The following is a 226,512-nucleotide window of genomic DNA, read 5'->3' as shown; positions in this document are numbered from 1 at the left end:
CCTTTAAACCCGAAACGCGGCGTCGTTGATGCGTGACGTGACGATTTTGTCCTGTTTCCGTTACGACGGGTTGGGTAAACCAACCGGGACCAATTATCTCGCTTGGCGAAGATGAGTCGAAATCTGGCCGTTCTGAACGGTCTGAATATAGAAGAGAGGAACGCTTATGAAGGTGCTGGTGCCTGTCAAACGCGTGATCGACTACAACGTGAAAGTGCGCGTCAAAGCGGACGGATCGGGTGTGGATCTCGCCAATGTGAAAATGTCGATGAACCCGTTTGACGAGATTGCCGTCGAGCAGGCCATCCGCCTGAAAGAAGCGGGTCAGGCCGAGGAAATCATCGCCGTCTCCGTGGGCGTCAAGCAGGCGCAGGAAACTCTGCGCACGGCGCTTGCCATGGGCGCGGACCGCGCGATCCTCGTGATTGCCGCGGACGATGTGCACACGGATATCGAGCCGCTGACCGTCGCCAAGATCCTCAAAGGTGTCATCGACGAAGAGCAGCCCGGCCTCGTGCTGTGCGGCAAGCAGGCGATCGACAACGACATGAACGCGACCGGCCAGATGCTGTCCGCCCTCATGGGCTGGAGCCAGGCCACGTTTGCGTCCGAAGTCGAGATTGCGGGCGACAAGGCCAAGGTCACGCGCGAAGTGGACGGCGGTTTGCAGACCATAGAAGTCAGCATGCCCACCGTCATCACGGTCGACCTGCGCTTGAACGAGCCGCGCTATGCGTCGCTGCCCAACATCATGAAGGCCAAGAAGAAGCCTTTGGATGAGAAAACAGCCGCCGATTACGGCGTCGATGCAGCGCCGCGTCTTGAGATCGTGAAAACGACGGAGCCCGAGGCGCGCGCCGCAGGCATTAAGGTGGGTTCGGTGGACGAACTCGTATCGAAACTCAAAGAAGCGGGGGCTGTGTAATGGCTGTTCTTCTTCTCGCAGAAATCAACGATGGCGAACTGGCCATGGACGCCACGGCCAAGGCCGTGTCGGCATCGACCGCATTGGGCGATGTTGTTGTCCTCGCCGCGGGCGCCACATGCGCCGCTGCAGCCGCAGAGGCCGCGACGATCCAAGGTGTATCCAAGGTGCTGTGCGCCGAAGACGCGGTATATGGCAAGCGCTTGGCTGAACCCGTGGCCGATCTGATCGTATCGCTGGCTGGCGATTACGAGCACATCGTCGCCCCCGCGACCACTGACGCCAAGAACGTCATGCCCCGCGTCGCGGCCCTACTGGACGCGATGGTGATTTCGGATGCAACGGCCGTGGTCGACGCCAACACTTTCGAGCGCCCGATCTATGCGGGCAACGCGATCCAGACCGTTAAATCTTCGGATGGCAAGAAGGTCATCACTTTCCGCACGTCCACCTTTGATGCCGCAGAGACCGGTGGTTCCGCTTCGGTGGAAAACATCGCCGCCGCTGCCGATCCAGCACTGTCATCCTGGGTCGAGGACAAGGTCGCCGAAAGCGACCGTCCCGAGCTGACATCGGCTGGCGTGGTTGTGTCCGGTGGTCGCGGTGTCGGCTCCGAAGACGATTTTGCCCTGATCGAAAAACTGGCCGACAAGTTGGGCGCTGCCGTGGGCGCGTCACGCGCTGCGGTCGATTCAGGTTATGCTCCGAACGACTGGCAAGTTGGCCAGACCGGCAAGGTCGTGGCACCCGACCTCTATGTCGCGGTCGGGATTTCCGGTGCGATCCAACACCTCGCGGGCATGAAAGATTCCAAAGTCATTGTGGCCATCAACAAGGACGAAGAAGCGCCGATCTTCCAGGTCGCCGATTACGGCCTGGTCGCAGACCTCTTTGACGCCGTGCCCGAGATGATCGAAAAACTCTGATTGGCTCAGAGATGCATTGAAAAGGCCCGGTGCGAATGCTCCGGGCCTTTTTCGTTTCAACACATGGCGTTGAGTGTCGGCACCAATGCCCGGCTGATCTCGTGATGGACATGTGGGCCCAGCATCTGTTCTGCGGCCGGTGCCTCGGTATCGGCAAAGATCATGCCCTCGGTGCCCGCCTCCACCGCTTCGGCAGAGGCCACGACCTCTACATATTTCGTCGCCATCGGGATCACTTTGTCCAGCATTGCCCGCGTGATGAACGCCGGGTCGGCGTCGATGTCGTTGGACGTCTCATCTGGCGCACGGTCGCTGGCCCAGAGGAGGATTGTCTTGCCGCTGATCTGGCTGAGCACAAGGCGCATCCGGGCAATCCACGCGGTTTGCAGCTCTTCCACCACTGGCTCGAACCGTTCCTGCGACACAAGCTGTAATCGTTTCAGCATGTGGTTTGTAAAGTTGAATTCCGTAAAATCGACGTCGCGATAAATCGCCCGCAACAGCGGTGATGCTTCGACAAAGCGGTCATTGCGGCGCGGATGCACACGATAAAACCGGTTGGACATGTTGCGCGGACTGGTGATCTGGATCACTGTTGCTGCGGCCATCCCGGTGACCTCGCGCAGATAGGGATCAGTGGCATAGACATCCACCCCGCCGTTCATGCTTCCGAAATTCACGCAAGTCGTGCCCAGCTGGCTTTCAACCAGGTCCGGAAACGGTGCGCGAATGAACTTGCCATATGTGGTTGTCCCACCGAAAAACGCGACAAAGTTCTTGTCCAGTGACCGTCGCGGCCCGCGGAACAGGACTTTGGAATTGCCGTAGCGACACGGCAGATAGTCGAGTCCGCCTGGACTCAATGCTTCATAACTCATGAGACCCACTCTCAATATATTCACCCAAGGCCAAGGTCGCATGAGGGCCTTGCGATTTCCCTAATCAAACATGACGATTTTGGGGCAGTGGTAACTCTTGCCCCTGCCATCGCCCTGCCCCTATGGTGCAGCGGCTGTCAGAGAGGATGATCATGGACATCAAGACCGTTGGAATCGTGGGCGCAGGGCAGATGGGCAACGGGATTGCCCATGTGATGTCACTGGCCGGCTATGATGTCATGCTCAACGATATCTCGGACGACGCGCTCAAGGCCGCCCTGGCCACGATTGACCGAAACCTCGAACGTCAGGTCAGCCGCGACAAGATTTCGGCCGAGGAAAAAAGTGCCGCCATGGGCCGGATCCAGACAACGCAAACCCTGACCGACCTTGGGCAAACCGACCTCGTGATCGAGGCCGCGACAGAACGCGAGACGGTCAAGCAAGCCATTTTCGAGGATTTGTTGCCCCACCTGCAACCACATACGATCCTGACATCGAACACGTCTTCCATTTCGATCACACGCTTGGCCAGCCGGACAGACCGGCCTGAAAAGTTTATGGGGTTTCATTTCATGAACCCGGTGCCGGTGATGCAACTGGTCGAATTGATCCGCGGCATTGCGACCGATGCCGAAACTTTCGAAGCCTGCCGGGCGGTCGTCGACAAGCTGGGCAAGACCGCCGCCACAGCCGAGGATTTTCCCGCCTTTATCGTCAACCGCATTCTCATGCCGATGATCAACGAGGCGGTCTATACGCTCTACGAAGGGGTGGGATCAGTCCAATCCATTGACTCGTCAATGAAACTTGGCGCGAACCATCCGATGGGGCCGCTGGAACTGGCCGATTTTATCGGGTTGGACACCTGCCTTGCGATCATGAACGTCCTGCATGATGGGCTGGCCGACACGAAGTACCGTCCCTGCCCGCTGCTGACCAAATATGTCGAAGCCGGGTGGCTGGGTCGCAAGAGCCAGCGCGGATTCTACGATTACCGGGGCGACGTGCCGGTGCCGACGCGCTGAACCTCTAGTCGGTCAGCGACAGCGTGTGGTCGCGCAGCCAAGCCATGAAGCCGCGCGGGTCATCCTTCCACTTGGCCACTTCTTCTTGCGGCAAAGGATGACCGACGATCGGGCCTTGGGGCTTGTTGAGCGAATGCACGATTTCGTGCAGCAATAGCCCCTGCCGCAGCATCGGCGACAGCTTGTTCGCAATCTGGTAGGCGCGGCTGTTTTGGCCCGGGAATTTCATCGGCACCACCGTGGCACCCGAACGCCGGATCAACTGTGCGGTAAAGACATTCCACTCGGCCTCGACTGCTGGACCCCAATAGGTTTCAGACGCGGCAACCCCGCCCGACGGGAACAGCGCAACAACGCCGCCCTCCTTGAGGTGTGCCATCGCCTTGGCACGCATCTCGACGCCCTTGCGCTGCGCATCTTCTTCGTGCGGAAACGGCACCGGGATCATGTAACTGCCAGCAACTTCGTCGATCACGGTCAAAAGCGACCGGGTCAAGATGCGATAGTCGGGCCGGACACGTCCGATCAGATCGGCAAAGATCATGCCATCGACCATCCCGTGCGGGTGGTTGGCCACAACGATCACAGGCCCCTGTTTGGGAATGCGGTCCAGCTGGGATTGGGGCGTGGTCAGATCGATCCCCATCACGTCCAATGCCGCCCGCCAGAACGCTTGGCCTTGTGGCGCACCGCGACGCTCAAACTTACGGATCAGCCGCAGGATCGTCAGCTTGCCGGTGAACGCTTCCATGACGCGGATGAACGTGGCCTTCCACGGGTCTTCGAACGTCGACGCATAGGACAGGCTGCGCCGATCATATTTGGCAAAGTTCACCTTTTCAGGCTCTGCCGTCAATTTGGTCAGGTTGTGCGTGCTGTCGACCAAGACTGTGCCACCTTTTTCTGGCCAATCCCACCGGGCAGTTGGCTCAGGTCTCTTCCCCAAACTTGTCGGCCACCAAAGCCTCCAATGCCTCGGCCAACGCATCAGCGTCTGGGCCGGAGGTTTCAACGTCAATAAAACTTCCCATCGGCGCTGCCAACATCAAAAGACCCATAATACTGTCGCCTGATGCAGACATGCCATCCTTGTCAACGGTCGCACGGGCATCAAAGGCCTCGACCACCTCGACCAGTTTCGCAGACGCACGCGCGTGCAGTCCCTTGACGTTCACAATTTCCAGTCTGCGTTGGCTCATCTTCTATCCGTCTGCGCTCAAATTCTGTGTGTCGATATACTTTTTGCCCGCATCCAGTGCCAGCCGCACAGCGTCCTGTACGCCCAGCTGGCGGCTTTTGGCGAGTTTGATCAGCATGGGCAGATTTGCGCCGTACAGAATACGCCGATCTTGCGGGCGGCACGCCATGAGGCTGAGGTTGGAGGGCGATCCGCCGAAGAGGTCGGTGACCACAACAACGCCGTCCCCGGTGTCGACAGTGTCCGCCGCGGCGCAAATCTCCGCTTCCTTGGCCTTGCGATCGTGATCGGCTTCTATGGCAATCGCGCGTATACCGGATTGCGCACCGACAACATGTTCGATGGCTTTCAGGTATTCGCCGGCCAATCCACCATGGGCAACGATCACGATTCCGATCAAGCTGAAGCCTCTTCCCGTTTACGGCGATCCAGTTCACGATGGCGAATAGACACCTGCCAGCCTGCCTCTGCAAGGGCTGCGGCCAAGGTTTCCGCCATGGCAACCGACCTGTGTTGCCCGCCGGTGCAACCAAAAGCGACGGACAGGTGGCTCTTGCCCTCATCGAGGTAGGCCGGCAGTTGCCACAGCAGCATGTCGCTCAGCTTGGCCTCGAATGTCGCGGCGCGTTCGTCGGTCCAGATATAGGCCTTTACGGCCGGATCGAGGCCCGTGGCACTTCGCAATTCAGGGTCCCAGAACGGGTTTTTCAGGAACCGGCAGTCAAAGACCATATCAACCGACCTTGGCAGGCCCCGTTTGTAGCTGAAGCTTTGCACGGACACAGCGATCTGGCTGTGTCCGCCCGGCGAGAACCAGTGTTCGACCTCTGCCCGAAGCTGGTGCACATTGATGTCCGACGTGTCGATCAGGACATCCGCCCGCGCGCGCAGGGGCGCCAGCAGTTCAAGCTCGCGCTGGATCCCCGCCTCGACCCGGTCCGCCGCGGCCAGTGGATGACGGCGACGGGTTTCGGAAAAGCGGTTGAGCAGAACTTCGGTATTGCAGTCGAGATAGAGCAATTCAGGCATCAAGCCCGGCACTGCCGCGATCTGTCCCATCGCATCCATGATGGCGGTGATCGAGAAATCCCGGTTGCGCGGATCAATTCCGAGCGCCACAGGCTTGTCCGGCACCGGATTGTCCAGAAGCGGTCGGATGAGGCGCAAAGGCATGTTGTCGATGGCCTCATAACCCAGGTCTTCCAGAACGCGGATCGCGCTGGACCGGCCAGCCCCGGATGGGCCAGTGACAAGAACAAGTCTGCGCGCTTCGGGCATTACGGTTCCTTTCTGGTCCCTCTGAGGTATTGCAAGATACCCGCGGGCCAAGCGGGGCTGTCGACTTTGTGTAGGAGTGGCACTGTCACGCCAAGGTATTCCTTCTGGCGCGCGTTCGGGATCCTGTCCGTTTCCGGGGCATCGAGAGTGACGCAAAACACGATCTCGGAGGGCGCGGCAACTGCTGTGAGGATGCCGATCCCGCGTGCTTCGATCAGACCCTCGATCGTCGCTGGCGCACGCGCCCAGAGTGCCCCTTTTTGCACCCACAGCTCCGTTTGGTCGTCAGATACGAGCGTCGCCCCCCACGCCATGAACTGGAGGGCAAGGCTCGATTTCCCGCGCCCCGCCTGTCCTGTGATCAGAACGCCCCGTCCCTCCAAGGCGACCGCCGTGGCGTGAACGCGCAGGACCTGATCCATCCCGTCTAGACCGGCAAGCCCACGACAAACCGTGCGCCCAGCGGTTCAGAGGTGATATCGGCATCGGTTGGCCGGATGTTCTCGGCCCAGATCACGCCGCCATGCGCCTCGACGATCTGTTTCGAGATGGCGAGACCAAGCCCGGAATTATTGCCGAAATGCTCTTCTGGCCGTTGCGAATAGAACCGCTTGAAGATCTTGGTCAGTGCCTGATCCGGGATGCCCGGTCCGGTGTCTTCGACCACGATCAGGACACGGTTTTCGCGCTTGCGGGCCCAGATCCGGATCGCGTCGCCGTCTTCACAGAAGGAAATCGCGTTCGTGATCAGGTTGACAAAGACCTGCGCCAACCGCGCTTCGAGCCCCTGTACCTGAATGGCTTGATCGGGCAGGTCCGTAATGAATTCTATGCCCTTGCCACGCGCGTCCTCGCCCAGGTACTGCCCGAGATTTCCAAGCATGGTCAGCAGGTTGAACGCTTCTTCCTCTTCCTTGACCAGTTCACTGTCAAGACGCGACGCGTTGGAAATATCGCTTACCAAGCGGTCAAGGCGGCGCACGTCGTGGTCAATGACGTCCAAGAGTTTTTCGCGTTGGTCATCTCGTTTGACCATCCGCAGGGTGCCGACCGCAGAGCGCAGCGACGCGAGAGGGTTCTTGATCTCGTGCGCGACATCGGCTGCGAATTGTTCGTTGCCGTCGATGCGGTTGTACAGTGCCGCGATCATGCCCCGCAGCGCACCGGACAGCCGCCCGATTTCGTCGGGCCGTGCAGTCAGATCCGGGATGCGAATGCGCCCGGGATTGACCTTACGCGCGTTCTTGTCCCGGCCCAGTTCAGCCGCAGCTGCCAGATCGGCCAGCGGATTGGCGATTGTCGACGCCAGAACAAGGCTGAGTCCGATCGAAACCAAGGTGGCAATCACGAACATTTGCAAAACGCGTTCGCGTTCGTTGCGCACCATGGCGTCGATTTCGCCAGATGCGCTGGTCAACGCAATGACGCCCACGGCGTTTCCGCCTTGCTGGATCGGCGTGACAACACTGAACAATGCGCCGCCCACACCATCGATGCCTTCGCTCACCTGTGTCTCGCCGGCAAGCGACCGCTCGACCAACAGCCGCAGCTGATCTTCGACAGATGGTGTTTCCGCGGCCTGACCGGCGAAGGGACGCGAGATGATGTTCCATACCCAGCTCAACCCATCAGTCAGGATGGCAAGGTCTTCTTCGTCATTCGTGGGTTGCAGAGGGGCCAATGTGCCCTGCGTCTGAGCCACAAGCGCACTTGTTGCGTCAAACACGAATACGTCGTGCCGTGCGCGCACATCCATCTCTGCCAGCGTCGCGTCGACGTCGATACCATCGCCTGTGGCAAGGTTCACCGGCGCGCCAGCGGGCAGTTTCGCCTCGATCACGTCCGCCACCAATTCGGCTTGTGCGACAAGAGACGAAATCCGCTGCACCGCGAGGCTGTCGCGCGTAGAGTTCAGATATAAAATTCCCGCCACCAGAACATTCAGCGCAATCAGGTTGAACGTGATGATCTTGCGCGCCAGCGGCGAGCCCCCCAACGACATCAGGCCGCGTCGTGCGCGGCCATCCGTCATTTCAGAGGAGCTTACCGTTTCCGGCGCAACCCAATCCTCACCCAACACGACGTCGCCGTCACGTGATGGTGGGGTGCTCATGTCTCGCATGACTGTCCCCTCGGCCAGTGCCTCAAAGGCATCTTTCTATTCTTCGTTGTAGCGATACCCGATGCCGTACAACGTCTCAATCGCCGAAAAATCGTCATCCGCGCTGCGCATTTTCTTGCGCAGGCGCTTTATGTGACTGTCGATCGTGCGGTCATCGACATAAACCTGATCGTCATAGGCCACATCCATCAGCTGATCCCGCGATTTGACAAAGCCGGGACGTTGCGCAAGCGCTTGAAGCAGCAGGAATTCTGTGACGGTCAGCGACACGTCCTTGCCTTTCCAGGACACCGCATGACGCAACGGGTCCATCCGCAGATCGCCCCGCTCCATGACCTTGGTTTCCTCGGTATCGCCAACCACGTCACCGGCCACCGCGTCCTGACGGCGCAAGAGCGCGCGAATGCGTTCGACCAAAAGGCGCTGCGAAAACGGTTTTTTGACGTAATCATCCGCACCCATCCGCAGGCCCAGAACCTCGTCGATCTCGTCATCCTTGGACGTCAGGAAGATGACCGGCATCGTGGTTTTCTGGCGCAAACGCTGAAGCAGATCCATCCCGTCCATGCGCGGCATCTTGATGTCCAGGACAGCCATGTCCGGAAGACGCTTGTTGAATGCATCCAGAGCGGCCTGACCATCGTTATACGTTTCGACCTCGAACCCTTCGGCTTCGAGAGTCATGGAGACGGACGTCAGGATATTCCTGTCGTCGTCCACCAATGCAATCTTTGACATTGCCTGTTTCCTTGTGCTGCTCGTTATTTTTGATTTTTCCGCCATTGTTCCGGTTTTGGCCTTTCGAATCAATCAATAAGTGCGAATCAGGTGCTGATTGCCTCCACACAGTCGCCAGAAATTGGTTAGGAATGACTAAATTGCCGCACATTCGCGCTCTGGGTGTGCTCAGGAGAAAGCGTGTTTGCGCAACCGGTCGCCATGGTGGCGCTAACTCCGTGCTCCCCATCTGTTCATGTGTAGAATCCGCATGTTAAGACGCCGGAACGGGGCGATGCGACGTCGCTTCTGGGCCTTCCGCCCACCTCTGACACCTACGCCATCGCGCGACATCAGGAGAATTTCACATGACATTTGGACGGGTAAACCCGCAGTTCCGCCTCGACGATCAAGGGATCACAGGGCTGGGCGATGTCTATTATAACCTGATCGAACCGGCACTGATCGAACGCGCACTTGACCGCGACGAAGGCACGCTTGGCAAGGGCGGTGCATTCCTGGTGACCACCGGCAAATTCACAGGACGCTCACCCAAGGACAAGCACGTGGTCAAGACGCCCGACGTGGCCGATCACATCTGGTGGGAAAACAACGCCGAGATGTCGCCCGAAGGGTTCGACGCCCTCTATGAAGACATGCTGGCCCACATGAAGGGCCGCGAATACTACGTGCAAGATCTCGTGGGCGGTGCCGACCCGTCGTTTTCGATCAATGTCCGCATGGTGACAGAACTGGCCTGGCACGGGCTGTTCATCCGCCACATGTTGCGTCGCCCCGACGCCGAGGATCTGGCCGCGTTCACGGCCGATTTCACCGTTATCAACTGCCCCTCGTTCAAGGCCGACCCTGCGCGCCACAACTGCCGGTCCGACACCGTGATCGCAATGAACTTCGAACGGAAACTGATCCTGATCGGCGGCACGGAATATGCGGGTGAGAACAAGAAATCGGTCTTCACCCTCCTTAATTACCTGCTGCCCGAACGTGGCGTGATGCCGATGCACTGCTCGGCCAACCATGCGCACGGCAACCCGGTAGACACAGCGGTGTTCTTTGGGCTGTCAGGCACCGGCAAAACAACCCTGTCCGCAGATCCCGGCCGGACACTGATCGGCGACGACGAACATGGCTGGTCCAACCGTGGCACGTTCAACTTCGAGGGTGGCTGCTATGCCAAGACAATCAACCTGAGCGCCGAAGCCGAGCCCGAAATCTATGCGACCACCGAGAAATTCGGGACGGTGATCGAGAACATGGTGCATGACCCGGACACGATGGATCTTGATTTCGAGGATGACAGCCTGACGGCGAACATGCGCTGCGCCTACCCGCTGGAATATATCTCGAACGCTTCCGCCAGCGCGCTGGGTGGGCACCCCAAGAACATCATCATGCTGACCTGCGACGCCTTTGGGGTGTTGCCCCCGATTGCCCGTCTGAGCCCGGCGCAGGCGATGTACCATTTCCTCTCCGGGTTTACCTCGAAGGTGGCAGGCACGGAGCGTGGTGTGACGGAACCGGAACCCACATTCTCGACCTGTTTCGGCGCACCGTTCATGCCGCGGCGGCCAGAGGAATACGGCAAGCTGCTGCAGGACAAGATCGCCAAACACGGCGCAACCTGCTGGTTGGTGAACACCGGCTGGACCGGTGGCGCCTATGGTACGGGCAGCCGGATGCCCATCCGCGCGACGCGTGCGCTACTCACTGCTGCGCTGGACGGAACTCTTGCCGCTGGAGATTTTCGCAAGGACCCGAACTTTGGCTTTGACGTGCCTGTCTCCGTGCCGGGCGTTGCGGACATCCTTTTGGATCCGCGCCGCACATGGGACGACGGCGCGGCCTATGATGCGCAAGCCCGGAAACTTGCGGACATGTTCGCCGACAACTTTGAGCAGTACCTGCCGCATATCGACGACGACGTGCGCGCGGCAGCGATCGGGTAATCGCGCGAGGCGGCATGACGCCGCCATCCAATACGTTGACGAGGCGGCCTCAGGCCGCCTCGGGCACCACGTCCGACAACGGAATATCCAGCAAATATTCCAGATCTTCGCGACTGTTATAGGCCAGAAACGTATCGATGGGCGCATCCCGGCCATCGACCACCCATTTCAGCGCGCTCGGCTCCAGATGGAGATATCCGATGCGCGCGGCAAAGCCCTTGTACGCGACCACGTTCAGGATAAAGCCGTAGATCCAGTCCGGATCCCATTTCTGCATCATCTCAAGCATACCCGTCCGGCCCAAAACGGGCGCCAGACCAACGCCGCGATATTTGCCGCGTTCCGGCGCGACCCAGAATTCACCATGATAGGCGACTGTCCCGTCCATCCGGTGCGCGCCGGGGGTCGCGCGGAACCGCGAGCGTCGCAGGTCAACACCCTTGAGCGGCGGCGGAAAGGCCCGGAATTGGCGCAGCAGGTAGCTGCTGAGGGGCATGCCACCCAGACGGATGCGCTTGGAGGCTTGGGTGTGAATCAACGTACCATCCTCGCTACGACCAATCATCCAGAATGCATTGGCCTCGGTCAAAGTGTGCAACGTATGGTCGAACGGCGCGCCCAGCTTCTGCATTGGCCGCTCTTCCTTCACAATTTCCGCGTATTCCTCGAAGTCACTGCCGAATGTCAGCTGAATACCCTGCGTCGCCAGAATATCGCGACTGGTCGCAATAAACGGTGCCGCGTTGCCCGAAAACTGAATCGTCATCCCATCTCTCCTTTGCCACACAAAGACAAATTTAGAACAATGCGATGAAAATTACCCGTAAATAACTCGCGTGATAGTGGTGACTGATGTCACAGTTAATCGCTGGCCCGCGCGACTTTCTCGAAAATTGCATCCGCAGGGTCGAATTCGGGACGATCTATATCGGTGATTGCCGCGCGCTGTTCCTCGTCCAGATCGGTAATGTTCACATTTGCCGTCGGGACAACCAGTGTCATGACCGCCGGAGACCTGTCTGGAAAAAAACCGCCCATCATCAACCTTTGGTAGACCATGGTGGCCTGGCTCTCATCATATCGCACGGGCATTCTGGTATAGACGTGATCGAGGCGCGCCATCTGGGTGGTTTGAACGTCGTGAAACGACTGATCCAGCATGCGCCCGAACTCTTCTCCGGCAGGCAGACGCGCGATCGGCCGCCCGATGCTGGACCGTGCATAGTCCAGCCCAAACCAGTTCACATAGGCCGATTTTTCGCCGAACTCGACACAGATCCACCCTGCTTCGCCATGTCGGTAGACCATTAAAAAAGGCCGCACATGTGCGAGGCATGTGCTCTCTATTTCAGCACCTGCCATCATCCACGCGCGAAACGTCTCGCGCAGCAACACCGATTCGTCGGTCCAGATGCTGCCCATGGGCTGTTGTTGCTGGTAAAAAACCCAATCGCCTTCCTGCGCCTTGAGGTATTGGAGCGCGCCGTGGGAACCGGTTTGCCCGCGCGCCCAGACCTTGGATCGCATCAACAGATCAAGGGCCTCGGGCAAGGCCGCCTCGCCCGCCTTGGTCAGTTCGTAGCGACGATCCTTGACGAAAAACAGTTCCTGTCCGCGCATAACTTCCAGTTGCGCGATATGGCGTCGCACGGTCTGGCGCGTGCTGTTGAGTTCGCCCACGGCATGGGACAGATTCAACGTGCGCGCCAACGTCGTGAAGGAGCGGATCATCTCGAATAAAAGCGGATGATTTGTATCTGTAAAATTCGCCAAAGGAGCGTTCACGCGATTCCTCAATGTATGATCTATAATACCATATGGTTAAAGCAATCATACAACAATGCAACATTTACGTGTGATTTATTATCACATCTAGTCAATTGAACGCTTGGCCGCGATGGCCGATCACTCGGGTCGAAACAACCGGAGGTAATTGGTTATGTCACATCCCGTCGATGTCCATGTCGGTAAACGTCTGAAGCAAATCCGTACATTGCGGCGCATGTCGCAGACCGACGTTGCGAAACGTCTGCAACTGTCTTTCCAGCAGATCCAGAAATACGAAATCGGCTCGAACCGTATCGCCGCCAGCCGTCTTTTCGAACTGTCGCGCATCCTTGATGTACCGACCTCGTACTTCTTCGAAGGTCTGGTCGATGCCGAACCCGCACCACGTCGTGACAACGGCATGGACATCGTCAACGCCCTGGCTGCGATCGAGGACGAAAAGATCAAATCCCGTATCGTGACCTTCATCGAAGACGTCTCTGGCCTGACCGTCGCGCGCCGCGCGTCCTAAACTAGGATCGAACGACGGATCAGGTTTAGCCCGACGATCAGCAACACGATCAACGTTGCACGACGAAACAGCGCCTGATCGATCCGATCCAGGATCTTACCGCCCAGCCATTGGCCCAGAAGGGCCGGCGCGATCAGCGCAAGGCTGAGCGGAAGTGTCTCTGCCCGCAGAACCCCAGACCCCACATGCGCACCAAGCAGTGCAATCGCCCCAAGTCCATAGATGACGCCTTGGGCGCGAACATGTTCCGTTTTTTCCGTGTCCAGAGCTGTCAGATAGAGGGCCGTGGGCGGCCCCCACACGCCTGACATCCCTCCGAGAAACCCGGCGATGGCACCGACACCTGCCTCGATCCCTGTGTGCTGCCGTTTCAACCGCATCACCCATCCGGCCAGTTGCAGGAGAGCAAAGACGGTGACGGGCACGCCGATCAGCCCCAGAAACACGCTGACCGGGACAACGCGCACCAGTTGCGCGCTGAGCACCAGCACTATCCCGCCGACCAGCAGAAACACCCTGAACCGCCGCGCCGAAGCCAATGCAGGCCCCACACCTTGCCGAAAGGCCTGTGTGCCATTGGCGGCCAGCATCGGAAGAATCAAACCCGCCAACGCCAGTTCTGGCGCCATGAACGATGACAGTCCTGAAATCATGACCATCGGCGCACCAAACCCGACCACGCCTTTGACCACGCCGCCCAGCAGCGCAACGGCAAGGGAGGCCACCCATAAACCAAGGGGGAGGAGCGCGAAAAACTGTTCCATGACCATGACCTATCGTCATCGATGCCGCAGTGCAAAATATCGCTACGAAAGATAAGAACAAAACGCCGCAGAAAAACGAATATTTGTTGCGCTGCACTTGCAAAATAGATAGGCAGTCTCGGAACGGATAAAGAGGGAAGCGCAATGGCACATGATGGACAGGATTTGGGTGCGATGACCCCGGTATTGCTCGACGACCTGCTGCACCTGACGGAGGCCGCCGTGGCACCCGTTGCGGCGTTGACCGACTTGGCACGGGACCGCCTGAGGGCCCAGCTAAGCGTGGATGGGCGCGTGTCCAGCGCGTTGGTCGAAGAGCATCAGACCGCCGCTCATGGCCTTGCCTGGCTCGCCACATATGCCGAATCCCTGCGGCAGATGCACAAATGGGCCGCGGCACTGAATGCCGAGGGCAAGCTGGGCGAGGTCGAGGCGCTGATCCTCCAGATCACATTCGGCGAGTATCTCTGGCAGATTTACGGCGGCATCCAGATGAACCAGGGCGAGATCCTGCGACTGCAGGATATGGGACTGTCGCAAGACGACATGCGCGGCATGATGGAACCAGCGGTGATGACCCTCACCCAATCCGGCAACACCCAAGCGGCACGCCTGCGCCTTGTCGAGCTGATGCAGGAACGCAGCGCCGAAATCACCGTTGGCGCCTCCGGTCTTGATGAAGAGCTGGAGATGATCCGCGAGCAGTTCCGCCGCTATGCCATGGAAAAGGTCGAACCATTTGCCCATGACTGGCATCTGAACGACGAGTTGATCCCGATGGAGGTGATCGAGGAACTGGCCGAGATGGGCGTGTTCGGCCTGACCATCCCCGAGGAATATGGCGGCTTTGGCCTGTCGAAGGCGTCCATGTGCGTTGTGTCCGAAGAATTGTCGCGCGGCTATATCGGCGTGGGATCGCTTGGCACGCGCTCTGAGATCGCCGCGGAGTTGATCATCGCGGGCGGCACCGAAGAGCAAAAGCAAAAGTGGTTGCCAAAGCTGGCCAGCGCCGAAACCCTGCCCACAGCCGTGTTTACAGAGCCGAACACAGGGTCCGATCTAGGCAGTCTGCGCACCCGTGCGGTCAAGGATGAGAACGGCGATTACAAGATAACCGGCAACAAGACGTGGATCACCCATGCCGCGCGTACACAAGTCATGACGCTGCTGGCGCGTACAGATCCCGCGACGTCCGACTACAAGGGCCTGTCGATGTTTCTGGCTGAAAAGACCCCCGGTGATGATGCAAATCCCTTTCCCACCGACGGCATGACCGGTGGCGAGATCGAGGTGCTCGGTTATCGCGGCATGAAGGAATACGAACTGGCCTTCGACAGCTTCCACGTCAAAGGTGAGAACCTGTTGGGCGGCGAGGAAGGCAAAGGCTTCAAACAGCTGATGGAAACCTTCGAATCCGCGCGCATCCAGACCGCAGCCCGTGCGATCGGCGTGGCGCAATCGGCGCTCGACATCTCGATGCAATATGCGCAAGACCGCAAACAGTTCGGCAAATCGCTGATCAACTTCCCCCGTGTCGCCAACAAGCTGGCGATGATGGCGGTGGAGATCATGGTGGCGCGCCAGCTCACCTATTTCTCGGCCTTCGAGAAGGATGAAGGCCGCCGTTGCGATGTCGAGGCGGGCATGGCCAAATTGCTGGGCGCCCGTGTTGCTTGGGCAGCGGCGGACAATGGGTTGCAGATCCATGGCGGCAATGGCTTTGCGCTGGAATACAAGATCAGCCGCGTGCTGTGTGACGCACGCATCCTCAACATCTTCGAAGGGGCCGCGGAAATCCAGGCCCAGGTCATTGCGCGCCGACTGTTGGGCTGACCCACAGGTGCCCCCGAGCCGGCCAGCCGGTTCGGGGCCATTGACGCCACGCGAAAAACCCCCAAGCTGGTGGCATGATCTCCTTTGTTGCCGCTGTCTTTTTCCTGATCATCACACCCGGACCCGGTGTTCTGTCAGCAGCAGGCGTCGGCGCGGCCTATGGCATGAAATCCGGCTTGCGCTATGTGCTTGGCCTGTTCATCGGCAATAATCTGGTGATCCTTGCGGTGATCACCGGCCTCGCCGCCTTCGTGCTCGCCAACCCCACTATCCGCACAGTTCTGTTTGTACTGTCGACGGGCTACCTGCTCTACCTCGCCTTTCGGATCGTCGTCGCCGGGTCCAAGCTGGCCTTTCAGCCTGCCACGAAAGAGCCGGGGGTAGTGGCGGGCATTCTGCTGCAACCGATCAACCCCAAAGCCTATGCCGTCAATACCGCCCTGTTTTCCGGCTTCAGCATCTTTCCAGACGCGCTTCTGGCCGAAGCGGTCTGGAAACTCTTTGTTGTAAACGCCATCTGGGTACCGATCCACGTCCTGTGGGTGTGGTTTGGTGCACGGCTCAAGGCATTGAACCTCGCCCCCGAAAAACAACGCCTGATCAATTTTGCGATGGCATTCTCGATGCTGCTGGTGGTCGGTCTGGCGGTCTGGTCCGAAATGCGACCCTAGCGGCGCGCAACAACGGTGCATGGGTGGCGGGGCATATATTCCGGGCGCTCTTGCGCCGCCAGTTCCAGACACCGGCCAACCGCAGCCCTGTCTGCGGCCTCATCGGTTGCGCCGCGGCCGATGGCGAACGCGCCATTTGACGATATGGCGAATGACACAGGCCCCGGCGTCATTTCAAATCGGACAAAACCGTTTTTCATCGCCTTTGTCAGCGGCAAGCCAGTGTCGGGATCGGGCATGATGTCGAGACGTACCTCGACCACGCGGCAATCGGACCCGTGATGCGCGCACCAGGCCAAAGCGTCCCGCCGCGCCGTTGCTTCGTCGGGATACTCGATCACCCACCCGTATGCAGTGGCCCCACGCGCAAAGACCGAGATATCCGAAGCGTTGCGCTGCCAGATGTCGTAAGCGAAACGCATGGCTTCGGGCATGTCAGCGTCTGGCGCTGGCTCGACCGCTGACTCAATCGGTGGTGCAACCAGAGCGGATTCGAGTTGCCAGACATTCAACGCGCCCAACACCGCCAACGCTCCGAACAGAAACCCAACCTCAAGCCTGCTCAGAGATACCCGTTCTTGCGGCATGATCCGTCCATTCGTTTCCAGTTGCGCCGCATAACACCCCATACGTTCCTCGCCCGCAAGTTAGGCAGACCCGTGCCGTTCTTGTGCGGCAAAGCGCCCAAACCGGCGCACTGCCATGCTTTCCCTTGCACCATGGCATACTGAGTCGTATCGCCAGAGCATGGCAAAAACACCGCTCTCCCCCGCCGCCTGGATTGATGCAGGCCTGTCGCAGTTGACCTCGCAAGGTCCGTTGGCATTGCGCGCAGAGCCCCTGTCGCGCCATCTGAAAACGTCCAAGGGATCATTTTACTGGCATTTCAAGGATGTCCCCGCCTTCCAGGACGCATTGCTGGAGGAGTGGAAATCCCGCGCGCTCGCCAAATTGGACGATGACGCGGCGATGGATGGGTCCGATACAGACAAGATGATCCGCTTTGGCCAGTCCGTGCAAAACGATGTGGCTGGCCCCGCGTTGCGCGCCTGGGCCCAAGCGGACAGCAAGGTATCAAAGGCATTGGCTGCGGTGGACGAGGCTCGGCTCGCGCGGTTGATCGAGCTGATGGCGGCCATCGGTGTGACCAATCAGGACTTTGCCCGCGCCGCCTATGGCTCGCTTGTGGGGCTCAAGCAGATGCACTCCGATGACGGCGATGCGCTGGTCGCCTTTGCCGCGCTTGTCGATCTGGTGATGGCGCTCAAGTGATACGCCTGTCTGCGTTGATGCTGATGGGGTTGATCCCTGCCTGCCAAGCGGATGAAACCGTGGCGCGCTATGGTGCGGGTGATGTTCTCTGGACCCTCGTGGAATTGAACGGCGCACCGTTCGAGGCCCGCGCAACCGTCGAATTTGCAGAAGGCGGCCCGATGTCCGGCCAGGCCCCCTGCAACAGGTTTACCACCGAAAACCGCGTGCCCTATCCATGGTTCGAGGTTGGGCCGATCGCGGCGACCAAAATGGCCTGCCCGGATTTGGCTGCCGAAACAGCATTCTTCGAGGCGCTTTCTTCCATGACCCAGTCCGAGGTCCGCCCATACACCCTGTTCCTGCGCAATGATGACGGGGACGAGATGAAGTTCACGAGCCCCGGCTGATAATATCGACAAACCGCGCCCGCGCCTCTGGCAAAGGTCGTGTCCCAAGATCAGGCGCAAGGTGGTGGTGCAGGAAGTATCCCGTCGTCTCCAGTGCTTGCAGAATTTCGGCATCAGGCGCGTTGCCTTCGTTGCGCAACACGGGCGGCAGCGGCAGCAATCGCGGCCCCCAGTCCCCAGCACCCGCGCGCGACACCGCCCGCCCGGATTTCGGCGACACATAGGCCAGATCGTCCGTCCCACCTGTGACTGCACAACAGGACAGATCAAGGGCAAAGCCCATATCCTCCAACACCGCCATTTCCCACCTAAGATAGGCCAGCGGCCATACATCGTCCTGCCCCAGGAGATCCAGCAACTGTTCGGTTTGGCGATACAGGCGCGGGTAGGCCTCGCGCTCTGGCAGGCAGAACCCCAAAAGCGCAGTGACGGCATTCAAGCCCGCCAGCGCCCGCCGGTCCCCCATTACCAGTGCCGCCCGGCTGCGGATCGGTTCGACCGCGAAACTGCCGATATGATCCTCCAGCCGGGCGCGCCATGCCAGGTCAAGCTGTGCGCCCGGTTGCAGGATCGGCGCGATCTTGCGGCTGGTCCCGCCGCGCACCACCCCGGCATGGCGTCCATGTTCCGGCGTGAACACCTCGATGATGGCGCTCGTCTCGCCGTGGCGACGCAGGTTGAGCAATATGCCTGTGTCGCGCCACTCCATCCTAGGCCAGCCCGTCCTGATCCAGCAGGTGCCGCCCCTCCCGGTCCTCCACCTCGATCACCCATAGGTCGGGGTCAAAGCCACGCTGCCGCGCAATCGCCGCGTCAACCTCCGCCTCGTCGCCTGCGGCCAGTTCGGCCCAGATGCGGGTATCAGACATCAGGTCGAACGACCTTTGATAGAGAACCGCGCGTCCGTTCAGAGTGTTGAGTTTGACCAGAACCGCGCCGGCAGTGTCATCACCATGGGCCACGACAAAGGCAGGAATGTCATGCAGGCGCAGCCGGGCAAGATAGGCATCCACCCAAAAGCGCGCGCTCAACCGGGGCATGGCGCACCCCTGAACACAAGCCGATGCGCGCAGGCCTCAGGCATTCCCATCCTTGAAATCCAGCCCCATTTGCGAATAGCGCTCCGCCTCTTCCTGCCATTTTTCGCGAACCTTGACCTGAAGAAACAGGTGCACCTTGCGACCCAGGAACTCGGTCAGCTCGGCGCGGCTGGCCTGGCTGACGGCCTTGATCGTTTCGCCTTTGTGCCCCAGCACGATGCCCTTGTGGCCGTCGCGGCTGACATAGATGATCTGCTCGATCCGGGCCGAGCCGTCCTTGCGTTCTTCCCATGTCTCGGTCTCGACCGTCAGCTGGTAGGGCAGTTCCTGATGCAGGCGCAGCGTCAGTTTCTCGCGCGTCATTTCCGCCGCGATCATCCGCATGGGCAAATCAGCAATCTGATCTTCGGGATACAGCCACGGCCCCTCGGGCACCTGTTCGGCCAGCCAGCGGCGTAGCGCGTCGACACCGTGCCCCTTTTCCGCAGAGATCATGAACGTCTCGGCAAAGTCAAAGCGATCGTTGAGGTCCTGCGTCAGGCCCAGAAGCACCGGCGCTTCGACCCGGTCGATCTTGTTGATCGCCAGCGACACGGTCCGGCCCTGCCCGATCTGGGCCATCCCTTCGAGAATGCGTTCCACGCCGGGCGTCACGCCCCTGTGCGCCTCGACCATCAGGACGACGACATCCGCATCCGCGGCACCACCCCACGCGGCAGCCACCATGGCGCGGTCCAGCCTGCGTCGCGGTTGGAACAGGCCTGGCGTGTCTACAAATACGATCTGGCTGTCGCCCTCGATGGCGACGCCACGGATCCGTGCGCGGGTGGTCTGGACCTTGTGCGTGACAATGCTGACCTTGGCGCCGACCATGCGGTTCAGCAGCGTGGATTTGCCCGCGTTGGGCTCTCCGATCAAGGCGACGAAACCGGCGCGGGTGCTCATGTGTCTTGCTCCAATTGGCCCAGAAGCGCCTTGGCGGCGGCCTGCTGTGCGTCGCGTTTCGATCCGGCGGTGGCCTCAGCCGTGGCGCCGCTGTCCAACTCGACCGAGATCGTAAAGACCGGCGCGTGATCCGGACCACTGCGGTTTGTTTCCACGTAACGCGGCGGTGCCAGTTTCCGGGCCTGCGCCCATTCCTGCAACGCCGTCTTGGCGTCGCGCGCGTCTTCTTCGACGCGGGTCACGCGGTCCCCCCAGAGGCGCAGGATCAGATCGCGCGCGGCAGAGAACCCGGCATCCAGATAGACGGCAGCGATCACCGCTTCGACCGCATCGCCCAAAAGCGCCTGCTTGCGACGCCCGCCTGATACCATCTCAGACCGCCCGAGCCGCAGCACATCGCCCAGTCCGACCTCGCGGGCGACATCGGCGCAGGTTTCCTTGCGCACCAGCGCGTTGAACCGCGGTGCCAGCATCCCCTCCGCGGCGGCCCGGTCTGCATCTAGCAGCGCTTCGGCCATCACGAGGCCCAAAACCCGGTCACCCAGAAATTCCATGCGCTGGTTGTCTGACCGTGTCGGCGACGACATAGAGGCGTGTGTCAGCGCCTCGATCAACAAATCGGGGGTGGCGAACCTGTGGCCGATCCTTGCCTCAAAGGCTTTGAGATCCGCGCCCAGCTTCACTCAACACCCTTGAAGAATCGATCGCCGCGCCATGTCCAGAAGAACAGCATGGACCGACCGGCAGACGAGAACATGATGCGATCCGCGCGCCCGATCAGATTTTCATAGGGGACATAGCCCACGCCGCCCGCGACCTGTGCTAACCGGCTGTCGGACGAGTTGTCACGGTTGTCCCCCATGAAGAAATAGTGGCCGTCAGGCACGCGGTAGACGGATGTATTGTCCGACCCCTGCACGCCCACGTTCAGTACAGTGTGCGACGTGCCCTCGGGAAAGGTTTCGACAAAGCGCGACTTGGTGCATTCCGCACCCTGCCCCACCGCGCCGCTTTCACAACGCGGGATCAACCCTTGCGGGCCCTGCCTTTCAAAGGTTTCCGAAAAGGTTCCGGCAGGCTCCTGCGGCACAGGTGTGCCGTTGAGGATGATCACGCCGTCCTGCACCTGCACTGTGTCCCCCGGCAGACCGATCAGGCGCTTGATAAAATCGGACCCGGACACCGGGTGGCGAAACACCACGACATCGCCGCGCTCGGGCTCGCCGGCAAAGATGCGGGTGTTGTCACCGTCGATAAAGCCGCAGAGTTTCTTGGCATCCAGCCCGATAATCGGGATCGACGGGCACGAGGCATAGGAATAGCCATAGGCCATCTTGTTCACGAACAGGAAATCCCCGATCAGCAGCGTTTCCTTCATCGACCCCGACGGGATCCAGAACGGTTGGAAAAAGAGCGTGCGGAACACACCCGCAATCAGCAAGGCATAGACAACCGTCTTGATCGTCTCGATCACGCCATTTTGCGATTTTTCCTTGGCGGCCATGGGGCGCTCCTGCTCGGGGTTGTTTGGGGGTACATGCGGGTGCCGGCCAAAGGTGTCAAGCCGAGGGCGCAATCGGCCGCGCTTCGATCACAACAAAGGCCTGCGCCCAAGGGTGATCATCGGTGAGGGTCACATGGATGATCGCCTCGTGTCCCTCTGGCGTCATCTCGGCCAACCGCTCCGCGGCCCAGCCCGTGACGGCCATCACCGGCTGCCCGGTGCGCAGATTGCTGACGGCCATGTCCTTCCAGCTGATCCCCATGCGCAACCCTGTGCCAAGCGCCTTGGAACACGCCTCCTTGGCAGCCCAACGCTTGGCATAGGTGCCTGCCGTGTCCTTGCGGCGTTCGGATTTGGCCTGTTCGACGTCGGTAAAAACGCGGTTGCGGAAACGATCGCCAAACCGGTCAAGGGTTCCCTGGATCCGGTCGATATTGGCAAGGTCCGTGCCGATGCCCAGAATCACGCGCGAGCTGCGTCCATGAGGCGCCGCATTTCGGCAATCGCCGGGTCCAGCCCGCGGAATATCGCCTCACCGATCAGAAAATGGCCGATGTTCAACTCCATCACCTCGGGAAAGGCAGCGACGGGTTGCACCGTTTCATAGGTCAGACCATGCCCCACATGCACCTCAAGCCCCAGATCATGGGCAAAGGCGGACATCTCGCGCATGGCCTCCAACTCGCGGTCGCGTTCCTCGAACCGCCCTTCGTGATGGGCGTCGCAATAGGCCCCCGAATGCAACTCGATCACTTGCGCGCCGATGCGATGCGCGGCCTCGATCTGGCGTTTGTCAGCTGCGATAAAGATCGACACCCGGCACCCGGCCTCGCGCAGCGGCGCGATGAAATGGGCCAGCCTGTTTTCCTCGCGCGCGACCTCAAGGCCACCTTCGGTTGTACGTTCCTCGCGTTTCTCAGGAACGATGCACACTGCGTGCGGCTTGTGCCGCAGGGCGATGCTCTGCATTTCATCGGTCGCCGCCATCTCGAAATTGAGCGGCACGGTCAGAACATCCATCAACCCTTCGATATCTGCGTCCGAGATGTGGCGCCGATCTTCGCGCAGATGCGCGGTGATGCCATCCGCCCCGGCAGTTTCCGCGATTTTGGCCGCGCGCAGCGGGTCAGGCGTGTCGCCGCCGCGTGCATTGCGCACGGTTGCGACGTGATCAATGTTCACGCCAAGGCGCAAGCGGCCGAGCGGTGCAGTCATGAGTTCAGGTCCTTTCCCTCGTTGCAGCCCAATCTAGTGCGGCTTGGCCCATGTGGGAATGCGGACAAAGCGCGAAAATTGTACCAAAGCGATGGCTGCCTAGTCGGCCTTGTTCTTGATCTCGGTCGCCTTGGCTGCGGCCTTGGCCTTGATCGCCTCGAACTTCGCCTTGATCGCCCCCTTGCGGCGCGCCTGATAGGCCCGGATCACCGGCACCGATACGTAATAACAGATCGTCGCCGCAATGATGCCCGGAATGATCCCGCCGATGAGATAGGGAAAGAAAATCTCGTCGAAAAAGATCTTGAGCCCGGTCCAGTCGCGCGGTTCTCCCATCAGAACATGTTTGAAGTTGAGCCACAGGTCTTCACCGGCATCCACGAACTTGCCCCCAAAGGACCGCCTCGTCCCCTCCTGCATTTCGGATCCCAAAAGCCAGTGCCCGGTTTGCAGCGAAATCAAGCCGATGGGCACATAGGTCAGCGGATTGCCAAAGAACGTGGCCATCAAAGAGGCAAGTATATTGCCCCGCATGACGGTCGCGATAAAGGCCGCGACGAAAAAATGCATGCCATAAAACGGGCTGAACGTGGTGAAGACGCCCGCCCAGATACCGCGCGCAATCTTCTCCGGCGTATCCGGCAGGCGGCGCACCCGGTGTTTGACATAGTGAAAGGCACGCGTCCAACCGCCGCGTGGCCAGAGAAACTCCAGCACGGCCCGCAAGATCGGTTTCGGATCGCGGCGTTTGAAAACCACTTTATGCCTTTCTCATCCGCCCTGAACGACTGCGTCGGCCTGTGCCACAGGTGGCACGACGCGGCGATGACGGTCGATGGTCGCAACGTCACTTTCAGCCTGAAGCGCGCCCATGAGCGAATGCAGATGCGGAGCGTCCCGCAGTTCCACATAGATCAGCAAGCGGTAAAAGTCAGGTTTGCGGTCCAGGAATTCGAGATTGGAGATATTGGCGCGGGTTTCGCCGATCAAGGTGCAAATGCGCCCCAATACACCGGCATCATTGCCGATCGTGACCTCTAGGGTGGCGCCATAAACCGCCGGATGCGCGCCCTCGTGCCAGTGCAGATCCACCCAGCGGTCCGGCTGATCATCGTATTCGACGAGGCGGTCGCAATCGATGGCGTGCACGACAACGCCCTCACCGCGAAACGTGATCCCGACGATGCGTTCGCCCGGCAGAGGCTCGCAACATGTGGCGCGCTGGAAACTCTGCCCCGGCAAGAGCCCGATGACGGCGCGGCGTGCGTCGATTTCGTTACCGGGCTTTGGCGTGAGATCAGGATAAATTGCCTGTACAACTTCGCGCCCGGTCAGTTCTGCCGACCCCAGCCGCGCCAGAACATCATCAACCCCGCCCATGCGCAACTGCTTGGCCGCCGCCTCCAACGCCTTGTCGGTGGCCTTGCGGCGCACGTGAGCAAAGGCAGAGCGCGCCAATTCGCGCCCCAACGTGATGAACCGCTCGCGATCCGCCTCGCGCAGAGACCGACGGATCGCGGTCTTGGCCTTGCCGGTTGTCGCAATTTCAAGCCACGTGGCCTGCGGCATCTGGCCTTCGGCAGTGATGATGTCGACGGATTGACCATTCTTGATCCGCGTCCACAACGGCACGCGCATGTTGTCCACCTTGGCACCGACACACGCGTTGCCGATGCGCGTGTGGATGGCATAGGCAAAGTCGATGGGCGTCGCACCCTTGGGCAGTTTCACGACCTCACCCTTGGGCGTAAAACAGAACACCTGATCCGAATACATCTCGAGCTTGACCGCCTCGAGGAAATCCTCGTGGTCATCTTCGCCGTCGAACTGTTCTGTCAGCTGCGCAATCCATTTGGCAGGATCGACGGCAAACGGGTTTTGCGACCGAACACCGTCCCGATAGCTCCAGTGCGCGGCCACGCCGGTTTCGGCAACATCGTGCATCTGGCGGGTGCGGATCTGCACCTCGACCCGCTTTCCGTCGCGCCCCGACACCGTGGTGTGGATCGACCGATAGCCGTTGGTCTTGGGCTGGCTGATGTAATCCTTGAACCGCCCCGGCACCGCACGCCAACGCTGGTGGATGGCTCCCAGAGTGCGATAGCAGTCCTCTTCAGACCCGGTAATGATACGGAACCCGTAAATGTCGGACAGCCGGCTGAACGACTGATCCTTTTCCTGCATCTTCCGCCAGATGGAATAGGGTTTCTTGGCCCGGCCAAACACCTCGGCCTCGACACCGGCCGCATCCAGTTCATGCCGCATGTCGCCGGTGATCTTCTGGATCACGTCGCCGGTTTCGCGCTGCATCGTGATGAAACGGCGGATAATTGACGAACGCGCGTCGGGGTTCAGCACCTTGAACGCCAGATCCTCCAGCTCTTCGCGCATCCACTGCATCCCCATCCGCCCGGCGAGGGGGGCAAAGATGTCCATGGTCTCGCGCGCCTTTTGCGTCTGCTTGTCCGGGCGCATCGACTTGATCGTGCGCATGTTGTGCAGTCTGTCGCTCAACTTGACCAGAATCACGCGCATGTCTTTCGACATCGCCATAAAAAGCTTGCGAAAGTTCTCGGCCTGCTTGGTCTCAACCGACGACAGCTGGAGGTTGGTCAGCTTGGTGACCCCATCAACCAGCTTTGCGACCTCGTCGCCAAACTGCTCGGCCACCATGGCGTAGCTGGCCTTGGTGTCTTCGATCGTGTCGTGCAACAGCGCGGTGATAATGGTCGCATCGTCCAGCTGCTGTTCCGTCAGGATCGCAGCGACGGCAACGGGGTGGGTAAAATACGGCTCGCCTGAATGGCGGAACTGCCCCTCGTGCATCTGTCCGCCAAACGCATAGGCGCGGCGGATCAGGTCTTCGTTCAGTTTGGGGTTATAGTTGCGGACCAGCGCGATCAGATCGTCGGCAGAGATCATCCGGTCCGCACCTTAAAATGTTAGCCCTGGCCTTGGGCTGCCATCAACTGACGCAACAACATCTCTTCGGACATGCTGTCTTCGTCGGGCTTGTCCTGCTCGGCCCCCATGAGAAGCGCCATCGCGTCCTCTTCGGCCTCGTCGACTTCGATCTGGCTCTGGTTCGATTCGATCAGGCGCTCGCGCAACTCGTCCGCGCTCTGCGTCTCGTCGGCGATCTCGCGCAGGGATACGACCGGGTTCTTGTCGTTGTCACGGTCTACAGTGATCGGCGCGCCCGAGGAAATCTCGCGGGCCCGGTGTGCTGCCAGCATCACCAGTTCGAAACGGTTCGGAACCTTGTCAACGCAGTCTTCAACGGTCACGCGGGCCATGGGGATGCTCCAGATCAGCAATAAGAGATAGAGGGCGTGTATCTAGGCGCGTTTGGCTGGAATGACAAGCGCTATTGCAAGGCTGTAATCGCATCCAGATCGTCCTGCGGCAAGGCATCCCGCATCTGAAGAACCGTGCGGCGCGTGATCGGATGGACCCAATCGGGCGCAACCTCGGCCAAGGGGACCAGAACGAAGGCCCGTTCGTGCATCCGGGGGTGCGGCAGGATCAATTGCCCCGGTGCTTTTTCGCGCTGCTCGTCCAATGGGAGTGACATCCAATGACGCAACGTCGCGACATCCGGGCGGATCAAGGCGCCGTGCGACAGAAGGTCAAGGTCGATGATCCGTTGCCCCCACCGTACATCGCGGCGCCGCCCCAGCTTGGCCTCGATGCCATGCAACACGGCGATGGCCTCGGCCGGTGCCCACGATGCATCAATCGAAATCGCAGCATTTACAAAGTCCGGGCCGCTTCCGGCAGGGAAGGCCGGGGTTGAAAAAAGCGCACTTTTGGCTCGAATCAGGGCACCGGCTTGTGCAATTTCGCGCACAGCTTTGAGAAGCACTTCTTTCGGCGACCCTACGTCAGAGGACATGTTTGACCCTAGGGCAATCAGCATGTTTGCCCGGTTTTGTGGCACGTTCCCTATCCTCTGCATCGGATTAGCGTCTTGCGACATTTAAAAAACAACCTATTTTTGCCGGACCGTCTGTATGTCTTTTTACTCACTCACTCACGGAAATCACAGGCGGTACCCGTATTTTCGGAAGGACATTTTATGTTTTACAAGGACGAACGGCTTGCGCTGTTCATTGATGGTTCGAACCTTTATGCCGCAGCCAAAGCGCTTGGGTTCGACATCGACTACAAACTCCTGCGTCAGGAATTCATGCGCCGTGGGAAGTTGCTGCGGGCGTTTTACTATACCGCCCTGCTGGAAAACGATGAGTATTCGCCGATCCGTCCACTCGTGGATTGGCTGAATTACAACGGGTTCACCATGGTGACCAAACCGGCCAAGGAATACACAGATTCCATGGGCCGTCGTAAGGTCAAAGGAAACATGGATATCGAACTGGCCGTGGATGCGATGGAACTCGCGCCGCGGGTCGACCACATCGTGCTCTTTTCCGGCGACGGCGACTTCCGGCCGCTTGTGGAAAGCCTGCAACGTCAGGGCGTGCGCGTCTCGGTGGTGTCGACCATTCGCAGCCAGACGCCGATGATCTCGGACGACCTGCGACGTCAGGCCGACAACTTCATCGAGCTTGATGAGCTGAAGGACGTGATCGGCCGCCCGCCGCGCGAACCGATGCCAAGCCGCGAAGAACGCGTGCAGGTGCAAAGCTGAACTTGTGTCGGCGGGCTGGACCAAGCCCGCCGAACACCGTACCTCTGGGACACCGACGACCCGGAGATGTACGACCATGTCAAACCCACCGCTGACCCTGTACCTTGCTGCGCCACGCGGATTTTGCGCAGGCGTCGACCGGGCCATCAAGATTGTCGAGATGGCGTTGGAAAAGTGGGGCGCGCCTGTCTATGTGCGCCACGAGATCGTGCACAACAAATTCGTGGTGGACGGTCTGCGCGACAAGGGTGCGGTATTCGTTGAGGAATTGGCGGAATGTCCGGATGACCGCCCGGTGATCTTTTCCGCCCATGGCGTGCCCAAATCCGTGCCCGCCGCCGCGCAAGCGCGCGAGATGATCTATGTCGATGCGACCTGCCCGCTTGTGTCCAAGGTCCATATCGAGGCCCAGCGCCACGCGGACAACGGGTTGCAGATGATCATGATCGGCCACGCGGGCCACCCGGAAACCGTGGGCACCATGGGGCAATTGCCTGATGGCGATGTGCTGCTGGTGGAAACGGTGGACGACGTGGCACGGGTCGAGGTGCGCGATCCCGCGCGCCTCGCCTTTGTCACGCAGACAACGCTGTCCGTCGACGACACTGCCGACATTGTCGCCGCCTTGCAGGATCGTTTCCCGAACATCGTCGGGCCGCACAAGGAAGACATCTGCTATGCCACCACCAACCGACAAGAGGCGGTCAAGGCGATGGCCCCCAAATGCGATGCCATGCTTGTGGTCGGTGCGCCCAATTCGTCCAACTCCAAACGGCTGGTCGAGGTCGGCGCGCGCGCGGGCTGTGCCTATTCCCAACTTGTCCAACGCAGCACGGATATCGACTGGCGCAGCCTCGAGGGAATTTCTTCCGTCGGTATCACCGCAGGAGCCTCCGCGCCTGAGGTTCTGATCAACGAGGTGATCGACGCCTTCCGCGACCGCTATGACGTGACCGTGGAAATGGTCGAGACCGCCGTCGAAAACGTCGAGTTCAAAGTGCCGCGCGTGTTGCGCGAACCTGCATGAGCCAGAGGGCGGTCTATCCTGCCGGGGTCTGTGCGCAGGACATCCCCCTGAAACTGTCGCCTGCCATCCTGTCTGACGGCCACATCTTTGTCACCGGCATGACGGGCAGCCTGGCCGACGGCACCATGCCCGATGATCCGGTCACCCAATTCCGAAACGTATTTGACAAGATCACCGCCGTGCTTGAGGGCGCGCGGGCCAATTTCGGACATGTGGTCGAACTGACCAGCTATCACATCGACATCGCCAATCACTTTGACGCGTTCCAGACCGTCCACGCCGAATATGTGCGGCCTCCCTACCCAGCCTGGACTGCGCTAGAGGTCGCGGGATTGCGTCGTCCCGGCGCTTTGGTCGAGGTGCGGGTGATCGCGCGCGCGCCTTGAGGCGGGCAAAATCCTGCACGAGGATTGCGCTGTCCTTTCATTTGAACCGAGCCGCGCTAATGTGCTCTGACATCATGGGAAAGGGCACACCGTGCTATCGCTTCAATTTCTGCTGACAGCCTTCGTCGTCGTCATCGCGCCGGGCACAGGCGTCATCTACACCCTTGCCGTGGGCCTTGGGCAGGGCCGCCGCGCATCATGGTGGGCAGCACTTGGGTGCACCTTCGGGATTGTGCCGCACCTTCTGGCGGCCACACTGGGATTGGCGGCGATCCTGCATACGTCCGCTGTCCTGTTTAATATCGTGAAATTCGCGGGCGTGGCCTACCTGCTCTATCTGGCGTGGGGCGCCCTGAAGGCGGATGGTGCGTTGGCTATCCGCGCGGAAACGCAATCCCAGAGCGGTTGGCGCATCGCGCGCCGCGGGGCACTGATCAACATCCTGAACCCCAAACTGTCCATCTTCTTCCTGGCCCTTCTGCCGCCCTTCCTCAGCGGCAACGCCTCCACCGCAACGCTGGAAATGTCGGCTTTGGGCCTTGTCTTCATGGCCATGACCTTTGGTGTTTTCCTGCTCTACGGATCCTTTGCCGCGGCCGCGCGTCAGTGGATCCTGGGATCCGAAACGGTGATGCGGTGGCTTTCGCGCAGCTTTGCCGCCATCTTTGCCGCATTGGCCGGCCGCCTCGCGCTGGAGCGTGCATGACGGACCCATGGATCTATTTCGATGGTGTGATCGAGCCGATGGAATGGGGCAAGAACACCTACACCATCCTGCGCCTGCCAGACGAGGCGCTGTCGGAACTGCCCAAGGGCACGAAACGGATCGAGGGCGAGTTTGGTGACTTTCCCATCAACCTCGCACTGACCAAAGCACCGGTCATCGACGCAACATTTGTTTATACGGGCAAAACCTTTCTGCGCGAGAGCGGGCTGGAGGTCGGCGCACCCTTTGACGCGCGTATTCGCGCCGTGGATCCCACTATCGTCGAAACACCCGAAGACGTCGCCGCCGCCCTGCGCAGCGCTGGCCGCAGCGACGCGTGGGCCGCCTTGTCGCCCGGCCAACAGCGCGGGCGTTTGCACCTTGTCAACAGCGCCAAAAGGGCCGACACCAGCACAAAACGCATCGCAAAACTGATCGCCGAGCTATGACGTCCATTCCACGCGCCCCGCTTCTCCTTGGCCTTGCCGGTCTCATCCCCTTTGTCTGGGGGGCTTTGACCCTATTCAGCGGGCCTTTGTCGGCCTTTGGCGCAAGCACCTTTGGCCCGCGCTTTGTCGGACCCTATGTGCAGCTCTTCTATGGCTCCGTCATCCTCAGCTTCATGTCCGGCGTGCTCTGGGGGTTTGCAACCAAGACAACGGGCGCACAAGCGGCCACGGGCTATGCCCTGTCCGTCCTGCCCGCGCTTTGGGCGTTCTTCATGACGGGGGGCGGCCCGGTCAGCGCGGCCACAAACCTCATATTCGGGTTTCTCGGGCTCTTGATGCTCGACTTTGCCTTTGCCCGTTGGGGGCTGACACCAGCATGGTGGATGCCGCTGCGGGTCCTGTTGACGGCCATCGTCGTGGCCTGCCTGAGCGTGGTGGTGATCTGATGACTGATGCCGAAACCCTGTCCGTCTATGCCGTTAAGGCGGCGGAATACGCCGATCTGGTCAAGATCGCGGATGCCGACCCGACCTTGATGCGGTTTATCAACGCCTTGCCCGCCGGGGCCGTGACCCTGGATATCGGATGCGGGCCCGGTTTTGCCGCAGGTGCCATGGCCGCGGCCGGGATGGAGGCGCACGCCTGGGATCCGGTGCCGGAAATGGTGGAGATGGCCGCGAAACTGCCGGGTGTGACCACACGCCTTGCGACCTATGCGGATCTCGATGCAACGGATGTCTACGACGGGATCTGGGCCAACTTTTCCATGCTGCACACGCCCCTCGCTGATTGGCCGAACCAGTTTGCAGCCATTGCGCGCGCGCTGAAACCCGGTGGTCTCTTTCATTTCGGCACCAAGCTGGGCAGCGGCGAATCCCGCGACAGTATCGGGCGGCTCTATTCCTATATGTCCGAGACGGACTTGACCGAACTCTTCGCCGCCAGCGGGTTCGACATCATCTACAGCCACACCGGCGAAGAGGCTGGCCTGTCCGGCGAAATCGCACCCTTCATCGTGGTACAGGCCCGTGCCTGAGCTCTTTGCCTATACGGACGGTGCCTGTTCCGGCAATCCCGGCCCCGGCGGGTGGGGGGCACTGTTGCAAGCCACCGAGGGCGGCGTGGTCATCAAGGAACGCACCCTCAAGGGCGGCGAGGCGCAAACCACCAACAACAAGATGGAGTTGATGGCCGCCATCTCCGCGCTCGAGGCATTGGATCGCGCAACGCGCATCACGGTCGTGACCGACAGCAACTATGTGAAAAACGGAATCACCAGCTGGATCCACGGCTGGAAACGCAATGGCTGGAAAAATGCGGCCAAGAAACCGGTGGCCAATGCCGACCTGTGGCAGCGGCTGGACACAGCGCAGGCACGCCATGATGTGACGTGGAAATGGGTCAAGGGACACGCCGGGCACCCCGAAAACGAACGTGCGGATGAACTGGCGCGCGCAGGCATGGCGCCGTTCAAGGTCAAGTGACGCGGGGTCACAGGCCTCGAACAACACTGAAACAGGCGGTTGGATCTGATTGGATCACATCAAATATTACAGAGCGACAGACCTCTAACCACCAGAAAGTTAATGATTTTCTCAAGACACGTCTGGACAAGTCTCACATGCTGCTATCATTTCCATGACAGTTTGTGACCGTTTGGTCCCTTATTGTTACAGCCCATCTCTGCTATCTCTTTCCCAAGACGAACGGCATCGGCGCCACCGCACCGGGCCACCACGCAAAGGAGACGAGACAATGAAACTTGCCAAGACACCGCTTCTGATCGCAGCCATGGCCACGGCCGTTACCTTGACCACGTTCGGCCCCGCCAGCGCCAACGTCTACTGGGCCAGCGCCGACACCGAAATCGCCACCATCCAGCCTGCGAACTTCAAACTGAAGGTAAAGAAATACAAGGCGCTCAAGCACCACGGGCACAAGCATCACGGCCACACCTACCACGGCCCGAAAAAGAAAAAGCACGTCAGCAAACATGACGTGAAAAAGAAACTGATCCTGAAAAAGCTGTTCTGACGGGTCAGCACACCCCCCGCATTCATTCACACACAAGGTAGGCGGTTCAGAGGAAACTCTGGGCCGTTTATCTTTTGCGCCAATGCGTCGGCACAATGATCAGCGCGCCGATCGACGACGCGATCGCGTTCAGGCCGGGGCTTGAAAACCCGAACCCGAACATCAGCCGCACAAAATAAAACAGAAACGCGCCACCGATACATATGATGATCGATTGCAGAATGCCGTTCCGGGTAAAGCCGGATTTCTCCGAAACATAGCCCACGATGCCTGCGATCACGACGGTTCCGATCAGGGTTGGAAACATGGGGTGTGTCCTTTGCTACAGCACTGTGCCCGCAGGCAGCGGTTTGCCGCGCAGGAACACATCCGCATCCTGCGCGCCTTTGCCCGCGCGTTGCAAGCGGGTCAGTTGCACGGCACCGGTGCCGCAGGCCACCGTCAACGCGCCGTCCAGAACCGTGCCCGGTGCGCCGGACCCTTGGCCCAGACGCGCACCCAGCACTTTGATGCGGGTTCCGTCACGGTCAAACCACGCACCTGGAAACGGGGACAGGCCACGGATCTGGCGGCCAACCTCTTCTGCTGGTCTGGTCCAGTCGATGGCGGCCTCTGCCTTGTCGATCTTGTGGGCATAGGTCACGCCCGCCTCCGGCTGTGGTACGGGCGTCAGATCGGCCAACTGAGCCAGCGTCTCGACGATCATCCGCCCGCCCATCACGGCAAGGCGGTCATGCAGGTCGGCGGTCGTGTCAGTGGCCCCGATGGGCATCGTGTCACGCAACAGTACAGGGCCGGTGTCAAGACCTGCCTCCATCTGCATGATGCACACGCCTGTCTCGGCATCGCCCGCCATGATCGCCCGGTGGATCGGCGCCGCCCCGCGCCAGCGGGGCAACAGGCTGGCGTGGATATTCAGACAGCCATGGGTGGGCGCATCCAGCACCGCTTGGGGCAGAATCAATCCATAGGCCACAACGACCGCGATATCCGCCTCAAGGGCGGCCAGCTCCGCCTGCGCATCCACGGTGCGCAGCGACACCGGATGGCGCACCTTCAACCCCAATGCTTCGGCGCGCGCCTGCACCGGGCTCGGGCGGTCCTTATTGCCGCGACCAGCGGGGCGCGGAGGTTGGGAATAGACACACAGGATCTCGTGCCCAGCTGTATGCAGCGCATCCAGTGCGGCAACCGAGAAATCGGGCGTCCCCATAAAGATCAATCGCATGTCACCTGGCCTTCTTCGCTTTGCGCAGCAGCATGTCGCGTTTGACCCGGCCCAGATTGTCAAAATACATCCGCCCGGCCAGATGATCGATCTGATGCTGCACAGACCGCGCCTCAAGACCTGCGAAATCGCGGCGGTCGATCATGCCCTGCGGGTTCAGGAACCGGACCGACACCGTCGCCGGACGTGCGATTTCTGCATCCACACCGGGTAGGCAGGGGCTGGCCTCGGTCCCTTTTTCAATCTCGGACCCGGCGGCGAGGACCTCCGGGTTGGCCAGAAGGATGCGGCGCGACCGATCCGGCGTGACATCGACAACCGCAAGGCGCAGCATCACCCCGATCTGCGGCGCGGCCAGCCCGACGCCTGATCCGGGCATCGCATCCATGCTGTCGACCATATCCGCCCAAATCGCGTGGATTTCGTCCGTGATCTCGTCGACTGTCTGTGCCGGCGTGCGCAAACGCTTGTCCGGCCACATCACGAAAGGGCGGATCGCCATCAGTGCAGCCCCTCGTATTCAGCAATCAGGGCGGCACGCTGATCCGCGTCCACGCGGTCCAGCGTCATGATCCCGTCCAGATGGTCCATCTCGTGTTGCGCGCAAAGCGCCGAAAACCCAGAAAGCCGTTCATCATGGACGATCCCGTCAAGGTCAGTCCACACCATGCGGATGGCCGTCGCCCGCGTAACCTGCGCGGTCACACCGGGCAGCGAAAGACAGCCCTCACCGGCAGTTTCTTCGGCGTCCTCGCGGTCAAGCAGATCAGGGTTGATACAGACGACAGGCGTGGGTGCCCCGTCCTTCCACCCGGCATCCATCACGAACAGGCGCAGCAACTCACCCACCTGCGGTGCCGCCAGCCCGCGGCCCGGCGCGTCATACATCGTGTCCAGCATATCCGTCGCAAGCGCACGGATGTTAGGCGTGATCACGTCGATGGGCCGGCACACCATGGACAGGCAGGGGTTGGGCCAGGTCAGGATCGGCCGCAAACTCATGCCTTCTCGCGCGCCCGCTCACGTTTGAGCTTGACCATCTTGCGCGTGATCATCTGCCGCTTGAGCGGTTTGAGGTGATCGATGAATAGTTTGCCATCGAGGTGGTCGATCTCATGCTGCACGCAGGTCGCCCACAACCCGTCCATCTCTTCGGTCTGTTCATTGCCATCGCGGTCGATCCAGCGCACCTGCACCATCCTGGGCCGCGTGACATCTGCGAACTGCTCCGGGATCGACAGGCATCCCTCTTCATAGACGTTCTGTTCGTCCGACGCGGCCACGATCTCGGGATTGAACATGATCAAGGGGCGCGGCGCCTCGCTGTCCAGCTTGACGCAATCCAGCACGATCAATCGATCAAGCACGCCAACCTGCGGCGCGGCAAGGCCAATGCCCGGCGCGTCATACATCGTCTCCAACATATCGTCGGCCAGACTGCGCAGCGCATCGGACAGGTCTGCAACAGGGGCAGAGGTTTTCTTGAGCCTCGGATCGGGGTGCAGGATTATATGGCGTTTCATGCTTCTGCATTTAGGACAACAGGGCCGTGGCCGCAATGTCCCCTTGCACCTGCCCGCCTCCACGCTAGCCTGCGCAAAACCAAAGGCGGAGACCCCACATGAGCTTTGACGACCTGATCGACCGACGCGGCAGCCACTGTGTCAAATGGGATATGATGGAAAGCATTTACGGCGTTCCGGCCGAGAACGGGTTGGCCATGTGGGTCGCCGACATGGATTTCCGCCCGCCGCAGGTCATTCTGGACAGCGTACAGGCGCAGGTGGATCACGGTGTCATCGGGTATTTCGGAGATGACAGCAAATATCGCGCCGCCATCCAGTGGTGGATGTCGGAACGGCATGGCTGGCAGGTCGAGGCCGACCACATCTTTACCACGCACGGGCTGGTGAACGGCACGGCCATGTGTGTCGATACCTTTACCCAGCCGGGGGACGGCGTGGTCCTCTTCACGCCCGTCTACCACGCCTTTGCCAAGGTCATCAAAGCGAACGGCCGCCGCGTGGTTGAATGCGAGATGGTGCAGACGAACGGCCGCTACGAGATGGACTTCGACGCCTATGACGCACAGATGGACGGGTCGGAACGGATGGTTATCCTCTGCTCGCCCCACAATCCCGGTGGCTGTGTCTGGAGCAAGGCGGAATTGCAGGCCGTCGCGGCCTTTGCCAAGCGTCACGACCTGATCCTGGTGTCCGACGAGATCCACCACGATCTGGTCATGCCCGGCAACACCCACATCCCAATGGCACATATCGACGGGATCGAAGACCGGCTGATCATGATGACGGCCACGACCAAGACGTTCAACATCGCCGGATCGCATTCGGGCAATGTCATCATCGCCGATCCGGATCTTCGCGCCAAGTTCGCCGCACGCATGATGGCGCTTGGTCTGTCGCCCAACTCTTTTGGCCTGTTTATGGCGACGGCCGCCTATTCTCCGGACGGTGCCGAATGGGTGGATGGATTGATCGAATATCTTGATGGCAATCGCCGTCTGTTCGACGAAGGTGTCAACGCCATCCCCGGCCTGTCATCGATGAAGCTCGATGCGACCTATCTCTCGTGGGTGGATTTCGCCGGCACAGGCATGTCGCGCGAGGAATTCACCAGTCGTGTGGAACAGGACGCGTGCATCGCCGTCAACCACGGGCCGACTTTTGGCAAGGGCGGCGACAGCTGGCTCCGCTTCAACATCGCCACGCCGCGCAGTCGCGTGCAAGAGGCTGTAGACCGCCTCACCAAGGCGTTCGGCGACCTACAGTAAGTACGGAAACGTACGGTTGATCAGTGCGCTTCGATCAACGCGACAGGGGCATCGACGCTCCGCTCGAAATCGAGCGGAGCGGTTGTCGATACAGCGGTCAACCGTTTGAACTCAAATCGCTTTTCGCCGCCCTCATCGTCGGATGCAACGATGAGACACTGAAACAGGTGGATCGAGCCATCATACAGATCAACAAAACCGCGAAGGTTGGGTGCGGTATTTGCATCAAGTGAGAAGCCGGTTTTCCACATGCGCAGCACGGGATAGGTCTGGCCATCTGCGGACAGCCGCAAACGCGACGCGGTTTTCAGAGCATTGAGCCGGGCGCTGTCGAGACCCGCTTGAACTTCTTTCGGCACAAAGGTCGACATGTCGAACCTCCTTTTATCCCCGCCGCTCAAGATGAAGCGTCCGCAGTTTCTTTCCAGTTAATTCAAAAAAAAGATTTTCGACTCTTTGCAAGTGTGCTTTCCGCGTGACTCTCGCGATGTGCGCAGGCGCAGGTATCATGCGCGAAATGCTGCATTTGCAGCATTGCCCGGATGCACTAGGTCTGACCAATAGCACAGGGAGTGATGCAATGGGATTGCTGGTGGACGGCGAATGGCACGACAAATGGTATGACACCAAGTCGAGCGGCGGAAAATTCGAACGCGCGGCTGCCAAGTTTCGCAACTGGATCACGGCGGACGGCCATCCGGGCCCGTCTGGAACGGGCGGCTTCAAGGCCGAAAGCGGGCGCTATCACCTCTATGTGTCCTATGCCTGCCCATGGGCGCATCGCGCGCTGATCTTTCGCCAACTCAAAGACCTTGAGGATCACATCACGATCTCCGCCGTGCACCCCGATATGCTGGGCGATGGATGGACCTTTCAAACCGATGATCATGGCGCAACCGGCGATACACTCTTCGACTTGCCTTTTGCCCGCGACATCTACACCAAAGCCGCCCCAAAATTTTCCGGTCGTGTGACCGTGCCCATCCTGTGGGACAAGGCGCAAAATACCATCGTCAGCAACGAAAGCTCGGAAATCATCCGCATGTTCAATACCGCGTTCGACGCGATTACGGGCAACACGGATGACTACTGGCCTGCGGAACTGCGCGACGACATCGCGCCGGTCAACGATCGTATCTACGACACGCTGAACAACGGCGTTTACAAGTCCGGCTTTGCCACGACCCAGGACGCCTATGATGCTGCCGTGCACCCACTGTTCGACACGCTGGACTGGCTCGAAGACCGTCTGAGCACGCGCCGTTACCTGATGGGTGATCGCATCACCGAAGCGGACTGGCGGCTGTTTACGACGCTGGTGCGGTTTGATCCGGTGTATCACCTGCACTTCAAATGCAACCGCAAACGCCTGATGGATTACCCGAACCTGTGGGCCTATACGCGCGAGCTATTCCAATGGCCAGGCGTTGCGGGCACCGTGAACATGGATCACATCGTGCGCCACTACCATTACAGTCACGAAAGCATCAATCCGCACCGGATCATCCCCATTAACCCGGAAGTCGATTTCAACGCCCCACATGGACGGGATCAACTGACCCCGTAATGCTCGACCATCGCCGCCAGATCTTCTGGCGGTGTTCCGGCTGGAACAAAGGCGCAGGCGTTGCTGGCATGGTTAAAGATCGACCCGTCTGAAAAGAATGACGTGTCGGTGACAAAGATCACGCGCGCATTGGGTCGGCGAAAGCTGGCAAAATCGGCAACGGCCAACGCGCTGCCCTGGGACAGAACCAGATCCAGCACGATAATGTCGGCATTTTCCTCGGATAGATGATTAACGGCTTCGTCCTGACTGTTTACCTGCGTGACGGAAAAGCCCTGGCGTTCCAGATGGCGACGCCACAGCGTCCCCAGTTCGGCCCGGCTTTCTACAATCAGAACGTCCATTCTTCACTCCACACCACATCATCACCGGCCCCGTGGCTGGTAGATGTGCCTAACCTATTAACAAAAGATTAATGAACGTAAAAACACATTAACATGATCGCGCAGTCTTGAATTTCGCGCGACAATCCGCTTTTTGCAGGCGCGTTGCCGCCTACTATGGCAGCGTCAACACAGGAGCCTTGTAGGTGGCATCCACACGTGATCACGGCGGCGGCCTCGATGCTGCGGTTGCCCGGTTTGGTGGAATGCGGGCGGATTGGGTCGACCTGTCCACCGGTATCAACCCTGTACCCTACCCAATTCCTGCGCTGTCAAAGGACGCGTGGACCGCGCTGCCGGATCAGGCGGCCATGGACAGGCTGCTGAGGGCGGCACGCGCGTTCTGGTCCGTCCCGGACGGTGCCGACATCCTCGCCGCATCGGGTGCGTCGGCTTTGATCGCGCAGATCCCAAGGCTCGCGCGCACGGGTCGCGTGTGCATACCCGCGCCTACCTATAACGAACATGCCGCAGCCTTTGACCTGAACGGCTGGCAGGTGGTCACAGATCAGCCCGCGTCGGCGGATGTGCGGGTGCACCCCAACAATCCAGACGGTACCGTTTGGTCCGCAAATGATCTGCAAGGCGATCTACGGATCATCGACGAAAGCTTTTGCGACGTCATGCCTGAGGCAAGTCTGATCGGTCACTCAACCCGCCCCGGTACGCTGATCCTCAAGAGCTTTGGCAAATTTTGGGGGCTGGCCGGGCTGCGGCTTGGGTTTGCTATTGGTGATGCGCAGCTCATTGCACATCTGCGCGACCATCTGGGTCCTTGGGCCGTCTCTGGCGTCGCGATGGACGTCGGCGCACAGGCCTTGGAGGATACCGGGTGGGCCGATCAAACCCGCGCACGGCTAATCGTTGATGCAGCGCGACTGGACAAGCTCGTTACCGCAAAGGGCGCGGAACTGTTGGGCGGCACCACGCTATTCCGTCTTTACCGTGTGGACGATGCAGCTGCGTGGCAATCGCGCCTCGCACAGGGCCACGTCTGGAGTCGCATCTTTCCATACGCATCCGACTGGATCAGGATCGGCCTGCCCGCACCGGAAGCGTGGGACCAACTCGTGGCCGCCTTGTGAGTGTTCTTGCCGTGGCGATGCTGCTTGATGCGGTCCTGGGCGAGCCGCGATGGCTGTGGTCACGTGCGCCTCACCCTGCCGTGTTGATGGGACGATTGGTGGGCGCGCTCGACACGCACCTCAATACCGGAACAAGTCGAAAGGCAATGGGCATCGTCGCAGTCGTCGTTCTGGTCACCAGTGCCGGTATACTCGGCCTGCTCCTGTCCCAACTTGGCACGGTGATCTCTGTGCTGACCGCCGCCGTATTGCTGGCGCAACGGTCGCTTGTCGACCATGTCCGCGCCGTCGCCGACGGGTTGCGCATGTCAGACGCCGCCGGGCGACGCGCCGTCGCCATGATCGTCAGCCGAGACGTGCGGGACGCCAACCCTTCTTCGGTATCCCGCTCCGCCATCGAGAGCCTGTCGGAAAACTTCAGCGATGGCGTGGTTGCACCCGCCTTCTGGTTTCTGATCGCAGGGCCGCCCGGCATCCTGATCTACAAGATCGTCAATACCGCTGACAGCATGGTGGGATATAGGACACCCAGGCACGCCGAATTCGGCTGGGCCGCCGCGCGTCTGGACGATCTGCTCAACTGGGTGCCTGCCCGCCTGACCGCGTTACTGATCGCCGCCGTTGGCGGTGTGCTCGGCACTTGGACGCTGATCAAACGGGATGCCGCGCTGCACCGGTCCCCCAATGCCGGCTGGCCCGAGGCGGCCATGGCGCAAAGCATGGGGCTCGCCCTTGCAGGGCCGCGCAGTTATGACGGAAAGATGCGCGATCTGGCATGGGTGAACGGATCAGGTCGGCGTGAGCTGACCCCGCGCGACATTGACGCCGCGGTTGTGATCGTGTGGAAGGCTTGGGGGGCCGCCGTGGCGGTCCTGTTTTTGTTTGGAGGAATGTCATGGGTGTTTTGAAACGGTGTGCCGCTGCGCTGGCCTTGATCGCGTTGCCGGGCCTCGCCGCAGCCCAGTGCGGCGGGTCGTTTTCGGCGTTCAAGGCAGGCCTCAAGGCGGAGGCGGCTACGCGTGGCATCGCTTCCGGTACCGCCGACGCGTTCCTGTCCGGTGTGCGTCAGGACAACGCCGTCCTGCGTGCCGACCGGTCACAGGGCGTATTCCAACGCCCCTTCGTCGACTTCTCCCGCCGCCTGATCTCGCAGAACCGCATCGACGCGGGCCGCGCCAAGGCCCGCCAATATGCCAGCGTGTTTGATCGGATCGAGCGCGACTATGGCCTGGACCGCAACGTCCTGCTGGCCTTCTGGGCGTTCGAGACGGATTACGGCGCTTTTCAGGGCGACTTCAACACCGCCAACGCGCTCGTGACGCTGGCCCATGACTGCCGCCGCCCGGACCTGTTCCGCCCGCAGGTCTTTGCCGCGATGGAGCTGTTTGCACGCGGCGCATTTGACCCCGCCCGCACGACGGGTGCCTGGGCGGGCGAGATCGGCATGGTCCAGATGCTGCCCGCCGACATTCTCGAGAACGGTGTGGACGGCGATGGCGACGGTGCCGTGCGGCTGAAAACCTCCGCGCCCGATGCGTTGATGTCTGGGGGCAAGATGTTGCAGCACCTCGGCTGGCGCGCAGGCGAGCCGTGGCTGCAAGAGGCGGTTGTCCCCGCCCAGATGGATTGGAGCCTGAGCGGCCTTGGCACCGTCAAATCGCCCGCCGACTGGCAAAAACTGGGCGTGCGCCCCCGTCAGGGCCAGTTTGCGAACCTGCCCGCGTCGCTGATCCTGCCACAGGGGCACAAGGGGCCCGCCTTTATCGCCTATCCGAATTTCAGCACTTATTTCGAGTGGAATCAAAGCTTTACTTACGTGCTGACAGCCGCCTACTTCGCGACCCGTCTGGCGGGCGCACCTGTCTATGACGCTGGCAATCCCGATCCCGGCCTGAACAGCGACCAGATGAAACGCCTCCAGACCAAGCTTCAGGCGCGCGGACATAACGTGGGCAAGATCGATGGCATTTTGGGCGCGGGCACTCGTGCCGCGGTGCAGTCCGAGCAGAAACGGCTGGGCCTGCCCGCCGACGCGTGGCCCACGGCGGCCCTGCTCGGGCGGCTCTGACCTGCGTCAGGCGACCAGCGTTTCGGCCTTTTTCAGGTCAACCGACACCAACTGGCTCACACCCTGTTCGGCCATCGTCACGCCAAACAAGCGGTCCATGCGCGCCATGGTCACCGCATGGTGCGTGATGATCAGGAACCGCGTGTCCGTCCGGCGGCACATCTCGTCCAGCAGGTCGCAGAACCGCGTGACGTTGGCATCGTCCAGCGGCGCGTCCACCTCGTCGAGCACACAGATCGGCGCCGGGTTGGCCAGAAACACGGCAAAGATCAACGCCATGGCCGTCAACGTCTGCTCGCCTCCCGACAACAGGCTCAGAGTCGACAGTTTCTTGCCCGGCGGTTGGCACATGATCTCCAGACCGGCCTCAAGCGGGTCGTCGCTCTCGACCATCACAAGGTTCGCCTCGCCACCGCCAAAAAGATGCGTGAACAGCAGCGAAAAGTTCGAATTGACCTGCTCGAACGCCGTCAACAGCCGTTCGCGCCCCTCACGGTTGAGGCTGGCAATACCGCTGCGCAGGGTCTTGATTGCCTCCTCGAGGTCGGATTTTTCCGCCACGAGCGTGTCATGTTCGACCTGCACCTCCTTGGCGTCCTCTTCGGCCCGCAGGTTCACCGCACCCAGCGCATCGCGCTGACGTTTCAGACGGTTCACCTCGGCCTCAAGCGCCTGAGTGCCAGGGATGTCATCGGGTGACATGTCCAACGTGCCCAAGAGCTGGTTGGGCGTCACCTGCGCCTCTTCAGCGATTCGTTCCGCAGCATAGCCAACCGTCTCGCGCGCAGCCTCCGCACGCGCTTCGGACCGGGCCCGCGCCTCACGCGCCTCGGATGCAAGACGCTCGCTCTCGCGCTCAGCGGTGGTGGCGTCGCGCAGCTTTGCCTCCGCCTCGGACAAGGTGTTGGACGCCTCGGCCTTGCGGGCCTCCGCGCGGGCAATCTCCTCGCCCAGTGCTGCGCGCTTGGCGGCCAGTTCGGCGGGCGTGGCCTCGGCAGCCTTCAACTCCGCCTCCGACGTGCCCTTGCGTTCCACCAACTCCGCCGTGCGCCGTTCCGCGGTTTCAAGCCGGTGCTTCCACCCGCTGACCTCTTTGGTGATCTCCTGCGCCCGTTTGGTGCGTGCCTCGCCGGTCCGGCGCAAGTCATCATGGGCGGACCGGCGCGACATCATGGTGATCCGCGCCGCCTCGACCGTCATGCGCAGGTCTTCTGCCTCGGCGCGGGCCGCCGCCAGATCTGGCAGATCGGCGAGGGCGGTTTCCGCCTCTGACACGCGGGCCCGTGCGCCCATCGCATCCTCTTCATGGCGTGTGACGGCCAGCCCAAGCGATTCGAGCCGCCCCTGCGCAAGGTTGCGGTCCGCCTCGGCCCGGCTCAGCGCGCGGGCGGCGTCGGCCACCATACGGTCCGCCTCGCGCCGGGCATGGCGGGCGCGCTTGTCGGCATCCGTCAACTCCGCCATCCGCGCGGTCAACGCCTCGTGCGCCTGCCGCGCGCCATCCGCCCGTGCCGTGGCACGCTCCAGCGATTGTTTCAATTCTTCCAACCGGTTGAGCTGTTGCAGACGCAATGCTGCCGCACTTGGCGCATCCTCGGCCCAGGCGCGGAACCCGTCCCACCGCCACAAATCGCCCTCGGGCGACACCAGCCGCTGACCCGGTTGCAACAGCGGCTGCAACCGCGCCGCGTCCTCGGCATCACACATGCCGATCTGGCTCATCCGCCGGACCAGAACATCGGGCACCGAGACATGTTGCGTCAGGGGCGTCACCCCATCGGGCAAAGCTTGCACAACGCCATAAGCGGGCAGGACCGACCACCCCGAGGGCCCGTCCGCATCCACCTCGGGCGCGCGCAGATCGTCGGCAAGGGCCGCGCCCAGCGCCTTTTCAAACCCCTGCTGTACCTGCAACCGGTCGAGGATCTGGCCACCCTCTGCCGTGTCCCGCTGCACCAGTTTGGCAAGCGCCCCGGTTTCAGCGCGCAGCGCGTTCATTTCGCCCTCGGCTTCGGATCGTTCCGCCCGTGCATCCGCCTCGCGCGACTGGGTCTCGGCCCGCGCCTCTTCTGCGGCGACAAGCGTCTCATCCGCCGCCCGCGCGGTTGCCTCGGCGGTGGCTGCCGCCGCCTGCGCCGCTTCGAAATCGGTGCCCGCCTTGTCCAGCGCCGCCTGGCTGGTCGCCACGGCATCGCGCGCCTTGGCCGCTTCGGCCTCCGACCGCTGCTCGACCTTGCGGCTGTCTTCCAGCAAACGCTGCGCCGACCCGTGCCGCGCCGCCAGACGTGCGACATCTTCGGTCTTGTCCGACTGATCCGATTCGCGGGCCTGCAACACCTGTCCCGCCTCGCGCGCCGCCGCGGCCGCCGCGGCCAGCAGGTCGGCATGGCCCTCGCTCGCCTTGGCGATTTCCGCCGCTTCCCATTCGAGCCGTTCGATGGTTTCGCCCGCGTCACGGTTCAACCCGCCCTCGCGCTCGATGTCGCGGCCCAGTTGCGCGATCCGCTGTGTCAGCGTCTCGATGGTCTGTGCCGCTTGCCGTTCCTGATCACTCAGCGTGTCGCGCTGCACCGCCAGACGTTGCAGGACCGCCGCCGCAATCGCCTCTTCCTCGCGCAACGGCGGCAGCGCGTCCTCGGCGGTCTGGCGGGCCTTGGCACTGATCCGCACCGCCCCTTCGGCCTGCGCCGCCGCTGTGGTCCGCGCGCGCAGCTCCTCATCCGCCACCGCGCGGGCTTCGTCCGCCTCTCGCCATCGGCGGTACAACAACTGCCCCTCGGACAAGCGCAGCTGTTCTCCGATCTCGCGATACCGCGCCGCCTGACGTGCCTGCCGCGCCAGTTGCGCCAGTTGCGCGGCCAGCTGTTCGATCACGTCATCAACGCGCGACAGGTTCTGCTCTGCGCCTTTCAGCTTCAGCTCCGCCTCGTGCCGCCGCTGGTACAGCCCCGAGATGCCCGCCGCCTCTTCGAGGATGCGGCGGCGGTTCTTTGGCTTTGCGTTGATCAGTTCGGCAATCTGCCCCTGCCGGACCAGCGCGGGCGAATGCGCCCCGGTGGACGCATCGGCAAAGAGCATCTGCACATCCCGCGCCCGCACGTCTTTGCCATTGGTCTTGTAGGCACTGCCCACATCGCGCGTGATGCGGCGGACAATTTCCAGCGTATCCTGATCATTGAACCCCGCCGGTGCCAGCCGTTCGGAATTGTCCATATGCAGGCTGACTTCGGCAAAGTTGCGCGCAGGCCGCGTCGCTGCCCCGGCAAAGATCACGTCCTCCATCCCGCCACCGCGCATGGCCGTAGGGCGGTTTTCCCCCATCACCCAGCGCAACGCCTCAAGCAGGTTGGATTTGCCGCACCCGTTCGGCCCCACAACGCCCGTCAGCCCGTCCGCGATGATCAGATCGGTCGGATCGACAAAGGATTTGAATCCTGTGAGCCTGAGTTTCGAAAAGCGCAATGGGCCGGGCCTGTGCTGTGGTCACTGGGCTGGTATCGTGCGGGCCACACATGGCGTCTGTCAACGACTTACCCACCACAAAATGCGCACAAACCCGGTTTATCCACAAGATATTGCGGTCATCCAAGTCAGATCAGGTCGCAATCCAGATCAAGCACCAGTTCATTCGTCGCCGGACTGATATAGCTGTCGAGGGTGATGCAGTCGTATTCCCCCTGCGGTTTCAACCGGTCAACCGCCGGGCCACCCTTGCCGCATTTCAGGATGCCGGTCGCCTGCGCCTGATCGCCCCGCACCTCCTTGACCGGGCATCCGCTGACCATCTCCATCGCCCGCTTGGCCCGCGCATTGATGGGACCAAACCGGGGCGCGTACTCGACATTGGTGCGGATCGCCTCGGCCAAACGGCCATTCACCCGCACGTCAAAGGTAGAGCCGTCAACGGTGACGGTCGTTGCGGGCAACCCGCGAAAATGCGGGCCCGCCGTGTGACAGGACGGCAGGACAAACAGCAGAACACCAAGGACGGACAAAGACAGGGTACGCATGACCTCACTCTTCGCCGTTCGTGGTTAACAGTCCGTTAATCCCCGCCCAGCATCGCCTTGAAGGCGTGCCACGACGCCTTGGGGGTCCGCTCCAACGTCTCGAAATCGACATGCACAAGGCCAAAGCGTTTCTCGTACCCCAGCGCCCACTCGTAATTGTCCATGAGCGACCAGGCCATGTACCCTTTCAACGGCACGCCCGCCGCAATCGCGTCCCGAACGGCGGCCAGGTGGCTCTGGAAATAAGCGATGCGCGCATCGTCCTGCACCACTCCGCCGGCCACAGTGTCCGCATTGGACATCCCGTTTTCCGTCACGAACAGCGGCAAATCACCCGTGTACTCCGCCGCCGTCCGCACCAGAAAATCGCGCAGCCCCTGCGGATAGATCTCCCACCCCATCTGCGTTTTGGGCAGGGGGCCGGGCACGCTGTTGTGGTGCGGCCATGGCCCATCATTGGGCGCGATGATCGACCGGGTATAGTAATTCACCCCCGCCCAGTCGAGCGGCGCAGTGATTGTCCCGAAATCGTCCTGCCATCCGTCGGGCAGATGCGGGCCCAGAGCGTCCACCACACGGTCCGGATAGCGCCCCTTGAACGCACCCGAAATGTAGAAGTGGTTGTAGTAGTCATCATAAAGTGCCGCCGCCTCCGCTGCCTCCGCGCGGTCATCGGCGGGCGTCGCCCACTCCATGTTGAAAACGGCGCCCAGATTGGACAGCCCCATGCCGCGCATGCGTTCGATGGCCGTGCCATGGGCTAGCAAAACGTGGTGCATCGCACGCGCCGCCGCACGGATATCGCGCGTCCCCGGCGCGTGATGGCCCAGGAAATGCGACAGGAACGCCACGCACCAGAACTCGTTGATGGTGGCGACCGAATACATCCGGTCGCCGATGCGCCCCATGATCGTCTCGGCAAAATCCGCGAGCCATCCGGCGATGTCGCGGTTGCGCCACCCGCCCTTGTCCTGCAAAGCCGACGGCAATTCCCAATGATACAGCGTCGCGCAGGGTTTCAGACCCCGCTCCAGCATCGCGTCGGTCAGCCGGTCATAGAAATCCAGCCCTTCGGGATTCACGGTCCGCCCGTCCGGCATCACCCGCGCCCAGCTGGTCGAGAACCGGTAGGCGTCAAAACCAGCGGCCTGCAACAGGTCGAGGTCCGCCTCGTAGCGGTGGTAGTGATCACAGGCCAGCGCGCCATCCTCGCCGCGCACGACATTGCCGGGCCCGGCGGCAAAATCGTCCCAGATGGTGCGGCCAGCCCCGCCATGGGCATGACCTTCGATCTGATACGCAGAGGTGGCGGCCCCAAAGACGAACCCTTGGGGAAAATCGGAACGGGAATGGGTGAACATGGTCAGTCCTTGCAGTGATCCGTCGAAGACCCGATGACGAACTCGGCCTCCCACAGGGTCTGTTGATGGGGCGCGCCGGGGTCTGCGATCCGGTCCAGCAGCATCTGCGCCAGCGCGGCCCCCGCGGCGCGCACCGACGATTGCATGGCCGTGAACACGGGCACATCGCCCCCATTGCCGAAATAGCTCAGGCAGTCGTCAAAGGTCACGATCGACACATCGCGCCCCGGCTTCATCCCGCGTTCGTCCAGCGCACGGCGCACGCCGGCGGCGCAGATGATGGACGCAGCAAGAAACGCCGTGGGCGGCTCCGGCCGATCCAGCATGCGCGCGGCACAGGCATGGCCGTAATCCTCGGTCATCTCGCCACGGGCCATCAGGTCCGGATCAACCGCGATCCCGGCCTCTTCCAGCGCGGCTTCGAATCCCTGACGGCGGCGAATCGCGAAATCCAGCTCTTCCTGCCCGTTGATCAGCGCAATGCGCCGGTGGCCCAGCCCGGTCAGATAGGCCGCCGCATCGCGGAACGCGCGCCGGTTGTTCACGTCGAGCCACGAATAGGGCACGCTTGCCCCCGTCGACCGGCCATGCACCACAAACGGCAACCCGATCTCGGTCAGCAGCGGCAAACGCGGGTCGGCTTTGCGCGGCGCGTGAACCACCAGCCCGTCCACGGCGCCCCGGGCCTTGAGGTTGCGATAGACGTCTTCTTCGCCGTCCTTGCCCACGCGGGTGACCATCATGTCGTAACCATGCGCGGCATAGGTCTCGCCCGCCCCAGCCATGAAATCCCCAAAGATCGGGTTCACCATCTCACCCGAATCATTCACCGAAATCACGTGCCCGATACAGCGCGACAGCCCGGTCGCGAGGCTTTGCGCACGGGTATTCGGGCTGTAGCTGTGCGCCTGCGCCGCTGCGACCACGCGGGCACGCGTGGCCTCCGATACTTCGGGATAACCGTTCAGCGCACGGCTGACCGTGGTCTGGCTCAGACCCAGCAATTGAGAGAGTTCCTTGAGATTCACGGCGTTTCCGGTCCAAAGCGTTTTGGTTTTGGCGACGCTACCCAAGTGTGAGCCGCGCGTCAAAACCTTCGGTGTTTGAACGTGTCCGTGTTAAAATAATATCACCGCAACACAGCACAGCGTTTGACAGACTCGATTTTTTGAGCGACGTTCACCGCATTCCAAAGCGCTTTGACAACTTTGAAGACGCGCTTCCGACCGGTTGATCATCCGGTCACTTGGACACCTTTGGGAGGAAGATACAAATGACCAAGACACTTCTGGCCAGCGCCGCAGCGTTGGCTATCACAGCTGCGACCGTGCATGCGGACGGCCACCTGGCATTCGCGCCGGGTGAAGGCCCGTTCAGCTGGGACAGCTATGACGCATGGGCGGCAAACGCTCCGGATCTGAGCGGCCAGACCGTGACCATCTTTGGCCCCTGGCTGACACCCGAGGACGGGTATCTCGACAACGCCCTGGCCTATTTCGAAGCGGCCACAGGCGCGGACGCGATCTACACCGGGTCGGATTCGTTCGAACAGCAGATCGTGATCGACGCCGAAGCGGGCTCCGCCCCCAACGTCGCCGTGTTCCCGCAGCCGGGTCTGGCGGCCGTCATGGCTTCCAAGGGCCAGCTGCACCCGCTGCCCGCAGGCACAGGCGACTGGGTTGCCAACAACTATGCGGCGGGCCAGTCCTGGGTTGATCTGGGCACCTATGCCGACGCCGATGGCAACGACCAGATGTACGGCTTCTTCTACAACGTGAACGTCAAGTCGCTCGTGTGGTACAACCCCGAGAACTTCGAGGACGCGGGCTATGACGTGCCCGAGACCATGGAAGACCTCAAGGCGCTGACCGATCAGATCGTCGCCGACGGCGAGGTGCCATGGTGCATCGGTCTGGGATCCGGTGCCGCGACAGGCTGGCCCGCGACCGACTGGGTCGAGGACATGATGCTGCGCACCGTGTCGCCCGACGTCTATGACCAGTGGACCACCAACGAGATCCCGTTCAACGACGACCGTGTCGTCGCCGCGATCGAGGAATTCGGCTGGTTTGCACGCGATGACGCAAAAGTATCAGGCGGCGCGGGTGCCGTGGCCTCCACGGACTTCCGCGACAGCCCCAAAGGCCTCTTCACCTCGCCCCCGCAGTGCTACATGCACCGTCAGGCGTCGTTTGTGCCGGCCTTCTTCCCCGAAGATGTTGAATTTGGTGTCGACACCAACTTCTTCTACTTCCCCTCCTACGCTTCCAAGGATCTGGGCAACCCGGTTCTGGGCGGCGGTACGCTGATGGCGATCACCGATCCGTCGGACGCCACCAACGCGCTGATGGAGTTCTTCCAGCTGCCGCTGAGCCACGAGATCATGATGGCGCAGACCGGCTTCCTGACGCCGCACAACGGTGTGAACCTCGACGCCTACAAGGACGACACGCTGCGGTCGCTGGGCGAGGTTCTGCTGGGTGCCACCACATTCCGGTTCGACGGCTCTGACCTGATGCCCGGCGGTGTTGGCGCAGGCACATTCTGGACCGGCATGGTCGACTATACCGGTGGCAAGGACGCCGCCGCGGTCGCCTCCGACATCCAGGACAGCTGGGACGCGCTCAAGTAAGCGCACCTCCACTCACGACATCGATCAGTCCGCGCATGCCGCGGGCTGATCCAAGACAAAGACCGCAAGGTCACCCAAGACCAAACTTGGTCTCTGGCAAGGGAGACGTGCCATGAACCCCGCACTCTTAGGATTGATCACGATCGTCGCCGGCGTTGGCGGTTGCATCGGCTACTTCTATTTTTCCAACCAGATCCTGGACAAGGTGATCTTTCCGGCCACCGGGCCGGACGCAGGGCGGAACATCAACCGCGCCAACATGGTGCGCCCGTGGCTGTTCCTGTTCCCCGCCATGTTCGCGCTGGGTCTGTATCTGGCCTACCCCGTTTTCGAAACATTGCGCCTGTCGCTGACCGACCGCGATCAGGGCGGCGCGTTTGTGGGCCTTGCCAACTACCAGCAAATGGCCGCCGAGCCGAAATTCTGGGAGGCGCTGCGCAACAACCTGCTGTGGCTGATTGTCGTACCCGCCGCCTCCACCGCCTTTGGCCTTCTGGCCGCACAACTGACCGACCGGATCAAATGGGGGTCCATCGCGAAATCCCTGATCTTCATGCCCATGGCGATTTCATTCGTCGGTGCGGGCGTGATCTTCAAACTGGTCTATGAAACCCGCCCCGCGGATCAGAACCAGATCGGCATCCTCAACGCGGTCTGGCTGCAATTCGACGGCGGCTTCGGGTCTTTCCTGATGTTGCAGGCCCTGCCCACGCTCATCCTTTTGTCCTTTGCGGGCATCGTCGCCTATGTCGGCTGGATATTCGTGCGCCCCATCGCCGAAAGCCGCCAGAACGGCGGCGGCGCGGGATTTGTACCACTGCGCCTCTTTGTCGGGGTGGCCGCACTTTACCTCGTCTACCTGTCGCTGACCTCGCTCATCGGCGTGTTCACCTTCGACTACCCCTACGGCGAACCACAGACATGGCTGACCATTCCATTCTGGAACTCCTTCCTGCTGATGGTGGTGCTGATCTGGATCCAGACCGGCTTTGCCATGGTGATCCTGTCGGCCGCCCTGCGCGGCATCCCCGAGGAAACGGTCGAGGCCGCCATCGTCGATGGCGCCAACCCGTTCCAGATCTTCTTCAAGATCAAGGTGCCGCAGATCATGGGCACCATCGTCGTGGTCTGGACCACGATCACCATCACCGTTCTCAAGGTCTTTGACATCGTGTTCGCCATGACAAACGGCCAGTGGGAAACCCAGGTTCTCGCCAACTACATGTTCGACAAACTGTTCCGCGCCAATGACTGGGGTGTCGGATCGGCGGCGGCCATCGTGATCATGATCATGGTGTCCCCGATCCTGATCTGGAACGTCTACAACGCCCGCAAGGAGATGAAATGATGGCCCGCGATCGCAAGGAGCAAAATCATGGATAATATTGCTGGTTCCAAATCGTCCCTTGGCTGGGTCGTCAACATCTCGGTCGTGCTGCTGGTCGCCTTGTGGGTCTTCCCGACCTTCGGCCTGCTGGTGTCCTCCTTCCGCACCGCCGACCAGATCACCGGGTCGGGCTGGTGGGCGTCCCTGTTCCCGTCCGAGCAAACCGAACGCTTCCGCGCCAACGACCCGGATGAAAACCGCATCGAACGCGACGGGCTCTTCGTGGTCGAAGGCAACATCTTCGAGGAAAACGGCGGCTCTGGCGATATCCAGAGCTGGGGCACATCCTCGCGCGCCGTCGACGCCTACAAACCCGGCGACGTCGCCGATCTGGGCGACGGAGAGACATTCTCCGTCGATGCAGCCGGCAATTATGTCTGGTCAGGCAATGACGAACAGATCTCGGGCCGCGGGCAACGCGCCTTTGTGACCGCCGTGTCGCCGCCCGAATTCACCACCGAAAACTACGTCAACATCATGACCAGTGGTGACAGCAACGACAACATGGCCAAGGCGTTCTTCAACACGCTGACGGTCACGATCCCGGCCACGATCATTCCCATTGTCGTCGCGGCCTTTGCCGCCTATGCGCTGGCGTGGATGGACTTTCCCGGCCGTGCGATCCTGATTGCCTGCGTTGTGGGGCTGCTGGTGGTGCCGCTGCAACTGGCGCTGATCCCGCTGTTGAAACTGCATGTGGGCGTCGGCATCGGCAAAGGCTACCTCGGCGTCTGGCTGGCCCATACAGGGTTCGGGCTACCGCTCGCGATATACCTCTTGCGAAACTACATGGTCGGCCTGCCCCGCGACATCATCGAAAACGCCAAGGTGGACGGCGCGACGGACTTCCAGATCTTTACCAAGATCATCCTCCCACTGTCGTTCCCTGCCTTGGCGTCCTTTGCCATCTTCCAGTTCCTGTGGACATGGAACGACCTGCTCGTGGCCAAAGTGTTCCTGATCGACTCAACGGGTCAGACCACCGTGATGACCGACCAGATCGTGAACCTGCTGGGCACTCGGGGCGGCAACTGGGAAATCCTTGCAACGGCGGCCTTCGTGTCGATTGCGGTGCCGCTGTGCGTCTTCTTTGCAATGCAGAAATACCTCGTGCGCGGCCTCTTGGCCGGCTCGGTGAAATAAAGGTTCAAGATGAACAAGAAAGCAGAATTCGACATGCCCAAGGTTATGGACGTCGATACCGATTGGTGGCGCGGTGCGGTCATCTACCAGATCTATCCGCGCAGCTATCAGGACAGCAATGGCGACGGCATCGGCGACCTTCTGGGCATCGTCCAGCGCCTGCCGCATATCGCATCGCTGGGTGTGGACGCGATCTGGATCTCACCGTTCTTTACCTCGCCGATGAAGGACTTCGGCTATGACGTCAGCAACTATTGCGACGTGGACCCGATGTTCGGCACGCTGGCGGATTTCGACGCGCTGGTCGACACCGCGCACAATCTTGGCCTGCGGGTAATGATCGATCTGGTGCTCAGCCACACCAGCGAAGAACACCCGTGGTATCAGGACAGCATCCAGAGCCGCGACAGCGACAAGGCCGACTGGTATGTCTGGTCCGACCCCAAGCCCGACGGCACGCCGCCCAACAACTGGCTATCGATCTTTGGCGGCCCCGCCTGGACATGGGAACCGCGGCGCGAGCAGTATTACCTGCACAACTTCCTGTCGACGCAACCCGACCTGAACTTCCACAACCCGGATGTGCAGGACGCGCTGCTGGACGTCACGCGCTTCTGGCTGGATCGCGGCGTGGACGGGTTCCGCCTCGACACGATCAACTTCTACTATGCCGACAAGGACTTGCGCAGCAATCCGCCCCTGCCCCCGGAAAAGCGGAACGCCAATATCGCGCCCGCGGTAAACCCCTATAACCACCAGGAACACATCTATTCCAAGAACCAGCCCGAGAACCTCGCGTTTCTGGGCCGGTTCCGCGCGCTCTTGGACGAATACCCCGGCACCGCCGCCGTCGGAGAGGTGGGCGATGCCCAACGCGGGCTGGAACTGCTGGGCCAATACACCGCCGGAACCACGGGCGTGCAGATGTGCTATGCGTTCGAATTCCTCGCCAAGGAGCCGCTGACCGCCGCGCGCATTGCGCAGGTGTTCGAAGAGGTCGACACCGTCGCCGCCCAAGGCTGGGCCTGCTGGGCGTTTTCCAACCACGACGTCATGCGCCACATCAGCCGCTGGAACCTGACACCCGCAGCTGCGCGCGCCTATGCGACGCTGATCCTGTGCCTGCGCGGCTCCGTCTGCCTCTACCAGGGCGAAGAACTTGGCCTGCCCGAAGCGGACGTCGCCTTCGAGGATCTGCAAGACCCCTACGGGATCGAGTTCTGGCCCGAGTTCAAGGGCCGCGACGGGTGCCGCACTCCGATGGTCTGGGAACAGTCGAACCAGAACGGCGGCTTTTCCACCGGCCACCCGTGGCTGCCGGTCAGCTCCGAACACCTGAACCACTCGGTCGCCGCACAGGAGGCGGACCCCGCAGCTCTCCTGCATCACTACCGCCGCGCCATCAGCTTCCGGCGCACGCATCCGGCGCTGGTCAAGGGCGACCACGCGGACATGACGGCAACCGGCACGGTGATCCACTTCACCCGCACTGCGGGCGACCAGACGCTGTTCTGTGCGTTCAACCTGGGCGACGACCCCGCAACCATTCCGGCGCCGGATGGCGACTGGGTCACCGTCGGCTCCGAACTGGGCAGCACGGGCCCCGGCCCCGACGGCGATCTGCATCTGGGGCCCTGGCAAGTGGCCCTGTCACTCAGGACCTGAAGACAACTGACGAATACCCGCCCGATCCAACGGGCGACGATGGGAGGAACTACCATGGCCGATTTGAAACTGACCGATGTCGCCAAGACCTACGGTGGCACGGTCAACGTACTCAACAACATCAACCTCGACATCCAGAAGGGCGAGTTGATCGTCTTTGTCGGCCCCTCGGGCTGTGGCAAGTCGACCCTGCTGCGGATGATCGCCGGGCTGGAAAAGATTTCGGACGGCACGCTCGAGATCGACGGCACCATCGTTAACGATGTGCCCCCGGCACAGCGCGGCATCGCCATGGTGTTCCAGTCCTACGCGCTCTATCCGCACATGACCGTGCGCGACAACATGACCTTTGCGCTCAAGCTGGCCAAAAAGTCGAACGAAGAGATCAACGCAGCCGTCGACAAGGCCGCGCGTATCCTCCAGCTCGAACCCTACCTCGACCGCCTGCCCAAGGCGCTCTCCGGGGGCCAGCGTCAACGGGTCGCCATCGGCCGCTCCATCGTGCGCGACCCCAAGGTGTATCTCTTTGACGAACCGCTCTCGAACCTCGACGCCGCCCTGCGCGTCGCCACCCGGATCGAGATTGCGCAGCTCAAGGAATCCATGCCCGATAGCACCATGATCTACGTCACCCACGATCAGGTGGAGGCGATGACGCTCGCCACCCGCATCGTCGTGCTGGCCAACAAGGGCATCGCCCAGGTGGGCAGCCCGCTGGAGCTGTACGAGCGGCCCGAGAACGAATTCGTGGCCCAGTTCATCGGCTCCCCGTCTATGAACCTGCTGCCGGGCGAGATCGTGGAAACCGGCGCGGTGACCAAGGTCAAGATGGACAGCGGTTTGATGATGTCCTCCGCCGTGCCGACGACAGATGCCGACATGGGCCTCAAGGTGAATGTCGGTGTCCGTCCTGAGGATATGACCGTCACCACAGGCGAGGCCGTCTATGAGGGCGTCGTGGACTTCACCGAAGCCTTGGGCGAGGTGACAATCCTCTACTTCAAGGCCGAGGGCGACGCACAGGCGGTTCTGGCCAAGATGCCCGGCATCCACCAGGACCTGCGCGGCAAAACCGTCAAAGTCGGCGCTGACCCGGCCAAGGTCCAGCTCTTCCACAATGGCACATCGCTCTACTACCGCTGAGCGTCACGCCTGATCGAACAAGGCCGCCGACCGGTCCAGCATCAACTGGCTGATGATGGGTCCGGCGGCCGCGCCAATGCCGCGCGCATTGGCCCCGATCTGGCCCTCTGCGGTGATGGGCCGGATCAGACCGCGCATGTCCTTGGTGGCCAGCGCATCGCGCGTCATCGTCACAAGACGCGCGCGTATGCCCGGCGGCATCGCCCCGTCGATCACGATCGCCTCGAAATCCAGAACCGCACAGGCCGCCACCGTGGCCGTGGCCAGGGCATCCGCAGTCTGGCGCAGCCACGGTTCCACGAACGGCTCCAGATGCGACCAGTCCTGCGGCTGCTGCCACAGCTGCCGCGGATCGTGCCCCGCGTGGATCAGGTGCAGCTCCAGCGTGCGGATCGACGCCAGGTCAATCAGATGCGCGGGCCGCCCGTCCAGATCAACGACAGGCAAGGTGCCCAGCGCGCCCGCGTTGCGCTGATTGCCTTCGAACACCGCGTGATCCAGCACCACGCCCCCGCCGACAAAGGCCCCCAGAAAGAAATAAAGGTAATCGCGATACTCGCGCCCCACGCCAAAGATATGTTCTGCCCGGCACGCCGCCGTCGCATCGTTGACCATATGCGCAGGCAACCCGGTGATCCGGTGCGCCTCTTCTGCAAAATCAACGTCCTTCCACGCGGCGAACTGCTCCTCCGGGGCGCCCAGCAACTCGTGCCAGCTCCACAGCTCGAACGGTGCGGCAATCCCCACTCCGCAGATCCGGTGCCGCATGTCATCCGGCATCGCCGCCATCAACTCGGCATAGCCGTTGTTCAGAAAGGAAAACACGTTGCTGGGCAGCGGGTAATCATAGGTCTCGCGCAGCTGGTACCGCACCTGCCCCATCATATCGAGAACCAGCAGGTCGGCACTCCGCCGCCCCACCTTGAGCCCGATGGAAAACACCCCGTCAGGGTTCAGCGCAAAGGGCACCGACGGCTTGCCCACCTTGCCCTTGACCGGATCCCCCTTGGACAACAGGCCGTCCTGCTCCAGCTTGCGCAGGATCACCGACGCTGTCTGCGGCGACAACCCGGTCCGCCGCGCCAGATCGCTGCCGGGCAACGCGCCATTGCGTTGCAGGATCGACATCAGCAGCCGTTCATTATAGGCGCGAACGCCCGTCTGATTGATGCCTCCGGACAGACTGCGCACGTGGTCCAAGGTCATTGACCGCTCCTTCCCGCCTCATCCTCTATGTCATGGATTAATAAATCAAGTTGAATTATTAATTGACAGTCTAACAGAATCGCGTTTCCCTTAGGGCAGTTGTTTCCGGACGTACACGTGCGGCGCGACCACTTTTTTGGGAGGACACCATGAAGAAACTACTTTTGAGCACGGCGTGTGCAGTGACAGCCATGGCCGGGGCCGCATTTGCGGATGGCCACGGCGTATCGGCCTGCCTGATTACCAAAACGGACACGAACCCGTTCTTCGTGAAGATGCGCGAAGGTGCGGCCGCCAAGGCCGAAGAGCTGGGCGTGAACCTCAGCTCTTACGCGGGCAAGGTGGATGGCGACCACGAAACGCAGGTGCAGGCAATTGAAACCTGCATCGCCAACGGGGCCAAGGGCATCCTGCTGACCGCCTCCGACACTGCCTCCATCGTGCCGGTGGTGCAGCAGGCGCGCGACGCAGGCCTGCTGGTCATCGCGCTCGACACGCCGCTGGAACCGATTGACGCAGCGGACATGACGTTCGCAACGGACAACTTCCTCGCCGGTGAACTGATCGGCGCATGGGCCGCCGCCACGCTGGGCGACGCCGCAGCGGATGCCAAGATCGGGATGCTCGACCTCGCCATCAGCCAGCCCACCGTGGGTGTGCTGCGCGATCAGGGCTTCCTCACCGGCTTTGGCATCGACATTGGTGACCCAAACAAATGGGGCGACGAAACCGACGCCCGCATCGTCGGCAATGACGTGACCGCCGGCAACGAAGAAGGCGGCCGCCGCGCGATGGAGAACCTGCTGGCCAAAGACCCCTTCATCAACGTGGTCTACACCATCAACGAACCCGCCGCTGCCGGTGCCTATGAGGCGCTCAAGGCGATTGGTCGTGAAAACGACGTGCTGATCGTGTCCGTCGACGGCGGCTGCCCCGGCGTGCAGAACGTGGCCGATGGCGTGATCGGCGCCACATCGCAGCAATACCCGCTGCTGATGGCATCTCTGGGCATCGAGGCGATTGCCGCATGGGCCAAGGACGGCACCAAGCCCGAAGCCACAGATGGCAAGGCGTTCTTTGACACGGGCGTCGCCCTGGTCACGGACAAGCCCGCCGACGGTGTGGACAGCATCTCGGTCGCCGAAGGCAAGGACCTCTGCTGGGGCTGATCCCGCCGCAGCATACCTGACCTAACGCATCGGGGGGCGGGCATCACGCCTGCCCCCCGTCTTGCCCGAGGAAACGCCACCCCATGTCCCCATCCGACAATTACGAATCTGCCGTCTCGACCGCCGACGCCAAGGTCGCCGAGTTCGAAGACACGCGCAAAGGCCTTGTGGGCCGCCTGCAACACACCCTGCACCAGACACCGTCTCTGGTGCCACTGACGGTCCTGCTGTTCTCGATTGCCCTTTTCGGCATCCTCTTGGGATCACGCTTCTTTTCGCCCTTCGCGCTGACGCTGATCCTGCAACAGGTGCAGATCGTGGGCGTGCTGGCCGCCGCGCAGACACTGATCATCCTGACCGCGGGCATCGACCTCAGCGTGGGCGCGATTGCCGTGCTGTGCACCGTGGTGATGGGCAAGGCCACGTTCCAATACGGCGTGCCGCCGGCCGTGTCCGTGGCCATCGGCATGACCGTTGGCACCGCACTGGGCGCGATCAGTGGCTGGCTGGTCAGCCGCATGAAACTGCCCCCCTTCATCGTGACGCTGGGCATGTGGCAGATCGTGCTCGCCGCGAATTACCTCTATTCCGAAAACGAAACCATCCGGTCCCAGGACATCGAGGCCGAGGCCGCCTTCCTGCAATTCCTCGGCACCAAGATCCAGTTTGGCGGCGCCACGTTCACCTTTGGTGTCGTGGTGATGATCGGCCTCTTTGTCGGGCTGGCCTATGTGCTGCGATCAACCGCGTGGGGGCGGCATGTCTATGCCGTGGGCGACGACCCCGAAGCGGCCGAGCTTTCGGGCGTGGACGTGCACAAGACCTACATGACCGTCTACATGACCGCCGGGTTCATCTGCGCGCTGGCGGGGTGGGTGATGATCGGGCGCTTTGGCTCCATCTCTCCGTCGGCCACGACCGGTGTGATCGGCAACATCCAGTCCATCACCGCCGTTGTGATCGGGGGCATCTCGCTCTTTGGCGGGCGCGGCTCGATTGCCGGGGCGCTCTTTGGGGCGCTGATCGTGGGCGTGTTCGAACTGGGCCTGCGCATGGCCGGGGCCGACCCGCAATGGACCTTCATGTTGATCGGCGTGCTGATCATCGCAGCCGTCGCCGTGGATCAATGGATCCGGAAAGTGAGCGCGTAATGGAACCCATCCTCAAGGCACGCGGCCTCGTCAAACGCTATGGCAAGGTAACCGCACTGGACCACGCCGACTTTGACCTGATGCCCGGCGAAATCCTCGCCGTGATCGGCGACAACGGCGCGGGCAAATCCTCGATGATCAAGGCCGTGTCGGGCGCGGTTGTCCCGGACGAGGGGCAAGTCTGGCTCGAAGGGCGCGAGGTCAACTTCCGCTCGCCCATCGACGCCCGCGCCGAAGGGATCGAAACGGTCTATCAACAGCTGGCCATGTCCCCGGCCCTGTCCATCGCCGACAACATGTTCATGGGCCGCGAGATCCGCAAACCGGGTCTGATGGGCAAGGTGTTCCGCCGTCTCGACAAATCCGCGATGGAGGCGTTCGCCCGCGAAAAGCTGAACGAACTGGGCCTCGCCACGATCCAGAACATCAACCAGGCGGTTGAATCGCTGTCGGGCGGGCAACGCCAAGGCGTCGCCGTGGCGCGTGCCGCGGCATTCGGGTCCAAGGTGGTGATCCTGGATGAACCCACCGCGGCCCTCGGCGTCAAGGAAAGCCGCAAGGTGCTGGAACTGATCCAGGACGTACGCGCCCGCGGGATTCCGATCATCCTGATCAGCCACAACATGCCCCACGTGTTCGAGATCGCCGACCGCATCCACGTGCACCGGCTGGGCAAACGGCTCTGCGTAATCGACCCCAAGGAACATTCGATGTCCGACGCCGTCGCTTACATGACCGGCGCGGCAGAGCCGGAGATGGCGGCCTGATATGACTCTCGATCAGATCTGTGCGCAGATCCTCGACCGGCCCCCGACGCCCCACCGGCGTCTCGTGGCCGTGGCGGGGCCGCCCGCCAGCGGCAAAAGCACACTTGCCGCAACCATCGCTGCGCGCCTGACGGCGACGGGCGAGCCGTCGGTCGTGGTGCCCATGGACGGCTTTCACCTCGATGACCGGCTGCTGCGCATCGACGGCACCCAAAGCCGCAAGGGCGCGCCCAATACCTTTGACGCGGACGGGTTCGCGCGCATGATCGCCGCCCTGCAATCCGACGGCCCGATCGTCTTTCCGATCTTTGACCGCACGCGCGAGATTGCCATCGCCGGCGCGGGCCGCGTGCCCGCGTCCTGCAAGACCGTGGTGGTCGAGGGCAATTACCTGCTGCTCGATGCGGCACCCTGGAACCGCCTGCGCGCCCACTGGACGTTCTCCATCGCCCTGCATCCCCCGATGGAGGTTCTGATCGACCGGCTCAGGGCCCGCTGGGCCGAACATGGCAAGCCAGACGCGCAAGCATGGATTGACACCAACGACGTGCCGAATATCACGACGGTACTGACACGCTCGGCCCCGGCCGATATCACATGGACGGAGACACCTTTATGATCCTCTGCGCGGGCGAGGCCCTGATCGACATGATCCCCAATGCCGACGGGGCCTATGTGCCCCATGTGGGGGGGGCGGTTCTGAACACCGCCGTGGCGTTGGGGCGTCTGGATGTGCCCACCGGGCTGGTGACGGGCCTGTCCTCGGACCCGTTCGGCCACATGATCGACGCGCACCTGACCGGCAGCCATGTCGACACCAGCCACGCGGTGCGCAGCAATCGCAACACGACGCTGGCCTTTGTCCACCTCGACAATGGTAACGCGACCTACAGCTTTTACGACACGGAAACCGCGACAAGCGCGATTGCCCCCGCCGATCTGCCCACTGTCCCCGCGGGGACAGAGGCGGTGTTCTTTGGCGGGATCAGCCTGTGCAACCTGCCCGTGGCCGACAGCCTGACCAATATGGCGCTGGGGGTTCCGGCCAGCACGCTGGTGATGGCCGACCCGAACATCCGCCCCGGATTTGCCACCGATCAGGCCGCGTACCGCGCCCGGCTCGAGCGGTTGATCGGGCGCGCGGACATCGTGAAACTGTCCGATGACGACATCAGCTGGCTGATCCCCGAAGGCGATCTGGCCGCCAAGGGCGAAGCCCTGTTGGCGATGGGCCCCAAGATGCTGCTGCTGACCGAAGGCAGCGCAGGCGCTACCGCGCTGGTCAAGGGCGGCGCCACCGTCCGCGTGCCCGCCAAACGGGTCGAGGTCGTCGACACGGTCGGCGCGGGCGACACGTTCAACGCCGGTTGCCTCGCCGCGCTGCGCAGCGCAGGCGCGCTGTCGCCCGCCGCGATCCCGACGCTGTCCGAAGACGTGCTGACCGACATGCTGACCCATGCTGCCCGTGCGGCGGCTGTGACCGTATCCCGCGCCGGGGCGAACCCGCCCTGGACCAACGAACTGGACTGATCCGATGAAACGATCCCGCGTAAATGACATCCTTGCCGATGGTGCCGACTTCTTTGCCAAACACGGCTGGACCGTGCCGCCCTTTGGCACCTGGTCGCCTGACGAGATGCGCAGCGACAAGGCCGCCCATATCCGCGACCGCAACCTTGGCTGGGACATCACCGATTATGGCCAGGGCCGGTTCGACGAGATGGGTCTGTTCCTCTTTACCATGCGCAACGGCGACCTGACCGAGATGGGCCATCAGGGCGCGATGCTTTACGCGGAAAAGCTGATGATTTCGCGGCAGGATCAGCTGTCGCCGATGCACCGGCACGTTCTCAAGACCGAGGACATCATCAACCGCGGCGGTGCCACGCTGGTGCTCGAGCTCTTTACCTGCGACGCCGAGGGCCAGATCGACCGCAAGGCGGACGTGCACGTGCTGACCGACGGGGTGCCTGTTACCCTGCCCGCCGGTGGGCATCTGAAACTGCCCGTGGGGGCCTCTGTCACGCTGACGCCGACGACGTGGCATGCGTTCTGGGGCGAGGGTGGAGATTGCCTGATCCACGAAGTGTCAACGGTCAATGACGACCTGACCGACAACATCTTTGCCGAACCCATCGGGCGATTCTCCACCATCGAAGAGGATGTGGCACCCACCCACCTGCTCGTCAGCGACTACTAGCACGCGCCAGCGCGGCATCGGCCTCGGGCTTGTGCCGCGCAATCGCGTCCGCTTTGACCGGACCAAAGCCGCGGAACTCGAGCGGCGCCGCAAGGAACACGCGGGCAGCGTCCACGTCGCAGATGCCGTGTGCCAGCCGCGCCAGACCGTCCGTATACCACGTGATCAAGGCCCGTTCCTGACGCCGCTCCGCGCTGTGCCCGAACGGGTCCGCCCACGTGCCACGCAACCGCCTGCCCCGCGCCAGCACCGCCATCACAGGCCGGATCCACGGGCCAAAGGCGCGCTTGACCGGGCGGCCCCGGCTGTCGCGGCGCCAAGACAGGCCCGGCGGGGCCATGTGATGGGTGATCCGCACGTCGCCTTCGAACTCCGCCGCGAGACGGGCGGCAAAGCTGTCGTCGGTATGCAGGCGCGCGACCTCGTATTCGTCCTTGTAGGCCATCAGCTTGAACAGCGCGCGCGCCGCGATGGCTTGCAGATCCGGCGCGAAGGTGCCGGTGTGCTGCGCCAAGGCGGCCCTGTAGGCATCGGCATAGGCGCGGTCCTGATAGGCGATCAGGCGGGCGTGACGGTCGGCGATGATCCCGGCCGCGTCCATCTGTCCCCGCGGGGACACCGGCGCGACCAGCGCGTCGGGGTCATGCGCCCAGACCCGGCCCAGGTCAAAGGCGCGCAGGTTCGCGGCCTCGGCCACGCCGTTCAGCCCGATGGCCTGCCGCAGCGCGACGTCACTGACTGGCACCAGCCCCATCTGCCACGCGGCCCCCAGCATCAGCACATTGGCAAAGACAGTGTCGCCCAGCAGGCGTTCGGCCAGTGCGTTGGCATCGACGCTGCGCAGGTTGTCCGCACCGATGACGCCCGTGATCGCGGCCACACGCGCGTCCACCGCCAGATCCGCATCGCGGTTCAGCACGCTGTCGCCCGTGGGCATCTCGGCGAGGTTCAGGACCATCCGCGTGTCGGCCCGGTAATGCGCCGATGCCTTGGGTGACGAGGACACCACCACATCGCAGCCGATGACGGCATCCGCGGCCCCCTGATCGATGCGCACCTGGTGCAGCGCATCCGGTGACGGCCCCAGCCGCACATAGCTGAGCACGGTTCCGAATTTCTGGGCAAAGCCGGTGAAATCCAACACGCTCGCCCCCTTGCCCTCCAGATGTGCCGCCATGGTGATCAGCGCCCCCACCGTCACCACGCCCGTACCGCCCACACCCGTCACCAGCAGGTCAAAGGGCGCGTTCAGCCCGGGCACGGCGGGCGCAGGAACGTCGCGCATCAGCGCGGGCAGGTCGATGTCCCTGGCCGGGGCCTTGCGGCGCACGGCCCCTTCGAGCGTCACGAAGCTGGGGCAGAACCCGGTGAGGCAGGACATGTCGCTGTTGCAGGTCGACTGGTTGATCCGCCGCTTGGGCCCCAACGGAGTCGGCAGCGGCTCGACGCTCAGGCAGTTGCTTTGCACCGAACAGTCGCCGCAGCCCTCGCACACATCCGGGTTGATCACCGCCAGCCGGGGTGCTGCGGGGATGTCACCGCGCTTGCGGCGGCGGCGTTTTTCGGTGGCGCAGGTCTGTTCGTAGATCAGGACCGTGACACCGGGCACGTCGCGCAGGCGGCGCTGCACCGCGTCAAGATTGGCGCGACCATCCAGCGTCGTGCCGGGGGGAAAGGCGCGCAGGTCGAATTTCTCCGGCGCGTCCGAGACCACGGCGATGCCCGCGACCCCCTCGGCATGTGACGACCACGCGATGCCCTGCACGCTGACGGGGCCGTCCACCGGCTGTCCGCCCGTCATGGCCACGGCGTCGTTGAACAGCACTTTGTAGGTGATGTTGGCCCCACCCGCCACGGCCTGCCGGACGGCGAGGGATCCGGAATGGTACCACGTGCCCTCGCCGATGTTCTGAAAGATGTGCTTGCCGCCGTTAAAGCGTGACGCCGCGACCCACGGCACACCTTCGCCGCCCATCTGCGCATAGCCGCCCGTGTCGCGGTCCATCCACGAGGCCATAACGTGGCAGCCGATGCCGCTGGCGGCCTGCGATCCCTCGGGCACCCTGGTCGAGGTGTTGTGCGGGCAGCCCGAGCAGAAATAGGGCGTGCGCGTGGCCCCCGGCACCGACAGCAGCGTCGGCGGTGTTTGCAGGGCACGCGCGCGGGCGGGCAGGTTCAGGTCGGGCACAAAAGTATCGAGCCGTTGCGCCACCAATGGCGCCAGCACCAGCGGCGACAACTCTCCGGTCCAGGGGACAAGCGATCTGCCGTCGGGATCATACTTGCCTACCATACGCTCCGGTATGTCGCGCGGCAGGTCATAAAATGCCTCCTTAAGCTGGCTTTCGATCAGGCCGCGTTTTTCCTCGACCACCATGATCTCGGTCTTGCCGCGCACAAAGGCGCGCGCGTCCCGCAGGGCCAGTGGCCAGACCATGCCCACCTTGTAGATGTCGATGCCATGGGCCCGGCAGGCCGCCGCATCGAGCCCAAGCAGGCGCAGTGCTTCGAGCAGATCCATATGGGCCTTGCCGGTGGTGACAAAGCCGAACCGCGCCCCCGGCACGTCATAGAGGACGCGGTCAATCGGGTTCGCCTCGACAAAGGCGCGCACGGCCTCCAGCTTGTGGCCCATGCGGGTCTCGATCTCCGGGCTGGGCAGGTCCGCGGCGCGGATATGCAGCCCGCCCGGCGGCGCGGTGTAATCAGGCTGGGCAAAGACCGGGTCGGGCGGCAGGTCGATGGAGGCCGCGCTTTCCACCGTTTCCGAGATCGCCTTGAACCCCACCCAAGTGCCGGAAAACCGGCTGAGCGCGATGCCGTAGGCACCATATTCGAGGTATTCCGCGACCGTGGCCGGGTTCAGCGTCGGCATGAACCACGCCATAAAGGCCACGTCGGACTGGTGCGGCATGGACGAGGACACACAACCGTGGTCGTCCCCCGCCACCACCAGCACGCCACCCAGCGGCGACACCCCGTAGGCGTTGCCATGCTTGAGCGCATCGCCCGACCGGTCCACGCCCGGCCCCTTGCCGTACCACATGGAAAACACGCCCTCATGCGTGCAATGGGGATCGAGCACCGCCTGCTGCGCGCCCAGAACCGCCGTGGCGCCGAGGTCTTCGTTCACGGCGGGCATGAAGGTGATGTCGGACTGCGCGATCCGCTGGCCCGCGCGCCACAGTTCCCGGTCCACCCCACCCAGGGGGGAGCCGCGATAGCCCGAGATGAACCCTGCGGTCCTGCGCCCCGCCGCCTTGTCGCGGCGCGCCTGGTCCAGCATGATCCGCACCAGCGCCTGCGTCCCGGTCAGGTACACGCGCCCCTCGGTCCGGTCATAGCGGTCGTTCAGCGTATAGGGTGCAAAGCTGTGGCGGGGGTCGGACATGGGCGGGCTCCTTTGCGGTGCAGATTATCCCGGATCCCCTGGTCATTTTCGCCGTAATGCTCGGTGTTTCGGAAAATTCTGAAAATTCCTGTCGATTATCGACCCGATTATGGATAATGTCTTCAGATGCAGCTCGACCCCAAGGACAGCGCCCTTCTGCGCCAGCTTCAATCTGACAGCCGGATGTCCAACGCCGATCTGGCCGACCTCGTTGGCATGTCGCCTTCGGCCTGTTGGCGCAGGGTGCGGGCACTGGAGGAGGCGGGCGTGATCGAACGCTATGGTGCCATTGTAAATGCGCGGGCGGCGGGTTTGGGATTTCAGGCCATCGTGCATGTGCAACTGGCCCGCCATAGCGAGGCAGAGCTGGAGGCATTCATCCGCGCGGTCGCGGTGCGGGCGGAGGTTGTCGAATGCTATGCCACAACCGGCCAGTCCGATTACCAGATGCGCGTGCTTTGCCCGGATATCGACGCCTATAACGCGTTTCTGGAGACGTTCCTGTTTCGCCTGCCCGCCGTGGCCAGTGCGCAGACCAATGTTGTCCTGCGCGAGATCAAGGCCAATGCGGGTGTCGCCGTCTAGATCCGTGCGCGCAGGAAATCGATGACCGCGCGGACCTTGGCGGGCAGGTACGCACGACTGGGATAGAGCAGCCAGGCGGCGGTATCAAAGCTGGTTGCCGTGACGGCGTGGTCGGGAAAGAGATCCACGAGCGTGCCGCGCGCGATGTCGCCGTCGGTCATCCAGTCCGCCAGCAGTGCCGGGCCCAGCCCGGACCGCGCGGCGGCGCGCAAGGCCAGGACATTGGACATCACGAACGGCCCCGACACCGGCACGGTGCCATCCGCTTCCGCGTCCCGGAACCGCCATTCGGTGCGGTAGTCGGGCAGGCTCATCCGGAGGCAATCGCGGGTTTCGAGGTCTTGGGGCGTGCGTGGGTGTCCGTGGGCCACGACATAGGAGGGTGCGGCCACGACGCGGTAGCGCGTGGACATAAGCCGCGTGCTGATCAGATCACCCTTGGGGGCCGGGGCCAGCCGGATCGCGATGTCGACCTGTGCGGCCAGAAGGTCCACCATCTGGTCGGTAAAGAGCATGTCCAGCTCAATCTCGGGCAGGCTGTCGCGCAAGTCGGCCAGATGCGGCACGATCACCTCCTGACCAAAGGCAACCGAGGCGGTCAACCGCACCCGACCGCTTGGGCGCGCGCCCACCTGTGCGGCCGCATCGCGCGCCAGATCCAGATCATCCAGCAGCGGGCCGACGCGCGCCAGATACAGCGCGCCCGCCTCCGTCACCGACAGTTGCCGGGTGGAGCGTTGAAAGAGCCGCAGACCCAGTTGCGCCTCGACCGAGGCGACCACGCGGCTGACCGAGGATGGGTCCACGTCCAGCACCCGCGCGGCCTCGGCAAAGCTGCGGTGATGGGCGACGAGTTGCAGGGTTCTGAGGGCTTGGGTGTCCATTCGTGTGATATATGCACGATACTGATGGGTTCCGCCATGTTTTTTGCGCAAGTCGCATGGCTTACCTCCGTCCCTGTCACGCACAGGAGACAGACCATGACACGCACATTACCTTTTGCCGCATTTCTCGCATCCACCCTCACCGCTCAGGCAGAGCCGCAGGAGTGGAAGCTCGATCTCGGCCATGCGCATGTGGGTTGGGAGATCAACCACATGGGGCTGAGCCGGACGGTGGGCCGGTTCAATACGTTCGACGGGACGTTCCTGATCGACGAGGATGCGCCCGAAAACTCGCGCATCACCTTTGCCATCGACGCCGCCAGCGTCGACAGCAATCACGCCGACCGGGACGCCCATCTGCGCCATGCCGATTACCTGGATGCGGAAAACGCGCCCACGATCACCTTTGTGTCCACCGACATCCTGATGCTGACGCCGACATCCGGCAAGCTGACCGGGGATGTGACGCTGCGCGGTCAGACGGCACCGATCACGCTGGATTTCACCATGGTGCGGGACCGGACCTATCCCGATTTCATCCCGAACTACGACGAGGTCCGCGTGGTGGGATTCGAGGCAACCGGAGAGCTGCTGCGGCTGGACCACGGCATGGATTTCATCGCCTTTCTCGACAGCCCCACGGGGTTGAGCGTGGACCTGGATCTGCATTTCGATCTGGTGCAATGCGCGGGCGCGTCCGATGGCAACATCCCCTGCACATGGGGGCGCTGAGCATGGACGGGATCAAGGGCAAGACCGTCGTGATCACCGGTGCCAGCAAGGGCATCGGGGCCGCGACGGCCCGCAGGCTGGCGGGGTTGGGCGCGGACGTGGTGATGGCCGCGCGGTCCGGTGACGCCTTGCGCGCGCTTGCGGACGAGATCGGCGCGCGCGCGGTGCCCTGCGATGTCAGCGACGCGGCACAGGTGGCGCAGATGTTCGACATCGCGGGGCCGGTCGACGCGCTGATCAACAACGCAGGGCTGATCGACCCGATCGCGCGGCTGACCGACAGCGATCCGCGCGCCTGGGCCGCGGCGGTGGGCGTGAACCTGATGGGGGTCTATCACGGATTGCGAGCCGCATTGCCGGGCATGGTGGCACGCGGGACGGGCACGGTCATCAACATCTCGTCCGGGGCGGCCACATCCGCGCTGGAAGGGTGGAGCCATTATTGCGCCACCAAGGCGGCAGTGCTGTCCCTCACCCGCGTGGCGGACAAGGAGGTGCGCGGCGCAGGTGTGCGGGTCATGGGCCTGTCCCCCGGCACCGTGGCCACGGATATGCAGCGTGACATCGCCGCCAGCGGGATCAACCCGGTCAGCCAACTGGCCTGGGACGCGCATATCCCGGCCGATTGGGTCGCGCAGGCCATTGCGGTGCTGATGGGCCCGGCGGGGGACGACTGGCGGGGGCAGGATTTCTCGCTCAAGACCGCCGAAGGGCGCGCCATCGCCGGGCTGCCGCCGCTGTGATCCGGGCCTAGCCGTCCTGCAGGGCGGTGACGGCGTGATCCTGCACAAAATCCAGCGCGTGCGCCGCCGCACCGCTGGCCCACATCAGATTGTCCCACTTGTGGACGACAACCGCAGGTGCGGGTTTGTCGATCTGGACGATGCCCTTTTGCATCTCTTCGATGACCGCATCGGCATAGAGGTGGTCGAACTGCATCTGCTCACCTGCGAGGATGACCAGCTCGGGGTCGAAGATGTTCACCAGATTGGCGAGGCCCATGGCAAACATCTTGCCCGCGCGGTCGATCACCATGCGTGCCGTGGGGTCGCCGGACTTGGCCGCCGTCAGGATCGTGTTGACCGCATGGGCCGTGGACGCGGTGAGGGTCACGCCGCCGACGCTGGTCGCCTCGCGCACCAGCGCATAATCGGCGACATAGGCCTCGAGGCAGCCGCGCTGCCCGCAGCGGCAAAGTGCGCCATCCACCTGCACCTTGGTGTGCCCGAATTCCGCGCCGCAGCCGCGCGTTCCGCGATAGACCTGACCGCCCAGCACAATCCCCATGCCCACACCGCTTTCGATGGTGATGACGATGAAATCGGAATGGTCCTTGCCCTCGCCAAAGATCATCTCGGCCTTGGCCACGAGGTTGGCGTCATTGTCCACATAGGCCGGGATCCCCAGCCCCTGCGTCAGCACATCGGCAAAGGGCACGTTGCGCTGATCCAGCGACGGCGACCAGTAAACCAGCCCGTGGGGCGCATCCACGATACCTGCCAGACCCACGCCGACGCCGGAAATGTCACTGCGTGTCCGGTCGACCTGTACCGCCAGCGCATCCAGCCCCGCCGCGATTTCCGCCGTCAGCCGGTCGGGCGACAGGCGCGGTTGCGGCAAGGGGCGTTCGTGATCGGCCACGCGCACGCCGTTGAAATCGATCAGCACCAGCGAGATGGACGCGTCCGACACCTTGAGCCCGGCAATCAGGTGCGCTGCCCCGTCGATCTTGAGGTCGACGCGCGGACGGCCCCGCGCGGCCTCGTCCGCCTGCGGATCGCGCGGCACCTCTGCGATCAGCCCGCCGCGCAGCAATTCGCCGGTCACGGCCGTCACCGTCGCGCGGCTTATCCCGGTCCGTTCGGCCAGATCGATACGCGGCAACGGCCCGTGCTGCGATATCTCGCGCAGCACGCGGCGCCTGCTTTCTACTTTTTGGTGGCCAAATGCCATACGGTGCAGTCTCTGCGCTTGGTGTTCGCGATCAGCCTGACGTTTTTTGACCGCATTGTCCAATTTAATTAGCGTTCCGAATTTAAAGGGTTTCAGACCGCGCAGTCGCGTAATATCAGGGATGCGCACAGCGGATTCTGCCGCAGGTGGCACCAATGGAAACAGGCCGTCCCTCCGAACAGGGGCGCGCGGCCAGACGGGGACGATACGCACATGCTGTATCTGGTTGCAGATGTAGGCGGCACCAATTGCCGGTTGGCCCTCGCCGATGCAGAAGGCGTGCGTGCCGAGACCGTGAAACGGTTTCGCAACGACAATTACAGTGGCTTTGCCGAAGTCGCACGGGTGTTCATGGCGGATCACCCGGTGCTGGATGCCGCGGCCATCGCCATTGCGGGTCCGGTGGGCAAGGGCGAAGGGCGGCTGACCAACCGCGACTGGCATTTCGACGCCGCCGCACTGGCGTCAGAGCTGTCGCTGGGCGCGGTACATCTACTGAACGATCTCGAGGCGCATGGCCACGCGATCTGCGTGCTGTCAGGCCCGTCGCTGGAACATCTGAGCGGCACCCCCGCCCCGGACGAGCCGCAGGCGATGGTCGTGGGTCTGGGCACCGGCTTCAACGTCGCGGTGGCGCACCGGCCTTCGGGCGTCGTGTTCGCGGCAGAGATGGGCCATGCCTGCGTGCCCCAATCGGTCGCGACCATTCTGGACGGTGCAGTGGCGGACCCGTCGGCCTTCCGCACGGTCGAACACCTGCTGGCGGGGCGCGGGTTTGCCAACCTGCACCACGCCCGGACGGGCATCCATTGCCTGCCCGAAGATGTGGGCGCCTCCGACGGTGGGGCCGAGACAATCGCGCTTGCCGCCCGTGCCCTTGGCGCGCTGGTCCGAGAACTGGCCTATATCTACCTGCCCGAGGGCGGCATATTCTTCAACGGCAGCCTTGCGCAGACATTGATCAAATCGCCCGCGCGTGATCTGGCGCTGGCCCCGCTTCTGGCGGATGACCGCTTTGGCGACCGGATGCCGAACATTCCCACATACCTGATGACCAACGACGCCTCCGCGCTGCACGGCTGCGCGCGGTATCTGCGCGTCACCTCCTGACCTCTAGAGGGCGCGAGCGATCTCGGTGATCGTGTCAAAGGCGGTGTCAAAGTCGCGCGCGTCGCAGTCGAATTGCCCGGCGGTAAAGCGGATCACCTTTGCCCCGTCCACCAGCGTCTGCGTCAGATAGATCCGCCCGTCATCGTTGATGGCGTCCACAAGCCGCTGCGTGTCATCATCCGACGCCCCGGCCACCTTGAACGTCCACAGCGACAGGATCGGCTCTGTCACGATCTCGAAATCGTCCTCCGCGCCGAGACGGTGGCACAGCGACTGGCTCCATGCGACATGGTTGCGGATGCGGGTGCGCAGCCCCTCCATCCCGTAATGGCGCATCAGGAACCACAGTTTGAGCGCGCGGAACCGGCGGCCCAGCGGGATCGACCATTCCGAATAGTCGGTGATCTCGCCCTGGGCGTGGGTCTTGAGGTATTCGGGCCGGATCGCCAGCGTCTGGCGCAGCTGGTCCGGGTCGCGCAGGAAATGCGCGGCACAATCGAATTGCGCGCCCAGCCATTTGTGCGGGTTGAACACGATGCTGTCGAACTGATCCGCCCCGCGCCACAGCGGGCGGAATTCGGGGCAGATCATCGCCGTCCCGGCCCAGGCGGCGTCGAGATGGGTGTAGATGTCGTATTTCGCGGCGATGGCCGCGACAGCCTCAAGGTCATCGCAGGCGCCCATGCCCGTGGCCCCTGTGGCCGCGATGATGCCTGCGGGGATGCGCCCCGCCTGACGGTCTTCGAGGATCGCGGCCTCGAGGTCGGCGGGGTCCATGGCGCGCAAATCGCCCGTGGTGCGGATCTTGACCAGGTTGTCCTGCCCGATACCCGATACCCAGATCGCCCGGTCGATCGAGCTGTGCACCTGATCCGAGCAGTAGACGCGCAGCCGGGGCTGACCAGCGAGCCCGGCCGTGTTGCCCGCCCAGTCGAGCGCGCGTTCGCGCATGGTCAGCACCGCCGCCAGCGTGGCCGACGACGCACTGTCCTGAATGACCCCCTGGAACCCGTCCGCGAGGCCCAGCGACTGACGCAACCAGTCGAGCATGCGGGTTTCCATCTCGGTCGCGGCGGGCGAGGTCTGCCACAGCATGCATTGCGGCGCGATGATCGAGGCCAGGAATTCGGCCAGCACGGATGCGGGGGCCGCATTCGAGTTGAAATAGGCAAAGAACCTCGGATGCTGCCAATGTGTGATGCCGGGCATCACAACCGTTTCGAAATCCGCCATGATATCGGCCAGCGCGGTACCATCCTCGGGCGGGCTTGGCTCCAGAGCCGCGGCGATGTCGCCGGGGGCCGTTTGCGCCCGCACGGGCCGGTCGCGCAGCGTCGCATGATAGGCCGCACCCCAGTCGGCGGCGCGCTTGGCCGCCTCTGCAAATTCATCCCAGCTCATTGCCGCATCCCCTTGCTCGATGGTCGCCGTCCGTCACGCGCCGACACCCAGTCGTGGCACATCCGGATCGCGGGTGCCAAGGCCGATATGTTTCTGCTCCATGTAGAACTCCAGCGACCAGTCCCCGCCATCGCGGCCGATCCCGCTTGATTTCATGCCGCCGAACGGGGTGGGCAGGTGCCGCAGGTTGGCGGTGTTGACCCAGACCATCCCCGCCTCAAGCCGCTCTGACACCCGCAACGCCCGCGTCGCATCCGCCGTCCAGACATAGCCCGTCAGCCCGTAGGCGCTGTCATTGGCCAGTTGCAGCGCCTCGTCCTCTGTCTCGAACCGGATGGAGGTCAGCACGGGGCCAAAGATCTCGTTCTGGGCGACACGCATGTCGTTGCGCGCACCCGTCAGCAGCGTGGGCGCGATGTATTGCCCCTCGGCGCGGCCCACCCGGTGCTGCGCGCCCTCGCGTTGGCCGGTCTCGATCCAGCTCCGCACCCGCGCCGCGTGATCCGCGGAGATCAGCGGGCCAACCTCGGTGGCGGGATCCAGCGGGTGGCCCACGCGGATCGCGTCCATGCGCGCGGCCAGTGCCGCCTCGAACCGGTCCGCGATGCCCGCCTGCACCAGCAGGCGCGACGATGCGGTGCAGCGTTCGCCATTGAGCGCAAAGCTCATGAACAAGGTCGCATCGAGGGCGGCCTCAAGGTCTGCGTCGGCAAAGATGATCATCGGGTTCTTGCCACCCAGCTCGAACTGGATACGTTTGAGCGTGGGCGCCCCCTGCGCCATGATCGCGGCCCCGGTCTGGGACGCACCGACAAAGGCGATGGCCTTGATATCCGCGTGTTCGGTCAGGGCGCGGCCCGCCTCTGGCCCGGTGCCGTTGATCAGGTTCCAGACCCCCGGCGGCAGGCCCGCCGCCTCGGCGATGTCGATCAGGATGCGCGCGGTCCAGGGGCTCAGCTCCGCCGGTTTGTGCACCACCGTGCAGCCCGCGGCCAGTGCGGGCGCGATTTTCCACGTCGACAGCATGAAGGGCGTGTTCCACGGCGTGATCACCCCCACCGGGCCAATCGGCACGCGGGTGGTGATGTTCATCAGGCCGGGCGACGGCATCGCCTGCCCATCGCGCGCGGATGCGACCCGGTCCGCGAAAAAGCGGAAGTTCTCCGCCCCGCGCAGGGCCGCCCGCGCCATATAGCGCCATGGCTGCCCGGTGTCCCAGCATTCGCACAGGGCGATATCGTCCGCGCGTGCGGCGATGCCGTCGGCGATGGCGTGCAGGATGGCCTTGCGCTCGGTCGCTGGCATGTCGCGCCACGCACCAAAGGCCGCGCGCGCCGCCTGCGCCGCCCGGTCGACATCGGCGGCATCGCTACGCACCGTGCGCGCGATCACACTGCCGTCCACCGGCGATGTGGCATCAAACCAGCGATCCGCCACGCCACCGACCGCCGCGCCACCGATGTGGTTCAGCAACCCGCGCGCGGCCACATCGTCGAGATGCGGGCGCAGTTTGGCCAGATGCGTGGCAAGGTTGGTCATCGCTTGTGCACTTTCCTTGATGGTTCATATAGTGAACCGATGGACGCAAAAAATATATTGCAAGGCGTGCGCCGGTGCGTCAAGCTCTTGTCCATGTCGACCATTGCCAAAGCCCTGAGCCTTCTCGACCTGTTTTCCGACGCCCAGCCACAGCTTGGCCTGTCGGATGTGCAACGCCGCACCGGGCGGGACAAGGCCACGGTGCACCGGCATCTTGCCGCACTGGAACAGGCGGGCTTTCTGGAACAGGACCCCGCGACGCGGGCCTACCGGCTTGGCCCGTCGTTGACCCGGCTGGCGGGGATGCGGGCGCGCACCGTGCCCGAGGTCGAGATGATCCGCACCGCGACCGACACGCTCAGCCGCGCCGCCGGCGAACTGGTGCATATCAGCCGCCTCGAAGGGTTCGATCTGGTCGACATGTACCACGCCGAATTCCACGACCACCCCGTCCGGGTCAGCTTTGACGCCTATGGCTTGCCGCCGCTGTTTGCCACATCCTCGGGCAAGGCGTTCCTCGCCTTTTCGCTGCCCGCGCAGCTGGATCTGGCGCTGGCCGATCCGCGCACATGGGTGCCGGGGTCCGGCGCGCCGGACCGCGATGCGCTGGTTGCTGAACTGACCGCGATCCAGCGCCGGGGTTATGCACGCAACCGCGATGCGCTGCGGCTGGGCGTGTCCTCGGTCGCGATCCCGATCTTTGACGCCAAGGGCGTGCCCTTTGCCACCTGCTCCATCGCCTACCCCTCCGCGCGGGGCGGCAAGGCCGTCGAGGCGCATCTGGCGCGGTTGCTGATGGATCACGGGCGCGGCTTCACCGAGGCCATGGGCGGCACTGTCCCGCTCGACGTCGGAAAAATCTGGACCCCCAGCCACGAAAGGGCCGTGTCATGAAAGACAGCAATTTCCTCAAGGAAAACAATGCCCGCCAGTTCTGGCACCCGATGGCGCATCCCGCCGACAGCATGGCCAACCCGCCCACCATCCTGACGGGTGGCGACGGGGTGCACATCACGGATGTGGACGGGCACCGCAGCATCGACGCGGTGGGCGGCCTGTGGAACGTGAACCTTGGCTATTCGTGCCAGCCGGTCAAGGACGCCATCGCCCAGCAACTCGACGCCCTGCCCTATTACTCGACCTTTCGCGGCACCTCGAACGACAAGGCGATCGAGCTGGCCTACCTGCTTGCCGACTTCTTTGGCCCCGACGGGATGAGCCGCAGCTTTTTCACCTCCGGCGGGTCGGACAGTATCGAGATCGCGCTGAAATTGGCGCGGCAATACCACCGCATCCGTGGCGAGGGCACGCGGACCAAGTTCATCAGCCTCGACAAGGGCTATCACGGCACACATTTCGGCGGCGCGTCGGTGAATGGCAACGCCAAGTTCCGCAACACTTACGAGCCGCTCATGGCGGGCTGTTTCCACATCCCCGGGCCCTACCTCTATCGCAACCCCTTCGGCACCGACGATCCGGCAGAGCTGGCGCGCCTCAGCGCGGGCATGCTTGAGCGCGAGATCGCCTTTCAGGGGGCCAACACCGTCGCCGCATTCGTGATGGAGCCGGTGCAGGGCGCGGGCGGGGTGATCCCGCCGCATCCAAGCTTCATGCCCATGGTGCGCGACATCTGCGACAAGCACGGTGTGCTGCTGATCGCGGATGAGGTGATCACCGCCTTTGGCCGCACGGGATCCCCCACGGGCTCGCGCCACTGGGGCGTGCAGCCGGACCTGATGTGCACCGCCAAGGCGATCACCAACGGCTATTTCCCCTTTGGCGCGGTGATGATCGCGGACCACGTGGCCGCCGCGTTCGAGGATGACCAGAGCGGGGCGGGGTCGGTCGATTCCGGTTATACCTATTCCGGCCACCCGGTCGGTGCCGCCGCCGCCGTCGCGGCGGTCGAGGAAACGATGCGTATCAAGCCCTGGGAAAACGCAGCCCCCCGCGGGGCCGAGTTGAAGGCCGGGCTGCATGCGCTGGCTGACCGCTTTGACATGATCGGCGACGTGCGCGGCGCGGGGCTGATGTGCGCCATCGAACTGGTCAGCGACCGCGCCACCAAGACCCCCGTGGGCAAGGCGCTGCCGCTGGTGTTCCAAAAGGCCGCCTACGAGGCGGGCGTGATGATCCGGGTGTCGGGCAACAACGCCATCTTTTCGCCGCCGCTGGTGGTGGACGCAGGCCACATCCAGACCATCCTGTCCGCGACCGAAGCGGGCCTGACCGCCATGTCCGGAGCCGCGTGACAAGCCGGGTCACCCCCCGCGCGCTGACCAGCGCGACACCGCGCGCCGTGATCCGGTCACGGGCGACGACCCGGCGCTTTGCCTCTGCCACGCCACCTGCCCAAAAGATCAACGTGGCTGACATCACCGACTTCCGGCGCGGACGGGGGGATCTGATCTTTTCGCTGTTCATGGCGCTTTTGGCGCTGTTTTTCCTCGCCTTCTTCTTTTCCCAGACCGGGTGGGAGGACCGCAAGCTGCCTGCCAACATGGCGCGGTACTGGATGGACCAGTTCGGGATCACCGACCCCGACAAACGGCTCGCACGGCTGGGGCGGATCCTGAAACAGGGGTGGGTCGCGCCGCTGATGTGCCTTGCGGTGCTGGTGCCTGCGGCCTTGTGGAACCTCTATGCCGCATGGCGCGCCCAGCGCTGGCGCACACGGTTCGGGCAACCCACCGCCGTGGGCTACGAGATGTCGCAATGGCTGCGCGCGCTGGAATTCGTGGGCTGGTTCGTGGGCTACACCCTGCTGGTGCCGGTGCTGGGCTATCTTGTGTCGACCCTGCTGATGGGCACGCTGCTGCCCTGGCGCATGGGCTATCGCGGCGCGCGGTGGATGGGCATCTGCCTTGCCGCCAGTTTCGCGATTGTGCTGGTGTTCCGCACCGGCCTGCAAATCCGCACGCCCGTGAACATCTGGCTCTATGACCAGCTGCCCCAACGGCTCGAGACCTTCATGCAGGTGTGGTTCTGATGGAGGCGTTCTGGGCCGGTCTCGACAACCTTGCCAGCTGGCCCGTGCTGGTTGCGATCCTGATCGGGTCCGTGGGCGGGCTGGCGATTGGTGCGGTGCCGGGGATCGGCCCCGCGATTGCCATCGCCATCCTGCTGCCCGCCACCGTGTTTCTCGACGATCTGGTGTCGCTGGTCCTGCTGCTCGGCGTCTATGGATCGTCGATGTATGGCGGGGCCATCCCCGCGATCCTGATCAACACGCCCGGCACGCCGGTCAATGCGCTGACCACCTATGACGGCTATGCCATGACCCGGCGGGGCGAGGCCGCGCGCGGGCTGTCGCTGGCCTATGCGGCGTCGTTCTTTGGCGGGTGCTTCTCGATCCTGTTGGGGCTGACCGCGCTGATGGTCTTTGGCCCCTACCTGCGTGATCTGGGGGCGCTGTTCGGTCAGCGGGATATCTTTATGGCCGCCGTTCTGGGCGCTGTCCTGCTGATCGCCGCACATCGCAAAACGATGGGGCTGGCCGCGCTTCTCTTTGGGCTGGGGTTCCTGATTGCGCTGGTGGGGCGGCAGACGACGCGCCAGATCGATCGCTATACGTTCGACATCGAATACCTCTATCCCGGTTTCAACCTGATCGTCGTGATCGTCGGCATCTTTGCCATCAGTCAGGCGCTGTTTCTGCTGACGGGCAAGGATGCGGACCCGCCCGAGGCGCGGATCAAGGGCGGGCTCTTGCGCGGTTTTGGAGAGTTGCGCAAACACCCGGTCGTGGCCTTTTGCAGCGCGGGCTACGGCACGGTGATGGGCATCATCCCCGGCGTGGGCGAGTTCGTGGCGCAGTTCTTCAGCTATTCCACCGCGCGCGCGATCTCGAAAAACCCCGGCCAGTTCGGGCGCGGCGCGCCGGACGGGCTGATCGCGTCCGAGGCCAGCAACAACGCCGTGCCCGCCGCCGCGATGGTGCCCCTGCTGGCGCTGGGTGTGCCGGGCGAGGCGCTGACCGCCATGATGATGGTCGTGTTCTTTGATGCAGGCATCAAACCGGGGCCTGATATTTTCGAGAACAACTCGGATTTCCTGTTCTCGCTCTTTATCGCGCTGTTGCTGATCAACGTGCTGGTGCTGCTGACGCTGCTGATCTCGACCCGCGCGATCACGCGCATCATCTATATCCCCAACCGCCTTCTGGGCGCGTTCATCCTGATCCTCGCCTTTGTCGGCGTCTTTTCGATCCGCAATTCCTTTACCGACTGCATGTTCGCCGCCGGGTTCGGCTATGTCGGCTATATCCTGCGGCGGCTCGACTGGCCCCTGGTGCCCGTGGTGCTGGGCCTCGTGCTGGGGTCGATCATGATCGACAAGCTGACGGCGGGTGCAGGCCAGATCAAAACCGTTTTCGACATCGTGAACCGGCCGGTGGCCGGGACGCTTTTTGTCGTGATCCTGATCGTGATCGTCGTCACGATCATCACCACCGTTCGCACCAGACGGTTCGAACACTGACCGCAAAAGCAAAATAAACTCAGGGAGAGTACACATGAAGAAGCTTTTGACCACCGCAGCCTTTGCCCTGGCTGCCCTGACCGGCCCCGCGCTGGCAGAGTACCCCACAGGCCCCGTGCAATTCATCGTGCCGTGGCCTCCGGGTGATTTCGAGGACATCCTGACGCGCATGATCGCCGCCGACATGGCCGAGGCCACGGGCCAGCCCGCGTCCGTTGTGAACCGCCCCGGTGGCGGCGATGGCCCCTTTCCCGGCGCGCTCGAGGTGCTGAATGCGCCAAATGACGGGTCGGTCATCGGGTCCTTTGTGATCGGTGTGCCCATCGTCGGCCCCAAGATCGACATCGGCATCGAAGAGGACAGTTTCGTGCCCGTGGGCATCTTTCTGACCTACCCCTTCGTGCTGGCCGCATCAGGCGACGCGCCCTATTCCAACATGGCAGAACTGGCCGCCTATGCGCAGGACAACGACGTCGTGCTGGGCCACTTTGGCGCGGGCCTGACGCCCACTGCCGTGTCGATGGCTGCGGCGGTCAAGATGGACTTTGAATTCGCCGACGACAGCGCCTTTGACCTGCTGGACTGCAACACGCTGTCCTCGGGCGATGCCGATGTGATCAACACCACGCTGGCGCTGATCGAGCCGTGCCTGGGTGACATCAACGTACTGGGCAATATCGGCGCGTCCCCCATCGCCAAGCTGGACGGGGTCGAAACCATCGCCGCGCAATCCGGTGTGAACGATGTCGAGCTGTGGAACGGCCTGTTCGTGACCAAAGGCACGCCGCAAGAGGTGATCGACACCATCGCCGAAGTCGCCGCCAAGACCATGGCGTCGGACGAAGCACAGGCGCTGATGGCCGAAACCGGGGCCGCCGTTTACTGGCAAGGTCAGGCCGAGGCCGAGGCACGGATCGAGGCAGACCGCGCCAAGTCGGCAGAGATCAACGAGATCCTGGGCCGATAATTCAAACCGCCCGTGGCGCTTGCGTCACGGGCCGCGCCGACCCGCCCCCATGGGGCGGCGCGATTGCGCCACCCCGCGGGTCAACACGCCCCTCATGTTGAGTAAGTTTCATGCGCCTCAAACTCGGTCTGCTACAGGTCAACCACGACACATCGCCCATCGGTGATGCCTTTCCGGACGACAGCCACCGGTTCCGCGACCTGTTCGATGCGCAGGACCAGCGGTTCACCTACCGCGTCTACATGACCATCGGTGGCGAAGTGCCTGCGAGCGTGGACGAACAGGACGCATTCCTGATCACCGGCTCGCCGCTGAGCGTGCTGGACGATCTGCCCTTTCTGCCCGCGCTCTACGATTTCATCCGCGCCTGCGACGCGGCGCAAAAGCCGCTGCTTGGGGCCTGTTTCGGCCATCAGGCGATCGCCATGGCACTGGGCGGAAAGGTCGCGCGTCAGGACTGGAACATCGGCGTGGACCCAATCGAGCTGACCCGCACCTTGCCATACATGCAGCCACAAACGCAGGGGCTGAACCTCTACCAGTTTCACCACGATGCCGTGACGACCTTGCCAGACGGGTGCACGGCCTACGCCCGGTCCCCAAAATGCGCCATCGCCGGGTTCGCCAAGGGCGCGCATATCCTGACCACGCAGGCGCACCCGGAATTCACCGACCCCTTCATGCGCTGTGTTCTGGACGAGACCGCGCCTCACCTGGCGGCCGAAGAGGTCGCAGCAGCCAAAGCCACGCTTGCCACGCCCACGCATGGCAGCACATTTGCCCAATGGGCCACCCGCTTTTTCGGAGGCACCCCATGAAGAACCTCGCCGATCACGACAGCTTTGTGGATGGCATCCCCCACGACACGTTCACACAGATGCGCCGCGACGCGCCGGTGCACTGGACGGATGCCTTTGCCGGAAACAAGGGGTTCTGGTCGCTCACCCGCTATGCCGACATCATGGCCGCGCAAAAGGACCCCGCGACATTCTCCAGCGCACAGGGCATCCGGATCGAGGACCAAAGCCATGACGAATACATGTCGCGCCGCACCTTTCAGGAAACCGACCCGCCCGAACATTCCACCACCCGCCGCGCGGTCAATCCCGTCTTTGCCAAGCCCGTCATCGCCCGGTTCGAACCACTGATCCAGGATCTGGCCCGCGATATCGTCGGGCAGGCGCTGGACCATGCAGAGTTCGACGGCATCGACCTGATCGCCAAGCGGTTGCCGATGCTGATGCTGGGCCGCATCCTCGGCGTGCCCGAGGATGACCTCGACTGGCTGGTGGAACGGGGCGACGCACTGATCGGGAACACGGACCCCGACTTTACCACCACCGTGATCGACAAGGTCGACACCGACGCCTACCGCATGATGCCATTCCGGTCGCCTGCGGGGGTCGAGCTTTATGACTATGCCGATACGATCCTTGATGGCACGCGGCAGGTGGACGGCGATGGCATCCTCGCCCGCGTGCTGCGCAGCGAGGATGGCGCGATGACAGCGCAGGATTTCAAGAACTTCTTCTGCCTGCTGGTGGCCGCCGGAAACGACACGACCCGCTATTCCATCGCGATGGCGCTGCACCTCATGACCCGGCAACCGGACCTGCTGGCGCAGCTGCAAACGGGCAAGGTCTGGGACACCTGCGCGGACGAGATCATCCGCCTCGCCTCGCCCACCCTGCATTTCCGCCGCACGGCGACACGCGACATCGACCTGCACGGCCAGACCATCCGCGCGGGCGACAAGGTGCTGATGTGGTTCGCCTCCGGCAGCCGCGACGAGACGGTGTTCGACAATCCCCACAGCGCGCAACTGGACCGCAGCCCCAACCGCCACCTCGCCTTTGGGCAGGGCGGGCCGCATGTCTGCCTTGGCATGTGGCTTGCCAAACTCGAATTGCGGTGCATCCTGCAAGAACTGGCAGGCCGCATCACCCGGCTCGACGCGGTGTCAGAGCCGACCTGGACCCGATCCAATTTCATCTGCGGGGTCAAATCACTGACCCTGCGCCCAACGCTGAAGTGACCGATATGACCACACGCACCCGCACCCTGTTTTGCGATCTGTTGAACCTGCCGCGCGGCAAATACGTGCCATCGGACGTGGCTGCCGGGGGCAAGGTCGGCTTTGCCCGCGGTGTGTTCGGCACCACCTTTGACCGCGACCTGATCCCCGTGCCGGGCGCGGGCGTCTTTGACGGCATCCCCGACATGGAACTTGTGCTGGACGAGGCCCGCCACCCCGACTGGCAACAGGACACCGACATCGCCCTTGGCACCCTGCACGCGGACGGCGCGCCCTTTGGCCTCTGCGCGCGCGGGCGGCTTCAGGCCACCGTGGCCGCGTGGCAGGCGCGCGGGCTGACACCCAAGGTCGGCCTCGAGATGGAGGCCTATGTGTTCCAGCAAGGAACCGACGGCGTGTGGGAGCCCTATGACACGCCCGGCGCTTTCGTCTATGGCACCGGCCCGCAAAACGATCCCGCCGGGTTGATGAACGCCCTCTGGGCCACGGCGGAGGAAGTCGGGCTGCGCATCGAATCGATGAACGGCGAATATGACAACGGCCAGTTCGAACTAACCATGCAGTTCGACGACGCGCTCGCCGCCTGCGACGGCGCGTTCCTGTTCAAGACGATGGCCCGCGAGGTCGCGGCGGACATGGACCTGCTCCTGACCTTCCTGCCCAAACCGATCCCCGACCGGGGCGGGTCCGGCCTGCACATCAACTTCAGCTTTGAGGACGCGCAGGGTGGCAATGTCATCGCGCCCGACGGGCAGTTGTCGGATGTGGCGCGCGGCTGCATGGCCGGGCTGATCCACCACCACGAAGGGCTGGCCGCCCTGCTCGCGATGACGGTGAACAGCTATGACCGCCTCGGGCCTGCATCGATGGCCGGGTACTGGGCCAACTGGGCTGACGATCACCGGCTGGTCACGACGCGGTCCTGCGTGACCTCCCCCCGATCCGCGCGGCTGGAACACCGCATGGCCGATTGCGCAACGAACCCGTACCTCGCCGTGACGGCCGTGTTGCAGGCGGCGCTGCTCGGCGTGGAAAACGGCTATGACCTGCCCGCCGCCGAAGACCTCGACGGGTTGGAAAACGTGCGCGCCACGCGCCACGTGCCATCCGCGCTGGACAAGGCGCTGGACGCGCTCGACGCGGACGCGCCCCTGCGCGCTGCCGTGGGCGACGACCTGTGCAACGCGCTGATCTTCCTGAAACAGGACGAATGGAAACGGCTCAAGGACAAGTCCGTGGACGAGGTGCGCGACTTCTACCTGCCCTTCGTCTGAGCACGGGCCGCGCCCCGGTCAGACAAAGCGCGAGACGTAGTTCTCAAGGATCTCCTGACGGCCCGATCGCGGCTGCGGCGCAATGCCTTCGGCCAGCACCCGGTCCGAGATTGCGCCCAGATCGCTTTGCAGCATCGCCTGCGCCTGCGGGGTGTCCCACCCGGCATAGCGCGTGGCCATCGCGTCCTCGATGCCGCCATCCTCCAGCATAGCCGCCGCCGCCTTGAGGCCCCGCGCACAGATGTCCATGGCCCCCACATGACCCGCAATCAGGTCCTCCGCATCCAGGCTCTGACGGCGCAGCTTGGCGTCAAAGTTGGTGCCCCCCGACCCCAGCCCACCGGCCTTGAGGATGTGGTAATAGCACAGCGCCACCTCGGGCACGTTATTGGGGAACTGGTCCGTATCCCAGCCCGACTGGTAGTCGTTGCGGTTCATGTCGATCGATCCCAGCATCCCGTCAGCGGCAGCCACCGCAATCTCATGTTCGAACGAATGGCCCGCCAGGATCGCATGCCCCTGTTCGAGGTTCAGCTTCACCTCGTCCTCCAGCCCGTATTTGCGCAGGAACCCGATGCAGGTGGCCGCGTCAAAGTCATACTGGTGCTTGGACGGCTCCTGCGGCTTTGGCTCCACCAGGATCTGCCCCTTGAACCCGATCTTGTGCTTGTACTCGACCACCATGCTCAGGAACCGGCCCATATGGTCCAGCTCGCGCCCCATATCCGTGTTCAGCAGCGTCTCGTACCCCTCGCGCCCGCCCCACAACACGTAATTCTCACCACCCAGCTTCTGCGTCGCATCCATGCAGGACTTCACCGTCGCCGCGGCATAGGCGAACACGTCCGGGTCCGGGTTGGTCGAGGCACCAGACATCCAGCGACGGTGGCTGAACATGTTCGCCGTCCCCCAGAGACAGCCAACCTTGCCGCCCTCCATCTTGCCCAGAAAGTAATCCGTGATCTCGTCCAGCCGGCTCAGGCTCTCGGCAAATGTATCGCCTTCGGGCCGGATGTCGGCGTCATGCCAGCAGAAATAGGGCACGCCCAACCACTCGAACATCTCGAACGCCACATCGGCCTTCATCTTGGCGCGACCCATGTCGTCCTGCGGGTGCCACGGGCGAATAAAGGTCTGCCCGCCAAATGGGTCGCCCCCCTCCCAGGCAAAGGAATGCCAATAGGCCACGGCAAAGCGCAAATGATCCTCCATCCGCTTGCCCATCACCATCTCGTCGGGATCATAGTGGCGGAACGCCATCGGGTTGGTGCTGTCCGGCCCCTCAAAGGTGGCGGGGGCAACGGCGTCAAAGAATCCAGTGGTCATGGCATGGCCTTCAGTTTGGGGTAAGCGCCTGAAAAGGCGGAATAAGCATCATCATAGGCGGCGGTCAGATCCGCCTCAGGGTCGATCACATCCGATATGGGGGGCTTGGTCATCACGGCGCCCGGATCCGCGCCGGTATCCCCACAGATGGCAATGCGCGCCGCGCCAAGGGCCGCGCCAAACGCCCCCTCGTCGGGGCGCTCCAGCGGGATGTTCAATGTCGTGGCCAGCATCCGCGTCCAGTAATCGGACCGGCTGCCGCCCCCGATGGCGAGGGCAGAGGGCAACTGCGCCCCCGTGGCCTTCAACGCCTCGAAACTGTCGCGCAGGGCAAAGCTGACACCCGCCATCACGGCGTGGGTCAGATCCTCGGGCCCGCTGGCAATATCCAGGCCGGTAAACCCGCCCCGCACGGCCGCATCATTGTGCGGTGTCCGCTCGCCCGAAAGATAGGGATAGAATTTCACGCCCCCCGGTGCGCGCAGCATATCGCCCAAGGACGCAGACAGATCGCCTGCCCCCCGGCCCGTGATCCGGCTCAACCAGTTCAGGCTGTCGGTGGCCGCCAGCACGACGCCCATCTGATACCAGCGCCCCGGCACCGCGTGACAAAACGTATGCACCGCCGTCCCCGCATCCGGCGCATAGCGGTCACGCCCCGCCAGAACCACGCCCGAGGTGCCAAGGGACACGAACCCGTCCCCTTCCCCCAACGCGCCCACACCGCAGGCGGCAACCGCATTGTCCGCCCCACCGGCCACAACCTTGCATCCCGCAGGCAGGCCCAGATCGGCCCGCGCCGCCTGCACGACGCCCACAACATCAGTGCCCTCAAGCAGGTCCGGCATCTGATCGCGGCGCATCCCGCCCAAAGCCAACAGATCACCCGACCAGTCCCGCGCGCCAACATCCAGCCACGCAGTGCCCGCCGCATCCGACATCTCGGTCGCATAGCGCCCCGTCAGCCACCACAGCAGGTAATCCTTGGGCAACATGACCCGCGCCACACGCGCAAACACATCCGGCTCATGGGCCGCAACCCAGGCCAGCTTGGGCGCGGTAAATCCGGGAAAGACGATATTGCCACTGACCGCGCGCGCCACCGGGTCGGCATCCATCGCCGCCGCCTCGACATGGCTGCGCGTGTCATTCCACAGGATGCACGGGCGCAGCACGCATCCTGCGTCATCCACCATCACCGCGCCATGCATATGGCCGGAAAAGGACAGCGCCCGTACGGCCCCGAACGCCGCCCCGTGCGCCGCGCGCAACGCCGCCAGCGCCGCGCCGATGCCCCGCACCCAGTCGCCCGGATCCTGCTCGCTCCAGCCTGCCGCCGGGTTTGTCACATCATAAGTGGCGTCGGCACTGCCGACCGCGCGCCCGTCCTCATCGACCAGCAACGCCTTCACACCCGACGTGCCCAGATCAAGTCCAAGGTACATCGACATCCTCCCTGTCGTTCACAGTCGCGCCCTTTAATTCGATTGTCAAACTAATTATGATGTACGCCCCTCAAAATGCCTCCAGATCGCCTTTGGCGCAATCCACATCTTCATTGTTCCCAAAATATGCCCGCCGGAGGCACCCGCCCTTTCCGCCCGCTCAGAGGCAGAGTATAGGGGCAAAAGCCCCAGACACAGGACCGCGCCCCATGCCCTTTGACCGCTCGATCAAGATCGCCCCCTCCATCCTCGCCGCCGATTTTGCCAATTTCGGTGCCGAATGCGCCGCGGTCGAGGCGCAGGGCGCGGACTGGATCCATGTCGACGTGATGGACGGCCATTTCGTGCCCAACATCACCTTTGGCCCCGCCACCTGTGCCGCGATCCGTCCGCATATCAAGGGCGTGATGGATGTCCACCTGATGATCGCGCCGGTCGATCCCTATATCGACGCCTTCGCGGACGCAGGCGCGGATGTCCTGACCGCCCATGTCGAGGCCGGGCCCCACATCCACCGCACGCTTCAGGCCATTCGCGGCGCGGGCATGAAGGCGGGCGTCGCCCTGAACCCCGGCACTCCGGCCTCGGCCGTCGCAGAGGTGATCGACATGGTCGATCTGATCTGCGTGATGACGGTCAACCCCGGCTTTGGCGGGCAAAAGTTCATCGACATGACCGCCAAGATCGCCGACCTGCGCGCCATGATCGGCGACCGCCCCGTGCATATCGAGATCGATGGCGGCGTCGATCCGACCACAGCGCCGCTTGTGGCCAAGGCAGGTGCGGACGTGCTCGTCGCAGGCTCTGCCGTGTTCCGCGGTGGCTCCGTCAACGACCCCGCCCCCTATGGCGACAACATCCGCGCGATCCGCGCCGCTGCAGAAGGCGTCTGGACCTAGTCCAGCGCGTCAGCGAACGTCTCGATCAGCTTGTGTTTCAGGATCTTGCCCGTGGGTGCCGCGGGCAATGCCGTGGCCAGTACGTAGTGCGCGGGCCGCTTGTAACCTGCCAACCGGTCCCGGACAAAGGCGCGCAGATCTGTTTCGGTCAATACGCTGCCGTCCGGAACCTGGACAAAGGCCACAACCTCTTCGTCCCCGTCCCGCATCCGTCCGACCACCGCTGCCTGCACCACCTCAGGATGGTCGTTCAGCGCGGCCTCGACCTCGGGCGGGAAGACGTTGAACCCGCCATGGATGATCAGCTCCTTGGCGCGGCCGAGGATGTGCAGGCGCCCCGCCTCATCGATGCGGCCCAGATCGCCCGTGCGCAGCCACCCGTCGGGCGACAACACCTTGGCGGTCTCGTCCGGGTTGCGGAAATAGCCCTTCATCACATGCGGCCCGCGGGTCAGCACCTCTCCGCCCGCCACCGCGTCATCGATGGTGATCTCGATGCCCGGCAGGGGCGGGCCGACCGACGTGTCGGGATCGCCGATGACGTTGCGCGTGGCAGCCGTGCCCGCGGTGCTCTCGGTCATGCCGTACCCGTTCTGCAAGGCCACGCCATAGAACGCCTCCGCCTCGCGCTTCCACGTGGGATCAAGCGGCGCGGCACCGGACGAGACATAGCGCAAGGTCGCCGAGCCAAGCGTCCCCAGCCCCTGCGCCCGCGCATGCGCCATCAGCAGCGCGTGCATCTGCGGCACCGCTGAAAAGAGCGTGATCCCGTCCCGCAGCGCGCCAAAGACCGATGGCACGTCGAAGCGCGGCACCAGCCGTACGGGCGCGCCCGCATGGATCGCCGCCACCACCACCGAACAGAGCCCGAACACATGGGTCGTGGGCAGCACGCCATAGATCATGTCGGCAGGCGTCATCGCCCGCAGGTTCGCCGAGGTCGCGCCACCGAAACGCACGTTCGCATGGGTCAGCATCACGCCCTTGGGGTCGCCGGTCGTGCCTGTTGTATAGAGGAGGACGGCGACGTCGCTGTCGCCGGCCAAGCTGTCCCCGCGGGGACAGTGTAGGGCAAGCTGACCCCATACGCCGGATATGGTGCTGGCCTCTAGATCTGCGATTTTTCTTTGTGCGGTGATGCAGTGTTTTTCGGCGTCTGGCGAGACCTGTGTGGTGAAGAACACCGCTTTGGGTTCGGCATGGGCATCGACACGGGCAATTTCGGCGGCGGTCTGGCGCGCGTTGATCGGGACGGCGATGGCCCCCAAGGCCCATGTCGCGAACAGGGCGGCAACCTTGGCGGCGCAATTTTCCGACACGATCATCACGCGGTCGCCGGGGCCGATGCCTTTGCGCTTCAGCACCTCGGCAATCTCGTCTGCGGCCAGCCCCAGTTGCGCAAAGCTCAGGCGCGCGCCTGTGACGTCCTCGAACGCCAGTGCATCGGGCCGGGTTGCGACCTGATGGGCGAGCAGGTCATGGACGCTATCCACTTTTGACCCGCTTGTAGACGCCTGTCGAGGTGGCGAGGACGGTGCCGTTTTCGTCCTCGAGCCGCCCTTCGGTAAAGATCGTGGCACGCCCGCCGCCCGACACTTCGCCCGTCGCGACCACCACGCCGGTGCTGGCGGGGGCAAGGTAGTTGGTCGTCATGGTCAGCGTCGCCACCTTGGTGCTGCCATCGTCTGCGCCTGAGCGCGCGGCGGCAAAACCCATCGCGTTGTCGAGCATCGCGGACATGATCCCGCCGTGCAGGCCCCCGTGGCGGTTGCCGTGCTGCGCCCCGATGTCGAGCCAGCATTTCGCCGTCCCGTCGCCGGCCCGGATATCCACAACATAGCCCAGCAGCGTCTGCGCGCCGGTCTCGTCGCGGATGATACCGGGTCCTTCAGGCGGCAGAGAGGGCAATGAACCGCTCCAGATGGTAATCCGTGTCGCCGAAACGGTGGTCGGCCATGATGATGCGTTTGGCGATATGGGCCAATTCGTATTCCTGCGTCATGGCGATGCCGCCGTGCATCTGGATCGCTTCTTCGGCAACCAGACGTCCGATGCGGCCGATCAGGTTCTTGCTGGCCGACAGGTGCAGGTCGGCATCGGTGTCCGTGACATGACCCGCGGCGTTGATCACGGCGGAGCGCGCCTGTTCCAGTTCGATCAACAAGTCGGACATGCGGTGGGCCAGCGCCTGAAAGGTGCCGATGGGCCGCCCGAACTGCTTGCGGGTCATCAGGTAATCCTGTGTCTGCGCCGTGGCGGTTTCCATGGCCCCCAGTGCCTCGGCGCATTGCGCGACGAGGGCGAGGCGCCACGTGGCCTCGTAGTCGCCAAGCGTGAGGCCCAGCGGTGTGCCGGGTGTATTTTCGAGCGTGACCTCGGCGGCACGGCCCCCGGCGAGGAGGGGGTAGCCCTGGATGTCTAGCCCGGCTGCGCCCTTGTCCACGAGGTAGAGCGCGATCCTGTCGCCGTCCTTGGCCGAGATAATCAGGTGTTCGGCGGCCTCGGCGTTCATCACAACGGCCTTGCGGCCCGTGAGTGTGTTGTCCGTCGCGGTCGTGTTGACGTGGTCGAGGTCATAGCGGCTGTCGGGTTCTGCGTGCGCCACGGCGAGGTGCAGGGCACCGCCGATGACCTGTTCAACCAAGTCCGTCTTGCCCGCCGCAGCCAGCAGGCGACCGCCCATCAGCGCAGAATCGAGCACCGGTTCCACCACGCCCGCGCGGCCCAGTTCCTCGAACACCACGGCGATGTCGAAACCCGCGCCGCCAAAGCCGCCCATGTCCTCGGTAAAGAGCGCGCCCAGCACACCCAGCTCGGCCAGTTCGGCCCAGATGTCGGGCGAAAATCCGGTGTCGGAGCCAAGGATCTCGTTGCGCCGTGCGGTCCCGTATTGTTCGCGCAGATAGCGCCGCAGCGTGTCCTGCAACATCTGCCGTTCTTCGGTCAGGTTGAAGTTCATTTGCCACCCCCGCTCATGGTCACTTTGGCGATGATGCCGCGCTGGATTTCGTTGGAGCCGCCAAAGATCGACAGCTTGCGGTTGTTGAAATACTGGCCCGCAACGGGGCCTGCGTCGAACGGGTCGGGGATGCGGTCGTTTGCGCCCTCGACCGCCTCGGAGGCGAAGGGCATGGCGTAGGGACCGACCGCCCGGCGCGCGAGGTCGTTGATTTCCTGACGGATGATCGACCCTTTGACCTTGAGCATCGACGCCTCGAGCCCCGGCGCCTCGCCTGCGGCGGCTTGCGAGATGATGCGCAGGTTGGTGGTGGCCATGGCGCGCAGGTCAATTTCGACTTGCGCCACGCGTGCGGCGAAGTGGGGGTTTTCGATCAGCGGTTTTCCGTTGTGATTGGCAGTTTTGGCGATGCGTTTGACCGTCTTGAGGCCCGCCTGGGAGAAGCCCACGCCGCCAAGGCCCGTCCGTTCGTGGGTGAGCAGGTATTTTGCATAGGTCCAGCCCTTGTTTTCCTCGCCCACGAGGTTTGCCACCGGCACCCGCACGTCCGTGAACCAGACCTCGTTCACCTCGTGGCAGCCATCGAGCAGGATGATGGGGCGCACTTCGACGCCGGGCGTGTCCATGTCGATCAGCAGGAAGCTGATCCCCTCTTGCTGTTTGGCATCCGCATCCGTACGGACGAGGCAGAAGATCATGTTGGCGAACTGACCGAGGGTCGTCCATGTCTTTTGCCCGTTGACGATGTAGTGGTCGCCATCGCGCACGGCCTTGGTTTTCAGCGAGGCGAGGTCGGAGCCCGCGCCCGGTTCGGAATAGCCCTGGCACCACCAGTCGGTGCCGTCGAGGATGCGGGGCAGCCAGTGGTCCTGCTGCTCTTTGGAGCCGAATTTTTGCAGGACGGGGCCGAGCATCGAGAGGCCAAAGGGCACGATGCGGGGGGCGTTGGCGTCGGCGGCCTCGGTGTCGTAGATGTGGCGCTGGACGGCGGACCATTCGGCGCCGCCAAATTCCGCGGGCCAGTTTTGCGCCAGCCAGCCGCGGTTGTTCAGGATCGCGTGCCAGCGTTCCATGTCGTCCTTGGTCAAGTCCGTGTCCAGCCGCACCTTGTCCGCGATATCGCCGGGCAGTTCATCGGCCAGGAATTGGCGCACTTCCGCCTGGAAGGCTTGTTCTTCGGGGGAATAGCTCAGGTCCATATCTCAGCCCTTTTTGTTCAGGTCATCGAAGGTTTTGCCATCCGCCACCAGCTGTTCCAGCAGGGGTGCGGGGGCCCAGAAGTCGGCGTCTTCGATGGCGTAGGATTTGATGTCTTTCAGCAGCGCCTCAAGCCCCACGATGTCGGCCCATTTCAGCGGCCCCCCGTGGTAGCGCGGGAACCCATAGCCGAAGAGCAGCGTCATATCGACGTCCAGCGGGCGGCGGGCGATGCCTTCGCCGACGACCTTGGCGCTCTCGTTGACCATGGCGGCCATGTAGCGGCGCACGATCTCTTCGCGCGTGAAGAGGCGCGGGGTGATGCCGAGGCGCGCGTGGTCCGCCTCGATCATGGGCGTGACGTCAGGATTGGGCACGCGGGCCTTTGGACCTGCGGCATAGTCATAGTACCCCTTGCCCGTCTTCTGGCCGAAATGCCCCTGTTCGCAGAGCGTGTCCGCATAAGTCGCGTCGCGTTTGGGCGCCTGCCCTTCCGCGCGCTTGCGCTTGCGCACGGCCCAGCCGATGTCGAGGCCCGCGAGGTCCGCCACGGCAAACGGCCCCATGGCAAAGCCGAACGCCTCAAGGGCGGCGTCGATGTCATAGGGCGACGCACCGTCAAGGATCATCTGGTCTGCGGCCGTGCGGTAGGTGGCAAGGATACGGTTGCCGATGAACCCGTCGCAGACGCCCGCGCGAACGCTGATCTTGCCCAGCATCTTGCCCAGTGCAAAGCCGGTGGCCACCACGTCCGGCGCGGTCTCTGCCCCCACCACGACCTCGAGCAGTTTCATCACATGCGCGGGCGAGAAGAAGTGCAGCCCCAGCACATCGCCGGGCCGCGAGGTTGTCGCCGCGATCGCATCGATATCGAGGTAAGAGGTGTTGGAGGCCAGGATCGCACCCGGCTTGCAGACCCGGTCCAGCTCCGCAAAGACCTGTTTCTTGACCTCCATGTCCTCGAAGACGGCTTCGACGGCCAGATCAACATCGGACAGCGTATCATAGCTTGTCACGATCTGCAGGGCCTGGGTCAGAATGGCGTCATGCTGATCGGCGCTGATCTTGCCGCGTTTCAGGGCCCCGGCCAGATTGCCCGCGATGCGGCCTCGTGCGGCCTCGCCCGCCTGCGCCGACATCTCGAGCAGGTGCACCCGCAGCCCCGCAAGCAGCGCCGCCGTGGCAATGCCCGCCCCCATGGTGCCACCACCAATGACGCCGATATGCTGTACGGGGCGCGGATCCACGCCCTTCAGCTCGGGCAGGTTTGACACCGCACGTTCGGAGAAAAAAGCATGGATCATGCCCTTGCGCTGGTCGGTCTGCATCAGGTCGTAAAATATCTGGCGTTCGGCCTTCAGCCCTTCGGCAAAGGGTTTTTCCACCGACGCCTGCACGGCACGCACGCACCACGCGGGCGAAATCTGGCCGCGGCCGCGCGCGAGGATGGCGTCGAATGCCGAGTCCCAGTCGATCGGTGCGGGCGGGTCCATCTCGGATACCGGGCTACGGGCGGCACCCTCCGCCAGCAATTTCTGCACATAGGCAAGGCCGTTTTCCATCGGGTCACCGTCCTGCACCACGTCGATGATGCCCAGCGCGTGGGCCTTGTCCGCGCCGATATGCCGACCGGTCGTCATCACGTCGAGCGCAGGCTCGACCCCCGTCAGGCGCGGCAGGCGCTGCGTGCCGCCCGCACCGGGGATCAGGCCCAGATGCACCTCGGGCAGGCCGACCTTGGCCGAGGGCACCGCGATGCGGTTGTGACAGCCCAGCGCGACCTCGAGCCCGCCGCCCAGCGACACACCGTGCATCGACGCCACGACCAGCAAAGGCGAGGCTTCGATCCGGTTGATCAGGTCGGGCAGGTGCGGCTCCAGCGGCGGCTTGCCAAATTCGGTGATGTCGGCGCCCGCAAAAAATGCGCGCCCCTCACCCACGATCAGCACGGCGCGCACGCCCGCATCCGCCTCGGCCTGATCCATCCGGTCCCACAGGCCCTGCCGCACGGCATGGGACAGCGCATTCACCGGCGGGTTCTGCACCGTCAGAACGGCGATGTCGCCCTGTCTCGAATAGGCAATCTTGTCGCTCATGGTCCCTCCGCTGCATCAAATCGCGCAAGGGATCATCCGCCCGCGCGAGGGTCAGCCTAGGCGTGCACGCAAAAAGGGCAAGCGTTTCGACATGCGCCGCCACGTCATTTGGGGCACACCGCGCTCTCTTCATCTTGCCAGATAAACTCTCCCCGAAGGGCCGCTCTGTGTCACGCCGACGGGTGGATCAGGTGTCGCGACGGTAGATAAAGCACCGCCCGGGCACAGCACCCTCGGGCAGGGGTTGTTCAACCAGCGTGTCGAAATACATCCGGTCCGACGACACCATCAGCCCGCCCACCGCCAGCAGGGGCGCAATCAGCGGCGACACTTTTTGCGCAAAGATATCGTTCTTTTGTGCATTATGTCCGCCAAGGTCGGCATGGATCAGGCCGGCCGTCGGCCCGAACCGCGCCAGCGCCTGCGGCAGCGTGTCGAACACATCGCCCAGAAGGACCATGTCGTCCGGGGGCGTGCTGTCTGGGTGGGACGCGATGGCCCGTTCAAAGACGTAGATCTCGCGTTCGGGCATGATATGGCGCATGTGGTGATAGGTCCGGCCGTTGCCGAGGCCCAGTTCGAACACCGGTCCCGGCAGGGACGCCGTCAATGCGGCGGCGTGATCGAGACAGGCGCGCTGGGACACCATACGGTCAACAAAAAGGTCAAGGCGGCTTTGGGTCATTGATCATTCCTTTGGCTTTGACCTCTAGATGGTGCAGAAAAAGCGAAATGTGTAGCACGAAACCTTCAGGAAGCCGTGTATGGACGTATGGGGTGGAATCGGGTTGACTGCGGTTTGCGCCCTGATGTGAGACAAAGGACCAAGAATGGCCCCGCTGCTTGACGTACAAGACCTGTCTATCGGGTTCGGCACCGCGCCGCCCGTCGTCGCGGGGGTCAGCTTTTCCGTCGATGCGGGCGAGACGTTGGCGCTGGTCGGGGAAAGCGGGTCGGGCAAGACACTGACGTGCCGGTCTATTTTGCGGATCCTGCCCGGCACCGCACAGCTGCGCCGCGGTACGATCCAGTTTGGCACCGGCACATCGCGCACCGACCTTCTGAAACTGAGCAAGCGGGACATCCGCGACGTGCGCGGCGACCGGATTTCGATGATCTTTCAGGAACCGATGCGGTCGCTGTCGCCGCTGCACCGGATCGGCAATCAGGTGGCCGAGGTGCTGACCCTGCACCGCGACATGACCGCGTCCGAGGCGAAAAAGGACGTTCTGGCAACGTTCGAGCGCGTGGGCTTTGCCGACCCGGAGCGCGCGTTCCGCGCCTATCCGTTCGAGATGTCGGGCGGCATGCGCCAGCGGGCGATGATCGCCATGGCGATGGTGGCCAAGCCCGATCTGCTGATCGCGGACGAGCCCACAACCGCGCTTGATGTGACGACGCAGGCGCAGGTGCTGGGCCTGATGAAGGATCTGCAACGCGACACCGGCATGGGCATGATCCTTGTGACCCACGATCTGGGCGTGGTGGCGAACATGGCCGACAGCGTCGTGGTGATGAACAAGGGCCATGTCATGGAGAGCGGTCCGGCCCCGGCGGTTCTGGGCGCGCCGGGCCACGGCTACACCAAGAAGCTCTTTGCCGCCGCCCCGATGATCCCGGAGGTCGCGACACCCGCCGCACCTGTGGTCGAGGATGACCTGATCCTCGAGCTGAACAACGTCTCCAAGACCTATACGGTCCGTGCAGGCGGCTGGCGCGCCACCAAGCAGGTGCATGCCTGCCGCGACGTGTCGCTGAAGCTGCCGCGCAGCAAGACGCTGGCCGTTGTCGGCGAAAGCGGGTCGGGCAAGACCACCTGCGCCCGCATCGCACTGGGGGCCGAGGTGCCGGATGCCGGATCCGAAGTGCTGTTCCGCGCAGAAGCGGGGGCCGCGCCCGTGCGCATCGACGAATTGTCGCGCGCCCAGAAGGTCGCCTTTCAGAAACAGGCGCAAATGGTGTTCCAGGACCCCTATTCATCGCTGAGCCCGCGGATGCGGGTGCAGGAGGCGCTGACCGAACCGATGGAGATCCACCGCATCGGCGACCGCACCGCCCGGCGCGACAAGGCCGCCGAGATGCTGCGCTGGGTGGGCCTGAACCCGGACATGCTCAAGCGCTATCCGCACGCCTTTTCCGGCGGCCAGCGGCAGCGTCTGTCGATTGCGCGCGCGCTGACGCTCGATCCGGTGCTGCTGGTGTGTGACGAACCGACCTCGGCGCTGGATGTGTCGGTGCAGGAGCAGATCCTGATCCTGCTGGAACGCATCCAGGAGGGGATGGGCCTGTCCTATCTGTTCATCAGCCACGATCTGGCGGTCGTGGCCCGCATTGCCGACGAGGTCGCGGTGATGCGTCAGGGCATGGTCGTCGAACAGGCCCCCCCCGAGACGCTGTTCTACAACCCGCGCCACCCCTATACCAAGGCGCTGATCGCCGCGCAGCCCGAGCCGGATGTCAAACGGCCCATTGACCTGGCCCAGGTCGCGCGCGGGGCGGGATCGCCCGCCAGCTGGCCCGAGATGTTCCGCTTTGACGGGCTGGCGGCCCCCGACCTCATCCAGATTGAACCCGGACACAAGGTGCGCTGCCATGTTTGACAGACCGACCCGATTGCTGACCTCTCTGATCACTGCTGCCGTTCTGGCCGCCCCAGCATGGGCACAGCCCGTCGTGAACGAAAGCGGGTTCTGGGCGGCCGAGGTGGCCAAGGGCCAGATGGACCCGGCCGTGGACCGCATCCCCGACACGCCGCTGATTGTCGATCTGGAGGCCAAGGGCCGCACCTTTGGCAAGCAGGGCGGCACGCTGCGCACCATGGTCACGCGGTCCAAGGACGTGCGGCAGATGGTTGTCTATGGATATGCCCGGCTGGTGGGATACGATTCCGATTACCAGTTGGCGGCGGACATCCTGCGCGATTACGAGGTCGAGGACGGGCGCAAGTTCACCCTGCACCTGCGGCCCGGCCACCGGTGGTCGGACGGCGTGCCCTTTACCTCGGCGGATTTCCAGTACTGGTGGGATCACGTCGCCCAGAACGCCGAACTGAGCCCCAACGGCCCGCCCGAGATCATGCGCGTCGCGAGCGAAGTGGGCACGATGACCTTTCCCGATCCCTACACCGTGGTGGTCGAATTCCCGCAGCAGAACCCGATGTTCCTGCAATCGCTGGCACAGGCCAGCCCGCCGTTCATCTACCGCCCGTCCCATTACCTCAAACAGTTCCACGTGGATTTCAACACGATGGAAGAGATGGAGGAAATGATCGACCGCAAGCGTGTCCGGGGCTGGGCGCCGCTGCACAACAAGCTCGACAACATGTACAAGTTCGACAATCACGAACTGCCCACGTTGCAGCCATGGATGCCCGCCAGCACCGGTGGCCAGTCGCGCCAGCTTTTCGTGCGCAACCCCTATTTCCACCGCGTCGACGCGCGGGGCACGCACCTGCCCTATATCGACGTGGTCGAGATGGATATCGTGGGGTCTGGCCTTGTCGCCGCGAAATCCAATGCGGGCGAGGCGGATTTGCAGGCGCGGGGCCTCGATTTCCGCGACGTGTCCATCCTCAAGAAGGGCGAGGCCGATGGCGCGCCCTACCGCACCTATCTATGGGCCAACGGCGCGGCGAGCCAGATTGCGATCTATCCCAACCTCAACTTTGCCGACCCGGTCTGGCGCGACATCATCCGCGACGCGCGGTTCCGCCGCGCGCTGTCGATGGGCATTGATCGGCGCATGATCAACCGCGCGCTCTATTTCGGGCTGGGCAAGGAAGGCGGGATGACCGCACTGGCCAAGAGCCCGTTTTTCGATTCCGGCAACCTGACCAAGTGGTCACTTTATGATCCGGACACCGCCAACCTGATGTTGGACGAAATGGGCCTGACCACGCGGAACAAGGCCGGCTACCGGCTGTTGCCCGATGGGCGGCCCATGGAATTCGTGATCGAGACGGCGGGCGAGCGGCAGGAGGTCGAGAACGCGCTGGCGATCATCACCGACACCTGGCGGGATCTGGGCATCAAGCTGATCATGCGCCCGCTTGACCGGGACATCCTGCGCAACCGGGTGTTTTCCGGGGTGACCATGGCCGCCGTGTGGTTCGGCTGGGACAATGGCATTCCGCAGGCCTATACCCCCCCTGCCTATCTTGCGCCGACCGATCAGGTGTTTTTCGCCTGGCCGAAATGGGGCCAGTATTACCAGACCAACGGGCAGGCGGGTGAACCCGTGGACATGCCCGCCGCCCAGCGCCTGATGGAACTGGCCGCCATGTGGGCGGCACAGCCCGACACCAACACCCGGTCCAACGTGTGGCGCGAGATGCTGGCGATCCACGCCGATCAGCAATACGGCATCGGCATCCTGTCCGAAGCACCCCAGCCCGTGGTCGTATCGGACCGGCTGCGCAATGTGCCCGAGTTTGGCAAATGGGCCTGGGATCCCGGCGCGCATTTCGGCGTACACCGGATCGATGAATTCTACTTTGCCGACGAAGAACTGGCGCAGGTGAGCGAATGATGTTTCTGCGCTATGCGGCCTATCGTCTGCTGACGATGGTGCTGACACTGATCGTGGTGTCGATGCTGATCTTTATCATCATCAACCTGCCCCCCGGCGATTACCTGTCCAACCAGATCGCCGAGTTGCGCGCCACCGGTCAGGCCGAGGGCGTGGCCAAGGCCGAGTTCTTGCGGCAGGAATATGCGCTGGACCGGCCGTTGTGGCAGCAATACCTGATCTGGGTCGGCGTGATCCCCGGCCCGCAGGGATTTTCCGGCCTTTTGCAGGGCGATTTCGGCTGGTCCTTTGAATTCGACGCGCCAGTGGCCGAGATCGTGGGCGATGCGCTGTGGCTGACAGTGCTGGTCAACCTTGCGGCGGTTCTGTTTGTTTATCTGGTGGCGTTGCCGCTGGGGGTGCTGGCCGCGGCGCGGTCGGCCACATGGGTGGATTATACCACCGCCTTCATCGGCTATCTCGGCCTTGCCACGCCGAACTTTCTGCTGGCGCTGATGCTGTTTTACTATGGGCACAAATACCTTGGCCTGCCCATCGGCGGCCTGATGGCCCCGGAATACGAAGGCGAGCCGATGTCGCTGGGCAAGGTGCAGTCGATCCTTGTGCACCTGATCGTGCCGACCTTTGTGATCGGGACATCGGGTGCGGCGGGCATGATGCAGCGGTTGCGCGCCAATATGCTGGACGAGCTGAGCAAACCCTATGTGGAGACGGCGATGGCCAAGGGGCTGGCGCCCTCGCGGCTGTTGACGAAATACCCGCTGCGCATGGCGTTCAACCCCTTTGTCGCAGATATCGGCAACCTGCTGCCTGCGATGGTGTCGGGGTCGGTTCTGGTGTCGGTGGTTCTGGGCCTTCAGACGATCGGGCCCGCGCTGCTGACGGCGCTGAAGTCACAGGACCAGTTCCTCGCCGCCTTCGTGCTGATGTTCGTGGCGTTGCTGACGCTGATCGGGACGATGATTTCGGACCTCTTGCTGGTGCTGCTTGATCCGCGCATCCGCTATGGCGCACGGGAAGGATAAGACATGAGCACCCTGCCCGACGGTCGCTATATCGACGACGCCCCCTATGATCCGAACGTGGATCTGTCGGCCATCGACCGGTCCGACATGGACGCGCCCAACTGGCTGTTGGTCTGGCGCAAGTTCCGGCGGCACCGGTTGGGATTGTTGTCGGGGATCTTCCTGTTTCTGGCTTACATGGCGATCCCCTTCGCCGGGTTCTTTTCGCCCTATACGCCCAATGAACGCAGCGCGGACTACCTCTATCACCCGCCGCAGGCGATCCGTTTCTGGCACGAGGGCGACTATATCGGCCCCTTTGTCTATCCGACCGAGGCGGTGGCGGATCTGGAGAATTACCGCTGGACCTATATCACGGACGAGACGCGGCCCATGCCGCTCCAGTTCTTTTGCAAGCGGACGGAGTACAACCTGTTCGGTGTGATCCCGACCGAACGACACCTGTTCTGTGCGCCCGAGGGGGCGACGATCTTTATCTTTGGCTCTGACCGGCTGGGGCGGGACGTGTTTTCGCGGATTTCCTACGGGGCGCAGCTGTCGCTGACCGTGGGTCTGATCGGGATCACCGTGTCGTTCATCCTGGGCATCGGGTTCGGGGCCATCGCGGGTTATTTCGGCGGCTGGGTCGACTGGGTCGTGAACCGCGCGATCGAGATCCTGCGGTCCTTGCCCGAGCTGCCATTGTGGCTGGCCCTCTCCGCGGCGGTGCCGTCGAATTGGGGGCCGGTGTCGGTGTTCTTTATCATCAGTATCATCCTAGGGCTCTTGGATTGGCCCGGCCTCGCCCGTGCGGTCCGAAGTAAGTTCCTCTCGTTGAGAGAGGAGGAATATGTGCGCGCGGCAGAGATGATGGGGGCCAAACCGGGGCGGGTGATCCGGCGGCACCTGCTGCCCAACTTCATGTCGCACCTGATTGCATCGGCCACCCTTTCGATCCCGGCGATGATCCTTGGGGAAACCGCGCTCAGCTTCCTTGGTCTTGGCCTGCGCGCGCCTGCGGTGTCATGGGGCGTGATGCTGAACGATGCGCAGAACCTGGCAAGCATCGAGATCTATCCGTGGACGGCGATCCCGATGCTACCAATCATCATCGTGGTGCTGGCGTTCAACTTCCTCGGCGACGGGCTGCGCGACAGCCTTGACCCCTACAAGGGCTGATGCAGATCGCAGGCATCAAGGCGCGCGCCGTGATGGCGCCGCTGGCCCAACCGATCAGCACGGCGCAGGCGGTGATCCCGGCGGCCCCCTTGGTGCTGGTAGACGTCACGACCGACGCGGGCGTGACCGGTACGGGGTATATCTTTGCCTACACGCCGCTGATGCTGGCACCGCTGGTGACGTCTCTGGAAGGGTTGGGCGAGACGCTGAAAGGGGCATCCGCCCTGCCGCTGGATATTGCGCGCCAGACAGAGGCGCAGTTTCGCCTGCTGGGCCGTCAAGGTGTCGTAGGCATGGCACTGGCGGGGGTCGATCTGGCGCTGTGGGACGCGCAGGGCAAGGCGTTGGGTCAGCCCGTGTGCGCGCTCTTGGGGGCCAGCCCGTGCGCCCTGCCCTGTTATGACAGCCAAGGCGTGTTTGTGCCGGGCCGTGACGAGCATCTGATTGCGGCATCGCTGGACCGGGGTTTCGAGGCGATCAAGGTCAAGCTGGGCTTTCCATCGGTACAAGAGGATGTCGCCGCCCTGCGCGTGGTGCGCGACATGATGGGGCCGGACCGCGATCTGATGCTGGACTATAATCAGGCCTTTGACGCACCGGAAGCGATCCGCCGGATCCGCGCCATCGAGGATGCGGGCCTTGACCTGCTGTGGGTCGAGGAGCCCGTGGCGGCGGAGGATTTCGCCGCCTACCAGAGCGTGCGGGCGGCGGTGTCCACACCGCTGCAATCGGGGGAAAACTGGTGGCACCCGGCGGATGCAGCCCGTGCGCTGGCCGCCGGCACAACCGATTACGCGATGCCGGACCTGATCAAGATCGGTGGCATAACGGGCTGGGTGCAGGCGGCGGCCATGGCCGAGGCCGCAGCCGTGCCCGTCTCGAGCCATCTGTTCATCGAAGCATCCGCCCACGCGCTGGCCGCCACGCGCGGCGCGCAATACCTGGAGTGGCTGGACGTTGCGGGCGGGTTGATGACAGAGCCGATGGCACTGGACCAGGGCCGCGTCACTGCGCGCGGTCCGGGCCTTGGCATTGTCTGGGACGACGCCAAGGTGGCGGCGCACAGCGCCGCCTGACGCGGTTACTTGCGGCGCGGGGGTTGGGTGCCGCCCTGGCCTGCGGCGCGGCGGGCCTTGTTCTTTTTCGAATTGAATTTTGCCGTCTTGGGCGCGCCGCCAGTTGCGGGCTTGCCCTTTTGCGCGGTCTTGTGACGGGGTTTCTTGGGCGTTGTCACGCTGCCGTCCTTGACCGCCTTTTCAAGGGTTGTCGGGGCCTTGGTGTGGCGCGGTTTGCCGGTGGGCTTGGCCCCCGGTTTCGGCTTGCGCGGTTTGGGCGTCGAGGTGTCATTCCAGTCGATGGGGGCCGCGTCATTGCGCGGCCTTGGCTTGGGCGCAGGAGCGGCATCGCTGTCCCAGACCCGGCGCGGAGAGGGTTTGGGGCCATCTGAAAACCCGCGCTTGGCTTTGGGTTCATAGGGTTTCTTCGGGCTGTCATAGTCCCGCTTGGCACGCGGTTTGGGCGCGTCGTCATAGTCGCGCCTGGGCTTGCCTTCGAACCGTGGTTTGGGTTGTGAGGCGGCGTCGGGCACTTGGTCCAGCTTGGTAACCTTGGCCCCGCCTTCGACCTGCATGGATGCGCCAAGTGCGGCGACAAAGCCTGCGACGGCCTCTGATTTCAGTTCCACATAGGACATGTCGTTCTGGATGCGGATCGCGCCGATGTCGTCCTTGGTGATGTCGCCCGCGTTGCAGATGATGGGCAGAAGGCGGCGCACTTCGACGCCCTGATCGCGGCCACCGGTGACGGAGAACCACGTGCTGGGCCCAAAGGGCGCGCGCGCCTTGGGGGCCTTTTCATTCACGGCAGAGAGGTGTTCGGGGGCCGAGTGGCGGTGGCCGTGGATGCGCAGAAGGGCGGCGGCCAGTTGTTCGGTGCTGAACTGCCCGGCCAGCTTGGCAACCATGTCGGCCTCGCCTTCGGTGATGGGATCGGTCCACACCGGGTCCTGGAGCAGGCGCGCCTCGTCCTGTGCACGCACCGCCTCGGCCGAGGGGGCGTCGACCCAGTCGGCGTCCAGCTTGGCGGATTTCAGGATGCGCATGGCCTTGGACCGGACCTTGGCCGTGACGATCAGCGCGCTGGTGCCCTTGCGGCCCGCGCGGCCTGTACGGCCCGAACGGTGCAGCAGGGTTTCGTGGTTCGACGGCAGTTCGGCATGCACCACCAGATCGAGGTTGGGCAGGTCGATGCCCCGCGCGGCCACATCCGTCGCCACGCAGACCCGCGCGCGCCCGTCGCGCATCGCTTGCAGCGCGTTGGTGCGTTCGGATTGCGTCAACTCGCCCGACAACGCAACCACGGGAAAGCCCCGGTTCGACAGCCGCGTGGTGACACGGTTGACCATCGCGCGGGTGTTGCAGAACACGATGGCATTGGGCGCCTCGTGATAGCGCAGGATGTTGATGATCGCGTTTTCGGCGTCGTGATTGGCCACCATCATCGCCTGATAGGTGATGTCGGCGTGCTGCTTTTCGCCGGTCGTGGTGGCAACGCGCACCGCGTCCTTTTGATAGGTTTTGGCCAGCTTCGCGATTTGCGCAGGCACGGTGGCTGAGAACATCAGCGTGCGGCGGGTGTCGGGGCATTCGCCGAGGATAAACTCTAGGTCCTCGCGAAAGCCGAGATCGAGCATCTCGTCCGCCTCGTCCAGAACCACGCCGCGAATGGCCGTGAGGTCGATGGATCCGCGCATGATGTGATCGCGCAGGCGGCCCGGCGTGGCCACCACGATATGCGCGCCACGGGCCAGCGCGCGGCGTTCGTCGCGCATGTCCATGCCGCCCACGCAAGAGGCCATGACCACGCCCGTCTCGCCATAAAGCCAGCCCAGCTCGCGCTTGACCTGCATCGCCAGTTCCCGCGTCGGCGCAATGACCAGCGCCTGCGGGGCGTCGGCCAGCTCGAACAGCTCTTCTTCTCCCAGCAGCGTAGGCCCGAGGGCCAGACCAAAACCCACCGTCTTGCCCGACCCGGTCTGGGCCGAGACCAGCAGGTCGGACCCGATCAGATCGGGGTCGGTCACAGCCGTTTGCACGGGGGTCAGGTCGGTATAGCCACGGGCGGTCAGCGCGGATTGAAGCGGTGCGATCAAGGGAACGGTCCTGTCAGACGGGGCAGCAGCCCCAAAGGTTGCGCGCCTATGCCCTTTCTGCGCCCATGTCGAGGGGGATCAGCGGTCGTCGCCGAAATCGGCGGCATCTTCCAGCAATTCTTCCTCGATCGAGGCTTGCGCGGCGGCAGTGATGGCCTTGCGGTCCTCGTCCGTCAATTCGTCGGATTTTTGCCCATCGGCCAGACGCACCGTCACCTCGCGGTGGGCAAACTTGATCCCCTCGCGTTCAAACAGCGCGCGGATTTCCTCGTAGACCTTCTTGCGGACCAGCCATTGGTCGCCCGGTTTGGTCATGAATTTGACCCGGATGATCATGGCGCTGTCCTGCATTTCGATCACGCCTTGCGATTTCAGCGGCTGGATGAAATTGTCGCCGATCACCGGATCGTCGAGCAGGGCGACGCCGAGGTTCTTTATCAGTTTGCGCACCTTTTCCACATCCGTGTCATAGGTCACGCGCAGGGGCAGTTTCATGATCACCCAGTCGCGGGAATAGTTGGTCAGCACCTGAATCTCGCCAAAGGGGATGGTGTGCAGCGCGCCGAGGTGGTGGCGCAGTTGGAACGACCGCACGCTGATGTTCTCGACCGTGCCCTTGACCCCGCCCACGTCGATATATTCGCCCTTGCGGAACGCATCGTCGAAGAGGAAGAACGCACCGGAAAAGATGTCCCGCACAAGGCTTTGGCTGCCGAACCCGACGGCGACACCGACGATGCCCGCACCGGCAAAGAGCGGGCCTACGTTGATGCCCAGCTCCATCAGGACGATCAGCAGGATGGTCAGCACGATCACCAGCAGGACAAAGTTGCGGAAGAGTGGCAGCAGCGTGGCCAGACGCGACGCCGAGGACCCGCCGCCCTCGTCGCCCAGTTCCGCCTCGACCAGATCGCCCTGTTCTTCGCGGATCTTGTTATCGATCCAGATGCGGAAGGCATTGTAGGCGATATAGCCGATGAACAGGATGACGATCACATCCAGCAGCCTGTCGGCCCAGGTTTCGCCCATCATGTTGGTGCCCGGTTGCCAGATCGCCACAAAGGCGTAGGTGCCGGCCACAAAGGCAAGAATACCGGCGATGCGTTGTGCCAGCCCTTCGAAGGTCATGATGCGCGGGCCGGTTTGCAGGTCGGTCTGGGCCGTTTGGACGCCGGGCATCTGACCTGTGGCTTCGTTGCGTTCGCGCAGCATCCGGGCGCGTTCGAAACTGCGTTCGATCAGGTAGTTGATGACACCGTAGACCACGATGATCACCGTCAGGATCGCCCAGGCCGCCGCCAAGAGCGGCACGCCCAGCGCCTCGTCCAGGACAAGGTGGTAGGTCTGATCGCTCCAGGCAAAGAGGAAATAGACCACCGCCAGCGGGGCCCAGATCCGCGACAGCGTGCGCAGGACCCATGTGGCGTCACGGGCGCGTTTGCCGTTCAGGATGGCCAGCGTGATCGCGGGCCCGTTCGCCCAAACCATCGCAATATTCAGCAGCATCACCGCAAAGCTGAGCAGGGAAAACAGGAAGACGTAGACTTCGAAATTGAGGCCCAGTTCCTGGATCCAGACGCCAAAGAGGATCGCAAAGAAACCCATGGCCGCAACGCCTGTCAGCCACAGGTGCAACCGCCGTGCATCGTGGTCAGAGAACATCGGGATGCGGTATTGGCTCAGATAGGGCGACAGGATCATCCGCCACACACCCGAGGTGACCCGCACCATGAAGTAGCCCGCGTTGATCAGCGACACGGTGAATTGCAGTGCGGGGTCCTCGAGCGGGCCAAAGATCAGGAACCCCAGCACATAGGCCACAGCCATCGACGTGAGGATGCCCACCACGCCCATGAAAAAGCGGAACACCAGAAAGGGCATCTTTTCGCCATAGCCCCGGGGGCTGTCCATGATCCGCGCCACGACAAAGCGTTTGGCCATGCGTTTGCCGTAGATCTGGCTTTCGAACACCATGCCCGCGCCGAACAGCAGCAGGCTGTAGATCAGCACTTTGACATAGGCGAATATCGTGCCGTCCGGGCTGGTGGCGCGCAGGATATAGATCACCTCGTTGAAGGCCACGGGCAGGTTGAGGAACCGGTTCACCAGTGCCGTTCGAAAGGCAAGCGCGTCGTCCTGAATGGCCATCAGGGTCGATGCGCCACCCGGGTCGGTGGCGGGGGTCGAGGCCGCGCTGTCGCCCACCTGGCTCAGGACGCGCCCGTCGCTGTCGATCACGACGACGCTCACCCCGTTTTCGGCCGCGGTGCGCATGATGTCGGCGATGTCGGTATCCGCCGCCTCCTGTGCCGGAGCCTGCGGAAGCAAGGTGGTCAGACCCTGCGCCTGCGCCAGCGCGGGTATCACCGCAAAAAGGCAGACGACCATCAAGCGCTTGATCCACTGTTCCATCATCTGTCGGTCACCGCCCCTGTGTTGACGTGCGCCCGAACGCTACGCCAGCGGCTGGACGATGACAATCGCGCCGGGCTCCATTGTGATGCGCCGTGCGCATGCGGTACGCAGACGTGTTTTGCATTGTGCGGCGTTCCATGGCATATCGCCCGCGCTGTGGCGCAGATGCCGCAAGATCCCGTCCGCTGGGGTCAAAGCAATCTGCACCGCTTTGGCGTTGACGCGTGATGTGGTTATGGTCCGGTGCGTGGACGGGTTTTTGGGCAAAAGACCGGTGCACCTCCGGAAAGAAACGGGAATAGACGAAGACAATGGGCCACGCCGCAACCGGGACTCCGGATCAGACAGAACCGCGCGCGCGGCGCGTCGTGCTCTACAGTCACGACACGTTCGGGCTGGGCCATTTGCGGCGCAGCCGGGCGCTGGCCTCGGCGCTGACCCAATCGGGCACCGTCAGTTCCGCGATCATCCTGACCGGCAGCCCCGTTGCGGGGCGGTTCACCTTTCCCCATGCTGTCGATCACGTGCGGCTGCCGGGGGTCAAGAAACTGGCCGATGGCAGCTATGTCAGCCAGACCTCGGGCATGGACATCGAGGCGACGACGGCGCTGCGCGCCGGTTTGATTGCGTCGACCGTGGCGCAATATGATCCCGACCTGCTGATCGTCGACAAGGAACCGACCGGGTTCCGGGGCGAATTGCTGCCCACGCTCGAACATCTGAGCCGGACGGGCCGCACGCGTATCGTGCTGGGCCTGCGCGACGTTCTGGACGAGGCCGAAGTGCTGGCCACCGAATGGGCGCGCAAGGGGGCGATCGAGGCCACCGAGGATTTCTATGACGAGCTGTGGGTGTACGGGGTGCGGTCGGTCTATGACCCGACGCAGGGCCTGCCGCTGTCGGACGCGGTGCGCAACCGCACGGTCTGGACGGGCTATTTGCGGCGCGCCATTATCGACCCGGCGGATGTGCCGGAGACGCCCTATATCCTCGTCACACCCGGTGGCGGCGGCGATGGCGAGGCGATGGTCGATCTGGTGTTGCAGGCCTATGAACAGGATCCCGACCTGAGCCCGCATGCGGTGCTGGTCTATGGCCCCTTTTTGTCCGGTGACACCCGCGACGGGTTCGAGGCCCGCGTGGCGGCCCTGAACGGTCGCGTCACGGCCACAGGGTTCGACAGCCGGATCGAGGCGCTCTTTGCCGGGGCGCAGGGCGTCATCTGCATGGGCGGATACAACACCTTCTGCGAGCTTTTGTCCTTTGACCAGCGCGCGGTGATCGTGCCCCGGACCAAGCCGCGGCTGGAACAGTGGATCCGCGCCAACCGCGCCGAAGAGCTGGGCCTTGTGCGCAATCTGGATCAGTTCCGCGACGGGCTGACGCCCGCCTCGATGGTCGCGGCCATTCGCGCCCTGCCCCACCAAAACCGCCCCTCGGACGCAGGTGCCGACGGGTTGCTGGACGGGCTCGACGTGGTGAATGCGCGCGCCGCGGCCCTGATGGACGACACGCTGAGCGACGCCGCCGAATGACCCGCAGCCCAGCCCCCGCCCCCCGCCTTGCCATTCTGGTCAAGGGATGGCCCCGCCTGTCCGAGACGTTCATCGCGCAGGAACTGGTGGCGCTGGAACGCGCGGGCATCGATTTCGCGATCTGGTCGCTGCGCCATCCGACTGATGCCAAGACCCACCCGCTGCATGACCAGCTGAACGCTGAGGTTCTGTACCTTCCGGAATACCTGCATCAGGAACCGCTGCGGGTGCTGCGCGGGATCGGTGCGGCGCTGTTGCGGCCCGGGTTCTGGCCTGCGGCGGCGCAATTCGTGCGGGATTTCAAACGCGACCGCAACCGCAACCGGGTGCGCCGTTTTGGGCAGGCCTGCGTCATGGCGCGCGAGCTGCCCCCGGAGACCGAAGCACTTTATGCCCATTTCCTGCACACGCCGTCCTCGGTCGCACGCTATGCGGCGATGCTGCGCGGGGTGCCGTGGTCGTTCTCGGCCCATGCCAAGGATATCTGGACCTCTCCCGATTGGGAACTGAAGGAAAAGCTCAGCCCCGACACCGCAGGGGCTGCCTTTGGTGCCACGTGTACGGCGTTCGGGGCCGATCACCTCAATGCGCTGTCCGGCGGGACCGTTGTGGACCTGATCTATCACGGGCTCGACCTGACCCGGTTTCCCGAACCGCCCGCCCGCGCGATGCGCGCGCCCACGGATCCGTTCCGCATGGTGTCGGTGGGCCGGTTGGTCGAGAAGAAGGGATTTGACCGGCTGATCGACGCGCTGGCGCTGTTGCCGGCCCATGTCGACTGGCACTGGACCCATATTGGCGGCGGTGCCCTTGGCAACACGATGCGCGCGCGGGCCGAAGCGCGTGGGATCCACGACCGGATCACCTGGCGCGGGGCCTGCGACCAGCCCGAGGTGATCGCGGCGATGCGTGCCTCTGACCTCTTTGTCCTGCCCAGCCGCATCGCCGAGGACGGCGACCGCGACGGGCTGCCCAATGTGCTGATGGAGGCGGCGAGCCAGCTCTTGCCCATTCTGTCAACGCCCGTGTCGGCCATCCCGGAGTTCATCGACACCGGCGTGCACGGCGTGTTGAGCGCGGATGACCCCGCCACGCTGGCGCAGAACATGCAGGACCTCGCCGAGCATCCCGATAAGGGGGCCGCCATGGCCGACGCGGCCCTTGCGCGGCTGCGGGCAGAGTTCCAGATGCAGCCCGGCATCGATCAGCTGGCCCAACGCCTGAACGATGTGATGCAGGCGCCGCGGGCCGAATGACGGTTGCCTTCTATGCCCCCCTCAAGCCGCCGACGCATCCCGTGCCGTCGGGCGACAGGACCATGGCGCGCGCGCTGATCGCCGCGCTGGAGGCCACGGGGCGGACGGTCGACGTAGCCTCTGACCTCCGGCTGTATGACGGGACCGGGGATGGGGCGCGACAGGATGCACTGTTTGACGCCGCGTCCCGTGCCGTGGATAGCATCGTCGCACAACCGCAGGCGCGCGCATGGCAGGTTTGGGTCACCTACCACAACTACTACAAGGCGCCCGACCTGATCGGTCCGGCGGTCAGCCGCGCCCTTGGCATTCCCTACGTGCAGCTGGAAAGCACGCGGGCGCGCAAGCGTCTGACCGGGCCATGGGCGCGGTTCGCCGCCGCCGCCGAGGCCGCGAGCGACGCGGCTGCGGTGATATTTTTCCTCACCCACCGCGATGCAGAGACCCTGCGCCGCGACGCGCCGGACGCTCAAAGGCTGGAGCACCTGCCGCCGTTCCTCGTGCGCGCGGACCTGCCCGACGCCAGCACGCTGGACGGTCCGATCCTGACCGTGGCGATGATGCGCGACGGCGACAAGCTGGCCTCCTATCGGCTGGTGGCGGAGACGCTGGCGCTGCTGCCCGAGGGGGTTGAGTGGCGTCTGGACATTGCCGGTGATGGTGCCGCACGGGCGCAGGTGGCGGCCCTGATGGCCCCCTTTGGCGCGCGGGTGCGGATGCTGGGGGCCTGCGACGCGGGCGCGCTCCGGCACCAGTATGGGCGGGCGGCCGTGTTGTTCTGGCCCGGTGTGAACGAGGCCTTCGGCCTGACATACCTTGAGGCGCAGGCCGCCGGTGTGCCCGTGGTGGCCCAAGACCGTCCCGGCGTGCGCGACGTGGTGGCGGGCCTGCAATCGCCCGTGGACGATGGCCCCGCCGCGATGGCCGCGCATCTCGAACGGCTCTTGCGCGACAGGGCGGCGCGCGCGCAGGCGGGCGCAGAGGCCCGCGCGCAGGTCGGGGCCGCCCATCTGCTGGGCCACGCCGCCGCACGGCTGAACACGGTGCTGGAGACGCTGACATGACCCGCCTTGCCCTGCTGCGCCATGGTCACACCGCATGGAACCGGGCGGGCCGCATTCAGGGGCGCACGGACATCCCGCTGGATGACGCCGCGCGCGCGCATCTGGCCGCCTTGCGCCTGCCCGATGACTGGGCCGCCGCAGACATTGTCGCCAGTCCCCTGCGCCGCGCGATGGACACCGCAGCACTGGTTTCAAGCCGCGCGCCGCGGGCGGAACCTGCGTTGATGGAGATGGACTGGGGCGCATGGGAAGGGTGCCAAGGCGCCGTGCTGCGCGCCGATCCGGAGGCCGGTTTTCGGGACATCGAGGACTGGGGCTGGCAGTTTTCCCCGCCCGAGGGCGAGCGCCCCGCCGACCTGCGCGACCGGTTGCTGCCGTGGCTGGGCGGCTTGCAAGGCGACACTGTCGCCGTGTGCCATATCGGCGTGATGCGGGTGCTGATGGCGATGGCCACAGGATGGGATTTTGACGGCCCTGCCCCGTTCCGGATCAAGCGGGACCGGCTGTTCGTGCTGCACGTGGATGGGTCGGCACTGCGCGCCGAGGACACGCCCGTTCGTTTGGTGGAGCGTGCGCCATGCGGGTGATGATCGTCGTCACACACCTTTTGGGCACCGGCCATCTGGCCCGCGCGCTGACGCTGGGCCGTGCCTTGGCGGCGGCGGGTCGGGACGTCACCGTGGTCAGTGGCGGCGGCCCGGTGCCGCATTTCGACACCTCAGGCCTGCGCCTTGTGCAGCTGCCGCCGCTGCGGTCGGACGGGGTGGATTTCACCCGGTTGCTGGACGCGGATGGCGCGGTGGCCACCGATGCGCTGCACGCCCAGCGACAGGCTCTGCTGTCGGACTCGCTGGCCGCGGTCGCGCCGCAGGTCCTGATCACCGAACTCTTTCCTTTTGGGCGCCGTATCCTGCGCGCGGAGTTCGGCGCGCTTTTGGCGCAGGCAAGGGGCATGCAGCCGCGCCCGCTGGTTCTGAGTTCGATCCGCGACATCCTCGCGCCGCCCAGCAAACCGGCCAAGGCCGCCTTTGCCGACGACATGGTCGCGCAATTCTATGACGGCGTTCTGGTCCATTCGGACCCCGACCTGATCCCGCTGGACCGGAGTTGGCCGGTGTCTCAGATGCTGGCCGAACGCCTGCACTACACCGGGTTCGTGGCCCCGGCCCCGCCCGACGCGGACGTGCCGCAGCATGGTGAGGTGCTGGTCAGTGCCGGGGGCGGGGCCGTGGGCGATGCGCTGTTTGATCTGGTGCTGGGAGCCGCCCGCCGCGACCCGGATCGCACGTGGCGCTGCCTGGTGGGTGGCGGGCCGGAGCGGCTGGCTCAGATCGCCGCGCGCGCGCCTGCCAACCTGTCCGTGGACCCGCCCCGGCCCGATTTTCGCACCCTGTTGCAGGGGGCTGCCGCATCCGTGTCGATGTGCGGGTACAACACGGCGATGGACGTTCTGCAAACCGGTGTGCCCGCGCTTTTCGTGCCCTTTGACGAGGGTGGCGAGGTCGAACAGGGCATTCGCGCCGATGCGCTGGCCGCCCAGCCCGGCATCGCCAGCGCGCGGTTGGAAACGCTGACCCCGGACGGTGTGCTGGCCGCGCTGGACCGCGTGATAGCTGCGCCCGAGCGGCCCCGACGGACCCATGGCATGTCAGGGGCCGAGGCCACGGTGGGGATCATCGACACACTGTACGAAAGGCACGCCCATGGCACATGACTGGACGCCCCTGCGCAACGCTCTGGCCGCGTGCCGCCGCGACGGCGTGGCCGTGCCGTTCTGGTGGCGGGACGACGACGCCATTGCCGCCACGCCCGCGTTGACGCGGCTGGGGGAATTGTCGGCGGACTGCGCCCTGCCCGTGCATCTGGCGGTGATCCCGGCCCATGCCGACCAGACGGTCGTGGACGGTGCTGCGCGCTTCGGAATGATCCCGGTGGTCCACGGCTGGGCCCATGCGGATCACAGCGGTGGCGTGGGCAAGAAGAACGAGTTTCAGACGCCCCGCACGGCAGCGGTGGACGAAGCGGCGCAGGGGCTGGCGCGGATGCGCATGCTCTTTGGTGACGCGCTTTGCCCGATATTTGTGCCGCCCTGGAACCGCATTGCCGAAACGGTGACGAAAACGCTGGGCGAACAAGGATTTACGGCGCTGTCTACCTTCGGCCCACGGCCCGCGTCAGAGGCCGCCAAGGGCGTCGCACAGATCAACACCCATATCGATCCGATCTGGTGGAAAGGTACCCGCGACCTCGTGGATCCCGCGCAATTGATTGCACAGGCCGCCGCCCATCTGGACGCGCGCCGCCGCGGCCAGGAGGATGCAGACGAGCCGCTCGGCTACCTCACGCACCACCTTGTTCACACCGACGCGATCTGGGGTTTCAGTCGGGAATTCATACACGAAATGATGTCAGGCGGGGCCACCCCCTGGACACTGGAGACACGCACATGAGCAGACTTGAATCGATGCGCCGCCGCCTGACAGCACAGATCGACGGTATCAACTGGGCGGCTGATCTGATCGCTCCGCTGGCGGGCGACGTGCTGGAGATGGGGCTGGGCAACGGGCGCACCTATGACCACCTGCGCCAAGAGATCCCCGACCGCCGGATCTGGGTCATCGACCGGGTGCTGAAACCGCATCCCAGCTGCATCCCGCCCGAGGAAGATTTCCTGAAAGGCGAGGCGTCGGACATGCTGCGCAAGCTGGCGGACGATGGCCGTCGCATGGCGCTTGCGCATTACGACTTTGGTTACGGGGTCAAGGAAAAGGACGTGGCCGAGGGTGCAGAGCTGAGCCCGCTCATCACCGCGGTGATGGCACCGGGGGGGCTGGTCCTGTCGCAACAGCCGCTGATTGGCCTTGAGCAGATCAAGGGACCCGACACAGTGGACCCGGAACGGTATCTTTTCTATCGCAACGTGTAGTCCCGTATGGGTTTCATCACGTTTCTCGGCTCAACTGTTGTCAGTGGCCTGTGGGGCCTTCTACACTCGCTGTGATTCAAGGTCACACCAAAGTGGCCAGTCCAACGGGAGTAAATGAATGACGATTTTGAAGACGGCCGTTTTGGCCGCGACGTCCCTATTGATTGCAACGGCCGTCGCGGCGGCACCATTGAAACTGAAACCCGCCAGCCCGCAGCCCAGCGGGCTCAAGCCCGGCCTCGCCGTCAAATACGCCTATCCGCCGGATGTCAAAAGCCTGAACCAGGCCAACCGCGCCCTCAAGCGGGCCAAGGCCGGACCGGCGCTCAAGGGGCTCGACTACCGCGACACGCGCGATGGCGACAAGACCCTGACATCCAAGCAGGCGCACCACGTGGTGGCGGGCATCTCGGGCTTTGTGAAGTTCGACAGCGCCGGCACCTACACCGTTGATTTCCTGACCAATGATGGCCTCGACGCAAAGGTAGGCGGCCAGACCGTCGGCTATTTCGACGGGCGGCAGAAATGCTTTGAAACCCGCGCGGTGCAGGTCGAGGTGCCGCAGGCCGGATGGTACCCGGTGGACATCACCTATTTCCAGCGCGTGGGCTCCGCCTGCCTGCACATGCGCGCGGGCAAGGGCGCGCCCGACTGGATGCCCAACGCGGCATTCGGACACAAGTGACGATATGGTGTCCACGGCGCACGGTGTCTTAACCGGAGGCTGAGGCCACGACGCTAGGGTCGCAAACGTACAGTTTCGGCCCCGATCTGCACAGTCATCGACGGCCCCGATCACGCGATTTGGGGCCGTTTTTGATGAATCGCACGGTTTCGGCGGCAAAGTGTACGTTTTGTCCACTGGCCCAAGGGGTGCGTCACCATGCCCACCGAAATTCGCAAGATTTCTTTCACGGAATTCCGCAAACACGCCAGCCGAGAGCTGAAATTCGTGCACGAAGAGATGGGGCACCTGTGGCTGCACCACCACCGCAAACCGATGTGCGTGGTGATCCCGATGCGCGACGAAATGGTGCTGCACCGCGCCATCGGCCTGAACCCCGACGAGGCGCTGCACCGCGCGCGCGTGGACCACGCCCGCCGGGTGGCGGCCATCGAGGACAGGGCGCGCTGGCGGTCGGAGCCGGTGCTGCCGCTGTCGGGCGACTACCCGCCCATGGGGATGGACGACGCAGGCTATGCCGCGTGGAAGGCCGCGCGACGCTAGCCCGGTGCGGCGCGGTCGGCTAGGATCGGGCGCGGAGGTGGCGTCATGAAGAAATCCGGAATTTTGAACGCAGAGCTGTCGCGCATCGTGGCGGGGCTGGGACACGGCGATCTGCTGGTGATCGCGGACGCAGGATTGCCCGTGCCCGCAGGGGTGCCTTGCGTCGATCTGGCGGTGACGCTTGGAGTGCCCGCGATGCTGGAGGTGCTGGACACGGTGCTGAGCGAGATGTGCGTGGAGACGGCCTTCCGCGCGGAGGAGGCAGGGGCCGTGGGCGGCGAGATCGACGCGCGGGTGCAGTGCGATCTGGTGAGCCACGAGGTGTTCAAGGAGCGCAGCGCCGGAGCGGTCGCGGTGGTGCGGACAGGGGAAGGCACGCCTTACGCGAATGTGGGGTTGGTGAGTGGGGTGGTTTTTTGAGGTGTTTAATTTTACTGGCGCGCTAAAAAACCAGCCAGTTGAGCATGTTTCTTAAGTGTGATTCTTATTTGGCCAGCAATCGTTGAAGGCATTGTATTTTCAGGTGCGAACGCTTTTAGCTCAATTATCGTTTGACGCTGGCCCTCGAAAGGAGCCGCGCACAAAACGTCTGCAGTTACAGACGAGTGACGAGTTTCAATTTTTTCTTCATATTCAGATGGAACTCCCATATGAGAGAAGCATTGGGCTATTCTTTTACCGATTTTTGTCGGATGTTGTGTTACACTTGGATACCACTCTCGGGCAGCGTCGGCACGCTGTGATTTTCTCTCTCTTAGCGGAGCATAATTTGCTGAGTTCCATTTTCCGGAAATGATCGAGTAGAGATGCGTCGTTCGAATACGATCAGTGTAAGACTTTCGGAATTCGAATTTTTCTTCATCTAAACGCTGGCAGATTGGTTGCAAATCAGCTGCTGCTATCGGAATTAGCCGAAAGTCGAAATACAATCGTGCGCGGTTAAGTTCATGAAGAGGGAGTGTCTTCTGGTCTTGCACATTTAGGCTGCGATGCCATGCGTCAAAATTTAACTTATAGCCCTGTTTTGGTTCTGTGAATTGGTGTATTAAATTAATCCGAGCACCGTCAGTGACAGGCCAAAGCATGCAAACCCGGTACTCTGCTATGTTTTGGAAGTCCGGAATTGAGTCTACCAGGCGCTCTGCTACCGCTTCTATTGTGTCGCCAAGCGTATCCTTCCTTTTGCTTATCTCAGCTATGTCTGTTGGCAAGATGTCGAAATCAGAAAGTGGAGCTTCGCTGTTGTGCGCTGCGAATGTGTCAAGTACGATTTCCGGCCACTCGTCCTTGGGTGGTCCATCTATTGAGAAATTTTTTTGAACTAGAATTCTGCTATTTCGGCTAGTTGCTTGGACAAGCAGTTCTTGAAATTCTTCGCTAGTAGTAAGCCAAACAAAAATTATACCACCATCCTTTAATTCATTGCGATCTAAGATAGCTAAGCTCTCAATAAAGGAGGTGGGCAATTCTAACCTGGTTGCAACAGCTTCTTCATACTGATCAACTACCGCAATAATCGGCCTGCCGTCAGCATCTACTTTTGCCATCTCAATGGATTTCAAAATGCTCTCTTTGTCGCCAATGTTCTCTGAATCCAATTGGTATACAAACGTATCAGGAAGGTGAGTTCCAGTTTCCATAATGGCTGATGTCTTACCGCTACCGGACGCACCAAATATAGGCAGAAAACCAATGCCCCCAGTAATCTGTTTTTTTCGAAAAGTGGACGATATAAGAGCGTTCAGTTCCTTATTTGCTTTGAGCCGGCCTCTAAATCCGATGTCGAGGTCTTCATAGCGAGACGGGAGCGAGGGATTCTCAGATTTCAAACTCTCTTCCATCACGATTCTCACCCATCCATCTTCAACGCTGAAATAAACGCCTCCTGCGGGATATCTACTTTCCCGAACTGACGCATCTTCTTCTTACCCGCCTTCTGCTTATCAAGCAATTTCCGCTTCCGCGTCGCATCCCCGCCGTAGCACTTGGCCGTCACATCCTTGCGCATGGCCGACAGCGTCTCGCGGGCGATGACTTTGCCGCCGATGGCGGCCTGGATCGGGATTTTGAACATGTGGCGGGGGATCAGGTCTTTGAGTTTCTCCACCATCGCGCGGCCGCGCATTTCGGCGCGGTCGCGGTGGACCATGATCGACAGGGCGTCCACGGGTTCGTCGTTTACCAGGATCGACATTTTCACAAGGTTATCAGTACGGTAGCCCGTCAGTTGGTAGTCAAAGGACGCGTACCCTTTGGTCACCGATTTCAGGCGGTCGTAGAAGTCGAACACCACTTCGTTCAGCGGCAGGTCATAGACGACCATGGCGCGGGAGCCTGCATAGGTCAGGTCCAGCTGGATGCCGCGGCGTTCCTGGCAGAGTTTCAGCACGTCACCGAGGTAGTCGTCGGGCACGAGGATGGTCGCCTTGATCCGCGGCTCTTCGAGGTGGTCGACGATGGACAGGTCGGGCATGTCGGCGGGGTTGTGCAGCTCGATCATGGACCCATCGCGCATGTAGACGTGGTAGATCACCGAGGGCGCGGTGGTGATCAGTTCGATGTTGTATTCCCGCTCGATCCGGTCGCGGATGACCTCGAGGTGCAGCAGGCCGAGAAAGCCGCAGCGGAAGCCAAAGCCGAGGGCGGCGGAGGTTTCCATCTCGAAGCTGAACGAGGCGTCGTTGAGGGCGAGCTTGTCGATGGCGTCGCGCATGTCCTCGAATTCGGCACTGTCCACGGGGAAGAGGCCGCAGAAGACCACCGGTTGCGCGGGCTTGAAGCCGGGCAGTGCCGTGACCTCTTTGCGTTCGTGGGTGATCGTGTCGCCGACGCGGGTGTCGCGGACCTGTTTGATGCTTGCCGTCAGGAAGCCGATTTCGCCGGGGCCGAGGCTGTCCACCATTTCCATCTGCGGGCGGAAGACGCCGACGCGGTCGACGTGGTGGAGGGTGCCGTTGGACAGGAACTTGATCCGTTCGCCCTTTTTCAGGCGGCCGTCGATGACGCGGATCAGGACGATGACGCCGAGATAGCTGTCGTACCAGCTGTCCACCAGCATGGCCTTGAGATCGCCGTCCGGGTCGCCCTTGGGCGCGGGCAGCTGGGTGACGATGGCCTCGAGCGTTTCCTGAATGCCCTGCCCGGTTTTGGCCGACACCGCGATGGCGCCCGAGGCGTCGATGCCGATCACGTCCTCGACCTGTTCGGCGACGCGGTCGATGTCGGATGCGGGCAGGTCGATCTTGTTGAAGACGGGCACGATCTCATGATCCGCGTCGATGGCCTGGTAGACATTGGCCAGCGTCTGTGCCTCGACCCCTTGGGTGCTGTCGACAACCAAGAGCGAGCCTTCGACGGCGCGCATGGAGCGGGACACTTCGTAGGCAAAGTCCACGTGGCCGGGGGTGTCGATCAGGTTGAGCACGTAATGCTCGCCGTCCTGCGCGGTGTAGTCGATGCGGACGGTGTTGGCCTTGATGGTGATGCCCCGCTCGCGTTCGATATCCATACTGTCGAGCAGCTGTTCCTTCATGTCCCGGTCGGCCACGGTGTTGGTGGACTGGATCAGCCGGTCGGCGAGGGTCGATTTCCCGTGGTCGATATGGGCGACGATGGAGAAATTGCGGATATGTGAAAGCGGTGTCATGGTTGGGATATGTAGGGGTTTTCGGGGGTGGTCAATGGGGTTGGTGTCGCAGGTGGGGTGCTGGTGTGGCTGAGGTTGATTTTTCGGATTTGAACAGCGCTGCTGCGTGGTTTGAGACGCAGAGTGTGGAGATGCGAAGCGTTATGAGCAGCCGCGCGGCATTGCGGGTGCTTGCGAATGTTGGCCTAGAAAAGGAGGACGTGAAAGAAAGGCTTGTCTTGAGTTGCTTTTGGGCGATCCTCACATCTGCGAGTCGTGGCCTTGGTCGACCCGCAGATGTAGGATTAGAAGGCGCTACCCACTCCGCCGCCATCTCAGCCCGCTCCGCAGCCCGCATCCGCAACTCCGCCGCCGACTGGGCAGCCCGCTCCGCATCGCGCTCCGCCTCCGGCATCGCCGACGCAGCCGCCCGCTCCGCCGCCGACTCTGCCGACCGTTCCGCTGCCAACTACTATGTCGCCCGCTCCGTTGCCGTCTCCGCCGCCTACTCAACTGTCTTTAAAGACAGCCAAGTCCCGCGCGCAAACCTACTCCATCTGCCCTTATGGGGCGACACAGAGGTGCCAGAGGGTATCGCCGCCGCTCATGTCGATTTCCTGCGCTATCTGGACAGTCATGCGGATTGGGCATTTTTTAAACGCTGGTATAGCGAGATGTGGGCCGGCACCTTCCGTGATTGGGATCTGGCCGTTGAAGTCGCCTTGCTGGATCCGGATTTGTGGAACGGTGACGACGCGTTGGCGAAGGTGGCCCAAGCGATCCGGGAGATTGAGGCGCGGCTTGGTGCGCGCGGCAGTGACGACCTCATTCCAGAGGATGTACAGACCAGCAACGTCACCCCCTTGTTTCAACGTGCGCCGATTGTTCAGGCGAGTATGGCGACGCTGTCGGAAACGATAAATCTGCGGCTTGACGCGTTTTCTCGGCTGTCGCGGCAGAATGAGCCAATCGCCTTTTACGAAACTTTGAAAGGCTTGCCGGTTACGGCGGAACGGGTCGCAAAGGCCGTTGCGCTTGGGCCGGAAACGGTTGGTAGGGACGTGGTGCTGGCCGAAGAGATCGGCCGGTTGCGGGCGCAGGTTGCGCAGTTGGCAGCCGACTTGCGCGCGGCCCATGCCGAATTAGCCGAATTGCGCGCGAAACCTTGGTACAAGAAGAGTTCAGTGCTTTTTGTAGGTGGCACGATTTCCACCATCATCAGCGCAGCTGTATTATTGTCAGGTGAAGATAAGTTGCTTGAAGACCGATGGAACAAGCTGGCGGTGGATCTGGAGTTTTTGCGCTCGAAAATCTGGCCTGCACCGGATGACAGGATTCTCGACGAATTTCGGTTTGAACTGCCTGACGTAGAGGATGTTTGACGGCGCCCTGGTTTTGACAAGCGCCCGACCCTGGGTGGGCGTCTTGCGCCCTCCCGGGGGGAGGGTCGGGCGCGGCAAAAGCTTTGCTTTTGCTTGGGGTGTGTTGGTGGCGGGGTGAATGCGCTCCCTACGGAGGTTGGATACGATTGGACCGCACCCCTCTCACACATCGCTTTGCGATGTGCTGCCGGGGTTACGCGCACCGCCTTTGGCGGTACGCTTAGATCGCGCGGTCGACCGCCTCTGCGGCCCTTGTGATGTCGCGCCCGACGCCTTTGGCGGTTTCGCAGGCGGTGAGGGTCACGGTGGCGCCAAGGGCGAGCAGGATCAGGACAGTGCGGGGCATGGGACCTCGGGGTGTTGTTTGCGAAATCCATAGCCGCTGGGTCGGAGCCGGTCAAATCGCGCAGCCGCGCGGTGGCGCAGACGTGAATTGCCCTTGGCCCTCAAATCCGTCATACTCGGCCCGAGAGCGGGACAACCCGCCGGAGCAGATACAGGCGTTGATCAGGTCATGAACCCTACCACCCTCTTGATAGCGGGCATTGCAGCCCTGTCGCTGGCGGCATGTTCGAGTGGCGGCAGCCGGTATTCCAGTGCCAATGCCGCGCGCAGCCCTGCGGTGCTGTTTGCCACCGGGCCCATCTATTCCGCGTGCCGGGCGTCGGACCGCAAGCAGGCCAGCCGGGCGCGCTGTGGCTGTGTGCAGGCGGTGGCGGATCAGTCGCTGTCGGCGGGCGAGCAGCGGCGCGGGGCCGGGTTTTTCAGCAACCCGCACCAGGCACAGGTCGTGCGCCAGTCCGACAACAGCAGCGATGAGCGGTTCTGGCGCAAGTGGCGCGCCTATGGGGACCGGGCCGCAAAGCTGTGCACCTGACGCGTCAGAGGTCGCGGAACCAGAATTGCAGCGCCTTGTCGGTTTCGCCCGGCTGGTCGATGTCCTTCCATGCGAACTGCGCGACCACGCCGGGCAGGCGGGCATAGCCGCGCCGTTCCCAGAACCCGTCGAGCGGGCGGTAGCCCTCGGGCCGGAGCGGGTGGTCGGCGGGCCGCGTCACGGCGGCAAAGCAGATATGCGCGAACCCCTGCATGCGGGCAAAGGCCTCGCGGCCATCAAAGAAGCGGTGGCCGATGCCGCGCCCGCGGTAGCGCGGCAGCAGGACGCTTTCGGCGCAGTAGAACGTTTGGGCGATGTCGATCCGGGCGTGCGTGAAGGCATCCGCAAAGTCATCGGCGTGATCGGCCAGCGGTGTGCCCGTGGCCGCCCCCACCAGCCAGTCGCCGTCAAACGCGCCCAGCACGATGGCTTGGGCGCTGTTCTCGTAGACCTCGAGGTATTGGCGTTCATAGGCCACGTCCCCGTCATAGAGGTAGGGCCAGTCGCGGAACACGGTCATGCGCAGGCGGGCGATGTCGTCCAGCGCCTCGCCCAGGTCAGGGCCGGTCAGCGGCACGATCTTCATGCAGAGACTTGCCGCATCCAGTCGGCCAGGTTGTAGTAGGTGGTAACGCGGGTGATCTGGCCCTGTGCCACGTCAAAGAACGACCCCGCGGGCAGACGGTAGGTCTGGCCACGCGCCGCGGGCAGGCCGTCATCGGTGGCGAGATACGTGCCGTTGACGATGTATTCCGCCGCCGCCCGTGTGCCGTCCGGGTGGGTCAGGATCACCATGTCGGTCAGGGTTTCGGCGTAGCATGCGGACATGTGGGCGCAAAACGCGGCAAAGGCCGCTTTGCCCTGCCGCACCTGCCCCTCGTTCACGTGGTGGGCCACGTCGTCGCTGAGACAGGCAAGCATGCCGTCGATGTCGCCTGCGTTGAACGCGTCGAAATAGGTTGCGATCACCTGCATCAGGCGCCTCCCTGAGATGGGCCCCAGCGGTCGGTGAGGCGGGTGATGATCTGGTCGCGGGCGGCGCGGTAGCTTTCCAGCTTGGCCTCGCGGGTTTCACCGAGGCCGGTGGGGTCGAGGATCGGCCAGTACTCCACCTCGAGGTGATAAAACCGCGTCAGTTCCAGCGCGCGGCGCTGGCTGGCCGGGCTGAGGGCCACCACGAGGTCAAAGGAGCTGAGGTCGTCGCCCCAGTCCTCCATCTCGTCAAAGCTGCGCGAGCGGTGGCGCGACAGTTCCACATCCATTTCCTGGCACACCGCGATGGAAAAGCCGTCGATTTCCATGTCGTTCTTGACGCCCACCGATTGGACATAGGTGCCGGTGCCGTAGAATTTCTTCATGATCCCTTCGGCCATGGGCGACCGGACCGCGTTGTGGTCACAACAGAACAGGACGGATTGCGGCAGGGGGTGCGTCATTTATCCGCCGAAATGCAGAACACAGATCAGGGTAAAGAGCCGCCGGGCGGTGTCGGTGTCGACCTCGGCCTTGCCTTCGAGACGCTCTTGCAGCACGCGGCTGCCTTCGTTGTGGATGCCGCGGCGGGCCATGTCGATCGTTTCGATCTGGCTGGGGGGCAGTTTCTTGACCGCCTCGAAATAGCTTTCGCAGATCTGGAAGTAATCCTTGACCACCTGCCGGAAAGGGCCAAGCGACAGATGGAATTCGGCGGCCTTTTCCTCGGCCTCGGTCTGCACGTCGAACACAAGCCGCTTGTCGCGGATCGACAGGCCCACGTGATAGGGGCCCGCGGGCACGGGGCGCGCGTCGCGGGTGGGCAGCACGAATGTGTTGTCTTCCAGCAGGTCGAACATGGCGACTTTGCGCTCCTGCTCGATCTCGGGCGTGGGCGGGGGCAGGTTGGCATCATCCAGCGTGATGCGGGCAATTCGGGTCATGGCGCGGGGCCTTCGGCAGAAAGGTGTTTCGCTCAATGCTTAGGGTCTGGGCGCAGGCAACACAATGCCGCGCACCTGTTTTCGAGGCACAGGCCCACCCATTTCTTTCGGCCGGAAATATCCCGGGGGTCCGGGGGCTGGCCCCCGGTCCTATCCGTTCAGCTTGCGCAGACGGGCGGTCACCGACAACCCATGCGCCTCGAGGCTCTCGGACGCGGCAAGCCGTTCGGCCCCCGGCCCGATGGCGCGCAGGGCGTCAGGCGTCATCTGCGCCAGCGTCGTGCGCTTGACAAAATCCATCACCGACAGGCCCGAAGAGAACCGCGCCGACCGCGCCGTGGGCAGCACGTGGTTCGGCCCGCCGATATAGTCGCCGATGGCCTCGGGCGTCCATTGGCCCAGGAAAATCGCGCCCGCGTGGGTGATCTGGTCGGACAGGGCCACGGGGTCGGCCACGCAGAGCTCAAGGTGTTCGGGTGCGATGCGGTCGGACAGCGTGGCGGCGGTGGCAAGGTCCGGCACGGTGATGATCGCGCCGTAGTCGCGCCAGCTGGCCCCCGCAATCGCGCGCCGTTCCAGCGTTTCGAGACGGGCGTTCACCGCATCCGCCACCGCGCGGCCAAAGCCTGCATCCGTGGTGATCAGCAGCGATTGCGCGCTTTCGTCATGTTCTGCCTGGCTGAGCAGGTCGAGGGCGATCCAGTCGGGGTCGTTGTCGCCATCCGCGATCACGAGGATTTCCGAAGGACCTGCGATCATGTCGATGCCGACCTTGCCGAACACGCGCCGCTTGGCGGCGGCGACAAAGGCGTTGCCGGGGCCGGTGATCTTGTCCACCGGCGCAATCGTGTCGGTGCCGTAGGCCAGGGCCGCAATCGCCTGCGCCCCGCCGATGCGGTAGATTTCGTCCACGCCCGCGATCTGCGCGGCCAGCAGGACCAGCGGGTTTATCACCCCGTCGGGCGTGGGCACGGTGATGGCCAGCCGCCCCACCCCCGCGACCTTGGCCGGGATCGCGTTCATCAGCACCGAGGACGGATAGCTCGCCAGCCCCCCCGGCACATAAAGCCCCGCCGCCGACACCGGCGTCCAGCGCCAGCCCAGCGTGGCACCCGCGTCGTCCGTCCATTGCGCGTCTTGTGGCATCTGGCGGGCGTGGTAGGCGCGGATGCGCTCTGCGGCCAGTTCCAGCGCGGCGCGGTCGGCGGCGTCCACCTGTGCCACGGCCTGCGCCACCTCGTCCGCGCTGACGCGCAGGGTGTCGGGTGTCAGCGCGATGCGGTCGAACCGTTCGGTCAGGGCGATCACGGCAGCGTCGCCGCGTGCGCGCACATCGGCGATGATCTCGGCCACGATGGCGTCCACGTCCGGGCTGTCCTCGCGCTTGGCGTTCAGCAGGGTGGTGAACTGCGTCTCGAAATCCGGGTCGCTGTGGTCAAGAAACTGGGGCATGGGCATTTCTCCGTTCCCGGCGGGACATAGCGGGCCGGTGGGGCAGTCTCAAGGCGCGGGTTCAGGTGCGATCAAAGATGCGGATCATCAGCAGATCGTCCTCGTAACCCTCTGCGCCCAGCAGGGCATTGGGGATTTTGCCGGTCAGGGCAAAGCCGTGGCGTTCGTAGAGCGCGATGGCGCGGTGGTTTTCGACATAGACCGACAGTTCAATCTGCCAGACGCCCATGGCGCGGCCAGCCTCCATCGCCGCGGTCAGCAATGCATCGGCCACCCCCTGCCCCCGCGCCTGTGGGGCCACATAGAGCGGGCCGATTTCACCGCGGTGGCGGCTGCGCGGCATGGTGTTGCGGTTGAGGCCGATGAGGCCCACGGCGGCATCACCCATGAACGCCATGAAGCGCCCGCCAGAGCGGAGCCGTGCGGCGTCTTCCTCAACCGGCACGGCCGCCGCCTCTTTGGCGGAGACGATGAAGGCCTGGGGGTGGCGGAGGATCCCATCCATGCGCAGGGCGCGCCATGAGTCGACATCGCGGTCGGTGGCGGCGCGGATGGTGGTGTCAGTCATCGTGTTGGGGGACGGATTTCGACGGCGCGATATAGGGGCGTGTGACGTCCTTGAGCGTGGCTTCGATTGTCTCGACGGACAGGCGGATGGCCCCGTCGCCTGCCAGTGTCAGCAGGATGTCGCCCGCGCCGTCCGCGCCCGGTTCGAATTCGACGGTCAAGAGCGACAGGATCATGTCGGTGTCGCTGCGGTCGATACCTTGGCTCGCCACGCGCAACACGTGGTCAAAGGCCAGCACGGATTGCACCCGCTCGGGCGCGTGGCGCGCAGCTCCTGCGTCCTCCCAGCGGAAGCGGTTGAGCAGCAGGCCAAAGCGGCGGGCCTTGCTGTCCCATTGCATTTCGGTGATCGGAAACACCGCGTCCTGTGCCAGCGACGACAGGACCTTGAGGTCCTCGACGTCCAGCGCGCCGAGGTTAAGGGGGGATTCGCGCCCGTCTTCGAACCGTGCGTCGTCTGTCATTCGCCTGCCACCCGTTCGATCTGTGCGCCCACGCCGGAGAATTTGCGCACCACATGTTCATAGCCGCGGTCGAGGTGGTAGACGCGCGCGACCCGCGTTTCGCCCTCCGCCGCGAGACCGGCGAGGATGAGGCTGACGCTGGCGCGCAGGTCGGTCGCCATGACCGGCGCGCCCTTGAGCCGCTCGACGCCCTTGACCGTGGCGGTGCCGCCATGCACGTCGATATCCGCGCCCATGCGCACCAGTTCGGGCGCGTGCATGAAGCGGTTTTCAAAGATTTTCTCTTCGAGCACGGAGGTGCCTTCGGCGGTGCACAGGAGCGCCATCATCTGCGCCTGCAGGTCCGTGGGAAAGCCGGGGAAGGGTTCGGTGGTCACGTCCACGGCCCGGATACGCCCGTTCTTGCGCGCGACCTTGAGGCCCTTGTCCGTTTCCTCGACCGAGATGCCGGCGGCGTCCAGTTTCTCGCAGAACGCGCCGACAAGGTCGATGCGCCCCCCCAAGAGCTCGACCTCGCCGCCGCAGATGGCGGGGGCCAGCATGTAGGTGCCCAGTTCGATCCGGTCGGTGACGACGCGGTGTGTGGCCCCGTGCAGGCGGTCGACGCCCTGGATGGTGATAGACGATGTGCCATCGCCGTCGATCTGTGCACCCATGGCGCGCAGGCAGTTGGCGAGGTCAACGATCTCAGGCTCGCGGGCGGCGTTGTTGATGACGGTGGTGCCCTTGGCAAGCGTCGCCGCCATCAGGATGTTTTCGGTGGCGCCTACGGAGGCAAAGGGAAAGTCGATCACCGCGCCCTTGAGTTTGCCGCCGTCCGCCTTGGCGTGCAGGTAGCCGTCGCGCAGGTCAATCTCGGCGCCCATTTTGGCGAGGCCGTCGGTGTGGATGTCCATGGGCCGCGCGCCGATGGCGCAACCACCGGGCAGCGACACCTCGGCCCGGCCTTCGCGCGCCAGCAAGGGCCCCAGCACGAGGTTGGAGGCGCGCATCTTGCGCACGATGTCATATTCGGCGCGGGTGTTGATGTCGCCGTGGCAGGACATGGCCAGCACCTGTCCGTCCTGCATCGACGTGACCTCGGCACCCAGCGATTGCAGCAGTTGCGTCATGGTGCGGATGTCGGAAAGGCGCGGTGCGTTGGTCAGCGTCAGCGGCTCGTCGCTGAGCAGGGTCGCGGGCATCAGCGTCAGGCACGCGTTCTTGGCCCCCGCAATCGGGATCTGCCCGTTCAGAGCGTTGCCGCCACGCACCAAAATACTATCCATCGTTCTGCTCCTTGGGTGTCCCGCTTGTCGTGCCCGCCTGCGCACGCGCACGCGCCTGTGCCTTGCGTTTGGCCATATTCGCCTTGAGCGCCGCCTTGAGGCGTGCGTCGCGGTCGGAATTGGCCTTGGGTTTGGGTGCGGATTTATCTGCCATGGGCCTTCTCTATCGCAGGGGCGATGGGGCGTCCAGAATGGGGTTGCGTGGGGGGGCGATTACGTCTAATCACCCGCCACGGCGCTGTGGTAGCTCAGTGGTAGAGCACACCCTTGGTAAGGGTGAGGTCGAGAGTTCAATCCTCTCTCACAGCACCAGACCTTTCCAATTCCCGAACAGCGCGCAGCTTTGGCTGAAGCGGTGGGTCTCGACTTACGGGCAACCCTTCGGGTTACCCTGAGTGCGAGAGTTCAATCCTCTCTCACAGCACCAGACTTTTCGATTCCCGCAGAAATGTTGCGCCCGGCCGATCATTCGGTCGGTCCGGTCTCGACGTACGCGCACCCTTCGAACTGGGGTCGTGTACAGGCGATGGGCGGCCCCTCTCGTGCATCCGCTGCGCGGATACCCTGCCGGGGCGACGCGCATCGCGCTGCGATGCGCTGGCCTACCCCGCCAAGGCGAACCGTTCGATCTGGTGGAAGCGGCCCGTGGGGTCTTCGCCGCAGAGGGTCAGGGCGTTGATGACATGGGGGGCAAGGGGCACTGGCGCGAGATATTGGGACAGGACGGATTCGGTGCGCGCAAGTGTCGGTTTGTCGAGTTTGCCGGTAAGCGTCAGGTGAAAGCGGAATTGGTCCAGCACATAGGGATATCCCCAGCGCACAAGGTGGGCGTCTTGTGCGGGGCTGAGCCGTGCAGCGCGGCGTTTTTCCAGCTCGGTCGCCGTGGGCGGGGCGCGGAAGGCGTCGAGATCCTGCACCATGCGCGCCGCCACGGCCCCGAGGGCCGTCGCATCGTCATCCGGGACCAGCGCCAGGAACCGGCCCAGACGGCGCAGGACCAGCGCGTTCAGCGTCACCGCCGCACTCTGGGCACAGAGATCCGCGAGGGCGCTGTGCAGCTGTGCCTCTGTCCGGCCCTCGGCCAGACGGAAAGGCGGTTTGATCGTGCCGTGAAAGCCATATTTGCGTGGCGTGTCGGTGATCCGGGCCATGTCGATATCGGGGATGTCGGGGTGGGCCACCGCCGTGCCCGCCGCGCTGTCCCAGCCCAGCCAGTGCGCCCCGAACCGGGCCATCGCCGTGTCGGGCGCGGGCGTGTAGTAGACGGCGTAACGGGTGAACATGGGGCGTGTCCTTTTGCGCAAACGGGATGCGCGGGACATGGCACAAAGTGCCGCGCGCGCCAACCGGCAGATCAGCCCGCCCAGATGTGGCGCGGCACCATGACTTCACCGCGCGCGAGCAGGCGGGCGGTGCGGGTCACGCCCGCCGACACGAAGGCAAAGCCATTGTCGCCGTTCTGGAACTGCACCCGCACGTCCATCAGCCCCATGGGATGTTCGATGCGGAACACCGCAGGCGAGGTTTCGGGCACCTCTGCCACGCCTTTTGCGACGGTGCCGGGGGCCAGCGCGCACGCAGCGAGGCATTGCGACCCCGTAACCGCGAGGGTCGGGTGCGCCGTCCACGGCATGAAATAGCGCGCCGCCATGTTACCACCCTGCGCGGGCGGGGCGATCAGCCCGACCTTGGGCACCACGGATTTGGTCACGTCGCCAAAGCCCATGCGCTTGCCCGCCTCAAGGCGCAGGGCCTCGATTCGCGCAAACAGCGCGGTGTTCTCGTCCAGTTCGGTCTGGCTTTCGTAGCCGGTGATGCCCAGATCGGACGCGCGGGCCATCATCATCGGCATGGCCACGTCCACGCAGCTGACCTCGATCCCGTCAATGACGTCGGTGGGCTGGCCGGTGGGAAAGAGCTTGCCCGTGCGGGATCCGACCACCTCCATGAAGTTCAGCGGCACCGGGGCGGCGGTGCCCGGCACGCCGTCAATCGCGGTGTCGCCGTCATAGGCCACGTGGCCGCCGGGGGTCTGCACCTCGGCCTCGACCAGCGCGCCGGTGTTGACGGCGCGGATGCGGATGCGGGTGACGTCGCCGGTGGCGGGGACCAGCCCCATTTCGATGGCCGCCGGCCCGACGCCCACGAGGATGTTGCCGCAGGTGGGGGCAAAGTCGACGAGGCGGTCCTCGACGGCGACCTGGGCAAAGAAATAGTCGATATCCGCGTCCGGGTCCTCGGAAACGGACAGCATCGCGACCTTGGTGGTCACCGCATTGCCACCGCCGAGCCCGTCGATGTTGCGCGGGTTGCCTGCGCCCACGGCGCTGCTCAGGACCTCTGCCAGCGTCTCGCGGTCTTCGGGCAGGTCGGCGCGGTTGAAATAGGGCCCGCGCGACGTGCCGCCCCGCATGAACAGGAAGGGGATCGCCGTCTGGGTCATGTCAGCGGCCACGGCAGATCGACGTATTCCTGCAACAGCCCCGGCGGGAAGTCGCGGTTCAGGAGGCCCGCCATGCCGCACATGAAGGCGATGCCCAGTGCGGTGTATCCGGCGGCAAAGCCCCAGCTGCGCCCGGCGCGGAACCGGATGAAAGAAAAGAGGAAGATCGCAAGCGCGAGGATGAAGCCCAACAGCGCAGTCAGTGCCAGGAGGGCCGCGAACCACGCCAGTGTGGGCCAAAGGCCATGGGCGTTTGCCTCGGCATCCGTGACCTCGCGGTCGGCAAAGAGCGGGTGCGTTTCGGGGCGCAGCATCATTTGCACCAGCAGGACCACACAGCCCACGATCGCCACCCCGGCCACAAAGGTCGGGAACACGCGGTCGGCGGAGGCATAGTCGGGGATCATCGCGGCATTGGTGAAGGCCACCAGCAGATAGCCCAGGATCACCAGCAGGAAGATCATCGGCGCGCGTTTGGTGCCCGCCTGCACCTCGCCCTCGGCCATGATCGTTTTGGCCTGCCGCAGGCCCAGCACCACGGAGATCACGGTGATGATGATCAGCACGATGACAATGGGGGAGAAGATATAGTCGATGCCCTCCTCGAACCCTTTGCGAAACCGGGAACGGGCGATCTGCACCGCCTGGTTGGCGTAGGTTTCGGCGGGGTTCGACAGTACGAACCCGATCAGGAAGGCCGGGCGTGACCAGTCAAAGCGGCGCATCATGATGCCCAGAAGGCCGATACCAAAGAGCGCCACGAGGTCCATCAGGTTCTGGCCCGACTGGAAGGCGGCAAAGCTGATGATCATGAAGAGGAACGGTGCCAGCAGGCCGAAGGGCACGGTGGTCAGGCGCGCAATCCCGCCCGAGGCGGCGATACAGATCAGCGTGCCCACCACGTTCGCCATGGCCAGCAGCCAGACGATGGCATAGGTGATGTCGAGGTTGTTTTTCAGCATCGAGGGGCCGACCTCGATATTGCCGGAGCCCAGCAGGGCGATGGCCCCGATGAAGATCGCCATGGACCCCGAGCCGGGGATGCCAAAGAGCAGCGTGGGCACCAGCCCGCCGCCTTCCTTGGCGTTGTTCGAACTTTCGGGGCCGATCACGCCGCGGACCTCGCCCTGTCCGAACTTGGACTTGTCCTTGGTCGTCTGGACGGCGTGGCCATAGGCGATCCAGTCGACGACGGAGCCGCCGAGGCCGGGGATCACGCCGACGATGACGCCGATGATGGAACAGCGCACGGACAGCCAGATATTGGCGAACCAGTCGCGCACGCCCAGAAGCCAGCCACCGCCCAACGCAGAGCGGTCGGAGATGGCGCGGTCCTGCCGGAGGAGTGCGACGATTTCGGGGATGGCAAAGATGCCAAGGCCCACGATCACCAGTTTGAACCCGTCCACGAGGTAGGGCATGTCGTAGGTCGCCATGCGCAGCGCGCCGGAGCTGTCGCCCTCGCCGATGGTGCCGATCATCATGCCGAGACCTGCGGCCGCGATGCCCTTGATTGCGACACGGCCCGCGAGGATGCCGACCATGGACAGGCCAAAGATGGTGATCATCAGCAATTCGGGCGTGCGGAATTCCAGCACGATGGGGCGTGCCACGAGGATGAACACGGTCAGGAAGGCGGCGCCGACGAGGCCGCCAAAGAGGGATGAGGCAAAGGCCGCGGACAAGGCACGCGCGGCCTCGCCCTTTTTGGCCATGGGAAAGCCATCCAGCACCGTGGCCTGGCTTGCCGATGACCCGGGGATCCCCATGAGGACGGAGGCAAAGGTGTCGGAGGTGGGCACGACCGCGACCATGCCGATCATCAGGGCAAGGCCCAGCACCGGATCCATCCCGAACATGAAGGGCAAGAGCAGCGACAGGCCCGCAATCCCGCCCAGGCCGGGAAAGACCCCGATACAGAGGCCCATGACCACGCCAAGGACGAGGTAGCCGAGAACGACGGGTTGAAAGATCAGGCTTGCGGCGTCGCCGAGAGCCGGCAAAGCGAGCGTCAGGAAATCCATGGGTGTGTCTTTCGGTCAGCCATGGTGGGCAGTATTGCCCACCCTACCGGCGGGAAGAGTAGGGTGGGCAATGCTGCCCACCCCTGGTCCAATCACTTCAGCGACACGCCATAGCGGTCCTGCAGCCATGTGGTGACAAAGGTCTTGGCCGCCTCGGGCACCTCGGTCGCGCTGTTCAGCGCGCCTGTGGCCGCCTCGCCCGTCATCTGCGGGTACTTGCCCAGACGGGCGCCCGAGATCTCGGCGAAGTCCGCCCGTGCTTTGACGTCTTCGAAGGCCTTGGTGTAGGTCACGATGGCATCGTTGGACGCGCCTGCGGGCAGGAACACCATTTTCTGCGCAGGGAAGCCCGCGATGAAGAACGCCTTCCAGGCATCCCATTGTTCGCCGCTGGTTTCACAGCCGTCTGTCGCCTCGCACACCTCTTTGAAGGTCGGCATGTCGGGGAATGTGGGATCGCGCACGATGTTGCCATCCGCGTCCAGCGCACCCCAGGACATCATCGGTACGGCGGTGCCTGCCTCGACCAGCGGTGTCACGCCCTTGAGGTAGGACGAGGACGTCTGGTAGTCGATGTTGGCTTCGCCGCGTTCGAACATCAGTCGGCCATCGCCACGGCCCTTGATGCCGAACACCGGCTCGACGTTCAGGCCCAGCATTTCCCATGCCAGCAGCGGCACGAGGTCGAGGCGCGTGGCGCCCTGGCTGCCGTAGATGAAGTCTTCTTCCTTGAGGCCGGAGGCGTCCATGCCGTCCATCTTGGCGGCCAGATCCGGCGGCAGGTAGGCGACGCCGCCCGTGCCGGAGGCGAGGACCACGTTCCAGTCCTTGTATTCATAGCGCACGCGCGGATCGCCCAGCAGGTAGGGGAACTGTGTGGAGCCGGACGAGCCGAAGATCAGCGTGCCTTCGCTGTCGTCATAGGACTGTTCCTGGAACCAGTTCGCCCCTTTGGTTGATCCCGCACCGGGCATGAATTTCACGACCACGGTGGGTTGGCCCGGCAGGGCCTCGCTCAGCAGTGGGGCGTAGAAGTTGGCCCATTTGGCGGAGCCGCCGGTCTCGGAGAACGGGATCACCCATTCCACGGTCTTGCCGGACAGGTCGATGCCGTGGCCCCCGGCCACCGCGTCTGTCGCGAATGCGAAGCTGGCGGCAACCGCCGCAGCCCCAAAGGCGGCCCCGTGGGCCGTTTTCGTCAGTGTCATAGTCTTCCTCCCAGTGTGCGCAGGCGTATTGAGCCGCCTGCTGTCACGAATCGACGGGATTGCCCCGCCGGATGTGCGCAGGTTAACTGTCGAAACTTGCGTGAAGCTGACAGACGGGGGTTTTTTGCGTGCGTATTGCGATTGTCGAGGACAACCTGAGCGTCGCCAAGGGGATCGCGTACCGCCTCGAGGACCGGGGGCACGCGACCGATCTGATCCATGACGGGGCGGATGCGGATGCGTTTTTGCAAGGCGATTCCAATGATCTGGTGATCCTTGACGTCAACCTGCCGCGGCTGGACGGGTTGTCCGTGTTGCGGAACCTGCGGGCGCGCGGGGATGTGCGCCCGGTGCTGTTGCTGACCGCGCGGGCGGATGTGGAGGCGCGGGTGGCGGGGCTGGATGCGGGTGCGGACGACTATCTGACCAAGCCCTTTGACATGGACGAACTGGAGGCGCGGCTGCGGGCGTTGTCACGGCGGCGGGCGCAGCCCATCGAGACCGGGCACCAATTCGGGCCGCTGGCCTTTGACACCCAGAGCCGCAGCCTGACTGTGGGCGACGCCGTTCTGGACGTGCCGCGCCGCGAGTTGGCGGTGGCGGATGCGCTGATGGCCGCGCAGGGGCGTGTGGTGGCCAAGGCCGCCCTGATCGAGCGGGTTTACGGCACCGGCGCGGATGTGGAGGACAGCGCCATCGAGGTGCATGTGTCCCGCCTGCGCAAGCGCCTGCGTCCCTTCGGCGTCGACATCCGGGCGCAACGGGGCCTTGGCTACCGGCTGGAGGAGGTATGATGGGTCATTCGCTGCGCCAGCGCCTGTTCGTGATCATCCTCGTACCGCTCTTGGTGATCTCGCTGATCGCGGGTGTATGGCGTCTGTCCGAGGCGCGGCGCACGGCGCAGGATCTCTATGACAACGCGCTGTTGATCACCGCGCTGGCGGTGTCGCGGGACGTGGCGCTGGCGGATGGGGACCTGATCTCGTCCGAGACCGAGGCGTTGCTGGCCGACACCGCCGGTGGATTGGTGCGGTATCACGTCTATGCGCCCGACGGCGTGTTCGTCACGGGCTTTGCCGTGCCGCCGGTGCCGATCACGGCGGGCACCATCCAGGCGGAGCCCTATGTTTTTTTCGACGCCACCTACAAGGGGCGCGCGGTGCGGGTGCTGCGCCTGAAATACGTGACGCAGATCGACGGGTTTTCGGGGCCGTTCACCGTGACCGTCTGGCAGGATCAGGCGGTGCGGCAGGCCTTTGTGCAGACGCTGGGGTACCGGGCGCTGGCGGTGATTTCGGTGCTGATCCTGACCACGGCCATTGTCGTGTGGTTCGGGGTGAATCTCGGGCTGAAACCTCTGTTGGATCTGGAGGACGCGATTTCGCGCCGCAATCCCGAAGACCTCAGCCCGATCCGCCGCCGGGTGCCGATCGAGACGCGGGGCATCGTGGAGCGGTTGAACCGCCTGCTGGGGCAGGTCAGCCAGTCGATGGAGGCGCAGGCGGCGTTCATCTCGGATGCCTCGCACCAGTTACGCAACCCGCTGGCGGGGGTGCGCGCGCTGGGCGAGGCGATCCTGACCGCGCGGACGCTGGACGTTGCCAAGGCGCGGGCGGGCGATCTGGTCACCGCCGCCGAACGCGCGGGTGATCTGGCCGAGAACCTGATGACGCTGGAACGCGCGCGCGCCTCGGTCGGGGGTGCTACACGGTCGGTGGATCTGGCGCAGCTGCTGCGCAGCACGGTTGCGGATTTCGAGGGCCGGGCCGCACGGATGGGCGTACGTCTGGTGCTGGCGGGGGTCGAGGACCGCATGATGGCCAAGCTGGATGGCACCATGGTGCAGGAGGCGGTCAAGAACCTGATAGACAACGCGCTGCTGCATGGGGGCGCGGATCTGGGCGCGGTGTCGGTGTCGCTGCATGCGGGGCACGAGCTGCGGGTGACGGTCGCCGATGATGGCCGCGGCGTGCCGCGCGATGACTTTCCCAAGATCCTCGCACGCTTTGGCCAGGCCGATCCCAGCGATGGCAGCGGTCTCGGCCTGTCGATTGCCGAGGCCGTGGCGCGGCGCCATGGTGGCGCGCTGACCCTCGATCCGGTGCCACAGGGGTTCAGCGCATCGCTGCGCCTGCCCCGCGCGGCCTAGCGGCCCATCGCGTAGGCCTGCATCAGGCGCGGGGTCGCGGCGGCCTTGATCAGACCATCCGGCGTATGCAGCGCGGCCGTCAGGCGGCCCACCGTCCATGGATCCGCAACCTCGAGCGCGTGGCCTTTGGCGCGCAGTGCGTCCAGCGTGTCGGTGCCGAAATGCGGCTCGGCCATCAGGTGGCCGGGGCGGATGTCGCGGGGATAAAAGCTCGCTTGCAGGTGGGCGGTGTGAAAGAGCGGCGCGTCGATGGCCTCTTGCAGGTTCAGGCCGTGGTGGACGTGGCGCAGGAAGAACGCGAGTTGCCATTGGTCCTGCTGATCGCCGCCGGGGGTGCCGAAGGCCAGCGCCTGCCCGTCATCGTGCAGCGCCATGGACGGCGACAGGGTGGTGCGCGGCCTGCGGCCCGGTGCCAGCGACGTGGGCAGGCCCGGCGTCAGCCAGAACATCTGGGCCCGCGTGTTGAGCGGCGCGCCCAGCCCCGGCACCACCGGGTTTGATTGCAGCCAGCCGCCCGAGGGCGTGGCGGACACCATATTGCCCCACTGGTCGACCACGTCGATATGCACGGTGTCGCCTTTACGGTTGGTGAGGTGCGCCATGGTCGGCTCTCCGCCGCCTACACCCGCCGCGAGGGATACGCTGCGCCCCACGCGGGCCTGATAGGCGGCGGCGGGGATTTCAAAGCCCGCGATCTGGCCCGGTTGGTGGTCGTGGGTCGCGTCGTCGGTGATGGTCGCGCGGTGGGCGTCGGCGTGGGCCTCGGACAGCAGCACATCGAGCGGGATGTCGGCATGGTCCGGGTCGCCGTAATAGACCTCGCGGTCGGCAAAGCCGCGTTTGAGCGCCTCGGCCACCAGATGGACAAAGTCGGGCCCGTTCGGGTCCATGTCGCCCAGCGGATCATTGCGCAGCATGTTCAGGCATTGCAGCAGCACCGGCCCCTGGGTCCACGGCCCGCATTTGTGCACATCCCAGCCGTGGTGATGGGTCGACACGGTCGGCTCGTAACTGGCGGACCAGCGGGCCATGTCCTCGCCGGTCAGCACACCCGCGCGGCGCGCGCCCGTGCCGTCCATGACGCAGGCCTCGGCCAGATAGCTGTCGATGGCCTCGGCCACGAAGCCCTGGGAAAAGGCGCGGCGCGCGGCCTCGATGCCCGCAACGCGGCCCTTGGCGGCGTCGGCCTCTTGCACGAGGCGGGTCCACATGTCGGCCAGTTGCGGGTTGGCAAAGAGCGCACCCGCCGCCGGGGCGGTGCCACCGGGCATCCAGACCTCGGCCGCGGTGGGCCATTCGTCGGCAAAAAATTGTGCCTGTGCCGCAATCGTATCGGCCACGCGCGGCAAGAGGGGGTGGCCGGCGCGGGCATAGTGGATGGCGGGCGCGAGAATGTCGCGCAATGGCAGACGCCCGTGGTCGCGCAGCATCAGCATCCACGCATCAAAGGCCCCCGGCACCACGGTGGCCAAGAGCCCGGAGCCGGGGATCATGTCCAGTCCTTCGTCGCGGTAGTGATCGATGGTCGCCGCTGCGGGGGCCACGCCCTGTCCGCAGACCGCCACGGGGGCCTCGCCCGCCACGCGGATCAGGGCGGGCATGTCGCCCAAGGGGCCGTTCAGGTGGGGCTCGACCACGTTGAGCATGAAGCCCATCCCGGCGGCGGCATCAAAGGCGGTGCCACCGGCCTCGAGCAGTTTCAGGCCGACGGCAGAGGCCAGCCAGTGGGTCGAGGTCACCATGCCAAAGGTGCCGGAGAGTTCGGGGCGGGTAGTAAAGGTCATGGGCGGCTCGGACAGTTGGACGCAAAGGGGGTTTTCCGCCCAACTGTCGCCTGTGCCGCCTCGGGATGCAAAGCAAATGGACGGCGATGATGCGCCGCCCATGCCTTGATCAGGGCCTTGATCAGGGCCTTGATCAGGGCAGCAGCACGCTGTCGATCACGTGAATGACGCCGTTCGAGGTCAGGATATCGGCCTGTGTGACGTTGGATTTCTCGACCTTGACGCCGTTGCGGCCATCAATGTGCACGTTCGCGCCGTTCACCGTCGCCACGCTCAGGCGTTTGCCGGCGAGATCAGCGGCCAGCGTCTGACCGGGCAGCACGTGATAGGTGAGAATCGCGGTCAGCTGGTCCTTGTTCTCGGGCTTGAGCAGGTTTTCGACGGTACCTGCGGGCAGTTTGGCAAAGGCCGCGTCGGTGGGTGCGAAGACGGTGAAGGGGCCGGGCGATTTCAGCGTCTCGACAAGGCCTGCGGCCTGCACGGCGGCGACCAGCGTGTTGAAGGACCCGGCCGCGACGGCCGTGTCGACGATATCAGGCTGCGTGGTTGTTTCGGCACAAGCGCCGAGGGCTGCGAATGTGGCACCAACAACTGTCATTTTCATAAAGGAACGGCGTTTCATGGGGATCTCCCTTGGTTGCAAATCTTCCGTGGGATTATTTCCCACAAACGGCGAAATGACGCAGCCCCGCGAAATATCAAGGATTGGCGTGGAATTTTTTTCCACGCCCAGTTACGGTGCCATATGAGCGATGATCCCCACACCAGCCCATCGGAGGCGTTCCTGCGCGTTTTGCGCGGGCTGTTGCGCCCGTTGGTGCGCACGATGATTGCGCGCGGTCTGACCGCGCCGGTGATCTACAGCCTGCTCAAGCGGGTGTTTGTGGAGGTGGCGGAGGAGTCGTTCCGGCTGGATGACAAGCCATTGACCGACAGCCGCATTGCCCTGCTGACCGGGGTGCACCGCAAGGACATCCGCATGATCCGCGCGGAGGGAGCAGGCGACGGCCCCGTGGCCCGGCGCAAGAGCGCGGTGCTGGCCACGGTGGTTGGCCAATGGATGTCGCAGCCCGAGTATTCGGACGGGGGTGGCCCGCGCGCCCTGCCCCGGTCCGCCGCGGAAGACGTGGATTTCGAGGCGCTGGTGCGGTCGGTGAACACGGATGTGCGGCCCCGGACGGTTCTGGATGAGCTTTTGCGGGCGGGTCTGGTCCGGCAGGATGCGCAGGACATGCTGCACCTCCAGACCGACGCGGTCGTGGGGGCAAGCACGACGGGCGACCGCGAGGTGTTCTTTGCCGCCAATGTGGGCGACCATCTGGCGGCAGCGACCGAGAACCTGTTGGCCGCGCAGCCGCCGTTCTTTGAACGGTCGGTGTTCTACAACCAGATGACACCCGAGGCGGTGGACGAGGTCGAGGCGGCGGCGCGTGTGCAGGCGCAGGCCATGCTGGAGGACCTGAACCGGCGCAGCAGCGCGCTGCACCGCCGCGACAAGGACAGCGACGCCGCCCGCCAGAGATACCGGGTCGGCGTCTATTTCTACAAGGAAGACGCGGCGCCTGTGCCGCCAGAAGAAGGGCAGGACACGCCGTGACCCGTGTGACAAGACGCCAGGCCATCGGCCTGATCGGGGCCAGCGCACTCAGCGCCTGTGCCCCTGCCATCCCCCTCAGCCAGGTGGGCGATGACCCGTTCGAGGGCGGCATCGGCGGCACCGGCATCGTTGGTTTGATGACCGGCACCGGCAGCGTGCTGGTCAACGGGATGCGGGTGGAGTTGCCCGGTGCGGTGCGTGTGTTCATGGACGGCGCGCGCGTGGGCACGGCCGCCCTGCAACCTGGCATGGGGCTGAGTATGGTGGCGCGCACGCGGCTGGACCGGTTCGAGGCGGTGCGCATCGACGTCGACACGCCACTGATCGGGACGCTGGCGCGGCATGGCGCGGGTTTTGCGATCAACGGCACGCCGTTGCGGCCCGATCCGGGCCTGTCGCTTGCGTCGCATGTGGGCCACCGTGTGGCGGCACACGGGATCTGGCGCGCGGATGGCGCGGTGCAGACAAGCCTTGTGACCGCCGCCCCCGCAGGGCCGGACCGGCTGTCCGGTGTGCTTGTCGGATCGGCCGCGGATGGTTGGCAGATCGGCCAGACCCGCGTCGAGACGGATGCCCGCCTGACCGCCGGTCAGTTCGCGGTGGCGGTCGGAACCTATCATGGCGGGCGTCTGGCGGCGCAGACCGTGCAGATGGGACGGTTCCGCGAGGGCGGAGGCACGCTGCGGCAACTGTCGGTCGAAGGGTTCCTTGAGCCGGTGCAGACCGCGCCGGGGTTCCGTATTGCGGGTCTGGGGCACAGCTTTGATCAACGATTGGACCTGGCCCCGTTTGCGGCACGGCGGGCGGTGTATTTCGGGCCCTATGACGGCCTATTCCGCGCGCGTCGGGCGGTTGTGTTGCCGCAATCGGCGGCGCAGCGCGCAACGCTATTGCGGCCTGACGACGGGGCGCGCATTTCGGGTGGCATTGGGGCGGAAAATACCCTGCCGGTTATCCGCAAATAGGGGATGCGATTAGCTGCCCAATAGCAAGGACTGGCAATCGCGCACCCGGAGGGACGCGTGCGCGCGGGCCATTTTCGCGAGTTTCGGATTATTGCCGAATGTGGCCGTTGTCAGCATGGCGGAGTGGGCGAGTTTCGCCTCGATCCGGGTGTTGAGGATGGACCGGGCATTGTCCTGCGGCATGACAGCATCCAAAACGGCGACGAATTGCGCGCGCTGCGCCATCAGCGCATCCGCACGCGTGTCATTCATCAGCCAGGCATGTTCCAACTCGGCCGATAACCGGCCTGTACATTTGGCAAAAATCGTTGCCACGTCGCCGCTGGCCTGCGCCATGCACGGCAGGCAGAGACATGCAAGGACTCGCAGGATGGTCGATTCAAAACCGCTCATAAAGTGAGCATTGCAGCAAAATATGCGCCGCACAAGCGGGCAGAATGAAAACTTTTCCAGATCTCTTTATCGCAGCGCGCAGCATCGTTCCGGAATTACAAACCAAAACCGTCGAAATACCGCTGATCAATTCCCGAAATTCTACCTTCGATTGAAATACCGAAATTTTCGAATAGGCGACTCGCCTGTATTCGCATAATCGTAAGTTGTGTTGGGAACGTATCGGCAAAGTTGTGAACATCCGCTTTTGGGATGAATTGGAGAGTTGCGTCAGCTATTTGACCTTCTCGAAAGGGATTGGCGTGCGGCGCGCGGTTCCGATGGCCTGTTTGCGCCATTCCGAAATCCCGGTTGAATACCTGCTGCTGTCGCTGTCCTCGGCGGCTTCAGCGATGGAGGACAGTTGGCCGCTTGCCGACCGGCTGAACCAGGCGCATTTGCTGGATCTGTACCGGTCCGTATCGGCGGTGGCGGCGGACATCGCGATGCACAATCTGGCTGGGCGAGAATGTCGGAATTGCGGGGACCTTCTGCGCCATTGGCGGGTTACGGATGACGGGTATTTCGACACGCGTGACCTTGCGGCGGTCTGACCGCGCGGCAGCGGGCAAAAAACATCCGGTCAGCCCTGTTCGCGCCCGCCGCATGCGATAGGTTCTAGCCGAACAGAGGTGCGCCGTGCTGCTAGAATTCCAATCCGTGACAAAGTCCTTCCATGATGCGGACGGGGCCATTCCCGTCCTGCGGGGGGTCAGTTTCGAGCTGCGCGCAGGCGAGACGCTGGCGCTGACGGGCGAGTCGGGCAGCGGCAAGAGCACGCTGATGCACATCGCCGCCGGTCTGGACGCGCCGGATGGGGGCGCGGTGCGGGTTGCGGGCCACGATCTGACCGCGATGAACGATGCAGCCCTTGCCGCCTTTCGCCGGACGGAGGTGGCGCTGGTGTTCCAGCAGTTCAACCTGATCCCGTCGCTGACCGTGGGGGCCAACATTGCGTTGCAGGCGGCATTGGCCGGGGCCGACGATCCGGCCCGGCAGGAGATGCTGGTGGCGCGGCTGGGTCTGACGGAGCATGTGCACAAGTTCCCCGAGGCCCTGTCGGGCGGGCAGCAGCAGCGGGTGGCCATCGCGCGCGCGCTGGCGGCCAAGCCCAAGCTGCTGCTCGCCGACGAGCCCACCGGCAATCTGGATGAGGCGACGGCGGATCAGGTGCTGGAGCAGATGCTGGCGCTGGTGGCGCAGACCGGGGCGGCGCTGATGGTTGTGACCCATTCGCCCACCGTGGCCGCGCGCATGGACCGGGTGCTGCATCTGCGCGGCGGGCTTTTGGCATGATGCGCGCGTGCCTCGGGGCGCTTGTGTCGCATTGGCGGCGCAATCCTGTACAGCTTTTTGCCTATCTGGCGGGTCTGGCGCTGGCCACGGCGCTGTGGTCGGGCGTGCAGGCCATCAACAGCGAGGCGCGCAACAGCTATGACGCCGCCGCAGCAACGCTGAGCGAGGGGCAGTACGATCAGCTTGTGGCGCGGTCGGGCGGGGCCATTCCGCTGGCCACCTATGTGGCGCTGCGGCGCAGTGGCTGGATGGTGTCGCCGATGATCGAGGCGGAGGTGCGGGGCGTGCGTCTGATCGGGGTGGATCCGCTGACCACGCCGGTGTCCTTTGGGGTAGGCGATACGGGCGCCGCGCCGGAGCTGGATCACCTCTTTGCCAATGCCGCCACCGCGCGGCGGCTGGCCGGAGTGGCGCCCGTGACCGTGCAGGAGACGGTTGGCCCCAACATGGCCATCGGGGACATCGGCCTTGTGCAGCGGCTGAGCGGGGCAGCCGGTCTGACCCGTCTGTTCGTACTGCCGGACCAGCCGGTGACGCGCCCGGCGTTGCAGGACGTGGCGCCCGGTCTGGCGCTGCAACCGTCGGGGCAGCAGGCAGATATCGGGCAGCTGACGGACAGTTTTCATCTGAACCTCACGGCCTTTGGCCTGCTGAGTTTTGCTGTAGGGCTGTTCATCGTGCACAGCACCATCGGCCTCGCCTTCGAGCAGCGGCGCGGCATGATCCGCACGTTGCGGTCGATCGGCGTGCCGCTGCGGGGTCTGGTTGTGCTGATCACCGCCGAGATGCTGTTTCTGGCGCTGGTGGGGGCGGCACTGGGCGTGGTGCTGGGCTATGTGATTGCGGCGCTGTTGCTGCCCGATGTGGCGGCGACGCTGCGGGGGCTTTACGGGGCGGAGGTGTCGGGCACGCTGCAACTGCGGGCCGAATGGTGGCTGTCGGGACTGGCCCTGGCGCTTTTGGGCACGGCGGCGGCGCTGGCCGGGCGCATCTGGCAGGTCGCGCGGATGCCTGTGCTGGCCAGTGCGCGCCCGCGCGCCTGGGTGATGGCGACCGCCGCCCGGTTTCGGGTGCAGTCGGCGGGGGCGGTGGCCCTGCTGGCCGTGGCGGGGGTGCTCTTTGCGGTGGGCGACGGGCTTTTGGCGGCCTTTGCCCTGCTGGGGTGTCTGCTGATCGGGGCGGCGCTGGCGCTGCCTGCGCTGGCGGCGATGGTGTTGTCGGGATTGCAGCACCGTGCGCGCGGACCGGTGGCGATGTGGTTCTGGGCCGACACGCGCCAGCAATTGCCGGGCCTGAGCCTTGCGCTGATGGCGCTGCTGCTGGCGGTGTCGGCCAATATCGGGGTGTCGACGATGGTGTCGAGCTTTCGGCTGACCTTTGTCGCGTTTCTGGATCAGCGGCTGGCGCCCGAGCTGTTCGTGCGCGTGGGGTCCAAGAACGAGAGCGCCGCCTTGCGCCAGCTGTTGGATGCGCGCGGGCTGGAGGTGCTGCCGCTGATGTCGACATCGACGCGCGTGGCGGGGCAGCCGGTGCAGGTTTACGGGATCGAGGTCGGGCCGACCTATCGCGAGAACTGGGCCTTTGTCGACGCGGGCGCGGATATGTGGGACCGGGTGCAGGCGGGCGCGGCCGCCGTGGTGAACGAACAGCTGGCCCGGCGCGCAAATCTGTGGGTGGGGGACCGTGTCACGCTGTCGCCGGACCTGGCGCTGCCCATTGCGGGCGTGGTGGGGGATTACGGCAATCCGCTGGGGCAGGTGGTTGTTGCCGCCCCCGTTTATGCAACGCTCTATCCCGATGACTATCCCGGCCAGTTCGGTATCCGCACCAGCACGCCGGATGCACTGCGCCGCGCCATCATGGACAGCGTGGGCCTGCCCGACAGCGCCATCATCGATCAGGCCGAGATCAAGGCGCTGTCGCTGGGGGTGTTCGAGCGGACATTCACCGTGACCGCCGTGCTGAACGTGCTGACGCTGGGGGTTGCGGGCTTTGCCATATTGATGAGCCTTCTGACCCTCGCCGATCTGCGGGTGCCGCAGCTGGCGCCCGTCTGGGCGCTGGGGCTGACGCGGCGGACGCTGGGGCGGTTGGAGCTGGCCCGCGCGGTGGCGCTGGCGGGCATCGTCTTTGTCTGCGCCCTGCCCCTTGGGCTGGCGCTGGCCTGGGTGTTGCTGAGCCGGGTCAATGTGGCCGCCTTTGGCTGGCAATTGCCCATGTTCCTCTTTCCCGCCGACTATGGCTGGCTCGGGGCCTATGCGCTGGTGGCGGCGGCGCTGGCCGCGGCGTGGCCTGCGTGGCGGTTGATGCGCACGCCGCCTGCGCGCCTGCTCAAGGTGTTTGCCCATGAACGTTAGAGCCCTTGCCCTGCTGCTGTGCCTGTGGCCCCTGACCCTTGCGGCACAGGGGTTTTCCGGGTTGGGATCGCAGGCCGGGGATGCCTTTGCCAATCCCGTATGCGGCACGGTCCTGACCTTTCCGCGCGATCACGGCCCGCATCCCGATTACCGGATCGAATGGTGGTATCTGACGGCCAATCTGCGCGGCGCGGATGGTACGGATTACGGGCTGCAATGGACACTGTTCCGATCGGCCCTGCGCCCCGGAGAGGACACGGGCTGGGCCTCGCCGCAGATCTGGTTTGGCCATGCGGCCATCACCACGCCGGACCGGCATTTCGCCACGGAGCGGTTTGCGCGCGGCGGCATCGGGCAGGCCGGGGTGACCGCCGATCCGTTTGACGCGTGGATCGACGAATGGCACCTGTCGGGTACCGATTTCGACCGGCTGGACCTGGTCGCGCAGGGGCCGGATTTCGCCTATGACATGGCGCTGACGGCGCAGGGACCGCTGGTGTTTCACGGCGACAACGGGTTTTCGGTGAAATCGGAACAGGGGCAGGCCAGTTACTATTACTCGCAGCCGTTCTACCGGATCGAGGGTACGCTGACCCTGCCCCACGGCGATGTGGCCGTGACGGGCACGGCCTGGCTGGACCGGGAGTGGTCGTCACAGCCCCTGAGCGAGGATCAATCCGGCTGGGACTGGTTTTCCCTGTCCTTTGACGACGGGACCAAGATGATGGGGTTTCAGCTGCGGCAAACGGATGGCAGCGCGTTCGGGTCGGGCACGTGGATCGAGGCGGACGGCACGACGCACGCCTTTGCGGACGAGGCGATGACCGCGACGCCGCTGGCCACGAGCGCGGTGGCGGGGCGCGAGATCCCGACGCGCTGGCGCGTGACGCTGCCCGAACGGGGCGTCGATGTGACGGTGGAGGCGCTGAACACCCAGGCCTGGATGGGCCTGACCGTGCCCTATTGGGAGGGGCCGGTGCGCATCTCCGGCAGCCATGGCGGCGTGGGATATCTGGAGATGACAGGCTATGAGTGATCCGAACGACCTGAGCGCATTGCTGTCGGAGGTCTGGCAGCATCTGGGCCGCGGCGCCGCCGATGGCCGCCATCCCGCGCGCTATCCGACGCTGGCAACTGTGTCGCCCGCGGGCATGCCCGAGGCGCGCACCGTGGCCCTGCGCGCGGCGCGGCGCAGCCAGAACCGGCTGGAGGCGCATACCGACATCTCCACGCCCAAGGTCGCGTCGCTGGCGCATCACCCGTGGGCCCAGTTCCACATCTGGATCCCGCGCGCGGACCTGCAATTGCGCATCACCACCCGCGTTGAGATCGTGACCGGCACGGAGGTACAGGCGCAGTGGGATGCCGTGCCTGCGGCGTCCCGCGTGTCCTATGGCACGGCACCTGTGCCCGGCACGCCGATTGACCACGTCTATGCCTATGACAAACCGCCCGTGCGGGACCGGTTTGCGGTGCTGTCCTGCGATGTGCACGAGATGGACGTGGTACATCTGGGCGCGCAGCACCGGCGCGCGCTGTTTCGCGCCGAGGATGACTGGACCGGACAGTGGGTCGCCCCGTGACAAGAGCCGCGTTGCATCCAGCCCCGAAATCCGCTTAATCGCCGCACGCCAGCAGGACTGTCAGATGCAATTCGCCCCCGGTACCCATGTCCTTCTGGACGTTCATTCCGCCCGTCACCTCGATGATGCGGACAGGCTTGAGGCCGTGCTGCGGGCAGCGGCGGACAGCATTGGTGCGACCGTGATCACCGCGCATTTCCACAGCTTTGGCACGGGCAGTGGCGTGACCGGCGTGGTGCTGCTGCGCGAATCGCATATCTCGGTCCATACGTGGCCCGAGACGGGGTATGCCGCGCTCGATCTCTTTGTCTGTGGGGACATGGATGTGGAACCGGCCATTGCACTGCTGATCGATGCGCTGCGGCCGGCGGCGCATGATGTGCGGCGCATGGCGCGGGGTCAGTCGAACCAGGTGGCCCAACCGTCCTGATAATAACGCACCAGCGCGTGCGAGCGCAGGGTGTTAACCGCCACGTCGCGGCGGGCGGTATCCGTTGGAAAGACCTGCGCCTGATCCCAGACAGCGCCCGTGAGATATCGCAGCCCGGACGGCAATTGCAGCGGCCTGCGCGCAGGCACGTGGGGGGATGCGATGACGAACCCCCACGCGCCAAAGCTGGGCACATAGGCGTGGTAGGGCAGCACCGTGAGGGTGCCTGCGGGCTTACCTGGGTTGCGCGCGGCCTCCCACGTGGCGACGACCGACCAATAGGCATCCCCGGCGAAAAAGGGCGATCCGGCCTGCGTGACGACCATGCCGTGGGGCGAGAGGCGTTCGATCAGCAGGGCGTAGAATTCGGCGGAATAGAGTTTGGACAGGGACAGGTTCTTGGGGTCGGGCAGGTCGATGATGATGACGTCAAAGGCCGCGTCGCTGTCGCGGGCAAAGGCCCATGCGTCCTGTGCCAGAATGGTGACCCTTGGGTCGGAGAGCGCGAAGTCGTTCAGCGCACGCAGGTCGGGGTGGTCGCGGAAAAGCTCGGTCACGCGCGGGTCGAGATCCACCAGTGTGACGCTGTCCACATCGTCGTATTTCAGCACCTCGCGCACCGCCATGCCGTCGCCGCCGCCGAGGATCAGGATGTCGGCGCGGCGCGGGGCCTGCGCCATGGCCGGGTGCACCAGCATTTCGTGATAGCGGTATTCGTCCGCCGTATCGAACTGGATCGAATGATCCAGAAAAAGCCGCGTGCGGTCGCGGAACCGGGTCACGACGATGTTCTGGTAGGGCGTCGTTTCCGACAGGATCACGTCGTCCTGAAACAGCGCCGCATCCGCCACCGACACCAGCCGTTCGGACTGTACCAACCCGGCCATGAGCAGGGCAAAGGCCCCGGCGCAGACCACCATCAGGTGGCGCGGGATCTGGTCGCGAAAGAGCGCAATGGACACCCCCGCCACGGCGAGGTTGAGGCAGCCGAAGACGAGGCTGGCCGACATCAGCCCCAGATGCGGCACAATCAGCAGCGGAAAGGCCAGCGACGCCACCAGCGCGCCGAGATAGTCGACACTGAGCACGTTTTCAAAGCGGAAGCGGCTGGCGCCGATATCCTTGAGCACGCGGGCGATGAGCGGAATCTCCATCCCCGACAGCACGCCCACCGTGCCCAGCATCAGGTAGAGCAGCACCTGCACCTCGCCCACATAGGCAAAGGCCATGTAGATGGCCGGGGCCATCGCCCCGCCGTTCACGCCCAGCGCGACCTGCACCCGCACGAACCCCGTCACCGGGTCCGACACAAAGCGCGACAGCCACGCCCCCACCCCCATGGTGGCCAGAAACACGCCGATGACAAAGCTGAACTGCCGCACGGAATCGCCCAGCAGGTAGCTGGACATGGTCGCCGCGATCAGTTCGTAGATCAGGCTGGCAATCGCCACGATCCAGGTGGCCAGCAGCAGCCAGACCGCCTGCCCCCGCGCGCTGGCCGGTGGTGCCGTCATCAGGACAGGATGACCGCCGCGATGATGATCGACAGGGACAGGAACACCGACGCGATCAGGATCGCCAGCGCGACGTTCTGGTCTGCCTCGATCTCTTTGACGATGGGAAAGGGCGAAAAGGTGCGGATGATCCACCAGCACAGGCAGAGGATCAGGATGCCGATGAACGAATAGACCAGTGTGGAGACGATCTCTGCCCCTGAAATTGCCGAAAAGAGTTCCATGTTGCGTCTCCTATTTGACCCGACCGCTGATACCGCCGCCCACACCGCCGATCCTTACGGACCGGTCGAGGTCGCGGCTTTCCTGCCAGACACCGTTTACCGACAGGTAGTACCCACCTGACAGCGCGGCGACCGACAAGACAATGAAGATGGCGCGCACAATCATCTAGTCATCGCTCCAGTCGCCTTCCTTCATCCGGCGATATTGATGCAGGAAAGGGCGCGCAAGCTGAAACAGGGAAAAGGTGCCAAAGGCCAGGGCGAGCAGTTGCAGCCATAGGGTCGAGATCAGCCCCTGCTGCATCTCGACCGTGACGCGGTTGACGGGGCTGCCGGTGCGTTGCCACGTGTCCGCCTCTTCCACCGCGACTTCGACCGTGTAGGTGCCGACCTGCCGCGGGATAAAGCGCAAGGTGGAGGTGCGCCAGCCCTCGGACCACGCGCCGTCCTTGTCGCGCCCCGAATAGCGTTCGACCGTGCGCCCGGCCTCGAAAAGCGGGACGTCCTCGGGGTCGGTGACACTGAGGCCGATGAAGGCCCAGCTGTTGTCCACATCCGCCGACACGCGGATGCGGGCCACTTGATCCGCCTGTTCGACGACAAACGGGATTTCCTGCGGCAGGTCGCTGACGGCAAAGGATTTTTCGATCCTGGGCAGGGTTCCGGATGCGCCGCCCATATTCATTGCAAGCACCAAGGCAATAACCGCAAACAGCCCGCTGGTCAGCGCAAAGAATGTCTGGTGCGGCCCTTTGCGATAGGGTTTGAGGACGTGGAAGTCCTCTGCCGCCGTCCCGTCCTGCACACCGAAAGCCGCATAGATCTCTGCCGTGGGCAGGTAGCGGGTCATCAGGATTTCTTCTTCGGTCGCGGATTTGGAGTAGCTGAGCATCGCGTCGCGCCCCAGCATCGACACCGATATCGATTCCGCCCCCAGCTGCGGCCGCCAGTTGAACTCCCCCTCGACAAAGGTGATTTCGTTGGTGGACGTCTCGAAATACTGGAAGGGCTGACCGCCCGCCCGCGCCGTGGGCCGCGTTTCAGCGGTTTCCACCGTCAGGGGACCGATCCAGCCGGGGTTGACCGGCCCGCGATAGCGGCGGCTGAGCGTCAGGTGCCCGGTCTCGTAGGTCAGGTAGGCATAGCCGTGGGTGGGCGAGTAAAGCTGGTGATCCACCCATTGCCAGACCATGTGGCGCCAGCGTTCCTGCATCCCCAACGTGCCGATGACGGTAAAGGTCACGCCATCGATATCGCCCTGCATCCCGATGCGGAACGGGGAATAGGGGCGCTCCATTTCGGCAAACCGGCGCAGGACGGCGAAATTGTCCTGTGCGTCCAGCTCGGATCCGCAATAGCCGCAGACATTGACCTGCACGCGGCCCCCGCCCAGCACGTCAAGGCCCGCGCCGCATTGCGTGCAATTGATCGATTTCAGGTTGGGGTTCCGGGTCACGCGCGCCTCTCGACGTCGATCTCAAACGGGTCGAGCCACTGGCCCAGATACCAGTCCGGCCTGCCGGTCGAAAATTCGCCAGACAGGGTGCGGCCATCGCCGCTCTGGCAGTTCACGTATTGGTAGGCGGTATCGATGGTCAGCACTTCGGGGAAGGTGCCGCGCACGGCGATGCATTTGGCCGCATCGGTTTCCGTGACGCGAAAGGCCTGCCCCTTGAACATCACCACATCGCCCAGCCGGGGCGGCGATTTGATCGGCGGACAGTCATAGTCGGGCACAGGTTGTTGCAGGATCACGTCGCCCTCGTCCACCGACACCCAGACATGGTCGCCGTCGCGGGTGACGGCAAAGAATTCGTCCCACCATCCGGGGCCATAGTCAAAGCGGGCGTGGCCCAGCACGTCGAACATCACAAAGCCTGCGCGCACCGCTGATCCCACATCGAACAGCATGGGCGCGTCGTGCATGTCGCCGCTGCTGCCTGCGTCGCGGATGGTCGGGCCGTCGAGAAACAGCGTGGTGTCGCAGGCCGCACAGGTCGCCATTTTGGCCGCGTCCAGCGCCGGGGCGACGGGGTATCCGCAGTTGGGGCAGGACAGGTCGGTCATGGGGCCGACCGTATCGCCGCACGCGCAGCAAGGGCAACCGGATTTGCCATGCCGTTACGCCGGAATGGCGCGCAGGCCCAGCATCTGGCGCGCCTGCGCCGGGGTCGCCACGGGGCGGTCGTAGCTGTCGCAGATGTCGACGAGGCGCCGGACCAATGCGGCGTTCGACGGGGCCAGCGTATCGCGGTCGATGCGCACGTTGTCCTCAAGCCCGGTGCGGGCATGGCCACCTGCGGCGACGCTCCATTCATTCACGACGATCTGGTTGGGGCCGATGCCCGCGGCACACCATTCGGAGGCGGGCGACAGACGCGTGATCGTCTTGACGTAGTAATCGAACACGTCGCGGTCGGCGGGCATCGCGTTCTTGATCCCCATGACGAACTGGACGTAGGGCACGCGCGGCAGCCTGCCGTCCTTGTGCATCAGCACAGCCTGATGGATGTGCGACAGGTCAAACGCCTCGATCTCGGGCACCACGTCATGGGTGCGCATTTCCGAGGCCAGCCAGTCCACGAGGTTGGGGCTGTTGTCATAGACGCGGGTGGGAAAGTTGTTGGACCCCACCGCCAGCGACGCCATGTCCGGGCGCAGGGGCAGCATGCCGCCGCGCTCTTTCTCGACGCCGGAACGCCCGCCGGTCGAGAACTGTATGATCATGCCGGGGCAGTGTTTCTCGACCCATTCCTTGAGCCGCGCGAACTTGTCGGGATCGGAGGACGGGGATTCATCATCGTTGCGCACATGGGCGTGGCAGATGCTGGCCCCGGCATCGAAGGCTTCGTGCGTGCTTTCGACCTGTTCGGCCAAGGTGATCGGCAGGGCCGGGTTGTTGGCCTTGGTCGGTACGGATCCGGTGATGGCGACACAGATGATGCAGGGTTTGGTCATCGTCTTCTCTTTGCTTTTTGTGGGGCGAGATTGGCCATGGGCGGGCGGAGGTCAAGGCACATTGCGCTAGTCCATGGAAAACCCCCTGGCCCGCAGGAACGCGCCAAAGTCGGCGCGTTCGGGCGCGCTGTACTGGCGGGCCTTGTCCTCGGACCAGCCATAATCCTGCGAGGTGCCGAATGTGTCCGTGAACCGCTGTGTGCCGTAGGGTTGGGTCTGTGCGCGGTCACGGTCATAGGCTCGGACCGCGTCCCTTAGCCCGGTTTCGTCATAGCGGTCCACGTGGCAGGTCACCGACAGGGGCAGGCGTTTGGAGATGCGGGGCGGTGCGGCGGGATAGCCGATGGCCAGCCCCGCAAAGGGGAACACGTGGTCCGGCAGGTGCAACAGCTCAGACACCGCGCGCGCCTCGTTCCGCACCGCGCTGATGGGACAGCATCCAAGACCCGCGGACTCTGCCGCAGTGACAAAGGCGCCGAGGGCAATCGCCGCATCCGCCGCCGCATTGAACATCGCATCCAGGTGATCATTGGCAAACGGGATGTCGTGCCAGTCGTGGATCAGCCGCTGCCGCCGGTTGTTGCCGCAGAACACGGCCAGCATGGGCGCGTCCGCCACCCAGGCCTGTCCGCCCACCAGGTCGGCGAGGGCCGCGCGCTGACCCGCGCCTTGCAACAAGATGATGTCGCGCTGTTGCAGATCGCTTTTGGTGGGCGCGGACAAGGCGATGGCACCAAGCGCGCGCAACGTGTCCATCGGCACGGGCCGGTTTTCGAATGTCCGGCACGACCCCCGCCCGGTCATCGTCGCAAGCAGACCTGATGCAGGGGCCAAAGCCGCCATGTCGGGCGCGTCGGAAAACCGCGCGTTCAGATCGCTTTGCAGTTTGGTGCCATGGGTGCCGGTCATTGCGCCTCCTTGCGGCCGCGTGCTGCGCGGCCTGTTTGCCTGCGCCAACTGTGGCAGAGGACAGCGCACCCCGCCAAGCGGCTTCTGCCCCCTCATCCGAAATTGCGGCGCGGATGATAGACCGATCAGGGGACATACGGTAACACTAAGGCCAGGCTCGGGCAGGAAGGCGCACCAGACAATGCCGTCAGACAGGTTGCAAGTGACGATCCAGCGCGCGCCGGGCGCGCAGACGGAGTTTGACGTGCCCGCCTATGACAACCAGACGGTGCTGGATGTTGTGTCATGGGTGCAGCAAAATGCAGACCCGACGCTGAGCTACCGGTTTGCCTGCCGCGTGGGCATGTGCGGCAGTTGTGCGATGATGGTGAACGGGGTGCCGCGCTGGACCTGCCGTACACATATTTCCAAGGTGACCGACGCGGGCCGCGTCACTATCGGGCCCTTGCGCAACCTGCCGGTGATCAAGGATCTGGCCGTCGACATGGACCCGTTTTTCGACAAGTGGGTCGCGGCCGAAGGGGTGCATCACGGCGGCCTGACCCGCGATGACCCCATAGCACCCGTGGACGAGGCAAGCGCCGCAAGGGTCGAGGCAAACGCCGGGATCGAGTGCATCAACTGTTCGGTCTGTTATGCGGCCTGCGACACGGTTGCGGGCAATGCCGACTACCTTGGGCCTGCGGCGCTGCAACGGGCGTGGACCCTGTTGAACGACGCCAAGGACGAAGGGCGCGCGGCCATTCTGGACGCAGTGTCCGGGTCGGGGGGCTGCCACAACTGCCATTCGATGGGGTCGTGCACGGCCTATTGCCCCAACGATCTGGATCCGATGTCGGCCATTGCGGGACTGAAGCGCGAAACCGCCAGATCGTTCTTTCGGAAAGGCCGCTGATGCTGTCGCTGCGCCTGTACATGTTGCAACGGATCACCGCGCTGTTGATGGCGCCGCTGGTGCTGGGACATCTGGCGGTGATGATCTATGCGATCCGCGGGGGCCTCAGCGCCGCCGAGATTCTGGGCCGCACGCAGGGGTCGGTTGCGTGGTTCCTGTTTTATGGCCTCTTTGTCGTGGCCGTGTCGGTCCATGGGGCCATTGGTCTGCGCAGCGTATTGCACGAGTGGGGCGGCGTATCGGGCCGCGCGCTGGACGTGGCCATGTGGGTCATCGGAATGGGCCTTTTTGCGCTGGGGGCGCGGGCCGTCTGGGCGGTGACGGTCGCATGAGCATGGCCCGCGATATCACTGCGCGCGCGCATCCGCTGTGGCTCGCCTATATCCTGCACCGGCTGTCGGGGCTGGGCCTTGCGCTGTTTCTGCCGTTTCATTTCTGGATCCTGTCGCTGGCGCTGACCAGCCCTGACCGGCTTGACGGGTTTCTGGCCTTTGCCGAGATCGGGATCGTCAAGCTGGCGGAGTTCGGTCTGGTGTTCCTGCTGGCGGTGCACATGTTTGGCGGCCTGCGCCTGATGGCGATGGAGTGGCTGCCGTGGACACCGCCGCAAAAGACGCTGGCCGCTGGCGCCGTGGCCGTGTCGTTCCTGGTTGCCACCCTTTTTCTGATGCAGGCGGTGTGACCATGAAACTGTCGGACATCGAACGCCACGATACGGATATCCTGATCCTCGGGACCGGGGGCGCGGGCCTGTTTGCCGCGTTGCACGCACAGCAAACCGCGCCCGAAGGGACAAAAATCACCATCGCGGTCAAGGGGTTGATCGGCAAATGCGGCTGCACTCGGATGGTGCAGGGTGGCTATAACGTGGCGCTGGGGGGTGGCGACACGGTGGAGCGTCATTTCATGGACACGATCCAGGGCGGCAAATGGCTGCCGGATCAGGACATGGCGTGGCGGCTGTGTGAACAGGCCGTGGTCCGCATCCGCGAACTGGAGAACGAGGTCGGCTGTTTCTTTGACCGCAACCCGGACGGTTCGCTGCACCAGAAGGCATTCGCAGGCCAGACCGCGGACCGTACCGTACACAAGGGCGACCTGACGGGGATCGAGATCATCAACCGCCTGATGGAAAAGGTTCTGGCCAGCGGTGTTGAAAAGATGCAGGAGCATCGCGCCGTGGGCCTGATCCCGACGAAGGATCGCAGCGCGCTGGCGGGTGTGCTGATGATCGACATGCGCACCGGACGGTTCCGTCTGGTAAGGGCCAAGACGGTCTTGATGGCAACGGGCGGCGGCCCGACCATGTACAAATACCACACCCCCAGCGGGGACAAGACGATGGACGGCCTCGCCATGGCGCTGCGCGCGGGTTTGCGCTTGCGCGATATGGAGATGGTGCAATTCCATCCCACGGGCCTGCTAGCAGGCGACCATACGCGGATGACTGGAACAGTGCTTGAAGAGGGCCTTCGCGGCGCGGGCGGCCAGCTGATCAACCACGCGGGCCAGCGGTTCATGTTCGACTATGACGGCAAGGGCGAGCGTGCCACCCGCGATGTGGTCAGCCGCGGGATTTATGCGGAGATGCGCAAGAACAACAATCCCGAGCAGGAGGGCGTGTTCATCTCCATGTCGCATCTCGGCCCCGACTGGGTGGCGGAGAAGTTCAAGGGCATGGTCAAACGCTGTGCCGACAGCGGGTTCGATCTGGCCGGTGGTCAGGTTGAGGTGGTGCCGACCGCGCATTATTTCATGGGTGGTGTGGTGGTCGATGTAGACACACGCACGGCGATGGAGGGGCTGTACGTCGCAGGCGAAGACGCAGGTGGCGCGCACGGCTCGAACCGGCTGGGCGGCAATGGCGTTGCGAATTCAACCGTCTATGGCGGGATCGCGGGCGACACGATGGGTCGCGACATTGCCGGCATGACGCTGCGTGACCCGGACGAAGACGTGCTGGCCGCCGAATTCGAACGCGCCATCCACCCCCTGACCCGCGCGCCCGACCTGATCCTGCCACTGCGCAAGCAGTTGCAAGAGGTGATGTGGGACGAGGTCGGCGTGATGCGGACCGAAGCGGGTATGAAACGCGGGCTGGATGGGATTGCGCAGGTGTCGGACGTGCTGATGGATGTCGGCGTGGACGCGAGTAACCTTGCCTTCAACCTGACCTGGCACGACTGGCTGAACCTGCGGTCGCTCTGTGACATCTCCGAGGTGATCACAAAGGCCGGGATCGCCCGCGAAAACTCGCGCGGGGCGCACTACCGCGAGGATTATCCCGACGACGGCGGGTTGGAGAACAGCGATTTTACAGTAGCGACGCGCGACGGGGACACGGTCAATGTCACCCGCGCCCCCGTGCAATTCACCATTGTCCGCCCCGGCGAGACAATCCTGCCGGAAGGCGAACCCGAAACACTGGTGGCCGCAAAATGACACAACGCAAGATTATCGAAGGGCGCCCGGCCCTGATCGTCATCGACATTCAGGCATCGACCTTTATCGACGACAGCACGGAACGGGCCATTGCGAACATGCCGGGATACCGGGACCGGATGCTTGCCGCCCGTCCACTGATCGATGCGGCCCACGGCAGCGGCGTGCCGGTCATATTTATTCAGGAGATCCACCGGGCGGACGGCGTGGATTTTGGGCGCGAGTTGGACGGTGACGAAGATGTGCATTGTCTCGACAATGATCCACGCACTGACATCGCGTTTGAACAGATGGGGTTCCGGTCTGGGGACTACATCGTCCCCAAGCGACGGTACTCCGCGTTTTTCGGGACCGACCTCGAGATCCTTCTGCGGGGGCTGAAGGTGGATACGCTGCTGCTCTGCGGAGGGCTGACGGATGTTTGTGTGCATTACACCTTCGTGGACGGGCACCAATGGGACTATCATTGCCGTGTGGCAGAAGACTGCGTCGCCGGATCCTCGGTTGAGGCGCATGCGGCATCATTGCGGGCGATGGAATACCTGCAGACCGGAGCCATTCAGACCAGCGACAGCCTGACCGCGGCCATGCGTGAGTTTCAGGGAGGCATCAGATGATCCCCATCGACCTTATCCAATCCACCGCCGAAACGCTGATGGACAAGGCCGCCATCGAGATCCCGCAGGACTACCTTGACGGGCTGCAACACGCGGCCAAGACCGAGGATGGCGACCTGTCGTCCTTTGTTCTCAAGGCGATGCTGGAGAACTATGAGGCGGCCAAGGAAGACCGCCGCGCGATGTGCGGCGACACGGGCGTGCCGCGCTGGTTTGTGAAAATGGGCAACGACGCCCGCATCGAAGGCGGTATGGTCGCGCTGGAAACCGCTTTGCGCCGCGCCACGGCCAACGCCACCAACGGCGTGCCCCTGCGCCCCAACCGCGTGCACCCGCTCTGGCGGACGGATCATGACAACAACGTCGGTATTGGCGCGCCCGAGATCGAATACGGGTTCGAGCCCGAAGGGGAATGGGTCGACCTGATCACGGTGCACAAAGGGGGCCTTTTTGGCACCGACTACCGGATGCTGTTCCCGAGCGATGGCGTTCAGGGGATCAAGCGGTTCTACCTCGACAGTCTCATGGCGTTCGGCAAACGCGGTCTGGCCTGTCAGCCCGCGATCATCGGCATCGGCCTTGGCGGGTCCAAGGACATTTGCATGACGCTGGGCAAGCGGGCATCCACCCTGCGCATCGTGGGCAGTCGCAATTCCGACCCGCGCATTGCCGAGATGGAAGATGAGTTCAAAGAGCTTGGCAATTCCATCGGCATGGGGGCCATGGGGTTTGTGGGCAAGAACATGGTGATCGATTGCAATATCGAGGTGGGCTACTGCCACACGGGCGGAATGCCCATGTCGGTCCACGCCTTCTGCCTGTCCTCGCGCCGGGCGGTGGCGCGCATCCATGCGGACGGACGGGTCGAACACCGAACAGACCCCGACTGGTTCACGCCCTATCAACGCCGCGAAACCGTGGATTGGGAACCGCAACGTGAGGCGGCGGAATGACCGCGCACGCCCGGCCGATCCCCCTGCCCCATCTGTCCTCCGAGCGCTACTTGCTGTGGGAAGGCAATGGCACGGACCTCATCTTCAATCGCGGCGTCGACATGCCCGGCTTTGCCTCTTTCCCGTTGCTTGCCAACCCCGACACACGCGCGGTGCTGGCCCAGCAGCTGACCGAATTCCTCCGCCTGGCCCAAGACCTTGGACGGCCCTGTATCGTGGGCACCCATACGTGGCAGGCCAATCCCGCGCGGGCGGGCAGGCTGGGCTATTCGCGGGCTGCGCTGGACGACATCAACCGCGAGGCCGCCCTTTTCTTGCGCGAAACCGTTGCGGCCAGTGGCAACAACAGAGTGCTTTGCTCCGGGCTGGTGGGGCCGCGCGATGATCCTTACGCCGACGCAATCCCCATGGGCGTGGAGGAGGCGCGGGTCTATCACACACCGCAAATTGCGCAGTTTCAGGGGGCCGGGCTCGACTTCATCGGGGCCTTTACGCTGAACAAACCCAAGGAAGCGGCGGGTCTCGCAGTGGCGGCGCGTGAGGCCGGGCTGCCCGTGGTCCTGTCCCTTGTGGTGGAGACGGACGGACGTCTCGCCAACGGCCAGACGCTGGACGATGCCATCGCAGAAATCGACAGGCTGAGCGACACCGCGCCAGCCTATTTCATGGTGAATTGCGCCCATCCCAGCCACATCGCCCCCGGGCTGACCGGCAATCCGCGGCTGCGCGGCCTGATCGTGAATGCGTCCCGATGCAGCCATGCCGAGTTGGACGAGGCCACCGAACTGGATGCGGGCGATCCCGCAGAGCTGGGTCGCGAAATGGCCGCCCTGCTTGCGGACAACCCGCATGTTCGGGTGTTCGGCGGCTGTTGCGGCACCGATCTGCGCCATATCAATCAGATGAGCGAGGCTGTTGGCCGATGAGTATTCGTGAAGTCCGCCTCTCCACCACGCCCACGCCGGAGGCCATCGCGGACCTGCGCTTGGGCGATGTCGTCTACCTTGACGGGCTGATGTACACTGCGCGCGAGGGCGTCTACATGCGCGCGCTGGAGGACAAGGCAAACATCCCTATGGAACTGCCCAGCCAGTCGGCGGCCAACTTCCACTGTTCGCCCGCCGCACGGATCAACGCGGATGGTAGTTTCGACATGGGTGCCGTCACGGCTACCGCGTCCTTCCGTTTTGCCAAGTGGCTGCCGGAATGGATGGCCAAGACGGGCGCCAGGCTGATCGTCGGCAAGGGCGGCATGACGTCGAAGGACTACAAGGAATATTTCGTTCCAAACGGAGCCGTATACCTGTCGACAGTGGGCTATGGCACCGGTGCCCTGCTGGGGCGCGGGGTGGAAAGCGTCGAGGCCGTGCACTGGAACGAGGAACTGGGCCTTGCACAGGCAATGTGGGTGATAAAGTGCAACAAGATGGGGCCGTTTATCGTGGCCTCTGACCTCAACGGCGACTGTCTGTTTGAACGCGAGAACGCCAAGATCGCCGAGAATGTCGCCCGCGTTTATGAGGGCACAAAACCGGCCGTGCTGAAACGCTATGGCGAAAGCGACGACCGCACCGACGAGGTGATCTGACGCGCGCGTCAGAACAGCTCGCTTGCCAGAATGCCGAGGCCCATCAACAGGGTCAGCAGGATCAGCAGGCGCCGGAACCCCGTGTCGCTGAGCCTGCGGAACACTGCGATGCCGACCTGTGCCGCGACCAGACCGGTCGGAATGGTGATCAGAAGCGCGGTCTGGGCGGTCTGGTCAAACGCCCCTTTGAACAGCAACATGACCACGGTCGTGCTGAGGATCGCGACGTTGTACGGTTGCAGCACGGCGCGGGTCTCGGCCTTGGTCCAAGGGCGGATCGACAGCCACATGGCCGGGATGGCACCCGACACGGATGCGGCACCCCCCAGAACCCCACCGACAAGGCCGAAGAGGCTGTCCAGCAAGGGTGTGCGGCGCGAGAACGCGGGCAGCGCGCTGCGAAATCCGAAATAGCCACCGTAGAGGATCAACTGCGCTGCAATGCCGATCCGCAAGGTGCCGGCATCGATCACATCCAGCAGGGCAAGCCCCACGGGCACGCCGAGCAGGCCGGGAATGAGGAACCGCAACAGGCGGCGCGGCTGGGCCAGGATCTCGCGGCGGACCAGCCACAGACCTTGCAGGCCCGCAAGCACCGACATGAGCGCAACGATGGCCACCGCCTGCACAGGCGGGAGCACGACAAGGTAAAACCCAAGTGCAAACAGCGCCGTCCCGGTGCCGGACAGACCATTGATGAACCCACCCGCCATGGCGCCCAGAATAAGGAATGCGATGAAGTCGGGGGCCATGTATCCTGTTTCCTTGCACGGGCGCGAACGGTCGCCATGCCCACAGCTAACCAAGCGACACGGAACAGGCAACGCATCCCGACCATCACCGGAACGCGTCTTGTGCGGATAGGGCCGAGGAGAAAGCCAGTGATAGACAGAGTTGATTAGTTGACCTATCAATTTATGTGGACAGACGGCCATCGGTCAAAAAAGCGAAAAATCGCAGCCGGTCGTCACCGTTTACATACGAAGCCGTATGTCGGGCGCGCCCCGCACGCGGTCAATGTCTGGGAGGACTACATGAAGAAGATGTTTGGAACAGCGGCATTTGCCGCTGCGATGGCCGTATCCGGATCGGCCTTTGCCTTTCAATGCGCCGTCAGCGAAGCGTCGATGGACAAGCCCGGCGGCTTTCCCGAGCGCGCTTTGACGATGATCGTGCCCTACGGCCCGGCGGGCGGATCGGGCCAGGTGGCCGCCGCGATGGCCGAGGCGGTGACCGAGCTCACCGGCGTTGCGATCAACCGCGATCACAAGCCCGGCGGGTCCGGCACCGTGGGCATGACCGCCTATATGGCCGCCCCGGCCGATGGCTATAACGTGCTGGAGCACATTGATGACGCGTCATCGGCGCACGCGCTCGATTCGTCCCTGCCCAACCCGGCCGAGGACCTGATCCCGCTGGTCGTGTCGCAGGTGACATTCTCGCAGGTCTATATCCGCTCGAACGAGGACCGTTTCACCGACTGGCCGTCCTTTGTGGAGTGGGTCAAGGCGCAAGGTGGCCGCGCCACCATCGCCAACGTGTCCAAGGAAGGATCCATGGAACGCGTGACCATGCGTTTCATCACCGATGCCACGGGCATGGAGATCCAGCAGATCTCGTTCGACAAGGGTGCGCCGCGCTATGGTGCGCTGCTGGGTGGCCAGGTCGACGCGCTGTTTGAACAGCCCGGCGACGTGCGCAACTTCCTTGACGCGGGTCAGTTCAAGCCGATCCTGACCATCTTTGACGAGCGTCCCGGCGTGTTCTCCGACGTGCCGACGCACCGCGAAATGGGCATGGAGTTCGACCCCCTGCTGCGCTTCCGCGGCTTTTACGTGCACAAGGACGCACCGGCTGACCGTGTCGAGTGGCTGCAATGGGCGTTCCAGCGCGGCTACTGCGAGGACAGCTATCAGGCGTATAACGAATCCAAGTTCATGAACGTCATCGACAGCTATCGCGACACCGACGGTGCCAAGGACCTGATCACCCGTTCGATCAGCCAGTACCGGGACGTGTACAAGGCCATGGGCCTCGACGTGAAATAAGATCAGGCTCCGGCGCCCTGCGACATACGCGGGGCGCCGGGACACAAGGCGGGCACAGACCCGCACGGGGGAGAGAGCGATATGGGCCGTCTCAAACGGGGACATATGATCGAGGCCGCCATCTGGCTGCTGATCGCGGCGGTTTTCTTTGGGTATTCCTTTGAATTCAACCAGCCGATCGAGATCTACAAGTTCGGTGCAACCGCCTGGCCGCGTGTGGTGGTGGTGCTGCTGGTCGTGGCGACACTGGGCAACCTCTATTACTCGTACCTGTACGGGTCTTCGGCGCAACAGGGACGCATGGGCATCTCGAACGAGGGACCGCAGACCGATTTTTCCGACCCCGGCACGCTGACCAAGATGCTGGCGGTGCTGTTCACGCCGTTCATCTTTGCGTGGCTGCTCAAGCCCGTGGGCATCTATTTCGCGGCGCCGTTCTTTATCGCGGCGATCATGTGGCTGTTTGGCGAACGGCGGATCAAGGCGATCCTGATCATGACGGCGGTGATCTATGTCATCTTTCTGGGCCTGTTCCTCGTCATTCTGAACGCGCCCCTGCCGCAGGGCAACACCTCGCCGTTTTATGACTACAGCGCGTGGATCCTCAAGATGAACACGCAACTTCAAAACCTCTGGTGACCTCCCGATGATCGAGAATTTCCTGGCTGGCAGCAGCGCGCTCTTTGGCGACCCCGTCACCATCGCCATCTTTGTCTTTGGCGTGATCGGCGGCATGCTGTTCGGCGCCATTCCGGGTGTCAGCATGCTGACCCTTGCCGCGATCCTGTTGCCCTTTACCGCCGGTCTGACGCCTGCGCAGGGGGTGATGCTCTTTGCGGTGATCTACTGTACCGGCACCTATGGCGGGGCGATCACGGCGATCCTGTTCAACATACCCGGCGCGCCGGAAAACGCGCCCACAGCCTTTGACGGCTATCCGATGACCCAGCAGGGCAAGTCGGGCAAGGCCGTGGGGGCCGCAGTGCTGTGTTCGGCCATCGGGGGCGTGTCCTCGGCGCTGATCATGATGGCCGCAACCGAGCCGTTGGCCCAGTGGGCGATCCGCAACATCGGACCGCCCGAGATTTTCGCGCTGGTGTTCTTTGGCCTCGCCGTTGCTTCCTCCGTGGGCGCGCGCACGATCTGGAAGGGCTGGATGTCCGTTCTGATCGGCCTTCTGATCGCCACCATCGGGCAGGACCCGGTGGGTGGCATCAACCGCTACAACTTTGGTGTGGGCGATCTGGCGGCGGGCATCGCCTTTGTGCCTGCGATCCTAGGGTTCTTTGCCGTCTCCGAGATCTTCGTACAGGCCGAACGCAAGGCGGGCGGTACCTACAAGGCGCCCAAGGTCAGCATGTCGTTTCCCACCTTTCTCGAGCTGTGGATGCACAAATTTGCCGTGCTGCGGTCCATCCTCGTGGGTTTCTTCTGTGGTATCCTGCCGGGCATCGGCGCGACGCTTGCGGCCTTTATGGGCTATGGCGAGGCCGTGCGCTGGTCCAAGGACAAGGAGAGCTTTGGCAAGGGCAACCTCGAAGGTGTGATTTCCTCGGAAACGGCCAACAACGCCGCCACCGGGGCCGCGATGATCCCTCTTCTGGCGCTTGGCCTGCCGGGCGGCGCGCTGACGGCGATGATGGTCGCGGTGTTCCAGATGCACGACCTGCAACCCGGGCCGCTGGTGTTCTACACCTCGCCAGACCTGATCTGGGTCGTGTTCGCCGCGATGTTCTATGCCAACCTGTCGATCCTAATCATCGGGCTGGTCGAGACCAAGACGATCCTCAACCTGCTCAAGATCCCGTTCCAGTTCCTGGCACCGCTGATCCTGATGCTGGCCACGATCGGGGCCTATATCAGCCGCGGCCTCGTGCTGGACGTGATGGTGATGTTCATCGCGGGCATCCTTGGCTACCTGCTGCGCCGCTCGGGCTTCTCCATTCCGGGGATTGTGCTGGGCCTCATCCTTGGCCAGATCGGGGAACAGAACTTTGCGCAAGGCATGCAGATGGTCCACTATGACCTTGGCACGTATTTCTCGCGCCCGATCTGTGCCATCCTGATCGCCGCCGGGGCCGTGACCCTCTTTGCCAACATCTACCGGGCTTTTGCACCGGCTGCGCAACCGCGTTAAGGCCGGGCAAACCGTTCGAGAGGAACCCGCATGAGCACCGACACAGACGCCGTCCACGCCATGATCGCCCGCGCCCGTGCGGCACAGGCCGAATATGAAACCGCAGGCAGTCAGGCCCGCTATGACCGCGCCGCCGCCGCTGCCGCCTGGGCCATCATGGAACCGGATCGCAACCGCGCGCTGGCCGAACTGGCGGTAAAGACCACCGGTCTGGGAAACGTGCCCGACAAGATCATCAAGAACCACCGCAAGACGCTGGGCCTGATGCGCGACATACAGAATGTGCCAACCTATGGAATCATCCGCGAGGACGCAGAGACCGGCATCACCGAGATTGCCCGCCCCATCGGCGTGATCGGCGCAGTGGTCCCGTCCACCAACCCCGGCGCAACCCCGGCCAACAATGTGATCAATGCGCTCAAATGCGGCAATGCGATCATCCTGTCGCCCAGCCCCAAGGGCGTACCGACTTGCGAATTGCTGCTCGACTACATCCACGCGGAATTTGCCAAGATCGGCGAGAATCCGGATCTGGTGCAGATGATCCCCGGACCGGGATCCAAGGACAAGACGCAGGCGCTTCTGGAAAACACCGACACCATCGTGGTGACGGGGTCGCAGAACAACGTCAAACGTGCCTATACCAGCGGCACACCCGCGCTGGCCGTGGGCGCGGGCAATGTTACCGTGATCGTCGATGAGACCGCCGACCTTGACGCCGCCGCGGACAAGATCCGCGCCTCCAAGACCTTTGACAACGCGACGTCCTGCTCGTCAGAAAACGCGGTTGTGGTGGTGGACGCAGTCTATGACGCCTTCGTCGCGGCCATGGCGGCAAATGGCGGCGCGCTGGTCCACGATGATACGGCAGTGGTCGCAAAGCTCTGGCCCGACGGGCATCTCAACCGGGCGGCCATCGCGCAGGACGCGGACAAGCTGATCGCGGCGCTGGATCTGGACGGCGACGTGCCCGCGGACGCGAAATACATCGCGGTCGAGACCACGGGCATCGGGCCGGATCATCCGCTGTCGGGGGAAAAGCTGTCGCTGGTGCTGGCGCTCTACCGGGCGCGGGATTTCGACGACGCGCTGGACATCACGCGGCGGATCCAGTTGCATCTGGGGGCGGGCCATTCCGTCGGGCTGCATTCCACGGACGACACGCGCGCCGTGACGCTGGGCCAGGCCATTCCCACCAGCCGCGTCATCGTCAACCAGGCGCATTGCTTTGCCACCGGCGGTGCGTTCAACAACGGGATGCCGTTTTCGCTGTCCATGGGCTGCGGGTCGTGGGGTGGCAATTCCATCGACGACAACCTGCATTGGAAACACTTTTTGCAAACCACCAAGATCGTACGGGAAATCCCCGCCTGTGAGCCCGAGGTCGCGGACATCTTTGCCGATTACTGGGCACAGGCGGGCGCATGACGCCGGATCACCTGACCCCGCCCAAGGGCACCGTGCGCGACTGGCTCGCGGCCCGCGCGCAAGCGGGTGGCGTGGCGGTCATGTTTCCCGAAACCGGGGCTACGCTGACTTGGGCGCAGCTGCACGCCGATGCCACCACCATCGCTGCCGACCTGACCGCGCAGGGTGTGGCCAAGGGCGAAAGCGTGGCGATCATGCACCCCAACGGCTGGGACGGTGTCGTGGCGCTTTACGCAGCGCTTTGTGGCGGGTTTCGCGCGACGATGATCAACCTCGCCGCAGGGCCCGATGCCATCGGCTATGCGCTGGATCATTCCGAGGCGCGCGTGGCCTTTGTCCACGACGATCAGGTCGCCGTCTTCAATCAGGTCCGCCCGGACCGGCTGGCGCGCTATGCGCCCAAGGGGTCTGCGGCACCGCTGCACCCGCTGGAGGCCTCTGACGACGCGCTGCTCATGTACACCTCCGGCACGACCGGGCGGCCCAAGGGCGTGGTGCACACCCATGCGAGCCTGCTGGCGGGCGGGTGGACATCCACGGTGGCCCACCACCTGACGAGCAAGGATCGCGGGTTCTGCGTGCTGCCGATCTATCACATCAACGGGCAATGCGTGACCGTCATGGGCAGCCTCGTGTCAGGTGGATCGCTGGCGATGGTGTCGCGCTTTTCCGCCTCGCAGTTCTGGGCACAGGCCGAAGCGGGTGACGTCACGTGGTTCTCCGTGGTGCCCACCATCATCAGCCACCTGCTGCACGGCGACGCGCAACCCTCGGAGGCTCTGTGCGCGCGCATCCGCTTTGGCCGCTCGGCGTCTTCGGCGTTGGCGGTAGAGACGCAAACGGCGTTCCAGAACCGCTTTGGCATTCCCATCGTTGAAACCATGGGCCTGACCGAAACCGCGGCGCAATGCCTGTCGAACCCGCTGGACCCCGCCGGGCACAAGATCGGATCCCCCGGCATCGCACTTGGCAATGATGCACGGGTGGCCGACGACAACGGCACCGTCTGCCCTTGGGATGTCGAGGGCGAGATCCAGATCCGCGGCCCCAACGTGATGAAGGAATACCTCAAGAACCCGCAGGCCACCGCGGACACGTTTGTCGACGGCTGGCTGCGCACGGGCGATCTGGGCCGCATGGATGCGGACGGCTATGTGTTCGTGACCGGGCGGCTCAAGGAACTGATCATCAAGGGTGGCGAGAACATCGCCCCGCGCGAGATCGACGAAGTGCTCTATCAACACCCGGACGTGATGGAGGCCGCGGCCTTTGCCCGTCCCTGCCCACAATATGGCGAACGGGTCGAGGCAGCGGTGCGCCTGACACCCGCCTCTGGTGCGACATCCGACGATCTGCTGGCCCTATGCGCGGCACGGCTGGGCGCGTTCAAGACACCGGATGCGGTGCACATTCTGGACGAGCTGCCCAAGGGCCCGTCCGGCAAGATCCAGCGGCTGTATCTGAACACGCTACTCTACGGGGCCGACTGATCAGAAAACCCCGATCGCGATCAACCGCACGCCCATGATCAGGAACGCGATCAGGACCGCGCGCCGGAAATGCGTCTGCGACACCCGCCCGCGCAGGATTTCCCCGATGCGGAACCCGACCAGAACGATGCCCAACCCCACAAGTGACTTGAGCAGGACTGGCATTGTCAGGATCCCCGCGATGACCTGCCCCGCGCCAAGCGGCAGGCATCCGGCCAGAAACAGAAACCCAGTGGCCGCGATGAACCGTTCCTTGGACACACCACGCGCCACCAGATACATCGCCACGGGCGGCGACCAGATCGAACTGATCCCGCCCAGCACGCCGGACACAAGGCCAAACCCCACCTGCCAGCCGCGCCCCGGCCCGATGTTCAGTTTGACACCCAAGAGCAGGTTCAGCGAAAACACCACCATCGCCACGCCGATGGCCACGGTCAGAAAGGCAGTGGGATAGTCAGCGATGAACATCGACGTCACGAAGATGCTCGCCACGATCATCACCGCAAACCACGCATAGTCGCGCGCCACCGCAGCCTTCTCTGGCGCGCGCAGGAATTGCAGCGTGTTGGTCGCCAGGATCGGCAACCACAAAAGCGGGATCGCCTCGGTCGGCTCAAGATAGAGGGTCAGCAGCGCCATGGCCGCCGCTGGCAGGCCAATGCCGAGGAACCCCTTGACCACACCGGCAACCAGAAAGACGACGGCAAGATAGGCTGCACTGGCCGGGTCCAGCGTGGGCAGAAAGGTTTCAAGCATTGTGCACCCTCATTGCGGCAGCGCCTGCGCCAGCACGCTGGCAAGGGACTGCGCCTTGCGCGCGGTGACATCGCGGATCTGGCAGCGGCAGGAAAACCCGTCCGCCACGACGCATGTGTCCGGCGATGCCGCCCGCACCGCCGGGGCGAGGGACAGCTCCGCCATATCGCGCGAGACGGCCTCCGTCTCGGCCTGATACCCGAAAGGTCCGGCCATGCCACAGCAAGCCGAGGCAATCATCGACGCGTCCACACCCTCGATCCGGTTCAGCGCGGCGACGGTCGCATCCGCGACCCCCAGCGCCTTTTGATGGCAGTGCCCGTGCACCAGCGCCTGCGTCGACGACAGCCGTAGATCGTCCAGCGGCGCGGTTACGACATATTCGGCAAAGGTCAGCACCCGCTTGCCCATCTCTTCGGTCCAATCGGCGATCAGGTTTGGCGCTTCATCGCGGAACATCAGGGTGCAGGACGGCTCAAGCCCCACAATGGTCTGGCCTGCGTCCAGCGCGGCACGAAAGACATCTGTCGTGCGTCGCATTTCCTCCAGCGCCCGGTCTGTCATCCCCGCCGACAGGTAGGTGCGCCCGCAACAGAGCGCCCTGCCCGGCGCAGAGAGCACGCCCACAGACGCACCCGTATGTTCTATGACACGCTGCGCCGCCTCCAGCGTGCCGGGATCGAAATAGCGATTGAACGTATCGGCAAAGAGCATCACCTCGCCCGTCGCGCGCCCGACAAAAGGTTTGCGGAACGCAGGCAACCGGCGCGCGGGGCTGATCCCCGCCAAGGCGGCCAACTGCGGCACGCCCGTCACCGCGTTGGCCAAGGGGCGCAGCCGTGCGGCCCATGGCGCCAGCGCAGGCAGATGCGCAATCGCGCGACTGCGCGGGCTGGCGCCGTGTCTGGCATAGTGCGCCGCCTGCGCCTCGATCTTCATCCTGGCCATATCGACGGACATCGGACATTCGCTTTTGCAGGCCTTGCAGCCCACGCAGAGCTTCATGGTGGCCGCCATCTCGTCCGAGGCCAGCGCGTCATCACCCAGCCGCCCGGTCAAGGCCAGCCGCATGGTGTTGGCCCGTCCCCGCGTCAGGTCGATCTCGTTGCCCGTGGCGCGAAAGGACGGGCACATGCCGCCGCCAACGCTTTTCCGGCACGCGCCGTTATTGTTGCACATCTCGGCCGCACCGCTCAGCCCGCCCGGCCATGCGGACCAGTCAAAGACGGTGGCGGGCGTGTCCTGCCGGAAATCGGGCGGCCAGCGCATCAGGCTGCGGTCGTCCATGCGCGGCGCGCGCACAATCTTGCCGGGGTTCAGCACGCCATCCGGGTCGAACCGATCCTTGACCGCCTCAAATGTCCGCACCATCCGCGCCCCGAACATGCGTTCGTGGAATTCCGACCTGACAATGCCATCCCCATGCTCGCCAGAATGCGATCCCTTGTACCGCGCCACGAGGTCAAAGGCCTCTTCGGCAATCGCCCGCATCTGCCGCACACCCAAATCCTGCCGCAGGTTCAACACGGGCCGCACGTGCAGCAGGCCGACCGAAGCGTGCGCGTACCACGTGCCATCGGTGCCATGTTTGCGAAACACCTGCGTCAACTGGTCGGTAAAGGCGGCCAGATGCTCCAGCGGGACGGCGCAATCCTCCACAAAGGACACCGGCTTGCCCTCGGATCGCATCGACATCATGATGTTCAGCCCCTGCGTCCGCACCCCCCAGATGCGCGCCTGAAAGGCCGGGTCTTCCGCCTCGACCACACCGCCGTCCTGCTTGCCCGGATCGCCCCAGCGAAATCCCAGCTGCGCCATCAGATCCCCCAGCGCCGTCAGGCGACGGCGGTTTTCGGCCGGATCTTCGGCAAATTCCACCAAGAGCAGCGCATCGGGGTTCCCCCGCACAAAGGCATCGACGATGGGCCGGAACTGCGGGATATCGCGGCCCAGCCGGATCATGTTTTCATCGACCAGTTCGACGGCGACGGGCCCCAGGTTGACGATATGCTGCGCCGCGTCCATCGCGGCATGGAATGTCGGGAAATGGCAGACGCCCAGCGTCTTGGCCCCCAGCCGTGGCGACAGCGACAGCGTCACGGATTGCGTCACGCCCAGCGTGCCTTCGGACCCCACCATCAGGTGCGCCATATTGGGCGCGTCACCAACCAGCGCGTCGATGTTGTAGCCCCCCACGCGCCGCGACACATCGGGGAACCGCGCCGCGATCTCGTCCGCCTCGCGCGCGGCCAGCGCGATCATGTCGCGGTCAAGCGCATCGTCCGCCGGTTGTGACCCAAATGAACGTACGGACCCGTCTGCCAGCATCGCATCCAGCGACACCAGATTGTCCCGCATCTTGCCATAGCGGATCGACCGCGACCCGCAGGAATTGTTTGCGGCCATCCCGCCCAGCGTCGCGCGCGAGGCGGTGGACACATCCACGGGAAACCACAGGTCATCGCCCGCCAGATGCCGGTTCAGATCATCCAGCACCAGACCCGGCTCCACACGGACCCGTCTGGCTTGCGGATCATAGTCCAGAACTCGGTTCAGATGCTTGGTAAAATCGATGACGATGGCATCGCCCACGGTCTGCCCGGACTGCGATGTCCCGCCACCGCGCGGCAGGACCGGCACACCCGCGGCCCGCGCAAAGGCAAGGGTCGCCTCCACGTCCTCCCAGCGCTTGGGGACCACGACAGCGCGCGGCGTGATCTGGTAAATGGACGCGTCGGTGGCATAGCGCCCCCGGTCAAACCTGCCGGTCAGCACCTCGCCTTCGATCTGCCGCGCGAGAGCCTCGTAATCTGCCATTAGGTCTTGACCTCACATGCTGAACATTCTCTGCTCCGACCACCACAATTGCAACGAAATTAGGGGCTTGTCATGCGATCCGGACGTCATTTTCTGCAAATTCCAGGCCCGACAAACACGCCCGACCGGATCCTGCGGGCCATGCACCGCGCCGTCATGGATCACCGCGGGCCGGAATTTGCGGAACTGGGCCGCGGGCTGCTCCGCGACCTGAGGTCCGTCTTTCAAACCGAGAACCACGTGGTGATCTACCCCGCTTCCGGCACCGGCGCATGGGAGGCGGCACTGGTCAACGTGCTCGCCCCCGGCGATCAGGTGCTGATGTACGAAACCGGGCAATTCGCCACCCTGTGGAAGAACATGGCGACCAAGCTGGGATACGACCCGGTCTTCATGCAGGGCGACTGGCGACACGGCGCCAACGCCGAAGCGATTGGCGCCCAACTGACCGCGGATACCGGCCACCGGATCAAGGCCGTCTGCGTCGTGCACAACGACACCGCCACGGGCATCACATCCGACATCGCGGCGGTGCGTGCAGCGATCGATGCCGCAGGGCACCCGGCCCTGTTGATGGTCGATACGATCTCGTCGCTGGGCTCCATCGATTTCCAGACGGATGCGTGGGGTGTGGACGTAGTGGTCGCCGGATCTCAAAAGGGGCTGATGCTGCCCCCCGGTCTGTCGTTCAACGCAATCTCGCCCAAGGCATGGGCCGCGTGCGAGGCGGGCGGCGACCGGCGGTCCTATTGGGACTGGCGCGACATGGCCGGCCCGAACGAAAGCGGGTTCTTTCCGTACACCCCCGCGACCACGCTCCTCTACGGTCTGCGCGAGGCGCTCGACATGCTGGCCGAAGAGGGGTTGGACAACGTCTTTGCCCGCCACACCCGCCACGCCACGGCGACCCGGATCGCGGTCGAGGCATGGGGCCTAGAAATCCTGGCCGCCAACCCGGCGGAACGGTCCAATGCGCTGACGGCGGTGGTGATGCCGGACAAGGCCGGTGCCGACGCCCTGCGCGGCCAGATCCTCGACAGTTTCGACATGTCGCTGGGCACCGGCCTGAACAAGGTCGCAGACAAGGTGTTCCGCATCGGACATCTGGGCGATTTCAACGACCTGATGCTGATGGGCACCCTGTGCGGCGTGGAAATGGGCCTTGCGAAATCCGGCACGCCCTTTGCCAAGGGCGGGGTGCAGGCGGCAATGGATTACCTCGCGGGCTAGCCTCGCGTCACACGGGGCCGGTCGACCCGCGCACCACAAGGCGCGAGGGCAGATGCACCGCCTCGGGGCGCGTACCCTCTTCGATCCAGCGGTGCAGCGCACGCGCGGTCTGCCGCCCCATTTCGTCCAAAGGTAGCTGGATACTGGTCAGCGCAGGCGAGGTGGACCGCGACGCGGGCAGGTCCTCCATCCCGATCACCGAAATACTGTCCGGAATCGCGACCCCCAGCGACTGCAACCCGAACAAAGCGCCCAGCGCCAGAACGTCCGACGCACACAAGAGAGCCGTCACACCACTATCCTGACGGAAAATCTCCTGCGCACAATCCGCCGCCGCCTCGTACAGCAGCGGACGCTCGACGAATGTCGCCTCCGGGGGGGCCTTGTCCTGCAGCGCCGCAATGCGCGCGCGCGTCCGGTCGTTTGTGTCGACGGGGCCGTGCAACACCGCGATGTTCCGGTGGCCCAGCGCGGTCAGGTGATCCAGCGCCATCCGCGCAATTGACGCATTGTCATAGCCAATCGTGGGCAGGTCATGGCCCGGCGCGAAATAGGATGTCGCGATCACTGGCAGGCTTCGCCGCCGTACGCCCTGTTCGAACGCAGCGCTGTGCGTGATGCCCGACACGATCAGCCCCTCGATCCCGAGGTTCATCAGATCTTCGGCACGCTTGGCCTCCAGATCGGGATCGCCACCCGTTGTGGCCACCACCAGCGACAGACCGCACATGGCCAGCTCTTCTTCGAGCGCGTGCAGATAACGGGCAAAGATCGCGTGATCCAGCGTTGGCACCAGCGCGCCGATGATATGGGTCCGCCCGCTGTTGATGGCCCGCGCCGAAGGGCTGGGCACGAAATTCAACGCCTCGACCGAAGCCTCGACCCGTCGCCGCGTCTCGACCGACACCGGGCTGGTGCCGTTCAACACCCGCGACACGGTCGCCACCGACACCCCGGCATGGCGCGCCACATCCCGCATATTGCTTCGAAATTTTGACCGTTGTTGCGGCATGACAAGCACTTTCATGGTTCTTCGGAAAGAACGCAACGCAGAATTTCTTGACATGTGAAACTAGTTACACAAGCCTTGAAACTGGTTTCATAAACGATTCCACAAGGAAATTCAGTGGTTGATCAAACCGTCATACGGACGTTTTCGAACATGGGGCATCAGCGCCATGGCCGGAACTTTGCCGGGTTTCAGGACATCGGCGCCCCCGTTGCACAGTATATAGAGCCGCGCGGCTGCGTGCGGTTGTCCCTTGCGGCGGGCGACATTCTCCAGATCGGTGAACACGCCCCGCGCGCGCGGCTTGCACTGGCCGCATTCGGGCCGCGCGGCGGGCGGATCGAGGCGGCGTTTGGCCTGCCCGCGCCATCGCCCGTATCACTGGACGACTTTGACCACCGCCCGCTGACCGGGTGGCTGGCGGCGAACGGGGCCGACCCCACTGGCCCGTTCCACGCGACCTGCATCGACGGGCTGACGGAGCCGCTGGTGCTCAAGGCGCCGCAGGCCTGCGATGTGGTTGTCGCCCTGCCGCTGTCTCATGGTGCGCTGGTCGGGGGCCAATCGGTGGACACGGTCAAGCTGTCGTTGAAACGTGCAGGCGGAGGGCGGACCCTTCCGCCAGCCTTGGGCGACGTGCGCACGGAATTCACCGTCTCGCGCGCCTCGGCCATGGCCTACGAGGTGCGTGAGGGCGAGATCCTTCAGATCATCGACGTGGACGGACAGCAATGTTCCGACTTTCAGGCGTTTCGCAAATCCGCGCTCGACGCCGGGACCGAATGGATGATCGACGGCACCACGACCCGGTCCATGGTGCGCCGCGCCTTTCCGGGGCCGGGCCTGTTCGACAAATTCTATGACGGCGCGATGAAGCCGCTGTTGCAGGTGGTGCAGGATACCTGCGGACGCCACGACACATTCGGCCTTGCCTGCACCGCGCGCGGCTACGAGGAACGCGGGTTTCCGGGCCACGTGAACTGCTCGGACAACATCTCGAACGCGCTGGCCCCCTACGGTGTCGGCGCACGGGCGGGCTGGCCCGCCATCAACTTTTTCTGGAACACGTGGATCGATCCGCACCACCACCTGCAAACGGCGGAATCCTGGTCGCGACCGGGGGACTATGTCACGATGCGGGCGCTGGACGACTTGATCTGCGTCACCACCGCCTGCCCGGACGATATCGATCCGATCAATGGCTGGAACCCCACGGACGTGCATGTCCGCATCTACCGCCCCGAGACCAAGGTTATGCAGGCCATCGCCTACCGCAAGAAAGAAGACGCGCCGATGCAGATCTCGCAACCTTCCGCGTTTCACGAACGCCTCGCCCCGCTGACGGATCAGTTTGCGCCCGCGCGCGACCTGTGGTCGCCCATCGCCTTTCCCAGCTATGGCACCCAAGGCGAATACTGGGCCTGCCGCGAGGCCGCGACGCTGCAAGACATGAGCGGGCTGCGCAAGTTCGACGTGATCGGGCCCGACGCCGAACGGCTGCTGCAACTGGCCATGACGCGCGACATCTCGAAACTGGCGGTCTGGCGCGGCACCTACGCGCTGATGTGCGACGAAAGCGGCGAGGTCATCGACGACGGCACCCTGTTCCGGCTGTCCGATCACCTGTTCCGCTGGTGCTGCGGCTCCGAAGAAAGTGGCACCTGGCTCAATAGCCTCGCGGCCGAGCATGACATGCAGGTGCGCATCCACGACCTGCAAGGCGCGCTGCCCAACCTCGCCCTGCAAGGGCCGAAATCCCGCGACATCCTGCGCAAGCTGGTCTTTACCCAGCCGCACGTGCCCAACCTCGACCAACTCAAGTGGTTCGGCGCGACCGTCGCCCGCCTCAACGACCGCGAGGGCATCCCCTTTCTGCTCACCCGCAGCGGGTATACCGGCGAACTGGGCTACGAACTCTTCTGCTCGCGCGACAACGCGCTGCCGCTCTGGGATGCGCTGATGGAAGCGGGCGCGGAATTCGGGCTCAAACCCATGGGGTCCGCCGCCCTCGAAACCATCCGGATCGAGGCCGGTCTGGCCGCCAGCGGGGCCGAGTTCACCGCAGGCTGCGACGCGTTCGAGGCCGGACTGGGGTTCGCCGTCGATCTGCGAAAAACGACCTTTGTCGGTGACGCCGCATTGCGCCGCAACGCCCAGTCGCCCCGCCGGGCGCTGGTGGGCCTGCACCTCGATTGCGACGACGTGCCTGTCCACGGCGCGCCTGTCTTCAAGGGTGAACGCCAGATCGGTCAGGTCACCTCGGCCACCAAATCCCCGATGCTGGGACACGCCATCGCCATGGCGCGCCTGTCCGTCGAACACGCCACACCCGGCGGTCTGGTCGATGTCGGCCAGCTGGACGGACGCATGAAACGCCTGTCCGCCACGGTCGTGACCGTGCCCTTCATCGACCCGAAAAGAGAAAGAGCCCGCGCATGAGTGTCGTCGAACTTGAAAACGTCTGGAAGGTCTTTGGCGAACGCGCCCCCGAGGCGATGAAGGCCATCCGCGCGGACGGGATCGGCAAGGCCGAGGTGCTGGAACGGTTCGGCGCGGTCGTCGGGGTCAAGGACGCGTCGTTCAGCGTCGAAGAGGGCGAGATCTTTTGCCTCATGGGCCTGTCCGGGTCGGGTAAATCCACGCTGGTACGGCACATCAACCGGCTGATCGAACCCACCGCGGGCACGATCCGCATCATGGGCGAAGACATTGGCGCGATGAAAACCGAACAGCTGCGCGCCACCCGCGCGGACAAGATCGGGATGGTGTTCCAGAACATGGCCTTGCTGCCGCACCGGTCGGTGCGCGACAATATCGGCTTTGCGCTCGAACTGCGCGGCATCGACGGCTACACCCGCGCGCAGGCTGCGGACCGGGCGCTCGAAACCGTGTCGCTGCACGGCTATGGCGACCGGTTGCCCTCGGAATTGTCTGGCGGGATGCAGCAACGCGTCGGCCTCGCCCGCGCCCTGGCCGCCGATCCCGAGATCCTGTTGATGGACGAGCCGTTCTCGGCACTCGACCCGCTGATCCGCCGCAACCTCCAGGACGAATTCCTGGGCCTCAGCCAGAATTTGCGGAAAACCACCGTATTCATCACCCACGACCTCGACGAGGCGATCCGCATGGGCGACCGCATCGGCATCATGAAGGACGGTGAAATTGTCCAGATCGGCACCGCCGAAGACATCGTGACCGCCCCCGCCGACGACTATGTCGCCGACTTCGTGGCGGGTATCTCGCGGCTCAAGCTGGTGTCGGCCTCCAAGATCATGACCAGCGTCGACGCCTTTGCCGCGGTCAACGGCAACGTTGACCTGTCCGCAGGCTGCCCAGAGGCCGCACCGGACGATGACCTCGACACGCTGGTCGGTCTCAGCACCGGATCGGACAAACCGGTCCTCATCAAATCGGACGGCGCCGTTGTGGGCATCGTCACCAAGGACACCCTCCTGCGGGGTCTGCAAGGGGGAGAAAGCACATGAGCGGGGCAGAGCAGCGCGAGATCGACGATCGCGACGTCGGCATCGAAACCTTTGTCGAACGGGCCGAAGGGTACTATGCGCCGACATTCGAACGCGTGCAGCGCGGCAGCCTGCCCCGCTGGCATGTGAACATCTGGGCGCTGCTGGTGCCGTGGGCCTGGGCGGCGGCGCGCGGCGTCTGGCTGCTCTTCTGGCTGTCGCTGGCGATTGACGTGCTGGCCCTCGTGTGCCTGATGCAGGTGGTCAAATTCTCGCCCCTGCTGGCCGAGGCACAACTGGATGCCGCCGCCAACAGCACGCTGGTGGCGCGCTATTCCACATGGGTCACGAATTACGGCTGGGCCGCCGCGATCCTGTTCATCGGCGGCAGGTTCTGGATGGGCAGCAGCGCAAACCGCTGGTATTTCTCCCAATATTCCCGCTGGCGCATCGATCAGGCCGTGCCCAGCGGCGTCGACATGAAACGGTTGATCCTCGGGCTGGTCATCGTGGCCATCGTGGCCCCGCTCACAACCTACCGCGCCACACAATTGCGGCTGGATGAGCGCGCCTGTTTCAACCAGATGCGTGCAGGCGAGGCCGTGGGCCAGCTGATGCCCAGCTATGGGGCCGCGGATGTGACCGCGCTCTTGACCTCCATCGATGCCGACATCGCAGACATGCAGACCCGCTTTGACGCGCTGGACGCCATCGACGGGCGGACCGAGGCGCAGAATGCCGAACGCAGCCAGTTGCGCCGCGACGTACGTGACCTCAGCCGCGAGCGCGAGCAGGTCAGCGATTTCCAGACCATCTCTGCCGTGGACCGCTTTGACTGCGCCTTCATTGACGATTTTCCGACGCTGGCGCGGCTTGACCCTCCTGCGGACGTAACTTACCGCCGCGTGCCCAACGAAGACGCGATTGCCCAGGGCGACGAAGACGCCACCAAGGTGATCGCCCAGATCAAGGACCCGGTCGAAGGCCGCAAGGTCACCGTGTTCACCTACTCCGCCGAAAGCATCGACATCGGCATCAACAAGCTGCGCGCGCAATATGCCGGGTTCTTCGATGCGATGACGAACGTCCTTCGGCAGTCGCTGATCCGGGTCGAGGTCGCGTTCATGCAGACCCCGTGGCCGGTGGTCGCCTTCCTGTTCCTCGCGCTCAGCTGGGCGTTTGCGGGCAAGGGTACAACCGTCTTCGTGGGCGCGTCACTAGGGTTCCTCGCGCTGTTCGAACTGTGGCAGATCGCCATGCAGACCATGGCGCTGGTGGTCGTCTCCACCGCTGTCTGCGTCTTTGTCGGCCTGCCCATCGGCATCTGGATGGCCAAGAACAAGTACTTCCGATGGATCACCGAACCCATCCTCGACGTGATGCAGACGATCCCCTCGCTCAGCTACCTTGTGCCTGCGGTGGCCTTCTTTGGCATCTCGCAACCGCCCGCGGTGCTGGCCACGGTAATTTTTGCGATGCCGCCGATGATCAAGCTGACCGCCCTCGGCATCCTGCAAGTGCCCGAAAGCACCAAGGAAGCCGCCCTCGCCTTCGGCGCTTCCGAACGGCAGTTGCTGCGCAAGGTCGAATTGCCCATGTCGATCCCCTCGATCATGGCCGGGCTCAATCAGACGATCATGCTGGCGCTGTCCATGGCGACCATCTCGGCCTTTATCGGGGCCGAAGGGCTGGGCGCCATCGTGACCTCCGCCCTGGGGGATGCCAACGCGGGCAAGGGCCTTCTGGCCGGGATCGCCATCGCGCTCGTTGCGATGATGATCGACCGTATCCTCAAGGGGATCCGCAACTCCTTCAGCCGAATCTGACACCCATAACCAATTCAACACAACGGGAGAAACCAATGAACATGTTGAAAACAGCCGCGCTGACGAGCGCCCTGGCCATCGCCGCCGCCGGCGCATCGGCACAGGAAAAGGTCACCTTTTCCGACCTCAGCTGGAATGGCGCCCAAGCCATCGGCCACGTCCTGTCCACCATCATCGAAACCGAAATGGGCGGCGACGCCGAAATCGTTTCGGGCATGAACCAGGCCGCGGTCATCATGGCCGGCATGGACAAGGGCGACGGCTCCATCGACGTCTTTACCGACATGTGGATGCCCAACCAGCAGGCGCTGTGGGACGAATACATCGACGGCAACGGCACGGTCAAAACCAACCAGCCCTATAACGGCACCTCCAACATCTACGTGCCCACCTACATGGCCGACAAGGTCAGCAGCATCGAGGACCTCAAGAACCCCGAGATCGCCGCGATGTTCGACACCGATGGCAATGGCAAGGGCGAATACTGGGCCGGTGACGTGACCTGGGCCTCGACCAAGCGCTGGCAGATCAAGTTCAAATCCTACGGCCTCGATGGCCTGTGGGAACCGAACATCGTCTCCGCCGACACGTTCAAGGCGGGCCTCGAGGCCGCCTATACCTCCGGCAAACCGCAGCTGTTCTACTACTGGACACCCGAAGCGATCCACGTGAAATACGACCTGACGGCTGTAGAAGAGCCCGCACGTTCCGACGGCTGCGAGGACGTGAACCTCGACGCCGAAGACTGGCTGGAAGTGTCGGAATTCAACTGCGTGATCGCCTCCAACGAGATCTTCGTGGCCTATTCCGCATCGCTGGAAGAGCGCAACCCGGCCGCGGCCAAGATGCTCTCGAACGTCCAGTTCACCGGCGACGAGATCAACGGCTGGATCGTCGAGATGTTCGAAAACAAGCGTGACCCGCGCGAGGTGGCCGAAGACTGGATTGCCGACAACAAGGACACTGTCCAGTCCTGGATCAACGGCTGATCCGACCTGACCCTTGTGCCGGGGTGTTTTATCCCGGCACATACCGCCACGACCCCGTGGCCAACACACATCCCGAAAATTCTGGCGATCCCTGAAGGACTCGAACCCTCAACCTGCTGATTAGAAGTCAGCTGCTCTATCCAGTTGAGCTAAGGGACCGCTGCCCCCGTCATGCCGCAGGTGCACCCGCAGGGCAAGCGGTTCAAAGCGTGCGGGTCATGAAAACGCTCAACGGGTCTTCGACATAGTCCCCGAAGGGCGCGCAGGCCTCGAACCCGTGGGCCGCATAAAGCGCGCGGGCGGGTGCAAACAGGTCCGCCGATCCGGTCTCAAGGCTCAGCCGAGCCAGCCCGGCATTGCGCCCATGGTCCATCAGAGCGCGCAGGATGGCCGCGCCAACGCCACGCCCCCGCGCCTCTTGCCGCGTGTGCATCGACTTCAACTCGCCATGATCCGGGGTCAGCAGCGCCATGGCACCCACACCCAGAACATCGATGCCGTCGCGCGCCGCAAAAAGGACCGCGCCCTTTTCCAGCAGCGTGCCCGGCTCCATCACATGGCAGCTTTCTTCGGGGGACGACGCCCGCATCAATTCGAAATGGCGCAGCAACAGCGCCGACACATCCGGCTGATCCGGCGTGTCGCGGGCGACGATCAGTGCGTCCATGCCCCGCGCCGACCGGTTGCGAAATTCTCGCCATATCCGCCGGGGCGGATGTTGGCGCGGCGCTTGTTGGGCTCCTGCACCTGCGCGTCGATCTCGTGCTCGCGGGCGTAATCCAGCGCCGCTTCCTTCGTGTCGAACGTCATGCGCACCTGCGCCTGCGTGTCCGAGGACGATGTCCAGCCCATCAACGGGTCCACCGACCGCGCCGAGGACGGCGCAAATTCCAGCACCCAGTGCTTGGTCTTGGCCGTGCCCGAGGACATGGCCGTCTTGGCAGGTTGAAAGATGCGTGCGCGCATGGGACTGCTCCGTTTGAGAACGGCCCACTATATCCCCAATTCGGTGGCCTCTCGCAAGGTGCGAATTGACCCATCCCGCGCCGCTTGACCCATGCGGGCTGGCGACCTTACGGTCGCCCAATGGGAAAAGACCGCGGGACATCTGCACAGGGCCTCTCGCAACCCGGCCTCCTGATCGCTGCCGGGTTCTTTTCTGCGGTGTTCATCGGCGCGGCACAGGATGTGGCTGTCTGGATCCACTGCCTGACCCGGCAGGATTGCATCAAGGGGTCGACCAACGTCATCAACGCCAAATATGCAGGCCTTGCGCTTGGTTCCATGCTGTCGATTGTCGTGGCGGGGCTGGCCGCGCGCCACCGCCGCAAACCGGTGCAGGAGGCGCTGCTGCTGATCATCGGCATCTTTGCCGCCGGTCTGATGGCCCTGCTCAAGATCGCCGTGGGGGATCGGCTCTATCCTGATGCGGCGGTGGTGGATGTGCCGCTGTTCATATACGCCGTTCTGGTCACCCTCGTGCTGACGCCCCTGTTTTTCCTGCGTGACCGGCACAGCCCGCGTCTGGTCTGGCTGCTCTATGGCCGCTTCGCCATGGCGACCCTGTTGGGCGCGCTGGTGACGCTGGCGCTGTTCGGTTTTGAGCCCAGCAGCCATTTTCTACCGCACGTGCCGGGGCCGCAATACATCCTGTTGCCCTATGCCCTGATCTGCCTGCCCGCCGCATGGGCCAGCATGTGCGCGGCCCCCCTGTCGCGCCTGTCGCGCAGCGCCTTTTCGCGCCGGGCGCGGCTGGCGTGGCTCGCGCTGTTCGCGGGTCTGACCCTGGCCTATGCCGCGCTCTATGGCCTGACGCCCGACATGCTCAAACGGGCCGAGATACCCGACCGGAGTTCTTCCGCGGCCCTCGCCGCGTTCCTGTTGGTGAGCGCCGTGGCCACGGGGGTGATCGCATCCACGCTGACCGCCCGCCGGGACAAGGCAAGCGCCCTGGCCGCCGTGGTCTTCTGCGCCATCCTCGGGGCCTTCGCCGCAGCACGCGTGGTCTTGCCCGCGACAACCACTTTGCTGCCTGCGTCACAGGTGCATGTCGGCCTGCAATTCGGCCTGTGCCTCCTGGGTACCGGCATCGTCTGCACCTGCCTTGACGGGATCATGCACAGCCTGAGGGCACGCACCGCCCCCCCTCGCTGACCACGTCCACTCCTGCCAGTTTTCGTCAGCAGCTGTCCCGCGCCCCTTGCACAATGCAGGCTTTGGCCCAAGTTACGCCCATGGCCTATGCACACACCGATTCTCAGCCCGAAACCTACCTCGCCAACCCGGCCGAGGATGTCCGCACCCGCCTCAAGCTCGAAGGCGGCAAGCGGCTGGTCATGCAGACCGAATTCCAGCCCGCAGGCGACCAGCCCACCGCGATCAAGGAACTGAGCGCGGGCGTTCTCGACGGCGACCGCGATCAGGTCCTGCTGGGCGCCACCGGCACGGGCAAGACCTACACCATGGCCAAGGTGATTGAGGAAACCCAACGCCCCGCGATCATCCTCGCCCCCAACAAGACGCTCGCCGCGCAGCTCTATGGCGAATTCAAAGGGTTCTTCCCCGACAACGCCGTCGAATACTTTGTCAGCTACTACGACTACTACCAGCCCGAAGCCTACGTGGCGCGGTCCGACACGTACATCGAGAAAGAATCCCAGATCAACGAACAGATCGACCGCATGCGCCACTCGGCCACGCGGGCGCTGCTGGAACGCGATGACGTGATCATCGTGGCGTCGGTGTCCTGCATCTACGGCATCGGCTCGGTCGAGACCTACGGCGCCATGACCCAGGATCTCAAGGTGGGCAAGGAATACGACCAGCGCCAGGTCATCGCCGACCTCGTGGCCCAGCAGTACAAACGCAACGACCACGCCTTCCAGCGGGGCAGCTTCCGCGTGCGCGGCGACAGCCTCGAAATCTTCCCCGCTCACCTCGAAGACCGCGCGTGGAAACTCTCCTTCTTCGGCGAGGAACTGGAATCCATCACCGAATTCGACCCCCTCACGGGCGAAAAATGCGACACGCTCGACCACATCCGCGTCTACGCCAACTCGCACTACGTCACGCCCAAACCCACGATGAACCAGGCCATCATCGGCATCAAGAAAGAGCTGAAAATCCGCCTCGACCAACTGGTCGGCGAAGGCAAACTGCTCGAAGCACAGCGCCTCGAACAACGCACCAACTTCGACCTCGAAATGCTCGAGGCCACAGGTGTCTGCAACGGCATCGAGAACTACTCGCGCTACCTCACCGGCCGCGCCCCGGGCGAACCGCCCCCCACGCTTTTCGAATTCATCCCCGACAACGCCATCGTCTTTGCCGACGAATCCCACGTCTCCGTCCCCCAGATCGGCGGCATGTACAAAGGCGACTACCGGCGCAAATTCACGCTGGCTGAACACGGGTTTAGACTGCCCTCCTGTATGGACAACCGACCTCTCAAGTTCGAGGAATGGGACGCCATGCGCCCGCAATCGGTCTTCGTCTCCGCCACTCCGGCGGCATGGGAAATCGAACAGACCGGTGGCGTGTTCACCGAACAGGTCATCCGCCCCACCGGCCTGCTGGACCCGCCTGTCGAAATCCGCCCGGTCGAAATGCAGGTCGATGACCTGCTGGACGAGGTACAAAAGGTCGCCAAACAGGGCATGCGCACCCTCTGCACCACGCTGACCAAACGCATGGCCGAGGACCTCACCGAATACATGCACGAACAGGGCATCCGCGTCCGCTACATGCACTCCGACATCGACACGCTGGAACGGATCGAAATCCTGCGCGACTTGCGGCTTGGCGCGTTCGACGTGCTGATCGGCATCAACCTGCTCCGCGAGGGGCTCGACATCCCCGAATGCGGGCTGGTCGCGATCCTCGACGCGGACAAGGAAGGGTTCCTGCGCTCCGAAACGTCGCTGGTGCAAACCATCGGCCGCGCCGCCCGGAACGCCGATGGCCGCGTGATCATGTACGCCGACAAGATCACCGGGTCTATGGAACGCGCGCTGGCCGAAACCAACCGCCGCCGCGCCAAGCAGATGGCCTATAACGAAGAACACGGCATCACGCCCGAAACGGTCAAAAAGAACGTCGAGGACGTGCTGGCAGGCCTCTACAAGGGCGACACGGACATGAACCGCGTCACTGCCAAGATCGATGCGCCTCTCGCAGGCGGCAACCTCCAGGCCGTCCTCGACGGCTTGCGCGCCGACATGCGCAAGGCGGCCGAGAACCTGGAGTTCGAAGAAGCCGCCCGCCTGCGCGACGAGGTCAAGCGTCTGGAAACCGTCGATCTGGTCGTGGCTGATGACCCTCTGGCGCGGCAATACGCGGTGGAAAAGGCCGTGGACGACGCGCAAAAGGCGTCCGGCCGGTCAACGGCTGGGCGTGCTGGTCAGAGGGGTGGAAATGTGAAGCGGCGGAAGCGGTGAGCGCGCAGTCTCTACATTGGACTGTTCAAACCAAACCAAAGTTCGATATTCTAAATTCATGATCTCGTTTCGTTTGATTCTTCTTTGGGCTCTATCGGTTGTAGCAGGCTCCACAAATGCCCAGCCGTATGAGGGAGAAACAGTCTTCGCGAAAGGTGCTTGGCGGGTCGAACTAACTCACAATACGTCAACTGGAAGTCTTTGGTGTGCTGCGGAAACCAGTAACAATGCCGCACAATCAATGAGCGTGATCGCCTATGACAATAGTACATTGGCCTTTTTCTTGATTGACCACGATTGGAACTTGCAACCACGCAGTGTCAAATTTCTGTTGGACATCGATTATTCGCGTTGGACTATGACAGGTAGCGCCGACGGAATCGGCGTATCGTTGAACATGAAAGACGTGGAAAAGTCGGTCACTTTTCTTACTGAACTGCAAAAGGGCCGTGCTGTTGCAATCTACACAGCGCAAGGCGAACGCTTGGCCACCTTTTCATTGAGCGGGTCTTTTGCAGCTATTACTTCTTTGTTTGAGTGCTGGGAAGCGATTGCACCAAACCAAGACCCATTCGGAAATGATGCCGACCCCTTTGGTTCATCCGCCGACCCTTTCAATTAATTTAACCAATACATCAACGGTAGGGTGGGCAATCTGCCCACCAACCACCTATCAATTCCTCAAAAACATGGTGGGCAAATTGCCCACCCTACTCCCCATATGCCCCCTCCAAAACCGCACCACACCATTCCGGCTCAACCCGCCCCAACCGCACATCCCGATGAATGGACGAATACGGCCACTCAACCGCCCGTTCGACAAACCCATGCTTCACCGGGTTCCCCCAACAATACGCAACGTGCGCGCGGTAGTCCGCATCATCCCGGATGCAATGCTCCCAAAACCGCCGCTGCCAAACACCAACCTCGCGCTTGATCTCTTTGCTTTAGCTGCGCGGATGAACGCCCCCGACTGCATGTGAAAACCTGGCTTTGATCTTGCGCCAACGCTCCGAATAATTCGTATCGCCCCGCGGCAACGTCCAGACCGCGTGTACGTGGTCCGGCAAAACGACCATCGCGTCACACCGAAATGGATGCTCTTCCCACGTCCGTGCGTATGCGATCCGAAAGCGGTCGATGTGATCGACAAGCATGGTCTCACCCCGCCGTGCGAGGTTGACCGTAAAGAAATACGTGGCCCCATCGACCCGGAAACGACGATAATTCGACATGACCGGATCATCTGGCGGGATGGTTAACGAACCATGTAGGGTGGGCAATCTGCCCACCGCACGGAAAAATGGCGTATCACGCAACCCATCCCGCGTGCCCATTTGGCCAAGCGCCACACGATCTACACCCCATTAACCATCTGATAAAAATCAACGTTTCGCGCACGAAACAAAAAACGCGGCCCCCATACGGGCGCCGCGTTCAAAATCCTCAAGGCGGGGCTCACCCCGCCCAGCACTTACGCCAGGGCGATGTTGACCGCGCTCTCGCGGCCGTCGCGGCCTGCTTCGAGGTCGAACGTGACCTTCTGGTTGTCGGCCAGACCCGTCAGGCCCGAACGCTCAACCGAGCTGATGTGGACGAACACGTCCTTGCTGCCGCCGTCGGGAGCAATAAAACCGAAACCTTTGGTGGTGTTGAACCATTTCACTGTGCCAGTGGCCATGTGATGTCTTCCTTCAATAAATACCGCTCACGGAATGCAGCGGTCCGGCGTAGGCGTCTTGATCGAGAGACTGGTCGCCGTGAGGAAAAACAGAACATCGAGTAGAAAAGGCTATGCCCGCCTGCCCTGACAGCATCCGGCGCAAAGCACAAGCTTTATTCCCGGTCAGCTTGGGCCTGTTCCGGGCGGGTTTCCGCTCTAGCTTGGACAACATGCGCATTCTGACCCTGCTTGCCGTCATGGCCACACCCGCCCATGCGTGGGAGTTCTCGCCCACGCCGATCTGCACGCTGACCCACAGCGAGGGCGCAGTGGACGTGGCCGTCACTTATGATCATGCCACCGCGCTCTATGCCATTTCCGTGACTGGCCCGGACGGCTGGCCCGCGGCGCAGGCGTTCTCGATCCGCTTTGACGGGCCGCGCCCCAACACGATCTCGACCACACGGCACGTGGTCGACGGACAGACGCTGACCGTGACGGATCAGGGCTTTGGCAATGTTCTGGACGGGCTGGAATTCAACAGCACCGCCACCGCGTTCACGCAAACGGCGGTGGTTCAGGTGTCGCTGGACGGGGCGCAAGCACCGGTGCAGGCCTTTCGCGCCTGCGTTACCGCCCCGATCGCCTAAAAGTCGAAGATGTCGCCCAGCAGGTCGCCCATGCCCTTCTTGCGCTTGGGACGGCGTTGGTCGTATCCGCGGTCATCGGACCCGCGTGTCTGAACCGGCGGCGGCGGCGGTGCCGCATAGGCGCTTGCCCGCTCGATGATCTTGTCCAGCTCACCCCGGTCCAGCCACACGCCCCGGCATTGCGGGCAATAGTCGATCTCGACCCCACTGCGGTCCGTGATCACCAAAGGGGTTCCGTCGATGGGGCATTGCATGGGGCGTCTCCGTTCGGATGCTGTTACGTTAGGGAAATGGGGGGGCATCAGCCGAAAAACCACCCCGCTGCGGCAACCCGTCCGCCAAAATACACGCCATAACCTTCTGTTAACCATGATCGGGCCTACTTGGCGGGTGTTTCACCACCCAAAGGCGCGCCATGCGACTGCCTCTGCTCCTTATGCTCATGATCCTGCCTGTGCCGGTGCTCGCCGGTGCATGGTTGCAGGAGGAGGGGCGCGTGTTCCTCTCCTACGGAGCGACGTATCAGGATGACGGCCGACTGGACGGGTCGCTCTATGGCGAATACGGGCTCCGGCCAAAACTCACCCTTGGCGCCAAGGTCGACATCGACATGACCGACGGACGGTCGGGCGACGGGACGGTCGTAATCTTTGCCCGCAGGCCCGTCGGGCGCACCGACCGGCCTTCCCGGTTCGCCTTTGAGATCGGGATCGGCTCCACCTTTGGGGATGTATCTGACCCGCTGGTGCGTACCGGCCTCAGCTTTGGGCGCGGCCTGACCGTGCGGGACAAGAACGGCTGGCTGGCGATTGATGCAGCGGTAGACTGGGCGGTGGATGACGGCACCGACACCTACAAACTAGACAGCACATTCGGCGTCTCACTGACCGACCGGATGAAAGTCATGATGCAGGTGTTCATCAGCAACGCCGGATCCTCGACCACAACCACGCTTGCGCCTTCGGTCATCTGGCAACCGGACGCAAAAACCCCCAGCTACCAGCTGGGGGTCGAAGCGGACGACGACACCGTCGCCGTCAAGTTCGGGATCTGGCGGTCGTTCTGAGACCGCCCACCGTCACTTGTCCATGCGCACCGTGGCCCGGATCTGACCGCGCACCTCGGATGCGAACTCGAGCGTAAACTCGTCGTCATTCGCGCCTGCACGCCCCTGTCCCACGGGATTCTCATAGACCTTGACGTTGCTGTTGTTGCGCAGATCCCCCGTCAGTGCGACGGAATCCACGAACTGACAGAACCCTTCAAAGGGCAGCTTCTTGCTTGTGCCCACCGTCCATGTGCGCTGGTTCGTGCTTTGGGTGTGCAGCACCACCAGTGGGTTTTGCGCATGTTCCGACACGTTGTGATAGGAATTGCCGTCATAAAACACCGACTGGTTCCGGTCATGGTTCAGGTCGGCAAAGCTGGTGTCGACGCGTTCAGCACGGTCAATCGTCCCGTTGATCGACCGGAACCGGTTGCCCTTGACCGTGATGCCGTTCAGGAAATGGCCCGACCCGTGCGGCTTGACCACAAGATAGCTGAACCAGGGCGCAACCGCGCTGCACAGGAACACATTGTCCGTCAGGCTGAACGAGCTGAAGGAGAACCCGGAGGTGAATTCCGGTGTGGGGTCGCGTTCATTGGTCCATTCGACAAAACAGTTGTCGATGTAGTTGCCCGAGATGACCGATGCGGTGAAATTGTCCTGCAGGATGATCCCCGCCGTCCGTACGCCGCCCGACACACCGTCACCCTGAAAGAAGTGGTTGCCCATCACCAGGTGGTTCTGCCCCGCCAGAACGGCAAAGTGACGGAACTGGGTCGCCCGGCAATCGCGTAGCTTGATGTCATTGGAGTTGACGTTTAACGCAATGGTGCTGCGCTGATCCACCGTTTCGCTTTCCTCGTTGGACAGGAACTGGCACCGGTCGATCAGCAGGCCCTGACAGCCGCCGCCGATGGACGTGATACCGCGATCCTTGGGCCGGCTGATGAAACATTCCTGCAATTCGAATGTCGGCCCCGCGGGCGCCAGCAGGATGCCGGAACACTTGCCGTTACACTGGAACTCGATGTTGGACATGTTGAACTTGGACAGCTTGGAAAAGCCGCTGAGATCGACAAGGTACTGGAACCGGCGGAACGTGTAGTTTTGCGTGCCTTCGGCGTCATAGAGCGGCGCATTCAGCTCAATCTCGCCCGCGGCGACGTTCTTGCTGCGCACATAGATCTCGCGCCCCACGCCGTTGCCGGTGACATAGGCACCCACGGGGATATTGGCGATGTTGACCACGTTGGTCAGACGGCGTGCGTTGGATGCGCTGTAGGTCGCCTGGCTGGTGGCCACCACGTCGTCCCAGTTTTCCTCTGCCGCCTCCAGCTGGCCATTGCGGATCACGCGGCGCGTGTTGAACTGGTCGCGATTGGGCACGGCAGCCTGCATGTCCAGCGGCGCTGTGATGCGCACGCGACGACCGCCCAGGTCCAGGCTCTCGTGGTCGGACGAGTTCAGCAGGGCCTGGAACGCCTTCTTGAAGGCCAGCTCCTCGTCCTTGAACGCCTCGATATAGGTCGGCAGGTCATAGGACTTGCGCAACAGCAGCATCTTGTCCACCGGCATGCTCAGCGTGCCTTCGAATTTCACCTGTTCCTCGAACGCCACGTCCTTCTCCAGGCGGAACGTCCCCTCGGGCACCAGAACCGTGCGCCCGTTTGCGGCGGCGATGGCCGCGTCAAAGGCGTCGCTGTCATCGGTGACACCGTCACCCACCGCGCCGAAATCGCGCACATCCACCAGCGACACCAGATCGCGCAAAAAGAACGAGGTCACATCCTCGATCTCGATGTCGTCAATGCGCACGATGCCGCCATTGGGCCCGGTCAGGTCGATGCCGAAATGGCCGTAGACAGCCAGCGGCCCCCACACCATGTCCACGCCGCCACGATTTCCCGCGCCCACGATGGCCGACACCTCGACCACGTCACCATAGGAATTCAACGTCGTGGCAGTGCCCACGGTCGTCACACCCGACACCGGATCCCCATTGCCCCGCGCGGCATAGGCCGACACGCGCACGGTCGGGAAACTGCCGCTGATCGCCTTTACCCGCGCCGTCACGCGCAAATAGCAACCCGGCAGCATGGGCGTCTCGCCCATATAGCGCACGCGCGTCGTGTTGGCGTTTTTCTGCAACTCCAGCGCGCCGCCAAAATCCTGATCGGCGGGCACAAAGGCGGCATTGGCTGCATTCGCATAGGTGTCAGAGCCCGGCGTGCCATCGCCGCTCGACCAAACACCCAGACCGTTCGCAAAGCTCGGCGGCATCAGCACGACGCCATCAGTGATCGCCTTGTTCATCCATTCATCCCTTTTCACGCAAAGGCCGGGGGCTCCGGCCGGTTCGGGCTATGGAAATATCAACGGATGGTTAACGGGCAGTCATGGGGGCGTACGGTGCGGGCCGGGGTCCGTGCAACGGCACGTGCAATTACAGGACGGTGTGCCGGGCCCGCGCGCCGCGTTCGATGGCGGCAGCATGCAGCCGGTCGATGTTCAGCTCGTAACGCATCTCTTCCAGCAAGCGCAGCTCCGCCTCCTCGAGCGCGCCATCCGCTGCAGCCACGTCGCATGCCAGCGCATAGGCCGTCTCGAACAACCGCTCGGGCAGCGCCGTGCGCACCAGACCAAAGAGCGCGTCCAGCCCGTCTTCCTGTTCAAAGAGGTCAAACACCGTCTGCGCGATCACGTTCAACCGGTCCAGATCGTAATCGGCAAACACCGGCAAATGGTTCACTGCCGAATTGATCTTCACCAACTCCGCCGTGCGGATATCTTCGTCAGAGGCGGAAATCGCGATCATCATCGCAACCAGCGCGTCCTGTGGGGTCAGCGAAAGCTGTTCGGTCTCGGCCATTTCATGGTCCTTTTCAGGGCTGTTCCCTTCTCAATATTGACGCTTGGACGCCCCCGCAATAGGTAGCGGCGGGATGTCGCCCCCCTTTGGACAGGGCGACACGGGGCCGTGCGCATCGGGCGCAGGCCAAAGCTGTGGGACAAAACCTGATGTCGACGATGCGTGACGCCGCGATGACGAGCAAAGCCTGGCCGTTCGAAGAAGCGCGCAAGGTGCTCAAACGCTACGAAAAAGCGCCGCCCGAGAAAGGGTATGTCCTGTTCGAGACCGGCTATGGCCCATCGGGTCTGCCCCATATCGGCACCTTCGGCGAGGTGGCGCGCACGACCATGGTGCGCCGCGCCTTTGAAATCCTCTCCGACATCCCGACCAAGCTGATCTGCTTTTCCGACGATCTGGACGGCATGCGCAAGGTGCCGGGCAACGTGCCGAACCCGGACGCGTTGCAGGAACACCTGCAAAAGCCGCTGACATCCGTGCCGGATCCGTTCGAGAAATTCGCGAGCTTCGGGCACCACAACAACGCGATGCTGCGCCGGTTCCTCGACACGTTCGGCTTTGAATACGACTTCATCTCCGCCACCGAATTCTATCAATCCGGCCAGTTCGACACGATCCTTCTGCGCGCCGCCGAACGCTATGACGACATCATGAAAGTGATGCTGAAGTCCCTGCGCGAGGAACGCCGCCAGACCTATTCGATCTTCCTGCCGATCCACCCAGACACGGGCCGCGTCATGTACGTGCCCATGAAAAACGTGGACGCTGCAAACGGCACCATCACCTTCGATGACGAGGACGGCACCGAAATGACCCTGCCCGTCACCGGCGGCAACGTGAAACTGCAATGGAAGCCCGACTTCGGCGCCCGCTGGGCTGCCCTTGGCGTGGATTTCGAGATGTACGGCAAGGACCATTCCACCAACACGCCGATCTACGACCGCATCTGCGAGATCCTGGGCGAGAAAAAGCCCGAGCATTTCACCTACGAACTGTTCCTCGACGAAAACGGCCAGAAGATCTCCAAATCCTCCGGCAACGGGGTCAGCATCGACGAATGGCTCACCTATGCCAGCGCCGAGTCGCTGTCCTATTTCATGTATCAAAAGCCAAAGACCGCCAAGCGCATGTATTTCGACGTGATCCCCAAGGCGGTGGACGAATATCACCAGCAGCTGCGCGCCTATGCGGGACAGGACGACACCGCGCGGCTGAACAACCCGGTGTTCCACATCCACGGCCACAACGTGCCCACCTCCGACATGGTCGTGCCCTTTGCGATGCTGCTCAACCTCGCCTCCGTATCCTCGGCCGAGACCAAGGACACGCTCTGGGGCTTTATCCAGCGCTACGCGCCCGACACCGGCCCCGACACCCATCCCGGCATGGATCAGGCCGTGGGTTTTGCCGTGCGTTACTACAACGACTTCGTGAAACCGGCCAAGACCTACCGCATGCCCACCGATCCGGAGAAAGAGGCTCTGATGGCGCTGCGCGCGGCACTGGCCGAATATGACGGCCCCGTCGAGGACGAAGCGTTGCAATCAGTTGTCTATGCCATCGGGCGCGACCGTTTCGATCCCCTGCGCGGGTGGTTCACGGCCCTCTACGAGGTGCTGCTTGGTGCCAGCCAAGGCCCCCGTTTCGGCGGGTTCATCGCGCTATATGGCGTGAGCGAAACCATCGCCCTGATCGACAGCGCGCTCGCGGGCGAGCTGGTCGGTTAACCATTTGGTAACGAAGTGTCCCCGCGGGGACACTTCGGTTTGCCCCCCCCTTGGCACGCCCTTCGCGCACGCTACCATTGTCTCAGGCATCCGTCCGGGACAGAGGAGGTAACGCATGCGTAAATGGGTGATTGGCGCGGTTCTGGCCGCAGGACTCTCAGGCGCGGCCTTTGCACAAGGGTCCGAGATCCAGGGCGTGATTTCCAGCCAGCTCGAGGCGTTCAAGGCCGACAACTTTGCTCAGGCCTTTACCTTTGCCTCACCGGGCATTCGCGGCATCTTCCGCACGCCCGAGAATTTCGGCCGCATGGTCACCCAAGGCTTTCCCATGGTCTGGCGCCCGGCCGAGGTGACCTATCTCGGGCTCGACAATGAAAACGGCGTGCTGTCACAAACGGTGCGCATCGTGGACGGCGACGGCGCGGTGCACCTGCTGAAATACCGCATGCTCGAAACCGATGACGGTTGGAAAATCAACGGCGTCCAGATCCTAGAGGCACCGGGGGTCAGCGCCTAACCGGCATAGCGCTTGATCTCGCGGATGCTCCATTCCACGGAATCGCGCATCGTATCGCCCAATGCCTCGTCAAACGCCGTGACCACATCGCGCGGCGCGTCCGACAGGGCCGGCACCACCTCTTCGAACGACCGCGACGCGATGATCCGGTCCTCGAACGCGTCGATCAGCTTGATGTTCAGCCGCACATCGACGCGCAAGGGCGCGTCCGGATCACCCTGCGGCACAATCGCCTGGAATTCGCGGATGTCCGTCACGATCAGGAAATCGGCGCGCAGCCCGATGGTCGAACTGCCCACCGCGGGCACGCGTTTGCTGTTCTCGAAACTCTCGATCAGCAGCGCCTGCACGATCAGCGGCGCCCGGTCGACCCAGCGCGCGTCGGGCAGATACTGCACCTGCAACGCATTGGGCTGCACCGCGATCTGATCGGTGTCCACCGATGCGGTCGCGGTCGGCTGCTCCACCACGATCTGGAACCGCAGGTTCGGCAGGCCCGGATCAAACGTGCTTTTCGGCGTCAGCACATAATTGTCCACGGGGCGCGCCACCTCCGTCAGGCTGGCCAGCCCCGAACACCCGGCCAGCGCGGCCCCGATGACAGCCCAAAGGGCAAGATTGCGAACGGTATGGATCATCTGCGGAACCTTGAATTTTGCGTGCCCAGCAGGAACCGTCCGGGGTCGCGTTCGATTTTGTTGACCAGCCGTTCGAGGTTGACGGTCAGGCTGCGCGCTTCTTCGGTAAAGCGCAGGAATTCCGGCAGGCCAAGGCGCAGAAACTCGGAAATCTGGCGCTCGTTGCCCGACACGACCTCGTCCAGGGTCTTGGCAAAACTTGCCGCCGAACGCGAGGCGGCCAGCACCTCGTTCGACACCGCGTCGATATTTTGGGACGCGTTTTGCACGGTGTTGGTAAAGGTGGACGCGGCCTGCCGCAGATCACCGATCACCCCATCCGACGACTCGCTGAAGGTCGAGGCAAAGGTCGACGCCGCGGCGCGCAAGTCGTCCAGAATGCCGCCGATGTCGTCCTGAATGACCTTGTTGGCATTGGCAAAGGTCCGCGATGCGATGTCCAGCGTTTCGGTGGCCCCCGTCATCGCCGTGGTTACCCAGCCCAGCGTGTCATTGGCGTTGTTGAACGTCGTAGTAAAGGTGTCGAGCGCGCCCGACGCTTCGGTCGTCAGCGCATCAAGCCGCGTGGCCAGCGCCGCCGTGCGCGTACCCACATCGTCAATCACCCGCGTGGCCGTCTGCGACGTGGTGCGCAGGTCATCGGCCAGCGGCGACAGCTGATCGGTCATCAAACGGTCAAAGCCGGTGGCGGCCTGATCCACGGATTTCAGCGTCGTCTGCGCATCGCCCAGTGCAAGGATCGCACTGTCGGCGACGGCGTCAAAGCGGCCCACGACGCGCGCGGCCTCGCCCCCCACATCCGTCAGCACGCGGGTGGCGGTCTGCGCGGTTGCGCGCACGTCATCCGCCAGCGGCCCCAATTGCGTGTCGGCCAGCGCCGCGACGCTCTGCATGGCGGTGTTGGCGCTGTCGAGCGTGGTTGTGGCACTGTCCAGCACCGTTTCACCGCGCGCGGCCAGCCCGTCGATACGGCCCGCAATCCGCGTGACATCCGCGCCCGCACTCGCGATCACATCCGTGGCGGTGCGCGACGTGAGGCGCAGATCCTCTGCCAACGGCGCGAGACTTTCGGTGGTCAGTGTGCTGACGTCGCCCAGGGTTACCGTCGCGGCAGACAGCGTGGTCTCTGCCGTATCCGACAGCTGCTCAAGACGCCCGGTAAAGGCCGCGATCTCGCGCGCGGCATTGCCCAGATCGTCCGACAGCGTCTCGAAATTGGCCAGCACACCGTCGAGCCGTTCGGAGGACGTGGCGAGGTTCGACACCAGCGTGCCCACCGCGGCCTTGTTGTCGTCGTTGAACACGTCATTGACGTTCTCCAGCAGCACGATGGCGCGGCTAAGCAGTTCAGGCGCCCCTTCGAACACCGATTGCAGCGCCGTCCGTTCGGACGGGATCGTCGCACCTGAGGCCAGGGGATCCGCCGCTTCGGATCCGCCGGTCAGGCCGACAAAGCTGACCCCGGTGACACCCTGCGATTGCAGACGGGCGCGGGTTTCGGAGTTGACGGGCGCATCCGCCGACACTTCGATGCGCACGCGCACCTGCGAGGGGTCATCCGCGTCCAGATCCAGATCGACCACCTGCCCCACGGGCAGACCGTTGTAGCGGACGTCGCTCGCCGCACCCAGGCCCGACACGTCCTCGAACAGGATATCGTAATAGGCGTATTGCTGATCGACCTCGACCTTGGCCAACCACAGCAACAGGCCCAGCGCGCCAAGGATCCCCCCCAGCGTGAACAGGCCGATCAATGCGTAATTGGCTTTGGTTTCCATGGTGGCGGCAGCCTTTGGTCTATGTCTTGGCCTGCGCGGCACGGGCGCGCGGACCGGTAAAGTATTCCTGCACCCACGGGTGATCGACGTCGGTCATCCCCTCGATCGGGCCGGTCACCAGCACCTTCTTTTCGGCGAGCACAGCAATTCTGTCGCAGATCGCGTAAAGAGAGTCGAGGTCATGCGTGACCATGAACACGGTCAGCCCCAAAGAGCGCTTGAGTTCGCCGATCAGGTCGTCATAGGCCGCCGCCCCGATGGGATCGAGCCCGGCGGTCGGTTCGTCCAGAAACACGATCTCGGGGTCCAGTGCCAGCGCGCGGGCCAGCGACGCCCGTTTGCGCATCCCGCCCGACAGTTCCGAGGGAAGTTTTCCGCAGGCCAGAGGCGGCAGGCCCACGAGGCTGATCTTGAGCTGGCCGAGGCTGCGCATCAGTGCGGGGCTGAGGTTGAGGTGTTCGCGCATCGGCGCCATCACGTTTTGCAGCACCGACAGCGAAGAAAAGAGCGCGCCGTCCTGAAAGGCGACGCCCCAGCGTTTTTCGGCCGTCAGGCGTTCCTCGCGGCTGCCGTTCAGCACATCCGCGCCCAGCACTTCGATGGACCCGGCAGCAGGCCGGTTGAGGCCGACGATGGTGCGCAGCAGCACGGATTTGCCGGTGCCCGACCCGCCGACAATGCCCAGCACTTCGCCGCGCCAGACATCGAGATCCAGATTGTCATGCACGACTTGCCGGCCAAACTGATTGCGCAGCCCGCGCACCTTGATGATCGCGTCGCCGGTCACAGGCCCAGCTCCGCAAAGAAGATCGAGAAGACGGCGTCGGCCACGATCACCAGAAAGATCGACTGCACCACCGAGATCGTGGTGTGACGCCCGACGCTGTCGGCAGAGGATTGCACCTGCATCGCCTGCCAGCAGGCCACGGTGGCGATGATCGCGGCAAAGACCGGTGCCTTGATCATGCCGATGATCAGGTGCCAGACGTCGGTGTTTTCCTGCAACCGCGTGATGAACATCGACGGGCTGACACCCAGTTCGATCCAGCTCATGATTGCGCCGCCCAGCAGGCCCGAGACATTGGCGATAAAGCCGAGGATGGGCAGCATGATCACCAGCGCGATGACGCGCGGCAACACGAGGACTTCGATCGGGTCGAGGCCGAGGGTGCGCATCGCGTCCAGTTCCTCGCGGACCTTCATGGACCCGATGGATGCGGTAAAGGCCGAACCGGACCGGCCCGCCACGATGATGGCGGTCAGAAGGATGCCCAGTTCGCGTAGGATCGAGATGGCAATGAGGTCGACCACAAAGACCTCGGCCCCGAACTGGCGCAGTTGCGAGGCCCCCTGAAACGACAGGACCACCCCGATCAGAAAGCTCATCAGGACCACGATGGGAATGGCGTTGAAACCGGTTTCCTCCATCTGGCTGACCAGTGCGGCGGTGCGCCAGCGGCGCGGGCGAAAAAGGCAGGTGACGAGGCTGGCGAGCGTTTGGCCGACAAAGCTCATCAGCGACATGACGGATGCACCGACGCCTGCGGTTTTCTCACCGATCCCGGCCAGCCAGGGCACCAGCCCGCGCGCAGGCGCCTCGACGCCTTCTTCTTCGGGCAGGGCCGCGATCACAGTGTCGATCAGTTCGGCGCGTTGCCCGTCGGTGTCGATCAGGTCGACCCGGTCGCCTGCGGCCTCAAGGCGCGCCTTGAGGTCGGCGATCATCCAGGCCCCGCCCGTGTCCAGCGCCTCGATCCCGTCCAGATCGATGCGCACGGTGCCGCCCTGCGGGGACGCAGTGGCGAACGCCCGTTCCACGTGGCCCAGATGTTCGGTAACCAGCCGCCCGGTCAGGCGGATCGCGGGCGCGGGGCCGCTGTCGTCAAGGGTCAGGGTCGGCGTGGACATGCAGAGGTTCCGGGGCGCAGCAGACATCAGGCTTTTGCGCCTGATTTCAGAAGACTAGCCCAAAGGATCAGGCAGGGAAAGCAGGCCGCGAAACCCCTGTTTCCATGGGGTGTGGCAGCACGGGTACGCGCAACGGCATTCACAACAAACGTGAAGATTATTCATTTGCGCGACTCACCCCAAGTTTCCTATATGAAACGCAGTCGCCAAGGCCGACATGGGAGAGCGCGGGACATCCCGCCGCCGAAGGAGCAACGCCCCGGAAACTCTCAGGCACAATGAACCGTGTTGGCCGCGCCTGTAGACAGGCATGACGACAATCTGGAGAGCGGTCAGGGCTGACGTGCCTGATCCACCGAAGGAGAAAGCGCCGACCCCTGTCGGCGTCAAACTCTCAGGTCACGCGACAGATGGGGACATGGACCGGCATGGTGCCGGCCGTGTCCGTTGTCATCTGCGTCACCTTGGGAGGATCCCCAATGACCCATATCGCCGTGATCGGCGCCGGCATCACCGGTATCACCACCGCCTATGCGCTTGCGCGCCGTGGCTATGACGTCAGCGTCTTTGACCGCAACCGCTATGCCGCGATGGAGACATCCTTTGCCAATGGTGGGCAGCTGTCGGCCAGCAATGCCGAGGTCTGGACCCGCTGGGGTACGATCTTCAAGGGGCTCAAGTGGATGCTGAAATCCGATGCGCCATTGTTGGTGAACCCGCGCCCCAGCTGGCACAAGTTGTCGTGGATGGCCGAGTTCATGGGCAATATCCCCCATTACGAGGCGCACACGATCGAGACCACGCGACTGGCCATTGCCGCGCGGCAGCACCTGCTGGATTTCGCGGCGGAGGTCGGCGTCGATTTCGACTGTGAGCAGCGTGGCATTCTGCACGTCTACAAGAAACAGTCGGAGTTCGATCACGCGCGCCGGGTCAACACGCTGCTGGCCAAGGCCGGGCTGGACCGCCGCGAGGTGAGCGCGGACGAGGTGCAGCGGCTGGAACCCGCGCTCAAGACCGACACGCTGGGCGGGTTTTATACCGAGAGCGATTTCACCGGTGACATTCACCGCTATACCCGCGCGCTGAGCGACGGGTGCGCGCGGATGGGTGTCACGTTCCATTACAAGGCGGACGTGTCCGACATTCACCACACCGGCACCGGCATCCGCATCGACTGGCACAGCGGCGACGGAGACCAGCAGCAGCATTTCGACGGCATCGTCGTCTGTGCGGGCGTAGGCAGCCGCGCCATCGCGGCCAAGCTGGGCGACCGGGTCAACATCTATCCGGTCAAGGGCTATTCGATCACCGTCAACCTTGACGATGGTGCCAGCCAGGCCGCGGCCCCGTGGGTCAGTCTTTTGGACGACGAGGCCAAGATCGTGACCTCGCGGCTGGGCCGCAAACGGTTCCGCATCGCGGGCACGGCGGAGTTCAACGGCTATAACCTCGATATCCGCGACGACCGGATCCGCCCCTTGCGCGACTGGTGCGAGACATTCTTTCCGGATGTGTCGACGGAACATTGCGTGCCCTGGGCGGGCCTGCGTCCAATGTTGCCGTCGATGATGCCCAAGGTCGGCCCCGGTGCGAAGCCCGGCGTCTACTACAACACCGGACACGGGCATCTGGGCTGGACGCTTTCGGCAGCCACGGCACAGGCCACGGCGGATTTCGTCGATGTGGCACGGATGAAGAACGCGGCCTGAGCGACAGGCCGGAGGGGGGCGTCAGCTGCCGTAGAGCGCCCCCCAGCGCTCGATGAGCTTTTGCTGCATCGCCTTGGCGCGCCGGTTCCAGCTGCGCGCGCCACGAGGGGCCTCGCGGTTGGCCTTGGAGATCCGGCCCCGTGTCGCCTCGTCCGCGGCAAAGATGGCAAAGGCCATTTCGGTGCCGTCCCGCGCGGTCATGTAACCCGCCAGTCCGGAGACGAAGTTCAGCGTGCCCGTCTTGGCATAGACCGTGATCGGGTGGTTCTTGATCGCGCGGCGACGTTCGTCCAGCATCGGGAACGCCTTGAGGATCGGGCCCAGCGTGTTGTTTTGGCGCGCGCGGACGAGGGCCGTGACCATGTCGTCTGCGGTCATCCGGCTGGCCGACCCAAGGCCCGAATGATCCACCAGCCGCATCGCGGACGTGCCCAGCGTTGCATTGGCCCAGCGGTTCATTTCCGCAGCCGACGCCTTGAGCGACTGCACGCTGCCCTTGCGTTTGGCCGTGGCGGCAAGGCCGACCATCTCGGCCGTCAGGTTGGTGGAAAACCGCAGCATGGCGCGCAGGATGCTGCGCAGCTCGTCGCTTTGGCGGCTGACCAGAACGGTGCCTTGCGGCGCGCGGGTCACCACGGACGGATTGCGCAGGACGATGCCATGGGCCCGCGCCAGCGTCTGGAACACGTCGCCCGCATAGAGTGCGGGTTTGCGCACGGGCAACCAGCGTGCGCCGCCATTTCCCAGCGCGCCCTTGGCGACGGTCCAGTCATCGGTGCGACCCCCGTCGCGATAGGTATAGACCGGCAGGTCGCGCGACACGATCTGCATCCGGGCCACCGCCACATCGGGGCGGTACCTGTCGGACCGCGCGTCCATTGTGACGCCGTAGCTGCCGCCTGACCGGCGCCATTCGAAATGCACGCGGTTGTAGTTCAGGGCGATGCCGCTGATCGCGGGGCTGTAGCCCACGTGGTCCGGTTGATCGCGGTCGATGGTCTTGATTGTGGGCAGCGCGCCGTCGGCGACCTTGAACGCGCCGCGCACCTCGCGGATGCCACGCGCCTTGAGCGCCTCGGCCATGGACGCCAGCGCGTTGGTGTCGAGCGTCGGATCGCCACCGCCCACGAGGATCAGATCGCCCGTGACCACCCCGCCCGATATGCCACCCGTCGCAATGAGCTGGGTGGTGAACCGGTGCGACGGTCCCAGCACATCCAGCGCATAAAGCGCGGTCACGGCCTTGGCCACGCTGGCGGGGGCGGTGCCGGTCTGGGCATTGCCACCTTCGAGCTTTTGGCCGGTGCGGGCATCGGCCACCGCAAAGGCCACGCGCCCGTTCAGCTGGGCCGCGTTGATGATAGCCTGCGGATCGGCGATGGATTTCTTGAAATGTTCGGCCCCGCGGGCCACGGGGCGCAGGGACACCGGCGGCGGCGCGGCCCAGGCCTGAACCGCTGCACCGCTTGCCGCCAGGGCCAAAAACACCCGTCTCGTCACGTTACGCACCATGGGTGCATCTAACCGCAGCCGTCCGCCGGTCACAAGCAGGTCGCGGTCACTTTTGTGGTGTTCTGTCCCACGCGCCGGACGCGCGGATCGCGGAGGAGGACTGCCTCGACAGCGCGACGTTGACGAAACACCACGCAGGGGCCTGCGTGCGGGCCAGCATCTGGCTGGCCTTGCCCGAAATCCGGTACTGGCGATAGCGGCGAGCGGCAGGGCTCATCCGCGCGGAGATCCGGTCGCCGGGTCGGGCCAGAACACCCACGGGGACATGTTCCATGATCCACGTCCAGTCCTGCCAGAGGTGGAATTGCGCAAGGTTGTCCGCCCCCATCAGCCACACAAAGCGGACGCCCGGATAGGCCGCCATCATCGCGGACAGGGTTTGCGCGGTATAGCGCGTGCCAAGCCGCGCCTCGATATCCGTGACGGTCACGCGCGGGTCGGTCATCACCGCGCGCGCCCGCACCATCCGTTTGGCCAGCGGGGCGGGGCCCTGCGCCTTGAGCGGGTTGCCCGGACTGACCAGCCACCACACACGGGACAGCCCGAACCGCTTCATCGCCTCGCGGGTGATGTGGACATGGCCGTCATGTGCCGGGTCAAAGGACCCGCCCAAAAGGCCGATGACCTGTCCGGGCCGCGCAAAGGGGTCGTCGTGCCGCACCTGTCCGTTCTTTCATCTGGCTGCCGTCGCGGGACGGAACCGCAGCAGACCGGTTTTGTCAATCAATCGGCTGGACCGTGTCACCCAACGCGATGTCGCCACCCGTGACCACTTCGGCGCACCAGCCGCCATGACCGCGCATCGCCGCATAGCCGCCATGGCCCAGCGTCCGCTCCATCAGGCTGCACGGTGCGCAGATCGTCGTCGGGCGGATGACCGCGCCGCCGATCTGCACCGCCCTCCCCTTGAGCCCGGCAAGGTTCAGCCCGCGCACGACGATGTTGCGCCGCACAAGGGCCGGATCAATGTCGTCACGTCCCAGAAAGGCCGCGATGGCAGGCAGGTGTTCGGCCTGGATCAGGGTGACCGCGCGCTTGCCGCCGCGCGACCGGTCGCCGACCACGCCCGTGTCGTCGATCCGCGCGCTGTCCGTCACCTTTATCTCCGCCCCGCGCTGCGGCCGGACGCCGATCCATGTGACCAGCCCCGGCTGCGCCCAGCGGGCCATCATCTCGTGCAAGGGGCTGCGCGCCTCGGCCATGTCAGCGTGCGTCGCGGATCTGTTCGCGCCGTTCCAGAAAATCCAGATCTGGCAGCCGGTCCAGCGGATAGTTGGGGTGCAGCACCCACACCCCGCCCGCATCCTGTTCCAGCGGGCGCAGGGTGCCACCCGGAAACGCGCGGGTCCGCAGCGCCAGCGCCACATCCGAAAGCACCGCCGGATTGTCCCGGAAATAGGCGTGACCGAACCCGCCGCGCACGTCCTCGACCCGGATGAAATGCACGAGCGATTGCTTGCGCAGGATCTCGATCTCTCCGGGCTGAAAGTCCGTGTTCCTGAGCGCGCCGAGCCGGGTGGACCGCGTCAGGTAGGCCGACAGCCGCAACGCGCCGTCGCTGGGGTTGATATAGAGGTTGATCTGCTCGAACGCCTCGGCGAACCGCTCGGCCTGCAGCCGCTGGCGAACGATGTCCACGTCCAGATCCGGAGCCGCCATGATCAGCGTCCCGGTCTTGAGGGCCAGTTTCGGATGGCGGCCACCGCCGCGCGCCTCGATGATCAACTCGCGCAGGGCGGTGGTGGCCACGTCATTGCCGCGCGAATGGGCCACGATGTCGATCTGTGCGACCTGCGGCATCTGCGCGAGCATGCGCAGGAATTCCTTTGTGTGGTGGACCGAAAACGTGCCTGCGTCCCGGTCCCGGAAATAGCCCAGCGGCCCAAACCCGTTGCCAGCGGGCCATGTGAACGAAATCGGGACTGCACCCCGCCCTGCAAAATGCCAGATATTGGCCAGCGCAGAGACGCTGTCGTCAAAGTCATTGTTGAACCCGTGCAGATAGACCAGCACCCGGTCGTTGCCGGTGCGGGCAATCTCGGCCGCGATTTCGGTCTGAAACGCGCGCGCCTGCCCATCATAGATGTCGCGCGCATCCGCACGGTGACCAAGCCGCCCGTCGCGGCGTTCCACCGGCAGCGGGGTCGATGAAAACCGCACCAGTTCCGTGACGTCCGGAACCCAGAGGCTGGTGATATCGGCATCGGAATCGGCGCGCGTCCGGCGCAGCAGCTCGTCCCAGTCGAGGTCCTTGCCGAATTTCACCGTCGCCGCGCCAAAGGCCATGGATTGCGACCGGTCCGACCCATACCTGTCCCCGTTGGGCGCACGGTCGGTCATGAAGAATATCCGCGGCTCGGCCGTGCGCAGGGATGGCGCCACCCGTTCCGCGGGATAGTTGGTGCCCGCCCGGTAGAGATTTGGCGGCGGCGCCAACCCGATGCCTGCCGCACATGCCGCAAGGATCAGGCATGCCGGAATGATAATGATCCGCCACATTTAACTGTCTTTCCTGGTCGTCCTGCCTGCAGGGCTAGCACAAGTGCACGATCCTCGCCAAAGACCTTGTGATCACTTTTGCCGCGCACGCGTTCCGCATTGCCCTTTGCGGCGTTGGTGGCTAGATGATGCTGTCCCAGCCGCAACAGGAGTCTCTCATGGCCGCCTATCAATACGTCTACCATATGTCCGGTGTGTCCAAGACCTATCCGGGCGGCAAGAAATGCTTTGAAAACATACACCTGAACTTTCTCCCCGGGGTGAAGATCGGTGTGGTTGGCGTGAACGGCGCGGGTAAATCCACGCTGATGAAGATCATGGCCGGGATGGACAAGGATTTTTCGGGCGAGGCGTGGGTCGCGGAAGGGGCCAAGGTGGGATACCTGCCGCAGGAGCCGCAGCTGGACCCGGCCCTGTCGGTGCGCGAGAACGTGATGCTGGGCGTGGCCGAGAAAAAGGCCGTGCTGGACCGCTATAATGATCTGGCGATGAACTATTCCGACGAGACCGCGGACGAGATGGCCGCCTTGCAGGACCAGATTGACGCCGAAAACCTGTGGGACCTGGACAGTCAGATCGACGTGTCAATGGAGGCGCTGCGCTGTCCGCCAGATGATGCGGATGTGACGACCCTGTCGGGCGGTGAGGCGCGGCGCGTGGCGCTGTGCAAGCTGCTGCTCGAAGCGCCCGAGATGCTGCTCTTGGACGAACCGACCAACCACCTTGATGCCGAGACGATTGCGTGGCTGCAACAGCACCTGATCGACTACAAGGGCACGATCCTGATCGTCACTCACGACCGCTATTTCCTTGATGACATCACCGGCTGGATCCTCGAATTGGACCGCGGCAAGGGTGTGCCGTGGGAGGGCAACTATTCCAGCTGGCTCGAGCAGAAGGCCAAGCGGCTGGAGCAGGAAGCCCGCGAAGACAAGAGCCGCCAGAAGACGCTGGAGCGCGAATTGCAGTGGATGCGGCAGGGGGCCAAGGCACGGCAGGCCAAGTCCAAGGCCCGGATCAACGCCTATAACGAGTTGGCGGACCAGTCCGAGCGCGAAAAGCTGGCCTATGCCCAGATCGTCATCCCGAACGGTCAGCGGCTGGGATCGAAGGTGATCGATGTCGAGGGCCTGACCAAGGCCATGGGCGACAAGCTGCTGGTTGAGGGGCTCGATTTCTCGCTGCCGCCCGGCGGAATTGTTGGCGTGATCGGCCCCAACGGTGCGGGCAAGTCCACGCTGTTCAAGATGCTGACCGGGCAGGAAACGCCCGATGCCGGCACGGTCGAGATCGGCGATACGGTGCAACTGTCCTATGTCGATCAGTCGCGCGATGACTTGAACGCGGATGACAACGTCTGGCAGGCGATCTCGGGTGGTGCGGAACTGATCCAGCTGGGCGATGCCGAGGTGAACAGCCGGGCCTATTGCTCGTCCTTCAACTTCAAGGGCGGCGATCAGCAGAAGAAGGTTGGCTTGTTGTCGGGCGGTGAACGCAACCGCGTGCACATGGCGCGGCTGCTGAAATCAGGCGGCAACGTGCTGCTGCTCGATGAGCCGACCAACGACCTGGACGTGGAGACGCTGCGCGCGCTGGAAGACGCTTTGGTGGATTTCGCCGGGTGCGCAGTGGTGATCAGCCACGACCGTTTCTTCCTCGACCGGATCTGCACGCATATCCTGGCCTTTGAAGGGGATGCGCATGTGGAGTGGTTCGAGGGGAACTTCGAGGACTACGAAGAGGACAAAAAGCGCCGGTTGGGGCCAGACGCGCTGGAGCCGAAGCGGTTGAAGCACAAGAAGTTTGTGCGGTAGCGGTGGCGTCAGCTCCAGTTTTCTCAGCAACCACTTTCACCTTTGGTTACAATGAAAGCTATTCTAAGGGAAATCGGGTAAACTATGTAAGGTCGTAGCTGACGGCGACCTTCTAACAACCAAAGCCGCTGGAGAGATGATAGTGAAAATTGCTCTGGTCATTGCTGCTGCGTGCGCAATCAGTTCGGCGTGGATCTACGAAAGAAACGTGAATCCAGGCAACGACCCAAGCAATTTCTGGTGGCTTGCCGTAGCGAGCGGTCTGGCGGCATTGCTTTGGGTGCGCACAGTTTATCCATTTATGGGGAAACGTTGGATCAGGGATTTGTTTTTGGTTTGTCTTGCATTCCCGGCGGTCGGTGCATTGGCCGGTCTGTTTGCAGGTTTTGGACTTCCCGTTGGCATAGCAGCAGGCGTCATTGTGTCGGTAACACTGCCATGGATGTTTCCAGTGCAAGTACTGCCGATTTACGCTTTGGGTATCTGTGCAGCGCTCACTTTGCCCCGATTGCGTCCGCTCTCGTGAACGTTGTTGCGGGACAGAAAAATCCTACCGTCAGAGCAGCACCCACCACACCAGAAATGGCGGCACAGCACAGCCAAACGCGATCATAAACAGTTTCGCCGCATGGCTTGTCTTGGCAAACCAGCCGTCGCCCAGCGCGCCTTCGCCATAGCTCATGGCGCCGCCGATCACGACATATCCCTGACGCTCCGTCTCGCGGCGGGACGCGGCAAGCGACTGCATCGCGGCTTGGTACACGGCGTCCTGGCGGGTCTGTTCGTCCAGATCGGGCTGCAAATCTTCCATACGTGTCATGTGGTGCGCTCCTGTGTCAGCGTCAAGAAATGGAGCGGCGCGTGGCAAAGTCCAGCCCAACAGGCACAAAAAAGGCCAGCCCGAAGGCCGGCCTTTTCCAAATCCCGGAAATGCGGGCTTAGTTCAGCGCCTTGTCCGTGATCGCATGTGTCCAGGCCCCTTCAGGTGCCTTGGAAATCACCGGGTCCGATCCGCCGGACAGCAGCGATGCCACCGTGCGTTCGTAATCGGCGGGATCCAGCGATCCGTTCGACCCTGCGGTCAGTTTGGCGATCTCGCCCATCATCCGCTTTTGATGCTTTTCGGTCTGCGCGCCGGATGCGTCATTGTCCAACACGATCTCTGCCGCTTCGTCCGGGTTCTCCTCGGCGTATTTCCAGCCTTTCATCGAGGCGCGCACGAACCGCACCATCTTGTCCTCGAATTCCGGGTCGGCGAGGTTTTCCTCGAGCGCATAAAGCCCGTCTTCGAGCGTGGCGACGCCTTGGTCCTCGTATTTGAACACCTGCAATTCCTCGGGCGTCAGGCCCGCATCGATGATCTGCCAGTATTCGTTATAGGTCATCGTCGAGACACAGGCCGCCTGCCCTTGCAGGATCGGATCCACGTTGAACCCCTGTTTCAGCACGGTCACGCCGCCGTCCGACCCGTCCGTGGCAATGCCCAGCTGGCTCATCCACGACAGGAACGGGAATTCGTTGCCAAAGAACCAGACACCCAGCGTCTTGCCGGGGAAGTCATCCGTGCTGCTCACGCCCGCATCCTTGCGGCAGGTCAGCATCATGCCCGAGGACTTGAACGGTTGTGCGATGTTGACCATGCCCAGACCCTTTTCCCGCGCGGCCAAGGCTGCGGGCATCCATTCGACGGTCACATCCGCGCCGCCCCCGGCCAGCACCTGCGTGGGCGCAATGTCGGGGCCACCGGGCTTGATGGTGACGTTCAGGTCTTCTTCCTCGTAGAACCCCTTGTCCAGCGCCACATAGTAGCCTGCAAATTGCGCCTGCGTGACCCACTTGAGTTGCAGCGTGACATCGTCGGCGGCCTGAGCGGCCATGGCCGACAGCCCGAGTGCTGCGCTGGCGGCGAAGGTGGTAATGATTTTCATGTGTACTCTCCTTGTTGATGGTAAAACCGGGCCTCTAGGATCGGGCCCGTTGGGATGGATGCCAGAATGTCACAACCCGCTCGATCAGGGCAACGCCGCCATAGGCGGCAGACCCCACGAGGGCAGCGACGACAATTTCGGCCCAGACGAGGTCCAGCGCAAGCTGCCCCACCGAGACCGAGATGCGAAAGCCCATGCCACGGATGGGCGAGCCGAAAAATTCGGCAACAATTGCGCCGATCAGCGCGAGTGTCGTGGCGATCTTGAGCCCGTTGAAGATGAAGGGCATCGCCATGGGCAGGCGCAGTTTCAAGAGCGTGGTGGCCGAGGACGCCGCATAGGTGCGCATCAGGTCACGCTGCATGGCACTGGCCGCCTGCAACCCTTCGACCGTGTTCACAAGCACCGGAAAGAACACCATGACCACGACCACGGCGGCCTTGGACTGCCAGTCGAACCCGAACCACATCACGAGGATCGGTGCCATGCCGACAATGGGCAGCGCAGCCACGAAGTTGCCCACAGGCATCAGCCCGCGGCGCAGGAAATCCGACCGGTCGATGGCAATCGCCGTCAATACCGCACTGCCACACCCGATGATGTAGCCGGTCAATGCGCCCTTGATGACCGTCTGCACGAAATCCTCCCACAGGATCGCGGTGGACGCGGCAAAGGTCGTGGCGATCACTGATGGGGCGGGCAACAGAACTGCCGAGACGTCAAAACCGCGCACGACCCCCTCCCAGATAGCGATAATGGTCACACCAAAGAGAACGGGCATCGCAAGCCGCACGGCCCGCGAGGGCGCAAGCCGGGCAAGCCGGACGTTCAACGCCCAGCCCACAATCCACGCACCCACGGCAAAAAGGATCCATCCCATCACGCCATCCCCATCCGCGACAGGGTCACCCGCTGAATGACACCGATGATGGCGACCAGAACGGCCGCCAAAGCCGCCGCCATGATCAGGGCCGACCAGATCTGGATCGTCTGGCCGTAATAGCTGCCCGCGAGCAGGCGCGCACCAAGACCCGCGACCGCCCCCGTCGGCAACTCACCGACAATGGCCCCCACAAGGCTCGCCGCCATACCGACCTTGAGCGAGGCAAAGAGGTAGGGCATCGAAGCCGGCAGCCGCAGCCGCCAAAAGGTCTGGGACGCGCTGGCATTCCATGTGCGCATCTGGTCCAGCTGCATCACCTCGGGACTGCGCAGCCCCTTGACCATGCCGACCACAACCGGAAAGAACGACAGATACATCGAGATCATCGCCTTGGGCAGCAAGCCGGAAATGCCCACGGCATTGAGCACGACGATGATCATCGGTGCCAATGCAAGGATCGGTATCGTCTGACTTGTGATCACCCAAGGCATGACCGACCGATCCATGACCGTGTTGTAAACGATGCCCACCGCCAACAGGATTCCCAGCCCGGTGCCCAAGGCAAAACCCAAAAGCGTAGCACTCAAAGTGATCCAGGAATGATAGATCAACGACCGCTTGGAAAAGGCGCGCCCCTTGGCCACCATCGCCCCGGTCGTCTTCCAGATCTCGGCCCCAACCTGATGCGGCGCGGGCAGCCGCGGCTTCTCCTGCGACCAGGTGTCGGCCACCAGCTCGCTTGTGCTCAACGCAACATCGGCCCGCTTGGCCTTGTCATAGGCCCACGCCGCGTTCAGCCAGATCGCGGCTGCGTACCACAGGGCAAAGATCACCCCGACCACGGTCAAGACAGGCACTATGCTACGCATGACAGCGCCCTCCGCAGGCTTCATTGTTCCACAAATATGCAAAATCCAGCACCAGCAAAACGCCCAGTTTTTTGCATATTTTAAGAACAATGAAAGAATTACGCGCCACGCTGCTCCCACGGTACAGGCAGGCATGCCGATGACCGTGAACGATGAAGGGGGTGGCCGCGCCTTCACCCAAATAGCGGTTCGGTGGCAGGGTCCGGGCGAATGTCCGACCCTGCGCCGGTGATGGCGCCGCCCTAGACATGCGCATGCCCTGCACGCAGCCCTTCGCGCACGCGGTGCGCCACCTCCAGAAAGGCCGGGCTTTCGCGAATGTCGAGTGGGCGTTCCTTGGGCAGCGGGCTTTCGATGACGTCTGTGATCCGGCCCGGGCGGGGTGACATGACAACAATCTTGGTGCTGAGGTACACCGCTTCGGGGATCGAGTGGGTCACAAAGGCGATGGTTTTTTCCGTCCGCGCCCACAGATGCAAGAGCTGTTCGTTCAGGTGATCCCTGACAATTTCGTCTAACGCACCAAAGGGTTCGTCCATGAGCAGGATATCCGCATCAAAAGCCAATGCGCGTGCAATGCTCGCCCGTTGCTGCATGCCGCCCGACAGCTGCCACGGGAACTTGTTCTCGAACCCGGCCAGTTCCACCAATTCCAGCACACGCGAAACCCGCTCGGCCTGATCCGCCTTGGAATATCCCATGATCTCCAGCGGCAGCGAAATGTTGCGCCCAATGGTACGCCATGGGTAAAGCCCTGCGGCCTGAAACACATAACCATAAGCCCGCGCCATGCGCGCGGCCTCGGGTGAGACGCCATTCACTGTAATGGTGCCCCCCGTGGGTTGCTCAAGGTCCGCCATGCAGCGCAGGAATGTCGTCTTGCCACAGCCTGATGGGCCAATGAAGGACACGAAATCGCCCTTCCCGATATCCAGCGACACACCCTTGAGGGCATGCACCGGACCATCATTGGTCTGAAAGGTCAGATCGAGTTTTTCCGCCAAAATCACCGTCTGTTCGGTTCCGGTATTTTCAGCTTGTTTGTCAGTCATTTTGAATTTCTTCCAAAGACGGTCTTTCAATCTGCCACCAAGTCCAGCCACCCACCATACCGGCAAGCGCGCCAAACAGAAGGAAAGTCACCCAATCGTCCCACGCCGTCACGCTCGTGGTGATCGCCAGCGCGCCAGAGGACAAAACTCCAATTGTGGTTCCTGTCGCCAGCGCAGTTAGTTTTGCCCGAACAAAGAGGAAACCAAGCACCATCCGAAGAAACGCGCCCAAAGGCAGAGCAAGAATGGAAATCGGAAAGATTGCGATCTGCCCAACACTCCATACAGCGACGCCCTCAAATACACCAACCGGACCTTGCTCCAAGACCAATAGACCCACACATATTGCAAGTGCTCCGGACTGGACCGAACAGAAGCAGGCCCAAAACCAACGCAGCAAGTTCATCTTTTTTGTTTGTTGTATCTTCAATTCCCTATCAAATCCCCGCCGGAATATTCAAAGGATCGCGCTCGATCATCTTGGGTGCGGTCAGCGCCTTCCACTTGCTCAGCGCCTGAGACGCCGACGAAAACGCGGGGCGCGGTACGAACTTGCCCCGCCCCGGTGAAGGCTGCGAATTCTGCCCCCAGGCCCAGATCACTTCACCGCGGCTCAACGTGTACCGCGACTGTGCCTTCACCTCGAACCCTTCGAACACGTTGTAGTCCAGTACCGAATGGTGGTTTGCGGGCGAAATCGTCTTGGTGATCTTGGGATCCCATACGACGATATCGGCATCGGCCCCCTCCACAATCGCGCCCTTCTTGGGATAGATGTTCAGGATCTTGGCGACATTGGTCGAGGTCGCGGCGACAAACTCGTTCGGCGTCAAGCGGCCCGTCTCAACCCCTTCGGTCCACAGCACGGCAAGGCGTTCCTCAAGCCCGTTCGATCCATTGGGAATGATGCGGAAATCATCGCGGCCTGCGCGCTTCTGCTCGGTGTTAAAGGCCGCGTGATCCGTGGCCACCACTTGCAAAGACCCCGACTGCAACCCGGCCCAGAGCGAGTCCTGATGATCCTTCGACCGGAAGGGCGGCGACATCACACGCCGCGCGGCATAATCCCAGTCGGTGTCGAAATACACGCTCTCATCCAGCGTGAGGAACTGGATCAACGGCTCGCCGTACACCCGCATGCCCTTCTGACGCGCGCGGCGAATGGCTTCATGCGCCTGCTCACAGGACACATGCACGATGTACAAAGGCACACCCGCCGCATCCGCAATCGTAATGGCGCGGTTGGCCGCCTCACCCTCAAATTCGGGCGGGCGACTATAGGCGTGGCCCTCAGGCCCGGTGATGCCCTGATCGAAATACTTCTGCTGCATCTCGGCCACGAGATCACCGTTCTCGGCATGGACCATGGGCAGCGCGCCCAACTCGGCACAGCGCTTGAACGACGCGAACATCTCGTCATCCTCGATCATCAACGCGCCCTTGTAGGCCATGAAATGCTTGAAGGAATTGACGCCCATATCGACGGCATCCTTCATCTCATTGAACACATCCTCGTTCCAGCCGGTGATCGCCATGTGATAACCCACATCCGAACAAATCTGCGGCGCCGACTTGCGATGCCACTCGTTGATTGCGTTCTTGATCGACCCATCCGCGCCGGGCAGACAGAAATCCACAATCATCGTGGTCCCGCCAACGGCCGCCGCCCACGTGCCGGACTCAAATGTCTCGGCTGCAGTGGTGCCCATAAACGGCATCTCGAGATGGGTGTGCGGATCGATGCCGCCGGGAATGACATAAGCCCCCTCGGCATCAATATATTCATCGCCAACCAAATCCTCGCCGATCGCCTTGATGGTCTCGCCCTCGATCAACACATCGGCCTTCCACGTCCGGTCTGCCGTGCAGACCATCCCGCCCTTGATCACCTTGGTCATGTCATCACTCCTCTGTCAGCCAATTCTCTTGGCCAAAAATATCCCGGGGTCTGGGGCAGCGCCCCAGTCACACGCTTGCAAAACACCCCAAGGCCGGCCCGTGCACGCCAATGTCGAGGGGCCCGAAATCACTCTCTGCACAGAGCGAGAAATACCCCGCCCGCGGCAGATAGACGACGCGGTATGCGCCATCGCTGCGGGTGACGGTCCAACAGCGCTGGGTGATCCCGCCGCTGAAGTTCACCGTCGTTTCAAAGGGCTGCACCAGCGCGTCTTCGAAGGCAGCCACCGTTGCCCGCTGCGTCGCCGTTGCACGCGGCGCGTCCAGCGCCTCGGCGGCCACCAGATCCGCAATGCGGTCGGCAAGGCTCAGTTCCGGGTCGATCACGCGACAATCTCCGCCGTTTCGACCACCGCGTGCATCAGCACATCCGCCCCCGCTGCGGCCCAGTCCTTTGATATCTCTTCGGCCTCGTTATGGCTCAGCCCATCGACGCAAGGGCACATCACCATCGCCGTCGGGGCCACCTGGTTGATCCAGCACGCATCGTGCCCGGCACCGGAAATGATGTTCTGGTGACTGTATCCCAGCCGCTCTGCCGCTGACCGCACCGCGGTCACACAGCCCTCATCAAAGGCCACGGGATCAAAGCCACCAACCTTTTCAAAGGCAATTGTCAGCCCCATGTCGTCGGCAATCTTCTGACCCTCGACGCGCAGGCGCGCCTCCATATCCTCGATCACGCTCAGGTCCGGTGAGCGGAAATCGACCGTGAACACGACCTTGCCGGGGATCACGTTGCGCGAGTTGGGGTAGACGTCGATATGGCCCGCAGCGCCCACGGCATGGGGCGCATGGCTCCAGGCAATCTCGTCGACCTTTTCCAGCACCCGCGCCATGCCCAGACCCGCATTCTTGCGCATGGGCATCGGCGTCGATCCGGTGTGGCTATCCTTGCCCTCAATCGTCACTTGGGTCCATGACAGGCCCTGCCCGTGGGTCACTACGCCGATATCCTTGCCTTCGGCCTCCAGGATTGGCCCCTGTTCAATGTGCAACTCGAAAAAGGCATGCATCTTGCGCGCGCCGACCTCTTCGTCGCCCCGCCATCCGATGCGGGTCAACTCATCTCCAAAACTTTTGCCTTCGGCGTCGACCCGATCGTAGGCCCAGTCCTGCGTATGGATGCCCGCAAACACACCCGACGACAGCATCGCGGGCGCGTAGCGTGTGCCCTCCTCGTTGGTGAAGTTCGTCACCACGATGGGGTGTCTGGTCTTTACGTCCAGATCGTTGAGCGTGCGGATGATCTCAAGCCCCCCCAGCACACCGAGCACGCCGTCATATTTGCCGCCCGTGGGTTGAGTGTCGAGGTGGCTGCCCACATAGACGGGCAGCGCATCGGGGTCGGTGCCGGGGCGCTCTGCAAACATGTTGCCCATCTGATCAAGGCCCATTTTGCAGCCCGCCGCCTCGCACCACGACTGGAACAGCGCGCGGCCCTCTGCGTCTTCGTCCGTCAGGGTCTGGCGGTTGTTGCCGCCCGCCACGCCGGGGCCGATCTTGGCCATCTCCATCAGGCTGTCCCACAGCCTGTCGCCATTGATACGCAGATTTTCGCCCGGTGCGGCCATCGGATCCCCCGTCGTCTGTCTGGTCGCTTTTTGACCAATTGGTAAAGCTACGATTGCGATACGGGTGTTTTCTGTCAAGAACTGCTTTGAACTGAATTGCCCAATGGCCGCGCATCTGCCTAGACTTGCAGCATACCCCGGCCAAAGGACCGCACATGCCCGACGGCGCCCCGAAGAAACCCAGCCGCATCCAGATGCGCAACCGCAGCCTGATCCTCGATGCGGCGCTGGATGTGTTCTCGGCCCACGGCTATCGCGGTGCCACGCTGGACCAGATCGCGGAGGCGGCGGGGCTGTCCAAGCCCAACATCCTCTACTATTTCGCGGGCAAGGAAGAGATCCACGTCACCCTTCTCAGCCAGTTGATGGAAACATGGCTGGATCCGCTGGTGGAAATGGACGCGGACGGCGATCCCATGTCCGAGCTTTTGGCCTATGTGCAGCGCAAGCTGGACATGTCGCGCGATCTGCCGCGGGAAAGCAGGCTTTTCGCGGTCGAGATCCTGCAAGGCGCGCCACGGATGCTGCCGCATCTGCAAACGGACCTCAAACCGCTGTTTGACGACAAATGCGCCGTCATCCAGGGGTGGATGGAGGCGGGCAAGCTGGCGCAGATCGATCCGCGCCACCTGATGTTCACCATCTGGTCGACGACGCAGCACTATGCCGACTTTGACGCCCAGATCCAGATCCTGTCGGGCGATGACCCGATGCAGGGCGCGCGCCTGCATCTTGAAACCCTGTTCCGGCGGTTGCTGACACCGCAGACCTCATGACAGATCGCAAGCTGTATTTGGGTCCATTGACCGACAACCGTCGGTGGGACATGGTGCGTATCCGCCCCGATGACGTGTTTGTCGTCACACCGCCCAAATGCGGCACCACGTGGATGCAGACCATCGTGGCCCTGCTCTTTGCCGGTGATCCGGACATCGACACGGAACTGTCGGTGAAAATGCCCTGGGTCGATATCCGCATCCGCGAGATGTCCGAGATCGCCGCCCGGCTAGAGGCGATGCCCCACCGACGCAGCATGAAAAGTCACACGCCCATGGACGGGCTGCCGCTGGATGATAAGGCGCAGTATATCTGCGTGCTGCGCCACCCGCTGGATGCGCATTTCTCCTACCGCAAACACGTGCGCAACATCCCCATGTCGTGGTTCGATCACTGGTATCCCGAGGATGACCCTGATGGCGTCACCCTGCGCCGTTTTCTTGACGGCGGGCCCGAGGGGTTCGACGGCGATGCCATGGCGCTGGCCCATATCATCCGGCACTACAAGGCCGCCGCCGCATTGGCCGACCGGCCGAATGTGTCGCTGTTCCACTATGCGGATATGCTCCGCGATTTGCCCGGCACCTTCGCGCGCGTGGCCGCCCTGCTGGACATCGCCCACCCGCCGGAGTTGATGGCGCAACTGGTACAGGCCGCGACCTTCGATCATATGAAGGCCAACGCGACCCGCTATGCCCCGTCAGGCGGCAAGGGGTTCATGAAATCGGATGCCGATTTCTTTCACAGCGGCACCAATGGCAAATGGGCGGGCCAACTGACCGAAGCCGAGCTCGCGGCCTATGACGCGGTGATGGAGCCCAGCCTCGCGCCGCAGGACCGCGCGTGGCTGGAATGGGGCGCGACAGGGCGCCCCGACGTCTGACCTATTCCGCGGCGGTGGCCGTGGGGTTGTTGGGGTGGGTCGTCCAGTTGGCATAGTCCGGTTCCACCACCTTGCCGGTGCGAGGGTCGACTGCACCGGGGGCCATCGCCTCCATGGTGATGCAATCCTCGACCGGGCAGACATTGACGCACAGGTTGCAGGCCACGCATTCGTCGTCGATCACCTCGAATACACGGCCCTCTGACATGGAAATCGCCTGGTGCGAGGTGTCCTCGCAGGCGGCAAAGCAGCGCCCGCACGAGATGCACAGATCCTGGTTGATCTTGGCCTTGGCCACGTAGTTGAGGTTCAGGTACTGCCAGTCGGTCACATTGGGCACCGCTGCACCCCGGAAATCCTCGATGCTGGCGTGGCCCTTCTCGTCCATCCACTCGGACAGGCCGCTGATCATCTCCTGCACGATCTTGAACCCGTATGTCATCGCCGCCGTGCACACCTGCACGTTGCCGCAGCCCAGCGTGATGAATTCGGCCGCATCGCGCCATGTGGTGACGCCGCCGATCCCGGAAATGGGCAGACCGTGCGTCTCGGGATTGCGCGCAATCTCCGACACCATCGACATCGCGATGGGCTTGACCGCAGGCCCGCAATAGCCGCCATGCGACCCCTTGCCGTCAATCGACGGCTCCGGCGACATGGTGTCGAGGTTCACGGACGTGATCGAATTGATCGTGTTGATCAGGCTGACCGCATCCGCACCCCCCGCCTTGGCCGCTGCGGCAGGTTTGCGGATATCGGTGATGTTGGGCGTCAACTTCACGATAACCGGCTTGGAATAGTACTGCTTGCACCAGCGGGTCACCATTTCGATATATTCGGGCACCTGCCCCACGGCGGCCCCCATGCCGCGCTCCGACATCCCGTGCGGACAGCCAAAGTTCAGCTCGATCCCGTCGGCGCCCGTGTCTTCGACCAGCGGTAGGATCGCTTTCCACGCCTCTTCCTCGCAGGGCACCATGATGGAGACAATCATCGCGCGGTCCGGGTAATCGGCCTTCACCCGCTTGATCTCTTCCAGGTTGGTGTACAGGTCGCGGTCGGTGATCAACTCAATGTTGTTGAGCCCCAAGAGCCGCCGATCCGCCCCATAGATCGCGCCATAGCGCGGCCCGTTCACGTTGACGACCGGCGGGCCCTCGGACCCCAGCGTTTTCCAGACCACGCCGCCCCACCCGGCCTCAAAGGCGCGGCGGACATTGTATTCCTTGTCCGTCGGCGGCGCCGAGGCCAGCCAGAACGGATTGGGAGATTTGATCCCGACGAAATCACTTTGAAGGTTTGCCATCGTTCGATCCTTTCGCGTGTAGGGTGGGCGATCCGCCCACCATCACCCCATCAGGCTTGCATGAATATCCATCGCCGCATCGCGGCCCTCGGCCACGGCTGTCACGGTCAGATCATCACCACCCGTGGCGCAATCGCCCCCGGCCCAGACACCGTCCACGGAGGTGCGCCCCGCACCGGTCACCGCGATCTTGCCGCGCTCCAGCGCCGGCAGATCCGCGCCCTCCAGCGTCTGACCAATGGCGCGCAGCACCTGATCGGCGGGCACACGCACCAGCTCGCCCGTGCTGGACATGTCCGGGTTCACATATTCAAACTCGATCTCGCGTACCGACCCGTTGCCGTGGACCGCCACGGGCACCACATGCGTCATGATCCGCACGCCCTTGGACGCCGCGAGATCCTGTTCGAACACGCTCGCATTCATACGGTCCCGACCCCGCCGATAGGCCAACGTCACGTTCAGCGCGCCCAAAAGCTTGGCCTGTACCGCGGCATCCACCGCCGTCATGCCACCGCCAATGACCACCACGTCGCGGCCCACGGGCAGTGCCGCCAGATCCCCCGCCTGACGCAGATCGGCGATGAAATCGACCGCGTCCAGCACACCGTCCCTGTCGCCGCCTTCAACCTCCAGCGCATTCACACCGCCCAGTCCCAACCCCAGGAACACCGCGTCATGCTCGGCCTGCAAGGTGGCCAGCGTCACATCCGTGCCCAGCGCGCGGTCATGCGCAATCGTGATGCCCCCGATCTTGAGCAACCAATCCACCTCGGCCTGCGCAAACCCTTCGGGCGTCTTGTAGGCGGCAATGCCATACTCGTTCAGCCCACCGGGCTTGGGCCGCGCATCATAGACGGTCACCTCGTGCCCCAGCATCGCCAACCGGTGTGCACAGGACAGGCCCGCCGGTCCCGCCCCCACCACGGCCACTGTTTTACCAGTGACCGCAGCACGGGAGAAAGGATGAACCCCCTGCGCTTGCAGATGGTCGGTCGCAAAGCGCTGCAACTGCCCGATCAGCACGGGCTTGCCTTCGGCCGCCTCGCGCACGCAGGCCTCTTCGCACAGGGTTTCGGTCGGGCACACGCGGGCGCACATGCCGCCCATGATGTTCTGGCTCAGGATCGTCTTGGCCGCGGCATCCGGCGTGCCGGTCGCGATCTGACGGATGAACAGCGGGATATCGATGTCGGTCGGACAGGCGGTGATGCACGGCGCGTCATGGCAGAAATAGCAGCGATCCGCTGCCACCAACGCCTCGTGCGCATCCAGCGCAGGGTGCAGATCCGAGAAATTCTCCGCATAGGACGCATCGTCCAGACGGCCCGCCGCCACACCCGGTGAGAAAGGAGATTGCGTCATGTCCGCTCCGTCGCAACTATCATTTCATGGGGAAACGGTCTCACAGCTTAATATTTTTATCAACTGGTAAAAAATAAACCGCATGCGGAAAATCCGCCTCTGCCTAAAGAAGCAGCAACCCGCCAGAAACCCGGCGCGATCGCCGAAATACTTGCAAAAACGCGTCTGTGCGCCATATGTGACGTGCTACATCATCTATCGACCCACTGCTCCTTCCGGCTCAGTCACTCGATCTTTTGACCACGCCGAGCTGCCGCATGACGCGGGCAGCATCAATTCAGGAGTAACGACGATGGCAAATGGCACCGTCAAATGGTTCAACACAACAAAGGGTTACGGTTTCATCGCGCCCGAGTCCGGCGGCAAGGACGTCTTTGTCCATATTTCCGCGGTCGAGCGCTCGGGCCTGACCGGTCTGGCCGATAACCAGAAGGTCACATTCGACCTCGAAGCGGGCCGTGACGGCCGCGAAAGCGCCGTGAACATCGCACTGGCCTAAGCCAGCCAGATCACACAGCTTCAAGGGCGGTGCATCCCGGCGATGCGCCGCCCTTTTGCGTCCGCCCCCCTGCGCCCACGGGTTCAGATATTCCGGGGAGGCGCGCACGCGCCGGGGCGCAGCCCCTGAAACATCGTGTCGCGCAGCGGCCTTTGGATCACGGCCCGTCCCAGTTGACATCGCTGGCCTCTTCGATGTGCAACCGGCCCACGGGCCATGGCACCATCAGCGCCTTGGCTGCCTCCAGATCATCGCCCAGCCACGTGGCAATGTCCGCCCGGTCCAACAGCACCCCCATGCGGTGATGGATCGGTTCCACATCCGCGTTGGGCGCGCAGGTCACCGCCGCGACCTGGGGTACGCGCAACCCGCCGGGCGCGGTCCACACATCGGTGATCGCCGCAAAATACAACAGGCCCGCATCGCGTGGCCGGATCCGCCACGCCGTCTTGCGCCGCGTCTGGCCCGTCCATTCGTACCAGCCATTCACCGGGATCACCGCCCGGCCCACGCCGTCAAAGGCGCTCTTGTCAAACACGGTCTCGGACCGCGCATTGATAATCTGCTCCATCACCGGGCGACCCCGCGCATTGACCCGCCCCACCGGCACAATGCCCCAGCGCATCAGGCTGAGCGCACCGTCAAAGACGACAATCTCCTGACCGGGTGCGATGTTGTGGCGGACTGGCAGAGGCGCGATTGCCGCCGCATCCGCTTCCAACTCAGCACCCAGCATTTTCGCCGTTTCAGTCAGGAACAAGCGGCCCGGCATCTCACTCGGCCCGTTCGATCAGCGCGATCACATGAGGCCCCAACCCCTCGACAATCCGCGCGACCCCGTCCGCATTGGGATGGATCCCGTCGGCCTGCATGAAAGCGCCCAGCGCCGCAGGATCCGTCCCGGCCCCGCCAAGCCCCTCGAAAAAGCTCTCTACATAAAGCGCGCCGTAGTCGGCCGCGATCTCCGGGTACATCGCATCAAAGGCCTGCTTGTAGTCAGGCCCGTAATTCCCCGGCGCCTGCATCCCCACCACCAGAACGGCGACGCCCGCCTGCGTCGCGCGCGCAACGATGGCGTCCAGATTGGCGCGGCTGACCTCCGGCGCGATCCCGCGCAACAGGTCGTTGCCCCCCAGCGTCACGATCAGCGCATCGACATCCGGCGTCAGGGTCCAGTCGATACGGCTCAGCCCGCCTTGGGTCGTATCCCCCGACACACCCGCATTGATCAACGCAACATCCTGCCCCTGCGCGGTCAGCCAACCTTCCAGCTGCGGCACAAATCCCTGCTCCACAGGCAGCCCGTACCCCTGGGTCAGACTGTCGCCCAGCGCGGCCACCGTCACCTGACCCGCGGAGGCCACCGCCCCCCACAGCGCCAAAACAATCGCTGCCACTACCTTGCTCATGTTGATCTGATCTCCATATGACCTCGTAAGCGTCTGTAAACCGCCGCCGCCTAATACAGGGTCACCGACGTGCCCCAGTCCTCAATAAAGGTCGCCCTTCATGCCCGATCCAGTCCTGTCCCTCAATAATGCGGCACTCAGTCTGGATGGCAATGTCGGGCGGGTCGATATCCTGCACGGCATCACCCTCGATATCATGCGGGGCGAAACCGTGGGCCTCGTGGGGCCGTCCGGGTCCGGCAAATCGTCACTGCTGATGGTGATGGGCGGGCTGGAGCGCGCCACGGGGGGCAGCATCCATGCCCTGGGCCAGGACCTCACCCCCTTGAACGAGGACGCGCTGGCCCGCTTTCGCCGCGCGCATATGGGCGTGGTGTTCCAGTCCTTTCACCTGATCCCCACCATGACCGCGCTGGAAAACGTCGCCACCCCGCTTGAGCTGGCCGGGGTCGCCGACGCCTTTGACCGCGCAGCCGAAGAGCTGGAGGCCGTGGGCCTCGGCCACCGCAGCGGGCACTATCCCAGCCAGATGTCGGGCGGCGAACAGCAACGCGTGGCACTGGCCCGTGCCTCGGTCACGCGGCCCGACATCCTGCTGGCCGATGAGCCCACCGGCAACCTTGACGGTGTCAACGGGGCCGCGATCATGGACCTGCTCTTTGGCCTGCGCGACCGGCACGGCGCGACACTCGTGCTGGTCACCCACGCCGCCGACCTCGCCGCGCGCTGCGACCGGGTGATCCGGCTGGCCGATGGGCGCATCGCACCCGAGACACGGGCCGCCGCGGAATGACCCTTGCCACCTCCGCCCGCTTTGCCCGCCGCGAATTGCGCGGGGGCCTGCGCGGCTTTCGCATCTTTCTGGCCTGTCTGACCCTCGGCGTCGCCGCCATCGCCGCCGTGGGCTCTGTCCGCTCCGCGATCGAGGCCGGGTTGCAGCGCGAAGGGGCGGCGCTGTTGGGTGGCGATGCAGAGCTGGATTTCACCTACCGTTTTGCCACCGATGACGAACGCGCCTGGATGGCCTCGGTGGCCACTGAAATCTCCGAGATCGCGGATTTCCGGTCCATGGCCGTGGTCGATGGCCCGGACGGGGCCGAACGCGGCCTGACCCAGATCAAGGCCGTGGACAGCGCCTATCCCCTCGTGGGCGAGCTCGTGCTGGACCCGCCCCTGCCGCTGGCGGACGCGCTGGCCACGAAAGGCGGATTGCCCGGCGCGGTCATGGAACGCGCGCTGATCGACCGGCTGGGCCTGCAACCGGGCGATACATTCCGGCTTGGCACGCAGGATTTTGAGCTGCGCGCAACGCTCGCGCGCGAACCCGACAGCGCCGCAGGCGGCTTTGGCCTTGGGCCCCGCACCATCGTGCTGCGCACGGCGCTGGCCAATGCACAGCTGTTGGCCCCCGGCACGCTCTACAACTCCAAATACCGGCTGGTCCTGCCCGAAGGCACCGACCTCGAAACCCTCGAAACCCGCGCGCGGACGCAGTTTGAAAACAGTGGCATGCGCTGGACCGATGCCCGCAACGGCGCGCCGGGCGTGGCAGAGTTCGTCAACCGGCTGGGCGCGTTTCTGGTGCTTGTGGGCCTGTCCGGGCTGGCCGTGGGTGGCGTTGGCGTATCGGCGGCGGTGCGCGCCTATTTGTCGGAAAAGACCGGCGTGATCGCCACCTTGCGCACCTTGGGGGCCGAACGGCGCACGATCTTTCAGACCTATTTCATCCAGATCGGCATCCTGTCGGTCCTTGGCATCGTGATGGGGCTGGTACTGGGTGCGCTGGTGCCGCTGCTGCTCGCCCCGGTGATCGAGGCGCGCCTGCCCATCCCCGCCAGCTTCACGATCTTTCCCGCCCCTCTGGCCGAGGCGGCGGTCTACGGCGTGTTGACCGCCTTTGTCTTCACGCTCTGGCCGCTGGCACGCGCCGAGGACGTGCGCGCCGCGACCCTCTTTCGCGATGCGCTGGACAAGGCGCGGCTGCTGCCCGCGCCGCGTTATCTTGCGTGGATCGCCGCGGGGCTTGCCGCCCTGATCGTCACTGCGGGCCTTTTCTCCGGCACATGGCGGCTGACGCTGTGGACGGCGGGCGGCATCGCCTTTGCGCTGGGTCTGCTGGCGCTGGCCGCGACGCTGGTGCGCTGGCTGTCGCGCCATGCGGCCCCCCGCGCACGCGGGCGTCCGGCGCTGCGATGGGCGCTGGGGGCCATCTCCGGCACACGCGAAGGGGCGGCCTCCGTGGTCCTGTCCCTTGGCCTCGGCCTGTCTGTCCTGGCCGCGGTTGGTCAGATCGACGGCAACCTGCGCAACGCGATCACGGGCAACCTGCCCGATGTGGCGCCCAGCTATTTCTTTGTGGATATCCAGCGCGACCAGATGGCGGGCTATGCCGAACGGCTGGAGAATGATCCGGCCGTCAGCCGTGTCGACAGCGCGCCGATGCTGCGCGGCGTGCTGACCAGGATCAACGGACGCCCTGCCCGTGAGGTTGCGGGCGATCACTGGGTGATCTCGGGGGACCGGGGCATCACCTATTCCGAAACCCCGTCGGAAAACACGCGCATCACCGCCGGCGCATGGTGGCCCGAAGGGTACACCGGCCCGCCCCAGATCAGCTTTGCCGCCGAAGAGGCCGAGGAAATGGGCCTGTCGCTGGGCGATGAACTGACGCTCAACATCCTGGGCCGGGACATCTCCGGCACCATCACCTCGTTCCGCGAGGTCGACTTTTCCACCGCGGGCATCGGGTTCATCCTGTCGATGAATCCCGCCGCCTTGCAGGGCGCGCCGCACACGTTCATCTCGACCGTCTATGCCGAGGATGCCGCCGAAACCGCGATCCTGCGCGACATCGCCAACGCATATCCCAACGTGACCGCGATCCGCGTACGCGACGCCATCGACCGGGTCAGCGATGTGCTGGCCGGGCTGGCGGCGGCCACGTCCTACGGGGCGGCGGCAACACTGCTGACCGGGTTTCTCGTGCTGATCGGCGCCGCCGCTGCGGGCACGCAGGCCCGCACCTACGAGGCGGCGGTGCTCAAGACGCTGGGCGCCACCCGCCGCCGCATCCTGATCAGCTTTGCCACCCGCGCCGCCCTTCTGGGCCTCAGCGCGGGCGCGGTCGCACTGGCCGCTGGCATCGCGGGCGGCTGGGCCGTCAGCCGGTTCATCATGGACACCGATTTCACGGTGATCTGGCCCTCCGCGCTGGCCATCGTGCTGGGCGGGGTGGCGGCCACCCTTCTGGCAGGCCTCGCCTTTGCCTGGGGCCCGCTGGCCGCGCGGCCCGCGCAGGTGCTCAGGGGGCGGGAATAGCCCTTGCGACACAACGGCCATTTGCAGCGCAGCGCGCGCCGTGACACACCCTCCCCCAAGTACCGGAATCAAGGAAAGGCCCCGCCATGACCGACGCCGTGACCGACCAGTTGCCCATGCCCGTGACAGCGCCCCTGTCCCAGGCCCAGAAGTCGCAGCTTCTCAACCTCGTGCGCCGCGCCGCCAAAGCGGAGATCATGCCCCGCTTTCGCCAGCTGGACGCCGGTGACATCGACCAGAAGAAAGACGAAAACGATCTGGTCACACAGGCCGATATCGCCGCCGAGGCGATGATCACACGCGGCTTGCAAATGGCCTTCCCCCACGCGCTTGTCATCGGCGAAGAGGCCGTCGCCAAGACGCCCGACCTGCTGGACGGGATCGGCGCGGCCGAGCTGAGCTTTATCATCGATCCGGTCGACGGCACCTGGAACTTTGCCAAGGGCATGCCGCTCTTTGGCACGATGGTGTCGGTCTGCCGTTTTGGCCAGCCGGTGCTGGGCCTGATCTATGACCCGGTGGGCGACGACGTCATTCTGGCCGACAACACATCGCCCGCGCTCTGGCAAACCCGGTCGGGGCGGCAAAAGCCCATCCACACCGCCGCGGCCAAGCCGCTGGATCAACTGGCAGGCTACATGCACATCCGCCTGATGCCCCCCGCCGACCGCGCCCTGATGTGGACCAAGGTGGGCGCGATTGCCTTTGCCGGGGCGCTGCGCTGTTCCGCCCACGAATACCGGCTGCTGGCCACGGGGGCGGTTGATTTCGTCCTCTCCGGCCACCTCAACAGCTGGGACCACGCCGCGGGCGTCCTGATCACCCAGCAGGCGGGCGGCAAGGTCGCGATGCTGGACGGCACAGCCTATGACGCGACCGTGTCCACCGGCTACCTGCTCAGCGCCTCGTCCGAGGCCGTGTGGGAGAGGCTCGCAGACCACTTCGGCGACCTGATGTCCGACGCATGACACCGTGGTTCTTTGGCTACGGCAGCCTCGTCAACCGCGCGACGCAGGACTACCCCCATGCCCAGCCCGCCACGCTCAACGGGTGGCGGCGGATCTGGGTCCGCACGGCGCGCCGCGACGTGGTTTTCCTGTCGATCGACCCCGCACCGGGGCACAGCATCGACGGCCTGATCGCCGCCGTCCCGGATGCCGACTGGGCCGCGCTGGATCTGCGCGAAACCGGCTATGCCCGCATCGATGCCACGGCGGCTGTCACGCATCAGGCGCAGGCCGACACAATCGCCGCCTATCAGGTCCCGCCCGCAGACCAGCGCAGCGATGGCGACCACCACATCCTGCTCAGCTATCTCGACGTGGTGGTACAGGGTTATCTGCGCGAATTCGGCACAGCCGGGGCCGAGGCGTTCTTTTCCACGACTGACGGCTGGGACACGCCCGTGCTCGATGACCGCGCGGCCCCTTTCTACCCCCGCGCACAGCGGCTGGACGTGGCGGAACGGGCGCTGACCGACCGCCTACTTGCGCAGGTTCAAGAGCGACAATAGACGCCCCTCGCGGGCAAAACTGTCCCTCGGGCCCGCCGCACCACCCTGCGCGATCACCCGCCGCGCCAGCACCCAGGCGATGACGCCAAACACCACACCGGCCAGCGATTGTCCGATCAACACCCCCGGCGCGCCGAACAGCGTGGCACAGACCCACACCAGCGGCACCATCGCCACCGTGTTGCGGCCCCAGTTCATCCAGGTGGAATAGAACGGATGGCCCAGGTTGTTGAACGCCGCATTGGCCACGAACAGCACCGCGTTGAAAAAGAACAAAAGCGCCAGCGGCCCGCAGAACAGATAGACCAGATCGCGGGTCACACCCGTCGCATCCAACAGATCCACAATCACGCCGCGCAAGCCAAACAGAACCGCGGCAATCACGACAATCACCCCACCGGCAAAGATCAGCGCCGCATTGAACCCCCGCCGCACCCGGTCGCCCCGCCCCGCGCCATAGTTCTGGCCCAAAATTGGCCCGACCGCCCCCGACAGCGCAAAGATCACCGCAAAGGATACGGGCATCAACCGCCCCACAATGGCCATGCCGGCCACCGCTTCTAACCCGTATTGGGCCATGGACCGGGTCACGATGGCCTGGCCTACCGGGGTGGCCAGCTGCGTCAGGATGGCGGGAAACCCGATGGTGACCAGCGGCACGAAATCCCGCGCCATGCCGGCCAAGTCCGCACGCGGCAGCCCCCCGTGATGACGCAGGATCGGCACCAGCGCCGTGACCCCGATCACCACCCGCGCCGCCACCGACGCCAGCGCCGCCCCGGTCAGATCCAGCCCGAAGCCAAAGATCAGGATCGGATCCAGAACCGCGTTCACCCCGCCGCCATAGATCGTGGCCATCATCGCCCGGCGCGCATCCCCGTGCGCCCGCAGAATGCCACCGCCCATCATGCCGACAACCAGAAACGGCAGCGACGGCACAATGATGCGCAAATACCCCTCGGCCAGCGTGGCCGTCTCGCCCTCTGCCCCGATCCAGCCCACGAACAGCGGTATGTTCAGCCACACAAACAGCGCAAATGCACTGCCAAAGCCCACGCCATAGATCAGCCCGTGACTGCTGCGCGCCCGCGCCGCGGCCATGTCGCCCGCCCCCAGCGACCGGGCCACCAGAGCGCCAACCGCGATGGCCATGCCGATGGAAAAGGACGTAGTGAAAAACAGGATCGACCCGGCATAGCCGATGGCCGCCGCCAACTCGGCCTTGCCCAGCATCGCGATGAACACCATGTCGATGAAATCGACCAGAAACACCGCCATGATGCCGACGCTCGAGGTCAGCGACATCACCGTGACATGCCGCATCAGCGACCCGGTCACGAATTTGGCGGGCGCTTCAGACACGGCGCATCCTCTTCATCTTGCCAGATAAACTCTCCCCGAAGGGCCGATCCGCCATCCGCCCTCCACCCGCGTCTCAGCGCGCCTTGACCACCTGCAACAACGGCATCAGCGCGGCCATGTCCGGCCCGTGTGCCTGACCCGTCAGCGCCTTGCGCAGCGGCATGAACAACCCGCGCCCCTTGCGCCCGGTCGCGGCCTTGACCGCACCGGTCCACGCGCCCCACGTTTCGGCATCGAACGGCCCCTCGGGCAGCAGACCCATGGCCTCGGCCACAAAGGCGCGGTCGTCATCCTCGATCACCGGATCGGCCCCGTCACGGCACAGCGTCCACCAGCCCTCCAGATCATGCAGCGTCTCGATATTGTCGCGCATCACCATCCAGAACGGCCCGGCCAGACCCTCCGGCACGCCCAGATCCGCGATCCGCCCCGCCACCGCCTCCAGCGGCAGCGATTGCAGGTACCGCCCGGTCAGCGGGAACAGGTCCGCCTCGTCGAACTTGGTTGGCGCAGCACCAAAGCGCGAAATGTCGAACCCTTCGATCAGCTCGGCCATATCCGTGCGCAGCTCGACCGGATCCGACGACCCCAACCGCGCCATCAGCGACAACAGCGCCATAGGCGCAACCCCGCGCGCCCGCAGATCGCGCAGCGCCAGAGTGCCGAGCCTTTTCGAGAGCGCCTCGCCCTGCGGCCCGGTCAACAGCGAATGATGCGCAAAGCGTGGCGCAGTGCCGCCCAGCGCCTCGATGATCTGGATCTGCGTGGCCGTGTTGGTCACATGGTCCGACCCGCGCACCACATCCGTCACGCCCATCTCGGTGTCGTCCACCACCGAGGCAATGGTATACAGAACCTGCCCGTCCTGCCGGATCAGCACCGGATCGGACACGCTGGCCGCATCGATGCTGATGTCGCCCAGAATGCCGTCGGTCCACTCGATCCGCGCTTGATCCAGCTTGAACCGCCACACACCCTGCCCCCGCTCGGCGCGCAGGGCCGCGCGCTCCTCATCGCTCAGCGCCAGCGCCGCGCGGTCATAGACCGGCGGCTTGCCCATGTTCAGCTGTTTCTTGCGCTTGAGGTCAAGCTCAACCGGCGTCTCGAACGCCTCATAGAACCGGCCCTTGTCGCGCAGCGTATCCGCCGCTGCCGCATAACGGTCCAGCCGCTCCGACTGCCGCTCCACCCGGTCCCAATGCAGGCCCAGCCACTCCAGATCCTGCTTGATCGCGTCGACATATTCTTCCTTCGACCGCTCGGGGTCGGTGTCGTCGATGCGCAGGATGAACGTGCCGCCCGCCTTGCGCGCAATCAGATAGTTCATCAGCGCGGTGCGCAGGTTGCCGACATGGATGTACCCTGTGGGCGATGGGGCGAAACGAGTTGTTGTCATGGTGCTCTCCGACGTCTTGGGCCTGCCTTGTCACAGGGGCGGCACCTTGTCCAGTTTGTGACCGCCTAAAGCCGGGCGTGCACCGGCCAATGGGTGGCCAGATCCCGCACGCCGGCCGTGATCAATTCGCCCAGAACGTCGATGTCCACACGCTCCAGCCGCGTGATGTAGAGACAGGATTTGCCCTTGGAATGCGGCCCCAGCCGGTCAAGGATCGGGCCGAAATCCGTGTATCCCGGCATGATGTAAATGCTCAGCTTCGCCTTGCGCGGGGCAAATCCGGTCGCCAACCATGTACCACTGCGCCCCGACGCATAGGTGTAGTCATAGGCCCCGTACCCCACGATGGACCCGGTCCAGACCTGCGGCACAAACCCCGTGGCCGCGCGAAACACCGCATCAAGCGCACGCGCCTCGTCCCGGCGGCGCTCCGGCGTGACCGTGGAGACCCAGTCGTCGAACGGGGTCTCCAGCACTTTTGTTTTGGCGTCAGACATCCACCCTCCAAAAAAATCGATAATTTTTTTGTGATCCCCGATGACAGGTCGAAAACCGCACTATGTATGACAGTATCTGACAGGAAGGATAACACCGATGTCCACATCTCCCAAATTCTCCCGCCGCACCGCCCTGATGGGGGCCGCGGCCCTGCCACTGGCCGCCGCAACCGCGACCACGGCACGCGCCGCCGCCCCGATGCTGGGCGTCGCGCAATCCAATTTCCGACGCGTCAAGGTCGGCAAATTCGAAGTCACGACCCTGCTCGCCGGCACCCGCGCCGTCGAAAACCCGCATGGCATCTTTGGCCTGAACGTCGATGACGAGACGTTCAACACCGTCTCCGCCGATGCCGGGCTGTCCACGGACGCGGCCCAGTTCTTCTTTACGCCGACGCTTGTGAACAACGGCTCGGAACTGGTGCTCTTTGACACGGGTCTGTCGGGTGCAGGCACCGTTGCCGCGATCGAGGCGGCGGGCTACACCGCGGATCAGGTCGACAAGGTGGTGATAACCCACATGCACGGCGATCACATCGGCGGCCTGTCCACCGATGGCACGCCCACCTTCGCAAATGCCGCCTATATGACCGGCGCCACCGAATTTGACGCCTGGGCCAAGGCGGACAACGAGAATTTCGAAGGCAAGGTGCGCCCCCTCGCGGAACAGATGACCATGCTGGACGATGGCGGCGCGGCGGCATCGGGCATCACGGCCATGGCCGCCTTCGGACACACGCCGGGCCACATGACCTATATGGTCGAGGACGGCGGCACCCAGCTGGTGATCGGCGCGGACTTCGCAAACCACTATGTCTGGTCGCTTGCCCATCCCGATTGGGAGGTCCGTTTTGACATGGACAAACCCGCAGCCGCCGCCACCCGCAAACGTCTGCTCGACATGATGGCCGCCGACAAGACGGCCTTCATCGGCTACCACATGCCGTGGCCCGGTATCGGCTATGTCGAAAAGAACGGTGAAGGCGGCTACCGCTATGTCGCGCACAGCTATCAGTTGATGCTGTAGGCACGCCTGCAAGAACGGGCAAACCGACGCACGCCGCCCGGTTTGCCCGACCCGGCCGCCGTCAGGCCGCGAAAAAGAATGTCGGTGGCTTTACCGTCTCGTCCGATTGGCCCAGCTTCAGGATCGTTCGGATCACCGGTGCCTCGAACCGGCGCAGAATGCGGCGCGCGGGCTTGGCCGCGCGGGACTTTGGAAACGGGGCGGCAAAGGTCCGTTCGAAATCCGCATAGGCGGCGTCCGACATCACCCCACGCATGTCATCCCCGAGCAGCAGGCTTTCGCTGAACAGCCCGGCAGTTTGCACGATCTCGTGCCGTTCGAACAGCAGATGATGATAGGTCGTCATCCCCGCATTCTCGCGGGTGATCCCCACGCCATCCACCAGATGGCCCGCCGCGACCAGCACTTCGTTCACGCCAAAATAGGGCTCGCAGCGCGGGTCCGCGATCAGCAACCGGTGCTGCGCCGTGACGGTGACAGGGGCCTTGGCCCCAAGCAGACCCGGCTGGATCGTCACCGGCGCCCCGCGCCCCATGCCCGGCACCACCGACTTGGCCGTCCACAGCACAGGTTCCACCCCGCCGTCACGGGTTCGCACCAGATCGCCCTGCCGAATATCCTCGACCGGAACAGGCCCATCCGCGGTGTCGATCATCGTACCGGACGCAAAGCAGGAAAACCGGTAATCCTCGGCATTGCGGTCATAGTTGTAGAACCCCGGCGACCGGCCCGCATCGAAATTGTCATAATACCACTGCTCCAGATCAAAGTTCGGCGACCATACGACCTGCACCAACTGTCCTTGCGGGTTCGTCCCTTCAAAGACGATCGCCCCTTTGTTGCCACCAATCGGGTCGCTTCGGATCACCACCGCATCGCTCAGCGTCGTGCCACCATTGCCCTGAAACGACAGCGACACCCGGTCCCCCACCTCGAAATGGCGCGGATCGTCATCGTCGGGATGCGTAGTGATCTGCAAATCCAGCGTCGAGGTTGGCGGATAGTCGAACGAACTCGTCCCGTCGCCACTGTTCACATTGCTGCCGGTAGCGGCCGCAAATTCGTTGTTTTCCGCGTAAAAGGTAAATGACATGCCGTTGCTTTCTGCTTTGACACATCAAGTGGCGGCGAAATCCTCATTTTCCGTAAAAAGCCAACGGCTTAACGGAAATTAATACCTACAGTTTTTTGTAAATCAGCTGGGATCGCGCCAGCGGTTCACGATAGGATAGCGGCGGTCCAACCAGAACGCCCGCTTGGTCAATCGCGCGCCCGGTGCTGATTGGAACCGCTTGTACTCGCTGAGATAGATCAGGCGTTCCACCTTGCGGGCGACATCGGCGTCAAACCCTGCGGCCACGCAGTCGGCTATTGATCCGTCCTGATCCACCAGAATGTCCAGCATCGCGTCCAGCTCGGGGTAATCGGGCAGGCTGTCGCTGTCCTTCTGATCGTCGCGCAACTCGGCACTGGGCGGCTTGTTGATGATCCGGTCGGGGATGACTTCGCCCCCATTGCCCATCATCCAGTCGCGGATATTCTCGTTGCGCCAGCGGCAGGTTTCGAACACGCGCGTCTTGTACAGGTCCTTGATCGGGTTATAGCCGCCCGCCATGTCGCCATAGATCGTGGCATAGCCCACGGCGACCTCGGATTTATTGCCCGTGGTCAGCAGCATCTCGCCGAACTTGTTCGACAGCGCCATCAGCAACAGGCCCCGGATCCGACTCTGGATGTTCTCCTCGGTCAGACCCTCCTCCAGCCCCACAAACAGCGGTGCAAGGGTCGATGTCACCGCCGCGCGTGTCTCGGCAATCGGCACGTAGTCATAGTGGCACCCCAGCGCGGTGGCGCAGGCCTCTGCATCCTCCAGCGACGCAGGCGACGTGTATTCCGACGGCAGCATCACACAGCGCACGTTCTCCGGGCCCAGCGCATCGGCGGCAATTGTCGCCACCAACGCGGAATCGACGCCGCCCGACATGCCCAGCAGCACCTTTTTGAACCCGGTCTTGCCGCAATAATCGCGCAAGGACGTGACCATCACGCGGTAATCCTGTTCCCAGGCGTCGGGGTGATGCGCGCGCTGTCCCTCGACCACACGCCAGCCGTCCGGGCCACGCGCCAGATCCACATGGGCCACCATCTCGTCGAACACGGGCAGTTGCAGCGCCAGCGCTCCGCCAGGGTTCAGCGCAAAGCTGCCGCCGTCAAACACCTGGTCGTCCTGCCCGCCCACCATGTTCAGATAGATCAGCGGCAGCCCCGTTTCGACCACGCGGGCCACCATGTGGTTCAGCCGTGTCTCGTACTTGTCGCGGTAATAGGGCGACCCGTTGGGCACCAGCAGGAACTCCGCGCCGGTCTCCTGCAAGGTCTCTGACACTTCAGGGTGCCACGCATCCTCGCAAATCGGGCTGCCCACGCGGGTGTTGCCCACCGAATAGGGCCCGCCCAAGGGGCCTGCATCGAAAATGCGCACCTCGTCGAACACCGTTTCGTTCGGCAGATTGTGCTTGAGCAACCGACTGACGATCTTGCCGCCGCTGCAAATCAGATAGGCGTTGAACAGCTCAGTCCCTTCGGTCCACGGGCAGCCGATGGCCAGCGTCGGGCCATCCGCACAGTCCGCGGCCAGCGCCTCGACCGCCTGCATGGCGGCGGTGTGAAAGGCGGGCTTCATCACCAGATCCTGCGCGTTATAGCCGGTGATGAACATCTCGGGCAGCGCCACCATGTCGGCACCCGCATCGCGCCCGGCCTCCCAGGCCTGCCGCGCCTTGGCCGCGTTGCCGGCAATATCGCCAACGGTCGGGTTCATCTGCCCGATGGTGATGCGGAATGTGTCGGCCATCGCGGCTCTCCCTGAAGGTCCCGGCTGATGTAGCAGAAAGTCACGCGGAGGAAACCCACCCCTTTGACCGCCACGCACGCCCTCACTTTTCCGCAACCCCATTGCCCCCCGCGCGGGCCTGTCCTAGGCTCGCGGCGCCTTGCCGATGTCGGCGGCCAACGAATCTGAGGGATGAGCCATGACCGTGCGCAGTTTGATTTTCTGCCTGGCCCTGCTGCCGGGCGTTGCCCTTGCCCAGTCGGGCGACGTGCTGACCAAGCAATATGACGACGGCGGCATCTACGAGGGCACGTTCCGCGGTGGCCTCCAGCACGGCACCGGCACCTACCGGCTGCCCAACGGCTATGAGTATACCGGCGACTGGGTCGACGGCGAAATCAAGGGCGAGGGCACCGCGCGCTTTCCCAACGGATCGGTCTACGAAGGGTCATTCTCCAAGGGCAAGCCCGACGGCTTTGGCAAGATCACCTTTGCCGATGGCGGCACCTATGAGGGCGAGTGGCAAGGCGGTGCGATCATGGGCGACGGCGTGGCGCTCTATGCCAACGGGGTCCGCTACGAGGGGCAGTTCCGCAACGCCAAGCACCACGGCAAGGGCATCATGCAAAGCCCCGGTGGCTACGAATACAAGGGCGACTGGATCGACGGCATCAAGCAGGGGATGGGGGTGATCACCTATCCCGATGGTGCGGTCTATGACGGCCAGATCGAGGACGGCAAGCGTCAGGGCACCGGCACGCTGACCATGCCCGACGGGCTGATCTATGTGGGTCTGTGGAATGGCGGACAGATCGACGGCACCGGCACGCTGACCCAACCCAACGGCGACGTCTACGAAGGCACGCTGGTCTCGGGCCGCCGCGAGGGCAAGGGCCGCGTGACCTATGCCAACGGCGACGTTTATGACGGCGATTTCAACGACGACCGCCGCCACGGCCAGGGCACGTTCATCGGCAATGACGGCTACACCTATATCGGCCAGTGGGTCGAGGGCCAGATCGAAGGCACCGGACGCGTCACCTATCCCGACGGATCGGTGTACGAAGGCATGTTCCAGGATGATCTGGCCAACGGCACGGGCAAGATCACCTATACCGACGGCTCCACCTACGAAGGCGACTGGGTCGCGGGCGTGATCGAGGGCACCGGGCGCGCCACCTATCCCAACGGCGTCATCTACGAAGGCGGGTTCAAAAACGCCCGCAACCACGGCGAGGGCGTGATGACCTACGAGGACGGCTACCGCTATGAAGGCGCATGGCAGGACGGCCAGCGCCACGGCACCGGCACCGCCACCTATCCCGACGGCACGGTCTATACCGGCCAGTTCGAGGCAGGCCAGCGCCACGGCACCGGCAAGATCGTCATGGCCTCGGGCTTTACCTACGAAGGCGCGTGGCAAAACGGCGAAATCGAAGGCGAGGGCCTGGCCACCTATGCCAATGGCGACGTCTACGAGGGCACGTTCAAGGCGGGCAAACGTCAGGGCGTCGGCACCATGCGCTATGCCACCGGAGAAGAAGCGACCGGCGAATGGGAAAGCGGCGCGCTGAACGAAGACAGCTGATGCGCCGCACCGCCCTGCTGCTGTGCCTGATGGCAGGCCCCGCGATGGCCGACTGGACCTTTGTGCCCGACTGGACCGACCCATTTGACGGGTTCGAAACCCGTGCCGCCACCACCACCAGTGCCAATGGCGTGACCCTGCACCTCTACCGCAACCCCATCGGGCGGGTCTATGCGCTGTTTACCCTGCCGGACGGCACCGCGCCCATGGCCACCTCCGGCCCGGTCGCGACCCTCACCCCGCAGGATGCCAAGCCCAAGACAATCGAGGCCCGCACCGAACGCGGTCGCCTGATCGAATACGCGCTCAGCGACGGCCAGACCCTGCGCGACCGCCTCTGGCACGGCGAGGGCACCGCGCCCGCCTTTGGCACCTTCCACGACATGATCAACGCCCCCCGCGTGCAGGCCAGCTTTACCCTGACGGACGGCACTCTCGACACCACATGGGACATGGCCGGGGCCGCCACGCCCATCGCGCAGGCGCTGGGGGTATCCATGGACGGCGTGCCCGCCGGTCAGGCCTGGGAAGAATCCGCCGCCCAGGCCCTGCTGGCCGCCATGACCACCTGCCAATTCCCAAAGCTCGATGTCACATGCGTCCAACACGTCACCGCGTGCAGCACCCATATCAGCGACGACCGCGACATCGACGCGTTCGAGCTGTGCGTATCCGACTAGGACACCTCCGGATCATAGGGCCGCGTGATCGACAGCGCGTCATGCAACCTGGCCCAGGTCACCTCTTCGAACCGCTCGGGCCACTCCAGATCCAGCCGCCGTGCCATCGCCCGCGCGCGGGGCAGATAGGCGGCGGCATAGGCCAGATGCGTGTCGATCATGGCCGCACG

General features: G+C 63.7%; 225 protein-coding genes, 2 tRNA genes and 2 riboswitches (1 of these 229 running past the window's edge). Of the genes, 113 read left to right on the top strand and 114 right to left on the bottom strand.

Translation table 11 applies throughout. The annotated features are described in order from the left end of the window. The first annotated feature begins 166 nt into the window (after positions 1-166). Both Q0949_RS02670 and Q0949_RS02665 read left to right on the top strand, forming a co-directional pair. The gene (locus Q0949_RS02670) at positions 167-925 is read left to right on the top strand and encodes an electron transfer flavoprotein subunit beta/FixA family protein (protein ID WP_299368207.1); all 759 of its coding nucleotides are present in this window, start codon (positions 167-169) and stop codon (positions 923-925) included. Beyond that, complete coding sequence (locus Q0949_RS02665) at positions 925-1,851, top strand: electron transfer flavoprotein subunit alpha/FixB family protein (protein ID WP_299368204.1); 927 nt, start codon at positions 925-927, stop codon at positions 1,849-1,851. The genes Q0949_RS02670 and Q0949_RS02665 overlap by 1 nt, the downstream gene beginning before the upstream one ends. 56 nt (positions 1,852-1,907) lie before the next feature. On the opposite strand, the gene Q0949_RS02660 is transcribed toward Q0949_RS02665, so the two are convergent. Then, positions 1,908-2,729, bottom strand: a complete 822-nt coding sequence (locus Q0949_RS02660; protein WP_299368201.1) for a DUF6473 family protein — start codon at positions 2,727-2,729, stop codon at positions 1,908-1,910. A 152-nt stretch (positions 2,730-2,881) separates the two neighbouring features. Here Q0949_RS02660 and Q0949_RS02655 point away from each other — a divergent pair, with 152 nt between their 5' ends. After that, positions 2,882-3,757, top strand: a complete 876-nt coding sequence (locus tag Q0949_RS02655; protein ID WP_299368196.1) for a 3-hydroxybutyryl-CoA dehydrogenase — start codon at positions 2,882-2,884, stop codon at positions 3,755-3,757. Between the two features lie 4 nt (positions 3,758-3,761). Here Q0949_RS02655 and Q0949_RS02650 read toward each other — a convergent pair whose 3' ends face one another. Genes Q0949_RS02650 through Q0949_RS02620 form a run of 7 tightly spaced genes read right to left on the bottom strand, consistent with a single transcriptional unit; the run spans position 3,762 to position 9,093 of the window. Next, positions 3,762-4,643 (bottom strand): lysophospholipid acyltransferase family protein, encoded by an 882-nt coding sequence (locus Q0949_RS02650; protein WP_299368193.1) that lies wholly within the window; start codon positions 4,641-4,643, stop codon positions 3,762-3,764. 43 nt (positions 4,644-4,686) lie between these two features. After that, the gene (locus Q0949_RS02645; RefSeq protein WP_299368190.1) at positions 4,687-4,956 is read right to left on the bottom strand and encodes an HPr family phosphocarrier protein; all 270 of its coding nucleotides are present in this window, start codon (positions 4,954-4,956) and stop codon (positions 4,687-4,689) included. A gap of 3 nt (positions 4,957-4,959) precedes the next feature. Beyond that, positions 4,960-5,355, bottom strand: coding sequence for a PTS fructose transporter subunit IIA (locus Q0949_RS02640; RefSeq protein WP_299368187.1), 396 nt, complete (start codon positions 5,353-5,355; stop codon positions 4,960-4,962). Beyond that, on the bottom strand, positions 5,352-6,233 hold the full coding sequence (rapZ, locus tag Q0949_RS02635) for an RNase adapter RapZ (protein ID WP_299368184.1): 882 nt from the start codon (positions 6,231-6,233) through the stop codon (positions 5,352-5,354). The genes Q0949_RS02640 and rapZ overlap by 4 nt, the downstream gene beginning before the upstream one ends. Next, on the bottom strand, positions 6,233-6,655 hold the full coding sequence (locus Q0949_RS02630) for an HPr kinase/phosphatase C-terminal domain-containing protein (protein WP_299368181.1): 423 nt from the start codon (positions 6,653-6,655) through the stop codon (positions 6,233-6,235). Before Q0949_RS02630 ends, rapZ begins: the two co-directional genes overlap by 1 nt. A 5-nt stretch (positions 6,656-6,660) precedes the next feature. Beyond that, positions 6,661-8,355, bottom strand: a complete 1,695-nt coding sequence (locus tag Q0949_RS02625) for a sensor histidine kinase (RefSeq protein ID WP_299368179.1) — start codon at positions 8,353-8,355, stop codon at positions 6,661-6,663. Between the two features lie 36 nt (positions 8,356-8,391). Next, complete coding sequence (locus tag Q0949_RS02620; RefSeq protein ID WP_299368176.1) at positions 8,392-9,093, bottom strand: response regulator transcription factor; 702 nt, start codon at positions 9,091-9,093, stop codon at positions 8,392-8,394. A gap of 347 nt (positions 9,094-9,440) precedes the next feature. Between Q0949_RS02620 and Q0949_RS02615 the strand changes: the two genes are divergently transcribed. Continuing rightward, positions 9,441-11,039: a phosphoenolpyruvate carboxykinase gene (locus Q0949_RS02615; RefSeq protein WP_299368174.1), complete on the top strand. Its 1,599-nt coding sequence runs from the start codon at positions 9,441-9,443 to the stop codon at positions 11,037-11,039. Between the two features lie 49 nt (positions 11,040-11,088). Here Q0949_RS02615 and Q0949_RS02610 read toward each other — a convergent pair whose 3' ends face one another. Together Q0949_RS02610 and Q0949_RS02605 are read right to left on the bottom strand one after the other, a co-directional pair. Further along, on the bottom strand, positions 11,089-11,805 hold the full coding sequence (locus Q0949_RS02610) for a hypothetical protein (protein ID WP_299368172.1): 717 nt from the start codon (positions 11,803-11,805) through the stop codon (positions 11,089-11,091). 95 nt (positions 11,806-11,900) lie between these two features. Next, entirely contained in the window at positions 11,901-12,770 is an 870-nt protein-coding gene (locus Q0949_RS02605; RefSeq protein ID WP_299368168.1) for a LysR family transcriptional regulator, read from the bottom strand. A gap of 208 nt (positions 12,771-12,978) precedes the next feature. Here Q0949_RS02605 and Q0949_RS02600 point away from each other — a divergent pair, with 208 nt between their 5' ends. Beyond that, positions 12,979-13,338: a helix-turn-helix transcriptional regulator gene (locus Q0949_RS02600; protein ID WP_299368165.1), complete on the top strand. Its 360-nt coding sequence runs from the start codon at positions 12,979-12,981 to the stop codon at positions 13,336-13,338. On the opposite strand, the gene Q0949_RS02595 is transcribed toward Q0949_RS02600, so the two are convergent. Continuing rightward, the gene (locus tag Q0949_RS02595; RefSeq protein WP_299368162.1) at positions 13,335-14,102 is read right to left on the bottom strand and encodes a sulfite exporter TauE/SafE family protein; all 768 of its coding nucleotides are present in this window, start codon (positions 14,100-14,102) and stop codon (positions 13,335-13,337) included. The genes Q0949_RS02600 and Q0949_RS02595 overlap by 4 nt on opposite strands. A gap of 144 nt (positions 14,103-14,246) precedes the next feature. Here Q0949_RS02595 and Q0949_RS02590 point away from each other — a divergent pair, with 144 nt between their 5' ends. Together Q0949_RS02590 and Q0949_RS02585 are read left to right on the top strand one after the other, a co-directional pair. Further along, entirely contained in the window at positions 14,247-15,935 is a 1,689-nt protein-coding gene (locus Q0949_RS02590; protein ID WP_299368159.1) for an acyl-CoA dehydrogenase family protein, read from the top strand. 74 nt (positions 15,936-16,009) lie between these two features. Beyond that, a complete protein-coding gene (locus tag Q0949_RS02585; protein WP_299368156.1) occupies positions 16,010-16,606 on the top strand; it encodes a LysE family translocator in 597 nt (198 codons plus the stop codon). Here Q0949_RS02585 and Q0949_RS02580 read toward each other — a convergent pair. Beyond that, positions 16,603-17,193 (bottom strand): hypothetical protein, encoded by a 591-nt coding sequence (locus tag Q0949_RS02580; RefSeq protein ID WP_299368153.1) that lies wholly within the window; start codon positions 17,191-17,193, stop codon positions 16,603-16,605. The two genes, Q0949_RS02585 and Q0949_RS02580, sit on opposite strands and share 4 nt — an antisense overlap. Positions 17,194-17,353: 160 nt before the next feature. Between Q0949_RS02580 and Q0949_RS02575 the strand changes: the two genes are divergently transcribed. Together Q0949_RS02575 and Q0949_RS02570 are read left to right on the top strand one after the other, a co-directional pair. Further along, the gene (locus tag Q0949_RS02575; RefSeq protein WP_299368150.1) at positions 17,354-17,878 is read left to right on the top strand and encodes a TetR/AcrR family transcriptional regulator; all 525 of its coding nucleotides are present in this window, start codon (positions 17,354-17,356) and stop codon (positions 17,876-17,878) included. Then, positions 17,875-18,267, top strand: coding sequence for an META domain-containing protein (locus tag Q0949_RS02570; RefSeq protein WP_299368147.1), 393 nt, complete (start codon positions 17,875-17,877; stop codon positions 18,265-18,267). The genes Q0949_RS02575 and Q0949_RS02570 overlap by 4 nt, the downstream gene beginning before the upstream one ends. Here the strand turns inward: Q0949_RS02570 and recO are convergent. From recO to folK, 11 genes are all read right to left on the bottom strand, one after another. After that, on the bottom strand, positions 18,251-18,976 hold the full coding sequence (recO, locus tag Q0949_RS02565) for a DNA repair protein RecO (protein WP_299368144.1): 726 nt from the start codon (positions 18,974-18,976) through the stop codon (positions 18,251-18,253). The genes Q0949_RS02570 and recO overlap by 17 nt on opposite strands. 1 nt (position 18,977) lies before the next feature. Then, the gene (locus tag Q0949_RS02560) at positions 18,978-19,307 is read right to left on the bottom strand and encodes a DUF1491 family protein (RefSeq protein WP_299368141.1); all 330 of its coding nucleotides are present in this window, start codon (positions 19,305-19,307) and stop codon (positions 18,978-18,980) included. Between the two features lie 36 nt (positions 19,308-19,343). Beyond that, positions 19,344-20,252 (bottom strand): GTPase Era, encoded by a 909-nt coding sequence (gene era, locus Q0949_RS02555; RefSeq protein WP_299368138.1) that lies wholly within the window; start codon positions 20,250-20,252, stop codon positions 19,344-19,346. Further along, a complete protein-coding gene (gene rnc / locus Q0949_RS02550) occupies positions 20,249-20,935 on the bottom strand; it encodes a ribonuclease III (RefSeq protein WP_299368135.1) in 687 nt (228 codons plus the stop codon). The genes era and rnc overlap by 4 nt, the downstream gene beginning before the upstream one ends. Further along, positions 20,932-21,756, bottom strand: a complete 825-nt coding sequence (gene lepB / locus Q0949_RS02545; protein WP_299368132.1) for a signal peptidase I — start codon at positions 21,754-21,756, stop codon at positions 20,932-20,934. The genes rnc and lepB overlap by 4 nt, the downstream gene beginning before the upstream one ends. 55 nt (positions 21,757-21,811) lie before the next feature. Then, positions 21,812-22,222: a holo-ACP synthase gene (gene acpS / locus Q0949_RS02540; protein WP_299368129.1), complete on the bottom strand. Its 411-nt coding sequence runs from the start codon at positions 22,220-22,222 to the stop codon at positions 21,812-21,814. Then, positions 22,219-22,971, bottom strand: a complete 753-nt coding sequence (locus Q0949_RS02535) for a pyridoxine 5'-phosphate synthase (RefSeq protein ID WP_299368126.1) — start codon at positions 22,969-22,971, stop codon at positions 22,219-22,221. Before Q0949_RS02535 ends, acpS begins: the two co-directional genes overlap by 4 nt. A 99-nt stretch (positions 22,972-23,070) precedes the next feature. Next, a complete protein-coding gene (locus Q0949_RS02530) occupies positions 23,071-23,730 on the bottom strand; it encodes a DUF2062 domain-containing protein (protein ID WP_299368123.1) in 660 nt (219 codons plus the stop codon). Between the two features lie 12 nt (positions 23,731-23,742). Continuing rightward, the gene (locus Q0949_RS02525) at positions 23,743-25,893 is read right to left on the bottom strand and encodes a bifunctional (p)ppGpp synthetase/guanosine-3',5'-bis(diphosphate) 3'-pyrophosphohydrolase (RefSeq protein WP_299368121.1); all 2,151 of its coding nucleotides are present in this window, start codon (positions 25,891-25,893) and stop codon (positions 23,743-23,745) included. A gap of 20 nt (positions 25,894-25,913) precedes the next feature. Then, complete coding sequence (gene rpoZ, locus Q0949_RS02520) at positions 25,914-26,267, bottom strand: DNA-directed RNA polymerase subunit omega (protein WP_299368118.1); 354 nt, start codon at positions 26,265-26,267, stop codon at positions 25,914-25,916. A 71-nt stretch (positions 26,268-26,338) separates the two neighbouring features. Beyond that, entirely contained in the window at positions 26,339-26,890 is a 552-nt protein-coding gene (gene folK, locus Q0949_RS02515; RefSeq protein ID WP_299368115.1) for a 2-amino-4-hydroxy-6-hydroxymethyldihydropteridine diphosphokinase, read from the bottom strand. 159 nt (positions 26,891-27,049) lie between these two features. Between folK and Q0949_RS02510 the strand changes: the two genes are divergently transcribed. From Q0949_RS02510 to Q0949_RS02470, 9 genes are all read left to right on the top strand, one after another. After that, on the top strand, positions 27,050-27,622 hold the full coding sequence (locus Q0949_RS02510) for an NYN domain-containing protein (protein ID WP_299368112.1): 573 nt from the start codon (positions 27,050-27,052) through the stop codon (positions 27,620-27,622). Between the two features lie 76 nt (positions 27,623-27,698). Then, positions 27,699-28,649, top strand: coding sequence for a 4-hydroxy-3-methylbut-2-enyl diphosphate reductase (ispH, locus tag Q0949_RS02505; RefSeq protein ID WP_299368109.1), 951 nt, complete (start codon positions 27,699-27,701; stop codon positions 28,647-28,649). Continuing rightward, positions 28,646-29,035 (top strand): RidA family protein, encoded by a 390-nt coding sequence (locus Q0949_RS02500; RefSeq protein ID WP_299368106.1) that lies wholly within the window; start codon positions 28,646-28,648, stop codon positions 29,033-29,035. The genes ispH and Q0949_RS02500 overlap by 4 nt, the downstream gene beginning before the upstream one ends. A gap of 91 nt (positions 29,036-29,126) precedes the next feature. Further along, positions 29,127-29,741 carry a LysE family translocator gene (locus Q0949_RS02495; RefSeq protein ID WP_299368102.1) on the top strand — a complete coding sequence of 205 codons (615 nt, stop codon included), beginning with the start codon at positions 29,127-29,129 and terminating at the stop codon, positions 29,739-29,741. After that, positions 29,738-30,190, top strand: coding sequence for a YdeI/OmpD-associated family protein (locus Q0949_RS02490; RefSeq protein ID WP_299368099.1), 453 nt, complete (start codon positions 29,738-29,740; stop codon positions 30,188-30,190). Before Q0949_RS02495 ends, Q0949_RS02490 begins: the two co-directional genes overlap by 4 nt. Then, positions 30,187-30,636, top strand: a complete 450-nt coding sequence (locus Q0949_RS02485) for a DUF3429 domain-containing protein (RefSeq protein ID WP_299368096.1) — start codon at positions 30,187-30,189, stop codon at positions 30,634-30,636. The genes Q0949_RS02490 and Q0949_RS02485 overlap by 4 nt, the downstream gene beginning before the upstream one ends. Beyond that, the gene (locus tag Q0949_RS02480; RefSeq protein WP_299368093.1) at positions 30,636-31,226 is read left to right on the top strand and encodes a class I SAM-dependent methyltransferase; all 591 of its coding nucleotides are present in this window, start codon (positions 30,636-30,638) and stop codon (positions 31,224-31,226) included. Before Q0949_RS02485 ends, Q0949_RS02480 begins: the two co-directional genes overlap by 1 nt. Then, positions 31,219-31,674, top strand: coding sequence for a ribonuclease HI (gene rnhA / locus Q0949_RS02475; protein WP_299368090.1), 456 nt, complete (start codon positions 31,219-31,221; stop codon positions 31,672-31,674). Before Q0949_RS02480 ends, rnhA begins: the two co-directional genes overlap by 8 nt. Positions 31,675-31,945: 271 nt before the next feature. Next, positions 31,946-32,224, top strand: a complete 279-nt coding sequence (locus tag Q0949_RS02470) for a hypothetical protein (RefSeq protein ID WP_299368087.1) — start codon at positions 31,946-31,948, stop codon at positions 32,222-32,224. A 67-nt stretch (positions 32,225-32,291) separates the two neighbouring features. Here the strand turns inward: Q0949_RS02470 and Q0949_RS02465 are convergent, their stop codons facing one another. From Q0949_RS02465 to def (Q0949_RS02445), 5 genes are read right to left on the bottom strand one after another with little or no spacing between them, the layout of a single operon-like run. Beyond that, on the bottom strand, positions 32,292-32,531 hold the full coding sequence (locus tag Q0949_RS02465) for a hypothetical protein (protein WP_299368084.1): 240 nt from the start codon (positions 32,529-32,531) through the stop codon (positions 32,292-32,294). Positions 32,532-32,546: 15 nt separating this feature from the next. Next, the gene (gene fmt, locus Q0949_RS02460) at positions 32,547-33,452 is read right to left on the bottom strand and encodes a methionyl-tRNA formyltransferase (RefSeq protein ID WP_299368081.1); all 906 of its coding nucleotides are present in this window, start codon (positions 33,450-33,452) and stop codon (positions 32,547-32,549) included. A gap of 1 nt (position 33,453) precedes the next feature. Then, complete coding sequence (gene def, locus Q0949_RS02455) at positions 33,454-33,954, bottom strand: peptide deformylase (protein WP_299368078.1); 501 nt, start codon at positions 33,952-33,954, stop codon at positions 33,454-33,456. Further along, on the bottom strand, positions 33,954-34,454 hold the full coding sequence (def, locus tag Q0949_RS02450) for a peptide deformylase (protein WP_299368075.1): 501 nt from the start codon (positions 34,452-34,454) through the stop codon (positions 33,954-33,956). The genes def (Q0949_RS02455) and def (Q0949_RS02450) overlap by 1 nt, the downstream gene beginning before the upstream one ends. Beyond that, complete coding sequence (def, locus tag Q0949_RS02445) at positions 34,451-34,975, bottom strand: peptide deformylase (protein WP_299368072.1); 525 nt, start codon at positions 34,973-34,975, stop codon at positions 34,451-34,453. The genes def (Q0949_RS02450) and def (Q0949_RS02445) overlap by 4 nt, the downstream gene beginning before the upstream one ends. Before the next feature lie 98 nt (positions 34,976-35,073). Between def (Q0949_RS02445) and Q0949_RS02440 the strand changes: the two genes are divergently transcribed. Next, on the top strand, positions 35,074-36,243 hold the full coding sequence (locus tag Q0949_RS02440; RefSeq protein WP_299368069.1) for a MalY/PatB family protein: 1,170 nt from the start codon (positions 35,074-35,076) through the stop codon (positions 36,241-36,243). A gap of 20 nt (positions 36,244-36,263) precedes the next feature. Here the strand turns inward: Q0949_RS02440 and Q0949_RS02435 are convergent, their stop codons facing one another. After that, positions 36,264-36,614 carry a hypothetical protein gene (locus tag Q0949_RS02435; protein WP_299368067.1) on the bottom strand — a complete coding sequence of 117 codons (351 nt, stop codon included), beginning with the start codon at positions 36,612-36,614 and terminating at the stop codon, positions 36,264-36,266. A 209-nt stretch (positions 36,615-36,823) separates the two neighbouring features. Between Q0949_RS02435 and Q0949_RS02430 the strand changes: the two genes are divergently transcribed. Next, positions 36,824-37,810 (top strand): glutathione S-transferase family protein, encoded by a 987-nt coding sequence (locus Q0949_RS02430; protein ID WP_299368064.1) that lies wholly within the window; start codon positions 36,824-36,826, stop codon positions 37,808-37,810. Here the strand turns inward: Q0949_RS02430 and Q0949_RS02425 are convergent. Then, on the bottom strand, positions 37,795-38,154 hold the full coding sequence (locus Q0949_RS02425; RefSeq protein ID WP_299368061.1) for a response regulator: 360 nt from the start codon (positions 38,152-38,154) through the stop codon (positions 37,795-37,797). The two genes, Q0949_RS02430 and Q0949_RS02425, sit on opposite strands and share 16 nt — an antisense overlap. Positions 38,155-38,339: 185 nt before the next feature. On the opposite strand from Q0949_RS02425, the gene Q0949_RS02420 reads away from it, so the two are divergent. From Q0949_RS02420 to Q0949_RS02410, 3 genes are read left to right on the top strand one after another with little or no spacing between them, the layout of a single operon-like run. Then, positions 38,340-39,278 carry a threonine-phosphate decarboxylase gene (locus Q0949_RS02420; protein ID WP_299368058.1) on the top strand — a complete coding sequence of 313 codons (939 nt, stop codon included), beginning with the start codon at positions 38,340-38,342 and terminating at the stop codon, positions 39,276-39,278. A gap of 17 nt (positions 39,279-39,295) precedes the next feature. Continuing rightward, positions 39,296-40,186, top strand: a complete 891-nt coding sequence (cbiB, locus tag Q0949_RS02415) for an adenosylcobinamide-phosphate synthase CbiB (protein ID WP_299369473.1) — start codon at positions 39,296-39,298, stop codon at positions 40,184-40,186. After that, on the top strand, positions 40,174-41,346 hold the full coding sequence (locus Q0949_RS02410) for a lytic murein transglycosylase (protein WP_299368055.1): 1,173 nt from the start codon (positions 40,174-40,176) through the stop codon (positions 41,344-41,346). The genes cbiB and Q0949_RS02410 overlap by 13 nt, the downstream gene beginning before the upstream one ends. Before the next feature lie 6 nt (positions 41,347-41,352). Here the strand turns inward: Q0949_RS02410 and smc are convergent, their stop codons facing one another. From smc to Q0949_RS02390, 4 genes are all read right to left on the bottom strand, one after another. Beyond that, positions 41,353-44,808, bottom strand: coding sequence for a chromosome segregation protein SMC (gene smc / locus Q0949_RS02405; protein WP_299368052.1), 3,456 nt, complete (start codon positions 44,806-44,808; stop codon positions 41,353-41,355). Positions 44,809-44,936: 128 nt separating this feature from the next. Then, positions 44,937-45,356, bottom strand: coding sequence for a hypothetical protein (locus Q0949_RS02400; protein ID WP_299368049.1), 420 nt, complete (start codon positions 45,354-45,356; stop codon positions 44,937-44,939). 35 nt (positions 45,357-45,391) lie between these two features. Beyond that, positions 45,392-46,717: a GH1 family beta-glucosidase gene (locus tag Q0949_RS02395; RefSeq protein WP_299368046.1), complete on the bottom strand. Its 1,326-nt coding sequence runs from the start codon at positions 46,715-46,717 to the stop codon at positions 45,392-45,394. A gap of 2 nt (positions 46,718-46,719) precedes the next feature. Continuing rightward, entirely contained in the window at positions 46,720-47,745 is a 1,026-nt protein-coding gene (locus Q0949_RS02390; RefSeq protein ID WP_299368043.1) for a substrate-binding domain-containing protein, read from the bottom strand. 245 nt (positions 47,746-47,990) lie between these two features. On the opposite strand from Q0949_RS02390, the gene Q0949_RS02385 reads away from it, so the two are divergent. The 5 genes from Q0949_RS02385 to ugpC all read left to right on the top strand — a co-directional run bounded on the left by Q0949_RS02385 (position 47,991) and on the right by ugpC (position 54,687). Then, positions 47,991-49,349, top strand: a complete 1,359-nt coding sequence (locus Q0949_RS02385; RefSeq protein ID WP_299368040.1) for an ABC transporter substrate-binding protein — start codon at positions 47,991-47,993, stop codon at positions 49,347-49,349. A gap of 112 nt (positions 49,350-49,461) precedes the next feature. Then, positions 49,462-50,697, top strand: a complete 1,236-nt coding sequence (locus tag Q0949_RS02380) for a sugar ABC transporter permease (RefSeq protein ID WP_299368038.1) — start codon at positions 49,462-49,464, stop codon at positions 50,695-50,697. Between the two features lie 27 nt (positions 50,698-50,724). Next, positions 50,725-51,879, top strand: coding sequence for a carbohydrate ABC transporter permease (locus Q0949_RS02375; protein ID WP_299368036.1), 1,155 nt, complete (start codon positions 50,725-50,727; stop codon positions 51,877-51,879). Positions 51,880-51,888: 9 nt separating this feature from the next. After that, positions 51,889-53,544, top strand: a complete 1,656-nt coding sequence (locus Q0949_RS02370; protein WP_299368033.1) for an alpha-amylase family glycosyl hydrolase — start codon at positions 51,889-51,891, stop codon at positions 53,542-53,544. A 54-nt stretch (positions 53,545-53,598) separates the two neighbouring features. Then, positions 53,599-54,687: a sn-glycerol-3-phosphate ABC transporter ATP-binding protein UgpC gene (ugpC, locus tag Q0949_RS02365; protein ID WP_299368030.1), complete on the top strand. Its 1,089-nt coding sequence runs from the start codon at positions 53,599-53,601 to the stop codon at positions 54,685-54,687. Positions 54,688-54,690: 3 nt separating this feature from the next. On the opposite strand, the gene Q0949_RS02360 is transcribed toward ugpC, so the two are convergent. Continuing rightward, the gene (locus Q0949_RS02360) at positions 54,691-55,893 is read right to left on the bottom strand and encodes an ROK family transcriptional regulator (protein ID WP_299368028.1); all 1,203 of its coding nucleotides are present in this window, start codon (positions 55,891-55,893) and stop codon (positions 54,691-54,693) included. A 149-nt stretch (positions 55,894-56,042) separates the two neighbouring features. Here Q0949_RS02360 and Q0949_RS02355 point away from each other — a divergent pair, with 149 nt between their 5' ends. The 6 genes from Q0949_RS02355 (at position 56,043) to Q0949_RS02330 (ending at position 61,180) form a co-directional block, all read left to right on the top strand. Then, complete coding sequence (locus Q0949_RS02355; RefSeq protein ID WP_299368025.1) at positions 56,043-57,062, top strand: sugar ABC transporter substrate-binding protein; 1,020 nt, start codon at positions 56,043-56,045, stop codon at positions 57,060-57,062. A gap of 83 nt (positions 57,063-57,145) precedes the next feature. Further along, entirely contained in the window at positions 57,146-58,213 is a 1,068-nt protein-coding gene (locus Q0949_RS02350; RefSeq protein ID WP_299368022.1) for an ABC transporter permease, read from the top strand. Continuing rightward, the gene (locus Q0949_RS02345) at positions 58,213-58,980 is read left to right on the top strand and encodes an ATP-binding cassette domain-containing protein (RefSeq protein WP_299295043.1); all 768 of its coding nucleotides are present in this window, start codon (positions 58,213-58,215) and stop codon (positions 58,978-58,980) included. Before Q0949_RS02350 ends, Q0949_RS02345 begins: the two co-directional genes overlap by 1 nt. A 1-nt stretch (position 58,981) precedes the next feature. Next, positions 58,982-59,599 carry a nucleoside/nucleotide kinase family protein gene (locus Q0949_RS02340; protein ID WP_299368019.1) on the top strand — a complete coding sequence of 206 codons (618 nt, stop codon included), beginning with the start codon at positions 58,982-58,984 and terminating at the stop codon, positions 59,597-59,599. Next, entirely contained in the window at positions 59,596-60,510 is a 915-nt protein-coding gene (locus tag Q0949_RS02335) for a carbohydrate kinase (RefSeq protein ID WP_299368016.1), read from the top strand. The genes Q0949_RS02340 and Q0949_RS02335 overlap by 4 nt, the downstream gene beginning before the upstream one ends. Before the next feature lie 4 nt (positions 60,511-60,514). Beyond that, positions 60,515-61,180 carry a D-lyxose/D-mannose family sugar isomerase gene (locus tag Q0949_RS02330; RefSeq protein ID WP_299368013.1) on the top strand — a complete coding sequence of 222 codons (666 nt, stop codon included), beginning with the start codon at positions 60,515-60,517 and terminating at the stop codon, positions 61,178-61,180. On the opposite strand, the gene Q0949_RS02325 is transcribed toward Q0949_RS02330, so the two are convergent. Continuing rightward, complete coding sequence (locus Q0949_RS02325) at positions 61,167-64,571, bottom strand: indolepyruvate ferredoxin oxidoreductase family protein (protein WP_299368010.1); 3,405 nt, start codon at positions 64,569-64,571, stop codon at positions 61,167-61,169. The two genes, Q0949_RS02330 and Q0949_RS02325, sit on opposite strands and share 14 nt — an antisense overlap. A 126-nt stretch (positions 64,572-64,697) precedes the next feature. On the opposite strand from Q0949_RS02325, the gene Q0949_RS02320 reads away from it, so the two are divergent. Next, the gene (locus Q0949_RS02320; protein ID WP_299368006.1) at positions 64,698-65,156 is read left to right on the top strand and encodes an Lrp/AsnC family transcriptional regulator; all 459 of its coding nucleotides are present in this window, start codon (positions 64,698-64,700) and stop codon (positions 65,154-65,156) included. Here the strand turns inward: Q0949_RS02320 and Q0949_RS02315 are convergent. Continuing rightward, positions 65,153-66,040: a LysR family transcriptional regulator gene (locus tag Q0949_RS02315; RefSeq protein WP_299368003.1), complete on the bottom strand. Its 888-nt coding sequence runs from the start codon at positions 66,038-66,040 to the stop codon at positions 65,153-65,155. The genes Q0949_RS02320 and Q0949_RS02315 overlap by 4 nt on opposite strands. Positions 66,041-66,136: 96 nt before the next feature. Here Q0949_RS02315 and Q0949_RS02310 point away from each other — a divergent pair, with 96 nt between their 5' ends. Both Q0949_RS02310 and Q0949_RS02305 read left to right on the top strand, forming a co-directional pair. Further along, on the top strand, positions 66,137-66,772 hold the full coding sequence (locus Q0949_RS02310) for a YceI family protein (protein ID WP_299367999.1): 636 nt from the start codon (positions 66,137-66,139) through the stop codon (positions 66,770-66,772). Positions 66,773-66,774: 2 nt separating this feature from the next. Further along, positions 66,775-67,515, top strand: a complete 741-nt coding sequence (locus Q0949_RS02305) for an SDR family oxidoreductase (RefSeq protein WP_299367996.1) — start codon at positions 66,775-66,777, stop codon at positions 67,513-67,515. A 7-nt stretch (positions 67,516-67,522) separates the two neighbouring features. Here Q0949_RS02305 and Q0949_RS02300 read toward each other — a convergent pair whose 3' ends face one another. Continuing rightward, positions 67,523-68,686, bottom strand: coding sequence for an ROK family transcriptional regulator (locus Q0949_RS02300; RefSeq protein ID WP_299367992.1), 1,164 nt, complete (start codon positions 68,684-68,686; stop codon positions 67,523-67,525). 252 nt (positions 68,687-68,938) lie between these two features. Between Q0949_RS02300 and Q0949_RS02295 the strand changes: the two genes are divergently transcribed. Further along, entirely contained in the window at positions 68,939-69,835 is an 897-nt protein-coding gene (locus tag Q0949_RS02295) for a glucokinase (protein WP_299367989.1), read from the top strand. 3 nt (positions 69,836-69,838) lie between these two features. On the opposite strand, the gene Q0949_RS02290 is transcribed toward Q0949_RS02295, so the two are convergent. Both Q0949_RS02290 and hpaE read right to left on the bottom strand, forming a co-directional pair. Next, positions 69,839-71,236 carry a pyridoxal-dependent decarboxylase gene (locus tag Q0949_RS02290; RefSeq protein ID WP_299367986.1) on the bottom strand — a complete coding sequence of 466 codons (1,398 nt, stop codon included), beginning with the start codon at positions 71,234-71,236 and terminating at the stop codon, positions 69,839-69,841. A 33-nt stretch (positions 71,237-71,269) separates the two neighbouring features. Next, positions 71,270-72,775 carry a 5-carboxymethyl-2-hydroxymuconate semialdehyde dehydrogenase gene (gene hpaE, locus Q0949_RS02285; RefSeq protein ID WP_299367983.1) on the bottom strand — a complete coding sequence of 502 codons (1,506 nt, stop codon included), beginning with the start codon at positions 72,773-72,775 and terminating at the stop codon, positions 71,270-71,272. Between the two features lie 93 nt (positions 72,776-72,868). Here hpaE and Q0949_RS02280 point away from each other — a divergent pair, with 93 nt between their 5' ends. The 8 genes from Q0949_RS02280 to Q0949_RS02245 all read left to right on the top strand — a co-directional run bounded on the left by Q0949_RS02280 (position 72,869) and on the right by Q0949_RS02245 (position 81,530). Continuing rightward, positions 72,869-73,669: an IclR family transcriptional regulator gene (locus Q0949_RS02280; RefSeq protein ID WP_299367980.1), complete on the top strand. Its 801-nt coding sequence runs from the start codon at positions 72,869-72,871 to the stop codon at positions 73,667-73,669. Continuing rightward, complete coding sequence (locus tag Q0949_RS02275; protein ID WP_299367977.1) at positions 73,666-75,027, top strand: aminotransferase class III-fold pyridoxal phosphate-dependent enzyme; 1,362 nt, start codon at positions 73,666-73,668, stop codon at positions 75,025-75,027. The genes Q0949_RS02280 and Q0949_RS02275 overlap by 4 nt, the downstream gene beginning before the upstream one ends. Then, positions 75,024-75,764, top strand: coding sequence for a tripartite tricarboxylate transporter TctB family protein (locus Q0949_RS02270; RefSeq protein ID WP_299367973.1), 741 nt, complete (start codon positions 75,024-75,026; stop codon positions 75,762-75,764). The genes Q0949_RS02275 and Q0949_RS02270 overlap by 4 nt, the downstream gene beginning before the upstream one ends. Beyond that, a complete protein-coding gene (locus Q0949_RS02265) occupies positions 75,764-77,254 on the top strand; it encodes a tripartite tricarboxylate transporter permease (RefSeq protein WP_299367970.1) in 1,491 nt (496 codons plus the stop codon). The genes Q0949_RS02270 and Q0949_RS02265 overlap by 1 nt, the downstream gene beginning before the upstream one ends. A gap of 34 nt (positions 77,255-77,288) precedes the next feature. Further along, positions 77,289-78,221, top strand: a complete 933-nt coding sequence (locus tag Q0949_RS02260) for a tripartite tricarboxylate transporter substrate-binding protein (protein WP_299367967.1) — start codon at positions 77,289-77,291, stop codon at positions 78,219-78,221. Between the two features lie 110 nt (positions 78,222-78,331). After that, complete coding sequence (locus tag Q0949_RS02255) at positions 78,332-79,039, top strand: type 1 glutamine amidotransferase (RefSeq protein WP_299367964.1); 708 nt, start codon at positions 78,332-78,334, stop codon at positions 79,037-79,039. Beyond that, entirely contained in the window at positions 79,036-80,256 is a 1,221-nt protein-coding gene (locus Q0949_RS02250; protein WP_299367961.1) for a cytochrome P450, read from the top strand. The genes Q0949_RS02255 and Q0949_RS02250 overlap by 4 nt, the downstream gene beginning before the upstream one ends. A 5-nt stretch (positions 80,257-80,261) precedes the next feature. Then, on the top strand, positions 80,262-81,530 hold the full coding sequence (locus tag Q0949_RS02245; RefSeq protein WP_299367957.1) for a glutamine synthetase family protein: 1,269 nt from the start codon (positions 80,262-80,264) through the stop codon (positions 81,528-81,530). A gap of 18 nt (positions 81,531-81,548) precedes the next feature. Here the strand turns inward: Q0949_RS02245 and xylA are convergent, their stop codons facing one another. After that, complete coding sequence (xylA, locus tag Q0949_RS02240) at positions 81,549-82,856, bottom strand: xylose isomerase (RefSeq protein WP_299367953.1); 1,308 nt, start codon at positions 82,854-82,856, stop codon at positions 81,549-81,551. Continuing rightward, on the bottom strand, positions 82,853-84,301 hold the full coding sequence (xylB, locus tag Q0949_RS02235; protein WP_299367950.1) for a xylulokinase: 1,449 nt from the start codon (positions 84,299-84,301) through the stop codon (positions 82,853-82,855). Before xylB ends, xylA begins: the two co-directional genes overlap by 4 nt. Before the next feature lie 209 nt (positions 84,302-84,510). Here xylB and rpe point away from each other — a divergent pair, with 209 nt between their 5' ends. Further along, on the top strand, positions 84,511-85,200 hold the full coding sequence (gene rpe / locus Q0949_RS02230) for a ribulose-phosphate 3-epimerase (RefSeq protein ID WP_299367948.1): 690 nt from the start codon (positions 84,511-84,513) through the stop codon (positions 85,198-85,200). Here rpe and Q0949_RS02225 read toward each other — a convergent pair. The 6 genes from Q0949_RS02225 to Q0949_RS02200 all read right to left on the bottom strand — a co-directional run bounded on the left by Q0949_RS02225 (position 85,197) and on the right by Q0949_RS02200 (position 92,137). Continuing rightward, positions 85,197-86,693 carry a class I adenylate-forming enzyme family protein gene (locus Q0949_RS02225; protein ID WP_299367945.1) on the bottom strand — a complete coding sequence of 499 codons (1,497 nt, stop codon included), beginning with the start codon at positions 86,691-86,693 and terminating at the stop codon, positions 85,197-85,199. The genes rpe and Q0949_RS02225 overlap by 4 nt on opposite strands. Beyond that, entirely contained in the window at positions 86,686-87,108 is a 423-nt protein-coding gene (locus Q0949_RS02220) for a PaaI family thioesterase (protein WP_299367942.1), read from the bottom strand. The genes Q0949_RS02225 and Q0949_RS02220 overlap by 8 nt, the downstream gene beginning before the upstream one ends. Next, positions 87,089-88,159 (bottom strand): acyl-CoA dehydrogenase, encoded by a 1,071-nt coding sequence (locus Q0949_RS02215; RefSeq protein ID WP_299367939.1) that lies wholly within the window; start codon positions 88,157-88,159, stop codon positions 87,089-87,091. Before Q0949_RS02215 ends, Q0949_RS02220 begins: the two co-directional genes overlap by 20 nt. Beyond that, the gene (locus Q0949_RS02210; protein ID WP_299367936.1) at positions 88,156-89,358 is read right to left on the bottom strand and encodes an acyl-CoA dehydrogenase family protein; all 1,203 of its coding nucleotides are present in this window, start codon (positions 89,356-89,358) and stop codon (positions 88,156-88,158) included. The genes Q0949_RS02215 and Q0949_RS02210 overlap by 4 nt, the downstream gene beginning before the upstream one ends. 3 nt (positions 89,359-89,361) lie before the next feature. Beyond that, positions 89,362-91,452 (bottom strand): 3-hydroxyacyl-CoA dehydrogenase NAD-binding domain-containing protein, encoded by a 2,091-nt coding sequence (locus Q0949_RS02205; RefSeq protein WP_299367933.1) that lies wholly within the window; start codon positions 91,450-91,452, stop codon positions 89,362-89,364. Between the two features lie 187 nt (positions 91,453-91,639). Continuing rightward, the gene (locus Q0949_RS02200; protein ID WP_299367930.1) at positions 91,640-92,137 is read right to left on the bottom strand and encodes a class I SAM-dependent methyltransferase; all 498 of its coding nucleotides are present in this window, start codon (positions 92,135-92,137) and stop codon (positions 91,640-91,642) included. Positions 92,138-92,282: 145 nt separating this feature from the next. Between Q0949_RS02200 and Q0949_RS02195 the strand changes: the two genes are divergently transcribed. Genes Q0949_RS02195 through Q0949_RS02175 form a run of 5 tightly spaced genes read left to right on the top strand, consistent with a single transcriptional unit; the run spans position 92,283 to position 99,238 of the window. After that, the gene (locus tag Q0949_RS02195) at positions 92,283-94,052 is read left to right on the top strand and encodes an ABC transporter ATP-binding protein (protein ID WP_299367927.1); all 1,770 of its coding nucleotides are present in this window, start codon (positions 92,283-92,285) and stop codon (positions 94,050-94,052) included. Further along, positions 94,045-95,979, top strand: coding sequence for an ABC transporter substrate-binding protein (locus tag Q0949_RS02190; protein WP_299367924.1), 1,935 nt, complete (start codon positions 94,045-94,047; stop codon positions 95,977-95,979). Before Q0949_RS02195 ends, Q0949_RS02190 begins: the two co-directional genes overlap by 8 nt. Continuing rightward, entirely contained in the window at positions 95,976-97,004 is a 1,029-nt protein-coding gene (locus Q0949_RS02185; protein ID WP_299367921.1) for an ABC transporter permease, read from the top strand. Before Q0949_RS02190 ends, Q0949_RS02185 begins: the two co-directional genes overlap by 4 nt. A 3-nt stretch (positions 97,005-97,007) precedes the next feature. Further along, positions 97,008-98,162: an ABC transporter permease gene (locus Q0949_RS02180; RefSeq protein WP_299367918.1), complete on the top strand. Its 1,155-nt coding sequence runs from the start codon at positions 97,008-97,010 to the stop codon at positions 98,160-98,162. Continuing rightward, positions 98,162-99,238, top strand: coding sequence for an enolase C-terminal domain-like protein (locus Q0949_RS02175; RefSeq protein WP_299367915.1), 1,077 nt, complete (start codon positions 98,162-98,164; stop codon positions 99,236-99,238). Before Q0949_RS02180 ends, Q0949_RS02175 begins: the two co-directional genes overlap by 1 nt. A gap of 5 nt (positions 99,239-99,243) precedes the next feature. Here Q0949_RS02175 and Q0949_RS02170 read toward each other — a convergent pair whose 3' ends face one another. Beyond that, positions 99,244-101,313, bottom strand: a complete 2,070-nt coding sequence (locus tag Q0949_RS02170) for a DEAD/DEAH box helicase (protein ID WP_299367913.1) — start codon at positions 101,311-101,313, stop codon at positions 99,244-99,246. A 78-nt stretch (positions 101,314-101,391) separates the two neighbouring features. Continuing rightward, the gene (locus tag Q0949_RS02165; protein WP_299367910.1) at positions 101,392-103,728 is read right to left on the bottom strand and encodes a mechanosensitive ion channel domain-containing protein; all 2,337 of its coding nucleotides are present in this window, start codon (positions 103,726-103,728) and stop codon (positions 101,392-101,394) included. 311 nt (positions 103,729-104,039) lie between these two features. Between Q0949_RS02165 and Q0949_RS02160 the strand changes: the two genes are divergently transcribed. From Q0949_RS02160 to rbsD, 10 genes are all read left to right on the top strand, one after another. Beyond that, entirely contained in the window at positions 104,040-105,263 is a 1,224-nt protein-coding gene (locus Q0949_RS02160; RefSeq protein WP_299367907.1) for a glycosyltransferase, read from the top strand. Continuing rightward, the gene (locus tag Q0949_RS02155) at positions 105,260-106,519 is read left to right on the top strand and encodes a glycosyltransferase family 4 protein (protein ID WP_299367905.1); all 1,260 of its coding nucleotides are present in this window, start codon (positions 105,260-105,262) and stop codon (positions 106,517-106,519) included. Before Q0949_RS02160 ends, Q0949_RS02155 begins: the two co-directional genes overlap by 4 nt. After that, complete coding sequence (locus Q0949_RS02150; protein WP_299367902.1) at positions 106,516-107,583, top strand: glycosyltransferase family 4 protein; 1,068 nt, start codon at positions 106,516-106,518, stop codon at positions 107,581-107,583. Before Q0949_RS02155 ends, Q0949_RS02150 begins: the two co-directional genes overlap by 4 nt. Beyond that, positions 107,580-108,170, top strand: coding sequence for a histidine phosphatase family protein (locus Q0949_RS02145; RefSeq protein ID WP_299367899.1), 591 nt, complete (start codon positions 107,580-107,582; stop codon positions 108,168-108,170). The genes Q0949_RS02150 and Q0949_RS02145 overlap by 4 nt, the downstream gene beginning before the upstream one ends. Next, entirely contained in the window at positions 108,161-109,297 is a 1,137-nt protein-coding gene (locus Q0949_RS02140; RefSeq protein WP_299367896.1) for a glycosyltransferase, read from the top strand. Before Q0949_RS02145 ends, Q0949_RS02140 begins: the two co-directional genes overlap by 10 nt. Next, positions 109,287-110,033 carry a polysaccharide deacetylase family protein gene (locus Q0949_RS02135; protein ID WP_299367893.1) on the top strand — a complete coding sequence of 249 codons (747 nt, stop codon included), beginning with the start codon at positions 109,287-109,289 and terminating at the stop codon, positions 110,031-110,033. Before Q0949_RS02140 ends, Q0949_RS02135 begins: the two co-directional genes overlap by 11 nt. Further along, on the top strand, positions 110,030-110,509 hold the full coding sequence (locus Q0949_RS02130) for a class I SAM-dependent methyltransferase (protein ID WP_299367890.1): 480 nt from the start codon (positions 110,030-110,032) through the stop codon (positions 110,507-110,509). Before Q0949_RS02135 ends, Q0949_RS02130 begins: the two co-directional genes overlap by 4 nt. Positions 110,510-110,627: 118 nt before the next feature. Continuing rightward, positions 110,628-111,194: a PA14 domain-containing protein gene (locus tag Q0949_RS02125; RefSeq protein WP_299367887.1), complete on the top strand. Its 567-nt coding sequence runs from the start codon at positions 110,628-110,630 to the stop codon at positions 111,192-111,194. Positions 111,195-111,392: 198 nt separating this feature from the next. Next, the gene (locus tag Q0949_RS02120) at positions 111,393-111,737 is read left to right on the top strand and encodes a hypothetical protein (RefSeq protein WP_299367884.1); all 345 of its coding nucleotides are present in this window, start codon (positions 111,393-111,395) and stop codon (positions 111,735-111,737) included. Positions 111,738-111,782: 45 nt separating this feature from the next. After that, complete coding sequence (rbsD, locus tag Q0949_RS02115; protein WP_299367881.1) at positions 111,783-112,157, top strand: D-ribose pyranase; 375 nt, start codon at positions 111,783-111,785, stop codon at positions 112,155-112,157. An 11-nt stretch (positions 112,158-112,168) separates the two neighbouring features. Here rbsD and Q0949_RS02110 read toward each other — a convergent pair whose 3' ends face one another. Both Q0949_RS02110 and lepA read right to left on the bottom strand, forming a co-directional pair. Further along, entirely contained in the window at positions 112,169-113,578 is a 1,410-nt protein-coding gene (locus Q0949_RS02110) for a hypothetical protein (RefSeq protein ID WP_299367878.1), read from the bottom strand. 8 nt (positions 113,579-113,586) lie between these two features. Then, the gene (gene lepA, locus Q0949_RS02105) at positions 113,587-115,383 is read right to left on the bottom strand and encodes a translation elongation factor 4 (RefSeq protein WP_299367875.1); all 1,797 of its coding nucleotides are present in this window, start codon (positions 115,381-115,383) and stop codon (positions 113,587-113,589) included. Positions 115,384-115,448: 65 nt separating this feature from the next. Here lepA and Q0949_RS02100 point away from each other — a divergent pair, with 65 nt between their 5' ends. Continuing rightward, positions 115,449-116,744, top strand: coding sequence for a hypothetical protein (locus Q0949_RS02100; RefSeq protein WP_299367872.1), 1,296 nt, complete (start codon positions 115,449-115,451; stop codon positions 116,742-116,744). Between the two features lie 220 nt (positions 116,745-116,964). Here the strand turns inward: Q0949_RS02100 and Q0949_RS02095 are convergent, their stop codons facing one another. Further along, complete coding sequence (locus Q0949_RS02095; protein WP_299367869.1) at positions 116,965-117,090, bottom strand: entericidin, EcnA/B family; 126 nt, start codon at positions 117,088-117,090, stop codon at positions 116,965-116,967. A gap of 168 nt (positions 117,091-117,258) precedes the next feature. Here Q0949_RS02095 and Q0949_RS02090 point away from each other — a divergent pair, with 168 nt between their 5' ends. Continuing rightward, positions 117,259-117,621, top strand: a complete 363-nt coding sequence (locus tag Q0949_RS02090) for a hypothetical protein (protein WP_299367866.1) — start codon at positions 117,259-117,261, stop codon at positions 117,619-117,621. A 4-nt stretch (positions 117,622-117,625) separates the two neighbouring features. On the opposite strand, the gene Q0949_RS02085 is transcribed toward Q0949_RS02090, so the two are convergent. The 9 genes from Q0949_RS02085 to Q0949_RS02045 all read right to left on the bottom strand — a co-directional run bounded on the left by Q0949_RS02085 (position 117,626) and on the right by Q0949_RS02045 (position 123,442). After that, a complete protein-coding gene (locus tag Q0949_RS02085; RefSeq protein WP_299367862.1) occupies positions 117,626-118,207 on the bottom strand; it encodes a GNAT family N-acetyltransferase in 582 nt (193 codons plus the stop codon). Further along, on the bottom strand, positions 118,204-118,596 hold the full coding sequence (locus Q0949_RS02080; protein WP_299367859.1) for a ketosteroid isomerase-related protein: 393 nt from the start codon (positions 118,594-118,596) through the stop codon (positions 118,204-118,206). The genes Q0949_RS02085 and Q0949_RS02080 overlap by 4 nt, the downstream gene beginning before the upstream one ends. After that, on the bottom strand, positions 118,596-119,057 hold the full coding sequence (locus tag Q0949_RS02075) for a low molecular weight phosphatase family protein (RefSeq protein ID WP_299367856.1): 462 nt from the start codon (positions 119,055-119,057) through the stop codon (positions 118,596-118,598). Before Q0949_RS02075 ends, Q0949_RS02080 begins: the two co-directional genes overlap by 1 nt. Next, positions 119,058-119,537, bottom strand: a complete 480-nt coding sequence (locus Q0949_RS02070) for a UPF0262 family protein (RefSeq protein ID WP_299293612.1) — start codon at positions 119,535-119,537, stop codon at positions 119,058-119,060. A gap of 150 nt (positions 119,538-119,687) precedes the next feature. Next, positions 119,688-120,989: a histidinol dehydrogenase gene (gene hisD / locus Q0949_RS02065; RefSeq protein WP_299367854.1), complete on the bottom strand. Its 1,302-nt coding sequence runs from the start codon at positions 120,987-120,989 to the stop codon at positions 119,688-119,690. A gap of 61 nt (positions 120,990-121,050) precedes the next feature. Then, complete coding sequence (locus Q0949_RS02060) at positions 121,051-121,557, bottom strand: GNAT family N-acetyltransferase (RefSeq protein ID WP_299367851.1); 507 nt, start codon at positions 121,555-121,557, stop codon at positions 121,051-121,053. Further along, positions 121,550-122,020 carry a DUF2948 family protein gene (locus tag Q0949_RS02055; RefSeq protein ID WP_299367848.1) on the bottom strand — a complete coding sequence of 157 codons (471 nt, stop codon included), beginning with the start codon at positions 122,018-122,020 and terminating at the stop codon, positions 121,550-121,552. The genes Q0949_RS02060 and Q0949_RS02055 overlap by 8 nt, the downstream gene beginning before the upstream one ends. Continuing rightward, a complete protein-coding gene (gene murA / locus Q0949_RS02050) occupies positions 122,017-123,288 on the bottom strand; it encodes a UDP-N-acetylglucosamine 1-carboxyvinyltransferase (protein ID WP_299367845.1) in 1,272 nt (423 codons plus the stop codon). Before murA ends, Q0949_RS02055 begins: the two co-directional genes overlap by 4 nt. Beyond that, positions 123,281-123,442 (bottom strand): hypothetical protein, encoded by a 162-nt coding sequence (locus Q0949_RS02045; RefSeq protein WP_299367842.1) that lies wholly within the window; start codon positions 123,440-123,442, stop codon positions 123,281-123,283. Before Q0949_RS02045 ends, murA begins: the two co-directional genes overlap by 8 nt. Positions 123,443-123,525: 83 nt before the next feature. Between Q0949_RS02045 and Q0949_RS02040 the strand changes: the two genes are divergently transcribed. Continuing rightward, a tRNA-Thr gene (locus Q0949_RS02040) sits at positions 123,526-123,600 on the top strand. A 290-nt stretch (positions 123,601-123,890) separates the two neighbouring features. On the opposite strand, the gene Q0949_RS02035 is transcribed toward Q0949_RS02040, so the two are convergent. The 4 genes from Q0949_RS02035 to Q0949_RS02020 all read right to left on the bottom strand — a co-directional run bounded on the left by Q0949_RS02035 (position 123,891) and on the right by Q0949_RS02020 (position 128,963). Further along, the gene (locus Q0949_RS02035) at positions 123,891-124,571 is read right to left on the bottom strand and encodes a DUF1045 domain-containing protein (protein ID WP_299367839.1); all 681 of its coding nucleotides are present in this window, start codon (positions 124,569-124,571) and stop codon (positions 123,891-123,893) included. Positions 124,572-124,642: 71 nt separating this feature from the next. After that, entirely contained in the window at positions 124,643-125,731 is a 1,089-nt protein-coding gene (locus Q0949_RS02030; protein ID WP_299367836.1) for a 4-oxalomesaconate tautomerase, read from the bottom strand. Next, positions 125,728-127,755 (bottom strand): tripartite tricarboxylate transporter permease, encoded by a 2,028-nt coding sequence (locus Q0949_RS02025; RefSeq protein ID WP_299367833.1) that lies wholly within the window; start codon positions 127,753-127,755, stop codon positions 125,728-125,730. Before Q0949_RS02025 ends, Q0949_RS02030 begins: the two co-directional genes overlap by 4 nt. 92 nt (positions 127,756-127,847) lie before the next feature. Then, positions 127,848-128,963: a tricarboxylate transporter gene (locus Q0949_RS02020; RefSeq protein WP_299367830.1), complete on the bottom strand. Its 1,116-nt coding sequence runs from the start codon at positions 128,961-128,963 to the stop codon at positions 127,848-127,850. 128 nt (positions 128,964-129,091) lie between these two features. On the opposite strand from Q0949_RS02020, the gene Q0949_RS02015 reads away from it, so the two are divergent. Continuing rightward, positions 129,092-129,757, top strand: coding sequence for a response regulator transcription factor (locus tag Q0949_RS02015; RefSeq protein ID WP_299367827.1), 666 nt, complete (start codon positions 129,092-129,094; stop codon positions 129,755-129,757). Further along, positions 129,754-131,112: a sensor histidine kinase gene (locus Q0949_RS02010; protein WP_299367824.1), complete on the top strand. Its 1,359-nt coding sequence runs from the start codon at positions 129,754-129,756 to the stop codon at positions 131,110-131,112. Before Q0949_RS02015 ends, Q0949_RS02010 begins: the two co-directional genes overlap by 4 nt. On the opposite strand, the gene Q0949_RS02005 is transcribed toward Q0949_RS02010, so the two are convergent. Then, entirely contained in the window at positions 131,109-132,896 is a 1,788-nt protein-coding gene (locus Q0949_RS02005; RefSeq protein WP_299367821.1) for a gamma-glutamyltransferase family protein, read from the bottom strand. The two genes, Q0949_RS02010 and Q0949_RS02005, sit on opposite strands and share 4 nt — an antisense overlap. Positions 132,897-133,029: 133 nt before the next feature. Then, a complete protein-coding gene (locus Q0949_RS02000; protein WP_299369471.1) occupies positions 133,030-133,494 on the bottom strand; it encodes a fasciclin domain-containing protein in 465 nt (154 codons plus the stop codon). A 147-nt stretch (positions 133,495-133,641) separates the two neighbouring features. Here Q0949_RS02000 and Q0949_RS01995 point away from each other — a divergent pair, with 147 nt between their 5' ends. Together Q0949_RS01995 and Q0949_RS01990 are read left to right on the top strand one after the other, a co-directional pair. After that, complete coding sequence (locus tag Q0949_RS01995) at positions 133,642-134,493, top strand: DUF6502 family protein (RefSeq protein WP_299367818.1); 852 nt, start codon at positions 133,642-133,644, stop codon at positions 134,491-134,493. Further along, on the top strand, positions 134,490-135,458 hold the full coding sequence (locus tag Q0949_RS01990) for a hypothetical protein (RefSeq protein WP_299367814.1): 969 nt from the start codon (positions 134,490-134,492) through the stop codon (positions 135,456-135,458). The genes Q0949_RS01995 and Q0949_RS01990 overlap by 4 nt, the downstream gene beginning before the upstream one ends. Before the next feature lie 9 nt (positions 135,459-135,467). On the opposite strand, the gene Q0949_RS01985 is transcribed toward Q0949_RS01990, so the two are convergent. Then, positions 135,468-135,851: a hypothetical protein gene (locus Q0949_RS01985; protein ID WP_299367811.1), complete on the bottom strand. Its 384-nt coding sequence runs from the start codon at positions 135,849-135,851 to the stop codon at positions 135,468-135,470. A 302-nt stretch (positions 135,852-136,153) separates the two neighbouring features. Here Q0949_RS01985 and Q0949_RS01980 point away from each other — a divergent pair, with 302 nt between their 5' ends. From Q0949_RS01980 to speD, 6 genes are all read left to right on the top strand, one after another. Then, complete coding sequence (locus Q0949_RS01980; protein WP_299367808.1) at positions 136,154-136,444, top strand: hypothetical protein; 291 nt, start codon at positions 136,154-136,156, stop codon at positions 136,442-136,444. Positions 136,445-136,529: 85 nt separating this feature from the next. Beyond that, positions 136,530-137,186: an ABC transporter ATP-binding protein gene (locus Q0949_RS01975; RefSeq protein ID WP_299367805.1), complete on the top strand. Its 657-nt coding sequence runs from the start codon at positions 136,530-136,532 to the stop codon at positions 137,184-137,186. Beyond that, a complete protein-coding gene (locus Q0949_RS01970) occupies positions 137,183-139,543 on the top strand; it encodes an ABC transporter permease (protein ID WP_299367802.1) in 2,361 nt (786 codons plus the stop codon). Before Q0949_RS01975 ends, Q0949_RS01970 begins: the two co-directional genes overlap by 4 nt. Next, a complete protein-coding gene (locus Q0949_RS01965) occupies positions 139,533-140,579 on the top strand; it encodes a lipocalin-like domain-containing protein (protein WP_299367800.1) in 1,047 nt (348 codons plus the stop codon). Before Q0949_RS01970 ends, Q0949_RS01965 begins: the two co-directional genes overlap by 11 nt. Beyond that, positions 140,572-141,126 carry a pyridoxamine 5'-phosphate oxidase family protein gene (locus tag Q0949_RS01960; protein WP_299367797.1) on the top strand — a complete coding sequence of 185 codons (555 nt, stop codon included), beginning with the start codon at positions 140,572-140,574 and terminating at the stop codon, positions 141,124-141,126. Before Q0949_RS01965 ends, Q0949_RS01960 begins: the two co-directional genes overlap by 8 nt. A gap of 64 nt (positions 141,127-141,190) precedes the next feature. Further along, entirely contained in the window at positions 141,191-141,556 is a 366-nt protein-coding gene (speD, locus tag Q0949_RS01955) for an adenosylmethionine decarboxylase (protein ID WP_299367794.1), read from the top strand. On the opposite strand, the gene Q0949_RS01950 is transcribed toward speD, so the two are convergent. The 7 genes from Q0949_RS01950 to Q0949_RS01920 all read right to left on the bottom strand — a co-directional run bounded on the left by Q0949_RS01950 (position 141,526) and on the right by Q0949_RS01920 (position 147,161). Beyond that, positions 141,526-143,070, bottom strand: a complete 1,545-nt coding sequence (locus tag Q0949_RS01950) for a polyamine aminopropyltransferase (protein ID WP_299367791.1) — start codon at positions 143,068-143,070, stop codon at positions 141,526-141,528. The genes speD and Q0949_RS01950 overlap by 31 nt on opposite strands. Beyond that, entirely contained in the window at positions 143,070-143,294 is a 225-nt protein-coding gene (locus Q0949_RS01945; RefSeq protein ID WP_299367788.1) for a DUF350 domain-containing protein, read from the bottom strand. The genes Q0949_RS01950 and Q0949_RS01945 overlap by 1 nt, the downstream gene beginning before the upstream one ends. A 10-nt stretch (positions 143,295-143,304) precedes the next feature. Next, on the bottom strand, positions 143,305-143,460 hold the full coding sequence (locus tag Q0949_RS01940; protein ID WP_299367785.1) for a hypothetical protein: 156 nt from the start codon (positions 143,458-143,460) through the stop codon (positions 143,305-143,307). Continuing rightward, a complete protein-coding gene (locus Q0949_RS01935) occupies positions 143,461-144,750 on the bottom strand; it encodes a DUF4178 domain-containing protein (RefSeq protein WP_299367782.1) in 1,290 nt (429 codons plus the stop codon). After that, on the bottom strand, positions 144,747-145,361 hold the full coding sequence (locus Q0949_RS01930; RefSeq protein WP_299367779.1) for a DUF4178 domain-containing protein: 615 nt from the start codon (positions 145,359-145,361) through the stop codon (positions 144,747-144,749). Before Q0949_RS01930 ends, Q0949_RS01935 begins: the two co-directional genes overlap by 4 nt. Before the next feature lie 54 nt (positions 145,362-145,415). Next, entirely contained in the window at positions 145,416-146,252 is an 837-nt protein-coding gene (locus tag Q0949_RS01925) for a 3-keto-5-aminohexanoate cleavage protein (RefSeq protein WP_299367776.1), read from the bottom strand. A 66-nt stretch (positions 146,253-146,318) separates the two neighbouring features. Further along, positions 146,319-147,161: a nitroreductase family protein gene (locus tag Q0949_RS01920; protein WP_299367773.1), complete on the bottom strand. Its 843-nt coding sequence runs from the start codon at positions 147,159-147,161 to the stop codon at positions 146,319-146,321. Positions 147,162-147,342: 181 nt separating this feature from the next. Between Q0949_RS01920 and Q0949_RS01915 the strand changes: the two genes are divergently transcribed. From Q0949_RS01915 to Q0949_RS01880, 8 genes are read left to right on the top strand one after another with little or no spacing between them, the layout of a single operon-like run. Further along, entirely contained in the window at positions 147,343-148,056 is a 714-nt protein-coding gene (locus Q0949_RS01915; protein WP_299367771.1) for a 2Fe-2S iron-sulfur cluster-binding protein, read from the top strand. Beyond that, a complete protein-coding gene (locus Q0949_RS01910; protein WP_299367768.1) occupies positions 148,056-148,388 on the top strand; it encodes a succinate dehydrogenase in 333 nt (110 codons plus the stop codon). The genes Q0949_RS01915 and Q0949_RS01910 overlap by 1 nt, the downstream gene beginning before the upstream one ends. Positions 148,389-148,390: 2 nt before the next feature. Next, on the top strand, positions 148,391-148,738 hold the full coding sequence (sdhC, locus tag Q0949_RS01905) for a succinate dehydrogenase, cytochrome b556 subunit (protein ID WP_299367766.1): 348 nt from the start codon (positions 148,391-148,393) through the stop codon (positions 148,736-148,738). A 2-nt stretch (positions 148,739-148,740) separates the two neighbouring features. Continuing rightward, complete coding sequence (locus Q0949_RS01900; protein ID WP_299367763.1) at positions 148,741-150,498, top strand: FAD-binding protein; 1,758 nt, start codon at positions 148,741-148,743, stop codon at positions 150,496-150,498. Next, positions 150,495-151,115, top strand: a complete 621-nt coding sequence (locus Q0949_RS01895) for a cysteine hydrolase (protein ID WP_299367760.1) — start codon at positions 150,495-150,497, stop codon at positions 151,113-151,115. The genes Q0949_RS01900 and Q0949_RS01895 overlap by 4 nt, the downstream gene beginning before the upstream one ends. Next, entirely contained in the window at positions 151,112-152,068 is a 957-nt protein-coding gene (locus Q0949_RS01890; RefSeq protein ID WP_299367757.1) for a fumarate hydratase, read from the top strand. The genes Q0949_RS01895 and Q0949_RS01890 overlap by 4 nt, the downstream gene beginning before the upstream one ends. Continuing rightward, a complete protein-coding gene (locus Q0949_RS01885; RefSeq protein ID WP_299367754.1) occupies positions 152,065-152,994 on the top strand; it encodes a homocysteine S-methyltransferase family protein in 930 nt (309 codons plus the stop codon). Before Q0949_RS01890 ends, Q0949_RS01885 begins: the two co-directional genes overlap by 4 nt. Further along, the gene (locus Q0949_RS01880) at positions 152,991-153,656 is read left to right on the top strand and encodes a fumarate hydratase C-terminal domain-containing protein (RefSeq protein ID WP_299367751.1); all 666 of its coding nucleotides are present in this window, start codon (positions 152,991-152,993) and stop codon (positions 153,654-153,656) included. The genes Q0949_RS01885 and Q0949_RS01880 overlap by 4 nt, the downstream gene beginning before the upstream one ends. Positions 153,657-153,664: 8 nt before the next feature. Here the strand turns inward: Q0949_RS01880 and Q0949_RS01875 are convergent, their stop codons facing one another. After that, entirely contained in the window at positions 153,665-154,408 is a 744-nt protein-coding gene (locus tag Q0949_RS01875) for a sulfite exporter TauE/SafE family protein (protein WP_299367748.1), read from the bottom strand. Between the two features lie 282 nt (positions 154,409-154,690). On the opposite strand from Q0949_RS01875, the gene Q0949_RS01870 reads away from it, so the two are divergent. The 5 genes from Q0949_RS01870 (at position 154,691) to Q0949_RS01850 (ending at position 160,759) form a co-directional block, all read left to right on the top strand. Next, entirely contained in the window at positions 154,691-155,704 is a 1,014-nt protein-coding gene (locus tag Q0949_RS01870; protein ID WP_299367745.1) for a tripartite tricarboxylate transporter substrate binding protein, read from the top strand. 81 nt (positions 155,705-155,785) lie between these two features. Further along, complete coding sequence (locus tag Q0949_RS01865; RefSeq protein WP_299367742.1) at positions 155,786-156,343, top strand: tripartite tricarboxylate transporter TctB family protein; 558 nt, start codon at positions 155,786-155,788, stop codon at positions 156,341-156,343. A 7-nt stretch (positions 156,344-156,350) separates the two neighbouring features. Further along, positions 156,351-157,841 (top strand): tripartite tricarboxylate transporter permease, encoded by a 1,491-nt coding sequence (locus Q0949_RS01860; protein ID WP_299367739.1) that lies wholly within the window; start codon positions 156,351-156,353, stop codon positions 157,839-157,841. A 30-nt stretch (positions 157,842-157,871) separates the two neighbouring features. Next, entirely contained in the window at positions 157,872-159,269 is a 1,398-nt protein-coding gene (locus Q0949_RS01855; RefSeq protein ID WP_299367736.1) for an aldehyde dehydrogenase family protein, read from the top strand. Beyond that, positions 159,266-160,759, top strand: a complete 1,494-nt coding sequence (locus Q0949_RS01850) for an AMP-binding protein (RefSeq protein ID WP_299367733.1) — start codon at positions 159,266-159,268, stop codon at positions 160,757-160,759. Before Q0949_RS01855 ends, Q0949_RS01850 begins: the two co-directional genes overlap by 4 nt. Here the strand turns inward: Q0949_RS01850 and Q0949_RS01845 are convergent, their stop codons facing one another. Beyond that, positions 160,760-161,518, bottom strand: coding sequence for a sulfite exporter TauE/SafE family protein (locus Q0949_RS01845; protein WP_299367730.1), 759 nt, complete (start codon positions 161,516-161,518; stop codon positions 160,760-160,762). It lies immediately after the preceding gene. Positions 161,519-161,527: 9 nt separating this feature from the next. Continuing rightward, complete coding sequence (locus tag Q0949_RS01840; protein WP_299367727.1) at positions 161,528-164,335, bottom strand: FAD-binding and (Fe-S)-binding domain-containing protein; 2,808 nt, start codon at positions 164,333-164,335, stop codon at positions 161,528-161,530. A 72-nt stretch (positions 164,336-164,407) separates the two neighbouring features. Between Q0949_RS01840 and Q0949_RS01835 the strand changes: the two genes are divergently transcribed. Beyond that, positions 164,408-165,565 carry an aminotransferase class V-fold PLP-dependent enzyme gene (locus Q0949_RS01835; RefSeq protein WP_299367724.1) on the top strand — a complete coding sequence of 386 codons (1,158 nt, stop codon included), beginning with the start codon at positions 164,408-164,410 and terminating at the stop codon, positions 165,563-165,565. Between the two features lie 7 nt (positions 165,566-165,572). Here Q0949_RS01835 and Q0949_RS01830 read toward each other — a convergent pair whose 3' ends face one another. Next, positions 165,573-166,577, bottom strand: coding sequence for a LacI family DNA-binding transcriptional regulator (locus Q0949_RS01830; protein ID WP_299367721.1), 1,005 nt, complete (start codon positions 166,575-166,577; stop codon positions 165,573-165,575). A gap of 114 nt (positions 166,578-166,691) precedes the next feature. Here Q0949_RS01830 and Q0949_RS01825 point away from each other — a divergent pair, with 114 nt between their 5' ends. Genes Q0949_RS01825 through Q0949_RS01810 form a run of 4 tightly spaced genes read left to right on the top strand, consistent with a single transcriptional unit; the run spans position 166,692 to position 172,853 of the window. Continuing rightward, positions 166,692-169,013: an aminomethyltransferase family protein gene (locus tag Q0949_RS01825; RefSeq protein WP_299367717.1), complete on the top strand. Its 2,322-nt coding sequence runs from the start codon at positions 166,692-166,694 to the stop codon at positions 169,011-169,013. After that, on the top strand, positions 169,010-170,059 hold the full coding sequence (locus Q0949_RS01820) for a betaine/proline/choline family ABC transporter ATP-binding protein (RefSeq protein ID WP_299367715.1): 1,050 nt from the start codon (positions 169,010-169,012) through the stop codon (positions 170,057-170,059). Before Q0949_RS01825 ends, Q0949_RS01820 begins: the two co-directional genes overlap by 4 nt. Then, the gene (locus tag Q0949_RS01815; RefSeq protein ID WP_299367712.1) at positions 170,056-171,864 is read left to right on the top strand and encodes an ABC transporter permease subunit; all 1,809 of its coding nucleotides are present in this window, start codon (positions 170,056-170,058) and stop codon (positions 171,862-171,864) included. The genes Q0949_RS01820 and Q0949_RS01815 overlap by 4 nt, the downstream gene beginning before the upstream one ends. A 35-nt stretch (positions 171,865-171,899) precedes the next feature. Then, a complete protein-coding gene (locus Q0949_RS01810) occupies positions 171,900-172,853 on the top strand; it encodes a glycine betaine ABC transporter substrate-binding protein (protein WP_299367709.1) in 954 nt (317 codons plus the stop codon). An 82-nt stretch (positions 172,854-172,935) separates the two neighbouring features. Here the strand turns inward: Q0949_RS01810 and Q0949_RS01805 are convergent. From Q0949_RS01805 to Q0949_RS01795, 3 genes are all read right to left on the bottom strand, one after another. Further along, positions 172,936-173,012, bottom strand: a tRNA-Arg gene (locus tag Q0949_RS01805). A 43-nt stretch (positions 173,013-173,055) separates the two neighbouring features. After that, positions 173,056-173,520: a GNAT family N-acetyltransferase gene (locus tag Q0949_RS01800; RefSeq protein ID WP_299367707.1), complete on the bottom strand. Its 465-nt coding sequence runs from the start codon at positions 173,518-173,520 to the stop codon at positions 173,056-173,058. Next, positions 173,508-173,819 carry an ETC complex I subunit gene (locus Q0949_RS01795; protein WP_299367705.1) on the bottom strand — a complete coding sequence of 104 codons (312 nt, stop codon included), beginning with the start codon at positions 173,817-173,819 and terminating at the stop codon, positions 173,508-173,510. Before Q0949_RS01795 ends, Q0949_RS01800 begins: the two co-directional genes overlap by 13 nt. Positions 173,820-173,939: 120 nt before the next feature. Between Q0949_RS01795 and Q0949_RS01790 the strand changes: the two genes are divergently transcribed. The 3 genes from Q0949_RS01790 to Q0949_RS01780 all read left to right on the top strand — a co-directional run bounded on the left by Q0949_RS01790 (position 173,940) and on the right by Q0949_RS01780 (position 177,911). Beyond that, on the top strand, positions 173,940-175,007 hold the full coding sequence (locus Q0949_RS01790) for a hypothetical protein (protein WP_299367703.1): 1,068 nt from the start codon (positions 173,940-173,942) through the stop codon (positions 175,005-175,007). An 80-nt stretch (positions 175,008-175,087) separates the two neighbouring features. Beyond that, on the top strand, positions 175,088-177,289 hold the full coding sequence (gene uvrB, locus Q0949_RS01785) for an excinuclease ABC subunit UvrB (protein ID WP_299367701.1): 2,202 nt from the start codon (positions 175,088-175,090) through the stop codon (positions 177,287-177,289). A gap of 58 nt (positions 177,290-177,347) precedes the next feature. Continuing rightward, complete coding sequence (locus tag Q0949_RS01780; RefSeq protein WP_299367698.1) at positions 177,348-177,911, top strand: hypothetical protein; 564 nt, start codon at positions 177,348-177,350, stop codon at positions 177,909-177,911. 852 nt (positions 177,912-178,763) lie between these two features. On the opposite strand, the gene Q0949_RS01775 is transcribed toward Q0949_RS01780, so the two are convergent. After that, positions 178,764-178,970, bottom strand: coding sequence for a cold-shock protein (locus Q0949_RS01775; protein WP_299367695.1), 207 nt, complete (start codon positions 178,968-178,970; stop codon positions 178,764-178,766). A 212-nt stretch (positions 178,971-179,182) separates the two neighbouring features. Between Q0949_RS01775 and Q0949_RS01770 the strand changes: the two genes are divergently transcribed. Continuing rightward, the gene (locus Q0949_RS01770) at positions 179,183-179,602 is read left to right on the top strand and encodes a hypothetical protein (RefSeq protein WP_299367692.1); all 420 of its coding nucleotides are present in this window, start codon (positions 179,183-179,185) and stop codon (positions 179,600-179,602) included. Here the strand turns inward: Q0949_RS01770 and Q0949_RS01765 are convergent. Beyond that, positions 179,599-179,856 (bottom strand): zf-TFIIB domain-containing protein, encoded by a 258-nt coding sequence (locus tag Q0949_RS01765; RefSeq protein ID WP_299367689.1) that lies wholly within the window; start codon positions 179,854-179,856, stop codon positions 179,599-179,601. The two genes, Q0949_RS01770 and Q0949_RS01765, sit on opposite strands and share 4 nt — an antisense overlap. Positions 179,857-180,017: 161 nt before the next feature. On the opposite strand from Q0949_RS01765, the gene Q0949_RS01760 reads away from it, so the two are divergent. Then, entirely contained in the window at positions 180,018-180,668 is a 651-nt protein-coding gene (locus tag Q0949_RS01760; protein ID WP_299367686.1) for a hypothetical protein, read from the top strand. Between the two features lie 12 nt (positions 180,669-180,680). Here the strand turns inward: Q0949_RS01760 and Q0949_RS01755 are convergent, their stop codons facing one another. Beyond that, entirely contained in the window at positions 180,681-182,963 is a 2,283-nt protein-coding gene (locus Q0949_RS01755; RefSeq protein ID WP_299367683.1) for a glycosyl hydrolase family 28-related protein, read from the bottom strand. Between the two features lie 130 nt (positions 182,964-183,093). Beyond that, positions 183,094-183,519 carry a tellurite resistance TerB family protein gene (locus Q0949_RS01750; protein WP_299367680.1) on the bottom strand — a complete coding sequence of 142 codons (426 nt, stop codon included), beginning with the start codon at positions 183,517-183,519 and terminating at the stop codon, positions 183,094-183,096. Between the two features lie 149 nt (positions 183,520-183,668). On the opposite strand from Q0949_RS01750, the gene Q0949_RS01745 reads away from it, so the two are divergent. Together Q0949_RS01745 and Q0949_RS01740 are read left to right on the top strand one after the other, a co-directional pair. Beyond that, complete coding sequence (locus tag Q0949_RS01745) at positions 183,669-185,246, top strand: lysine--tRNA ligase (RefSeq protein WP_299367677.1); 1,578 nt, start codon at positions 183,669-183,671, stop codon at positions 185,244-185,246. 115 nt (positions 185,247-185,361) lie between these two features. Further along, entirely contained in the window at positions 185,362-185,763 is a 402-nt protein-coding gene (locus Q0949_RS01740) for a DUF4864 domain-containing protein (RefSeq protein WP_299367674.1), read from the top strand. Here Q0949_RS01740 and Q0949_RS01735 read toward each other — a convergent pair. The 4 genes from Q0949_RS01735 to Q0949_RS01720 are packed head-to-tail and all read right to left on the bottom strand — an operon-like array spanning position 185,760 to position 190,087. Continuing rightward, a complete protein-coding gene (locus tag Q0949_RS01735; protein ID WP_299367671.1) occupies positions 185,760-186,401 on the bottom strand; it encodes an ABC-type transport auxiliary lipoprotein family protein in 642 nt (213 codons plus the stop codon). The two genes, Q0949_RS01740 and Q0949_RS01735, sit on opposite strands and share 4 nt — an antisense overlap. Further along, positions 186,398-188,179, bottom strand: coding sequence for an MlaD family protein (locus Q0949_RS01730; protein WP_299367668.1), 1,782 nt, complete (start codon positions 188,177-188,179; stop codon positions 186,398-186,400). The genes Q0949_RS01735 and Q0949_RS01730 overlap by 4 nt, the downstream gene beginning before the upstream one ends. Positions 188,180-188,198: 19 nt before the next feature. Then, positions 188,199-188,966, bottom strand: coding sequence for an ABC transporter ATP-binding protein (locus Q0949_RS01725; protein WP_299367665.1), 768 nt, complete (start codon positions 188,964-188,966; stop codon positions 188,199-188,201). Continuing rightward, positions 188,963-190,087 (bottom strand): MlaE family lipid ABC transporter permease subunit, encoded by a 1,125-nt coding sequence (locus tag Q0949_RS01720; RefSeq protein WP_299367663.1) that lies wholly within the window; start codon positions 190,085-190,087, stop codon positions 188,963-188,965. The genes Q0949_RS01725 and Q0949_RS01720 overlap by 4 nt, the downstream gene beginning before the upstream one ends. A 208-nt stretch (positions 190,088-190,295) precedes the next feature. Continuing rightward, positions 190,296-190,383: riboswitch (glycine riboswitch) on the top strand. 15 nt (positions 190,384-190,398) lie between these two features. Continuing rightward, a riboswitch (glycine riboswitch) is annotated at positions 190,399-190,507 on the top strand. Positions 190,508-190,566: 59 nt separating this feature from the next. Between Q0949_RS01720 and Q0949_RS01715 the strand changes: the two genes are divergently transcribed. After that, positions 190,567-191,799: a D-amino acid dehydrogenase gene (locus Q0949_RS01715; protein WP_299367661.1), complete on the top strand. Its 1,233-nt coding sequence runs from the start codon at positions 190,567-190,569 to the stop codon at positions 191,797-191,799. A gap of 21 nt (positions 191,800-191,820) precedes the next feature. Here Q0949_RS01715 and dacB read toward each other — a convergent pair whose 3' ends face one another. The 4 genes from dacB to Q0949_RS01695 are packed head-to-tail and all read right to left on the bottom strand — an operon-like array spanning position 191,821 to position 195,810. Next, positions 191,821-193,311 carry a D-alanyl-D-alanine carboxypeptidase/D-alanyl-D-alanine-endopeptidase gene (dacB, locus tag Q0949_RS01710; RefSeq protein WP_299367659.1) on the bottom strand — a complete coding sequence of 497 codons (1,491 nt, stop codon included), beginning with the start codon at positions 193,309-193,311 and terminating at the stop codon, positions 191,821-191,823. A 46-nt stretch (positions 193,312-193,357) separates the two neighbouring features. After that, the gene (locus Q0949_RS01705; protein ID WP_299367656.1) at positions 193,358-193,972 is read right to left on the bottom strand and encodes a nicotinate-nucleotide adenylyltransferase; all 615 of its coding nucleotides are present in this window, start codon (positions 193,970-193,972) and stop codon (positions 193,358-193,360) included. 58 nt (positions 193,973-194,030) lie between these two features. Continuing rightward, on the bottom strand, positions 194,031-194,513 hold the full coding sequence (locus tag Q0949_RS01700) for an MOSC domain-containing protein (RefSeq protein WP_299367654.1): 483 nt from the start codon (positions 194,511-194,513) through the stop codon (positions 194,031-194,033). Position 194,514: 1 nt separating this feature from the next. Beyond that, positions 194,515-195,810 carry an alpha/beta hydrolase gene (locus Q0949_RS01695; RefSeq protein ID WP_299367651.1) on the bottom strand — a complete coding sequence of 432 codons (1,296 nt, stop codon included), beginning with the start codon at positions 195,808-195,810 and terminating at the stop codon, positions 194,515-194,517. Positions 195,811-195,968: 158 nt separating this feature from the next. On the opposite strand from Q0949_RS01695, the gene ettA reads away from it, so the two are divergent. Together ettA and Q0949_RS01685 are read left to right on the top strand one after the other, a co-directional pair. After that, positions 195,969-197,624: an energy-dependent translational throttle protein EttA gene (gene ettA / locus Q0949_RS01690; RefSeq protein ID WP_299367648.1), complete on the top strand. Its 1,656-nt coding sequence runs from the start codon at positions 195,969-195,971 to the stop codon at positions 197,622-197,624. A 142-nt stretch (positions 197,625-197,766) separates the two neighbouring features. Beyond that, entirely contained in the window at positions 197,767-198,150 is a 384-nt protein-coding gene (locus tag Q0949_RS01685; RefSeq protein ID WP_299367645.1) for a hypothetical protein, read from the top strand. A 30-nt stretch (positions 198,151-198,180) separates the two neighbouring features. On the opposite strand, the gene Q0949_RS01680 is transcribed toward Q0949_RS01685, so the two are convergent. From Q0949_RS01680 to Q0949_RS01640, 9 genes are all read right to left on the bottom strand, one after another. Beyond that, positions 198,181-198,444, bottom strand: a complete 264-nt coding sequence (locus tag Q0949_RS01680) for a hypothetical protein (protein WP_299367642.1) — start codon at positions 198,442-198,444, stop codon at positions 198,181-198,183. A gap of 118 nt (positions 198,445-198,562) precedes the next feature. Further along, positions 198,563-199,552, bottom strand: coding sequence for an ABC transporter substrate-binding protein (locus tag Q0949_RS01675; RefSeq protein WP_299367639.1), 990 nt, complete (start codon positions 199,550-199,552; stop codon positions 198,563-198,565). A 34-nt stretch (positions 199,553-199,586) separates the two neighbouring features. After that, complete coding sequence (locus tag Q0949_RS01670; RefSeq protein WP_299367636.1) at positions 199,587-200,432, bottom strand: ABC transporter permease; 846 nt, start codon at positions 200,430-200,432, stop codon at positions 199,587-199,589. Then, the gene (locus Q0949_RS01665; RefSeq protein ID WP_299367634.1) at positions 200,432-201,304 is read right to left on the bottom strand and encodes an ABC transporter permease; all 873 of its coding nucleotides are present in this window, start codon (positions 201,302-201,304) and stop codon (positions 200,432-200,434) included. Before Q0949_RS01665 ends, Q0949_RS01670 begins: the two co-directional genes overlap by 1 nt. Before the next feature lie 242 nt (positions 201,305-201,546). After that, a complete protein-coding gene (locus tag Q0949_RS01660) occupies positions 201,547-202,356 on the bottom strand; it encodes an ABC transporter ATP-binding protein (RefSeq protein WP_299367631.1) in 810 nt (269 codons plus the stop codon). Further along, complete coding sequence (locus Q0949_RS01655) at positions 202,349-202,762, bottom strand: hypothetical protein (RefSeq protein ID WP_299367628.1); 414 nt, start codon at positions 202,760-202,762, stop codon at positions 202,349-202,351. Before Q0949_RS01655 ends, Q0949_RS01660 begins: the two co-directional genes overlap by 8 nt. Before the next feature lie 31 nt (positions 202,763-202,793). Then, on the bottom strand, positions 202,794-204,254 hold the full coding sequence (hydA, locus tag Q0949_RS01650; protein ID WP_299367625.1) for a dihydropyrimidinase: 1,461 nt from the start codon (positions 204,252-204,254) through the stop codon (positions 202,794-202,796). 67 nt (positions 204,255-204,321) lie between these two features. Continuing rightward, positions 204,322-204,642, bottom strand: a complete 321-nt coding sequence (locus tag Q0949_RS01645) for a hypothetical protein (protein ID WP_299367622.1) — start codon at positions 204,640-204,642, stop codon at positions 204,322-204,324. Then, positions 204,639-205,889 carry a Zn-dependent hydrolase gene (locus Q0949_RS01640; RefSeq protein WP_299367619.1) on the bottom strand — a complete coding sequence of 417 codons (1,251 nt, stop codon included), beginning with the start codon at positions 205,887-205,889 and terminating at the stop codon, positions 204,639-204,641. Before Q0949_RS01640 ends, Q0949_RS01645 begins: the two co-directional genes overlap by 4 nt. A 155-nt stretch (positions 205,890-206,044) precedes the next feature. Between Q0949_RS01640 and Q0949_RS01635 the strand changes: the two genes are divergently transcribed. Beyond that, complete coding sequence (locus Q0949_RS01635) at positions 206,045-206,665, top strand: TetR family transcriptional regulator C-terminal domain-containing protein (RefSeq protein WP_299367616.1); 621 nt, start codon at positions 206,045-206,047, stop codon at positions 206,663-206,665. Next, on the top strand, positions 206,662-207,549 hold the full coding sequence (locus Q0949_RS01630) for a sulfotransferase domain-containing protein (RefSeq protein WP_299367613.1): 888 nt from the start codon (positions 206,662-206,664) through the stop codon (positions 207,547-207,549). Before Q0949_RS01635 ends, Q0949_RS01630 begins: the two co-directional genes overlap by 4 nt. Before the next feature lies 1 nt (position 207,550). On the opposite strand, the gene preA is transcribed toward Q0949_RS01630, so the two are convergent. Both preA and Q0949_RS01620 read right to left on the bottom strand, forming a co-directional pair. Next, a complete protein-coding gene (gene preA, locus Q0949_RS01625) occupies positions 207,551-208,855 on the bottom strand; it encodes an NAD-dependent dihydropyrimidine dehydrogenase subunit PreA (RefSeq protein ID WP_299367611.1) in 1,305 nt (434 codons plus the stop codon). A gap of 42 nt (positions 208,856-208,897) precedes the next feature. Next, positions 208,898-210,220 (bottom strand): NAD(P)-dependent oxidoreductase, encoded by a 1,323-nt coding sequence (locus Q0949_RS01620; protein WP_299367608.1) that lies wholly within the window; start codon positions 210,218-210,220, stop codon positions 208,898-208,900. 292 nt (positions 210,221-210,512) lie between these two features. Between Q0949_RS01620 and Q0949_RS01615 the strand changes: the two genes are divergently transcribed. Next, entirely contained in the window at positions 210,513-210,719 is a 207-nt protein-coding gene (locus Q0949_RS01615) for a cold-shock protein (protein ID WP_039685727.1), read from the top strand. A 157-nt stretch (positions 210,720-210,876) separates the two neighbouring features. Here Q0949_RS01615 and Q0949_RS01610 read toward each other — a convergent pair whose 3' ends face one another. Together Q0949_RS01610 and Q0949_RS01605 are read right to left on the bottom strand one after the other, a co-directional pair. After that, positions 210,877-211,491, bottom strand: coding sequence for an SOS response-associated peptidase (locus Q0949_RS01610; protein ID WP_299367606.1), 615 nt, complete (start codon positions 211,489-211,491; stop codon positions 210,877-210,879). A gap of 1 nt (position 211,492) precedes the next feature. After that, a complete protein-coding gene (locus tag Q0949_RS01605; RefSeq protein WP_299367603.1) occupies positions 211,493-212,128 on the bottom strand; it encodes an arylesterase in 636 nt (211 codons plus the stop codon). A 100-nt stretch (positions 212,129-212,228) separates the two neighbouring features. Here Q0949_RS01605 and Q0949_RS01600 point away from each other — a divergent pair, with 100 nt between their 5' ends. From Q0949_RS01600 to Q0949_RS01585, 4 genes are all read left to right on the top strand, one after another. Continuing rightward, positions 212,229-212,921: an ATP-binding cassette domain-containing protein gene (locus tag Q0949_RS01600; protein ID WP_299367600.1), complete on the top strand. Its 693-nt coding sequence runs from the start codon at positions 212,229-212,231 to the stop codon at positions 212,919-212,921. After that, on the top strand, positions 212,918-215,446 hold the full coding sequence (locus tag Q0949_RS01595) for an FtsX-like permease family protein (protein WP_299367597.1): 2,529 nt from the start codon (positions 212,918-212,920) through the stop codon (positions 215,444-215,446). Before Q0949_RS01600 ends, Q0949_RS01595 begins: the two co-directional genes overlap by 4 nt. Before the next feature lie 86 nt (positions 215,447-215,532). Next, positions 215,533-216,414, top strand: a complete 882-nt coding sequence (locus Q0949_RS01590) for an inositol monophosphatase (RefSeq protein ID WP_299367594.1) — start codon at positions 215,533-215,535, stop codon at positions 216,412-216,414. Next, a complete protein-coding gene (locus tag Q0949_RS01585) occupies positions 216,411-216,959 on the top strand; it encodes a gamma-glutamylcyclotransferase family protein (RefSeq protein WP_299367592.1) in 549 nt (182 codons plus the stop codon). The genes Q0949_RS01590 and Q0949_RS01585 overlap by 4 nt, the downstream gene beginning before the upstream one ends. Here the strand turns inward: Q0949_RS01585 and Q0949_RS01580 are convergent. The 3 genes from Q0949_RS01580 to Q0949_RS01570 form a co-directional block, all read right to left on the bottom strand. Next, positions 216,930-218,321 (bottom strand): MATE family efflux transporter, encoded by a 1,392-nt coding sequence (locus Q0949_RS01580; protein WP_299367589.1) that lies wholly within the window; start codon positions 218,319-218,321, stop codon positions 216,930-216,932. The two genes, Q0949_RS01585 and Q0949_RS01580, sit on opposite strands and share 30 nt — an antisense overlap. A 73-nt stretch (positions 218,322-218,394) precedes the next feature. Further along, complete coding sequence (gene gltX, locus Q0949_RS01575) at positions 218,395-219,717, bottom strand: glutamate--tRNA ligase (protein ID WP_299367586.1); 1,323 nt, start codon at positions 219,715-219,717, stop codon at positions 218,395-218,397. Positions 219,718-219,782: 65 nt separating this feature from the next. Beyond that, entirely contained in the window at positions 219,783-220,214 is a 432-nt protein-coding gene (locus tag Q0949_RS01570) for a DUF1801 domain-containing protein (protein WP_299367583.1), read from the bottom strand. A 97-nt stretch (positions 220,215-220,311) separates the two neighbouring features. Between Q0949_RS01570 and Q0949_RS01565 the strand changes: the two genes are divergently transcribed. Continuing rightward, positions 220,312-221,241: an MBL fold metallo-hydrolase gene (locus Q0949_RS01565; RefSeq protein WP_299367580.1), complete on the top strand. Its 930-nt coding sequence runs from the start codon at positions 220,312-220,314 to the stop codon at positions 221,239-221,241. Positions 221,242-221,302: 61 nt separating this feature from the next. Here the strand turns inward: Q0949_RS01565 and Q0949_RS01560 are convergent, their stop codons facing one another. Then, a complete protein-coding gene (locus Q0949_RS01560) occupies positions 221,303-222,334 on the bottom strand; it encodes a Hint domain-containing protein (protein ID WP_299367577.1) in 1,032 nt (343 codons plus the stop codon). Between the two features lie 102 nt (positions 222,335-222,436). Next, positions 222,437-224,095 carry an NAD+ synthase gene (locus Q0949_RS01555; protein ID WP_299367574.1) on the bottom strand — a complete coding sequence of 553 codons (1,659 nt, stop codon included), beginning with the start codon at positions 224,093-224,095 and terminating at the stop codon, positions 222,437-222,439. Positions 224,096-224,273: 178 nt separating this feature from the next. Here Q0949_RS01555 and Q0949_RS01550 point away from each other — a divergent pair, with 178 nt between their 5' ends. Continuing rightward, positions 224,274-225,662, top strand: a complete 1,389-nt coding sequence (locus Q0949_RS01550; RefSeq protein ID WP_299367571.1) for a 2-isopropylmalate synthase — start codon at positions 224,274-224,276, stop codon at positions 225,660-225,662. Then, on the top strand, positions 225,662-226,342 hold the full coding sequence (locus Q0949_RS01545) for a hypothetical protein (protein ID WP_299367568.1): 681 nt from the start codon (positions 225,662-225,664) through the stop codon (positions 226,340-226,342). The genes Q0949_RS01550 and Q0949_RS01545 overlap by 1 nt, the downstream gene beginning before the upstream one ends. On the opposite strand, the gene Q0949_RS01540 is transcribed toward Q0949_RS01545, so the two are convergent. Beyond that, positions 226,339-226,512, bottom strand: the final stretch of a protein-coding gene (locus Q0949_RS01540) for a nucleotidyltransferase domain-containing protein (RefSeq protein WP_299367565.1). It continues 639 nt past the right edge of the window; the window shows 174 of its 813 coding nt (coding positions 640-813); the start codon falls outside the window, past its right edge — the gene reads right to left on this strand; it ends in the stop codon at positions 226,339-226,341. The genes Q0949_RS01545 and Q0949_RS01540 overlap by 4 nt on opposite strands.

Origin of the sequence: uncultured Tateyamaria sp. (assembly GCF_947487805.1) — a bacterium.
Taxonomy (GTDB): domain Bacteria; phylum Pseudomonadota; class Alphaproteobacteria; order Rhodobacterales; family Rhodobacteraceae; genus Tateyamaria.
This window is presented reverse-complemented; position numbering and strand designations above follow the sequence as displayed.

Coding starts and splice junctions, on each gene's coding strand:
- Q0949_RS02670 (WP_299368207.1), top strand. CDS start 167: ATGAAGGTGCTGGTGCCTGTCAAACGCGTGATCGACTACAACGTGAAA.
- Q0949_RS02665 (WP_299368204.1), top strand. CDS start 925: ATGGCTGTTCTTCTTCTCGCAGAAATCAACGATGGCGAACTGGCCATG.
- Q0949_RS02660 (WP_299368201.1), bottom strand. CDS start 2,729: ATGAGTTATGAAGCATTGAGTCCAGGCGGACTCGACTATCTGCCGTGT.
- Q0949_RS02655 (WP_299368196.1), top strand. CDS start 2,882: ATGGACATCAAGACCGTTGGAATCGTGGGCGCAGGGCAGATGGGCAAC.
- Q0949_RS02645 (WP_299368190.1), bottom strand. CDS start 4,956: ATGAGCCAACGCAGACTGGAAATTGTGAACGTCAAGGGACTGCACGCG.
- rapZ (WP_299368184.1), bottom strand. CDS start 6,233: ATGCCCGAAGCGCGCAGACTTGTTCTTGTCACTGGCCCATCCGGGGCT.
- Q0949_RS02630 (WP_299368181.1), bottom strand. CDS start 6,655: ATGGATCAGGTCCTGCGCGTTCACGCCACGGCGGTCGCCTTGGAGGGA.
- Q0949_RS02625 (WP_299368179.1), bottom strand. CDS start 8,355: ATGCGAGACATGAGCACCCCACCATCACGTGACGGCGACGTCGTGTTG.
- Q0949_RS02620 (WP_299368176.1), bottom strand. CDS start 9,093: ATGTCAAAGATTGCATTGGTGGACGACGACAGGAATATCCTGACGTCC.
- Q0949_RS02615 (WP_299368174.1), top strand. CDS start 9,441: ATGACATTTGGACGGGTAAACCCGCAGTTCCGCCTCGACGATCAAGGG.
- Q0949_RS02610 (WP_299368172.1), bottom strand. CDS start 11,805: ATGACGATTCAGTTTTCGGGCAACGCGGCACCGTTTATTGCGACCAGT.
- Q0949_RS02605 (WP_299368168.1), bottom strand. CDS start 12,770: ATGATCCGCTCCTTCACGACGTTGGCGCGCACGTTGAATCTGTCCCAT.
- Q0949_RS02600 (WP_299368165.1), top strand. CDS start 12,979: ATGTCACATCCCGTCGATGTCCATGTCGGTAAACGTCTGAAGCAAATC.
- Q0949_RS02595 (WP_299368162.1), bottom strand. CDS start 14,102: ATGGAACAGTTTTTCGCGCTCCTCCCCCTTGGTTTATGGGTGGCCTCC.
- Q0949_RS02590 (WP_299368159.1), top strand. CDS start 14,247: ATGGCACATGATGGACAGGATTTGGGTGCGATGACCCCGGTATTGCTC.
- Q0949_RS02585 (WP_299368156.1), top strand. CDS start 16,010: ATGATCTCCTTTGTTGCCGCTGTCTTTTTCCTGATCATCACACCCGGA.
- Q0949_RS02580 (WP_299368153.1), bottom strand. CDS start 17,193: ATGCCGCAAGAACGGGTATCTCTGAGCAGGCTTGAGGTTGGGTTTCTG.
- Q0949_RS02575 (WP_299368150.1), top strand. CDS start 17,354: ATGGCAAAAACACCGCTCTCCCCCGCCGCCTGGATTGATGCAGGCCTG.
- recO (WP_299368144.1), bottom strand. CDS start 18,976: ATGGAGTGGCGCGACACAGGCATATTGCTCAACCTGCGTCGCCACGGC.
- Q0949_RS02560 (WP_299368141.1), bottom strand. CDS start 19,307: ATGCCCCGGTTGAGCGCGCGCTTTTGGGTGGATGCCTATCTTGCCCGG.
- era (WP_299368138.1), bottom strand. CDS start 20,252: ATGAGCACCCGCGCCGGTTTCGTCGCCTTGATCGGAGAGCCCAACGCG.
- lepB (WP_299368132.1), bottom strand. CDS start 21,756: ATGGCCGCCAAGGAAAAATCGCAAAATGGCGTGATCGAGACGATCAAG.
- Q0949_RS02535 (WP_299368126.1), bottom strand. CDS start 22,971: ATGACTGCACCGCTCGGCCGCTTGCGCCTTGGCGTGAACATTGATCAC.
- Q0949_RS02525 (WP_299368121.1), bottom strand. CDS start 25,893: ATGATCTCTGCCGACGATCTGATCGCGCTGGTCCGCAACTATAACCCC.
- rpoZ (WP_299368118.1), bottom strand. CDS start 26,267: ATGGCCCGCGTGACCGTTGAAGACTGCGTTGACAAGGTTCCGAACCGT.
- folK (WP_299368115.1), bottom strand. CDS start 26,890: ATGCTGATTGCCCTAGGGTCAAACATGTCCTCTGACGTAGGGTCGCCG.
- Q0949_RS02510 (WP_299368112.1), top strand. CDS start 27,050: ATGTTTTACAAGGACGAACGGCTTGCGCTGTTCATTGATGGTTCGAAC.
- ispH (WP_299368109.1), top strand. CDS start 27,699: ATGTCAAACCCACCGCTGACCCTGTACCTTGCTGCGCCACGCGGATTT.
- Q0949_RS02500 (WP_299368106.1), top strand. CDS start 28,646: ATGAGCCAGAGGGCGGTCTATCCTGCCGGGGTCTGTGCGCAGGACATC.
- Q0949_RS02490 (WP_299368099.1), top strand. CDS start 29,738: ATGACGGACCCATGGATCTATTTCGATGGTGTGATCGAGCCGATGGAA.
- Q0949_RS02485 (WP_299368096.1), top strand. CDS start 30,187: ATGACGTCCATTCCACGCGCCCCGCTTCTCCTTGGCCTTGCCGGTCTC.
- Q0949_RS02480 (WP_299368093.1), top strand. CDS start 30,636: ATGACTGATGCCGAAACCCTGTCCGTCTATGCCGTTAAGGCGGCGGAA.
- Q0949_RS02470 (WP_299368087.1), top strand. CDS start 31,946: ATGAAACTTGCCAAGACACCGCTTCTGATCGCAGCCATGGCCACGGCC.
- Q0949_RS02465 (WP_299368084.1), bottom strand. CDS start 32,531: ATGTTTCCAACCCTGATCGGAACCGTCGTGATCGCAGGCATCGTGGGC.
- fmt (WP_299368081.1), bottom strand. CDS start 33,452: ATGCGATTGATCTTTATGGGGACGCCCGATTTCTCGGTTGCCGCACTG.
- def (WP_299368078.1), bottom strand. CDS start 33,954: ATGGCGATCCGCCCTTTCGTGATGTGGCCGGACAAGCGTTTGCGCACG.
- def (WP_299368075.1), bottom strand. CDS start 34,454: ATGAGTTTGCGGCCGATCCTGACCTGGCCCAACCCCTGCCTGTCCATG.
- def (WP_299368072.1), bottom strand. CDS start 34,975: ATGAAACGCCATATAATCCTGCACCCCGATCCGAGGCTCAAGAAAACC.
- Q0949_RS02440 (WP_299368069.1), top strand. CDS start 35,074: ATGAGCTTTGACGACCTGATCGACCGACGCGGCAGCCACTGTGTCAAA.
- Q0949_RS02435 (WP_299368067.1), bottom strand. CDS start 36,614: ATGTCGACCTTTGTGCCGAAAGAAGTTCAAGCGGGTCTCGACAGCGCC.
- Q0949_RS02430 (WP_299368064.1), top strand. CDS start 36,824: ATGGGATTGCTGGTGGACGGCGAATGGCACGACAAATGGTATGACACC.
- Q0949_RS02425 (WP_299368061.1), bottom strand. CDS start 38,154: ATGGACGTTCTGATTGTAGAAAGCCGGGCCGAACTGGGGACGCTGTGG.
- cbiB (WP_299369473.1), top strand. CDS start 39,296: ATGCTGCTTGATGCGGTCCTGGGCGAGCCGCGATGGCTGTGGTCACGT.
- Q0949_RS02410 (WP_299368055.1), top strand. CDS start 40,174: ATGGGTGTTTTGAAACGGTGTGCCGCTGCGCTGGCCTTGATCGCGTTG.
- Q0949_RS02400 (WP_299368049.1), bottom strand. CDS start 45,356: ATGCGTACCCTGTCTTTGTCCGTCCTTGGTGTTCTGCTGTTTGTCCTG.
- Q0949_RS02395 (WP_299368046.1), bottom strand. CDS start 46,717: ATGTTCACCCATTCCCGTTCCGATTTTCCCCAAGGGTTCGTCTTTGGG.
- Q0949_RS02385 (WP_299368040.1), top strand. CDS start 47,991: ATGACCAAGACACTTCTGGCCAGCGCCGCAGCGTTGGCTATCACAGCT.
- Q0949_RS02380 (WP_299368038.1), top strand. CDS start 49,462: ATGAACCCCGCACTCTTAGGATTGATCACGATCGTCGCCGGCGTTGGC.
- Q0949_RS02375 (WP_299368036.1), top strand. CDS start 50,725: ATGGATAATATTGCTGGTTCCAAATCGTCCCTTGGCTGGGTCGTCAAC.
- Q0949_RS02370 (WP_299368033.1), top strand. CDS start 51,889: ATGAACAAGAAAGCAGAATTCGACATGCCCAAGGTTATGGACGTCGAT.
- ugpC (WP_299368030.1), top strand. CDS start 53,599: ATGGCCGATTTGAAACTGACCGATGTCGCCAAGACCTACGGTGGCACG.
- Q0949_RS02360 (WP_299368028.1), bottom strand. CDS start 55,893: ATGACCTTGGACCACGTGCGCAGTCTGTCCGGAGGCATCAATCAGACG.
- Q0949_RS02355 (WP_299368025.1), top strand. CDS start 56,043: ATGAAGAAACTACTTTTGAGCACGGCGTGTGCAGTGACAGCCATGGCC.
- Q0949_RS02350 (WP_299368022.1), top strand. CDS start 57,146: ATGTCCCCATCCGACAATTACGAATCTGCCGTCTCGACCGCCGACGCC.
- Q0949_RS02345 (WP_299295043.1), top strand. CDS start 58,213: ATGGAACCCATCCTCAAGGCACGCGGCCTCGTCAAACGCTATGGCAAG.
- Q0949_RS02340 (WP_299368019.1), top strand. CDS start 58,982: ATGACTCTCGATCAGATCTGTGCGCAGATCCTCGACCGGCCCCCGACG.
- Q0949_RS02335 (WP_299368016.1), top strand. CDS start 59,596: ATGATCCTCTGCGCGGGCGAGGCCCTGATCGACATGATCCCCAATGCC.
- Q0949_RS02330 (WP_299368013.1), top strand. CDS start 60,515: ATGAAACGATCCCGCGTAAATGACATCCTTGCCGATGGTGCCGACTTC.
- Q0949_RS02325 (WP_299368010.1), bottom strand. CDS start 64,571: ATGTCCGACCCCCGCCACAGCTTTGCACCCTATACGCTGAACGACCGC.
- Q0949_RS02320 (WP_299368006.1), top strand. CDS start 64,698: ATGCAGCTCGACCCCAAGGACAGCGCCCTTCTGCGCCAGCTTCAATCT.
- Q0949_RS02315 (WP_299368003.1), bottom strand. CDS start 66,040: ATGGACACCCAAGCCCTCAGAACCCTGCAACTCGTCGCCCATCACCGC.
- Q0949_RS02310 (WP_299367999.1), top strand. CDS start 66,137: ATGACACGCACATTACCTTTTGCCGCATTTCTCGCATCCACCCTCACC.
- Q0949_RS02305 (WP_299367996.1), top strand. CDS start 66,775: ATGGACGGGATCAAGGGCAAGACCGTCGTGATCACCGGTGCCAGCAAG.
- Q0949_RS02295 (WP_299367989.1), top strand. CDS start 68,939: ATGCTGTATCTGGTTGCAGATGTAGGCGGCACCAATTGCCGGTTGGCC.
- Q0949_RS02290 (WP_299367986.1), bottom strand. CDS start 71,236: ATGAGCTGGGATGAATTTGCAGAGGCGGCCAAGCGCGCCGCCGACTGG.
- hpaE (WP_299367983.1), bottom strand. CDS start 72,775: ATGACCAACCTTGCCACGCATCTGGCCAAACTGCGCCCGCATCTCGAC.
- Q0949_RS02280 (WP_299367980.1), top strand. CDS start 72,869: ATGTCGACCATTGCCAAAGCCCTGAGCCTTCTCGACCTGTTTTCCGAC.
- Q0949_RS02275 (WP_299367977.1), top strand. CDS start 73,666: ATGAAAGACAGCAATTTCCTCAAGGAAAACAATGCCCGCCAGTTCTGG.
- Q0949_RS02265 (WP_299367970.1), top strand. CDS start 75,764: ATGGAGGCGTTCTGGGCCGGTCTCGACAACCTTGCCAGCTGGCCCGTG.
- Q0949_RS02260 (WP_299367967.1), top strand. CDS start 77,289: ATGAAGAAGCTTTTGACCACCGCAGCCTTTGCCCTGGCTGCCCTGACC.
- Q0949_RS02255 (WP_299367964.1), top strand. CDS start 78,332: ATGCGCCTCAAACTCGGTCTGCTACAGGTCAACCACGACACATCGCCC.
- Q0949_RS02250 (WP_299367961.1), top strand. CDS start 79,036: ATGAAGAACCTCGCCGATCACGACAGCTTTGTGGATGGCATCCCCCAC.
- Q0949_RS02245 (WP_299367957.1), top strand. CDS start 80,262: ATGACCACACGCACCCGCACCCTGTTTTGCGATCTGTTGAACCTGCCG.
- xylA (WP_299367953.1), bottom strand. CDS start 82,856: ATGACCACTGGATTCTTTGACGCCGTTGCCCCCGCCACCTTTGAGGGG.
- xylB (WP_299367950.1), bottom strand. CDS start 84,301: ATGTACCTTGGACTTGATCTGGGCACGTCGGGTGTGAAGGCGTTGCTG.
- rpe (WP_299367948.1), top strand. CDS start 84,511: ATGCCCTTTGACCGCTCGATCAAGATCGCCCCCTCCATCCTCGCCGCC.
- Q0949_RS02215 (WP_299367939.1), bottom strand. CDS start 88,159: ATGAACTTCAACCTGACCGAAGAACGGCAGATGTTGCAGGACACGCTG.
- Q0949_RS02210 (WP_299367936.1), bottom strand. CDS start 89,358: ATGGACCTGAGCTATTCCCCCGAAGAACAAGCCTTCCAGGCGGAAGTG.
- Q0949_RS02205 (WP_299367933.1), bottom strand. CDS start 91,452: ATGAGCGACAAGATTGCCTATTCGAGACAGGGCGACATCGCCGTTCTG.
- Q0949_RS02200 (WP_299367930.1), bottom strand. CDS start 92,137: ATGACCCAAAGCCGCCTTGACCTTTTTGTTGACCGTATGGTGTCCCAG.
- Q0949_RS02195 (WP_299367927.1), top strand. CDS start 92,283: ATGGCCCCGCTGCTTGACGTACAAGACCTGTCTATCGGGTTCGGCACC.
- Q0949_RS02190 (WP_299367924.1), top strand. CDS start 94,045: ATGTTTGACAGACCGACCCGATTGCTGACCTCTCTGATCACTGCTGCC.
- Q0949_RS02185 (WP_299367921.1), top strand. CDS start 95,976: ATGATGTTTCTGCGCTATGCGGCCTATCGTCTGCTGACGATGGTGCTG.
- Q0949_RS02180 (WP_299367918.1), top strand. CDS start 97,008: ATGAGCACCCTGCCCGACGGTCGCTATATCGACGACGCCCCCTATGAT.
- Q0949_RS02175 (WP_299367915.1), top strand. CDS start 98,162: ATGCAGATCGCAGGCATCAAGGCGCGCGCCGTGATGGCGCCGCTGGCC.
- Q0949_RS02165 (WP_299367910.1), bottom strand. CDS start 103,728: ATGATGGAACAGTGGATCAAGCGCTTGATGGTCGTCTGCCTTTTTGCG.
- Q0949_RS02160 (WP_299367907.1), top strand. CDS start 104,040: ATGGGCCACGCCGCAACCGGGACTCCGGATCAGACAGAACCGCGCGCG.
- Q0949_RS02155 (WP_299367905.1), top strand. CDS start 105,260: ATGACCCGCAGCCCAGCCCCCGCCCCCCGCCTTGCCATTCTGGTCAAG.
- Q0949_RS02150 (WP_299367902.1), top strand. CDS start 106,516: ATGACGGTTGCCTTCTATGCCCCCCTCAAGCCGCCGACGCATCCCGTG.
- Q0949_RS02145 (WP_299367899.1), top strand. CDS start 107,580: ATGACCCGCCTTGCCCTGCTGCGCCATGGTCACACCGCATGGAACCGG.
- Q0949_RS02140 (WP_299367896.1), top strand. CDS start 108,161: ATGCGGGTGATGATCGTCGTCACACACCTTTTGGGCACCGGCCATCTG.
- Q0949_RS02135 (WP_299367893.1), top strand. CDS start 109,287: ATGGCACATGACTGGACGCCCCTGCGCAACGCTCTGGCCGCGTGCCGC.
- Q0949_RS02130 (WP_299367890.1), top strand. CDS start 110,030: ATGAGCAGACTTGAATCGATGCGCCGCCGCCTGACAGCACAGATCGAC.
- Q0949_RS02125 (WP_299367887.1), top strand. CDS start 110,628: ATGACGATTTTGAAGACGGCCGTTTTGGCCGCGACGTCCCTATTGATT.
- Q0949_RS02120 (WP_299367884.1), top strand. CDS start 111,393: ATGCCCACCGAAATTCGCAAGATTTCTTTCACGGAATTCCGCAAACAC.
- rbsD (WP_299367881.1), top strand. CDS start 111,783: ATGAAGAAATCCGGAATTTTGAACGCAGAGCTGTCGCGCATCGTGGCG.
- Q0949_RS02110 (WP_299367878.1), bottom strand. CDS start 113,578: ATGGAAGAGAGTTTGAAATCTGAGAATCCCTCGCTCCCGTCTCGCTAT.
- lepA (WP_299367875.1), bottom strand. CDS start 115,383: ATGACACCGCTTTCACATATCCGCAATTTCTCCATCGTCGCCCATATC.
- Q0949_RS02095 (WP_299367869.1), bottom strand. CDS start 117,090: ATGCCCCGCACTGTCCTGATCCTGCTCGCCCTTGGCGCCACCGTGACC.
- Q0949_RS02090 (WP_299367866.1), top strand. CDS start 117,259: ATGAACCCTACCACCCTCTTGATAGCGGGCATTGCAGCCCTGTCGCTG.
- Q0949_RS02085 (WP_299367862.1), bottom strand. CDS start 118,207: ATGAAGATCGTGCCGCTGACCGGCCCTGACCTGGGCGAGGCGCTGGAC.
- Q0949_RS02080 (WP_299367859.1), bottom strand. CDS start 118,596: ATGCAGGTGATCGCAACCTATTTCGACGCGTTCAACGCAGGCGACATC.
- Q0949_RS02075 (WP_299367856.1), bottom strand. CDS start 119,057: ATGACGCACCCCCTGCCGCAATCCGTCCTGTTCTGTTGTGACCACAAC.
- Q0949_RS02070 (WP_299293612.1), bottom strand. CDS start 119,537: ATGACCCGAATTGCCCGCATCACGCTGGATGATGCCAACCTGCCCCCG.
- hisD (WP_299367854.1), bottom strand. CDS start 120,989: ATGCCCCAGTTTCTTGACCACAGCGACCCGGATTTCGAGACGCAGTTC.
- Q0949_RS02060 (WP_299367851.1), bottom strand. CDS start 121,557: ATGACTGACACCACCATCCGCGCCGCCACCGACCGCGATGTCGACTCA.
- Q0949_RS02055 (WP_299367848.1), bottom strand. CDS start 122,020: ATGACAGACGACGCACGGTTCGAAGACGGGCGCGAATCCCCCCTTAAC.
- murA (WP_299367845.1), bottom strand. CDS start 123,288: ATGGATAGTATTTTGGTGCGTGGCGGCAACGCTCTGAACGGGCAGATC.
- Q0949_RS02045 (WP_299367842.1), bottom strand. CDS start 123,442: ATGGCAGATAAATCCGCACCCAAACCCAAGGCCAATTCCGACCGCGAC.
- Q0949_RS02035 (WP_299367839.1), bottom strand. CDS start 124,571: ATGTTCACCCGTTACGCCGTCTACTACACGCCCGCGCCCGACACGGCG.
- Q0949_RS02030 (WP_299367836.1), bottom strand. CDS start 125,731: ATGACCCAGACGGCGATCCCCTTCCTGTTCATGCGGGGCGGCACGTCG.
- Q0949_RS02025 (WP_299367833.1), bottom strand. CDS start 127,755: ATGGATTTCCTGACGCTCGCTTTGCCGGCTCTCGGCGACGCCGCAAGC.
- Q0949_RS02020 (WP_299367830.1), bottom strand. CDS start 128,963: ATGACACTGACGAAAACGGCCCACGGGGCCGCCTTTGGGGCTGCGGCG.
- Q0949_RS02010 (WP_299367824.1), top strand. CDS start 129,754: ATGATGGGTCATTCGCTGCGCCAGCGCCTGTTCGTGATCATCCTCGTA.
- Q0949_RS02005 (WP_299367821.1), bottom strand. CDS start 132,896: ATGACCTTTACTACCCGCCCCGAACTCTCCGGCACCTTTGGCATGGTG.
- Q0949_RS02000 (WP_299369471.1), bottom strand. CDS start 133,494: ATGACAGTTGTTGGTGCCACATTCGCAGCCCTCGGCGCTTGTGCCGAA.
- Q0949_RS01995 (WP_299367818.1), top strand. CDS start 133,642: ATGAGCGATGATCCCCACACCAGCCCATCGGAGGCGTTCCTGCGCGTT.
- Q0949_RS01985 (WP_299367811.1), bottom strand. CDS start 135,851: ATGAGCGGTTTTGAATCGACCATCCTGCGAGTCCTTGCATGTCTCTGC.
- Q0949_RS01970 (WP_299367802.1), top strand. CDS start 137,183: ATGATGCGCGCGTGCCTCGGGGCGCTTGTGTCGCATTGGCGGCGCAAT.
- Q0949_RS01965 (WP_299367800.1), top strand. CDS start 139,533: ATGAACGTTAGAGCCCTTGCCCTGCTGCTGTGCCTGTGGCCCCTGACC.
- Q0949_RS01960 (WP_299367797.1), top strand. CDS start 140,572: ATGAGTGATCCGAACGACCTGAGCGCATTGCTGTCGGAGGTCTGGCAG.
- speD (WP_299367794.1), top strand. CDS start 141,191: ATGCAATTCGCCCCCGGTACCCATGTCCTTCTGGACGTTCATTCCGCC.
- Q0949_RS01950 (WP_299367791.1), bottom strand. CDS start 143,070: ATGACGGCACCACCGGCCAGCGCGCGGGGGCAGGCGGTCTGGCTGCTG.
- Q0949_RS01945 (WP_299367788.1), bottom strand. CDS start 143,294: ATGGAACTCTTTTCGGCAATTTCAGGGGCAGAGATCGTCTCCACACTG.
- Q0949_RS01940 (WP_299367785.1), bottom strand. CDS start 143,460: ATGATTGTGCGCGCCATCTTCATTGTCTTGTCGGTCGCCGCGCTGTCA.
- Q0949_RS01930 (WP_299367779.1), bottom strand. CDS start 145,361: ATGACCGACCTGTCCTGCCCCAACTGCGGATACCCCGTCGCCCCGGCG.
- Q0949_RS01925 (WP_299367776.1), bottom strand. CDS start 146,252: ATGACCAAACCCTGCATCATCTGTGTCGCCATCACCGGATCCGTACCG.
- Q0949_RS01920 (WP_299367773.1), bottom strand. CDS start 147,161: ATGACCGGCACCCATGGCACCAAACTGCAAAGCGATCTGAACGCGCGG.
- Q0949_RS01915 (WP_299367771.1), top strand. CDS start 147,343: ATGCCGTCAGACAGGTTGCAAGTGACGATCCAGCGCGCGCCGGGCGCG.
- Q0949_RS01910 (WP_299367768.1), top strand. CDS start 148,056: ATGCTGTCGCTGCGCCTGTACATGTTGCAACGGATCACCGCGCTGTTG.
- sdhC (WP_299367766.1), top strand. CDS start 148,391: ATGGCCCGCGATATCACTGCGCGCGCGCATCCGCTGTGGCTCGCCTAT.
- Q0949_RS01900 (WP_299367763.1), top strand. CDS start 148,741: ATGAAACTGTCGGACATCGAACGCCACGATACGGATATCCTGATCCTC.
- Q0949_RS01895 (WP_299367760.1), top strand. CDS start 150,495: ATGACACAACGCAAGATTATCGAAGGGCGCCCGGCCCTGATCGTCATC.
- Q0949_RS01890 (WP_299367757.1), top strand. CDS start 151,112: ATGATCCCCATCGACCTTATCCAATCCACCGCCGAAACGCTGATGGAC.
- Q0949_RS01885 (WP_299367754.1), top strand. CDS start 152,065: ATGACCGCGCACGCCCGGCCGATCCCCCTGCCCCATCTGTCCTCCGAG.
- Q0949_RS01880 (WP_299367751.1), top strand. CDS start 152,991: ATGAGTATTCGTGAAGTCCGCCTCTCCACCACGCCCACGCCGGAGGCC.
- Q0949_RS01875 (WP_299367748.1), bottom strand. CDS start 154,408: ATGGCCCCCGACTTCATCGCATTCCTTATTCTGGGCGCCATGGCGGGT.
- Q0949_RS01870 (WP_299367745.1), top strand. CDS start 154,691: ATGAAGAAGATGTTTGGAACAGCGGCATTTGCCGCTGCGATGGCCGTA.
- Q0949_RS01865 (WP_299367742.1), top strand. CDS start 155,786: ATGGGCCGTCTCAAACGGGGACATATGATCGAGGCCGCCATCTGGCTG.
- Q0949_RS01860 (WP_299367739.1), top strand. CDS start 156,351: ATGATCGAGAATTTCCTGGCTGGCAGCAGCGCGCTCTTTGGCGACCCC.
- Q0949_RS01855 (WP_299367736.1), top strand. CDS start 157,872: ATGAGCACCGACACAGACGCCGTCCACGCCATGATCGCCCGCGCCCGT.
- Q0949_RS01850 (WP_299367733.1), top strand. CDS start 159,266: ATGACGCCGGATCACCTGACCCCGCCCAAGGGCACCGTGCGCGACTGG.
- Q0949_RS01845 (WP_299367730.1), bottom strand. CDS start 161,518: ATGCTTGAAACCTTTCTGCCCACGCTGGACCCGGCCAGTGCAGCCTAT.
- Q0949_RS01840 (WP_299367727.1), bottom strand. CDS start 164,335: ATGGCAGATTACGAGGCTCTCGCGCGGCAGATCGAAGGCGAGGTGCTG.
- Q0949_RS01835 (WP_299367724.1), top strand. CDS start 164,408: ATGCGATCCGGACGTCATTTTCTGCAAATTCCAGGCCCGACAAACACG.
- Q0949_RS01830 (WP_299367721.1), bottom strand. CDS start 166,577: ATGCCGCAACAACGGTCAAAATTTCGAAGCAATATGCGGGATGTGGCG.
- Q0949_RS01820 (WP_299367715.1), top strand. CDS start 169,010: ATGAGTGTCGTCGAACTTGAAAACGTCTGGAAGGTCTTTGGCGAACGC.
- Q0949_RS01815 (WP_299367712.1), top strand. CDS start 170,056: ATGAGCGGGGCAGAGCAGCGCGAGATCGACGATCGCGACGTCGGCATC.
- Q0949_RS01810 (WP_299367709.1), top strand. CDS start 171,900: ATGAACATGTTGAAAACAGCCGCGCTGACGAGCGCCCTGGCCATCGCC.
- Q0949_RS01800 (WP_299367707.1), bottom strand. CDS start 173,520: ATGGACGCACTGATCGTCGCCCGCGACACGCCGGATCAGCCGGATGTG.
- Q0949_RS01795 (WP_299367705.1), bottom strand. CDS start 173,819: ATGCGCGCACGCATCTTTCAACCTGCCAAGACGGCCATGTCCTCGGGC.
- Q0949_RS01790 (WP_299367703.1), top strand. CDS start 173,940: ATGGGAAAAGACCGCGGGACATCTGCACAGGGCCTCTCGCAACCCGGC.
- uvrB (WP_299367701.1), top strand. CDS start 175,088: ATGGCCTATGCACACACCGATTCTCAGCCCGAAACCTACCTCGCCAAC.
- Q0949_RS01780 (WP_299367698.1), top strand. CDS start 177,348: ATGATCTCGTTTCGTTTGATTCTTCTTTGGGCTCTATCGGTTGTAGCA.
- Q0949_RS01775 (WP_299367695.1), bottom strand. CDS start 178,970: ATGGCCACTGGCACAGTGAAATGGTTCAACACCACCAAAGGTTTCGGT.
- Q0949_RS01770 (WP_299367692.1), top strand. CDS start 179,183: ATGCGCATTCTGACCCTGCTTGCCGTCATGGCCACACCCGCCCATGCG.
- Q0949_RS01765 (WP_299367689.1), bottom strand. CDS start 179,856: ATGCAATGCCCCATCGACGGAACCCCTTTGGTGATCACGGACCGCAGT.
- Q0949_RS01760 (WP_299367686.1), top strand. CDS start 180,018: ATGCGACTGCCTCTGCTCCTTATGCTCATGATCCTGCCTGTGCCGGTG.
- Q0949_RS01755 (WP_299367683.1), bottom strand. CDS start 182,963: ATGAACAAGGCGATCACTGATGGCGTCGTGCTGATGCCGCCGAGCTTT.
- Q0949_RS01750 (WP_299367680.1), bottom strand. CDS start 183,519: ATGGCCGAGACCGAACAGCTTTCGCTGACCCCACAGGACGCGCTGGTT.
- Q0949_RS01745 (WP_299367677.1), top strand. CDS start 183,669: ATGTCGACGATGCGTGACGCCGCGATGACGAGCAAAGCCTGGCCGTTC.
- Q0949_RS01740 (WP_299367674.1), top strand. CDS start 185,362: ATGCGTAAATGGGTGATTGGCGCGGTTCTGGCCGCAGGACTCTCAGGC.
- Q0949_RS01735 (WP_299367671.1), bottom strand. CDS start 186,401: ATGATCCATACCGTTCGCAATCTTGCCCTTTGGGCTGTCATCGGGGCC.
- Q0949_RS01730 (WP_299367668.1), bottom strand. CDS start 188,179: ATGGAAACCAAAGCCAATTACGCATTGATCGGCCTGTTCACGCTGGGG.
- Q0949_RS01720 (WP_299367663.1), bottom strand. CDS start 190,087: ATGTCCACGCCGACCCTGACCCTTGACGACAGCGGCCCCGCGCCCGCG.
- Q0949_RS01715 (WP_299367661.1), top strand. CDS start 190,567: ATGACCCATATCGCCGTGATCGGCGCCGGCATCACCGGTATCACCACC.
- dacB (WP_299367659.1), bottom strand. CDS start 193,311: ATGGTGCGTAACGTGACGAGACGGGTGTTTTTGGCCCTGGCGGCAAGC.
- Q0949_RS01700 (WP_299367654.1), bottom strand. CDS start 194,513: ATGGCCGAGGCGCGCAGCCCCTTGCACGAGATGATGGCCCGCTGGGCG.
- Q0949_RS01695 (WP_299367651.1), bottom strand. CDS start 195,810: ATGTGGCGGATCATTATCATTCCGGCATGCCTGATCCTTGCGGCATGT.
- ettA (WP_299367648.1), top strand. CDS start 195,969: ATGGCCGCCTATCAATACGTCTACCATATGTCCGGTGTGTCCAAGACC.
- Q0949_RS01680 (WP_299367642.1), bottom strand. CDS start 198,444: ATGACACGTATGGAAGATTTGCAGCCCGATCTGGACGAACAGACCCGC.
- Q0949_RS01675 (WP_299367639.1), bottom strand. CDS start 199,552: ATGAAAATCATTACCACCTTCGCCGCCAGCGCAGCACTCGGGCTGTCG.
- Q0949_RS01670 (WP_299367636.1), bottom strand. CDS start 200,432: ATGGGATGGATCCTTTTTGCCGTGGGTGCGTGGATTGTGGGCTGGGCG.
- Q0949_RS01665 (WP_299367634.1), bottom strand. CDS start 201,304: ATGCGTAGCATAGTGCCTGTCTTGACCGTGGTCGGGGTGATCTTTGCC.
- Q0949_RS01660 (WP_299367631.1), bottom strand. CDS start 202,356: ATGACTGACAAACAAGCTGAAAATACCGGAACCGAACAGACGGTGATT.
- Q0949_RS01655 (WP_299367628.1), bottom strand. CDS start 202,762: ATGAACTTGCTGCGTTGGTTTTGGGCCTGCTTCTGTTCGGTCCAGTCC.
- hydA (WP_299367625.1), bottom strand. CDS start 204,254: ATGACCAAGGTGATCAAGGGCGGGATGGTCTGCACGGCAGACCGGACG.
- Q0949_RS01640 (WP_299367619.1), bottom strand. CDS start 205,889: ATGGCCGCACCGGGCGAAAATCTGCGTATCAATGGCGACAGGCTGTGG.
- Q0949_RS01635 (WP_299367616.1), top strand. CDS start 206,045: ATGCCCGACGGCGCCCCGAAGAAACCCAGCCGCATCCAGATGCGCAAC.
- Q0949_RS01630 (WP_299367613.1), top strand. CDS start 206,662: ATGACAGATCGCAAGCTGTATTTGGGTCCATTGACCGACAACCGTCGG.
- preA (WP_299367611.1), bottom strand. CDS start 208,855: ATGGCAAACCTTCAAAGTGATTTCGTCGGGATCAAATCTCCCAATCCG.
- Q0949_RS01620 (WP_299367608.1), bottom strand. CDS start 210,220: ATGACGCAATCTCCTTTCTCACCGGGTGTGGCGGCGGGCCGTCTGGAC.
- Q0949_RS01615 (WP_039685727.1), top strand. CDS start 210,513: ATGGCAAATGGCACCGTCAAATGGTTCAACACAACAAAGGGTTACGGT.
- Q0949_RS01610 (WP_299367606.1), bottom strand. CDS start 211,491: ATGCCGGGCCGCTTGTTCCTGACTGAAACGGCGAAAATGCTGGGTGCT.
- Q0949_RS01605 (WP_299367603.1), bottom strand. CDS start 212,128: ATGAGCAAGGTAGTGGCAGCGATTGTTTTGGCGCTGTGGGGGGCGGTG.
- Q0949_RS01600 (WP_299367600.1), top strand. CDS start 212,229: ATGCCCGATCCAGTCCTGTCCCTCAATAATGCGGCACTCAGTCTGGAT.
- Q0949_RS01595 (WP_299367597.1), top strand. CDS start 212,918: ATGACCCTTGCCACCTCCGCCCGCTTTGCCCGCCGCGAATTGCGCGGG.
- Q0949_RS01590 (WP_299367594.1), top strand. CDS start 215,533: ATGACCGACGCCGTGACCGACCAGTTGCCCATGCCCGTGACAGCGCCC.
- Q0949_RS01585 (WP_299367592.1), top strand. CDS start 216,411: ATGACACCGTGGTTCTTTGGCTACGGCAGCCTCGTCAACCGCGCGACG.
- gltX (WP_299367586.1), bottom strand. CDS start 219,717: ATGACAACAACTCGTTTCGCCCCATCGCCCACAGGGTACATCCATGTC.
- Q0949_RS01570 (WP_299367583.1), bottom strand. CDS start 220,214: ATGTCTGACGCCAAAACAAAAGTGCTGGAGACCCCGTTCGACGACTGG.
- Q0949_RS01565 (WP_299367580.1), top strand. CDS start 220,312: ATGTCCACATCTCCCAAATTCTCCCGCCGCACCGCCCTGATGGGGGCC.
- Q0949_RS01560 (WP_299367577.1), bottom strand. CDS start 222,334: ATGTCATTTACCTTTTACGCGGAAAACAACGAATTTGCGGCCGCTACC.
- Q0949_RS01555 (WP_299367574.1), bottom strand. CDS start 224,095: ATGGCCGACACATTCCGCATCACCATCGGGCAGATGAACCCGACCGTT.
- Q0949_RS01550 (WP_299367571.1), top strand. CDS start 224,274: ATGACCGTGCGCAGTTTGATTTTCTGCCTGGCCCTGCTGCCGGGCGTT.
- Q0949_RS01545 (WP_299367568.1), top strand. CDS start 225,662: ATGCGCCGCACCGCCCTGCTGCTGTGCCTGATGGCAGGCCCCGCGATG.